Here is a 230,686-nt window from a genome sequence, read left to right on the forward strand (position 1 = left end):
ATGTTCCAGCGTCAGACCAGATTGAGGCAACTGACGCAGCCTTTCCGCCAGATCGCTCACTTTGAGCAGGATCAGATGCCGATAATCGCCGTACCCTTGTCGGGCGAAACTGTGAATGGCTTCTGGATGCTCAGGTGCGTTGCCGATGGCAGTGAATAGAATGTCGTCATTCCCTGCGATCTCGATGAAATTCACGCCATCTGCAGCCATTGATTGCAACAGTTTTGTCAGTTTGCGGTATCGCGGCACCTCGATTTCAGTGCCCGTGACACCCGCTTTGATGATTTTGATGTCATCTGACGTGACCGTCCCGAGGCCGTCCACAACCATGCGCAGGGTCAGCTCATCCGTACCCGTTGATGCAACGGCGGCGGCGATGGCCTTGGCATAGACTGCTTTGCCTCCATATTCGATACCCAGCGCGCGTTTTCGTTCGCGGTCTCGGAAGACGGTCGTAGGCTGGGCGTCAAGGGCTTCGGCGGCTTTTGTGAAATCCCACTTGTACCAGGGCGTCTGCTGCAGGAACTGCGCGTAATCAGCCGCTTGCCGGGCAGAAAGATCATCCAGTGGCGCGCGGTCACTGCCCCGAAGGAGCGCGCTGGCCCGACCGATGGTTTCCTCATAGGCTGCCTTGAGAAGCAATTCGAGCGAGAAGCTGACGCCAATGACATAGACAAGCTGCTTGGTCTCGCCGTCAACGCCGCCGTGGCGGTTCGCGGTTTCGGTCAAAGCGCAGAGCGATTGCCAATAACCCACGATGCTACGCAGATAGCCAAAGTTGTGAGGATCACCGGTCGCGATCACCTGCGCATAGTCATCATAGGCATGCACGATGTGCCATTCGGGGTAGGTCATCAACGTGCGGGCTTCCGATCTGTGGTGTTCGGCAGGCAAAAGGGCCGTGTAGCCTTCGGCCTCCTCATCCCCGTGACACATGGTTTCCACGTAAAGGATTGGCGACAAGAGCAGCAGGACAAGCAGAAAACCTGCGATGATCAGTCTTTTAAGCCAGCGCCAAAAGAACCTCATGCGGAACGCTCAACCTTCAGCCCCGCCCATAATCCAAATCCGCCCAATGCCAGATGCGGCAGATTGGCCAGAATCCGGCCCAGCGAGAAATCGAGGCCCAGGGAGGCGTTGGTGAAAATTCCCAGATCGAGAAATCCGTAACCGGTGAAGAAACCGAAAACCCCGTCGCCCAGATAGGCCGCCCCAAAGAGGATCAGGAAGGTGCGCGAAGCTCTTTGCGATATCAGGCCAGAGACAAGTGCCCAGAGGGCGGACGCCACATGCAGCGCGTCATCGTAAAGGTCCAGAGCGAAAATGCCAAAGGCGAGGCCATCCTCATCGGTCAGACCGGGAATGTAGTTGATTGACGCCGCAATCATCAGGGCCACGAAATAACCAATGGCAATTTTTTGCAGAAGGGTCATAGGCTTTCCAGATAGGTGTCCCAAAAGTTGTTGCGCAGGAGCAGATCGGGATCGATCTCGCGCTTTGCGGCGGCAAAGGCAGGTGCCGCCGGGTAGGTTTTGACCAGCTGATCACGTGTCGGATGCGGTCGGTAAGGTAGGTAATAAGCCCCACCGATCTCTGCAACCCGGTCAATCAGTTCACGTGTCATACGTTGCATATCCGCTTCGCCGCGCGCCGTGAGCTCCTGGCTGAATGACATCACGGCGGCAATGCGGGGAACGGGCGCATAAGACAGCGTGCTTTGGGCATCGGTATTCACAAAACGCAGAGTGATGTTCAGGAACTCCTGATATGAGGCGGGGATCACCTCCTGACAGGCGATCAGGAATTCGTTGAAACGATCAAAACCGACGAAATATTCATGCAGAATGTCAACCCGGGCCGGGTCACCGTCGTCGAGGGTGACAACGGGTTCATTGATTAGGCTGTTGCGCGTCACCTCGCCCCCGCCAAGGGAGGGAAAGGCGACGGTCTCACTCCACCAGCGGAATTTCTTCATCCGCTCGTTGCCCAACTGCCCGCGATAAACACGGCTGGCGATCTGCGACATGGCCCCAGACCCGGAGGCGGCGGGCAGGTCGGATTGATCAGGTGTTTCGCGGTAGGTGATCAATAGGGCCTCATCGAAAAAAGCGCCGCGCTCGACATTCAGTCGGCCATAGGCCATCGTCACGGCCGGGTCTTGCACCGCTGTCTCGAAAGCAGAGGCGAAAGCGGTCGCAGGCATGACCTCAAAGCTTGGCGTCAGCCGGGTGTTTTTGGCCATTTCAACCTCAAGATCGACAAGCGCCCCGATCAATCCGTAACCGCCCATGGCGTGTGCGAAAAGCGCGCTGTTTTCGGTGGGGGAGCATGTGACAAGCTCGCCTGATGGCAACACCATTCGAATGGATCTGACCGTCGCGCCCATGGGACCAAAAGGCACCGGCCAACCGTGCGCATTCACACAAAATGTCGATGCGACACCAAAATCATTGTTTGATTGCATGACCTTGGGAGAGAAACCTAAAGGGTCCAATGTCGCGATGACCTGCGACCACCTGGCGCCCGCGTGAACCTTGAAAGTGCCATTGCCAGTGTCAGGATCGACGCTGCCGTTGTCAAAGGTGATGGCGTGCCCGTCCCGTGGAATGGCGTGCCCGCCCATAGAATGGCGCGCGGCCCCGATGTTGAAGGGGCGCCCGGCGGCACCGGCTTCTTTCATTTCTGCGCGCACCGCATCTACGAGTGCGTCGCCCGGGTCCTGGGTCAGGATAATGTGCTTGTGGACCGGTGTGGCTGACAGTTCGCTGGCATCATTGAGCACGTCGCCCGGCGGCGCTGATGCGACCCCTCGGGTGCCATCGTAAACGGGCAGATGCGCGCGAAACATGGCGGACGCCGTCCACCCGGCAACGCCACCCGCACCAAGCAAGAGAGTTCTTCGCGTGAGATTGTTCATACCTTGGTCTTTCTGTGCCCGCTCAATTCATCTTTTAACATGCTCCAGCGCATCCAACAGGGCATTCTGAAACTTGCCGGGGTTCTCCAGTTGCGGAATATGGCCGACGTCTGACAAGACGATCAGCTGCGATCCAGGCACCAGCTTTTGCAGCGCCTGAGCCTGCGAGAGTGGCGTGACCGTGTCGCGGTCGCCCCAAATGAATGCCAATGGTACGGCAAGAGCCTGCCAGTTTTCAGGACGGGTACTCGCGGCGTTCTGCGGGGGCACAAACAGTTGCGGCACCCAGGCCGCTACCGCTTCTGTATAGCCCAGACGCTTCATGGGCCGTTGCAAGGTTGCGACGACGTCCGGGGTCGCGACATCCTTCACAAACATGAAATTCTGCAGGAAACGCTTGGTCAGCATCGGGTTTGTCGCCGTTGCTGATACAAGCGCAGAGCGTATCGTTTTGGGGCGTAGAAAAACCGGGACCTCGTTGGGCGTGAGGTGTCCGTTCAGCGCCAATGCCCCGTCAACGATGATCAATCCGGAGACAAGATCGGGGCGCGCCATGACCGCCTCTGTAACCGGGCCCGCACCAACAGAATGCGCCACCATGATGGGCTTTGTATCCAGCGATTGCAAAAGCGCGATCACCCGTTCCGCTTGCCGAGGTCTGCTGTAGTCGAGGTCTGTGGCATGTTTGGAAAACCCGAAGGGGGGCATATCAAAGGCGATGGTGCGATAGCCCTGCAACCAAATGGCGCTCAGAGTTGGCATCCACAGACCTGACCAAGCTGCCGTCCCGTGGGCAAAAAGAACTGCCGGATCATCCGGCTTGCCCTTCTCAATAGTGAAAATCCTGCCCTCTCGCGTCTCGATCAGTTCTCCGAAGGGCGGCAGACTATCGGCCAGCCCTTCGGTTTCTCGCTGTGCCGCAGCAAGGCGAAAGCTGACCAAGAGCACGCCAACCAGCAAGGCTGTCGAAACCGCCAAGTATGAAGCAATTCTTGCGATGCGCTTTCCCATGAGACTTTCATATCGGCGCAGCAGGTTTTTGCAATTGTTGCAGCACTGTCTGTATCATTTTGTGAGCCGGTACCGTTTGGCTCAGCACCCGCAGTCCTAAACTCAACGCATGACAAAAGGGTCCGCCATCGGGGCCTCTGAAGTATTGATCCAGGTGGTCTTGACGCGGGTGTAATCAAGGATGGCTTCCTTGCCCGCCTCGCGCCCGTAACCGGATTGGTTGAAGCCACCAAACGGTGCGATGGGAGAGATCGCGCGATAGGTGTTCACCCAGGTGATGCCGGATCGGATGCGCCGGGAAACACGGTGCGCGCGGGCAAGGTTTGTTGTGAAAATCCCCGAGCCAAGGCCAAAATCACTGTCATTGGCCAGTGCAATGGCTTCTTCTTCGGTGTCAAAGGGCAGCAGGGACATCACCGGGCCAAACATCTCTGTTTTCAGTGTTTCAACCTGCGGCGAATTACACGCGACAAGCGTTGGCTGAAAGTAATGCGGGCTTGCTTGATCGGCTCTTGCGCCCCCAAAGATGATTTTTGCACCCTGATCGGTCGCCTTGCGCAACGTGTCTTCGATCCTTTCGACCTGAGCAACTGTACAAAGCGGGCCAAGATGCGTTGCCGGATCATGTGGGTCGCCCACAATAAGCTGGCTGCTTTTCTCCGTGATCGCCGCGATCAGGCGGTCCATAACAGGCCGGTGAACCAACCCGCGCGTTCCGGCCACGCAGGACTGTCCCGACGCGCCAAAATTACCCGCAATCAAACCGTTGGCGGCCGCATCAATCTCGGCGTCATCAAAGACAAGGATCGGCGATTTGCCCCCCAGTTCCAGCGTGGTCACGGCGAAGTTTTCAGCCGAATTACGGATCACATGTTTGGCGGTTTCCGGCCCGCCCGTAAAGGCGATCCGGTCCACATCCTTGTGCCGGGTCAGCGGCACGGCGCAGTTTTCGGCATCCCCCGTGATGACAGATACAACGCCGGGTGGAAAACCTGCCTGATCAATCAATCTGGCAAATTCGATCATCGGGGCTGGTGCGATCTCAGAGGCTTTGAGCACAACCGTGCATCCTGCGGCCAGGGCGGGGGCCAGTTTCGTCGCTGCCAGAAACATCTGCGCATTCCAGGGCACGATCCCGGCCACCACGCCGATGGGCATCCGCTGGGTGTAGACATGCATGTCGGGTTTATCGATGGGCAGGACCGCGCCTTCGATCTTGTCAGCAAGGCCCGCGTAATAGCGATAGTAATCAGCGACATAGCCCGTTTGTGCCATGGTCTCGGAGGCCAGTTTGCCACTGTCCGTCGTCTCGATACGGCCCAGGTGTTCAGCGTTCTGCGCGATCAGATCGGCAAGCCGGTAGAGCAATTTGCCGCGCGCGGTCTGGGTCATGTCGCGCCACTCCGGACCCTCTAAGGCAGATTTGGCAGCAGCAACAGCGCGGTCCACATCCTCTGGGGCAGCACAGTCGAAACTTGCCCAGGGTTGGCCATCGGCGGGGTTCACCGAGTGCATTACCTGACCGGTGGCACCGGCCCGCCACTGGCCGGCGATGTAGAGTTGGTAGTGGGGCAGATTGTTCATGTTGGTCGTCCTGTTATCAGGCAAAGGCGGGCATGACATCGTCGATAAAGCGGCTGAGCGAGGCGCGTTTTCGCTCCGCACTCATACCGCTGTCGATCCAGAATGAAAATTCATCATAGCCCAGATCTTCGTATCGCTTGAGCCGGTCAATGACTTCCTGCGCGGTTCCGATGGTCAGATCACGCCGCAGGGTATCCGCTGCCATCATGGCATTCCCGGCAATCTCCGCCTCGGTCAGCGTTTCGATGAGACCTTGTTTGACGGGCCGCTTGTTTTGAAACCAGGCCCCGAAGTAGTTGTAAAAACGGCTGAGTTCCTCTGCACCAACCTGCGCATCTTCTGCGTCCGAAGCCACATAGGTATGGTGCAGCAACATGATTTTGGGGCGCGCGCCGTCATAGGACGCACAGGCCGCGTCAAACCTCTCCATCAGCGATGTGATCTCCGCATCACCCTGCCAGAGCGGTGTGACCTGCACGTTGAACCCGTTGTGCACGGCAAATTCATGGCTGTTGGGATCACGGGCTGCGACCCAGACCGGTGGGCCGTCTTTCTGGACAGGTTTTGGTGCGGCGGTGGTTTCGGGGAAGGTGTAAAACGTGCCTTCATGGGCGCAATCGCCCGCCCAGAGTTTGGGTAGCAAAGGCAGTGTCTCGCGCATGCGTTGACCGGCATCCCAGGCGTCCATGCCCGGCATCAGGCGCTCGTACTCATAGGAATAAGCGCCGCGTGCAGCACCAATTTCCAACCGACCGCCGGTGATCAGATCGGTCATGGCCGCTTCACCCGCCAGCTTGATGGGATGCCAGAACGGCACGATGACTGTCCCGGTACCGAGCCGCACATTCTTGGTCTGATGCGCCAGATCAACGATCATGGTGAACGGGTTGGGGGATATGGTGAATTCCATGCCGTGGTGCTCGCCCGTCCATATGGCCCGCATGCCGCCCTCATCCGCCATTTTGCACAGCCCGATGAATTCATCGTAGATCTTGTCGTGTGGCTGGTCGGCACTCAGCCGTTCCATATGCGCAAAAAGGGAAAATTCCATTTCACTACCTTTCGTTGAGCGGCAAGACATCGCCGGTGCGTTCGTTGCCGATGTAAAAGCCGAAGTTCTGGGTTTTGTGTTCACTTGCAAAGCGTTGCAGCAAAGACTTGATCGCAGGGTCGGGGGTGGCAGAGGCGTCGGGGGCGTCTATCGGCACGAGTTTCAATGCAGATGGTCTCTGGCTGCAATGTCCGCGAAAGACGATGCGCCGTCCTGCCTTTCCTTCGTCGTAAGTGGCGTAAACAACGCTCAATTCGGCGTCGATGCCTGCCGTTGCGAGTGCTGATGCGAGTGTCCTCAGCGGGCTTTTGTCGGTGGGTACGGAGATGGTAAAAAGCCCGTCATCTTGCGTCAGGAAGAGATTTTCCCCGTCATCCAAAAGCACGCTGGCGCGTGTGTGTGGCGCGGGCGGTGCCTCGGCCTTGCGTTCCTTGTTCAGGGTGAAATACCCGTCGGGCCCGTAGCCAAGGCCGTCCTGATTGCTGCAATCGGCATGCAGGACACGTCCGATCAGCACAAGATGATCCCCGGCAGGGATTTGTTGAAACATGTCACAGACAAACCCGGCCGCGCGTCCGGTGATCAAGGGAATATCCGCCACCGGCTGGTCCCAGTCACATAGCGCAAACCGATCCGCTTTGCTGGATGCGAAGGTGTTTGAAATCTCCTGCTGTCCTTCCGACAAGATGCTGACGCCGAAACGGGTTGCCCGACGGAAGGCGTCAAAACTGGACAGGTGATTGCCCGGGCACACCAGCAGGAGGGGAGGGTCCAGTGAAACGGACGTAAAGGAATTCGCGGTAAAGCCTACGTTTTCGCCGGTCTCGGTGCGGGTCGTCACAACCGTGACGCCTGTCATGAAGCGGCCAAAGGCTTGCCGCAGGTCCTTGGGGTCCAGCATCACGGTGCCTCTCCGATCAGGTGCCGTATCATAGCTGCACTCACTTCCTGAGGGTGTGTCATCGGCATCATATGGGCGGCATCGTGACAAAGCAGACTGTGACCCTTTGCGGAATTTGCCGCCATCCGGCGGGACATTTCCGGCGTTGAATTGGGATCGTCCGCGCCGGTCATGAAAAGGGCTGGCATAGTGAGAGACTGCAGCAGCGTGTCAGAGGGACCATCTGATTGCGCAAAGACGTTATAGGCGCGGGCGTAGCCTTGCAAATCGGTTTCTGTCAGCCATCCTCGGCACGCCTCTGCTGCATGCAGCAACGCGCCTTCGGGGTCCGTTCCAAACCATCTTTGCAAGGTTGCCGAAGGATCGGCGCGGCCCGATGTCTTCAGTGCGGCGGCGCGCGCCCGCACGGCTTTTGCGGCGGCCTCCTCGCGCCGGTAGATGGCGTTTAACGCCGCGACACCCCTGATTTGTCCGGCACAGCCACCGGCAACTTGCAGCGCGATCATGGCCCCCATGGAATGCCCTGCGATGTGGCATGGTGCATCAAGGGCAGCTAAAAATGCGCGCACACGCGCAACATAGTCGGGAAGGGCACGCGCGTCGTTCAAGGGGGATGAGCCATGCCCGGGCATGTCCACCGCGTAGGTTTTGAAGTGTCGCGCCAGATAGGGGATCATCCCTTGCCAGGCCTCCGCGCGCAAACCGACACCATGGATGAGCACCAAAGGCGGCCCGTCGCCAGCACCGATGTAGTGCAGCGCGCCCGCACCTTCAGATCGCGGCTGGATTGTCCAGGTCATGGCCCAGATCCTTCAGGTCTTGATACCGGTCGCCAATGCGATGATGCGGGCGTCCGCCTGTTGCCGCACCCAATGCGATGACAACTTCGTCAGCGCGCGGCGCATCAACGATGGAGAATTGAATGGTCAGGTAGTGCGACCGGCGTCCGGCATCGTTCTTATCCATCAAGGGTATCTGGATAGAGGTGTTTGCAGCGCCGCGGATATTGGTGAAGGCCAGATAGGATTTCGCGCCAACGGCCTCTCTGAAATGATTGCCAAACCGCAGGGTGTGGATCAGGCCCGAGGCGTGTTCGATCTCACCATCAAGACCGACAATGCCTGCTTTTCCAAAGGCTTCTATCTTGTCGCCACCGCCTGTCAGGTCGGTGATCTTTTGCGTCAGTAACGCGCCCAGTTCAGGACCAAACGCCTGGATCACCGGTTTGAGGTCTTCGACGTAGCGGCCGGCCCAGGGGTTTGTGATGACGGCGGCAACGGCGAACAGACGCCAGGGTTCTGAGGCTGGCTTGAATCCCTCAATGAGGACGTCTTCAGTGTAGCTCACAATTTTTCGGATTTCTGGTGTCATCTCTTGCTCCGGTTTTCAGAAACCATATCGAGCAGAATTTCTCGTGACAAATGATAGAAAACAATGTGAGTTCATTAAGAAATCTAATGCGAAAGAAGAAAGATGTCCTTGCCACCTCTGACCTGGTTCCGAGCTTTCGATGCTGCCGCGCGTCATTTGAGTTTTACACTGGCGGCTGAAGAGCTTGGTTTCACCCAATCGGCCATCAGCCAGCATGTACGCGCGCTGGAGGAGCGATTGGGCACGCAGCTGTTCGTACGCGGTCACCGGTCCCTGATGTTGACGGATGCGGGGCGCTTGCTGGTGCCCGATGTCGCCGCCGCGATGGGGCGTCTGACGCAGGCAACGGAACGGTTTCAACCCCGCATTTCAAAACCCAAACTAACCGTTGCCACCAGTGCCAGTGTGGCCCAGTGGATACTTTCGCCGATGCTGCCCCGGTTTCGAGAGGCTCATCCGGATGTGGCTTTGCAGATCGTGACAACTGTCTGGCCGGATGATTTTTCGACCACCAATGCTGACATTGAAATCCGGTTCGGCTCGAAAGATGTCGTCGGGCAGGGCGCAGAATTGCTGGGCCCGTCAGAGCTGCACGTGGTGGCCGCCCCTGCCCTGGCCTCGGCCCACGAGGGGGCGCTGAATTGGACCAAATTGCAAGCGTGCACGCTGATCCAACCGATCGGGATATCTACCGGCTGGGCTGATATTGCACGCCGCGCCAAGTCACCTGATGCCATCGAGGCGTCGGTGTTTGTGGACACCCACGGTCTGGCCGTCGATCTTGCCGTATCGGGGGTCGGAGTGGCTTTGACCCACAGGTTGATCAGCCAGATGGCACTGAAGGACGGGCGGCTGCAATGTCTCAGGGTTGCGCCAATTGACGCGGAAGAGGGATATTATCTTGCGCGCAAGACCACTGGTTTCACACAAGAACAGGAGGCCTTCATTGCCTGGTTTTACGAGAGCCTTGACGCCCTTCAGGCTGCGTAGGAGAGGTTCCATTCCTGTGGCACAGCGCTGCCCTTGTAATCCGGACCGTTGCCAAAATCCAAATCCCCCCGGCGCAGGATTTGCCTGACGATTTCGGGGACCATGACGCCCGCGATATGCCGCCCCAGACAGGTATGCATGCCGTGACCAAAGGTATATGTATCGCTGAAATCACGGGTTGGATCGAATTTTTCGGGCTCAGGAAACGCGGAAGGGTCAAACATGGCGCTGTGGGTCACGGCCAGAGCCGTCGTGCCTTTGCGCACTGTTGCGGCCTGGGGTGTTCCGCCTGAAAGTTCGGTGTCGCGGTGGCATACACGGAAGAAATAGGGGAATGCAGGGTTAAAGCGCAGAGCCTCAAAAACAAATCCGTCGAAGTCTTCGGGTCTGCCACCCAAAGCCGCATCACGGGCATCTTTCAACAATGCAGGGTCTGATGTGAGATGTCGAAGCGCATTGCAGACACCATGTGAAGTGGTCTCAACCGCGCCAATGAGCAGGCCGCCGACGTTGAAGATCACATCGCGCAAATTGAAATCCACTCCGTCGCTGAATGACAGGCGCAACAGCCGGGAGACCGGATCGTCCCTGCGACTGCCCAGTTTTACAGCCGCACTTCGCCGTAAGACGAGCCGTCCGATGTAGATGCCCATCATCACGCCGGCACGCTTGCGGTTCTCGATGATCCCTGCCTGATCCAATCCCTCAACAACACTGTCAAAAGGTTGATTCCAGAAAGCATCCTGCTGATTCCAATAAGACCAGTCGATCAGTTTTTCCGGGTCAGAACGGGTAAAGCCGAACCAGTCCTGCACCAGCCTGACCGGCACACCGCGCGTGACATTGCGCACCAGTTCAATGGAGCCGTTTGCACCGTCCAGCGCTTCGTCAGCAGTATCACGCACGAAATCGCGGATTTTAGGCAGGTCTTCCACGTCGAGAATGGATTTCATGATCGACTTTTCGCGCCAATGTTGGGCGGTGTCATCCTGCGCCATGAAATAGCTGCCCTGCTTGGGCTTATAAAGATCGACGCCGAACGTCAGGGGACGTCTCAGGATCAGGTTGCAATCCGAAAACCGCGTCACAAGAGTGACCTCATCCATGGCGAAGACCGGACGGTTTTCACGCAATTCGGAGAAGAAGGGCAAGGGCTCTTCAAATAGAAAACCGCGGGCCATCTTCCAACGATCCGCCGGGGCGGCCGCATCCAGTTTTTGCAAATAGCTGGTCATGTCATCGCCTCACAAGGATTTCATGAATTCAACGAGGGCGCGGCGGTCTTCTTCGGAAAACCCTTCGGCACCATAGTCATGACCTGCATTGGAATCCGCCTCGACCACCCGGTTGCCCTGACGGGTTACCAGCTCAAAATCGCCACCAGTTGTCACATAGCCTACGTTGACGGGATCGTATTCGTGATTTCCGACCGTGAAACTTCTGGAGCGTTCTTCGGCGGGCAGGAGCAGCTCATACAAGTTCGGCACCGATCCATTGTGCAGGTAGGGGGCGGTGGCCCAGATGCCATCAAGAGGCCGCGCCTTGTAACCCAGAACCAGCACATCCTTTTCGGTCATACAGGTGGACCGCTCCCCGGCGCGTGGATCAAACGGGCCGGGCGCCAGGTCAACTTCCGGACGCAGGCGAATGCCAAAGAAGGTCGGGATCGCCTCCTTGACGAGGTCCCCCTTGGACCCCAGCAGCGCGCCCTTGACGGTGGCACCCAGCATATTGGCCACGGTTGCGGTCTCTCCCATGACGTTTCCTGCATTGTCTTTCGTGCCATTCATCGGACCGGTGGGCCCCTGATAGACATATGCGTTGCAAGCCATCCAGATGTCGGTGAGGTTCTTCTTCGAGGTCTTCTCGAAGGGGATCATCCGTTCGGTTGGTTTGCCTTCTTCCTGCATGTCCGGCAGCAGATGGCAACTGGCACATTTCTGGCGATAAAGGGTTTCGCCTTTGGCAGCGAGATCAGTGTCAATGGCAGGAAAGGCATCCGGCCATTTGGGCGCATCGAGTACCTGGATGATCTGTTCCAGACGCATCAGGTTGTTGACCTTCACCGAGGACGTATATCCGGTGATCGTGTCGATCGTGCCCTGGTTGGGGGTGATAAGCACCTCGCCAAAAACCCCCATGACCTCACCGGTGTTGCGGCCCAATGCGCCATATTCCAGCGTGTCGCCGGGCAGGTTCAGACGACTGTTGGCGGCAACACCGTTCCACTGGACCCGCTCCTGACGCCAGATGTCCCACAGAAACGGGTAACTGACCGGCGCATTGGCCGGGTTCCCGTTGTTGGCATTGGCGCCCGTGAACATCAGGATCTTGTTGAGAATATGGCCCACCGCGTCCAGCCGACCATAGCCGTAGCGCACGGGTGTTTCATTCATTTCATCGGTCAGACGTTGCCAGGCCAGCAGCTGATCGAAGGCTTTCGCCAGCATCTCGCGGTTTTCGGGCGTGTCCTTGCCGTCAAGAACCGTGGCATTGAAACGCTCCCACTTGTCCGCGTCGCTGCGGGTTTCCTCCAGAGCCGCATCCAGACCTTCGATGAAGGATTGGAAATCGAGAAGGCTGGGGCCGCCGTCAACGATCATCTCTGTGCCCTGATAGGTGATCTTGGCCGTATGACAGGCAGAACAGTTCAAGCCGATCCAGGTCTCGGCCGTCTTTTCGCCGCCTTTCTGGCCCTCGTACCAACGCAGGCCAGTGTTTATGAATTCCTCATCCGCCTGCGTGTCTTTGGCAAAGCCGATGGGGCGGGTCACGCCGGTGCTTTCGGGTGGCGCAATAAATCCGTAGCTGGTCAAATGATCCATATCGCTGAAAGGATTACTATTTCCCGCCTGTTCGAGAGCAGCAAACCATGTCTCGGGGATCAGCCGCGAGCCTTGCGTCGCCCAGTACCAGTCAGAGCGATTTTCCTTTGTCCATCCTTGCGACACGTTGGCGTTGCCGGGATCGTCATGTCGGCATCCCGAAGCAATCAGGGGAACACAAAGCGCCATGGCCAATAGAGCGGGTCTGCTAACTTGAGGTTTCATATACTGTCCTGATAATTTGTGTTTTTCTTCGAAAATCTTGTCCTGACGGGTTATTTGATCGCTTCCCTGAGTGTTTCGACGGTTTTGGCGATGTCACCTGTTGCGTCGAGCTTCACTCCGTATTTCTTTTCGGCAATCTGCACCGCGCGCAGGGTCTTGGCCCCAATGATCCCGTCAATTGAACCAACCGGTAATCCGGCTTCGGTGAGTGCGCGTTGCAGTGCGCGTACATCCGCATCCCCGATGATCCTTTTGGGGCCTCCGTCTTCCGCGGGCGTAGAGAAGCGCATGACGGTGCGGTTTTCTGCTGAAACCGCAATGGCGAAATCTCCCGCGGTAGAAACATCGATATCTACGGGGCGTGCGGGCAGCCGGATCGTGCCAACGCGTTCCAGCGATGACAGGAATTCGTTGCGTGCAAACTGGGCGACTTCGTTGCTTGTGCGGCTACCCAGAAAGATAACGGACTGGTCGCAGGATGAAGAGAGCAACCCCGCTGGCAGGCGCAAATCCGTGCCTGGCAAGGCAGGGCTCAGAGCGCGGGTCGGGGCAAGGTTGAACTCGACGATAGAGAGCGTATCGAGGCTTTGAAATGGCTCGTTGTAATCCACCAGTGTCAGCACATCGCGGTTCAGGTCAGCAATCAGAAAGCTGGTGGCACCATCGTTGCGGCAACCGCGGTTTCCCATCAGGGCTGACACCACGTAAGGATCGCCAAGACTACCACTGTCAGTCTGGACCCCGAACTCGCTCATAACGTAGGATTTGCCGGTCGACAGCGCCAACAGCCGCGAGTCCCAAGCGGCATTCAGAAACAGGGCACCCGAACGCGCATCGAACCAACTGCCCGCAACACCCCCCCATGCTTCACCGGCATAGATATCGCCGCGAATCTGAGGGTCTGACGGTTCGCGGATATCCAGAGCGCCCAGAAATCCGTCGGAGAAATCGGTGCGCAGGCCTGAAACGATCAGCAAGCCATCGGCCGTGGTGGAAAGCTTGGGATACCCCAGCCGGTTTTTCATGCTTTTCGTCGCAATGGGGGCAAGCTTGGCGTCCAGCACATTGAGCTGGCTAAGCTGCCCGTCGTGCCCGATCACGTATAGTGCATTGCCGCGCGGGTCGGCTGCAATATCGTCAACCTGCAACTCCTGGGGCGCGATAGAGAGGACATCCAAAGTCTTCGTATCGCGGATTTCGATGACATCCACGCCAGCTGCATTGGACCCCAGAATATACATCACATCGCCTTGCAGCGTGACTTTCTCGGGCTCATAGCTCAGCGCTTCACGGGTCTCGAGCACCAGCGTTTGCACCGGAGCGAATTCTTCGCCCGCCACGAGGGACTGTGGTGCCAGCATCGCAATGGTGACGGCGGCGGCAATCATGCGTGTGTAGTTTGCAAGGGTCATGTTCTTAATTCCATGCATAGGTTGGCACGACGGAAAGCCTTCGTGTCTCAAGCGTTTCGCCCCCCACAGTTGGAAGGATTGTTACTTCGATATTCCGGTAGGGCTCGTCGGGCGGAACGTCGGCAAAGACATCTTTTAGCGCGTCGAGCTTGCTTTGGACATCGGGGATCAGGAATTCGCCGATCCTTTCGCTTTCGTCAAGATTCCGACGTTCAAACAGGTTTTTCCCGTTGTCCGTCAGTTTCAGCGGTCGGGTGGCTTGGGTCTTGATTTCCCCGTCTTCCTTGAAGCGAATGTAGGGTTTGACCTGAATGGTGATGTCGCCGATTTGCGCCCCACCACCGATCAGTTTCTCGTAGCGAATCCGCAACGTACCGTCAGCCGCGGTAAAGGCTGTCCAGGTGAAGCGGCTGCTGAGCTGATGAATATTTTCCTCAATACCTTTCAGCCGCAGATGCAAAGGCGGATCTTCCGGTGTCAGCCCGTCGACCACCCCCATCAGCCATTCGACCTGTTCGTTCAGCCTGTCAATTTCAAGATGGCCGATCAGCGGCATTGCATAGTCGATTGGGACAATAAGTGTCAGCTCATCATCCTCCTTGGCGGTCGCTTTGACCACGCCCAAGACGCGACCGTCGCCATCATAAACCGGGCTGCCGCTCTGACCGCTGTTGGTTTTGACATTCACCGTCCAGGCGTAGGGAAAATCGTCGCTTTCCGATGCGTTGAATTCCACCTCTTTGCGCCGGTAGGTCTCGCCATGAAAGCCGGAGGTGAAAAGGGGTGTCGGATTTTCGCGGTTATATTGGCTGGGTCGGCCGATCTGCAGGGGTTTCGGGGCGGGTTTGTCAAAGGGCATGTTTGCCTTGAGCAGCAAAAGATCGACGCGTTTGAGCTCTGAGGCGATCAGGACAGGAATGTCGTCCGAACTGGCCCCGCCGATAGAGGCAGTGATGGTGACTTGCCGCGCTTCGGCGTCCTCCAGCGGATCAAGAAAGTGCCGCGTGGTCAGAATGAAGCCGTCTTTGCCGACAAAAAAACCGGTGCCCTGACTGATCACCCCGCCTTTGACGCCGCGCTTGGGATGGCCTTCCTTGCCAGCCGTCCCCGACGCCTTGAGATAAATCAGCCCGGGTTTCACGTCGTCGTGAGGGGTCGCCTGTGCCAACTGCGGTCCCGCCGCAAAACCAATAAGCAAAATAAATGAGAAAATAAACCTGAACACATTATCCCTTTCGGTAAATGACTTGTACCGCGGCAATGTCGAGCGGGCTCAACTTACCGTCGTTTCCGTAGATGGCATTGCAATAGTTCATCACTGAATGCGGGTCGTAGACCGTGAGCGAGGTATTGTCGCCGATGGTTCCCTGGGCCTTGTCGCAGGCTTCCGGCGTATCGGGTCTGTTTTGTTCATGGGCAAATCCGATGGCGTGGCCAAATTCGTGCACGGCAATGATCCGCGTGCAGTATTCCAGCATGTCCTGACACCCGGGGGACCAGAAATCATAGGTGAAATTCAGAACCATGCCTTCGGGCATCCCGTCGATGAATTTACCCAGCTGTTTGACGTGCGGCGCGGTGTCCTTGATGGCGATATGGATGCCGCCTGCGTCTTCAACACATTCCGACCAGCCGAAAAACTCAAGGTCCGATGCCGCTTGCCAGGTATCGGTGACGGCCTTTTGCACAAGGGCGCGCTGATCTTCGAACGCAGGGTCCATATCCTCCCAGCAGACAAAGATCTCGGGGAAATCCCAGATCGCGGCCTCCAGTGGAAACGCGCGGTCATTGATATAGGCCTCCTGTTCGTCCGTGAGCCGGTCGATGAAGGAGCCCTGTTGCGGTGTCTCGGTCTCTTCGACCTCGGTAAGGCCACCTTCGGGGGGACGAATCTCAATGAAGCTGCCGACGGGGGAGACGTCGGCGGTCGCATCGCCCTCTTCTGTACCAGCATCCTGCGCCCGTACCACATTGGACGCAGACAACGTGATCCAGAAAACCCCGATCACAATATGAGTAAATAGTTTCACCATCACACCCCCGCAGAGGCAGGCAAATCGCCTCAGGCCTTCGGTTTAAAAAAATAAATCTATGAGCAATCAATATCACCATCACCTTCAACCACAAAGAGAATTTTCCACAAATAGGCAAGATCTTGAGCTTGGAGCCTGTGAAATCGCCGTAGGTGCTATCCCGGCCAATGTCAGGGTTTCATGTCTGCACTTCTTGTTGCTCTGCTGGCAGCCGTTTTTGCCGGGGCTGATCAGCGTGCGCGAGGCGTGTCGACACTCGGTTAGGCGAGGAGTTTTCTATGGTCGGGTTCAGATAAACAGCTTGTTAGTTACAAAAGTAACCAATACATCCATTCCTGCCGCAATCGATGGAGGGCTCAATGAACGATCAGACGCAACCACGTGACATGGTGCAAGCGCCGTCGTTGCCCGGCCCACACGCTGGATACATGCCCGGGTTTGGCAATGACTTTGAAACTGAAGCCTTGCCCGGCGCATTGCCGCAGGGGATGAACAGTCCGCAAAAAGTGGACTACGGTCTTTATGGCGAACAGCTCTCCGGAACCGCTTTCACCGCACCCAGCCATCAGAATGAACGCACCTGGTGTTACCGCATCAGACCGTCGGTCAAACACTCGCACCGCTATGAAAAGATAGATGTGCCTTACTGGAAGTCCGCGCCCCATGTCGATCCTGATGTGGTCAGCCTTGGCCAGTATCGCTGGGATCCCGTCGCCCATGACGAACAGCCGCTTACCTGGTTGACGGGCATGCGTACAATGACGACCGCGGGGGATGTGAACACGCAGGTTGGCATGGCGAGCCACATCTATCTGGTGACCCAATCTATGCAGGATCAGTATTTCTATTCGGCCGACAGTGAATTGCTTGTCGTGCCGCAAGAGGGGCGTCTGCGGTTCTGCACCGAACTGGGGATCATCGATCTGGAGCCAAAGGAGATTGCGGTTCTGCCGCGAGGTCTGCTTTACCGCGTAGAGGTGCTGGAAGGCCCGGCGCGGGGCTTTGTCTGCGAAAACTACGGCCAGAAGTTCGATCTGCCGGGGCGAGGGCCGATCGGGGCCAACTGCATGGCCAACAGGCGCGATTTCAAGACGCCGGTAGCGGCTTTTGAGGATCGCGAAGAGCCCTCATCCGTTGTGATCAAATGGGCGGGCCAGTTCCATGAGACCAAAATCGGCCATTCGCCCCTGGACGTGGTGGCATGGCATGGCAACTATGCGCCGGTGAAATACGATCTGCGGACCTATTGCCCGGTGGGCGCGATCCTCTTTGATCACCCTGATCCGTCGATCTTCACGGTGCTGACCGCGCCAAGCGGGGTCGAAGGCACGGCCAACATTGATTTTGTCTTGTTCCGCGAGCGCTGGATGGTGGCCGAGGACACGTTCCGCCCGCCGTGGTATCACAAGAACATCATGTCTGAACTGATGGGCAATATTTACGGTCAGTATGATGCCAAACCGCAGGGTTTCGTGCCTGGCGGTATGAGCCTTCATAATATGATGCTGCCGCATGGGCCGGATAAAAACGCCTTCGAAGGGGCCAGCAACGCGGATTTGCAGGCGGAAAAGCTCGACAATACGATGTCGTTCATGTTCGAGACCCGCTTTCCGCAGCATCTGACGCGATTTGCCGCTCGGGAGGCCCCTTTGCAGGATGATTATATCGACTGCTGGGACAGCCTTGAGAAGAAATTCGACGGCACGCCGGGGAAGAAATGAAGCTCTATTCCTACTGGCGGTCCACAACATCCTACCGCGTGCGCGCGGCGCTGAACCTCAAGGGAGTGACCTATGAGACGGTGCCGGTTGATCTGGTGGCGGGCGCGCAACGGGACGCCGCCTACCGTGCGCTCAATCCCGGTGCCGGCGTGCCCACGCTGGTGTTGGAAGATGGCACAGCCCTGACGCAGTCCATGGCTATTCTGGATTTCATAGAGGCGACCTGGCCTGAGCCGCGACTGATCCCCCAGGATGCGCTGGAAAGAGCGCGGGTTCTGGCGGTGGCTCATACGGTGGCCCTCGACATTCACCCGGTCAACAACCTGCGTGTCATCGGGCAACTGAAGTCCCGCTTTGGGGCAAGTGCCGACCAATCGCAGGCATGGATGTGCCACTGGATGGCAGAAGGGTTCGCCGCGCTGGAGGCTCAACTGACCGATGATCATCCTTTTGCCTTTGGTACGACGCCCGATCTGGCGGATCTTTGCATCACAGCACAGGTTTACAATGCACGGCGGTGGGGGCTTGATCTGGCACCTTACCCGAAAACCGAACGCATAGAGACCCATGCGCTGAGTATTCCCGCAATCGCTGCTGCCCACCCGGACCGGCAGCCGGATGCGGATACCCCGGTGTAACGACAAATGTGCAGCTGCAAAAATCCACACTCTGCGGTGCCATCCGTGCCGCCCCTGAAACACCGGCTCAGAAACGGGCCAAAGGAGACAACCAGATGAGCAAAGCATTCGCATCCGCAGGCGATCTGACGGAGAAGGCCATTTCTTTCACCGAGGTTGGCGATGGCTTGTGGGCCTTTACCGCCGAAGGCGACCCGAACTCCGGCGTGATCATCGGCGATGACAGCGTGATGATCGTGGAGGCGCAGGCAACACCGCGGCTGGCGAACAAGGTCATTGAGAAGGTGCGAGAAGTCACCGACAAACCGATCAGCCATCTGGTGTTGACCCACTATCATGCGGTGCGCGTGCTGGGCGCATCTGCCTATGGCGCGGATCAGATCATCATGTCCGACAAGGCGCGCGCCATGGTGGTCGAGCGCGGTCAGGAAGACTGGGATAGCGAATTCCAGCGTTTCCCGCGTCTGTTCGAGGGGCATGAAGGTATCCCCGGTCTCACCTATCCGACCACAAGTTTTTCAGACAGCATGACCGTCTATCTGGGCAAGCGTCGGGTCGACATCAAACATCTCGGGCGGGCGCATACGGCGGGGGACGCGGTCATTCACGTGCCCGACCAGAACGTGATGTTTACCGGTGACATCGTGGAATACCACTCTGCCTGTTATTGCGGTGACGGACATTTCGGCGACTGGGGTGACACGCTTGATGCGATCAAGGCCTATGATGTGGACGCCATCGCGCCCGGTCGTGGCGATGCGCTGGTGGGCAAGGACATGGTGAGCGCGGCGATCGAGAACACACGTGATTTCGTGACCAGCACCTACCGCCCGGCGGCCCGGATAGCCGCGTCAGGTGGCACGCTGAAAGAGGCCTGGGACGCGGTGCGCGAAGCCTGTGATCCGAAATTCAAGGATTACGCAATTTACGAGCACTGCCTGCCTTTCAATGTGGCCCGTGCCTATGACGAAGCGCGCGGCATCGACACGCCGCGCATCTGGACGGACAAGCGTGATCTGGAGATGTGGGCAGCCCTTCAGGGGTGATTTGCCTTGCTTAAAGGCCACATAGGGTTCTGGGGAGGACACCGATGGTAGACGTCAGATATGATCTTGCGTTCAAGCTTTACCCGTACGCGCGGGTGGCGGCGCAGGACATGCCGATGCAGCGCCTGCCAGTGGTCGTAGTGGGCGGTGGTCCGATCGGTATGGCCACAGCGCTTGATCTGGGGCGCAAGGGCACGCCGGTTCTGGTGCTGGACGATCATGAAGGGGTCGGGCAGGGCAGCCGCGCGATTTGTTTTTCCAAGCGGACGCTGGAGATTGCCGACCGTCTGGGCGCAGGTCAGGCCATGCTCGACAAAGGCGTGGTCTGGAACGTTGGCAAAGTTTTTCATGGGCCAGACCGGGTTTTTGAATTCAACCTGCAACCGGAGGCGGGTCACAAGATGCCAGCCTTCATCAACCTGCAACAACCCCATTTCGAAAAATTCCTGGTGGATGAAATCCGGGTCGCGCAAGCGCAGGGCGCGCCCATCGAAATCCGGGGGCAGAACGCTGTTACAGGCGTTGCACCGCAGGATGACTGCGTTGTTCTGGATGTGAGTACCCCCGAGGGTCCCTATCAGATCGCGGCGGATTGGGTGGTGGCCTGTGATGGCGCGCGCTCGCCGCTGCGCAACATGCTGGGTCTCAGTTTTGACGGGCGGGTGTTCGAAGACAATTTCCTGATTGCAGACGTAAAGATGACGGCGGCGTTTCCTACCGAGCGTTGGTTCTGGTTTGAACCTCCTTTCAAGGGCAGCGGTCAGTCGGCACTGCTGCACAAGCAACCTGACGACATCTGGCGCATTGATTTTCAACTGGGCTGGAACATCGACCGACAAGTTGAACTCGATCCTACCAGGATCGGGGAGCGTGTGGATGCGATGCTTGGGGAAGGTGCCGAATATGAGCTGGCATGGACCTCCATTTACACCTTCCAATGCCGCCGGATGAAGGAGTTCCGCCACGGGCGCGTGATCTTTGCCGGCGATAGCGCGCATCAGGTCTCTCCCTTCGGCGCGCGGGGGGCGAATTCGGGCATTCAGGATGCGGATAATCTGGCGTGGAAGCTGGATTTCATTGTCAAAGGTCTTGCACCGGAAAGCCTGCTGGACAGTTATTCGGCAGAGCGCGCGCATGGGGCGGATGAGAATATCCTGAACTCCACCCGCGCGACGGATTTCCTGACGCCCAAATCCGATATGAGCAAAATATTCCGCAATGCCGTGCTCGATCTGGCGCGACAGCATGAATTTGCCCGGCCCATGGTGAATTCCGGTCGCCTGTCCGTGCCGTGCGTCTATGATGGTATGCCTCTCAATGGTCCGGATGAGTTGGACGGGCCGGATATCACCCGCGTTGGGGCGCCCTGCATCGACGCGCCGCTGGATCGGGGCTATCTCCTGGACAGGCTGCCGGGGCAATTTACGGTGCTGGCCTTCAATTGTGCGGTCCCGGAAATTGACGCGGTGGAGGGCGTGCCGTTGACTCATGTGGCGCTCAGAATGACCGAACATGATCCAACCGGGGCACTGGCGCAGCGCTATCTTGGCACCCAACCACGCGCCCTTTACCTGATCCGGCCTGACCAGCATGTGGCGGCGCGCTGGCCGGACACGGATATTGATGCGCTGGCCGCTGCCGTGAAAACAGCGATCGGCAAGGGAGCCTGATCATGACCCTCAACCTGACCCCCAATATCCCTGACCCTGACGGGTTTTATGACGCGCTTCTGGCCGCACATGAAGGGCTTGAAAAGGAACAGAGCGATGCTTTTAACGCGCGGCTGATCCTGGTCTTGTGTAACCACATCGGCGACCGCGATGTGCTGCGTCAGGCGCTGGAGGCGGCCAAGGCCCCATAAGTCCCGTCTCGCCGGTTATTTCTGAGGCACACCCGCAACATAGGTCTGCGCGATGGACCGGTCATCGCCCATGATCTGAAGCACAAACAATTCCTCCTCCAGTGTCTCTGCGCGCTCCATCCGCAACGACATGGCAGGCGTGGCAAAAGCGTCAAGCACAACGATATCCGCTTCACTTCCCGCTTTCAGCGTGCCGATTTTATCCGCAAGTCCCAAAACATCTGCATTGCCCCTTGTGATCCAGTCAAAGGCGCGCAGGGCGTGCAGTTTCTGATCCTGAAGCTGCAGGATCTTGTAGCCCTCATTGAGGGTTTGCAGCATGGAATAGCTGGTGCCTGCGCCAATGTCTGTGGCAATCGCGTTGCGCACACCGGCCGCGCGCAGGCGGGCGTCATCGAATAGCCCCGAGCCCAGAAAGAGATTGGACGTGGGGCAAAATACCGGATGCGCTTCGGTCTCAGCCAGTGTTGCCACTTCGCGTTCTGACAGATGTATGGCATGACCCAGAAGCATCTTGTCGCTCAGCAAGCCATAGGTTTCGTAGATGTGCAGATAGTCCTTGGCATCGGGATAAAGGGATGTCGCAAAAGCGATTTCATCCAGGTTTTCGGAGACATGTGTCTGCACGTGGCATCCGGGGTTTTCGGCGACCAAAGCGCCCGCCATCTCCATCTGAGCGGGTGTCGAGGTGATCGCGAAGCGGGGCGAGATGGCATATCCCGCACGCCCTTTTCCGTGCCATTTGTCGATCAGCGCCTTGCTGTCGTGATAGCTGGTTTCCGCCGTGTCACAAAGCGCATCCGGCGCGTTGCGATCCATCATCACCTTGCCCCCGATCATGCGCATGTTGCGCTGGGCGGCCTCGGTGAAATAGGCGTCCACGGATTGGGTGTGAACAGAGCAATAGGCCACAGCCGTCGTGGTGCCGTGTTGCGTCAGAACGTCAAAGAACCGCGTCGCGATGGCACCGGCATGCGCCGCGTCCTGAAAGCGGATTTCTTCGGGAAAAACATAGCCGTTCAGCCAGTCCAGAAGCTGGCTGCCCCAGGAGGCGACAACCTGCGCCTGCGGGAAGTGCAGATGCGTGTCAATGAACCCGGCCATCAGCAGATTGGGGCGGTGATCGGCAAGATCGGCGCTCCGGGCCTGTGGCGCGATCTCGTCGAATGAGCCTGAGGCCACGATCAGCCCGTCGCGCACCACCAAGGCACCATCCTCGATGTAAGTATAGGCGTCTGTGTCACTAGCGTCTTCCGGCGCGTGGTGAAAGGTCAGGAGGCGTCCGCGTAGCAGGGTATCGTTCATGTTTTCTGGGCCTTGAAGATAATGTGTGCGGGGCGGCAGAAAACCGCCCCGCCTGTGCTCAGGCGCGCTCGCCCGGCAGGTCAGTGTTCAGAAAATCCGGCTCATCCGGCACGATCACGCGGTGTTCGAGATCTTCCTTGGGGGCAATTGCGGGATAGATCAGCAGGAAGGCCCCGACGATCAGATAGCCGATGGTGATGCCGTCGAGCTGTGGCATTTGCAGGCTGGCGGCATGGATGATCCCGATGGATGACATGACCGCGGCTGCAATGGCGAAACCCCCGGCGTTCTTGAACTTGCCGTCGATGATTGATGCCACGATCGCGCCCCAGATCAGGCCGGTGATGATCGCGCCTTGCGACAAGGCCAGATGCCCTTCGTAATGTGCGCCTTCCATCAGCAGGGCTGCGGTCAGATCGGCATCCCCGAGGTTGGGCAAGCCTTCAACACCATTACTGCGCAGCGCATTCATCAAGGACCCCCATTTGGTCACGAGAAAGCTGGAGATATGCGGCAGGATCGCGAAGGAGACAGCCGCCATATGCTCGGTCTTGACCGAAAAAGCCGTGTTGGTGATCAGGCTGACCGAGACAAAGACCAGAACCGGTGCGGCGGCAGCAATCGGGATCAGCCCGTTGAGAAAAGCGAGGAACCCGAAGAAAGCGGAAAAGGCGATCACCGCGCCAACGCCGATGACGTAGCCTGCATGGGCGTCCATCCGTTTATAGGCGGGGTGTCCGATATAGACGGTTGTGGGGAAGGGTGAGCCGAAGATGGCACCGATCATTGTGCCCATACCATCGGTCACCTGACAGGCGGCAACGGGGTAGTGATCGCCTGCGGCCTCGGCGCTTTCCACGTTATTCATTGTCTCAATAAAGTTGTAGATTTGTACCGGCACCAGCACGAGGAAAAGCTCCGGATTGGCAAAGAGGTATTGCACGCCCGCGATCAGATCGCCGAAATAGGGCAGCGGCGGATAGAACCCCACACCCTCAAAGCTGAAGCGTGACTGGCCGAGCAGAATGGCGATGAGCGTGCCGACCCCGATGGCGATCAGACCTGCGGGAATGCCCATGGGCAGGCGAAACCGGCCAATCAGCCCCCAGAGGATGAAAACAAGCGAGGCAAAGCCGATGATCGGGTTTTCAAAGACTTGGGTCAGCGGCACCGAACCGATGAAGACAATGGCAATGCCGCAAAGCGTGCCGAGCATGCCCGCGCGCGGTGTGATGCGTTTGAGAAATGGCCCGACAATCGCCCCGAAGGCCGCCACAATGCCGCCCATGAAACCGGCACCTATGCCCACCTGCCAGGCCAGAACCGCGTCCTGCGTGCTCCAGTAGATCGGTCCAATCACACCAAAGAGATAGACAAACATCACCGGTGTGGAGATGCCATAGGGCAGGGCGGTGACATCCTTGCCGGTCTTGTTGGCCACGCGTTTGGCCATCAGCACATAGACCAGAACGCCTGCGAGAATGGCTACGGCGGCGCCCGGAACAATGCGGCCGTAAACGATGTCGGCGGGCATCTGGAAGACGAATTGACAGACCGCTGACAGCACCATGAGGTTTACAAGGTTGTCGGTAAAAAGCGCCCAGAAAGCGCTGTAATCGCTGCGCGCGAAAAGTTTGTAACTGTAGCTGGCCTGTGCCATTTGAGTGTCCTCCCTAAGACAAGTCTTTTGAGCGCACTGCCGGTACGGCGTGCGGGCGTTTGTGACTTTCGGTAACCGCGCTCAGGCGGAGATTTTGGTATTCAGTTGCGGCTCGGTGAGCCTGGCCATGACCTCGGCCACCACAAAAGAAGCGATCACATGGGGTCGCTTGTCGGTACTATGGCCCGCCCCGATGGGGCAGATCAGCGCGTTGGTTGATACCTCCGGTGTGCTGGTTCGGCAGTAGGTTTCGAATTTTGCGCGTTTGGTCGCGGACCCGATCAGACCGACATAGGCGGCATCCGGTCTTGCCAGAGCCTCGGATGTCAGCAGGAAATCAAGGGCGTGATCATGGGTCAGCACGATGAAGGCGCTGCCAGCGGCGGCCTGTCTGATCTCAGCCTCCGGCAGGGCGGTGCATCGTTTGTCCACGGCGGCATCGGACAGCGCCAACTCCTCGGCGCGGGTGTCGACAAGGCAGCAACGAACGGGCAAATGCTGGAAAAGCTGCGCCAAAGCCCGCCCCACATGACCGGCCCCCAGAATGTAGACGTGGCGATAGGCGCTGTGATCGGCTGTTTCTCTGGCACAGGCCGCGACGGTTTCCGCTGCGCTCAACTGCGAAAGGTGCAGCACCACGCGGCCCCCGCAGCATTGCCCGATTTCCGGCCCCAGCGGCACATTCATCTGCGTGCTGGCACGTCCTTGCCGCAGCATGGCGCGCGCCTGGTCGATGGCCATATATTCCAACTGCCCGCCGCCAATGGTGCCATAGGTTGCGGTCAGTGCCACGAACATCTCCGCCCCGGCTTCGCGAGGTGCCGAGCCGCGCACGTCGGTCTGGCGCACATGGATGACCTTACCATGTCTGTCAAAGAACGCTTCAAGAGACATCCGCGCGCGCCTTTCTGAGCCGTTCAACCGCCATCAGAACGCACTCCGGTGTGGCAGGCGCATCCAGACGCGGGCAGGTCTTGTAATCATCCACGCTGGCCACCGCCATGGACAGGGCCTCGAATACGGAAATGCCCAGCATGAAGGGTGGCTCACCCACGGCCTTGGAACGTTTGATCGTATTCTCGCGGTTTTCCGACCAATCCGGCAGCGTGACGTTGAAAATGCGCGGACGGTCCGACGCCAGCGGGATTTTATAGGTCGACGGCGCGTGCGTGCGCAACTGACCCTCATTGTCCCACCACAGCTCTTCGGTGGTCAGCCAGCCCATGCCCTGAATGAACGCCCCTTCGATTTGACCAATGTCCAGTTGCGCGTTCAGCGACCGGCCCACATCATGCAGAATATCCGTGCGCTCGACGATGTATTCACCGGTCAGCGTGTCGATCGTGACCTCGGAACAGGCTGCACCGTAAGCATAGTAATAAAACGGACGCCCCTTGCCGGAGGCGCGGTCCCAGTGGATCTTGGGCGTCTTGTAGAACCCCGCCGCAGATAGCTGAATGCGCGCCATATAGGCCTGTTTGATGAAATCGGAAAACGGCACCGATTCCGCGCCGATATGCACGTGATTGTTGGCAAAGCGGATGGTGTCGGGCTTGGCCTGCCATTTTTCGGCGGCAAACTCGACCAGCCGGGCCTTGATCTGTTCACAGCCGTCAAGGGCGGCCATGCCGTTCAGGTCAGAGCCTGAAGAGGCCGCAGTGGCGGATGTGTTGGGGACTTTCTCGGTTGTCGTTTTGGTGATTTTCACGCGAGCGAAATCAACGCCGAAAGCTTCCGCCGCGATCTGGGCGACCTTGGTGTTCAACCCCTGGCCCATTTCGGTCCCGCCGTGGTTCAGCGCAATCGACCCGTCATTGTAGATGTGCACCAGTGATCCGGCCTGATTATACCATGTCGCGGTAAAGGAAATCCCGAATTTGACCGGTGTCAGCGCGATGCCCTTGCGGGTGATGCCGCCCTTCGCGTTATGCGCAAGAATGGCCTTGCGCCGAGTTTGATACGCCGCACTGGCTTCCAGTTCATCCACGATGCGTGGCATGATGTTGTCTTCGACGGTCTGATGATAGGGCGTGACATTGCGGTCCTCGGTGCCGTAGAAATTGGCGCGCCGCACCTCCAGCGTGTCCTTGCCCAGAGCGTAGGCGATTTCTTCCATGATCCGTTCCGCCGCGATCACCCCCTGCGGGCCGCCAAACCCGCGAAAGGCGGTGTTGGAGACAGTGTTGGTCTTCATCGGATGCGAGCGCAGTCGAACATTGGGGTAGAAATAGGCGTTATCAGCGTGAAAGAGCGCGCGGTCCGTCACCGGCCCGGACAGATCGGAAGAAAACCCGCAGCGCGCCGCGAAATCACCAGCAACCGCGTGGACTTTCCCGTCAGCGTCAAAGCCCACATCATAATCAATCACGAAATCATGGCGCTTGCCGGTTGCGGACATGTCATCATCCCGGTCGGGGCGGATTTTCACGGCACGGTGCCATTTCTTGGCGGCCATGGCGGCGACAGCGCAAAAGAGGTTCATCTGCGTTTCCTTGCCGCCAAAGCCACCGCCCATACGCCGCACGTTGACGGTGACGGCGTTGGAATTCACGCCCAGAACCTTGGCCACCATATGTTGCGCTTCTGACGGGTGCTGGGTGGAAGAATGCACGATCACGTCCTCATCTTCGCCGGGTATGGCAAAGGCGATGTGACCTTCCAGATACATGTGATCCTGCCCGCCGACCCGCATCTGGCCCGACAGGCGATGCGGTGCCGCCTCCAATGCAGGCGCCACATCGCCGCGCTCCAGCTTCAGGGGCGGGGTGACATAGGGGTATTGCGCCGCGCGTGCCTCTGCGGCGTCGAGCACATGGGGCAGGTCTTCATAGGTGATGTCGGCCAGCTTGGCGGCCCGGCGTGCGGCATCGCGCGTCTCGGCCACAACGGCGAACATGGGTTGGCCCCAGAATTGCACGAGGGGCCCGGCAAAGATCGGCTCGTCCTTGAGGCCGGTCGGGCTGACGTCATTCTCGCCGGGGATATCCTCTTCGGTCAGAACGCCGACCACACCGGGGGCAGCGCGGACGGCCGCGAGGTCCATCGCCACCACCCGCGCATGCGCGCGCGTGGACAGCCCCAGACAGGCATGCAAAGTGCCAATTGGTTCGGGAATATCATCGGCATATTCCGCCTGGCCCGTCACATGTTTGATCGCTGAATCGTGCCGTGGGTCCAGTGTCATCGAATTGTCTTTCATCGCCATGCCCCCTCAGGCCCGAACCAGCTGAACATCGGATGTCGCACCGGAATGTTCGGCATAAAACCGGCGGAAAAGGTTTTTGGAGACCTGCATCCGGTAATCTGCGGAGGCCCGCCAGTCGGTCAACGGGCTGAAATCCTGCGCCAGTGCCTCGGCAGCGGTGGTCAGGCTTGCCTCCGCCCATGTTTGACCGACGAGCGCCTGTTCTGCGCTGGCGGCCCGTTTCGGTGTCGCCGCCATGCCGCCAAAGGCAATGCGCGCCGATTGGATCGTGCCGTTCTGCACGGTCACGTTGAAAGCGGCACAGACCGACGAGATATCTTCATCACGCCGCTTGGAAATCTTATACGCGCTGTGCCGTGCATCCGGGCCGGGTCGGGGCACGCGGATCGTTTCGAGAAATTCACCTGGCACCAGATCCTGTTTGCCATAGTCGATGAAGAACGCTTCGATGGGCAGGGTGCGGCGTGCATCGCCCCGCCGCAGCGTGATCTCCGCGCCAAGGGCAATCAGCACCGGGGGGGTGTCACCGATGGGCGAGCCATTGGCGATATTGCCGCCGATGGTGCCCATGTTCCTGATCTGCCAGCCAGCAATCCGGTCCCAGAACGCGCTCAGATGTGGGTAGTCATCACATAAAATGGCCTCGGCATCGGAATAGCTGACACCCGCACCGATGTGAATATGATCATCGCGCCGCTCGATTTTCCTGAGTTCTTCCAGATGGTTGAGGAAAACAACCGGGGAGATGTCCTTGAGAAACTTGGTCACCCAAAGCCCGACATCGGTGGCACCGGCCACCATGGTGGCATCGGGCGTTTCCAAAAGAACCTGCGCCAGATCATCCGTGTTGGCAGGCAGGATCGCGCGGCTGTTGTCTTTGCGCAGATCAACCCGCTTGCCATCCTGCAAAGCGCTCAGACGTGTGGTGATGTCGTCTCGTTCCATCGTGAGCGCATCCTCGGCGGGAGAGCCATGTTCTGTGATCGCCTTTGCGGCGCGAATGATCGGGGCGTAGCCGGTGCAGCGGCACAGATTGCCCTGCAAGGCGGTTTCAATCTCATCCTCGGAGGGATCGGGGTTTTGCATCCAGAGCGCATAGAGCGACATGACAAACCCCGGCGTGCAAAATCCGCATTGGCTGCCATGATGTTCGACCATCGCCTGCTGCACTGGGTGCAGCTTGCCATGCGGACCGGACAGATATTCGAGCGAAACGACGTGGCAACCGTCCAGTGAGGCCATCAGGCGGATGCAGGCATTCACCGCTTCGTAGCGCAACCTGCCGTCCTGCAAGCGTCCGACCAGCACGGTGCAGGCCCCGCAATCACCCTCGGCACAACCTTCCTTGGTGCCGGTCAGGCGACGTTCCAGTCGCAGATAGTCCAGCAAGGTATCGGAGGCCCCCACGTCGTCCAGGCTGATGTCACGCCCGTTCAGCAAAAAGCGGATGTTGGGTCTGGAGTGCATGGGTTGAATGTCCCCGATCTGTGGTTCCGTCATGTGGTTGTTCTCATCATGACCTATTTCGATCTTCGACAAAACGCCTGAGACTGGTAAGCTTTTTCAACGATTCATTGAAAATCGAGGCGGAAACATGCCGTATCTTGAAAGTCTGAAAGTATTCGTGCGTGTGGTGGAGCTTGGCAGCATCACCGCAGGGGGGCGCGATCTGCGTCTGACGCCCGCAGTGGCCAGCAACAGGATCAAGGAGTTGGAAAAACGGCTCGATGTGCGTCTGTTCAACCGCACAACCCGCAAACTGACGCCTACGGAAGCCGGGCAGAGTTTTTACGATCATGCGCGCACGATTGTGGAGAACGTTGAACACGCTGAAGCGGTGATCGCCGGGTTTGCAGGCAGTCCGCATGGGGTTATTCAGGTTGCAGCCCCGCTTGGGGTCGGCAAACGCATCGTTGCCCCGCTCGTGCCGCGGTTCGTAGAGAGCTATCCCGACATTTCGATCCGGTTGCGCCTGTCTGACCGCAAGGTCGATTTGCTGGATGACCGGCTGGATGTGGCTTTGATGGTTGGAACGCCGCCCGAGTCCACGCTGACGCTGCGCAAGATTGCGGATTGTCCTCGGGTGCTTTGCGCAACGCCGGAATATCTGGCAGCGAGAGGCGCGCCGCAGCGCTCTCAGGATCTTACCGAAAAGGCGCACAACTGTCTTTTGCTGCGTTATCCCCGCTCGCCCGAGTATTTCTGGACGTTACAGACGCCCGAAGGGCCAATTAAAATCGAACCCGCTGGCAGCTACGATTCCGATGATGGCGATGTGCTGACCGCTTGGGCGCTTGATCATCGGGGGATTGTGAACAAACCCGTCTTTGATGTGGCCGAACAACTGGAAAGCGGCCATCTGGTGGAAGTCTTGCCGCAAACGCCGCCTATGGACGCGATCTTTGGCTGTCTTTATCCCCACCGCCGGTTGCAGGACCCCAAAATCCGACTGTTCGTTGATTTCATGGTGGCGCAATGCCGGGTGCAGTTACGGGAGATGCAGTCCGGCTATTTCAGAGGGCGCTGAATGTTTGGGTGATTTTCAAAAATTGGCGAAAGCTCCTTAAGGGGGAAGCGGTCTTGCGGGGGAGGTTTGGCTGGGTGAGGGTCAGCCCATCCCAACGCAGGAACAACACAATGTCGAAAGCTCCTTATTACGCCCCGACCGGTGGGCACCCGGATCAGACCACCCTGTTGACGGATCGGGCGGTTTTCACAGATGCCTATGCGGTCATTCCCAAAGGAACGATGCGTGACATCGTGACAAGCTTCCTGCCGTTCTGGGACAAGACACGTCTGTGGGTTCTCTCGCGCCCGCTCAGCGGTTTTGCCGAGACGTTTTCACAATACATCATGGAAGTGGCACCGGGGGGCGGCAGCGACAGGCCGGAAACGGATGCCCGTGCGCAGGCGGTTTTGTTCGTCGTAGAAGGCGGGTTTGATCTGGTGATCAATGGCACGCAGCACGCGCTGGTCGAAGGCAGCTATGCCTATATTCCAGCGGGCAGCGACTGGGCTTTGCGCAACAACACGCAGGCCGTAACGCGGTTCCACTGGATCCGCAAAGCCTATGAGGCGGTCGAGGGGCTTGCGCATCCCGATCCGATTGTCACGCGGGATCAGGATGTGGCACCGACGGTCATGCCGGAGACGGATGGCAAATGGGCGACCACCCGTTTTGTTGACCCCTCGGATCTGCGCCACGACATGCATGTCACGATTGTCACCTTTCAGCCCGGTGCGGTGATCCCGTTTTGCGAAACCCATGTGATGGAACACGGGCTTTATGTTCTGGAAGGCAAGGCGGTCTATCGGCTCAACCAGGATTGGGTGGAGGTCGAGGCAGGCGATTACATGTGGCTTCGCGCCTTTTGCCCGCAGGCCTGTTACGCAGGTGGGCCGGGTGCTTTCCGCTATCTGCTCTACAAGGACGTCAACCGGCACATGAAACTGGGGCTGGGGTAGCGGGTTGTCAGCCGGGGGCATCCCCGGTGATCTGCCAGGGATCGTCAAACCAGTGTTCCTGCAAATTTGCACCATCACCGATGCGGTCGACCACGGCAAAGAGCCCGGGAGGTGCCAGTGGGCACAGCACCCCATGCCAGATGTTTCGGTGATAATTCACGCCCTGTCCCGGTTGGGCAATGAACGCAACAGGTTGGGAGGGTGCGCCGCCTGCATCTTCCGCCACCGCCACCAGATAGGGGTTCTGGTGCATGGGGATAAAGGCCTGTGAGCCGTCGGGGTGCCGTTCCATCATCTCCAGCACGAAAGGCAGGCTGCGCGGCTGCGCGTCAAAGAGGCTGATCCCCGCGCGGCCTGCGGAAAAATCCATCTGCGCACGGTCATGGTGACGTCCGCAAAGCCCCTGATTGATCAGCTTATCGGGATCGCCCTGAACCTCCAGTACGTCGCCAAACGCCGCGAAGTGCTGCGCCGTTAGCGGCCGAGCGATCACTGACCGGGTCATGGCAGAAGATCACGCAGGCGGAATTCCGCGATCCTCTCCACCTGACGGCAGGCCTCGGTGAATTCGGTGGGGCGGTCATTGTCGATACGTTCCCTGAAGCGCGCCAGAATGCCCGCCTTGTCGTGATCCCGCACGGCGATGATGAAGGGAAAGCCGTGTTTGGCGACATAGGCGTCGTTCAGGCTGGTGAATTCTGCGCGTTCCGCATCGGTCAGGGCGTCAAGTCCGGCTGTGGCTTGTTCCGATGTGCTCTCGGCGGTGAGCCGTTTTGCCTGCGCCAGTTTGCCCGCCAGATCCGGGTGCGCCGTCAGAACCCCCAGCTTTTGCTCCTCATCCGCGCTGCGAAACACGCGGGCCAGTGCATTATGCAGGCCGGCAGCCGTGTCATGGGCGGGGCCCAGTTCTGCCGCATGGGCCCCTTCGGCGATCCAGGGTGAATGTTCAAAAATGCCGCCAAAGCGGGCGACGAAAGCCTCGCGCCCGAGCGCGCTTGGCTTCTCGCGGCGCTGATGCGGATAGGTCTGGGCCCAATGATCAGCGATCTGTTCACGCGTTGCAAACCAGACGCCCTCATGCGCGCGAGCGTGATCCAAAAAACGTTTGAGCGATTGGACCCTGCCGGGACGACCGATCAGACGGCAATGCAGACCGACGGACATCATCTTTGGCGCACCCTCATCCCCTTCGGCATAAAGCGCATCGAAGGTGTCGCGCAGATAAGCAAAGAACTGGTCCCCAGAATTGAACCCCTGCGGCGTGGCAAAACGCATGTCATTGCAGTCCAGCGTGTAGGGCACGATCAACTGGTCCCTGTCGTCAAATTCCATCCAATAGGGCAGATCATCGGCATAGCTGTCCGCGACATAGGCAAACTGGCCGGTTTCAGCCGCCAGCCGCACCGTGTTGTCACTGCACCGCCCTGTGTACCAGCCGCGTGGCGCGCTGCCGGTCACTTCGGTGTGCAGGCGAATGGCTTCGGCCATATCGGCGGCCTCTGCCACGGGATCGGCATCCTTGTATTCGATCCATTTCAACCCGTGGCTGGCGATTTCCCAATTGGCCTGCTGCATCGCCGCGACTTGTTCGGGGGAGCGCGCCAATGCGCTGGCCACCCCGTAAACCGTGATGGGCACATCCTTGAGCAATCGGTGCAACCGCCAGAACCCGGCGCGCGCGCCAAATTCATAGATCGATTCCATGTTCCAATGGCGCTGCCCGGGCCAGGCGGCAGCCCCGACGATTTCCGACAGGAAGGCCTCTGATGCCGCATCGCCGTGCAGGATGTTGTTCTCGCCGCCTTCTTCGTAGTTCAAAACGATTTGGACGGCGATTTTTGCGCCACCTGGCCATTGCGCATCTGGCGGCGTGGCACCGTAGCCTATCATGTCACGGGGGTAGCGGGTCATAGATGTGCTCCTTTGCTCACCATCCGTATATTACAGGTAATGATTGGGGTTTATCAAAAAAAACCATAAACACTATTGCGAAATGACCGGTTTCACCCGGCGATAGACCGGACCAGAATGGGCCAGCAAAGGAGATCGAAATGGCGGGTTATCTGACCACACATGTACTGGACACAGCGCGCGGCTGTCCTGCGTCCGGTCTGGAGATTGAACTTTTCCGGATCGAAGGCGCGCAACGTACCAGCCTGCGGCGGCTTGTCACCAATGAGGACGGGCGCACGGATGTGCAGATTTTGCCGGAAGCCGAATTTGAAACGGGCACCTACGAGCTGGTGTTTTACTGCGGCGATTATCTGGACCGCAGCGGTGTGGCACCGGAAAGCCCGCGTTTTCTCGATGAAATCCCGCTGCGCTTTGGCATGTCGGAGGCCGCCCATTACCATGTGCCGCTGTTGCTGTCGCCGTTCGGATATGCGACCTATCGCGGCAGCTAGGCCGATTTTTCAGCCACCGCTGCGGCCATGCGTTCGATGACGAATTCCATGAACAATCGCGCCTTGGGGTCCTGATGACGCCGGTGGGTATATAGGCAGGCCATCAGAACGGGCAGGGGCGGCGTTTCCTCCACCACCCGCACCAGAGCGCCGCTTTCCAGATGATGCGCGACCTCAAACAGCGGTTTGAGCGCGATACCGGCCCCCGCGAGGGCCCAATCAGTCAGCACATCCCCGTCATCGCTTTCAAACCGGCCCCGCACGTCGAATTTGCGCGGGCCGTCTGCGGTGTTCAGTTCCCACTGAAATTCGCGCGCCCCGGGAAAGCGCAGGTTCAGGCAATTGTGCCGCCCGCGTTCAATCTCCGCGCCTGACCTGGGGCACCCGTGCTGCGCGACATAGGACGGGCTAGCACAAAGCACGCGCGTGCAATCGGCAATCTTGCGAATGCGCAGGCTGGAATCTTCGGGCCGGCCAAGAAAAAACGCCACATCAAGCCCTTCTGCCGTGAGGTCCAGTTTGCGGTCACTCAGCCGCAATCGCACATCAACCAGCGGATAGTTTTCTGCAAATTCAGGTAGATGCGGGGCAATCAAGCGTCTCCCGACACCCAGAGGGGCCGAAATATGCAAGGTGCCGCGCGGGTTTTCGGTAACATCGCCAATGCCCGCCTCGGCCTCTTCGACCGCTGCCAGCACACCGCAGGCCCCCTCGTAGAAAATCCGGCCCTGCTCCGTGGGCGTCAGACTGCGTGTGGTGCGTTGAAACAGGCGCACCCCCAAATGCGCCTCAAGCTGCGACATGCGCGCTGAGGCAACTGCCGGGGAAATGCGTTGGTCCCGCGCGGCGGCGGACATGGTGCCAAGCTCGTAGATGCGAACAAATGTGCGGATATTATCGAAGTAGGACATTATACGTTTTTTTTTGAGAGAGATTTAAGAATGCCAAATATAGCCAACAAATTCCGGCTTGGATAGACTGCGCAAAACGACGGAGATTTTGCCATGTATGATCTGGCCATCATTTGGGATTGGATTGCTTTTGCGGTGCGCTGGCTGCATGTCATCACGGCCATCGCCTGGATCGGATCCTCCTTTTACTTTGTGGCGCTGGATCTGGGTCTGAAAAAGGTGCCGCATCTGCCCGTGGGCGCGCATGGCGAAGAATGGCAGGTCCATGGCGGCGGGTTTTACCACATCCAGAAATACCTCGTGGCCCCTGAAAACATGCCCGACCATCTGGTGTGGTTCAAATGGGAGAGTTACGCGACCTGGCTGTCCGGGGCGGCCCTTTTGATGGTGGTTTACTGGGTCGGGGCGGAGCTTTATCTGATCGATCCGGCCAAGGCTGATCTGTCCGTCTGGCAAGCCGTACTAGTCTCTGCCGGATCGCTGACAATCGGCTGGATTTGTTACGATTTCCTGTGCAAGTCGAAGCTGGGCGATCACCCTACGTTCCTGATGCTGCTGCTGTTTGCGATCCTCGTGGCCATGTCCTGGGGCTATAACCAGATCTTCACCGGGCGCGCCGCATTGCTGCATCTGGGCGCATTCACAGCCACCATCATGACGGCCAATGTGTTTTTCATCATCATGCCCAACCAGCGCATTGTGGTGAAGGATTTGCAGGAAGGCCGGACGCCGGACCCCAAATATGGCAAGATTGCCAAGCTGCGCAGCACGCATAACAATTATCTGACGCTGCCGGTGGTATTTCTGATGCTGTCGAACCATTATCCACTGGCCTTCGGGACGGAATACAGCTGGATCATCGCCTCGCTGATTTTCCTGACAGGGGTGACGATCCGGCATTATTTCAACACCATGCATGCAACGGGCAGCGGTCCGCACTGGACCTGGGCGGTAACGGTGCTGATCTTCATCCTGATTGCCTGGCTGTCGACGGCGTCATCATGGGATGGCGATTATGACGCGCTCGAAGAACAGGCGCTGACCCCATACGAGCAGCGTTATGCACAGGCCGAGGGCTTTGACGACGTGCAGGACATCGTTTTGGGACGCTGTTCAATGTGCCATGCGCGCGAACCCGTCTGGGAAGGCATGCTTTGGGCACCCAAGGGCGTGCACCTTGAGACCACCGCCGATATCGCGCGTGCGGCACGGGAAATCTACATACAGGCCGGGGTCAGCCACGCCATGCCGCCGGCAAACATCACTGGACTGCCGTCCGAAGACCGCACAAAAATCGTCCAATGGTTCCGCAATGTGGGACGTGATCAGGCGGCATTGGATCAAAACTGAGCGTTGAAAGTAGCCAGTACTTTCAACGCCATGCCGCCCGTTCAACTGGCCTCAACGCACAGCGAGCCCGGCGGTGTCGAAAAAGCGGGTCAGTCCGGGCCCAAATGACAGGCCCGCTGCGTCCCCCGGGGAAAGATCGCTGTCGCCGGTTACCCGCACAGTGACTTGACCGGCTTCGCCACAATCCATGACAACAAATGTATCGGCGCCAAGATACTCCAGAACATCGACCTTGCCGCCCACGTGACCGTCGCCTTCAGCGACGAGCGTAATGTGCTCGGGGCGAATGCCCACGTGCGTAGCGGTTGCTGGTGCCTTGCTTACCGAAGTGGACCCAAGGGGCATCACGTTCATGCGGGGGGAGCCGATGAATTGCGCCACAAAGAGGTTTGACGGGTTTTCATAAAGTTCCCGTGGGGACCCCACCTGAACCACCCGACCGGCCTCCAGCACGACGATACGGTCGGCAAGCGTCATCGCTTCGACCTGATCGTGGGTGACATAGATCATCGTGGTGGCCAGTGTCTGGTGCAGCTTGGCGATTTCATAGCGCATCTCGACCCGCAGGGCGGCGTCGAGGTTCGACAAAGGCTCATCGAACAGAAAGGCCGTCGGATCGCGCACAATGGAGCGACCAATGGCCACGCGTTGCCGCTGACCACCTGATAAGTCCTTCGGGCGGCGGTCGAGATATTCACCCAGCTTGAGCGCCCGGGCGGCCTCATCGACTTTTTCGGCAATCTCGGTGGCCGGAAGACCCGCCGATTTCAACGGGAAGCCCACATTGTCGCGTACCGACATGTGCGGATAAAGCGCGTAAGACTGGAACACCATCGCCAGCCCCCGCTTTGATGGGGGCTCGGCTGTTGCATCCCGGTCCCCGATCATGATTTGTCCGCGGCTGGTCTCTTCAAGCCCTGCGATCATGCGGAGCAGGGTGGACTTGCCGCAACCGGAAGGGCCCACGAATATAACGAACTCGCCTTCTTCGATTTCCAGATCCACGCCTTTGATGACCTGGACCTCGCCATACCATTTCTCGACAGCTTTGAGAGAGATTGAGGGCATTATGCAGCTCCTTTCGCAGCGTTTTCCTGCGGTTCATGACGGGCCCAGGTCAGCCAGATGGCGGCTGTCCATGTGAAATCCTTGCCCCCACACGGGGTTGTATCAACAGGGTCGAAATATTCGTAAAAGCCGTGCTTTCGGATCAGGGCTGCAGTTTCCGAACGGAGCCTTTCGGCAAGATCAATATGACCATCTGCATTCAGACCTATTGCAATGAGGGCATTGACCACAGGCCAGGTTGGCCCGCGCCAGTATTTGCGCGGGTTGAAAAGATCAACTTCGGGATCGGCCGACGGCACACCATAATTCACCGCGTTCCAGGCGCGCAGAAGCTGAGCTTCCAATTGCGGATTTCCAGCCCCGGCGAGATAGGCAAGAAAGGCCCCGGAGCCGAGAATATTGGCGAAAGCCCCATCGCGCAGGTTGCGCGCATCAAAGGCATTCAGCGCATCGTTCCAGATCAACGGCAGGGCGGAGCGCAGGGTGGTTGCCCAGCTTTCGATTTCAGATACGTCTTCTCCCAGCGCGCGCCCGAGCACCGCGAGGTCATCATGCGCCCGTAGCAACATGAAAGTGATCCCGGGATCGGCCATCAAAAACGGTCCATCCTGAACAATTTTCGTGTCGTCCCAACCAACACTGCGACCAAATTCGACGATGGCAATATAGCGGTCGTAGTCTTCCTTGGTAGGGCGCATGTCGGCGTGAACATGGCCCAGATCGCGCCGTTCGTAGGGTCCGACAGCTGAGCCGTCGACACCGGCCATCCCGATGTCCCAGTCGGGGCAATTGTCACGCCCGCTTTCCCAGGGATGGATGATGGCCACGGGGCCGTGTGTACAGCGCATTTCCTGCCACCAGCGATGCCATTTGACCAACTTGGGGTAAAGCGCTTCAAGTCGCGCACGCCCGGTGCGCTCATCAATCTCGAAGATCAGGCGCGCCATGATGGCCGTTATCGGGGGTTGCGAAATTCCCGAGGTTTCGGGGGTCTGGCCTGTTTGCCAGACGTCCGGCCCCGGAAAATAACCCGGATCGGGCTGGTGGAAGATAATATGGGGGACCATGCCATTGTCCCATTGGCTGGCCATCAGCGTGTCCAGTTCGTCCCAGGCGCGTGCCACGTCGAATGTCGCAAATCCCCAGGCGGCAAAGGCGCTGTCCCAGTTCCACTGGTAGGGGTAAAGACCATGGGTGGGCAGCGTGTAACCGCCCTTGTCATTTTGCCGCAAAATCGCGCGGGCCTGTTCGTCGAGATGTGTCATTTTCCTATCCTTTGACGCTGCCGGCCGTAAGGCCTTTGGTCATGAACCGTTCCAGCCCGAGGAAAAGCGCCATGATCGGCACGGTGGCGATCACGGAGCCTGCCATCAGGTGTTGGCGGGGGATTTCTGATGAGTTGAGAGAGGCGATGCCCCGCGTCAGCGTGAACTTCGAGGGATCATCCAATAACATGAAGGCGAGCAGGAACTCGTTCCAGGCGATCATGAAAACATAAAGCGACACCGACGCCATCGCGGGCAGCGACAGGGGCAGGGTAATTTTCCAGATCACCATCAGTCGCGACAGGCCATCCATCAGCCCGGCCTCTTCGACCTCTGCCGGCAAGCCGCGGAAATATCCCTGCAACATGTAAAGCGCGACCGGGATCGTGGTGACCGGGTAGATCATGATGATCCCCCCCAGCGAGTTGCGCAGACCGGTCATCGAAAAGGCGATGTAGATGGGCAGTGCCAAAACGATCATCGGGACCATATAGATCAGCAGGATCGAGCGGGAGAAAGCGGCGCGCCCCCTGAACCGCAGCCGCGCCACCGCATAGGCCCCCGGCACTGCAAAGAGCAGCGTAATGGCAACAGTGAGGACCGAAATCAGGAAGGAGTTCAGCAGGTAAACGCCGAAATCGAACTGCGTGAAAAGCTCGTCGTAAGAGCGCAGAAGTTCGGTCCCCTTTGAGAAATCAATGGAAAAATCCAGCGGATTCTGAATGAGTTCCGCCTGATTCTTCAGACTGGTCAGCACCATGACATAGAAGGGGATCAACACGATTGCCGTGAAAAAGATATAGCCGAAACCGGTGCAGAACCTGATGACCGCGCCCTCGAAGATGTGCCGGTTGATCGGGCCTAGCTCGACCTCGTCCAGCATGATCCGCAATCCAAGGGCTGCAAATCCGGACGTCGCCACAGCTCCCAAAAGAGCGGAGAAAACCGAGACACCTGATCCAATCACGATGGGGCCGAAGCCTGCTAGGGTAACCCCTGCAATCAGGATCGCGGCAGACGCGGGTTTCCAAAAGGGGCCGGGCAGACAGGCAAAGCCCAGTAGAACCCCCCAAACCAGCGCCCCTACCCCAGAAGGGCGGAACGCAGCGCCGGTTGCGAAGCTCATTGCGACGGCGACCGTTGTGGCAACGACGAATACCCACAGGACGCCCAGTAACGGGGCCGTAATATATCCACGGCGCAATAGGTCCATCATCACAAACCCTCCTCTTGGCTGATGAAGCGGAAGAAAAAGAAGCTGAAGGCGAGCAGACATCCAAAGATGACTACTGCCACGGCTGCACCCGCACCAATGTTGGAAATTGCAAAGGCCTGCTCATAGACGTTCACGGTCAGCGTTCTTGTACCCGCGTTCCCACCCGTCAGCAGGAAAATGTCGTCGAATTTGTTGAACGTCCAGATGAAGCGCAGCAAGAACAGAACGGACAGGATGCCCAGAAGCTGCGGCACGCTGAGATACCAGAATTTCTGGAACGGGGAGGCACCATCCATATCTGCCGCTTCGTACATATCCGTGTCGATGGATTGCATCCGTGCGAGAATGAACAGGAAGGAAAGCGGGAAGTAGCGCCATATCTCGAAGATAGTGACCATGATCAGGGCCAGAGGGCGTTCGCCAAAGAAGTTGATGGCCTGTTCAGTGACGCCCATCTGGATCAGGAGCGCATTGGCACTACCTGAGAAAGGATCAAAAAGAAGGATCCAGGCGAAGGCTACGGCGATGATCGGCGAGACATAGGGAAAGAGATAGAGCCCTCTGAGAATGCCTTGCCCTTTGAAGGACTTGTTCAGCAGCAAGGCGGCAAAGAGACCAAAGAGTAATGCGCCAATAGTGCCGAAAACGGTATAAAACAGTGTGACCCAGAGAACTGACCAGAACTCGTCGCCGTCGAAGACACGGGCGAAGTTGTCCAACGTGAATGTTGCATTGGTCAGCACGTTGGAAGCTTTGCCTTGGGGTATGGCCGGGCTGTCTTTTGGCCCTTCGCCGTTGTCGAGATAGGCCTGCTCAATCGTGACGGGGATCATCAGGTTTTCGCGGTAGCCTGGCTCCCAATCACCCAGGTCGCAGGAAAGATCACGGCCTTCGAGGGTGCAGCGCGGGTCGAGTTCCGTAACGGTCAGTCCCGCGGGCACCCTGTCTGTGAAGGAGACGTCTAGAATGGGTTGTTCCTGTGAGGAGTTGCGCAAGCGATACCTGATGTTCGCCTGATCGCCGACGGCTTCGTCGTCGCCGCGGATGTCTTCGCGTAAAACAACCTCGGGTGGGCGCAGATCAGCAAGCGACACCGGCTTGAAACTGATCCAGAAGATTGCCAGCAGGGGCAGGACGACCACGAGGGCCACGGCGATGATCGTGGGCGCAAGCAGACCCCATGCCAGACGTGCTTCAATACGTGCCAGCGGGCCCGTGCCCTTTGGCGGGACGGCTTCGGTCATGGCTCTCATGCTCCGATGATGCGAATGAGGGGACGGGGCGACAGGGATCGCCCCGCAGGATCGTTATGGTTTAATTGACGCCAGCGATGGCCTTGTTGAGTTCCGCTACGGTCGCTGCAGCATCGCGTTCGCCGTCGATGAATTCACGCACAAAGCGATTGATCACCTGGCTGTTGATGATCTTGGAAGCCACCGCCAGTTGACCGTCGGAAACGCCCCAACGTTGCGCTACATCCAGACCTCCGACGATTTCATCAATCATCGCCTGCTCGTAGAGATCACCCAAGGGGGCTTTGCGATCGACGCCAACATCAAGTCCCGCCCACAAGGTGCTGAATTTCGAGGGATCTTCCTCGGTGCCGCGCCGTACGGGAAATTTACCTTCCGGTGCAATGGAAAGCGTCTGACCGTATCCTTCGTTCATCGAAAACTGGACAAACTCCATGGCCGCATCGGTTTCCGCATCCGAGGTAATGCCAAAGTAACGGACGTCGCCCCAGGCTGCGCCATCGGGATTGGACGGTCCGGCAAAGTTGGTCACGATCCCGGTGGCAGCGGCCAGATCACGCGACTGCGGATCGTCGTTGATCGTGGGGGGTGCGCTGTCACGCAGCCCAGCCAGTTCGTCCAGAATGAAAGGCGACCAGATGATCATTGCCGCGTTGCCCGAGAAATACAGCGTGCGGGATTGATCCCAATAGAGGTCTCCGGGCGGCGAGGCTTCGGAGATTGCTTTGTAGAACTCCAGAACCTCGACTGTTTTGGCCTCATCAAGAGGCTGCACGCCATCGGGCCCGACGGGAGAAACGCCGTTTGCCAAAAACACGTGCTCAAGCACCTGGCTCATGAAGTTCTCGTCAATCTTGGTGGCGGCGACAAATCCATACATTTCTGGCGGATTATGAAGCTTTTCGACTGCCGCCAGCACATTGGCATAGGTCGTGGGCGGTGCGAGGCCGTTTTCTTCAAACTTATCCGCGCGGTAAACAAGCATCTGGGTCCAGCCATCTACCGGTACGGAAGCAAATCCGTCACTGGTGGCCGCCATTGCAAGTGCGCCCGGAGCGAAGGTTTTTTCACCGAGATCTTCGATCACATCGGTTGCCGCATCGGTGTCGAGAATCCCGGCGTCCGCCCAGGGCAAAGCGTATTGCAATGGATGATAAATCACATCGGGCAAGTCACCCGCGGCAAAGGCCGCTGTGGCACGCGTTCCCAGGTCGCTTTCGGTGACCGGAATAACTTCCACCGTATGGCCGGATGCGGCTGCGAAATCGGCGGCCATCTGTTCTTGCCGCTCCAACCTTTCGGGCTGCTCCTCCGTGGTCCAGAACCGCAGGTTTTCGGCATTCGCGGCGAACGTGGACAAGATCAGGGCCATTGCAGCCCCCGATAAGATCTCCGCTTTTCTGTTCAGTTTCATGGTGTCCTCCCTTGGGTATTTCAGATCTTTGGATGTCAGCTTGCGCTGGAAACCCTTTGCGCAAGTTCGATGGAATTGAGACATGGCGGGCCGGATGAACCCCGATCCAGAAACGTTGCCTTGACCGTTTCACGCAGGACTTCGGGATCTTCTCCCTTGATGCGGCGTATCAGCAATGCGCTCAATCGCTGCCCGGATTCTGTGAAGTCGACGGCGTAGGTTGAAAGCGGCGGTGCCGCATGTGCGCCTTCCGGAATGCCGTCATAAGATATCACCGACAGATCTTTTCCGACCTCAAGCCCGCACTCTGAGGCCGCTGTGTAGACGCCCAGAGCGGCCTTATCGACCGCACAGACAATTGCGGTCGGTGGATTTGAGGTGCGCAGGATTTCCCTTGCGTGGGCTGCTCCGGTGGATTGCGTCACGGCACCTTCGCGCATGTGGGCGACCGCTGGTTTCAGACCCGCAGCCTGCATTCCGTTGAGGTAGCCGTCGCGGCGCAACGCACCGTAGGTGTACTGCATTCCGCCATTTATAAATCCGATGCGTCGATGTCCGAGTTTCGCCAGATGGGTGACAGCGTCGAACATGGCGTCTTCCCCAAGAACATCGAACCAGGCGCAATCGGCGGGGTTTGGACTGCGCCCAAAAAGCACAAAAGGAACACCCGCATTGCGCAGCAACGTCACGCGCGGATCGACAACCATCGTCCGCGGCAGGATGAAACCGTCCGCCTTGCGGTTGCGGATCATGTCGTTGAAGACCGCCTCGGTCGGGTTGGTTTCATTGGAAGCCGCGATGGTCAGTGTCCAGCCTTCGGCACTCGCTCCCTGGCTCAGACCGGCAAGAAATTCCGCAAGGAAAGGACGGTGCGCATCATGATCCGTCATCTGGATGATCAGGCCCAGAGATTTGGTCAAACCGGTGCGAATGGCCTGAGCATGGCTCAGCGGATGATAGCCCATTTTCTCCGCCATTCGTCGCACGCGCAAGCGCGTGCCTTCGGAAATGTCAGGGTAGTCATTCATCGCGCGTGAGACCGTAGACTTGGTCAAGCCGAGCGCCTCAGAGACGTCCGAAATCGTGACGCGCAGAGGTTGAGTATGACCTGCAGTGGATTTGATTTGAACCGTCACGCGATTCCTCCCTTGAGAATCAGCGTGATCTCCGAAACCGGTTTCGGCAAGGGATTTTCTGTAATCCGGATGCACCCGTGCCGGTTTCACCCGCAGTTTGGCGCATCGAATGTGGTTTTGCGCCATCACCCGGCATCCGAATTCGCATCTGATTGTCAGAGGTTTTCAGATTGCTATCAGCACTCGAAACGATCACGCAACTGCCCGAGCGCAACGGGGTTACGCTCGGATCTGAGGGCAGGCGGTTTTGTAGTCTCAGGGCATCAGGGAAATCTGATCAATGCTCAAGGTTTCCATACCATCTTCCTGCCATTTTGCCGTGATCGTGGCTTGTCCTGAAGGCGAGGAGGGGGGCGTGTAAATGACTTGCACGATCCCGTCCGGGCCGGAAATCGCTTCGCTCAGGTTTAGAGTCCCCGGCCCGTCAAGCTCAAAATGGACACGTGCGCCTGTTTTGTAGTGCCGGCCTCTGGCCAATTGATACTGCATGATCACATCCTCCCCATTGGCAGCGGAGGGGGAAAGCTCGAAGGTCGGCGTATCGGTTGCCGTGTTCCAGCCGCCCAGCGACAGCAACGTCAGCCCGCCTTTCACGATAACTTCGGTCGTGTCTGTGACCAATCCGCCACCCGCGAGGCTCGCGGAAACCGTCAGTACAAGATTGTTCAGATCGCCGGTTTGCCAGGCTGTTGCCTTGCCAACAAATGATCCGAATTCGATCTCGGCGGCAAAGGGCGTATTTTCGGTTGTCTGGCCCTTCAGCACCGTCGCGTTTGCCATCTCGAAGGACCTTATTTCAACGTCGAATGAATGGCCCCTTTCAAGCGTGCCATCGGCGCGCACCAACGCGGCACCGACTGAAACAGTGATTTTGTTCTGCGGGAAGATGCCATCCTGGGGGACAGGGATGGGGTCGATCTTCAGCGCGATGTTGAGATCCGAAATGTCAAACTCCGGGTCAAGGCCCAACTGGACCGCTTCGGCATAGTCTTTTGAGATGATTTCCATATCGGTAATGATCGTGGAGCTGTCTTTGAGCTTCTCGTTCAGCTCAGACAGGTTGCCATCGTAGGCTTTGGTCAGGCGCTGGCGCGCGAGGCTGTAACGCGATGACAGCTCATCATTGCCCTCAAGTCCAAGCTGGGACACGGTCCCGTACCATGTGACAAACTCGCGCGCCGCATCATTGGTCTTCGGTCCGGGGTCTTCGATGGCTTGCCCGATGCGCAACCCGACTGCCTGGTCAAACCATTTGCGCAGCTCAGCGATGACTTTTTCGCGATCGTAGCTGGCTCCGTTCTCGTCGAGCTCGTTGCCGATGGTTTCCAGAACCTTGCGCCCGAGGGGGCTGATGTCACCTGGCTCGAAATCCGGCGGGGTGTCTTCGTCGTCTTCGGAAGGATCAGACGGGTCGCCTTCGGGCGGGTTTGACCCGGAAGGCGGTGGGAATGGCTGAACCGGAGGAGGCGTACCCGAGCCCCCGCCCGTACCACCACCGGGCGGTGGTCCATCGGGGTTGTCATCGGATTCCGTCAGCGTCGGGCCACCGCTGTCCCCTGTGTCGCCCGAGATGGGAATACCCTCGCCGTCGCCTGTTGCATCAGCTGTCTTGGCGCCAACTTCCGGGTCTTCGTTCTTGGCGCCTTCTTTGATGGCGTCGACCACAGCCTTGGTCGAGGCGGCCTTCTCGGTCGGGTTCTTGGGGGGATCTGCCACTTGACGCATGGACTGGCTGTGCAATTGCTGCGCCAATTTTGCCGCCGCTTCCCCAATTTGCACCGAAGCCTTCAGCGCCTGTTCAGCCGCGTCGCCGGTGAGCTTCGCTGATGCTTTCCCCATTTCACCCGCAAGATCATTCAGACTGGACATGGTGGAGACCAGCTGATCCGATTTGGACATATCGCGGAACATGTTGCCATCGCGTACCGCACCAAGGATGTTCTGAAGCCCGGTTGCCGCCTGAAATGCTGGTGCGGTTGACTGTTGCAAATGGGGGGCCTGAACATTCGGATCAAGGCTGCCGGGGGTTTGGTAGGGGGCCTGCAGGGACAACGGGCTGATTTCCGGCGCATGATGTGGAATGGGGCTGTCCTGCCAGTTCCAATAGCGATCCGGCACGACATATTCGGCCCCATTCGCTCGACCCAGGATAGACTCGGCAAAGACACCGGACGAGGGCAGGTAGACCAATCCCGCCTTCCCGGATGCACCGCGATCATCGGCGAACTTCTTGGCCACTATGGCGTGATATTTTATCAGGGTGCCGAGGCTCACGAGCTTGTCCGCGCCGTATTTTGCGACAAGATCCTTGAAGCGGGCCAAAAGATCGCTTTCGCGACTGATGTCCTGTTTCAGCCAGAGCACAATAGCACCGTCGGTGAAACCCAGGGGCCGCGTGTCTGCAATCTCGTGCAGCGGTATTTTCGCGCCATCGCCAGCGTCCGACAGGATTTCAATGGCATCCAGCAAACGGGTGATGGCGGGACCGGCGGCCAGCGAGAATACCTGACGCGTAAAGGCATAACGATGCCGGTTCAGATGATCTATGATCTGGGCGCGCCATTCCTCGCGCAAGGCCACGGAATCTTCATAGGCTTGCCGGGCTGTGGCATTGTCAGTCTCGATCTGCGTGATTTCTGCCTGGGCTTCAGCAAAACTGTTCCACTGGTCGCGAAGATCGGAAACCGGATCGAATTCAAACTGCCCCGAAAAGAGGTTGTCCTTTCGTGCAAGAGCTTGTGTCGGCAAGGAAATATTGGCGTGAGTTTCGAGAAAGCTGGGCCCGCTGATCATCAGATTGTCGATCTTGACCTTGCCGTTCACCGTGACACCGGTTTCCAGCCCGGTCAGTTTTTCGAACATGTTGCCCGCCGCATCGGTCATTGAATCGCGATGCGTCAGCTGAACAAATATCCCCCGCAGGTCTCCGCTGATGTTTCCGTCCGGTATACCGAACGTCATATCGATACGGCGCCCGCTGAACACGAGGTTGGCAACCAGCTGAGCCAGATCGCTGATGTCTTTGAGCCCTTTGCGCTGACCGTCCTGTGTTTCCAGATAGACCTCGACCAGTGAGAACAGAGAGGCAAGCTGCGTGGGATCATTGATAAGAAGCTCCCCGAGCGTGAGGGGGAAATCCAGTGTCACCGTGATTTTTGCATTGCTGACTTTGAGGTCCGACAGTTTGGGTGCCGGGGCATTCGGCAGGTCGGGAACGGATGCGGGAACCGGTTCCTTAAGCGGGGGCGCGAGATAAAGCGCATCGCCCCAATCCAGCATATCGCCGTCGAAACTGACCCGCAGGGACGTCCAGTAGAGGTCTGTGGCGACATCGTCAAAAAGGATCGGCGCGAAAGGCAGCATCAGGAAGGGACGTGTCTCGAAAGGGCTGGTGTGGACCAGATAGCGCTGCAATACCTCAAAATAGGTCACGTTGAGCGCGTGCATGTGATTGTAGTTGGTCACATTGGAGGATGTCAGGTTCTGGCTTTCGGATTGCTCGTCGGTGACCACGACCGCAGAGCGCAATGACCGGACGAAACTGGCCTGCTGGGCCGTGCTTTGCTGGATGCGTTGGCTGGTCTCGCCCATCACGTCCCGCTCTCCAGCGCTTTCGGATTCGATCACGCCAAGGGCCGTGGCCCCGGAAAAAATCAAGCTACCTGCCGCAACACCGGCACCGGCACCAACTGCCGCGCCGATGGCAGTGCCACCGCCGGGCTCAACGGCGGTTCCGATCAGACCGCCGGCAATTCCGCCGACAGCCGCACCAGCCATCACAAACGAACCAGCGGTAACCATCGACCCCGCCATTGCCGAGGTTCTGCCGAATTGCTGTTCCTCAGCGACGGCTTGGGCGACTTCATCGAGCGCGCGGTGGTGCTGTTCGCGGTTGCGCAGTTTCTCGCCCGCTTGTGTCGCCTCATTGCGCGCGGCCTGACTGCGGCGGGTCCAATCGACCACCGCGACATTGCGGCTTTCTCCGGGCGCCATGCTTAAGGTGTGCAGAACCTCTCCCAGTGCGGTGCCAAGCGCGTGCCAGGATTGATCGTACCCCACCATGTACCCAAGCCGCAAAACAGGGCAGGGCAGCCTGTCAGAGGTGATCAGCGTATTGGCCAGGGGGCCGGGGCTCATTTTCCCGCGCGCGGAAGGCACAACAAGATCCGATGGCAGGCAATCAATATCGACCTTTAACCGCAGGTCTCGCAGGTCGCGGTCAACGACCCAACTGGTAAAGCGTTTGTTGACGTGACCCCCTCCGGCCATTTCCGGCAAAAGCTCCGCCGGTGCGGATGGAGGTTCGGAAAACCCGTTTGCCGGGAACGCGCTGTCGAGCAGATCGCTTAGGGCGTCTGGCAGTCCCGCAAGGTCAGCCAGAGTCAGAATGCCTGCATCTTTGAGCGTTTCGGCGTCGCGATCTGATATGCCGTGCAGAACCTCAATAGGAAAATCGGATGGGTGCCGGGCTGCTGCGGTAGCTGCCCGTTTGGCGTCAATGAAAGGTGATAGCGCTTCGGACGAACTGGCCCCCTCTCGGGACAGCCTTACGACAGACCGGGCGGCGACAATCGGTTGATAGTTCAGCAAACCCCGCGCCGAGCGCAGGCCGAGACGTTCAAGAAGGGATGCATAGGGCATCGAAATCGACATGATAAAATCCAATTCTAGAATTGCTTCAACCAATGGTTACGAGGACGTTAACATAAAAGTGAACATCGCGCATATATGTGGTGGCGCGGCCGGATAGCGTAGCGAATGTGCCCATTATTTCGCCCCTTTAACCGCAATTTCAGGGTAAATTGGTCGGGTTTTTTTGAGAGGAGTTGTGGCAGGGTCGGTCGAAATTTGCGGAACCACCAAAAAAAATATCTACTCTGCCCAAGGAATGGCTGACCCCGCGCGTCTAAAGGGAGACATGCGATTGGAAGTATCAGATGGGGACTTGGCGCGCCAAGCTGCCGCCGGTGATCGGGCGGCCTTTGCGGCGCTGCTCAATCGCCACTACGATCTGATATTTCGGGTTGCGTTTCGATTTTCCGGACATCGTCAGGATGCCGAAGATCTGACGCAGGAAATCTGCCTCCAATTGGCGCAAAAGATCAGCGGCTGGGAGGGGCAGGCCAAGTTGACGACGTGGCTTTACCGCGTGATCGTCAACGCCTGTCATGACCGACGGCGCCGTGATGCGACCTACTCCCGGGCGGCGGCCGGTTGGGGCGAAGTCGAACTCTCTGCGCGACAGGCCGCATCCGAGCAGGCGGAAGCGCAGGATTGGCTGGGCGCTGCGCTGGCCGAAATGCCTCCGACGTTGAGAGATACAGCGGCGCTGACCGTGGGCGAAGACCTGACACATGCGCAGGCAGGCGAGATACTGGGTGTCTCTGAAGGCACCATTTCCTGGCGTATGGCGGAAGTTAAAAAGCATCTGCGCGAGATGGCACAGAAAGAGATGACCGATGGATGACGACCTTAAACGCTTCCGGCAAGCCATGGATGAGACCACACCTGAACCTTCAGCGAAAAGGCGGGCAGAAAACCTCGATGCGGCGCTAAAAAAATTTGATCTTAGCCAAGGATTGGAAGATCCGGCGCGTCTTACTCAGGACCGTGCACCTCAGGCACGGGGATTTCTGAGAGGACTGAAGAAAATGATAACCGGTTTTAAAAACCCAATCTCACTGGCGGCCACATCATCACTGGCTGTGGCATCGGTCGCTGCTTTTGCGGTGTTGCCGAATGTAAACTGGAACCCTGCGCCTCCATTACCCGCTCCGGTTTCGGATTTTCAGGGTCGGGCCTTGGAGAGTGATGTCGCTGACCTGGCTGTGACGCAGGAGCTGGAGGCCGCTCCAGTGGCAACTCCGCTTCCAAGTCGGGAGGAGGCCGCCACGGCACGTATCAAAAGGGCACCTGTCGTACAGCAGAGCCAACCCCAGCACACCGAAAGCATAGGCGCGGGGGCTGCCTATCCTGAAGCAGATACCGAAGCCTATTCAAACGACGTTGCCAACCGCGTTGTCGCAACTTCTGAAAACAGCGTTTCGACCTTTTCGATTGATGTGGACACCGCATCCTACAGCCTCATTCGATCATCTTTGACAAATGGGCGTGTTCCCCCTGCTGATGCAGTCCGCGTTGAGGAGATGATCAACTATTTCCCCTATGATTATGCACCACCGGTTGGGGAAAATGTGCCCTTTTCGACATCGGTTGCGGTCTTTGCAACCCCCTGGAACAGCGGCACGCAACTCATGCGGATCGGATTGCAGGGGAAAATGCCGCTGACCGAGGATCGCCCGCCGCTGAACCTCGTATTCTTGATAGATACATCCGGCTCAATGGAGGCTGCCAATAAACTGCCCTTGCTGATCCAGGCCTTCGGGTTGATGTTGCGCTCACTGGACCCGCTTGATGAGGTTGCCATCGTGACCTATGCGGGATCAGCAGGTGAAGTTCTGGCACCAACGCCCGCGGGTGAGCGGGACAAGATCATGGCGGCGCTGCAGAATCTGTCCGCAGGCGGCAGTACTGCCGGTCAGGCCGGATTGCAGCAGGCCTATGCGGTCGCCGAGAAAATGACACAGGATGGAGAGGTAAATCGCGTGATCCTGGCTACGGATGGCGATTTCAACGTGGGCATCTCTGATCCTGAAGCGCTCAAGGAATTTATTGCTGAAAAAAGCAGGACGGAGACTTATTTGTCGGTGCTGGGGTTTGGGCGCGGCAATCTTGATGACCGGGTCATGCAGACGCTGGCGCAGAACGGCAACGGCCATGCCGCCTACATTGATACTCTTGCGGAAGCGCAGAAAGTTTTGAACGATCAACTGTCGGGCGCGCTGTTTCCCATCGCGAATGATGTCAAGGTTCAGGTCGAATTCAATCCAGCCATGATCTCTGAATACCGATTGATTGGGTATGAAACCCGGATTCTGGCCCGCGCTGACTTCAACAATGACGCTGTGGATGCAGGTGAGGTCGGGGCAGGTCATCAGGTGACCGCAGTTTACGAAATCACACCGGTAGGCTCGCCTGCCACGCTCAATGATCCGCTGCGTTACGGCGCTGAAACGCCAGTTGAAAACCCCAATCGGGATGAGATTGCCTTCGTCAAGTTGCGCTACAAGGTGCCGGGTGAGGCCGAAAGCCGTCTTCTGGAGATGCCTGTAGCGCCGAGCCTTGCCACGCCGGATCAGGACGGGCGTTTCGCCGCCGCGATTGCCGGATTTGGCCAATTGTTGAGAGGGTCTTCGCATATGGGTGACTGGGGCTATCAGGAGGCGATTGATCTCGCCAATGGTGCCAAAGGTAATGACCCCTTTGGGTACCGCGCCGAGGCGATCACGTTGATGCGGTTGGCGAAGACTCTGACTGAGAATTGAAAATCCAGATGGCGCTTGCCGGGCATTAACTGAAAGCGCCATCACTTTCCAACATCGGGTGCGGGGCCGGATCAGCCTGAAACTTGAAAAGGCCAGGTTCTTGGTTGAGCCCGGCCCACGCGCGTTTCTCAGTGAGGCCAGCCGCACCGGATGAGCGCTGCCTTAGACCCAATGAAATTGATTTTTGCTGGCTAAGCTGATCAGAACCATGAACCCAAATTCGCAATTGGGGTATCACTGCCTTGAGCCGCTCGCGCCACAATCCATCAGAATTCCTCGGTCTGATGAAGCAGTTTTCCGATTGGGTTGGGCTTTAGCAGGCCGGCTACCGCCGAATGGCCTGCGGCAAGGTTACGTTGAACATTGCGCCCGGTTGCGTCTTCGCAATCAGCTCAATTGTGCCGCCGTGCGCAGAAACCACACGGTGGCAAAAGGCCAGTCCGACGCCGGTTCCTTTGCCTACATCTTTCGTGGTGAAAAGCGGATCAAAGATGCGGGTGACGTTTTGTTCCTTTACACCCGGTCCGTTGTCGTCGGTGATCAGGGTTATGTTGCCGGTTGCGGTATCCGCACGCGCGGTCACGACAATCTTGTCCCCGATACCGCTGTCGCGAATGGCATGGAGCGCGTTTGCCAGCAAATTGATCATCACCTGCGAAATCTGCAATTCGTCCACCATGAGATCGGGCAGATCATCCGGCAGATCGACGCGGATATCGACGGGGCTTTCGAGCGTCAAGGTTCCGACGGCATCCAGCGCAGTCTGGATGATCACCTCAACCGCGGTTGGTTTGGGATGTAGCGGCTCTTGTCGCGCCATGGCCAGAAACGAACGCACAATCTTTACACAGCGATCTGCGGCGCCCCCCATCTTGTCGATACGCTTGGTATGCGGCGTTCCGTCAAGGTCCTCTTTCAACATCTCGGTATTGCCCACGATGATCGACAGGGGGTTGTTCAATTCATGCGCCACCCCCGCAAGCAACTCACCCAAAGCTGACATTTTCTCAGCCTGGAAGACTTGCGTGCGCTTTTGTGCCAGCTCCGCCTGAACCGCCAGTATACTTGTAAGGTCCTCCATGTTGGACACGATCACATCTTCGCCGCGATATTCGATCAGACGCGCGGAAATACTGGCGGGAAATTCCGACCCATCGCTGCGAATGCCGGTCACCCGCATGTCGTCCACACGCGCATCAGGCAGCAGTTCCGTGATGAAATCGGCACGTTCCGCGCGCTTTGCAAAATGTGAGAAACTGCTCTTGGCCGCCCCCAAAAGCGCTGTTGCCGCTGGGGATCGATAGATGATCTGACCATCACCGATCCGCGACATTGTCAGACAGGCAGGGCAGGCCTCCAACACTTTGCTGAGCAGGATCTCGACCTCGCTCTCGGTATCATCATGCCCCTTGTCTTCAACCCTCTCAGTCTGAACAAGAATGAACCCGTCGTTTGAACTCGCCTGCAACCGGATGACGAACGACAGGCCGGGCCCGGCAGGCGCGACAACCTGGTGACCATCATCGAGAGTTCCCAGCAGGTCGGCTTCGATAATGGCCAGGCGTTTGCAGACGTCTTTGGGAAAACAGCCCCTGTTCTCGGCCTCTCGCAAAAGTATGTCCCATGGCGTGCCGTCCTGCAGCAGATCACCCAGCTTTGGGTTCATCGCCCGGAAAGCCGCATTGGCGGTCAGCAAATATGCCTCTGCATCGAAAAGAGCGACACCATCATGCAGCCCTGCAAGGGTCTCGGCAAAAAGAGGTGTCAATTGCGTCGTCATCTGACGGTGATCAGCCCGTGGCCGGGGCGGCAGCGCTTTGCTCGCTTACGCAGACGGTCGCCACCCCGTTGATGTCTGGGCAGTTCGTTGTCTCGAACGTCTCGTCAAGAAGCGAGGAGATTGAGGCTTCACCAAGGATGGAGGCAGGTTGGGCGGCTTGCCGCAACGCCAGAGCACGTGACACGGCCGGGCCGAACACGTCATAGATATAGCGTTGCACCCCGACTACCGAGCCGATCACATTGCCAGTGGCAATGCCGATCCGTGGTTGCCATTTGATTGGATGGCTTTCATTGCGTTGCTTAAGATAGCGCAGAAAACGCACCGCCGCATTGGCCACCGCTGTGACATGTTCCGGTTCTGGGTCCGGTACACCCGAAACCGATATATAGCTGTCGCCATGGGTGCGGATGCGCTGGCAGCCGAATTGCTCGCCAATCCGGTCAAGGGCGCTGTAGATGTCATTCAATTCGCTGACAATGACACCCGGTTCGTGTTTGGCAATCAAGGGATCGAAACCGACGAAATCAAGAGCCAGAACCGAAACCGGTTCGAACACGCGCGGTGCCACGATGCCAAAGGATTTGTATTCTTCGTAGGCAGAGCGCGGCATCATATCGAGCAGCAGCTTCTCAACCTGATCTTTCTCCCGTTTGATCTCGCGGGTATTGCGTTCGACCATGACCGAATAACTGTCGATCATGGATTCAAGCTCTTTGATGCGCGTGATATTCTGGCAGACCAGCACGGCAATCGGCCCGCCAGTATCAACCGTGCGATTGAATTCCATTGCGACCGTCATGGTCCGTCTGCGCAGCTTGAAGGACGCTTCAGTGGTGTGCTGACCGGTCGATTTCAGACCTTCGTGCAGTGCTGTGATGTCGAGCGCTGGAAACAGGTCAACCAGTTGAGACGCGTTATCTTGTGGCCCAAACCACTCTGCAAACGTGTCATTACGAAACCCAAGTGTCATTTTTTCCAGATCGACGAGGGCGACGCCAACGCCAATGGCGCGCAGGAGCTGTTCGTTGATGGCTTCAATCGACATTTTCAACCCTTACCAGCAAGGGGCGGCGCTGCTCGAAAGCCTGCAAGACGCGGCCAATATCATCGGGCTCGATATTAAAATCGGCGAGTGTTTCGCTGACCAAGGCTTTCAACTGGTCAAAATGCGCGTCACTGATGACCATATGTCGATGGGCGCGCTGTATGTGATCGTCGGAAAATGATGCAGGGCCCCCAAGCAGGGATGAAATGAACTTGGTTTGGTGATCCATCAGTCTGGGCATGTCGACATCGTCGAAAAACGGGCCCACGGTGTCGTCGTCCAGCAACCGGTCATAGAGCGACATGACAATGCGGCTGATGGCTGAAAAACCACCGTATTTGTCGAAAAGGGATTGTTCCACAATGGTCACCTTGGTGTTTCTGCGCGGCCAATATCAGGCCGCGCGCTTATATTTCTGACATTCACAACTGGTTTTGGCAAGAAATGCACTAACCAGAGGGTTCACTGTTTCAGGGTGCGTGATTGGCACCATATGGCCCGCACCGGCTACAATCTCGTGCTGCGTCTGCGCGATGAGATCAGACAAAGCCGTGGTTACTTCATGAATTTCCGGTGGCGATTGATCCCCCGAGATGCACAAGATCGGGCAGGTCACACGGGCCGCTTCGGCGGCCAAAAACCGGTCAGATACCAGAGCCACGAAGTCGTTGTGAATCTTGGGCGCGCATTTGGTCATTGTCGCGCGACGATCCGGATCGGTCCTTTCCCAGAACCCCGGCCCGTTCCAGAAGTCCATGAAAACCTGCATGGCCCGCGCAGGATCACCCCCCTGGAGCGCATTGCGTGACACGCGGACCGCTTGATTGAAACCTTCGGTCTTCGGCGTTGAAATGCCCGACATGTTCCAGACCAGATTGAACGCAGCGGGTTCAATCAGGGTGAGGCTGAGCACCATTTCGGGAACGAGGCTTGCGATCTTCAACGCAACGGCACCTCCGAAAGAATGCCCAACCAGATGAACGGGCGTGTGGCACCGACCCAGACCGTCGATGACATCGTGCGCGATCTGTTCCAACGTCCGGGGTGAGTGGACTGGCAGGGTGTCGGCACCGTAACCGGGCAGAACGGGCGTCATGACCTCGAAATCTGCCTCCAGCTCTGCGACGAGGTGACGCCACTGTGATGGCGCACTTGCAGAGCCATGCAGCGCAATAACTGTCGCTCTTGCACCGGTGACAGGTGTCGGAACGGAAGCGGTTGGGGCAAACATGAGCGTCATCTCTTCATCCTTCTCGTCTCTTCGAATGATCCGGTTCTAATTGCCTCGTTTTTCAGCCGGATGTCTGTTGCGCGCTCTTCATGTTTCAAGTGTTTCAACTTCGTTTTGAAAAAACCTGGCTGCTGTATCTAATTGTTCGGAAATGAGAAATCCCGCCGAAAAGGGCGGGATCGAAAATTGCGGTGCTATGGGCAATCGAACCAGATTTATTCGACAGAATTCGAAACCGAAAATTACGCATCACCTCGTAGTCGTCGGATCATCCGGGTGGATTTTAAACGGCTTTGGTACAAGCGCGAAGCCGATCGGCAGGGTTACTCCTGCAAACCTCTGGTGGTGCCTGAGGCAAGGCACTTGATTCCTAACGCTCCCGCAACTTTCGTTGTGATCAAGGCAGAATGCCCTGATCTGAAACTCACTTACACGGTGGCACCGGCATCAAGCCGGGAACTCGCAGTAGACAACGCCAGGGTTTTTTCATCCTCTGTCATTTCCGTCGGCACGTCCTCAAAGAGCGCTGTGGAAAGATAGCGTTCGCCGGTATCGGGCAGCATTGCCAGAATCTTTGCGTCATGAGGGGCCGTTTTGGCTATTTCGATCGCCGCGGCAAGCGTCGCACCGCCGCTGATACCGCAAAATATTCCTTCTTCACGTGCCAGAGCCTTGGCCATGGCAATGGCCTCGTTGCCTTCGACGGGTTGAATGTGGTCGATATCCCCCGCCTCAAGGGCATCATTGGCAAGCTTGGAAATGAAATCAGGGGTCCAACCCTGCATCATGTGCGGATGAAACCCCGGGTGACTGGCAGCAGGTGTTCCGTCGGCGTTGAAAGGTTGAACCTCACCGCTCGCCAGCAGAGCCGCATTGTCAGGCTCAGCCACCACGATCTTTGTCTCCGGGCTGAGCCGTTTCAAGCCTCGTGCAACACCGTTGATGGTCCCGCCGGTGCCAAAGCCCGAGACCCAGTAGTCCAGCCCGATGTCACGAAAGTCGCGGGCAATTTCTTCGGCGGTTGTGGCCTCATGGTAGTCGGCATTGGCCGGGTTCTCGAATTGTCGGGACTGGAACCAACCGTGAGCCTCTGCCAGCTCTCGCGCCTTTTTCACCATGCCTGTTCCTTTTTCCGATGCTGGTGTCAGCACGACCCGAGCACCCAGAAACCGCATCAACTTGCGCCGTTCGACGCTGAAGCTTTCCGCCATGGTTACCACAAGCGGATAGCCCTTTTGAGCGCATACCATGGCCAGTCCGATGCCTGTGTTGCCGCTGGTGGCTTCCACAACGGTTTGACCCGGTTGCAACGTGCCGTCGCGTTCTGCGGCCTCGATCACGCCAATCGCCAGCCTGTCCTTGACCGAGCCCATCGGGTTGAAGGCTTCAAGTTTTACGAAGAGTTCCACGTTTGCAGGGCCAAGTTTGTTGATGCGCACCACCGGTGTGTTGCCGATGGTATCCAGTATCGAGGAATGTATGCGTGTCATGATCGTTCTTTCTTGGGTTGATTTGTGATTGCGACTGCCAAGCCTGGCAAAACCATACACGGATGCCGCCAAAGAGTGGCCTTGTTCAGACAAAGGGTCGTTGGGTGATGGCCCTGAGTGCGTCAGGTCCTGCGATGGTCACAACGTCATCTGGATTGAGCCCGATGTCTCTGAGCATCTGTGTGTCCAGACGCGTCACATCGTCGGGATCTGCTTGATCCATCATGAATTCGCAGACTTTCTTGAATGGCCTCATTGCAGAAATAAAGATCGCGTGGCGCCTGCCAAAAGAAGCGCGCTTTGGGAAAAGGGTTGTAACAAACATAGTATTTACTCCGGTAGACGATAATGCGTCGGTGTCGTGTCTTAATGTCGATGGGAGCGTTTTGCCGCCGCGATGTTGCAATCAGATTTCTATGCTTGGCTCTTTGTGTTTCATTTGCTCCAAGATGTCGGGATTTAAGATTTTGCAAAAAATGATGTCTTACAACGGATTAAGAGAACTTATTCACCTTGTGAGGCTCGAGGCGCAGAAACAATTGAAACATTTGAAGGCTGACAGGAAAACCAACTGAAACAAACCGACGTTAGGTTCACAGCATGACGACGGCCACCAATTCAATAGATACCGAAGCCTCCCAACCGCTTCGCGCCGCCCTTGAGGCCTTGACTGAAGGCGTCGCCGTCTTCGACCGCAACATGATCCTGGTCGCCTGCAATCAGCGTTATGTGGACATGTTTCCGAAAGTTGCCGATATGGTTGTTCCGGGCGTGCATTGGGATGATCTTCTGGCGGCCTGCCTCGAACGAAGCGAGTACCTCGATCAGTTTGATGACAAGCAGGCGTTTTTGAACCGCGCGTCGCACCATCGGATCAACTTTGATCGCGACATCATAGCAGAGCATTCAGACGGGCGGGCCTATCACGTCCGGTTTCAGCCAACGGATGATGGTGGCTGCGTGGTCATGCGGCGGGATGTGACCGAGCAGCATGCAGCCGAAATGATGGTACATGACCGCGAAACCCTGCTGGCAACTGTGCTCGACACAAGCCCGGTCGCGGTGGTGATGTCCCATCTTGAGGACGGCAAGATCACCTATCGGTCACAAGAAGCGCGCGCGCTCTTTGGAGAGACCAAATTTGCCTATGAGCATCACCCGACGCTGCAGGATTACAGAGATTACATCAATGCCGTGGTCGGCAACGACGATGGGCGCGCAAGCCATGTAACCTGCCAACGCGACGATGGCACGACATTCGAGGCCTCCTCGGTTGGGCGTATCGTGAGCTTTACCGGACAGGATTTTGTGGTGTCAGCCTTCACGGACCTGACCGATCAATTGGAACGTGATGCGCTCATTCGGCAGGTTCTGACGGCATGCCCGGCACCGATCCGCATGGTCAATGTGGAGACCGGGGAGACGATGTTCTGTAGCCCGGAAACAACCGCATTGTTTGGAGAGGCGAAATCGCTTGAGGACTATTATGTCGATGTGGCGGATCGCCAACGCTACCTGCAACAGATATACGCCCACGGCACGGTCAAGGAATTCAAGGCCCAGTTCTACAATCGCCAGGGAGAGCCATTCTGGTGCGCAGTTTCCGCGCGCCTGATCCGCTACAACGGTCAGGACGCGATTGTTTCACATGCGCGCGACCTGACGGATGAGTTGAAGATCGAATCCGAATTGAATTCGCAGCGCGAAACGATCTACCAAAATGAAAAAATGTCTGCTTTGGGCGAATTGCTGGCAGGCGTTGCCCATGAGTTAAACAACCCGCTTTCAGTGGTTGTAGGGCATTCGCTTATGTTGCGCGAAGACACAACCGATCCCGACGTTTTGCGGCAGGTCGACAAGATCGGCGGGGCGGCAGAACGGTGTGCCAAGATCGTAAAGACGTTTCTGTCGATGGCGCGGCAACAACCCTCCAGAACCGAAGAGGTCGATGTAAACGAGATTATCGGGATCGCCGTCGATGTGGCTCGCTATGGTGATCTGGGGAACGTGCTGGATATCGCCTGTGATCTTTCTCCTGAATTACCGGCATGTCTTGCTGATGCCGATCAGATTACGCAGGTGATTTTGAACCTCATTCTCAATGCCGCTCAGGCGATCCAGACCAGCGGTACCGGTGATCGCGTAGCGGTCAGTACACGGCGCAGCGACGATGAGGGTGCCATTGTGATTGCGGTCGAGGATAATGGACCGGGCATTCCTGACACGCAGCAATCAAGGGTGTTCGAGCCTTTCTTTACGACCAAGGATGTGGGCGAGGGAACCGGAATCGGATTGACGTTGTGCCACCGCATTGTCCTGTCCCACAATGGTCGCATCTGGATAGACAGAACGTTTGAGGGAGGAACACGATTTGTGATCGAACTGCCTGCCCATCAGCAAACGAAATCGGATGACGCGGCTGTCCCCCAATCCGGTGCGCATTCGCAAAAATCTGCGCGGGTGTTGATTGTGGATGATGAAATCGATGTGGCGGAACTCAACGCCGAGATATTGATCCGCGCCGGATATGAAGTTGATGTTGCAAGCAAAGCGCAGCACGGCATCGAGCTGCTGCAAGAGACATCCTACGATCTGGTGCTTAGTGATCTTAACATGCCCGAAATCGACGGGCGCGGATTTTTTGATGTCCTCAAAGCAGATTTCCCGCATCTTGTCGGTCGCATCGGCTTTGTTACCGGAGATACCATGGGATCGGCATCACAAACGTTTCTGAAAGAGGCGCAAAGCCCCTACCTTGAAAAACCGGCGTCCCCCAGTGAGCTGAGATCTTTCGTCGCCGGTATTCTGCAATCTGCCGGAGCACTCAAATGACAGATCAACGACCCACAATTCTGGTCTGCGACGATGAACAGGATGTGCGCGAGATGCTCGAAGAGTATCTAAAACGGCGCGGTTTCGACGTTATCCTCGCAGAGGACAGCATTGTGCTGCGCGCAAAGATTGCGGATCACGCGGTCGATTTGATCCTCCTCGACATCAATATGCCGGGTGAAGACGGGCTGTCGATCCTACGTAGCCTGCGCCCGGAAAGCGACGTTGCGGTTGTTATGCTGACAGCTGCGGGCGAGGTGATTGACCGTATTGTCGGTCTCGAGATGGGCGCGGATGACTATCTGGCAAAACCGGTGGATCTGCGCGAACTGGAGGCACGTATCAAGGCTGTGCTGCGTCGCAAGCAAGTGCCTGATGTGCAAAAGGCCGATGGGCAAAGCGGCGTGCGAACGGCCAAATTCGGAACCTTCACGCTTGATATCGAGGCGGCGAAACTCTTTTCGGAAAATGGCGAGGATGTGCCTTTAACGGCAATGGAGTTTAGCCTGCTCAAGGTGTTTGCTGACAACAAATCGCGTGTTCTGAATCGCGATCAATTGCTTGAGCAGGCCCATGACCGGTCCTGGGACCCATTTGATCGCAGCATTGATATTCGCATATCGCGCCTGCGCCGGAAGATTGAAGCCAACCCGCAGAAACCTGCCATTATTAGGACTGTGCGCGGCATTGGCTACATCTATGATGGCTGATCAGAACTCGCCTTGCCTGCTTCATGATTGGGTGACACGCCGTCTCTAACGGGTCTGCGGTATCCGCCTGTCCCTAAAGATCAAGTGGGAGCATCCTCGCGCATCAACCCTTTCGCTTTGAGATCCGACCATAAATCAGAGGGGATTTCCGCTGTTGCGGCCTTCAGGTTCCCCGCCATTTCGGTCACGCCTTGCCCCCCGGGAATGACAGCGACATGCGCGGGGTGCAGCAAGGGGAACTGGAACGCTGCATCTACCATACGTACGCCATGATCTTTGCAAACCGCTTCAATGGCGTTGACCCGGTCCATGACATCCTGCGTTGCGGGCTCGTAATTGTAGTAAGCGCCGGGTTTTGCCCCCGTAGCCAGAATGCCCGAGTTATAGGGCCCACCGGTCACGATGCCGATGCCGCGCGCTTCGCAGAGCGGCAGGAAGCTGTCGAGCGCTTTTTGCTCCAGAAGCGTGTATCGACCTGCCAATAGGAAGAGATCAAAGTCGCCACGTTCCGCGAGGGTCTGGCAAACCTCCCATTCGTTGATCCCGCCGCCGATGGCCTGGATCACCCCCTGATCCCGCAGAGAGATCATCGCATCATATCCGCGCCCGCCAAAGAATTCCTCGATGCGCATGTCCGAGATTTCCTTGGACCCATGGCTGAAAATGCACAGATCGTGAACATAGAGGATGTCGATCCGGTCGACGCCCAGCCGGGAGAAGGAGTGTTCGAAAGAGCGCATCACGCCATCGTAGGTGTAATCGTATTGCTCGCGCCGCTGCGGTACCTCGAACCATTTCCCCACGCCCGAGCGATGTTCCGGCGCGCAGGGCTGCATCAGACGCCCGACCTTGCTCGATAGCACGTATGCGTCGCGGGGTTTTCCGCGAAGGAAGGGGTTCAGTCGCGTCTCTGACAGTCCCAAACCGTAAAGGGGTGCCGTATCATAATATCGCACGCCCCCCTGCCAGGCCGCATCCAGGGTTGCCCATGCGTCCTCGTCGGAGATGGCCTTGTAGAGATTGCCCAAGGGGGCGGTGCCGAAACCAAGCTCCGTGAAGGTCACGCCACCGTTGTCAATTCGGTCCCAATGCCGCGTTTTCAATGCCATTTTCATTCTCCGTAAGTGCTTGTCGGTCACAGTGCCCGGTTTCTCTTTGCCTGAACACCGAAGAAAACCTAACGTCGAGAAGAAGTGAAGAGAGGAATATGCGGTGACATCAAGTGAAGCGGTTCCCGACCTGTGCGAAGATGATGGTTCAACACGCATGCCCGCACGTACCGTCTTGTGTTTCGGGGACAGCAACACGCATGGGACAAGAGCGATGCGGTTCATGGGGGACCGCCGGCGATTGCCTAAAAATGAACGCTGGCCCTGGGTTATGGCTGCCGCACTGGGCGCGGATTGGGAGGTGATCGCCGAAGGACATCCGGGTCGCACGGCGGTTTTTGATGACCCGATTGAAGGGGTCCACAAGAACGGTTTGCGTAGCCTGCACGCCCTTCTGGAAAGCCACCGGCCCATCGATCTGGTCGTTGTGATGCTGGGGACCAACGATCTGAAGGCGCGCTTTGGTGCCTCCGCCAACGACATTGCATCCGGTTTGGGACGTCTGGCCCGGGAGATATGCCGTTGCGACAGTGGTCCGGCAGATGGCGCACCGCAGGTGATCCTGGCGGCACCTGTCCCCGTGCGGGAAGTGGGTATTTTTGAACAGGATTTCGCCGGGGCGTCCGGGAAATCGCGCGATTTGGCGACGCATCTTGAACAACGGGCGCGTGATCTGAATGTAGGCTTCGTTGACTTGAGCAAGGTGGCGCAGGTTGATCTGCTGGATGGCATTCATCTGGACGCGGCCGGGCATGCCGCGATCGGCAAAGCCCTGAGCGAGGTCATCAAAGCCATGCAGATCAGACCGCCAGCAGTCAGTTAGCGCTATCTTGAGGTTTTATCTGACATCTGGCATAGCGCAGTTGCTTGCGCATCGGCCATGTGAAGGATCCGCCCAATGAACCGCTCAGACGTCAATGAAATCCTCAAGGCGGGTGATGCTTTCATTCGCAGTTTTGGCCATATTCTGCCGCCCTTTGCCTATTGGGACCCGCAGCGCATGCGTGGTTCTGACGCTGCGGGTTTACGCGCACGCGGACTGGGATGGGACATCACGGATTATGGCGAGGGCCGCTTTGAAGAGATGGGGCTCTTTCTGTTCACAACGCGCAACGGGACGGTCGAAGATCTGGGCGCCGGACGTGGCATGCTCTATGCCGAAAAAATCATGATCAGCCGCGACAAGCAGCTGTCGCCCATGCACCGGCACAACATAAAGGCCGAGGATATCATTAATCGCGGTGGCGGTGATCTGATCATCGAACTTTTCGCGCCGGATGCCGAGGGCAATATCGACCGTGCGGCGGATGTGACGGTGCCTTGTGATGGGATCGAGAAAACCTTTCAGGCAGGCGCTCACCTGCGTCTGCTGCCGGGCGAAAGCGTGACCCTGATGCCGGGCGTGTGGCATGCCTTCTGGGCGGAAAAGGGCGATTGCCTGATTGGCGAGGTCTCGACCGTGAACGATGATCGCACCGATAACGTCTTTGAAATGCCTATCGGCCGGTTTTCCAGCATTTCCGAGGATGAAGCGCCCGTGCATCTGCTGGTGTCGGATTACTGAATTCATCGCGGCGATGGGGCATCACCAATCGCATCTCTGGGCACGGAGACGGCCTTGATGACGGCATAGACCGTCTGGCCCGGTTCGAGGGCCAGAGCATCGGCTGACCGGCGGGTGATGCGCGCGAGCAGCAGGGATGCGCCAAAGCTCAGCTGCACCATGACGCCGGGTCCACTTCCCAGACGCAATTCTTTTATCTCAACCTCAAGGACATTGAGGGCGGAAATTCCATTTGGCCGGGACGTGGCCACCATGACATCCTGCGCACCGATCCACACGCGTAGCTTGGTGCCAATGGGGTGATCAACCCGGGGCACGAGCAATTGGGTACCTTCCGTCGCCAAGGCGCTCAATCCGTCCGAATGGTGCGATTTCACCACGGCCTCGATCATGGAGCCGGTGGCGCGGACCCCAAGCGGTGCCACGGATAAGTCGCTCAGAACATCGGCGGCTGGACCTTGCCGTGTGACACGACCCTTTTCGAGCGCCACCACTGAGGTGGCAATACGTGCAACTTCGGTTGCCGCATGGCTGACATAAAGGATGGGGATTTTGGTTTCGTCGCGCAACCGCTCGAAATAGGGCAGGATGTCTGATTTGCGTGCGTCATCAAGCGATGACAACGGCTCATCCGCGAGGATGAGCTTGGGGTTGGCCAGAAGCGCTCGACCAATGGCAACCCTTTGTTTTTCCCCGCCCGAAAGTGCTGCGGGTCGTCGTTTCAGCAAATCTTCAATACCCAACATCTCGATAATCTGGTCGAAGCTACCGCGCGGTTCGGTGCCGGGGGCAAACCACCGTCCATAAAGAAGGTTCTGGCGCACGGAGAGATGTGGAAACAGGCGCGCATCCTGAAACACATACCCCAGTCGCCGTTTATGCGGGGGGAGCCACAGGTCGTTTTCGATATCGAAAAGCACCAGATCATCGGCAGCAACACGACCGCCATCTGGCTTCAGGAGACCAGCGACGGCATTGACAATGGTGGTCTTGCCCGCGCCCGACCGTCCGAAAAGCACGGTGATGCCGGGTGGGGCTTCAAAGGTTACGTCAAGGTCGAACCCGCTGAGCTTATGTTGCACAGAGACGGCGAGCGTCATGCACCCAATCTCCTCTTTGCGCGTCGCGCCAGCCATTCGGAGAGTAACAAGGCGGACATGGCAATAATCACGCTGACGATCACGAGACGCCAGACAGAGGTTTCGCCGCCCGGTACCTGCAAAAAGGCGTAGATTGCGGAGGGGACGGTTTGGGTCTGGCCGGGGATGTTGGACACGAATGTGATGGTCGCGCCGAATTCACCCATGGCCTTGGCAAACGCAAGAATTGCGCCTGCAAGAATGCCGGGCAGGATCAAGGGCAGTGTCACGGTCAAAAACACCCAAACGCCTGAGGCGCCAAGCGTCGATGCGGCCTGTTCCAGCTTGGGGTCAACGGCTTCGATTGAGAGGCGTATGGCGCGGACCATCAAGGGAAAGGCCATGATGGCAGCGGCCAGAGCGGCCCCCGTCCAGCGAAAAGCAAAGACCACGCCCAGGGATTGAAGCATACCGCCAACGGGTGCTTGCGTTCCGAAGGTCGTCAACAGCAGGTATCCGGTGACCACCGGGGGCAGGATCAGCGGCAGGTGGACAATGCCGTTGAGCAACTGCTTTCCCATAAATTCTCGGCGCGCCAGAACATAGGCCACCCAAAGCCCCAGTGGCAGACTGCACAAGGTGGCCCAGAAGGACACTTTGAGCGACAAGGCGACGGCACGCCATTCGTCGGGGCCAAGCCAGTCTGTCATGATGCTTCGTCAATCAGGGAAAATCCCTGATGTTCAAAGACCCTATGCGCCACATCGCTGGTCAGATAATCCGCAAACGTCTGGGCCGCCCTGGTTATACGTCCTCTCAGCAAGGCCATTGGATAGACGATCTTTGGGTGACTTGCGGCGGGGAAGGTCGCAACAACCTGCACGCGCGGCTCCGCGATGGCATCGGAGCGATAGACGATGCCGAAGGGGGCCTCCCCCAAAGCCACAAGGGCCAGGGCGGCGCGCGCATTGTCGGTTTGAATGAGTTGCGGTTTGAGGGCCTCCCAAACCCCTAAATGGGTCAGGGCCGCCTTGGCATAGATACCGGCCGGAACCGCATCCGCCAGCGCAATCGCGATGCGCGCTTCTGCCAAACCCGCGCGCAGTGAAACCTTGTCCAGTTCGATTGCGGCATTTCCGTTGTGTCCGATCAACACAAGCGCGTTGCCCAGAAGGTCTTTGCGATTGCCCGGTTCAAGCGCACCTCGGTCTTCGACCCAATCCATCCAGTCACTGCTGGCAGACAAAAAGATATCGGCCGGTGCGCCTTGCGAAATCTGGCGCGCCAACACCGGGGTTCCCGCGAAGGCAAGGGTGACGTCATGGCCTGTTTCTGTTTCGAAATCTGCCGCGATTTCATCCAGCGCCGTTTTCAGACTGGCGGCAGCAAAGACGGTAATCTGATCCGCCCGAACCGTGCCAGTGACCGGGAACCACAGAACCAGTGCCAGCATAAATGCGGGGCGGACGTGCCGTGAAATGCCTTGCCACATGCAATCGAAATCCGTTTTTGGTCAGATTGTGCTTTAAACGTATCGCCTTGCCGGCGCGGTCATGCAAGCGCCTTTGGTTTCTCGCCGGTCCAGACCCGGGGTGCACTCCGCGGCGGCAATGCCATTATGCGTCCGATGGTTTGGATTTAGGGGGCGCAATTTTTGCACAAGTGGTTGTGAGCTATTGACCGTTTCGCATAGAAACCGGGCCGGATAGACTGTGATTTCGCAAGAAGGGAGGAAAACATGCGGAGCCTGGATGATATTTTGGCAATCAGCGTCAAGCGCAAAGGATCGGTAGAGGCCATTTTCGAGGGGTTCGAGCCGTCGAAATCAGGCGCGGCGCTTGCTGAAATTCCCGATGACCGGTGGCTTGCGGCGATGACCCGCGCCATTTTCAACGCCGGGTTCAACTGGAAAGTTGTCGAGAGCATGTGGCCCGGATTTGAAACGGCGTTCAAAGGCTTCGACCCCGGAGCCTGTTCGATGATGGACGACCTTTGGTTTGACGCGTTGATCGCGAACAAAGCCATTGTGCGACACGGTCCGAAAATACAGGCGGTTCAGGAAAACGCGGTTTTCGTGCGTGCTCAATCCGATGCTGCGGGCGGATTTGGAGCTTTCATTGCCGGGTGGGATGCGGACGCCTACGCTGATTTGCTGGCGCATCTGAAATCACATGGCACGCGCCTCGGCGGCGCAACGGGGCAGTATTTCCTACGCGCCATGGGTGTGGATGGCTATATACTGTCGCGCGATGTGGTCGCACGCCTGATTGCCGAAGGGGTAATTGACAAGGCACCGACGTCCAAAGGCGCCATGAAAGCGGTGCAGGCTGCGTTTTCAGACTGGCACGCGTCTTCCGGTCGGTCACTCAAGGAAATCAGCCGCATACTGGCGACAAGCACGGGTTAGGTGGTTTGCATCTGTGCGCCGCGCAGTCGGGCAACCCCAAATGCGCTTAACATCAAAAGTGCGGCTGCGGTGCCCAGACAAAGCGGCAGGCCGCCCAGCTGGTAACTCAGGCCCGATAGCACGGTCCCGAGCAAACGACCGGCGGCATTGGCCATGTAGTAGAACCCCACATCCATGGTGACACGTTTGCCTGTGCTGAAGGCCAAAATCAGGTACGAATGCAGCGCTGAATTGATCGCGAAGATGCCACCAAAAACCAGCAGGCCCACGACCAGACATATGGTGAGCCAGGGGGCAGGGCCATTGGTTGCAAAAACGATGGCCGCCAAAAGCGCGGGCACGAATACCAGCATGGTTGCCCAGCGTTGCGCGCTTGCGATCATGTCTTTCTCATCGCGCGATTTTGCATTCAGCAATCGGGGTGCGGAGGCTTGCACGCCGCCATAAAGGATGACCCACAAGGCCATGAAGCTGCCGATTATGAAAAATGCAGCGCGGTTACCCGCCTCTGATCCGTCCGATAAGACGGAATAGAAATAGATCGGAATGCCCACGACAAACCAGACATCGCGGGCGGCAAAAAGGAACACGCGGGCAAAGCTCAGCCAGTTGATGTCGCGGTTCTTGGAAAAAACGTCCTTGAATTTCGCGTCCTTGCGCCCGGTGGGCAGGCCGCGCGGCATCAGAGACATGACAAGAACAAGGATGACGGTCAGCACAGCCGCCATGCTCAGAACGGCGGCAGACAGCCCGATCCACCCCAGAAGCACAGCGCCCAGAAGAAAACCCAAACCCTTCACCGCATTCTTGGAGCCGGTCAGTACGGCGACCCAGCGAAACAGCCCGCCTTGCTCCGCCGGTGCGAGTAGTTTGACGGCGGATTTTGCGCTCATCTTGGCCAGATCCTTGGCGACGCCCGAAGCGCCCTGAACGGCCATGACAAAGATGACAGAGGCACCCACCGCCCAGCCTGGATCAAGCTGCGCCAGTGCCAGAAGGGCGGCGATTTGCAATGCCAGACCGGCATAGAGCGTTGAGGTCAGTCCAAAGCGGGCAGCGATCCATCCTGCCGTGAGGTTCGTCACAACGCCTGCTATCTCGTAGAGGACAAAGAGATAGGCCAGTTCAACGGGTGAAAATCCCAAGGTATGAAAATGCAACAAGACCAGCATGCGCAAAGCGCCATCGGTGAGCATAAACGCCCAATAGGCGGCCGTAACGGCAACATATGCCGATCCTGCCCGGTCCGGTGTCACAGGCTGTTGCCAACCATGAAGGCCACGTCAACCAGGCGGTTGGCATACCCCCATTCGTTGTCGTACCAGACGTAAACTTTGAGTTGTGTGCCGTTGACGACCATTGTTGAAGGCCCATCAACGATGCCGGAGCGCGGATCATTGGTGTAATCCGTGCTCACCAGCGGTCTGGTCTCATATCCAAGAATGCCTTTGAGCGGACCTTCGGCGGCGGCTTGGAAAAGAGAATTGACCTGTTCAACGGTCGTTGCGCATTCCAGTTCAAACACACAATCCGTCAGCGAGGCATTCAACAGCGGCACACGTACGGCGTGGCCATTCAATCGCCCCTTGAGGTCGGGGTAAATCAGAGTGATCGCCGTGGCACTGCCCGTGGTCGTGGGGATCAGGGAGTTCAAGGCCGACCGTGCCCGGCGCAAATCTTTTGCAGGCCGGTCAACGATGGTTTGCGTGTTGGTCACATCGTGGATCGTGGTGATCGAGCCGTGTTTGATGCCAAGGTTTTCATGCACGACCTTCACCACGGGGGCGATGCAATTGGTGGTGCAACTCGCGGCAGTGACAATGTCGTGCTGGTCTGGATCATAGGCGTGGTTGTTCACGCCATAGACGATATTGGCGGTGGGGCCATCCTTGACCGGTGCGGACACCACAACCTTTTTGACCCCGGCAGCGAAGTAAGGGGCCAGTGCCGCTTCGGTCTTGAAGACGCCGGTGCAGTCGATGACCACATCCACGCCATCAAGCGGGAGCCGGTTCAACTCGGTCTCGGCATGCGCAGGCAGCCGGGTGCCGTCGATGGTGAGGCTGTCTGCATCCGATGAAAACGCCGCTGGCCAGCGCCCGTGCACGGTGTCGAACTCCAGCAGATGGGCATGCATCGCCGGATCGCCCACCGCGTCATTGATCCAGGCAATTTTTGCACCACGTTCAAGCAGCGGACGCAGGGCAAGTTTGCCAATACGGCCCAGTCCATTGAGGGCGTAGACGGTCATCAAGCGGTTCCTTCCAGGTGATCTGCGCCGATGTCGTCAACGGCGGCTTGCAACGATATGCGATTGTGGGTTTGGAGCGGCAGGGCGGCAAAGGCTTTGATGCGGTTGTTCATGGCGCCATAGGTCTGTTGAAAAGCCAGCCTGCGTTCGGCAAGGCTGCCGGTCGCTTTTACGGGGTCGGGCAGACCCCAGTGCCCGCTGATGGGCTGGCCTTCCCAGGCAGGGCAGTCCTCATTGGCCGCGCGATTGCAGACCGTGAAGACGAAATCCATTTTCGGCGCTTCCGGGCTTTGAAATTCAGAAATGTGTTTGGCGCGTAAGTTGGAGGTGTCGTGCCCCTTGGAGATCAGCATCTCAATCGCGAGAGGGTTGAGTTCCGAGCCGGGTTTTGTGCCGGCGGAATAGGCCTTAAACCGCGATCCTTCCAGATCGCGCAGAATCGCTTCCGCGAAGATGGACCGTGCTGAGTTGCCCGTGCAGATGAACAGAACGTTATAGGTGGTGTCCGCCATGGTTTTCGCTCCTTTGAGGCCAGAGAAGAGGGAGGGGGGGCAAAGCTCCGGACGGCCGCGACAGCAATCCGTGAACAGGAAGCCAATCAATTCACCGGCAGCCTCAATGCGCGCGCGATAACGCAACGATGTGCCCACACGGTGCTGAACAATCAGCCCGGCATCGTTGAGCGCGGAGAGATAAACAGAGGTGGTGGAGGCTTTCAGCATCAGGGCATCGGCGATTTCCCCGGCTGGCACCTCATCCGGATAGCGACGCATCAGCAACCGAAAGACCGCCAGTCTCTGTGGGTGGCTCAACATCGACAGGCGATTCAGTGATTCTTTTTCCATATTTCATGAATATATGAAATAGAGATTTGCGCCAGTGATTTTTGACCCCTAAAACGAAAATCGGCGCGTCCTTTTCAGAGCGCGCCGAAGGGAGTTCAAAATGGTCGCGGGTTACCGAACCACGTGAACGCTGCACGAGGAGTGCCGCACCACGCGGGCGGCGTTTGGACCCAGCAAGTAGTCTTTGAAATCAGGCTTATGCGCGCCGATCACAATCAACCCGCACCCGGTTTCACCCGCGACCTTGAGGATTTCCTCATAGGCATTTCCGGTGGCCACGACATGGCGCACCATCGCGTCCGCGTCGGACCCAAGGCTTGCGGTGATTTCATCGCTTAGCAGCTGCCGCGCTTCGGCGACCACCTTCTCATGGTGATCGCTTTCAAAGTAGGTGCTGACGATGCTCTGGCCAAAATCCGGAACAACGGTGACCACGTCAAGCGAGGCACCATCCAGATCGGCCAGGCGCTTGGCGATTTTCAACACATCGGCATCGCGGCCTTTGTGGCTGACGTCAATGGCGCACAAAACGGGACGGCTCATGCGGTCACTCCTTCTTCTTCCTTACCTGCACGACCACGCTGTAACAGAACGACAAGGCCCAACAGCAACAGCGCCGGGATGAAGATCAACTCCTTGGGCATCTGATCGGCAGGAGCCTTGACCGCCTTGATGGTCACGAAGGTGTCTGCGTAGAAATCATAGCTCTGGAAGGTTTCCGCGAAAGGTGTCCCAAAGAGGGGTTCCTCCAGCGCAACTTCATCTCCCTCCGCGACGGTCAGGAGCCCGTAGGCATCCATGCGTGTGCCCTCGGCTTCCTCGCCAATCGGCACCAGCAATGTGGTTTCCTTGGTCTCGCCGGTGTCGAAATCAGGCCCGCTGACGACGACCCTGAACTCGCGTCCGACAGGTGCCGCCTCGACCCGTTCAGCAAAGGCCGCCGGTTCGATATCCTGGAATGGAGGCGACAGGCGATCCATGAAGAAATCCGGACGGAAGAGCATGAAGGCAATGAAGATCAACGCGATGCTTTCATAGATGCGGTTGCGCGTCAGGAAATAGCCCATGGTGCCTGCGGTGAAGACCAGAATGGCGATGGTGGCCGTGATGAACACCAAGATGCCCTGCGCCCATCCCACGTCGATCAACAACAGGTCGGTGTTGAAGATGAAGACGAAGGGCAGGGCCACGGTGCGCAAGCTGTAGAAGAAGGCCACGAAGCCTGTGCGGATGGCATCCCCGCCGGAAACCGCTGCGGCGGCGAAACTGGCCAGACCCACCGGCGGTGTCACATCCGCCATGATCCCGAAGTAGAACACAAAGAGGTGCACGGCGATCAGCGGCACAATCAGCCCTGATTGCGCGCCCAGTTCGACAACCACCCCTGCCATCAGCGAGGAGACCACGATGTAATTCGCCGTGGTCGGCAGACCCATGCCGAGGATGAGGCTGAGAAGCCCCACCATGATCAGCATCAGGATCAGATTGCCGCCCGACAGGAATTCCACCAGATCGGCCATGACCTGACCCACACCTGTCAGCGTCACCGTACCGACAATCACACCAGCGGTTGCCGTGGCAAGGCCAATGCCGATCATGTTGCGCGCGCCGTCGATGAGACCTTGCAGCAGGTCGGCAACGCCGTCCTTGAAGGCATTCGCCATTTCGCTTTCACCCCGGAACATCGCTTTGAGAGGTTTCTGTGTGAGCAGGATCACGAACAGAAGCGACGTGGCCCAGAAGGCCGAAAGACCTGGCGACTTCTGCTCGATCATCAGGAAGTAGACCAGCACGATGATCGGCAGCAGGTAGTAGAGACCCGCCTTGTAAATCTCGCCCACAACGGGCAATTCGATCTCCTCGGCATTGGGATCATCCGGTTGCAGATCGGGCACTTTTGCCGCGAAAAAGAGCAGGAACACATAGGCCAGAAAGACCAGCCCCGAGAGCAGCAGACCGGAATTCGGCAGCAGCGATGTGACCCATTTCACCGGGTATTGCACGCCGTAGCAAAGTGCCGCGAAACCCACGAAGAAGGCTGCCATACCGCCGATGGTCTTGCCCATCGACACTACGCGGTTGCCCAGCGTCGGCATATTATTCTTCACCGCTTCGAGGTGCACGATGTAGACCAAAGCGATGTAGGAAATCGTCGCGGGCAGGAAGGCGTGGGTAATGACTTCCACATAGGAGATGCCCACATATTCCACCATCAGGAAGGCCGCGGCCCCCATGACGGGTGGCATGATCTGCCCGTTCACCGAAGACGCCACCTCGACCGCGCCGCCTTTTTCAGCGGAAAAGCCTACGCGTTTCATCAACGGGATTGTGAAGGTGCCGGTGGTGACCACGTTGGCGATGGAAGAGCCGGAGATCAGGCCAGTTGCGGCGGAGCCCACGACGGCTGCCTTGGCCGGGCCGCCCTTGAGGTGGCCCAGTGCGCCAAAGGCCATCTTGATAAAATAGTTGCCCGCGCCCGCCTTATCGAGCAGGGCGCCAAAGAGCACGAAGAGGAAGACGAATTTCGTCGAAACACCCAATGCGATCCCGAAGACGCCTTCGGAGGTGATCCACATATGGCTCATGGCTTTTTGCAGGCTGGCACCTTTCCAGCGGATCACATCCGGAACCGCCTGTGACGAGCCAAAGAAGACGTAGAGCAGGAAGATCGTGGCAATGATCGCCATGGCCGGTCCCAATGCGCGGCGCGCGCCCTCAAAGAGGATGACCAGCCCGATCAGCGCGAACCATTTGTCCACATCATCGGCAAGCCCGCCGGAATTCACGATCTTGTCGTAGAAAATATAGCCGTACATCGCGATGAATGCGCCCGCGATGGCCAGTATCCAATCGTGTATGGGGATATAATGGCGGGGGCTGGATTTCAGCATCGGGTAGGCCATGAAGGCCAGGAATATCGAAAACGCCAGATGGATTTGCCGCGAATTGTTGATCACGGAGCCCGGCAGAAGCTGGTTGGACAGCGGCGAGGCCAGCATGACCTGAAACAGCGACCAGATGATGGCCGTTATGGCCAGGAATGTCCCCACGGCACCGGCCGGGGCTCGCGCTCCGGCATCAGAGGAGGATACAAGATCCTGTAGTTCTTCTTCGGATAGCGCGCGGCCACCGCTGGAGTTATCTGACATTCGACTGTCTCCCTGAGATGCCGCTGTTTACGGCTTTTGTTCTGAGAATTTGCCCTTTTTTGCGGGCGACAGAGGGCAGCGTGCTGCCCTCTGCGGTGTCAGGAGAGTGGATTACTCAATCCAGCCTTTTTCCTTGTAGTACTTTGCAGCACCGGGGTGCAGCGGTGCGGAAAGGCCCGCTGTGGCCATTTCCTCTGCCGTCAGGTTTGCAAAGGCAGGGTGCAGTTTTTTGAAATCGTCAAAGTTGTCAAAGACCGCAGCGACAACCGCATAGACCGCTTCTTCCGATACGCTGGCGGAGGTTACGAAGGTTGCACCCACACCAAATGTGGTGATGTCCTCATCCGACCCGCGATACATGCCACCGGGGATTTTCGCAGTCCGGTAGTAGGAGTTTTCGCCGATCAGCTTGTCGATTTCAGCCCCGGACACCTCGACCAGAACGGAATCGCAGGCTGTGGTGGCTTCCTGAATGGACCCTGAGGGGTGGCCTACCGTGTAGATCATCACGTCGATCTGGTTGTCACAAAGCGCTGCTGATTGCTCTGCGGCTTTCAACTCGGCTGCCAGAGCCAGATCGCCCGTTGTCCAGCCCATTGCGGCCAGAACAACCTCTGTGGTGCCACGGGCACCGGAACCGGGGTTGCCGATGTTCACACGTTTGCCCTTGATGTCGGCGAGGGTTTTCACACCGGCGTCAGCACGTGCCACAACGGTGAAGGGTTCAGGGTGGATGGAGAACACCGCGCGCAGGTCTTCAAACGCGCCCTGATCTTCGAATTTTGAAGTGCCATTATACGCATGGTACTGCCAGTCCGACTGGGCCACGCCGAATTCCAGCTCGCCTTCGCGGATTGTGTTGATGTTGTAGACCGAACCACCGGTTGATTCGACGGAGCAGCGGATGCCGTGCTCCTTGCGGCCCTTGTTGACCAGACGGCAGATGGCCCCGCCGGTTGGATAGTAAACCCCTGTGACGCCCCCGGTCCCGATGGTAATAAAATCCTCCGCCATTGCGGCGGGTGCCGCCAGCATTGCCAGTGCCGCACCTGCGGCCGTCATTTTTAATCCGTTGAACATTGTTGTCTCCCTTTTTTGGATTATTGGTCGTAGATTAGCCGTCTAGTATCTCTTGTAAACGGCGGTTGCTTGTTTCCACCTCCGCAATGCGATTTCTGGACGCTTCGCCTCCGATTTGGGCGAGCATCCCGATCAGGGTTTCCACAAAAAACAGCGTAGCGGTGTAGGATGAAAAGAAATGCGGAGATTTGGCGGGAATGATAAAGCGCGCCGAGGCGTGTTTAAGCGCCGGGCAGGCGTGGGTATCGGTGATGACGACGACATGCGCGCCGTTGGCACGTGCCAGCTCCGCAGCCCTGACCGGCCGGGGGGAGTATGGCGTCTGGGTGATCAGCACCAAAACGTCATTGGCGTCCAACCCTGCCAGACCCGCCCCCAGAGACGATCCCATCCGGCCAGCGAGGCTCCAATTGTCGAACAAGAGGCTGGCCATGTAATTGAGGTGTTCCGCAACACCGGTGGAACTTAACGCGCCGAATACCAGAACGTTTCGCGCTTTGTGCAATTTGCCGACGGTGTTCTTGAACTCGGTGCCCTCCAATCCATCCGCCAGGGTCTGAATGTTGCCGGTACAGGCGTTGGCAAAGCCCGCGACGAAATCCTCATTGCCCTCTCTTTGCAGATGGGTCAGTTGCCGGGTGCGCTGTGACGCGCCGTTCACGCGGCGGTCAATGGACGTGCGGATATCACCTCTGAGCGACCCAAAATCCGCATACCCAAGGGCGCGGGCGAGGCGGGAAAACGAGGCGGGCGCAATTTTGCTTTGCTCGGCGACGGAGCGCAGAGAGCGGGTAGCGACATCAATCTGGTTCTCGATAAGATAGTCGGCGGCCTGTTTCAGCCTGCCGCTTAAGTCTTCGTAGTTCGCAGATATTCTGATATCGAGTGGCTCAGCCACGCACGTTCCCCAACCGTTGCGATTCCTCCTTGGAGGATTCATTTGTTTCATAGTGTTGTCAACAATGACTCCGTATGTTTCATAAATGGCAGATGAAAGAGGGAGATTTCGAATGTCACATGTATTCGCCCGGCACTCTACGGCCAAAGTTCGACGAGCGTCTATAGGTAAAGGCGCGTACATCTATGATGCTGATGGTAAAGAATATTTTGATGGATCAGGGGGGGCGGCGGTGTCGTGCCTGGGGCATGGCGATCCTGACGTGATCGCTGCAATTCAGGAACAGGTCGCCCAGCTCGCATATGCTCACACCAGTTTCTTCACCTCTGATCCTGCGGAAGAGCTTGCCGACAGGTTGATCGCGAAAGCGCCGGGTGATCTGGAAAAGGTCTATTTTGTTTCAGGTGGGTCCGAAGCGGTTGAGGCTGCGCTGAAACTGGCGCGTCAGTATTTTGTTGAGATCGGCCAACCGGGTCGCCGCCATTTCATCGCGCGGCGTCAGAGCTATCATGGCAATACTCTGGGCGCTCTAGCCACGGGCGGCAATGTCTGGCGCAAGCAGGCATTTGCGCCGATCATGGTCGAGACGTCGCTGATCTCCCCTTGCTATGCCTACCGTGGTCAGCAGGACGGTGAGAGCGCCTTTGATTATGGCCAGCGGGTTGCCAATGAACTGGAAGCGGAACTGCTGCGCCTCGGCCCTGATACCGTGATCGGCTTTGTCGCGGAACCGGTCGTCGGGGCCACTCTGGGCGCGGTGCCGCCGGTTGAAGGATATTTCAAGCGCGTTCGCGAGATTTGCGACCAATACGGTATTCTGCTGATCCTTGATGAGGTCATGTGCGGCATGGGCAGAACGGGCAGTTTTTTTGCGCACGAGCAGGAGGGGATCACCGCAGATATTGTCACCATCGCAAAAGGTCTGGGGGCGGGATATCAACCTATTGGCGCGATGATATGCACTTCAAAAATCCATCAGGCTATCGCGGATGGGACCGGATTTTTTCAGCACGGGCATACCTATATCGGCCATCCGACGGCCTGTGCGGCAGGGAATGCAGTCGTCAAAAAACTGACCGGTGGTTTGGTGGATCAATGCGCCGCCATGGGCGTGAAATTGCAGGATGCTCTGCAGGCGGAATTCGGGCAGCACCCGAACATTGGTGACATTCGGGGCAGGGGCTTGTTTCTGGGGCTGGAAATCGTGGCCGACCGTGGCTCGAAGGCGCCCTTTGCGCCCAGCGACGGGGTGAACAAGAAGATCAAGCAAACGGCGATGTCGAACGGTTTGGCCTGCTACCCGATGGGTGGCACCGTGGATGGTCAGAACGGTGATCATGTGCTGCTCGCGCCGCCGTTCATTATGGAAGATAACCACGTTGACGAGATCGTTGGGAAGTTGAAAAAGACTTTTGATGAAGTGCTTTAGGAGGCTTCTTTAATCCAGATTGAAGCCGATTTTCTGCATGAACGCGGCAAAATCCTGCCGTTGCGGTTCCGCATACATTCTGGCCTTGGCACCTGACCAGCCCGGACCTTCGGAACCGGCCAGCCTACGCGCATCATAGGTCAGCACCTGTTCTTTCGATGTGTCGGCAAAGCTGTTGTGATGCACCGTCGCCTCCAACGGCAGGCGGGCGCTGATGCGGGGCTCATATCTGGGATAACCCACAGCCAGGCCCGCAACGGGAAAGACATGATCGGGCAAGTGCAGTAGCTCTTTTACGTCTGGGAGGTGGTTGCGGATCGTGCTGATCGGGCAGCAGCCCAAACCTGCGTTTTCCGCGGCGGCCATGAAAAAAGCCAGCGCGATACCGGCGTCGAGGCTCGCATTGAAAAAAGCGTCCAGATGGTCGTTGGGAAAGGGTTGATCATGCCACGTCTGAATTTGCCTTTGGCGTCTGTTATTGGCCAGAAACACCACCATTGCAGGCGCATCCGCGATCCACTCCTGCGCTTTCAGAAGCATTTTGAGTTCCGTCATCATGGTCTGATCGGAAACGATCAGCAGGTCGCGTTGCTGCAAATCGCTTTTTGAAGGCGCGCAAAGAGCTGCGGCGCAAAGGGTTTCCAGTATGTCCCGCGAAGGCACTTTCCCGTCGAACCAGCGACACGATCCTCGCGCAGCTATGCCTTTGAGTACACGGGCCTCTGCCATTTCTGAAGGCACATCCGGAGCCGAGCCAAACCGGTCCTGAAAAAGCGATTTGAGTGTGGGATCAGACATGAAAGGGCGCCATATTTATGTAAGTTGATCTTACAAGAACCATAAGAACATATTCCTTCTCGTTAGCAATTCTGGCGGATATATCATACGGGCACCACCGTAATGAACAAGTCAGGAACGCCGGGTGACCGCTCAGAACGACACGCTTGAAGTTTCCGTCTGGCGCGGGTCAGGCGTGGCCGGGCAGTTTGAAACTTTCGAAGTTCCGGCGCAGGACAATCAGACAATCCTCGATGTGGTTTCCTGGATACAGCACTATGCGGATGCGACGCTGACCTACCGGTTTGCCTGTCGCGTGGGCATGTGTGGCTCCTGTGCCATGATGGTCAACGGGCGGCCACGTTGGACCTGCCGGACCCATGTGAAAAAAGTGCTGAACGGTGGCAAGGTCGAGATCGGCCCGTTGCGAAACCTGCCGATTATCAAGGATTTAGCGGTTGATATGGACCCGTTTTTCGACAAATGGGTTGCTGCCGGGGGGGTTCACACGCCGAGTGCCAGCCGTGCGGATCCGATACCGGCCATTGATCCCGGTGACCACAGCAGACAAGTGGCGAGCGCGGGGATTGAATGCATCAATTGCTCGGTCTGCTATGCCGCCTGTGACACGGTGGCGGGCAATCCTGAATACCTCGGCCCTGCTGCGCTGCAACGGGCCTGGACCCTTTACAATGATGCCAAACATGAGGACCGGACGGATATCCTGGCGGCGGTGTCTGGCGCCGGCGGGTGCCATAATTGCCACTCCATGGGCAGTTGCACGGTTTATTGCCCCAATGATCTGGACCCAATGTCGGCAATTGCCGGGCTGAAACGCGAAACGGCCCGGGGTTTTCTGCGGAGGCGCAAGTAAACCGATGCTTGATCTGCGCCTTTATATGCTGCAACGGATCACCGCGTTGATCATGGCCCCGCTGACGCTGGGCCATATCGCTGTGATAATCTACGCCGTGCAGGGCGGCTTGTCGGCGGCGGAGATTTTGGGACGGACGCAGGGTTCGGTCTTTTGGTTTTTGTTTTACGGCAGTTTTGTTCTGGCGGTCGCCGTCCACGCTGCCATCGGATTGCGCGTCATCCTGCACGAATGGACCGGGATGACGGGCACCCGGCTTGCCGCGTTGACCTGGGGTGTCGGTTTGGGGCTTTTTGTCATGGGGTCAAAGGCCGTGATCGCCGTGACCTGGCCGGTGGGCCTGCCATGAGAGTGGCGCGCGTGCATCCTTTGTGGCTGGCCTATGTGCTGCACCGTGTGTCCGGGCTGGCGCTGGCGCTTTTCCTGCCGCTGCATTTCTGGGTCTTGTCGCTGGCCCTGACCCAGCCCGAACGTCTGGACGCCTTTCTGAATTTTGCCGATCAGCCATTGGTGAAACTGGCGGAGTTCGGGCTGATTTTCCTGCTGGCTGTGCACATATTTGGCGGCTTGCGGTTGATGGCGATGGAATGGCTGCCCTGGTCAGCGCCTCAGAAAACCCTTGCGGCCGGGGCCCTGGGGGTCGCATTTGTGATTTCGGGTACGTTTTTCCTACAGGTGGTATGAGCGATGACAGGAACCATCGAACGGCATGACACGGATATTCTGATCCTCGGCACCGGCGGCGCAGGGCTTTTTGCCGCCCTTCATGCACAGCAAGCCGCGCCCGAAGGCACTAAGATCACCATTGCCGTAAAAGGGTTGATTGGCAAATGCGGCTGTACCCGGATGGTGCAGGGCGGCTACAACGTCGCACTTGGTGGCGGCGATACAGTGGCGCGTCATTTCATGGACACGATTGAGGGCGGTAAATGGCTGCCCAATCAGGACATGGCCTGGCGGCTTTGTGAACAGGCTGTGGTGCGCATTCGCGAGTTGGAAAACGAGATCGGCTGCTTTTTTGACCGCAACCCCGATGGCAGTTTGCATCAAAAGGCCTTTGCCGGGCAGACGGCGGACCGCACCGTGCACAAGGGCGATCTGACGGGCATCGAGATCATCAACCGGTTGATGGAACAGGTGCTGAGCCGACCGGTGGAGAAACTGCAGGAACATCGCGCCATCGGTCTGATCCCGACAAAAGATGGTAGTGCGCTGGCCGGTGTTCTGATGATCGACATGCGCACCGGCGGGTTTCGGTTTGTGCGGGCCAAGACGGTGCTGATGGCCACGGGCGGTGGGCCGACCATGTACAAGTATCACACCCCCAGCGGCGACAAGACGATGGACGGGCTGGCCATGGCGCTGCGCGCGGGCCTGCCGCTGCGGGATATGGAGATGGTGCAGTTTCACCCGACGGGGCTGCTGGCGGGCGCGCACAGCCGTATGACCGGCACGGTGCTTGAAGAGGGGCTGCGCGGCGCGGGTGGGCAATTGCTGAATGCCGCCGGACAGCGCTTTATGTTCGATTATGACGTCAAAGGCGAGCGGGCCACGCGCGATGTGGTCAGCCGCGGCATCTACGCGGAGATGCGCAAAAGCAATGACCCGGGTCAGGTGGGGATGTTCATCTCCATGGCGCATCTGGGCCCGGACAATGTGCGCCGGAAATTCAAGGGCATGGTCAGGCGTTGTGAGGACAGCGGCTTTGATCTGGCCGGTGGGCTGGTCAAGGTGGTGCCGACGGCGCATTATTTCATGGGGGGCGTGGTTGTGGATGTGGATACGCGCACCGCACTTGAGGGCCTCTATGTGGCCGGCGAAGATGCGGGCGGTGCGCATGGGTCGAACCGGTTGGGCGGCAACGGCGTGGCCAATTCCACCGTCTATGGCGGGATCGCGGGCGACACGATGGGGCGGGATATTCGCACGATGGGCAACCTGCGAGATCCGGATGAGGCGGTTCTTGCGGCAGAATATGCCCGCGCTGTGCATCCGCTGAGCCGTAAACCCGATCTGGTGCAGCCTTTGCGGAACCGGTTGCAGGAGGCCATGTGGGAGGATGTCGGTGTCATGCGCACGGCCAGTGGCATGCAGCGCGGGCTGGAGCGGATTGCCACCATCGAGGATGATCTGATGCAGGTCGGCGTCGCTCCGGGCAATTTAGCCTTCAACCTGACCTGGCACGACTGGCTGAACATGGCGAGCCTGTGCGATATCTCCAAAGTGATCGCCAAGGCGGGGCTTGCCCGCGAAAACTCGCGCGGGGCACATTTCCGCGAGGATTTCCCCGAAACGGGCGACTTGGCTGCGTCCTATTTCACCATCGCCCGGCAAGACGGCGCGGATGTGGACGTGACCCGCGAACCTGTCGATTTTTCCATTGTTCGACCGGGCGAGACCATCCTGCCCGAAGGCGAACCCGAAACACTGGTGGCTGCGCAATGATCCCCATTCATCTGATACAACAAACCGCCGAAACCCTGATGGATAAGGCAGCCATCGAAATCCCGCAGGATTATCTGGACGGGCTGAAGGCGGCCGCAAAAACCGAAGATGGCGATCTGTCGTCCTTTGTTTTGCAAGCGATGCTGGAGAATTACGAGGCCGCCAAGGAGGATCGGCGCGCCATGTGCGGGGATACGGGCGTGCCGCGCTGGTATGTGAAAATGGGCAATGAGGCGCGGATCGAGGGCGGACCGGTGGCGCTGGAGGCCGCATTGCGCCGTGCCACGGCCAATGCAACCACGGGCGTGCCGCTCAGACCCAACCGGGTGCATCCGCTCTGGCGGACGGATCATAACAATAACGTCGGGATTGGTGCGCCTGAGATTGAATATGGGTTTGAACCCCAGGGGGAATGGATTGATCTGATCACCGTGCATAAGGGCGGGCTTTTCGGCACGGATTACCGGATGCTCTTCCCGTCGGACGGTATTCAGGGGATCAAACGGTTCTACCTCGACAGTCTGGTGGCTTTCGGCAAACGCGGGTTGGCGTGCCAGCCTGCGATCATCGGGATCGGGCTTGGCGGGTCGAAAGACACCTGCATGGTGCTGGGCAAACGCGCGTCAGTGCTGCGCACCGTGGGTAGCCGGAATTCCGACCCGAAGATTGCCGCGATGGAGGATGACTTCAAGGAGCTGGGGAACTCCATCGGCATGGGGGCCATGGGATTTGTCGGCAAAAACATGGTGATAGACTGCAATATTGAAGTAGGCTACTGCCATACGGGCGGCATGCAGATGTCCGTGCATGCGTTTTGTCTCTCGTCGCGTCGCGCGGTGGCGCGCATTTTTCCGGACGGTCGGGTGGAGCACCGCACGGATCCCGATTGGTTCACCGCTTATCAGCGCCGCGAGGGTATCGAATGGGAAATGGGTCTGGAGGCGGCGGAATGAAGATACGCGAAGTGACCCTGTCGACCACCCCCACAGCCGAGGCCATCGCCGATCTGCGTCTGGGCGATATCGTCTATCTGGACGGGCTGATCTACACGGCGCGCGAAGGGGTCTACATGCGGGCGCTGGAGGATCAGGCCAACATCCCCATGGAACTGCCCTCCCAAAGTGCCGCCAATTTCCATTGTTCGCCCGCAGCGGTGATCCGGGAGGATGGTTCGTTCGATCTGGGGGCGGTGACGGCCACGGCGAGTTTCCGCTTTGCCAAATGGTTGCCGGAATGGATGGCCAGAACCGGTGCGCGCCTGATCATCGGCAAAGGCGGCATGTCCTCAAAGGACTACAAAGAGTATTTTGTGCCGAACGGGGCCGTATACCTCTCTACCGTCGGCTATGGCACCGGCGCGCTACTGGGCCGGGGGGTTGAGACGGTTGAGGCCGTTCACTGGCACGAAGAGCTTGGCATCGCGCAGGCCATGTGGGTGATCCGCGCACGCCGGATGGGGCCGTTTATCGTCGCCTCCAATATGCAGGGCGAGTGTCTGTTTGAGCGCGAAAACGCCAAGATCGTCAAAAACCTCGACCGCGTTTACGAAGGCACAAAACCGGCTGTGCTCAAACGCTACGGTGAGACGGATGATCGTTCGGATGAGGTCATCGGCTAACGGCTTACAGCAGTTCGCGCGCCAGCAACACAGCGCCGGAGACAAAACAGATCGCGATCAGTAACCGCCTGAAAGCGCTGTCGCTCAGTTGCCGGAAGACGAAAATACCCAGTTGGGCGGAGATCATCGCGGTCGGGATCGCGATGCAGAGAAACCACAAGGTGCGGGGTTGATACGCGCCATTGAGCGCCAGCAGCACGGCCGTTAGCGACAAGACCGTGACGTTGAAAGGTTGCAGTACCGCGCGGGTTTCCACCTTTGGCCAGGCGCGCATCGCGCACCACATGGTGGGCAGCGCGCCGGACAGCGATGCGGCGCCACCAAGGATGCCCGCGAAGAACCCGACCACGCAATCAATGAGGGGCGTGGGATGGTCAATTTTCGGCAGGTTTCGTCTGAGCGTGAAAAATCCGCCGTAAAGGATCAGGAAAAACGCGATCAGAAGTTTCAGAACCGATGCGTCGATCTGTTTGAGCGAGGCGATGCCCAATGGAATGCCCAAAATGGCTGGCATGAGAAACCTGGCCAGCCGTCTGGGGTTGGCAGCAATGGATTTTCGCACGATCCACAATCCTTGTAGCCCGCTGGTGACGGAAATGACCACAATGATCGCGACCGCTTCCAGCGCGGGCATGACCGTCAGGAAAAAACCAAGCGCAAACAAGGAAGTGCCGAACGCAGCTAATCCATTGATAAAACCACCGGCAATGGAGCCAATCACCAGATAGAGGATCTGTTCAGACGTCATTGACTATTTTCGCATCACCAAAAGCGCCCTTGGCGACGGCGCGCAGGCAGACGCTGTGCAGCTCGGACAAAACGCGCCCGTGTGCGGTGTCGCGCGGGTAAAGCAGACCCAACCTGCGAATAGGCGCGTCATCCCCCAGCGACAGGCGTTTGAGCGGCAGCGGGTTATTGGGCAACACCGACCGTTTGGGGGCGATGGCCACGCCGAGATTGGCATAGACCATGCTGGAGATGGCCTCCAAACCGTCCAGTTCCATCGCTTCATTGACGCGGATGTTTTTGTTTTGCAGCCAGCTTTCGATCATGTGGCCGACCACCGCTTCGCGATTGAACCGGATGAATGGATGTGTGGCGATCAGTTCAAAGGGATCGTCACTTTTGGTGTCCATGGAGGCCAGCAATTGCAACGGTTCTTCGGCGACTTCAAGAAATTCGACGCCTGCGGGCAAAAGCTGCGGGCGCGAGACCAGCACCGCATCCAATGCGCCGCGCTCCAGTTGTGAGATCAATTGCAGAGTCAACCCCGGGAAAAGCCGTACATGCACCTGGGGGAAGGCCGCGACAAGCATGGAAATTGCCGAGGGAATGAGGGTCGTGAGTGTGGTCGGCAGTGCGCCGAGAGCGACCTCCCCGCTGACACCGGTTTCACCCAGAACGGAGGGCAGCATCTGGTCGTAAGCGCGCACCACTTCCCTGGCCTTGGCCACCAGCGCGCGTCCGAGCGGTGTGAGTTCCGGCGTGCGTCTGCTGCGATCAAAAAGCTGAATGCCCCAGTTTTCCTCCAGGGTGCGCATTTGTTGGCTGACCGCGGCGTGGGTGACAAAAACCGCATCCGCAGCGGCACTGAAGGTTTTATGGTCATGCACCGCAATAAGCGTGCGCAGGATGCGGATGGACATGGTTTTCGGCCTTTAATGTTAGCATTGCTAACGGAATTTGTAATATATTATTACTTCTTTAAAGCATGTCTTAACGATACCAATTGTGCAAGAGCGTCCACGGCAGGTTTCGTGCGGCGTCAACAGGTAAATCCAACGGGGAGAATATGATGTCAATGAAAACGATGAGCGCGGTTTGTGCGTTAAGCCTGGGGCTGGCGGGGGCAGCGTTCGCCGAATATCCGGAGCGGCCGATCAACATGGTCATTCCTTACGGTGCGGGCGGGGCGACGGATATCTCCGCACGCACGATTGCGGAACCGCTGGGAGCGGCTGTGGGCAAACCGCTGGTCATGGCGAATGTCACCGGTGCCGGCGGGGCGACCGGCTCCGTGGCTGTCCAGAACGCCAAGGAAGACGGCTACACCATGCTTTTCGCCCGCGTTGGCTCGCATTCCGTCAACCCGGCGATGAAAGCGACCTTGCCCTACGGTCTGGATGATTTCCGCTTCGTCACTGTCTATGAGATCAACCCGGTGGCCTGCGCTGTCAGCCCGTCCTCGGGCATTACCTCCATGGACGATCTGGTAGCAAAGGTGAATGAGGGCGGCGTGACCTATTCGTCCTCGGGTGTCGGCTCGCTGCTGCATCTGGCCGCTGTGATGGTGCTGAAGGAATTCGGCGTCGAAGAACCTTTGACGCAGACCACCCATATTCCGCAAAAGGGCGGCGGGGCGGCTGCCACGGCGGTTTTGAACGGCACCGCCACGTTCCTGTGCACAAATTCCTCGGCCATTTCCGGTTTTGTCGCGAACAAGCAGCTTGTGCCTTTGATGGTGACCACCGCGGAACCTGTCGCGGGGTTCGATGTGCCCACGGCGGCGGATCTGGGTAAACCCGCCTTGCATCAATTGGTTGGCTGGACCGGCATCGCGGGGCCAGACGGGTTGCCGGATGATGTTGCCGACAAATGGGGCGCCTGGATGGCCACGGCCACCAAGGACGAAGGGTTCCTTTCGAAAATGACCGAACGGGGGTCGGTGATCGAGTTGATGTCCCCCGAAGATGCCAATGCCTTTATCGAAAGACAGTACAACACGTTCCGGAAACTGGTTGACGAATTAGGCATGAGAATTGAAGGCTAGGGTCAACGCCCTGCTTTGAAATCACGAAAAACGCCGGGCCACTGGAGGTCCGGCGTTTTTTGCAAGACCCGGAAAAAGGGCGAGGGGGGAGTGCATGACTGAGCGACAGGTGCAGCTGCGATTGGGGACCGGCGCATTGATCGCGGCCCTGTTTCTGACCCTTTATGCCATTCCTGCATGGGTCTCATCGCCCAGCAATGTGGGCAATGTGATCCTGTCACCGCTTTTTTGGCCTTATGCGCTGGCGGGCTTCACCGGGCTGACGGGTCTGGGGCTGGTGTTTTCCGGAATGCGCATGGCACCCGATGGTGCGCCCCTGGACGGCCCCGATGAGGATGCAAAGGCTGCCTGGATGCGGCTGGCGGGCATGGCGGTCATCATGGGGGTCACCATGTTCCTGCTGCCGCGCCTGGGCATGGTGCTGACCTCCATGCTGGTCTTTGCCGCGTCGGCCTTTCTGGTGCGCACAAGACATCCGGTCACCGCCTTGATCTGCGCGGTGATCATTCCGCTGGTGCTCTATGCGTTTTTTGCCCATGTGGCCGGGGTGGCAATCCCGCAGGGCAATTATCTGAGGCTGCCATGAGCTTTCTCGACAGTCTCGCTGCAGGTCTCAGCCTTGTCGGCAACATCGAATCCTTTCTGGCGCTGTTTATCGGAGTGGCGGTTGGGGTTATTGGCGGTGCCATTCCGGGGATGTCGGCGACCATGGCCGTGGCGCTCACGCTGCCCTTCACCTTTGCGATGCAGCCCATTACCGGCATCCTGCTGCTCCTGGGTGTTTACAAGGGCGGGATATTCGGCGGCTCCATTCCCGCCATCCTGATCAAGACACCGGGCACGCCCGCGTCATCGGCAACCATTCTGGACGGCTACCCGATGGCCGAAAAAGGTGAGGCGGGCCGCGCATTGGGCATGGCGCTTTGGGCGTCCTGCACGGCGGATGTCATCTCCAACCTGTCGCTGATCCTCTTTGCTGGCTGGCTGGCCTCTTTTGCGCTGAGTTTCGGCCCACCGGAATTTTTCACGCTGATCCTGTTTTCACTCACGATCATCGCGGGTGTGTCGGGTGACAGCCTGTTGCGCGGCGCGCTCTCCGCGCTTCTGGGGCTCTTGCTGGCGACCATCGGGTTGGATCTGGTCTATGGCACCAACCGGTTTACCTTTGGCGATCCCAACATGATGGGCGGTCTCAATTTTATCGCTGTGCTGATCGGGCTTTTTGCGATCCCGGAAATTCTGGCGATGGTCTGGCATCCCACGGCACATGTCGGCAAGGCGCGCTCGCTGGGCAAGAACTGGGTCAGTTTCGCCGACTACCGGCGCAGTTTCAAATCCATCGTGCGGGGCAGTTTCATCGGCGTTTTTCTGGGCTCAATCCCCGGCATCGGTGCTGCCCCATCGGCCTTTCTGAGCTATTCCGAAGCGCGCCGTACGTCAAAAAACAAGGAGAATTTCGGCAAGGGAGAGATCGAGGGCGTCGCCGCTTCCGAGGCGGGCAACAATGGTGTGGCGGGCGCTACCCTGATCCCTTTGCTGGCGCTTGGTGTGCCGGGGGATGTGATCACAGCGATCATCATCGGGGCCTTCATGATCCACGGCCTGCAACCCGGGCCGATGATGTTCATCCTCAACGTGGACATCATTTACGGTCTGTTCATCGGTCTGATCGTCAGTTCCGCCTTTTTGTTCCTGATCGGCTCGGTTGCCATCCGGGGGTTCAAATATGTGGCGGATATTCCCAAACGCATCCTGATCCCGGCGGTCCTTGTGCTGTGCATCTACGGCGTCTTTGCGGTGAACAACAATATCTTTGACGTGGGCGTGATGTTTGTCATGGGCTGGGTCGGCTATCTGATGGTGCGCTACCATATTCCTGCGGCCCCCTTCCTGATCGCCTTTATTCTGGGGCCCTTGCTGGAGGACAACTTCCGCCAGTCGATGCTGATGTCGGGCAGCGATCCGCTGATCCTGGTGCGCGGGCCCATCACCTGGTTTTTCTGGTCGCTTACGGTGCTGACTGTGGTTGCCATCATTCGTGCCGGCGTCCGCGCGGTCAAAGGGGGTGCCTTGACGTCGGGAAACCTGGAAAACTGATGGTTGCCCCGGTGTTGCGGGGACCGGACAGGCCATCATCCAAGAAAACCAACGTGTTAATGGGCTCATCACCACTGACGTCAGAAAACAACAAATGCGGGAAATTCACCGTTTTCGCATGATCTGGGCAAATTGTGATTTGGCTTGCTAAGTTGATTTGTCGCACCTTGCGGTGACATAACTCGAAGAACGTCCAAAACGTCCCAGCAGTGCGGCGAATGCCAAAGCAAGGAAGAAGATCCCTATGACCCCAACACCCGTTGCGACCTTGAGCACTTTGCCTGACCGTGATCCACAATATGCAATTATAGGCGAAGTCGATCTGGTGGTCGTGCGGTTTGACGAGGAGGTGTCGGTTTTCTACGGACGATGTCTGCACCGAGGGGCGCTGATGGCGGACGGCCACGTGCGCGGCAAGGATCTGATCTGCGGGGTGCATGATTGGGACTACCGGCTCGACAGCGGTGTGTCGTCTTATGCCAACGACGAGGCATTGCCAAAGTTCAAATCCTGGATCGAAGATGGCGAGGTTATGGTTGATGCGGATGAGATCAACCAATGGGGGTATGACAATCCGCAACCCTATAACCGGGACGCCTATCTTGGTCTTTATGCCGACCCCAGCCATGGCGATACTGGTGAGCCCTATACCGGGTTGATCCAGCAATATGCGCGGGACGGTCTCAGCAAGACCGGCCATCACGGTGTGGTGGACGCCATGGGTGTGTTGCGCGCGGAACTGCCTGATTGGGATGACATCCAGCTTCTGACAGCGCAATTGGCCAAGGCACCGCTGCTGGATGATGAACCGGTGGGCACCGATGTGGTGATCGGGCCCAACGCACAAAAACCGCTACGCCTGAAAATCCCTCTCTTTGTCTCGGACATGTCTTTCGGGGCCTTGTCGGAACCGGCCAAGGTGGCGCTGGCGATGGGTGCTGAAATGGCCGGGACGGGCATCTGTTCCGGTGAGGGCGGCATGTTGCCCGAAGAGCAGGAAGCCAATTCGCGCTACTTCTACGAACTGGCCTCCGCGCGCTTCGGGTTCAGCTGGGACAAGCTGGACAAGGTGCAGGCGTTTCACTTCAAGGGCGGGCAGGGGGCCAAAACCGGCACCGGCGGCCATCTGCCGGGGGCCAAGGTCAAAGGCAAGATCGCCAAGGTGCGCAGCCTCGACGAAGGGCAGGACGCCATTTCGCCGCCGCGCTTTCCCGATTGGACCGACCCCGCACAGATCAAGGATTTTGCCGATGAGGTGCGCGACCGGACGGGGGGTATTCCCATAGGCTACAAGCTCAGCGCGCAACATATCGAAAAGGACATAGACGCCGCCCTTCAGGTGGGTGTCGATTACATCATCCTTGACGGGCGCGGGGGCGGCACCGGGGCGGCACCGGTGATTTTCCGCGACAATATCTCCGTCCCGACGATCCCGGCGCTGGCCCGCGCGCGGGCGCATCTCGACAGGCTGGAGCGCAACGACGTCTCGCTGGTCATCACCGGGGGCTTGCGCAAACCGGCGGATTTCATCAAGGCGATGGCATTGGGGGCGGATGCGATTGCACTCTCCAATTCTGCGATGCAGGCTATTGGCTGTCTGGCCATGCGCGCGTGCCATACCAATAACTGCCCGGTGGGGATCGCGACGCAGAAACCGCATCTGGTCAGCCGGATCATCGTGGATAAATCAGCGCGGCAACTGGCCAATTTCTTTGACGCTTCGGTGGAACTGATGCAAGTGATGGCGCGCGCCTGCGGGCACACCCATCTGTCGCAATTCACCCACAGCGATCTGACCACCTGGAAGAAGGACATGGCCGAAATCTCCGGGGTTGCCTTTGGAGGTGCCGCATGAACCAGGCGGAAATCATCCTGATGGGTCTGCGCATTTGGGGGACCATCGGGGCGCTGGTCGCGGCGGTCTTTCTGACCTTCGGCATGGACCGCATCGACGAGGATGCACAGGACGCCTATATTTTCCGGCCGCTGTTGATCCCCGGCATTCTGGCCATCTGGCCGCTGGTGCTCTGGCGCTGGTATCTCTACGAGACCGGCCGCGAGGTCTGGGCGCGCCGCTATGACCCGCCGCGCAAGGCGCATTTTGCCGTCGGGTGGATATTGCCCATCGGCATCTGCGCGATCATCGTCACCGGGCTCAGCATCCGCCAGCAATGGCCTGCAGAGATCGCCCCCGAACGCCTGTCGGCCCCGACGGAGGTCAGCCAATGAGCGTCAAATACACCCCCGTTCAATGGAACAACAACAAATACATCTACGACGCGGTGATGCTGCTGGGCGTGGCGCTGTTTCTCTATGTTTTCCTCTATGCCTCGCCGGGCATTCTAAGCCATGAGCGCCCGATCAACCCGCAGGTTCACAACGCGCGCGCCTTTGGGGCCTGTGCTTTCACCATGCTCACAGTGATCCTGTGCATCGGCCCGCTTGCGCGGCTGGACAAACGGTTTTTGCCGCTGCTCTACAACCGTCGCCATTTCGGGGTGATGACGGTCTTTGTGGCGATCACCCATGCGGGGTATATTCTGGACTGGTATTTCGCCTTTTCGATGTCGGATAAATACGAAGCCCTGCTTTTTGCCAACACCAGCTATGGCCAGCTTTCGGGTTTCCCCTTTGAAGTTTTTGGCATTTTTGCGCTGATCGTGCTGATCGTGCTGGCGGCCACAAGTCATGATTTCTGGATGAAATTCCTCAGCCCGCCGGTGTGGAAGCGCATTCATTACCTCATCTATCCGGCCTATCTGTCGGTTGTCGCCCATGTGTCGCTGGGGATATTGCAGGACCAGCAGAACCACGTCTTTACGGTGATTTTCATTGGTGGGGCGGCGGCGGTCGGCATTCTGCACTTGCTGGCAGCGCTGCATGAACGCCGGGCAGACCAGATGCTGGCGGCTGATGCCGGGGCCTGGGTGCCGGTTTGCGAAGTCACCGAGATGACCGAAGGCTTCGCCAAGATCAAGCTTTTGGCAAATGGCGAGCGTGTGGCGGTCTATCTCAACGACGGGACCCTCAGCGCCATCTCCAACGCCTGTGCGCATCAAAACGGCCCGCTCGGCGAAGGCAAAATTATTGATTGTCTGGTGACCTGCCCATGGCACGGGTTTCAATACGAGGTGTCCTCTGGCCGGTCGCCTGCGCCTTTCACCGAGATGGTGCCGACCTACAACCTCAAACTCGAAGGAACCAAGGTCTTGGTTGATCCTAAGGCAAATCCGCCCGGCACCTATGTCGAACCGCTGGTGGCCCCCAAGCAGGAGGCGGTGGCATGAGTGACAAACACGCACCGTTTTTTGTGGGATACCTGCCTGTGCCGGGTCCGTTGCGCGGTATCTTGCTGGCTGTCTGCGTGTTGTTCATCTCCGGGCTGGCGGGTTTCGGTCTGGCGCTTGGGGTGGCGCAGGACGATCCGGGCGATGGCGCGTTCCGGTTCGACTACGGTCGTCAGACGGTAACCGGCGTTGTGGAATTGACGCCCTATCCGCTGCTGCGCGTGACCGAAGGCAACGACCGGATCAAAGCAGGCCATACGCTGATGCTGGCTGGGCAGGGCAAGAATAGCGTCGAAAACCGCGCGATTCCGCTGGAGGGGAAACTGGCCAAGGTGTCCGGTGTCATTCTGCAACGCGGTGATCTCGACATGTTGCAGTTGCGCGGCGGGCGCAACGGGCTGGGCCCGGTGGAGGGTGCGGCCCCTGAACTGGTGACCGAACCTCTGGGCCGCTGGAAGCTGGCAGGAGAGATTTGCGATGGCAAATGCCTTGCGGGCGCCATGCGTCCCGGGCGTGGGCTGGCGCATAAAGCCTGCGCCAACCTCTGCCTGATTGGCGGCGTGCCGCCGGTTTTTGTCTCGACGCAGCCGGTGGAAGGGTCGGAGTTTCTGCTGATCACTGGCCCTGACGGCGGCCCGCTGCCCCAAGGCGCCTATGACTATGTGGCGCAGTTTGTCTCTCTGGAGGGGGACGTGGAGCGGCGCGGCGATTTGCTGGTGCTGCGCCTGGACCCCGAGACGCTGGAGGTACTGGAATAATGCGCCGTGCTTTCATGATTGTCATCGTCGCACTCCTCGCCCTGATCATGTTTTACCTGTCGCGTTTCTGGATTCTGTCGCTTTGGTCGCGGGACGGGTTGTTCGGGCAACAGGCACTGCGGCCACAGGGGGATCTGCTCAGCGTCTGGCTGCGCGGCACCGACGCGGCTCCGTTTGAGCTGCTGATCTGGGCGCTGGGGTGTTTCGCCGTGCTGACCCTTGCCCAGAAACTCTATGACTATTTCACGACGCCAACCGATGCAGGAGAACCCAATGACGGATGAAACCCTTGACTGGATCAGTGTTGGCCATATCGACGATCTCCCCGAAGGGCGGGTAAAAACCGTCACAGCGCGCACAACATCGGTCTGTCTGGTGCATTTCGACGGCCAATGGGCAGCGATGAACAACCATTGCCCGCACCAGCGCGGCCCTCTGGGCGAAGGCTCCATCGAAAAAGGCATTGACGACAAATGCTGGATTCGCTGCCCCTGGCATGGGTGGGATTTTGACCCTTTGACCGGCAAACCGCCGGGAGGACATGAAGACACCGGTCAGCAGATGTATCCGGTGGACATCCGCGATGGCGAGATTTTTGTGGGCATCGTGCCAGAGCCGCCGCACGAACGCACAGTCACGGATGTGATGGTGGAAACCCTGTCGAACTGGGGTGTGCAATCGGTTTTCGGCATGGTGGGGCATTCCAATCTGGGTCTGTCCGATGCGATCCGGCTGGCGGTGGGTGACGGGCGGATGAAATATTTCGGCATCCGTCACGAAGGGGCGGCGGCCTTTGCCGCATCCGCCTATGGCAAGCTGACCGGAACGCCTGCGGCCTGTCTGACCATTGCAGGACCGGGGGCCACCAACCTGCTCACCGGTCTGTGGGATGCCAAGGTGGACCGCGCGCCGGTGCTGGCGCTGACCGGTCAGGTGCAGACCCAGGTAATGGGGCCGGGGGCGTTTCAGGACATTGATCTTTTGTCCGCGTTTCAGGCTGTGACCAGTTTCTCGCAGCCGGTTCTGGGCAGCTCCAACCACGCGGAACTGGCCGCCCTTGCCTGCAAGACCGCAATTGTTGAACAGAATGTGGCCCATCTGATTTTCCCTGACGATGTGCAAACCAACCCCTCTGACCAACCGGCGAGCGCTCCGGAGGGCCGTGTGACAGCCGCGCCGGTGATCCCGGCCCAAAGTGAGATCGACAAGGCCGCCGCGAAAATCAAAAGTGCGAAACGTCCGATCATTGTTGTGGGTCACGGGGCCTATCCGGTGCGCGATGAGATCGCGGCGCTGGCCGAAAACCTTGGCACACCCGTGCTGACGACCTTCAAGGCAAAGGGGCTTCTGCCCGATGATCACAAATGTGCGGGCGGGGTGCTGGGGCGGTCCGGGACGCCGATTGCAAGCTGGTTCATGAACGAAGCGGACCTGATCATCGCTCTGGGCACCAGCTTCTCCAACCACACGGGTATCGAGCGCAGCAAGGAGATCATTCAGGTCGATCACGAACGCATGCAGCTGGGCAAGTTCCACCCCGTCGCCCTGCCGATCTGGGGCGATGTGGGCGCGTTTTGTGACGCCATCGGGCGCACCGATTGTCATAATTCTCAGGCGGATGATCAGATCACCGAACTGGCCGACCGCTGGGACATCTGGCGGCGCGAAAAACAGCAGCGCCTGCAAGAGGATCTGGGCCGTGGTATCCATTCCTTTGCCATCTTCGAAACCCTCGGGCGGCTGGTGCCTGACAACACGATCTTTGCGGTGGATGTGGGCAACAACACCTATTCCTTTGGCCGCTATCTGGAGACCAAGGGGAGCCAGCGGGTGCTGATGTCGGGCTATCTCGGCTCCATCGGGTTCGGGCTACCTGCTGCGATGGGGGCTTGGGCCGCCACACAGGACAAAGAGGGTCTCAAAGGCTGCAAGGTTGTGTCGATCTCCGGCGATGGTGGTTTTGGCCAATACCCGATGGAATTCACCACGGCGGTCAAATACGGCATGGATATCACCCATATCCTTCTCCATAACGGCGAGCTCGGCAAAATCTCCAAGGAACAGCGCTCCGGTGAATGGCCGGTCTGGGAGACCGATCTGCAAAATCCCGGCTTTGCCGCTTTTGCCCGGCTTTGCGGCGGCCACGGCGTCAAAGTGACCGAGGCGGGCGATATCGAGGCCGCCATCCGCGATGCGCTGGATCACAAGGGCCCGGCACTTGTGGAAATCATGACAGATGCGGAATTGGTCTGACCCGATTGCGCAAGGCACAGGCATGTCCTAGGACGGTGCAACTGAGATTTGAACGCGTGGCACATGCACCGGCCTGACATATGAATGATATCTACGAAGGGCTGGTTTCCGCGTTCTGGCTGGTTGTCACGTTTGATGCAGACCTGATGGAGATCAGTCTGCGCTCGCTGCAGGTCAGCCTGACGGCGCTGGTCATTGCCTCGGCCATTGCCTTGCCGCTGGGGACGTTTCTGGCGATCCGGCGGTTCCGCTACAGACGGCTGGTGATTTCGCTCTTGAATGCGCTGATGGGCCTGCCCCCGGTGGTCGTGGGGCTGATCGTCTATATTCTGCTGTCACGCTCGGGACCTTTTGGCGTGTTCGGTCTGCTTTTTACGCCGACGGCCATGATCATTGCGCAGGTGGTGATCATCACGCCGCTGATTGCCTCGATCACCCATCAGGCGATGCGGGAGCTTTGGGCGGAATATCACGACCTGCTGATTTCGCTCAACACCAGTGCCTGGCAACGGATAAAGACCCTCATCTGGGACGGGCGTCGCAACCTGCTGACTGCCTCGCTGGCAGGCTTTGGTCGGGCCATTGGTGAGGTCGGTGCGATCATGATCGTGGGCGGCAATATCGACAACGCCACCCGCGTGCTGACCACCGCGATTGCGCTGGAGACCGGCAAGGGTGATTTTGCGCTGGCACTGGCGCTGGGGTTCGTATTGATCGCCTTGGCCATTGGCATCAACATTTGCATCCACTGGCTCTCGCGCACGGAACGGGAGGGCCGCTGGTGAGCACCATCCTGCCCCTGACCCTGACCGATGTGGCCGTGCGGAGGCGTGGCAAGCGCCTGCTGGGGCCGGTCAATCTGACGCTGGGTGAGGCCGGTCTGACCATGATCATCGGCCCGAACGGCAGCGGCAAGACGACGCTTTTGCGGGTGATGCACGGGGTGGAGCGTCTCAGCAAGGGTCATGTTGAATGGTCCGTCACCGAAGACGCGGCGCGCCATCGGCAGGCCTATGTTTTCCAAACACCGATCATGCTGCGCCGGTCGGTTGCGGATAATCTGCGGTATCCGTTGCACTTGCTGGGCCTGCCTAAAGCTGAAGTGGAAACCCGTGTGGGCCGCTGGATCGCGCGGATCGGGTTGGAAGAACGCACCGGCCTTCAGGCCACGCGCCTCTCCGGTGGCGAAAAACAGAAACTGGCGATCGCGCGCGCTCTGATCCGCAAACCGGACGTGCTGTTTCTGGATGAACCCTGCGCCAATCTCGATGGGGCCTCCACCCGTGAAATCGAAACCCTGCTGCAAAACGCGCTCGCCGAAAAAACACGCATTATCATGACCACACATGATCTGGGTCAAGCCAGACGCCTTGCAGATAGTGCACTCTTCATGTTGCATGGCGTGGTGCATGAGAAAGGTTCGGCGGAGGATTTTTTCAACGCACCAAAGACAGACGAGCTTCAGGCTTTTTTCAGAGGAGATATCATCGCATGATCGCACGGGTTTTTGCCCTCGTGAGCACCGTTTTTCTGGGCACCGCAACATTGGCGGATGAAATCCGGCTGGCGGTAACAACCTCCTTTGAAAATTCCGGTCTCGCGGATGTCCTGTTGCCTGCGATCAAGGAAGATATTGATCTGGATGTGCAGCTGCTGGTTGTCGGCACCGGGCAAGCGCTGCGTTTGGGCCGGGCGGGTGATGTTGACGCAATCCTGGTGCATTCGCGCGCCGCAGAAGAGGCATTTGTGGCAGAGAAGCATGGCACCTACCGGCGCGAGATCATGTACAATGATTTCGTGCTCATCGGTCCCAAGGATGACCCTGCGGGGGTTGGTAAGGCCCGGTCGGTAGCCGAGGCGCTAAAGCGCGTCGGCGTGACAAAACCCGCCTTTGTCAGCCGTGGCGATGACAGCGGAACACACAAGAAGGAAATCGCCCTTTGGCGGGCCGCAGATTTCGACCCCGCGACATTTGCCGCGTGGTACCGCGAAGTGGGCGCAGGCATGGGCGCGAGCCTGAACACAGCCGCTGGCCTTGACGCCTATATTCTGGCGGACCGTGCAAGCTGGCTGAATTTTGGTAACAAGGCTAATCTGACGCTGCTTTATGCCGGTGATGCAGCGCTTTTCAACCAATACGCGTTTTTGGCGGTGAACCCGGAAAAGCACCCGCATGTGCAAAACGATCTGGCCGTCAAATTAGAGGCGTGGCTGACCAGCCCCCGCGCCGCAGAGCTTATCAACGGCTACACCATCAACGGCGAGACGCTCTTTACCTTCAACGCCAAACCGGAATGATCCTAATGCTGGTGTGGCTCGTCATCCAGTGACCCGTGGATCGCGAATTGTTCGATCCCGGCGTCTTGTGGCTCGATCATGCGGTAGCTCTCTTTCACACCTGCCTCTGTGAGTTCGCGCGTTACCGTCAGCAGCGTGTTGAACTCCTGATCTTCGCAAAGCGCGGCCATCTGGGTGATCTCTTCCATGGCCACGCCCATGGCGGCCTCGACGGAGGGTGCGCCATAGATGTCCACGAAATGCTGGGCGAGGGCGGTGGCCAGCGCGTCGCGTTCGATCTCTTCGATCTGCGTGACCGCCACAAAGCTCGCGCGGCCAAAGGTCTCGACCCCCATCCAGCCATTCGTGAAGGCCTGTTTGGCCTTGCCGGTCAGATCTCCTTCCGACCAGTTCGAGAACTCAAACCCACCGGATATGCACCATTCACCGGTGCGCGCCGGGCTGTGAAACACGCGGGTGTCGCTGTCGTCGAAATGAATGGCGCGCGCCAGTTTCATGGAGCCTCCGTCAAGGTATCGGTGATCGGTATGATCATTGTCTGATCGTTCTGCTGCAACAACAATCCGAAATTTTCGTCAATGCCGAGGAATTTGCCGGTTCTGCCGCCCTGCGAAACGGTTTCGCCCATGCCGTGGGCCAGACCCGTCCATTCACTGTGCACCGGTTTGACGCCTTCTTCGTCCCAGCGGTTGATCCAGACCAATGTGTGACGTACCCAAGCCTCCAGCAAATCGGTTGGGTCAACCTCGCTGCATCCCTCATCGGCAAGCGTGGTCCTGTCGGGCGTCTCTCCCGTCTCCGCTCCGTCGGACCAAAGCGGCAGCGTCAGGCCAACCACCAGCCAGTCCGGCTCCGCGTCGGCATCGACGGGTGATGCGGCGATGGTCAGGGCGCCGCAACTGGCGCCGTTGACGCGGATGTCCCCCTGCCATTCCAGATGTACTGAAACTTCGGGAGGGGCCAGCGCACCCAGTGCATTCTGAAACCCAATACCGCAGTTCGGCAGCATGATCATGGCCTTGCGCAGAGGGACCTCGGGGGCAAAGACAATGGCCGCGCGCAGACTGTCCAGCCCGATGTCATAGGTCACAAGGCCCGCATCGCAGCCCCGGCGTGCCTCGGTACATGCGATGGCGACCGGATCGGCACCCGCCGTTGCAAGCCCCTGAAAGAGCGGCGGAAACCCCGGTCCGCTCATGCTTTTCCGTCAGCAATCAGGGCGCGGGCCACGTGGCGGAACGCCTCCGCCTGCGGACTGTCGGGTTTGGAGACGACAATGGGTGCGCCGCCGTCTGCGGCCAGTCGAATGTCCAGATGTAACGGGATTTCTGCCAGCAGCGGCACGCCCAGCTTTTCGGCTTCAGTGGCCACGCCACCATGTCCGAAGACATGTTCTTCGTGACCGCAGTTCGAACAGATATGCGTCGACATGTTTTCGATCATGCCCAGAATGGGCGTGCCAAGCTGGTTGAACATGTCAATGCCCTTGCGCGCATCCATCAGGGCGACGTCCTGTGGCGTGGAGACCACGATGGCCCCGTCGACCTGCGCCTTTTGCGCGAGCGTCATCTGCACATCACCTGTGCCGGGTGGCAGGTCAACGATCAGCACGTCCAGTGCACCCCATTGCACCTGTGTCATCATCTGCTGCAGCGCCCCCATCAGCATCGGGCCGCGCCAGACAACCGCCTGATCGTCGTTGGTCATCAGTCCGATTGACATCATGGTCACGCCAAAGTTGCGCATGGGCAAAATCGTTTTGCCGTCGGGGGAGGCCGGACGCCCGGAAACCCCCAGCATGCGCGGCTGCGACGGCCCGTAGACATCCGCATCCAGGAGCCCGACACGCCGCCCTTCGGCCACCAACGCGCAGGCTATGTTGGAGGCTACGGTGGATTTGCCAACGCCACCCTTGCCCGACGCAATGGCGATGATCCTGTCGATGCCCGGGATCTGTTGCGGACCGGTCGGCGCGGATTTCTGAGGTTTGAGATCGGGCGGGGCGGACGGCGTGCTGTGGGCCGTCATCACCACAGAAACCTTGCCGACACCCGGTATTGCAGTCACAGCATTTTCCGCTACCGCCTGCACCTCGCTATAAAGCTTGGCCTGCGACGGCGGGATTTCGATCACGAAACGCACGTCGCCGGTGTCGCTCACCGTCAGCGCCTTGACCAGCCCTGCGGCCATGATGTCGGTCTCGGTCACAGGGTCAGTGACCGTTTTCAGGACGCTTAAAACGTCATCGCGTGTCAGGCTCATGCGTGATTATCCGTCCGCACGGCCGGTGATCTGGCCCGTCACCACATGTTCCAGATCAAGACCGTCCACTGTGAGGACCACCTTGGCGGTGTAGGTCTGGCCGGTGGTATCACCGGCGTCGCGCATGGCCTCTTCGATGGCTTGCTGCGAGGTCACACCGACCTGTTTGAGAAATTTGCGCATGGACATGTTGAAATCGTCGCTCATGCTGGGCTCCTTCTGGCTGCTTTGGCTGGGGAATGTTATGAAAACTTGACGGTTCGGGAGGACTGGTTCTAGGCTGAAATCCTCACCGGCGATATTTGGGAGGGTGCGTGCGGGTCTTCTTGGCGATGTTGCTGGTGATTTGTGCCCTGCGGCCCGTGTCTGCGCAAGAGGACTTGCGACTGGCGGTGCCTGAGGCGCTTGAAACATCCGGATTTGCCCAGTTTCTCGTACCGCGCTTCGTTCTGAAAACCGGTGTGCGCATCACGCGGGTCGGCGCAGGCGATCCGGCCCAGATGCGGTTTAGCGCGCAAGGCCGTGCCCTTTTTGAAGGCCTGGGCGAACGGTGGGCATTCGAACATGACGGCAGCAACGGGGCGGAGCGTTTTGCAACCTGGCTGCGGTCGGACATCGGACTCCGCACAATCGAGAGTTTTGTGGCCCCCGATGGCAGCAGCTTTTCGACGGCAGTCAAAGCCGCCGCCGTAACGCCGGTGCTGAGCTATGATGGCGATCCTGTGGAAGGTGAGGCGTTGTCCCTGCGCATGTGCGGGCGCTGTCATGTGATTAACGAGAAAAACCGCATGAACGGTATGGGCGCGACCCCGTCTTTTTCGGTGTTGCGGTCGATGCGCGATTGGGATGACCGCTTTGCCACCTTCCATTTGCGCAACCCGCATCCCAGTTTCACGCAGATCGAGGATGTCACCGATCCTTTTGACCCCACCTTGCCGCCGCCGATTGTGCCGATGGAGATGACCTTTGAAGACCTCGAAGCGATCCTCGCCTATGTTGCGGGCATTCCACCTGCCGATCTGGGCGCGCCGCTGCAACTTCAATGATCCTTGCGTTTGCTCAGGTAGTCATCGGTGGTCCGCACAGCCGGGCGATCGCCCCCGGAAAACGGGTTGTTTTCCGAATGATATTGCGCCTGAATGCGACAGTTCTCGCACATCTGGATCATCCGCGCACTTGCCGGATTTGAGAACATCGCGTGATTGCCCGCGAGTTTTTCCATGATGCGCTCAACGGTGGATTTCGACCCAAATAGCGCGCCGCATTCGACGCAGGCAAAGGGGTCTTCTTCATTGAGCACTTTTTGCGTGAAGGCCTCATCGGTCAGGTTCAGTTGCGGGATCAGGGTGATCGCATCCTCGGGGCAGATATTGCTGCACAGACCGCATTGCAGGCAGGCATCTTCCTGAAATCTCAACTGGGGTTTGTCGGGATTATCCCCCAGCGCGCCGGAGGGGCACAGCGACACACAGGACAGGCACAGCGTGCAGGCGTCCTGATCGACGAGAATGGCACCGTAGGGCGCTGCTGTGGGTAAAGGGATTGTCTCAGTATCCGGTTGCAAGGTTTTGGCGGCAAGCCGTGTGACCTGTCGGCGCGATCCCAATGGCAGCACGGGGGCCTTAACCCCCATGGCTTTGCTGTCCGTGTAAAGCGCGTCGCTCAAAGCGTCCGGATCGGCAATGTCCAGCAATGTGATGGTGTCCGGACCCGCAATCGCCGAGGCAAGTTCGGCTTCGCTTTCGAGAGCCGCGCGTTCGGTCCTGGGGGCCAACAGGATGGAAACCGAACTGAAGCCACTTGCCAGTGCGGCCAGCATCTCTGCATGGCCAAAACCGGCAAGCGCTGACACTGACAAGGGAATGACATCCGCCGGCAGCCCACGATCGAAGCGCGCGCTGAGAGAGATCATCTCCGCGCCGAAATCGTCGTGCACTAGTAGGCGTGGGGCATCGCCACCGGCCTTGCGATACGTACTGGCAAGCGTGTGAATGCGCGAGAAAATTGTTGCAACCGGTGGCGCGTCATAGGTGATCGCATTTGACGGGCAGAGCGCGGAACAGGCACCGCACCCGGCGCAGATCATCGGGTCTATCGCCACATGCTCGCCCGCAGACGTAATGGCACCTGTCGGGCAGATGTCGAGGCATTTGGAACAGGCCGCTTGTTCAGCGCGAGAATGCGCACACAGAGTTTCCTCAAAGCGCAGATAAAGCGGTTTTTCAAAGGTGCCGATCAGTTGCGATGCTTCCAGTACCGCCTTGGCCACCGCCGATTGGCTGCCCGGATCGGCACGCAGATAGCCGTCGCGTTTTTCCGGGGCAGGGAACAGAGGGGGCTGGGCACGCAGATCGAGAATGATATCGCATTCCGTCAGCGCCCCGTTTTTCGCGTCAGTCCAGGTGGTGGAACCACGTCCGCCCGCGATCGTCTGTTGAAAGTGATCAATACGCAGGTTGAAGGCGCCAAATGTGCCGCTGGCACGTGTCAACTGGCCACTTACGACGTCAAATTGCGCGCCGGGGAGGGCATCTATGGGATGATCTACCAGAACGGTCACTGCCAGAATATCCGACAGATCGGCCGCTGCCTTCAATGCCACGTCACCTTCGCCCAGGATCAGACAGGCACCGGTCGATACCACATCCACGGATTTTTCAGAGGGTTGAGGCAGCAGAGCTTCGGCCACGAGTGCGGCCATCTTGGGACCGGCCGCATCCGCCTCATCTGACCACCCGCCGCGATCTCTGATATCAATAAAGCCTGGGGTATCTACCTGAATTTCGTCCGCTAACTCTCTGAAAAGCGGGGCTTCCTGCTGGCATGCGATCAAGGTACCCGCTTCGGTCAGCAAGGCAGCAGTCTCTTTGATCTGCTTGCCGCATGCCTCTGTCAAAACCTTGCTGCAGGTGACATCAGCCGCGTTTTCGAGCGTTTGCGTGTTGATCGGTTGGCTGCCGAGGCAATCACACAGAATGAGTTTCTTGGTCATTTCTCTCCCAGCAGACCGATGTCTTGAAGCATTGTCGCCGACGGCCATCGGCGCATAGCTAGGCAGGAATGTGAGCCCTCGTAAACCAGATTCGAGCAATTCAACTGGAGAGGGTTGGGTATTGATACATCAAATGGCCGTTCAACCCGAGGGTCAGATGAAATGCAAAACCCCCAAAGGTAAGTGTTTTCAGGTGCTTGATAAAATGCAAAATAATTTATGCGCAGAAGGGCACACAATTGTGTGCGATTGCAGGCAAATTTTCCTAGGATAACGGGGATGATTTGGTAAAGTGATCTTACCAACCGTGCGCTTGAGAGGTTCCCTTGGGAGTCGTCTATCCAAATTCAAAGTCACTAAAGCTGGGTGTTGTCCTGCGCAGAACGCGTGGCGCGACCGTTTGGAGCAAGTGGGCCTGGAAGGCAACATCCGTTCTGCCCGGGGCACCGGATGCCTCCTGGAAATTGATGCGTGAAGAGGGCGATGTGGCCGAGTTTCACGCGACCACGCTTGATGCGTGGCTTTATGTCTCCGACGCAGAGGCCTATGCGCATGAGCTTCAGGCGCAGCAGCCGTCGGTTTATGTCATCATGCGAGAACCCGAAGCGGATGACGACACCGATGTGCCGTTGAACGTCTTGCAGGTGACCTTCTCGCCTTATGAGGCGCAGGATTATTCCGACAGCGGCGAAGAAATTGTCGAGCGCGTGCCGATGCCGCCAGCGCTGCACGCATGGGTCGCCGAATTCGTCGCGGAGCACTACGTCGAAGAGGCATTCGTGAAACGCCGTCGCGACAAGTTGCGCATGGACCGCAAGCAGGACGGCATCGGGGACGCGCGTATTTCACAGGCCACGGATGTTTACCGTGCGCCGCGTTCACTAAGAGAAGCGGCAGAATGAGCACACAGGGCACTTTCTGGGCGCGCCGACGCGCCGCCGTTCAGGCCGAAGCAGAAGCGGAGGCCCGCGCCGAAATAGCAGCGGAGCAGGAAGCGGCGTTCGCTGAAAAGGACGATGCAGAGGTGCTCGAAGAGCTTGGCCTACCAGCGCCGGAGACGCTTGCGGCGGGAGATGATTTTGCCGCCTTCATGGCGCGTGATGTGCCCAAACACCTGCAAAACAGGGCGTTGCGCTCGTTGTGGCGCAGCAATCCTGTATTGGCCTGTGTGGATGGGCTGAACGAATATGATGATGACTACCGCGCCGCCATGCTGGCCATGGAGCCGATAAAGACCGCGTATCAGGTGGGCAAGGGCATGATGTCCCATCTTGAAGAGGTGGCGCGTCAGGAAGAAGCCGCCAAGCAAGTCGCAGAAGTGGAAGCAGAAGGGCCGTGTGAGCCGGAGGAAGAGATCGAGACGCCTGAAGCGGTTTCCGCTGCCGAAGAGGTCACGTCGGAGCCCGCCCCCTTGCCATCGGTTGAAACAGAGGTATCCGACCCCGCGCCGCGCCGCATGCGCTTCAGATTCGAGGAGGCTGCCGTATGAGTGCCGCCGCCGATATGATGGATGTCGCCCCGGAAGACCGTCTGCGGGCGGATTTGTATAATTTCCTGGGGCTGGCGCTGGCGCGTCCCGCGGATCAGATTTTGCTTGATCAGATGTCGGAACTTTCAGGGGATGACAGTGATTTGGGGCAGGCGGTTGCGGGTCTTGCGCGCGTCGCCAGGGCCAGCAAGCTCAAGGCGGTCGAGCGCGAATTCAATGCGCTTTTCATTGGTCTCGGGCGCGGGGAGCTATTGCCCTACGCCAGTTATTACCTGACCGGTTTCCTGAACGAAAAACCGCTGGCGCGGCTGCGCAGCGACATGGCGGCGCATCAGATTACCCGCGCGGAAAATGTCTTCGAGCCCGAGGACAGCATGGCATCGCTGATGGAAATCATGGGCGGCCTGATCGTGGGCCGTTTTGGCCAGCCTGCGTCGCTGGAAGCGCAGCGGATGTTTTTCAACAATCACATCGCACCCTGGGCCACGCATTTCTATTCGGATCTGGAGGCCGCGAAAACATCCGTCCTGTACGGATCCGTCGGGGCCGTTGGGCGTGAATTCATGGTGATCGAGAAAGAAGCATTCAGAATGACGGCAGTTTGATCTGCCACAAGGGGCGGGACGCCGCTCAGAGTAAGACGAAAGGGAGGAAGACACATGGCAACGAAATCGGAAGGCGGCACAAACCGCCGGGATTTCCTGAAACTCGCGGGCACGGCTGCCCCGGCAGCGGCGGTCGCCGTGGCCGCAGGGTCGGGATCGGCTGAGGCCTCGCCGGTCGATCCGACCTCGGACAAGATGCAGGACACCGCACATACGCGCGCGTATCTGGACAGCACACGGTTCTGAGACTTCCGGGCCCGTCGGATGACGCGCCCTGACCGTCTTTGAACCCCCAAAACACCTAGCCACCTGATCGGGGCAGCAAGGGAGGAAAACATGTTAAGAAAAAAGACCAATAGGGTCACACAACGCGCCGGACGGACGAACATCCTGACGGAAGTGGCGGAAAAACCAGTGGATCGCCGTGCGTTTCTACGCGGATCGGGCCTTGCGATTGGCGGGTTGGCGGCGATTTCCGCAACCGGCGGATCGGTCACGCAAGCCTCGGCGCAGTCGGCGGTCGATGGCGCGGTTCAGACGATCAAATCGGTTTGCACACACTGTTCGGTCGGTTGCACGGTCATTGCAGAGGTCGCCAATGGCGTCTGGACGGGGCAGGAGCCCGGCTGGGACAGCCCGTTCAATCTGGGCGCGCATTGTGCCAAGGGGGCGGCTGTGCGCGAACACGCCCATGGCGAACGGCGTCTCAAGTACCCGATGAAGAAAGAGAACGGCGAGTGGGTGCGCATCTCTTGGGAGCAGGCGATCAACGAGATCGGCGACGGCATGAACAAAATCCGCGAAGAAAGCGGACCGGATTCCGTCTACTGGCTCGGCTCGGCCAAACACAATAACGAACAGGCCTATCTCTTCCGCAAGTTCGCCGCCTATTGGGGCACGAACAACGTTGATCACCAGGCGCGGATTTGCCACTCGACCACGGTGGCCGGTGTGGCCAACACATGGGGCTACGGCGCCATGACCAACAGCTACAACGACATCCACAATTCCAAGGCGATTTTCCTGATTGGCGGCAACCCTGCCGAAGCGCACCCGGTTTCCCTGCTGCATATCCTGCGCGCCAAGGAACAGAACAACGCGCCGATGATCGTTTGCGACCCGCGCTTTACGCGCACAGCGGCGCATGCGGATGAATATGTGCGCTTCCGTCCCGGTACGGACGTTGCATTGGTCTGGGGTATCCTGTGGCATATCTTCGACAACGAGTGGGAGGACAAGGAGTTCATCCGCACCCGTGTCTGGGGCATGGACCAGATCAAGGAAGAAGTGGCCCGCTGGACGCCTGAAGAGGTTGAGCGCGTCACCGGCACACCCGGCAGTCAGCTCAAACGCGTGGCCCGGACGCTGGCCAACAACCGCCCCGGCACGGTGATCTGGTGCATGGGCGGCACGCAGCACACCAACGGCAATAACAATACGCGCGCGTATTGCGTGTTGCAGTTGGCCCTAGGCAACATGGGCACGTCGGGTGGCGGCACCAATATTTTCCGCGGTCACGACAATGTTCAGGGGGCCACCGACCTCGGCGTTCTGGCCAATACATTGCCGGGGTACTACGGCCTCAAGCCCGGATCATGGGCGCATTGGGCGCGTGTTTGGGAAGAAGACCTGGACTGGCTCAAGGGCCGTTTCGCGGTCATGGAAGGGGCCGGAAAAGACGGCGCCGACCGGATGATGATGAACGAGACCGGCATCCCGGTGTCGCGCTGGATCGATGGTGTTCTGGAGGATGCAGAAAACATCGACCAGCCCGACAATACCCGCGCCATGGTTCTCTGGGGCCATGCGCCAAACTCGCAGACCCGTCAGAAAGAAATGAAGACGGCGATGGAGAAACTGGACCTGATGGTCGTGGTTGACCCCTATCCGACGGTTTCCGCCGTGTTGCAGGACCGTCAGGATGGTGTGTATCTGCTGCCCGCCTGTACGCAGTTTGAGACACGCGGCTCGGTCACGGCCTCCAACCGGTCGTTGCAATGGCGGGACAAGGTTGTCGATCCGATCTTTGAATCTTTGCCGGATCACACGATCATCTCGATGTTTGCCAAGAAGTTCGGCTTCCACGACAAGCTTTTCCGCAACATCGCGATGGATGGGGAGGAGCCCAACGTCGAGGATATCACCCGCGAGTTCAATCGCGGCATGTGGACAATCGGCTATACCGGCCAGTCGCCCGAGCGCCTGAAAAAGCACATGGCGAACCAGCATACGTTCGACCGCACGACACTGCGGGCTGTGGGTGGACCGGCGGATGGCGATTACTACGGTCTGCCATGGCCAAGCTGGGGCACGGCAGAAATGAACCACCCCGGCACACCGAACCTCTATGACATGAGCAAACCGGTGGCCGAAGGGGGGCTGACGTTCCGCGCCCGCTTTGGCGTCGAGCGTGATGGCGATAACCTGCTGGCCGAAGGGGTTGCATCGGTGGGTTCGGAAATTCAGGATGGTTATCCTGAGTTCACGATGCAGATGCTGATGGACCTTGGATGGGACGGCGATCTGACAGCGGATGAACGCGCTGCCATTGACGCGGTCGCCGGGCCCAAGACCAACTGGAAAACCGACCTGTCGGGCGGTATCCAGCGGGTTGCGATTGCCCATGGCTGTGCGCCTTTCGGCAATGCCAAGGCCCGCGCCGTGGTCTGGACCTTCCCGGATCCGGTGCCGGTGCACCGCGAACCGCTCTACACCAACCGTCGCGATCTGGTCGCCGATTATCCGACCTACGAGGACAAGAAGTTCTGGCGTCTGCCGACCATGTACAAGTCGATCCAGGATCAGGATTTCTCTCAAGAGTATCCGATGATCCTGACCTCGGGTCGTCTGGTCGAATATGAGGGCGGCGGGGACGAATCCCGCTCGAACCCATGGTTGGCGGAGCTTCAACAGGACATGTTTGTCGAAGTGAACACTCGCGATGCCAATAACCTTGGCATTCGCGATGGCGAACAGGTCTGGGTCGAAGGTCCCGAGGGCGGCAAGGTCAAAGTGATGGCCATGGTCACCGAGCGTGTTGCCGCCGGTGTGGCCTTCATGCCTTTCCACTTCGGCGGGCATCTCGAAGGGGTCGATCTGAGGGATAAATATCCCGAAGGGGCCGATCCTTACGTTCTGGGGGAGGCGTCGAACACGGCGCAGACCTATGGCTATGACAGCGTGACACAGATGCAAGAGACGAAATCGACGCTCTGCAAAATCTGGGCAGCATAAGGGGAGTATGAAAAATGGCCGCTAGAGCAAAATTTCTCGTCGACGCTGAACGCTGCATCGAATGCAACGCCTGCGTTACAGCCTGCAAAAACGAACATGAAGTGCCATGGGGCATCAACCGCCGGAAGGTCGTCACCATCAATGACGGCTCGCCGGGGGAACGGTCGATCTCCGTCGCCTGCATGCATTGTTCGGACGCGCCCTGTATGGCCGTCTGTCCGGTGGATTGCTTCTATCAGAACGAAGAAGGCGTCGTTCTGCATTCCAAGGACCTCTGCATCGGATGCGGGTACTGTTTCTACGCATGCCCCTTCGGCGCGCCGCAGTTCCCGCAGGCGGGCAACTTCGGATCGCGTGGCAAGATGGACAAATGTACCTTCTGTGCCGGGGGTCCGGAAGAAAACAACTCCACCGCCGAGTTCGCCAAATACGGCCGCAACCGCATCGCCGAAGGCAAGCTGCCGATCTGTGCGGAGATGTGCGCGACCAAGGCACTGCTGGCCGGTGACGGCGACGTCGTTTCCAGCATCTACCGCGAACGTGTGGTGGCGCGCGGGTTTGGGTCCGGTGCCTGGGGGTGGGGAACCGCCTATGACCAGAAAGGGGGCTAACCGCCTCTGGTCACTTTGAAAAATACCTCAGGGGCGGCTCAAACGGGCCGCCCTGAGTGTCTTAGCCAAACAGGATATGCCCATGCTTCGTCTTCTTTGTCTTTTGGTGGTCTCAGTGGTCCTGTCGATCCCCGTGCACGCACAGGAGGCAGAACAACCCGTCGATCGGAGCGCCACAGGCGGCGCGCAGACGCTTGAAGACATCATGAAGCGTCAGGAGGGGTTGAAGGTTGACGACAGTTTCCGAAGTGATGTGACAGGCAGCCCGGAAAGCGCGGCTCCGATCAGCGGGCAATTGGGCACCTTGGGTGGCGCGTCCGATCCTGATCTGTGGCGTGCCTACCGCTACAATTCGGCGGCCATTACCACACAGGCGCGGGGACCTGCGGCCGATGTGCTGATCCAGGATGGCGGTATGTGGTGGCTGGAATTCCGTCAGGGGCCGCTGCTCAAATACGGTGGCTGGCTGCTCGGTGGTATGGTGATCCTGCTCGCTGTATTTTTTCTGATCCGCGGGCGCATCCGCATTGACGGTGAAAAGACCGGTCAGACCATTTTGCGATTCAATTCGGTGGAACGGTTTGCGCATTGGTTATTGGCCGGATCGTTCATCCTGCTGGGCATCACCGGGCTGATCACGCTGGCAGGACGCAAACTGCTGATCCCGGCCTTTGGGCATGAGGCTTTCGCGACGCTGGCGGTTGGATCAAAATGGATACATAACAATGTCTCCTGGGCCTTCATGCTGGCGCTGATCCTCGTCTTTGTCTTCTGGGTGATCCATAATCTGCCCGACCGGACGGACATCAACTGGATTCTCAAAGGCGGCGGCATATTGGGCGGGGGGCATCCGCCGGCCAAGAAGTTCAATGCGGGTCAGAAGCTGATCTTCTGGTCGGTCATCCTGTTGGGCGGCTCCATTTCAGTCTCCGGTCTGTCACTTCTGTTTCCCTTTGAGTTGCCGATGTTTGCCATCACCTTTGAAAAGCTGAACGCGCTCGGCTTGCCGCAACTGCTTGGCTTGGGGGAATTGGCCACATCACTCGCCCCGCACGAAGAGATGCAATATGCCCAATTGTGGCACGCCATTGTGAGCTTTGTCCTGATGGCCATCATCATCGCGCATATCTACATCGGCTCCGTGGGCATGGAAGGTGCCTATGGCGCGATGGGCAAAGGCGAGGTCGAACTGCAATGGGCGCGTGAACACCACAGCATCTGGACGGCGGAAGTCGAGAAAAAGAAATCGCAGGCGGGATCCACATGAGAGAGATACTTCTTGCAGCCATCGCGATGGTCGTGATCGCCTTTGGGGCCAACTATGTTCTGAACGACGCCGGATTCTCAGCAGCCGATCAGACATCCGGTCAGGCGGTGCGTCTGGGCGAGTGAGCTATTGCGCGGCGGTGCGCAGCTCTGTCATGAGGTGGCGGAATTTCTCGCCCTGAATGCCGACATGTTTGCGCAGCACTTTGGCCGCGCGCTCATCGGCTCCCGCTTTGAGGGCTGAGACGATCTCTTCGTGCTCGGCCATGGATTGCGCCATCCGCCCGCGCAGGCGCAGTTGCAGGCGGCGAAACGGTTTTAGCCGTCGGTGCAACCGCACCGCTTGTCCGGCCAGATAGCTGTTGCCGGATTCCGTATAGATGGTGTGATGAAACCGCTCGTTTTCGCGGTAATAGCCATCTGTGTCACCCGAGGCGACCGCTTCACGACACAATGCGTTTGCATGTTCCAGATCGGCTAATGCCGCGTCGGTGATCCTGCGTGCGGCCAGCCTTCCGCAGACCGCTTCGATTTCGGCCATGGTTTCGAACATTTCCATCAACTCAACCGGCCCGGGTTGGCGCACAAAAACCCCCCGGCGCGGCAGCTGCTCGGCGATGCCCGACGCCACAAGACGTTGCAGTGCCTCGCGAATGGGTGTGCGCGAGACGCCAAACTGTTTTGCCAGGCGTATTTCATCCAGCCGGTCGCCGTCATTGAATTGACCGGTGAAAACCAGCTCTTCTAAAGCATCTGCAATTCTGTCGGCGTGACGCATATCCATGGTATCACTTTAGTAGGAAACGAAGTGCTCAACAATCACAATATTGTATACAAGAATATTGACTTTGAATGCGAAGAGCGAAATGCTGAAAACATTCCCGGGCGCAAAAAGCCCGGCATTCTGGGAGGAAACAATGAAATCGAAAATGCTGTCCGCGGCGCTTGGCGCTGCTCTTGCTACTTTTGCCATGTCCGCACAAGCAACCGAACTGCGTCTGTCGCATCAATGGTCGAACAAGGATATTCGTCATCAGGTTGCCCAGATCATCGCCGATGAGGTGGCTGCCGCAGATGTCGATCTGGACATCAAGATTTTCGGCTCGAAATCGCTTTTCAAACCGCGTGAGCAATATAAACCCCTCAGCCGTGGTCAGCTCGACATGACCGTTCTGCCTCTCAGCTATGCGGGTGGACAGCAACCGGCCTATAATCTGACGCTGATGCCGGGGCTGGTGAAGAACCACGATCATGCCGCACGACTGAGTGACAGCCCTTTCATGGAAGCGCTGGAGGCCAAGATGGCCGACGATGATGTCATGGTGCTTGTGCACGGCTATCTGGCGGGCGGTTTTGTGGGCAAGGACAAATGCATCACCAAGCCCGATGACGTGGTAGGTCAGCAGACACGTGCGGCGGGCAAGGCGTTTGAACAGATGTTGGCGGGTGCAGGCGCGTCCATCGCCTCCATGGCGTCTTCGGAGATCTACAACGCCATGCAGACAGGCGTTTTGACGGCGGCAAACACATCGTCGTCATCTTTTGTTTCCTACCGGATTTATGAGCAGGTTACATGTTACACACCGGCGTCAGACGTGGCACTCTGGTTCATGTACCAACCGGTTCTGATGAATAAATCCACCTTCGATGGCCTGTCGGAAGCCCAGCAAACAGCGCTTCTGGACGCTTCCGAGAAAGCGGAGGCTTTCTATCTGGAGGAAGCCAAGAAGCAGGATGCCGCATCGGTCAAGGTGTTTGAGGACGCAGGGGTCGAGATCGCACAGATGACGGCAGAGGATTTCGCCGCCTGGCAGGCGATCGCCAAGGAAACATCCTACAAGGCTTTCGTGGCGGATGTTCCGGACGGGCAGGCGTTGCTCGACATGGCACTGGCGGTCGACTAACCCGCCCGGGCGGCACCTACCTGCCGCCCCTCCATTTCTTCCAGCAGTCAGGACAATTTCATGGCCGGTCAAAACACCGCTGTCAGCGCGCAAGTTGGCAATCATCCGTTCTTGCGGCTCGTCGCGGCGTTGTCCACTGTCGCGGGGTGGTGCTCTGCTGCGATGATCGTGCTGGCTGTGGGCATTACCTGTCAGATGATTTTTGTGCGGTTTGTCCTGAACGGCTCCACGGTCTGGCAGACAGAGATGGTGATCTACTTGGTGGTTGCGGCAACTCTGGTTGGATTGCCCTATGTTCAGCGCCTGCGGGGTCATGTGAATGTCGACCTGATCCCGCTGGCCTTGCCGCCGCGGGGCAGGCGGGTTCTGGCTGTGATCACGCTGTCGCTGTCCATCGCGATCATTGGCGTGATGCTCTGGTATGGCTATGAATACTGGCACTTCGCCTGGGATCGCGGCTGGCGGTCCGACACCGTCTGGGGTGTTCGGTTGTGGATACCCTACCTCGCCCTGCCCATCGGATTTGGACTGCTGCTGTTGCAACTGGTGGCGGACTTGGTGGGTGTACTGACCGGAACGGAAGCCCCGTTCGGTCTGGAGGAAAGCTGATGGATCCGCTTTTGCTGGGCGCGCTTGTGGCGCTTTGCACCATCATCGTGTTGTTTTCCGGTGTCTCTGTCGCGGTGGGGTTGCTGATCGTCTCGGCAGGTTTTCTGATGATCTTCGACGGCATGCGCTCGCTGGAACTCATGCCTGAAATCCTCTTTGGGAAACTCGACAATTTCGCGCTGCTGTCGATTCCGATGTTCATCATCATGGGGGCCTCCATCGCATCGACACGTGCGGGCGCGGACCTCTATGAAGCCCTCGAACGCTGGCTGACACGGGTGCCAGGCGGCCTTGTCATCTCCAACCTTGGGGCCTGCGCGCTTTTCGCGGCCATGTCGGGATCAAGCCCCGCGACCTGTGCCGCCATCGGCAAAATGGGCATTCCGGAGATGCGCAAACGCGGCTACCCCGATGGGGTCGCAGCTGGCTCCATCGCCGCCGGGGGCACCCTGGGCATTCTGATCCCGCCATCGGTGACCATGATTGTTTACGGCATCGCGACGGAGACGTCGATTGGCAGGCTTTTTCTGGCCGGTGTCATTCCGGGGCTGCTTCTGGTGGCGCTTTTTATGGCATGGTCTCTCTATTCCACATGGAAATCGGGCAATGCACAGCTGCTGACCGCGGGCAGCTACACGTGGCGCGAAAGGTTCGAAATCCTGCCGCGTGTCCTGCCGTTTCTTGGCATCATTCTCGGGGTGCTCTATGCGATGTACGGCGGCATCGCGACCCCGTCGGAAACCGCGGCCGTGGGTGCGCTCCTTTGTCTGCTCATCGCTATGGTGATCTACAAACTCTGGGCACCCGCTGCCTTATGGACGGTTTTGCGTGACAGCACCAAGGAGAGCGTGATGATCCTGTTCATCATCGCCGCTGCCGGTGTCTTCTCCTACATGCTGTCGAGCCTTTTCATCACCCAGTCCATCGCGGAATGGATCGGCACGCTGGATGTCAATCGTTGGGTGTTGATGGGCACGGTGAATGTGTTTTTGCTGATCGCGGGGTTTTTCCTGCCCCCGGTTGCCGTGATTCTGATGGCGGCACCCATCCTTCTGCCTATCATCACGACGGCGGGGTTTGATCCCATCTGGTTTGCGGTTGTACTGACCATCAATATGGAAATCGGTCTGATCAGCCCGCCGGTCGGCCTGAACCTTTATGTCATCAACGGCATCGCGCCCGATATTTCGCTCAAGACCATTCTGACCGGGTCATTGCCCTTCGTCGCCTGTATGGTCATTGCCATCGTCTTGCTGTGCGTTTTCCCCGGTCTCGCCACATGGCTGCCGGATGCTGTCATGGGACCTGCGTTTTGAGCCTTTTTGCCGATCTTCTCTCTTCTGTTTTCGAGCGCCGCTACCGCAGTGCGCTGGAACCGGAGCTGAGCGGACGCAGCATTCAGGAGCTATGTTTTGACCTGCTGGGAAGCGCTGGCGAAGTATCAGGCTCAGTGACGGCACGGTACATTCTAGACCGCTATAACCAAATGAGCGTCGTAGAGAAAACGGCGTTTTTCTGGTTTCTGACCAATGACCTGGGATTAATGCCAGACGCGGTTCACACAGCGTTGGCGGAATACGAATCCACCCCGAACAAATCCACATACCGGGCCTTCATGCAGGCGGTCGAGCCCCGGCGACAGGAGTTGGCGCGCAGATTGAACCGGGTGCCCGGTGCCACGGCGCAATTGGTGAAGCTGCGCGCGGATTTACGCGAACTTTTACCGGAAAACCCCGCTTTCGATTTGGTGGATCAGGATTTCAAACATCTCTTTTCGTCCTGGTTCAATAGGGGATTTCTGGTTCTGCGCCCGATCAACTGGGAAAGCGCCGCCGAAATCCTTGAAAAGATAATTGCCTATGAGGCGGTGCACGCCATTGGCAGTTGGGAAGATCTGCGCAGACGGGTCCAGCCCAGCGACCGGCGCTGCTATGCATTTTTCCATCCGGCGATGCCAAACGAACCGTTGATATTTGTCGAGGTGGCGTTGACCAAAGGGGTTCCCGGGGCCATTCAGACAGTATTGTCAGAGGAACGCGATACCCTGGACGCAATCGAAGCAGATACGGCTGTCTTTTATTCCATTTCCAATTGTCAGGCCGGCCTTGCGGGTATTTCGTTCGGCAACTCCCTGATCAAACAAGTGGCTGCAGATTTGTCACGCGATCTGCCGGGTATTGAGACGTTTGTCACACTGTCGCCGATTCCGGGGCTGAACGATTGGATGCCTCAGCGTGATGAGCAGGATGTCGCGAAAGGAGAAGCGTTGCGTCAGGCGGCGGCCTATTATCTTTTGCAAGTCAAACGGCCCGATGGCCGTCCGCGCGACTCTGTTGCACGTTTTCATCTGGGTAACGGGGCTTTGGTTCACGATGTGCATGCTGCCGCTGACCTTTCGGCGAATGGCATGACGCAATCGTCGGGAGCAATGGTCAACTACCTTTATGACCTGCCAAGGGTCGCGGAGTATCATGAAGGATACGCAACCGAACACAGTATTGCGGCCTCTGTCGAGGTTCAGGCCCTTGCTGCTGCATATCAGAAATCCCTGCAATGAGGGCAAGGTGATGGCAAATCCGCTTTATGATACGCTCTTTGGCCGCCACGCGGAGAGAGAGACGCCCTTCCTCTTTCTGCCCGATGGAGAGGCCCTGACACATGCCGCGTTTCTGGACATGACGGCGCGTTTTGCCCATTCATTTGCTGCCCTCGGTGTGTCCGCCGGTGACAGGCTGGCGGTGCAGATCGAAAAGTCCCTGCAGGCGTTGGCGGTCTATGCGGCCTGCGTTCAGTCCGGCATCGTTTTCCTGCCACTCAACACTGGCTACACCGCCAGCGAATTCAGTTATTTTGTCGAGAACAGCGGAGCGGCCCTGGTGCTGTGTGACCCGGCCCGGAAAGAGAGCCTGACCGCAATTGCTGAAACCAACGGTGCCTTGCTTGAAACGCTGGGTGCGGATGGGCGGGGCAGCCTGTCGGAGCTTGCGGCCCGCTTGCCCGACCGCTTTGAAACCGTGGCGCGCGGCCCGGATGATCTGGCCGCTCTTCTTTATACTTCCGGCACCACGGGACGCTCGAAAGGCGCGATGCTGACACAGGGCAATCTGCTGTCCAATGCGGAAACCCTCACGCGGGTGTGGCGTTTCGACAAAGAAGACGTGCTGCTGCATGCGCTGCCGATCTTTCACACCCATGGGCTTTTTGTTGCGACCAACATCACCCTGTTGGCAGGTGGTGCGATGATTTTCCTGCCGAAATTTGACCTTGACGCCATCATCGACCGCCTGCCTCAGGCCACGTCAATGATGGGTGTGCCGACCTTTTACACGCGTCTTCTGGAAGATCCGCGTTTCACGCGGGATCTGGCGGCACATATGCGGCTTTTCATTTCCGGAAGCGCGCCGCTGCTGTCGGAAACCCATACGCGCTTTGAAGAGCGCACGGGCCACCGCATTCTGGAACGCTATGGCATGACCGAAACCAATATGAATACCTCCAACCCCTATGACGGCGACCGCAGGCCCGGAACGGTCGGATTTGCCTTGCCGGATGTGGAGCTGAAGGTGACCGATCCGGCAACGGGTGCGACATTGCCGGACGGCAAAATTGGCCAGATCGAAGTGCGCGGCCCGAATGTGTTCAAAGGCTATTGGCAGATGCCTGAAAAAACCCGTGAAGAACTGCGAGAGGATGGGTTTTTCATCACCGGTGATCTCGGCGTGATCGACGATCAGGGGTATCTTCAGATTGTGGGCCGCAACAAGGATTTGATCATTTCAGGCGGTTACAACGTCTACCCCAAGGAGATAGAGGCCGTGCTGGATGCGCAACCCGGCGTTCTGGAAAGCGCTGTGGTGGGCGTGCCGCATCCTGATTTTGGGGAAACCGTGATCGGCATTGTGGTTCCGGAGAAAGGGGTTACGCCGGATACGGCGCGCATCAACGCGTCGGTGCAGGATCAATTGGCGCGTTTCAAACATCCGCAAAAGCTGATCGTGCGGGATGCGTTGCCGCGAAACACCATGGGCAAGGTGCAAAAGAACCTGTTGCGCGAGGAATATGCGACGCTGTTTGCCGACTAGAGCTTGTCCCTGGGGGTTTGACCCGCAAAGAACGCATCCAGATTGTCCAGCGCGCGAAATCCCATGGCATCGCGTGTGCGTGTGGTCGCGGAGCCGATGTGCGGCAGCATGAAGATATTCTCATGTGCGGCAAATGCCGGGTTGCCGCCGGGCTCCACCTGAAAACAGTCAAGGCCCGCTGCCGCAATTTGACCGCTGGCAAGCGCCTCCAGCAAGGCGGCCTCATCGACCAGAGCGCCCCGGGCCGAATTCACCATGACAGCGCCCTTGGGCAACAGGGCGAAGCGTTCCGCATTCATCAGATTGGTTGTCTGCGGTGTGGCGGGGCAGTGCAGGGATAGAAAATCTGCCACGCTCAGCAGGCTCTCGACGGTATCATGGTAGGTGGCGCCAGCGGCGATACCCTCGGGTAGCGGGCTCCGGTTATAATAGTGGATTTTCATATCGAACCCGCGCGCCTTGGCGGCAAATGCGCGCCCGACGCGCCCCATGCCGATGATCCCCAGCCGTGATCCCGTCACCTGTTTGCCGACCATGAAAGAGGGTGACCAGAAGTCCCACGCGCCAGTGCGCACGATCCGGTCACCTGCCACCGCGTGACGCGCGGCACCGAGCATCAACAGCATCGCCAGTTCCGCTGTGGCATCCGACAGCACGTCTGGCGTGTTGGTCACCGTAATGCCCCGCGCGGCCAGTGCGGGCAGATCGCAATGGTCAACGCCCACCGAGTGATTGGCGATGATTTTCAGCCTGGTATCCAACTGTGCCGCGACGTCGGCGCTGAAGTGTTCCGAATGGCAGGGAATGATCGCGTCAAATTCCGCGCTGGCGGCAATAAGCGCGTCGGCGCTGCCCGGCGTGTCTTCGTGATTGATAACCGTGTCATAGTCGCGCGCGGCGCGTTCAAGCGTGGCATCAGAGAGGCGGCGGGTGATCCACAAACGGGGCTTTGTCATGGGTTATTTCTTCCGGATGCATTCATCCCAATAATCATAGATCGCCATGCCGCAAACGATGATCGCGATCACCATGAAAGGAAAACCGCCCCAAAAACCGGCGAAGCCCGACGAGATGCTGTGAGACAGCCCGCTGATGAAGGTCACCAGCAAGGCGGTGCCAATCAGACCCATGATCAGTTTGGTGATATATGACATTGATCAGACCTCTTTTTCAGGCGGCCTCTGCCGCGATGTGTTGTTGCAGCCAGCGTGCGGTGCGCATCAGCCGGTCGTCCTTTTTGGCCGGTCCGATCAGTTGTACACCAATGGGCAGGCCGGCCTCTCCCACAAGCAAGGGCAAAGTAACACAAGGCAGGCCCGCAAGCGTCCATAAAGTGCAGAAGATCGGATCGCCGGTGCCGGACCCGAACCGCGGGGCCTCTCCCGCAGCAGCAGGGGCCAGGATCGCGTCATATTCGGTGAAAAAGTCCTCAAAGAAGGCTTCGGCGGATGCTTTGACGGCCAATGCATCGTCATATTCTGTCTGGCTGATCTGGCGTGCACGCGTGATGATCGGTTTCAACGTGTCGCTGATCTGATCCCAGTGAGCATCAAAGACCTGCGCCTGATGGTGTGCAATTTCAAACTCGTGGATGCGTGCCTGCACGGCTACAAGTTCAGACAGTTGATCGGCTGGATCCATGCGTCTGACACGCTCTCCCAATATCTCCATCACCCCGTCGAGACCTTCGCGGGTGTCCTCCGCCAGACGGTCGTTGAAGGGCAGATTGAACCAGACGATATCCGGCTCCATCGCGGGGTCTTCGACAGCTGCCTTTGCCATACGCGGGCGGGCGTGGCCAAAGCTCTCGCGGTCCCGTTGGTCGTAGGCGCTGATGGCGTCGGCCAGAAAAGCCGCGTCTTCCAGCGTCCGGGCGAATGTCCCGATCTGATCAAGCGACACAGAGGTTTGCAGGACACCAGTGCGCGGGATCGTTCCACGTGTGGGTTTAAACCCGAATGTCCCGCAGAAGGAGGCGGGCCGGATAACGGACCCGTTGGTCTGTGTGCCGATGGCCAGTGGGACATGACCGGCAGCGACGGCAGCCGCCGATCCGCTCGAAGACCCGCCGGGCGAATGCTCAGTGTTGTGCGGGTTGCGGGTTTCATTGGCATGCACAAAGGCCAGTTCGGTCGTCACGGTTTTCCCCATGATCACCGCCCCGGCTTCGCGCAGCAATTCGACGATCCGCGCATCATCTTCGTTTTGACGGCCCGCAAAGATGGGGGTGCCACGCTGAGTGGGCATGTCGCGCGTGTCGATGATGTCTTTCAACGCCACCGGCAATCCGTGAAGCGGCCCTGTTGCCAGGCCCTTTTGCCGCAAGGTGTCACAGGCTTCGGCCTGTGCCAGTGCGGCACCGGGATCAAGAAAGGCCCAGGCGCGGATCGCGTCATCGGTTTGCGCGATATGATCGAGACAGGACTGCACCAGCTGAACGGATTTAAGCTGGCCGGAGGCGATAAATCGCGCCGCCTCCGTTGCCGAGAGCGTATGCGGTTTGATCTTCACGGAATATATTCACCGAAGAGATAATCGGGGAACCACAGCGCAATGCCCGGGAACTGATACATCAGCACCATCGTCAGGATCACGATGCCGAGATAGGGCATGATGCCACGGAAGATTTCCATCAGTTCGATCTGCTTTTTGAGCACCCCCTTTAAGTAATAGGCCGACATGGCCATGGGCGGGGTCAAGAACGAGGTCTGAAGGTTCAGCGCCACCAGCATCGCAAAGAAATAGGGGTTCACGCCGAAGACTTCGAGCAATGGCAGGAAGATTGGCACGAAGATGATCAGGATTTCCGACCATTCCAGCGGCCAGCCCAGCAGGAAGATGATGATCTGCGCAAGCACCAGGAACTGCCAGGGCTCCAGGTCCATGCCGCCGACCCAATCGGCGATGATGTCATGCCCCCCGAGGTAGGAGAAGACGGAAGCAAAGGTCCAGGAGCCGACAAAGAGCCAGCAGACCATGGCGGTCGCCTTGGCGGTGAGGAACACGCTTTCCTTGAGCTTGGTCCAGGTCATCGACCGGTAGAGCACGGCGAGAACCATTCCGCCCAAAGCCCCCATGGCCGCCGCTTCCGCCGGTGTCGCCAGACCGCCAAGGATCGAGCCCAGAACCAGCGCAATGAGCACCGTCAGGGGCACAAAACTGACCAACAGATTCCAGTAAATTTCGCGCGGCGGCGGGATGTCATCCATCTGCGGCTTGGGGGCCAAAGCAGGGTTAAACCAGACCCGGACGATCACATAGACGATATATAGGCCCGCCAGGAGCAACCCGGGGAAGACGGCCGCCGCGTAGAGGCGCAGCGGGGATAGATCCGCGATCGCCGAATAAACGATCAGCATGATGGACGGTGGGATCAAGATGCCCAGTGTCCCGCCCGCGCAGATAACGCCAGAGGCGAAACTTTTGTTATAGTTGGCGTTGGCCATGGCGGGAAAAGCCAGGAGCCCCATCAGGGTCACAACAGCGCCGACGATGCCTGAGGCGGTGGAGAAGACCGCGCAGGTCAGCAGGGCGGCGATGGCCAACGAGCCGGGCAGGTTGCGCGCCGCCTGATAGAGCGAGAAGAAGAGCTTGTCGACGATATTGGCGCGTTCGACCACGTAGCCCATGAACAAAAACAGCGGGATCGCCACCAGCGTGGGGTTTTCCATCACCGAATAGGTGTTCTGGTTGAGCAGGTAGAAAATATTGTTGTTGAAGATATCGCTGAAGGTCTCGATCGGATGACCTTGGTGATAGGCGTAATAGCCAAAGGCCACGCCCATCGCCAAAAGCGTGAAGGCAATCGGAAACCCAAGCAAAACCAGCAAAATAAACAGGCCCAGCATCAACAGGGCGACTTCGGGATTTGTCATTTTTGTATCTTTCTTCCTGCTGGCGCGTCGTTATTGCTTGCCGGGATGGATGGCTTGGATTTCAGCGATATCTGCGTCCGAGAGCAGATCTTCGGTCTCTTTCACATCGGCCAGCCGCTCGGGCCATTCCCCGCTTCGGATGGCGATGACACAACGCACCAGCTCGGCGACGCCCTGGATCATCAAAAGCGCACCGGCAACCGGGATCAGCGATTTGAAAAAGTAGATCTGAATGCTGGCGGGGCTGTTGAAGCTCACTTCCTTATAGCGCCAGCTGTCTGAGGCGATCTCGTAGCCGAACCAGACAAGGGCGGTGACGCCCGGAAAGAAAAACAGGAAGTAGAGGAGGAAATCGAGGCTCGCCTGCACCTTGACCGGGAAGAGACGGTAGATGACGTCGGCGCGTACGTGGGTGTCTTGCGCCAGTGCATAGGCGCCACACATCAGGAACAATGCACCATACATCTGGATCATCATGTCAAAGGCCCAGACGGTGGGCGCATTGAGCACATAGCGCACGAAGACCTCATATGACACGGACAGCGTGAGGATCAGGATGCACCAGCCGAATGCGCGACCGACCCAAAGGCTCAATCCTTCGATGGCATGTACGAATTTCATGGTAGTTGATTTCCCTGTCGCGGCTGCGCGAACGCTTTTCTGGTGGCCCGGTCAGCATCATGTAAACCCGGACATCTTGCGAGATGCCCGGGGTCACTTTTTTGTGCTTTGTCAGATCAACCGAAGTAGTGGTTGTAGGCCAGCTTATAGTCAGGCTGGTTCAGGTTCAGATAGTTCATCACATTTTTGGCGTAGGCCTTTTGCGAGTCCATCACCTTGGCAAAGAAGGGATCATCACTTGCAATGCGCTCCGTGACCTTGTCCCAGGCTGCCAGCTGGGCTTCCATGACTGAATCCGGTGTGCGGTACACGTTCACGCCATCGGCTTCCTGCAGTTTCAGCAGGTCATCGGAATAGCGCTTGGTGTTGCCCCAATAGAAACCGGAGTTTTCCGCCATCGACGCGTTCTTGATGATCGCCTTATGGTCATCGGAAAGCGCGTTGAACTTGTCCTTGTTGATCGTAACCTCAAAGAACTCCTGGCTCTGGTGGAAGGACGCGAGGTGGTAGTGCTTGGACACGTCCTGCATCCCGAAGTCACGGTCGGACGTCGGGTTGTTGAACTCCGCCGCGTCGATCAGGCCGGATTTCATCGCCGGCTGAATCTCACCACCGGGCAGCTGAACAACCGACATGCCCATCTCCAGCAGAACGTCTGCGGCCAGACCAACGGTCCGGTACTTGAGACCTTCCATCTGCGAGGCGTCGGTGATCTGCTCCTTGAACCAACCCATCGGCTGTGCGGGCATCGGCGAATTGAAGAAGGACACCACGTTCAGGCGCAGTTCAGACATCAGCTCGTCAAAGAGTTCCTGACCGCCGCCAGCATAAACCCAGCCCAGCACCTCCTGGCTCGACCAGCCAAAGCAGGGGCCGGTGCCAAAGAGCGAGGCCGCCTTGGATTTGCCGTACCAATAAGCGGGCACGTAGTGAGCCGCGTCCAGAACGCCGCGGTGAACCGCATCCTGCATCTGGCTGGTTTTAACAACAGCGTCGACCGACAATACTTCGATGGTCAGTGAGCCGCCGCTCATTTCATTGACGCGAGCCGCAAAGGACTGCGCGTTTTCGAGAAAGATACCGCCGCCCCAGGCTGCCTGCATTTTTAGTGTAACGCCGTGGCCGTCAGCAATGGCCGGCGTGGCAAGGGCTGCTGCACCTGCGACCGCGGAGCCACGCAGGAATTTTCTGCGATTAAGGTTTTCTGTCATATTTCCTCCCTAGGAATGGACTGTTTCAGCCCAAGTCAGCTGCGAGCGAGAACGCTCAAGTGTCTTATGAAATTTCAAGAATTGACGACCGTGCGGGCCCTGTTCGTCACGCCGCATCCAAAATGGAACAACGCTCAAACAATTCCTCCCCGAATTTCCATGATGTAAACTTAGCGGCCCAATACGATCCGGCAAGAAAAAGAAACCGCAAAACAACACTTTAGTACAACCTTCGGGTGTAAATTGGCGATTTCTCACAGTTTTTTGTGTTTTTCTCCTTTCGCATGAGAAACTGGGCCGTCCGGTTCAGGTGGTGTTGGTCGAATGATCTGGCTCTTTGACAGGCACGCGACCACCGATCAGATGGGTGATTTGCTGCGCTGCGTCCAGGACAGTGGCACCAAGTTCCGGCACCCGCAGGTCGTCAAACCGGGTGCTGGGTCCGGAAATGGAAACCCCCGCGAAAGGTTCCTTGTGCTCGTCATAGATAACGCTGCCGATGCAGGACATGCCAATATGGCGCTCCTCACGATCAAAGGACCAGCCGCGTGCACGGGTTATATCAAGGTCCGTGAATAGCGCGTCCGGTGTGACAAGCGTATTATCTGTGAAGCTCGAAAGACCGGACGTCATCAGTAGTTTTCTGGCGCGATCTTGGGGCAGGGCAGAAAGGATTGCCTTGCCTGTGCCGGAGGCGTGCATCGATGTTCGGGTGCCGCGCGCAAAGAATGCGCGGATCGGATTGACGGTCTCGACCTGCCCCACAAAGACAACTTCTGATCCGTCCGCAATGGCGAGATTTGCCGTCTCGCCGGTCTTTTCCATCAATTGCCGCATGATGGGGCGGCTGACGGCGCTCAGATTTGTGCGGTTCATGAAGGATACGCCGGTGCGGTAGGCTTCGATGCCGATCACCCAATCCTGCCGCTCCTCGTCGAATGCGACAAACCCATGCTTTTGCAGCGTGGTCAAAATCCGGTGCGTGGTCGCTGTGGGGACGCCCAGCGATAGCGACAGGTCGGTCAATGATGCCCGTTCGGCGCGAGAGACCGCTTTGAGAATGCCCAAGGCACGATCCAGCGATTGCAAGGTGCCTGCGGAGCTTTCCTTGAACTGTGACTTTGGCCTGCCACGTTGCCGTTTCTGGGTATTCACGGGCGTCTCCAAATACTAGATTACCCTAGTATCTATAAGTGAAAAATGTTTTCAATAACAAAATACGAAAGCATATGAAAAAATAAAAATATATTAATATCAGAAAGTTGAGTATTATATTTTGATAATGAAAAATATTTTCGAGAAAATTGATTGCGCCACCCTATTTGGTATGATGTCGCCGTGAATTAGGAGGACGACGCCATGTCAGATCAAAATCCAGTGTTTATCCCGGGGCCAACAAACATTCCGGATCGGCTGCGTGCTGCGATGCACGTCCAGACCCGTGATCATCGCGCGCCCGACTTCGTGGAGACATTCGCGCCCGTTCTGGAAGATACCAAAAAGGTTTTTGGCACCACTGAAGGCTCCGTGATTACCTTCCCCGCCAGTGGCACGGGTGGATGGGAGGCGGCGATATGCAACACGCTGAGCCCCGGCGATAAGGTTCTGGTGGCACGCTATGGCATGTTCAGCCATCGCTGGATCGATCTTTGTCAGAGACATCAGTTGGATGTTCAGATCATTGAATGCCCATGGGGTTCAGGCGCACCGGCGGATAAATTTGAAGCCGTACTCAGTGCGGATAAGGACCACACCATCAAAGCCGTTCTTGTGACGCATAATGAAACTGCAACGGGCGTGAAATCCGATATTGCAGCCGTCCGCGCCGCCATGAATGCCGCCAGCCATCCGGCGATGATGTTTGTCGATTGCGTCAGTTCGCTGGCGTCGATGGATTTCCGTATGGATGAGTGGGGGGTCGATATCGCCGTGTCCGGATCGCAAAAAGGGTTCATGCTGGCGACCGGTATGGCCATCCTCGGGGTGAGCCCCAAGGCTTTGGCTGCCATGGAAACGGCGAAACTATCGCGCACCTTCTTCGATTTCCGCGACATGATGGGCGCGAACGCCTCCGGTGGTTTTCCCTATACGCCGCCATTGCAACTAATCTATGGCATGCGTGAAAGCCTCAAAATGCTCTTTGAAGAAGGGCTGGAAAACGTCTACGCGCGGCATTTTCGTCTGGCGGAAGGCGTGCGCAAAGCCGTGGGTGCCTGGGGGCTGAACCTGGTTGCCGAAAGCCCGGAACTTTATTCCGACACTGTCAGTGCGATCTACGTTCCCAAAGGTTTTGACAGCAACGCCCTGACAGATCAGGCGTTCAATGCCTACGGTGTCTCCTTTGGGATCGGGCTTGGTGAGATGAACGGCAAGGCGTTTCGGATTGGCCATTTGGGCAGCCTGACGGATGTGATGGTGCTATCCGGGCTTGCGACGATTGAAATGGCGATGGCTGATCTGGACTATCCGATTGAGTTGGGCAGTGGTGTCGCAGCGGCGCAGGATTACTTTCGCACGCATCGGTCAGCCATGATCAAATCTGCAGCATAATGGGGAAACGACAAATGTTGGACACAATGACGGGACCTGATCTGACACTTGATCACGTGCGTGACGCCCATGCGCGGATCAAGCCCTATATCCATCGCACGCCTGTGCTGACGTCGTCCTATTTCAACGATCTGACGGGCGCGGAGCTGTTCTTCAAATGTGAGAATTTTCAGAAAGCCGGTGCTTTCAAGGTGCGTGGTGCGTCCAACGCCGTCTTTGGCCTCAACGATGCGATGGCTGAGAAGGGCGTTGCGACCCATTCGTCGGGCAATCATGCGCTGTCGCTCAGCTACGCGGCCGGCAGGCGCGGCATCCCCTGTCACGTGGTGATGCCGCGCACAGCACCCGAGGCCAAAAAGGCAGCCGTGCGCGGCTACGGTGGGATCATCACGGAATGCGAGCCGTCGACCACCAGCCGCGAGGCCGTTTTTGCCGAAGTACAACAGGCCACGGGCGCGGAATTTGTGCACCCTTACAATGATCCGCGCGTTATTGCCGGGCAGGCGACCTGTTCTTTTGAATTGCTTGAGCAGACGGAAAACCTTGATGCGGTGATCGCGCCGATTGGTGGCGGTGGAATGATTTCAGGCACCTGCCTGACTTTGTCGAACCTTGCACCCAAAATGGAGATTTATGCGGCAGAGCCCGATCAGGCGGATGATGCGGCGCGTTCCTTCCGGGCGGGGCATATCATTGCCGATGATGCGCCTGTAACAATTGCCGATGGTCTGAAAGTACCATTGAAGGAAAACACTTGGCACTTTGTGTCGAATTTCGTGACCGACGTGCTGACAGCATCGGAACAGGAAATCATTGATGCGATGAAACTGACATGGCAACGCATGAAGATTGTGATGGAGCCAAGCTGTGCTGTGCCAATGGCGGCCATCCTGCGCAACCCGGACGTGTTCCGCGGCAAGCGCGTGGGTGTGATCATCACCGGCGGCAATGTGGATATGGATAAACTGCCCTGGACATTGGGCTAAGGAGATACGGACATGAACAAACAAGTAAATATCGAAGAATACGAAGTTGGCTACGACATCCCGGCAGCAATCGGCATGGATGAGGCCAAGATCGCAACGCCCTGTCTGGTGCTCGATCTGGATGCGCTTGAACGCAACATCAAGAAGATGGGCGATTGGGCACGCGATCACGGCATGCGGCACCGTGTGCACGGAAAGATGCACAAATCTGTCGACGTTGCCCTGCTTCAGGAAAAACTGGGCGGAAGCTGTGGTGTCTGTTGCCAGAAAGTGTCCGAAGCGGAAGTTTTTGCCCGTGGTGGTATCAAGGATGTGCTGGTCTCCAACCAGGTGCGTCAACCAGAGAAAATTGATCGCTTGGCCCGTCTGCCCAAACTTGGCGCGCGCACCATCTGCTGCGTGGACGATGTGGAAAACGTCGCGGACCTGTCGGAGGCGGCCACCCGTCATGGCACCGAAATCGAATGTCTGGTAGAGATTGACTGTGGCGCGGGGCGTTGTGGCGTCACAACAACGCCAGCCGTTGTGGAAATCGCCAAAGCCATCGATGCGGCACCGGGACTGAAATTTTCCGGCATCCAGGCCTATCAGGGCGCGATGCAGCACATGGACAGCTATGACGACCGCAAGGCGAAAATCGACATCGCCGTGGCGCAGGTGAAAGACGCTGTGGACACGCTCAAGGCGGATGGTCTGGAGTGCGATATCGTCGGCGGCGGCGGCACGGGGTCCTATTATTTTGAAGGCAACTCGGGCGTATATAACGAATTGCAGTGTGGCTCCTACGCTTTCATGGACGCAGATTATGGCCGCATTCTGGACAAGGACGGCAACCGGATTGATCAGGGCGAGTGGGAAAACGCGCTCTTTATCCTGACCTCCGTGATGAGCCACGCCAAAGCCGACAAGGCAATCGTCGATGCGGGTCTGAAGGCGCAATCGGTGGATTCAGGGCTGCCCACCATCTTTGGCCGCACGGATGTGGAATATGTCAAATGTTCGGACGAACATGGCGTAGTTGCTGATCCCGACGGCGTGCTCAAGGTCAATGACAAGCTTAAACTGGTGCCGGGCCACTGCGATCCGACCTGCAACGTGCATGACTGGTACGTCGGTGTGCGGGGCGGCAAGGTGGAGACAATCTGGCCCGTCTCCGCGCGCGGTAAAGCCTACTGATCCCCTTACAAAAACACAGCAGCGCGTCCGGTCCGTCCGGTCGCGCGGAAATTCAAAGTAAAAGACAGGAAATCCCAAATGTCCGAAGGATTGTTGATCGTGGGCGAAGACGTCTGCGCCGAAGTTGTGAACAGCAAGGATGCCTTTGATGCGGTTGAGGCCGTATTTGGTGCCATGGCAAAGGGTGATGCCTACAACTTTCCGGTGATCCGCGAAGCGATCGGATATGCGGATGCGCTTTATGGTTTCAAATCGGGATTTGACAAGGCCGGTAAAACACTGGGCGTGAAGTCGGGCGGATATTGGCCCGGCAATATGGACAAAGGCCTGACCAACCACCAGTCGACCATATTCCTCTTTGATCCCGACACCGGCATGTTGCAGGCGCTGGTGGGCGGCAATTACCTGACTGCGGTGCGCACGGCGGCTTCGTCGTCGGTGTCGATTGCGCATCTGGCGCGCAAGGACGCCAAGGTTCTGGGTATGGTTGGGGCAGGGCATCAATCGACCTTCCAGTTGCGCGCCGCCGTGAAGCAGCGCGATTTCGAGAAGGTTGTGGCGTGGAACCCGCATCCCGATATGCTGCCACGCCTCGGGGCGGTGGCTGAGGAGTTGGGGCTGGCATTTGAAGCGGTCACCCAGGAAGAACTGGGCGCGCAGGCGGATGTCATCATCACGATCACCAGCGCCTTTGAACCGCTGATGATGAAAGACTGGATCAAGCCGGGCACACATATCGCCTGCATGGGCACCGATACCAAAGGCAAGCAGGAGGTCGATCCGGCCATTCTGGCAAATGCCACGGTATTTGCCGATGAGATTGCCCAATCAACCACCATTGGCGAGGCCCAGCATGCCATCGCATCGGGTCTGATATCACAAAGCGATATCACCCCGATTGGTGCCGTCATCAACGGCGATCATCCCGGTCGCAGCAATGACGGGGAAATTACCCTTTTTGATGGTACCGGTGTCGGCCTGCAAGATCTGGCCGTAGCCTCGGTCGCCGCTGCGGAGGCTGAAAAACAGGGAAAGGCTACGCGCGTAGCACTCTGATTTTCCTTTTTTCCAAATGATTTGACGCATATCCGCGGTCTGTCGGGCCGCGGATATTGTCTTTTGATCTAGCTGGTTTGTCGGTTGAGAACGACCGCATTCTCCTAAACTTGTCTTTTCATGGCACGTCTCTTCCCTTCTCAAGCCATGTTTTGGACACAGCCTTTCGACCATTTTTGCCACAGGCCCGCGTGCGTTTTCAAAGCGCGACAGGCGGGTAGTGATCACCAATGGACGATAGAAAACGCGATGAATACGCAAGAAGGGACAATAGCGGACGACGACGCCAACAGCGAAGCGTTGGCACCCGGCAGCCAGTTGCTGAGCGGACAGTATGAGATCATTCGGTATCTCAGCAGCGGTGGTTTCGGGATCACTTATCTTGCCAAAGACAGTCTGAACCGCACCGTGGTAATCAAGGAGTGTTTCCCGGAAGCGTTTTGCAGCCGCGTCAACAAAACGGTGCGCGCCAGAACCCGCAACTACGTGGACGATTTCCGGTCTATCGTTGCGCTCTTTATCAGGGAAGCCCATGCGCTTTCGCGTTTGGACCATTCCAGCGTCGTCGGAGTGCATCAGGTCTTTGAGTACAATGAGACGGCCTATATGGCGCTCGATCTGATTGATGGTAAAGATCTGCTGGAGATCATTGAAAGCGGCGAGCCGAAACTGAGCCCCGCGCAGGTCCGGTCGCTGACGCTGCAATTGCTTGAAGCCATCGGTCATGTGCACAGTCAGGATTTGTTGCACAGGGATATCTCTCCGGACAACATTCTCGTCGACAAGACAGGGCGCCCGGTGCTGATTGATTTCGGTGCTGCACGCGAAGAAGCCAGCCGCAAAAGCCGCGTGCTGTCTGCGGTTCTGGTGGTGAAAGATGGCTATTCTCCCCAGGAATTTTACGTGGCTGGCAGCCAGCAATATCCTTGCAGCGATCTCTATGCCCTGGCGGCATCGCTCAGTCACCTAATCACCGGGCAAGCTCCGCCGAATAGCCAGGCGCGGCTTGCAGCGCTCGCGTCAAATCAGCCAGACCTTTATGAGCCGCTTCAGGGCCGTTTTCCCGAATACGACGATGCCTTCCTGGGTGCCATCGACATGGCGATGAACATCGTGCCTGCCGAAAGGATTCAGTCCGCGGAGGACTGGATATTGATGATCGACCATTCAAAGCGGGTCGAAATTGCGCGCGCCAAAGCTCAGGATGATGCGAACATCGACCTGACGGTCAGCAATCTGATCAAGACGGTTTCGGCGGATTTTGAGGGCACTGGCGAGAAACCCGCTGCCGCTCAGAAGAAAGAGATCGTGCAGGAGGCCGCCACGCCACCGGTCAAATCGAAAACAGTTGATCCCAAATACGACGAGGCGTTTCTCAGAGATCTTTACGATCTCGATGAAAACGAAACCCCGGCAGAGGCCACCGAAAGCGACGATCAGTCAATTCTGGCCGGTCAGCAAGGCGAAGTCGCAGCGGCGTCGCAGGCGGATGACCAGATAATTGACAGGCTTAACGCCGCAATCGACCAGACAAGCACCGATCTGAGTGCGTCTTCGGATACCGCGCCATCGTCATCAAAGCCTGAAAAAATCTCCATAACCCCGGCATCCGTTGTTAAAACCAAGAGCCGTCTCATCAAAGAAGAGGAACGTCTTTACGACGGACCCGATCACAGCCCACGCCCGGCTTCAAGACCTCGCGGAAAGGCCCGTTTGCCCAAAGTCATTTCCCAGAGTGATTTTGACGCGTTGATTGCGGCGGAAAAGACAATTGAAAGAAGCACCAACTGGCGGCGTCTGACAACGATACCGGTGATCCTCTTTGCCTATTTCTTTCTGGGGCACACGGCGCTGCAATTCGATGACATTCACGCAGTCACGGTCGGGCAGATCATCTCGATGGGTGAAAACTACGGCTATTGGACGATCAACCGGTCTGTTGTGGTGGGCGGTTAGAGCCCTTCCGAAAGAAATCAGATCAAAACAAATTACACCGTTCCGGATGATCCGGGGCAGCAGGTTAACAGGCGAAACTGGAAAGGCATAAAATGACACTCTTCCGCAAGGTTTTTCAAAACCAATCGAGGCCTGCTACAGGCGATGAAGCATTGGACGAGGAGGCAATTCGTGACGCGTTCATGATCGACTCCGAGGATCGGGTTTTGCCCCTGGATCCGTTTGCGGTGGCGGAAGAGCGCGCAGAAGAGCTATCCGAAGAGACGGCCGAAGAGCACAGTGAGCTGACGGACGTTTCGGTCATGCCCGAGGATGTCGACGCCGAGCTTGAGATTGCAGACGATGTCCTTGCCGAAGAGGGCGTCGAAGAGATCGAAGCCGCCGATCAGGACGAAGAAGAAACGCAGACCGCAGATATTGCCGCCGTGCTCGCGCAAACGCGCATGATGGAGGAACCCGCTGCCCCAACCGCAAATGAGGCCCCGGAGGTTACACCATCCGTGGCTTCTGATGACGCGCCTGCGGCGGCGGCAGAAGAAGTGGAACCACATGAGGCGCATGAGGCCCAAGACGAGGCGTCGTCAGATGAACCCGCGCAAGAAAAAGCGCCGGATCTGGTTGCCTACGCAAAGCAACAGATGAGCGCCTTGGGGGAAGATCAGGCGGGGCCCGCCGAGGTGGAATCTCCTCCGGTCGATCTGTCGAATACCGATCCGATGTCGGGTGTGCCCGCTCCGGTTGCCGGACGGGCGGGACGCCGCGCCGGTCGGGTAAAGACACGATTGCTTGGTTTCAATCGCGCTGAAGCTGACGCCAATGATCCGTTCGGCGATTCTGAGAATGCAACCGCCAAGCCCCAGCACGAGAAGTTTCCCGTTGGTTGGCTGGTGGTCGTGGAGGGCCCCGGGATCGGGCATTCCTTCAGCATATTCACCGGCGCATCCATGATCGGACGCGGCGATGATCAGGTCATCAAGCTGGATTTTGGCGACAATAGCATTTCACGCCATAACCATGCGGCGATCGCTTATGACGAAGAAGAAAACAAGTTCTATATTGGTCATGGTGGCAAATCCAACATCATCCGTCGCAATGCCCGCCCTGTTCTGAGCACGGAGGAATTGCTTCACGCCGACCTTCTGCGCATTGGCGAAACCACATTGCGTTTCGTGGCGTTGTGCGGATCGGATTTCAAGTGGGATATGGCAAATGGCAGCGATGACACCGTCCTTTGATTTTGATGCCTCCTCTGCGCTGAGCATGGGGCAACGCAGCTATCAGGAAGATGCCCTCATCTGCGATTTTTCGCGCGGAGCGGAGATCGGGTTGACGGTGTTGGCGGATGGCATGGGCGGGCACGCCGCGGGCGATGTGGCCAGCAAGATCGTCGTGACCGAGGTTTTCAGTGAGCTGACATTCCAACGCGGCAACGAGGCGTTCGAAGAGACGGTCAGAACAAATCTCTTTGACGCGGCAATGGCGGCAAATGCCTGTCTGCGCGATCACATGGAAACGCACCCCGAGACACGGGGCATGGGGGCCACACTGGTTGCGACGGTCATCATCAACAAGCGCCTGTACTGGATATCAATCGGGGATTCCCCCCTGTTTCTCTACCGGAATGGAAGCTTGAAACAGCTTAACGAAGACCACTCCATGGCACCTCAGATTGATTTCATGGTCAAATCCGGCTTGATAGATCATGAAGAGGGGCGCTGCCACCCGGACCGAAACACCCTGACATCGGTGCTTTTCGGCGAGAAGGTGCCGCTTGTGGACTGCCCGCAGGAGCCAACCGATTTACAGGTGGGCGACATGCTGATCGTTGCCAGTGACGGGCTGCAATTCCTGACGGATGCGGAGATCGAAGAGGTGCTGCGCTTGCATGAAGATGATCATAGCGCCAAGATCGCAGATCGACTGTTGGACCGGCTTGCGAAACTGAACGATCCGGATCTGGACAACGTGTCCTTTTCAGTTGTGAAACTCAAGGAAGCACAGAACCAAAACGTGACCGATGCCAAGCCAGCGGTACGGGAAGGCATTCGCCGTGTCGGATGAGGTCGAGCGCGTTCAGGTGATGTCAAGGTTGGAGGCTGTGTTGGCGTCCGAGACCTTGAGCGATGCCGCGAAAGCACAGGCGAAAAACCTGCTGGACCGTTTGGGGTCAGGCGTGAATGTCGTCGTTCTTGGCCCTAAGGGCGCTGGGAAATCAAGGCTTTGCGATGTGATGCTGGAGCATGCATTGCCAGAACCCGGGCAAAAAGCCTCGGTCTACAGTTTTGACGATGTTCAGACCGATCCGGATGAGAGCGTCGCGTCGCTTTGCCTGCAATGTGATTTTCTCAAGCTGACCACGGTGACGGATGTCACGGCACCACAGGACATGGATGATTTTGCGGCAACGGCCGCTTGGGCGATGTCACGAGCGGATATCGTTTTGTGGTGTACCTCGGAATTTGGCCCCACCGAGGCGAAAATCTGGGCGGATGCCTCGGATCACCTGAAAGACCACAGCTTCCTGGTGCTCACCAAAGCCGACAGATTGGCCGGTCAAGGACAACTAAACCACGTGATTTCAGCGCTGCAATATATTGCAGCGGAAGAATTTCACAGCTTCTTTCCGACCTCTACATTGCAGGCACATGCGACATTGACGCAAACGGGCGGCATCCCTGATGACCAGATGGCCGCAAGTGGGATCAAAGCTCTTAAAGATACGTTGTTGCGACTGGCCATGTCTGGTCGGCGTGCGGATCTGGACAGCGCACTTTTGTTTTTGGAACGTTACGGGGCCGATACGTCTGCTCCTGAGACCGCGAAGGATGAGGCCTCTTCACCGCAAAGACAGACCTATCAGAAGGCACTGGACCTGTTACGGTCCCGCACAGCCGACATCAGTCAGGATGCGGCACCTGATACGGTCCTGAACTGCTGTGGTGCACTGGCCGAAGACCTCGCCGAACTTGCTTCAGCCGAAACACAAAGCGCGCCTGATTTTGACGCTTGGCGCAATGATCTTTACGAGGCCAGCGACAAGGTCATGCTGATGACGTTGGAAAACGATCTGCGGTCCGCCGCGGATGCCGCCACCATTATTTTGCAATTGAGCCGGGATCTGCAATCTCGCGTAAGTCATTAAAAGCTTAAAGATACTCAGTATTTGAGCCCGCCGACGGCCACAATCACTGCACATTTGCCCCGCACATTCGGATGAGAATACATCCGGGGCTCAAAACCTATGCCATTTTTTCTGATACCCATAGAGACCGCCCAATCAGGCAGGCAGACGGCTTGCACAGGAGGGCAGCGATGAACGTCCTCAATTCGGCGAGCACCCAGGCGTTCCAGGAAGCGACAAGGGCCGATCTGCTAAAGGTAGGTCTTGAGCCCCTCGAAGCGTTTGGGAAGACCGCAGCCGCGGTGCGTAAGGCGCTGAAATCCTTGCAATCTCTGGGAGACGACAATACCGCAAAGCGTGCTGATCGTTTGCTGCGCCAACTTGATAGCTTCGAGCCAAGCGTCACAATGATCGGCCAGATCAAATCCGGCAAAACCTCTCTGGTCAACGCCGTGGTCGGTCGGACAGATTTATTGCCAGCGGATGTAAATCCCTGGACGTCGGTCGTGACCTCTTTGCACCTTCATCCGCAAGCTGCGGGCTTCAAGGACAGCGCGTCGTTTCAGTTTTTCGACGAAGATGAATGGGATCGCCTGATTTCCGGCGGGGGGCGCATTGGTGAGCTGGCCAGTCGCGCAGGGGCCGATGATGAACTGGAAAAGATCAAGGCGCAGGCCGCCGAAATGCGCGAGAAATCACGTGTTCGTCTGGGCCGGAAATTTGAGATGTTGCTTGGCCAGCAGCGTGACTATGGCTATTTCGATAAGGACCTGATTGAACGATATGTCTGCCTCGGCGAAGAGCCTGACGCGGAAGATCCTGACATCTCCGAAGAACAGGGGCGTTTCGCGGATATCACCAAGTCGGCAGATTTGAACATGCAGCGCGCGTCACTGCCGATCCGTTTGTGTCTTCGCGACACGCCGGGTGTGAACGATACCTTCATGATGCGCGAGCAAATCACCATTCGTTCGATCCGTGACAGCCGCATCTGTGTCGTCGTTCTGTCTGCGCACCAGGCGCTCTCTTCAACAGACCTCGCCCTTATTCGTCTGATATCAAACGTCAAATCCCGCGATGTCGTGATCTTCGTCAATCGGGTGGACGAGTTGTCTGATCCCAAGAACCAGATCCCGCAGATATCCCAGAGTATCGCTGAGACGCTTGCGCGCCACAAAGGACCGGAGGATGCCGAGATTCTCTTCGGCAGTGCGATGTGGGCGGCTTGTGCTCTGGAAGGAAAACTGGACGCGCTGCCTGCGTCAAGCGCCCAGGCGTTGCTTGAGTGGTCTGAGGCCGCGGACGTCAGCGATGTCATTGACGAGGTGGAGAGCCGCGATCCGACCAAGATGGCATGGGCCTTATCCGGCGTCCCATCGCTGCAGAGAGCTCTCGCCACACGCATCGCGGAGGGCATTGGGCAAGTCACATTGCAGCGCGTCGCATCCAGCGGGTTAAATCTGGCCAATGCTATATCCGCAGCAGAGCGGATCACGCAAACAAGCGCGAGAACCGCAGATGGCCAGCGCCTTGAACGCGGTGACGCGATCAATCGGATGGCCGAAATTACAACCTCGCAACTCGATAAGCTTGATGACACCTATGCGGCCATCGTGGCGGAATTTTCGGAGCGGATGGATCGCGTACAAGCCAGCTTCCTGGAACGGGCGACCGCCTCACTGATCGTGCATCTTGAGAAATTCGGCGATCATGAACCATGGACCTATGATCCGGCCGGGTTGCGGATGCTTCTTGGGTCGTCTCACAAGGTTCTGGCGCGCAAAAGCAAGGCAGCCTTCGAGGCGACGACACAAGAAACCGCGTTGGAATTGAGTCAGCTTTACCAACAGGCTTTTGGTTTGCCGCCTGAACTTACGCGGATTTCACTGCCACAGGCGCCACAGGTTCCGCCACCCGTTTCGCTGGGCCGAACCATCGCGCTCGATCTCAATGGCAGCTGGTGGAAACGCTGGTGGCTGCATCGGCGCGGCTACAAAGCCTATGCATCTAACTTCTATGAGTTGATCAAGACCGAGACCAATCCCTTTGTCGACGAACTCCGCGATGATCTTGCACAGGAAGTCCGCAAGACGGCCGCAGAAGCGTTGGACACGTTTCTGGCCGAACAAAAATCGGTGTTTGATGTGTTTGACAAGCTGGCGCAATCGAGCCCGCAGGAACTTCAGGCTTACGTGGCCAAGAATGCGCCACCTGATCGTCAGGGAATGCTGACAAAAGCTATAGAAACACTGAGTGAGTATGCATCATGACGCTCGACACCCCCCCTCAAGATGAGCCTGCTTTTCTGAAAGGCGTGAAGGGGCCGCGCCGCCCGCGGATCGCCCTGATGGGAGAATTCAGCGCCGGAAAGAGTACCCTTGCCAACCTGATGATTGGGTCAGACCCCTTGCCGGTGCAGGTCATTGCCACCCAACTGCCGCCGGTGTGGATCAGCTATGGTTCGGGTCCGGCGGCCATCGTGGATCTGGAGGGAAACGAGACCCCGTGCGAGCTTGAAGCGTTGCAGGAAATATCAACCGAAGAAACGGCGTTCATCCGGGTGCAGTGTAAGGAAGAGATACTGCGGATGTGCGATATTATCGACATGCCGGGTATTTCTGATCCGAATATGGCGTCCGCCGTTTGGGAACGCATTTTGCCTTTGGCTGATGGGGTTATCTGGTGCAGCCCGGCCACCCAGGCCTGGCGTCAGAGCGAGGCGTCAGTTTGGGAAAACGTGCCAAAACATATCCAGGAGCACTCCCTTTTATTGCTGACGCGCGGAGACATGTTGGTGTCGGAAAAAGATCGCCGCAAAGTGCTCAAACGCGTGCGCTCAGAAACCGACGCGTTGTTTGCTGCATCAATGATGATCTCGTTGACCCAGGCACGCGATGCCGAAGATGATCCCGCGATTTGGGAAGAAAGTGGCGCAGAGCCATTCGTCACCGAGTTTCTGAACACAATCAACAGGATAGCAGATCAGATTGAAGATGGCAGCCCGCTGGAACCTTTCAAGACCTTGAACTGTGAACCGCAAGCTCTGGTGGAAAATGAAGCTTCCTCTGCTTCGGTGGCCCATGAGGAAACGGGCGACAGGATTGTGCCGCGCCGCCCCATTGCCAAATCGCGCAGGGAGCGGCCGACGCCGCGACCTCAGCCTGAGGAAGATCTGGACCTGAGCCCCAAATTCTCCTGATTTCGTTAACCGGAATCACATTTTCTGCGGTTATGCCAAACACACTCTGAAAAGGCAGAATGCGTGTGTGTGACCGGCAAAGATGAATAGTTTGTCAGTGAAAGATCGGCTGGACAGTTTCCGCAACCGGTTTGCGGGGTGCAGTGTTGTGGTCTTTGCCGATGTCTCCACCGGTATGGTGCTGTCCGCCAGTAGCCGCGAACGAACCACACAGGAAAAGCTGGATGATCTGTGTCGCCGCGCGGCCTCCCGTCTTGCCGCAGGGGCTCATGCGGGCGTGTCCAACAGGTTTTTCGGTGCTAACGGTCTTACCCCCAGCTTAATCGAATTTGACGCGGCGCAAAGGTTTTGCATCGTCAGGTCCAATCATGCGGACGAAGAGGCCTTGTGCTTTCTTCACGACGGTCCAGAACCGGTTTCCGAGATGTTGGCGGTCGCATCTGAGCTGCTTTCAGACATCGGGGCGGAGGGCTGAACCATGCCCGATGGTCGAACGGAGGACGCGGAACGTCTTTGCAAAGTGTTGTCCAGTCTGCGCAATATCGAACATGGTTTTTCTGCGCGCGGCAGACCTCTTGCCAAGGAGGATGCTGCGCAAAGGTTAAGAGCAATCTTGCAGGAAATTGATGAAACGGTGTTGCGCCGCCACTTACGCTTCACAAATGATCGCGTCGGAGACCTGGTTCTTGATGTAGCGGAAAGACGGCTCTTTGGGGTGTCGGTTGGGAAAGATGTCCGTTTGGAGAAGGGTGACGGGATAGCAGAAACACAAATCTCCATTGACGATCCCGCGAGTGTCGCCGGGGTTCTACAAGGCTTCTGCGCTGAGGCTGATAGCGTTTACGTTCAAACAGAAATCGCGCAGAGCGCCTTGCCGGAAGGGGTGATGGGGCTGTCGGCAGCCGATTTGTCCGCCCAGCTTTTTGAAGGATCAGGCAAGGCGATGCCATCGGTGACCCTTGAGACCGCCATCGCGGACTGTCGGATTTTTGCCCTGGCGATTTTCGACAGTGACGCTGCCGAGGGCGCGGCAATAATTGGGCAGACCGCCCTTGGGATGGAACTACAGGCACTGGATACTGAGCATGGGTCTGGCAAGGTCATCGATGAACAATCGAGCCCGGACCATTGTGTCATTTGGGCGCGCGCGGACGCGCAAATGCCGGCCATCCTGAAAGTTCACCACAACGGGCGCCATCTATGGGTTGCTTTTGAGGCTGACCAACTGGATGCCTGCATTGAATGTTGGTCGGCAATCTTCGCTTAGACTGCGACCGGATCGCGCCGCATAAAAATTCAGCTTATCCGACCGGCCCATTCCTTTTTTGGCCGCGCGCTTTCGTCTGTTCTGACAAAATCGTGGAAATGAGTCACTTTTTGGGTGAACATGGCGTTCAATCTGTCCCGAACGCCGCAGAAAAATCCCTGCCTCTTCGTTCTCGCCGGATTGAGAAAAGTTCAGAAACCGGAGGCTGCCATGACCGTAACCCATTCCCCTTTTCTTGCCTGCGCGCTCTCACTTTGCGCGACTGCCGGGCTCGCTGATGGGCATCTGACCCCTGTTGTGTTTGGGACCAACTGGCTGGCGCAAGCCGAACACGGCGGTTTTTACCAGTCGGTTGCGGATGGAACCTACGCCGAATGCGGTCTTGATGTAGAAATCATTACTGGCGGGCCACAGGTCAACAATCGCGCGTTGATGCTCGCAGGAAAGGTTGATTTTCACATGGGCGGTGACATGTTGCAGGCATTCAATGCCGTCAAGGAAGGTATCCCCGTCGTCTCTGTGGCCGCCATCTTCCAGAAACACCCACAGGTCATTCTGGCCCATCCGGGTGAGGCTGAAAGCTGGGAGGAACTCAAAGACCTGACACTGCTTATCGGGGACAATGGCTTTGCGTCATTTTATCAGTGGATGATTGCCGAACATGGATTTACGGTCGCGCAGCGTCAGCCCTATACCTATAACCCGGCCCCGTTCATTGCCGATAAGAAAAAAGGTATGCAGGGTTTCCTGAGCTCTGAACCCTATGCGGTTCGTAAGGAAGCCGGTATTGAACCCAACGTGTTTCTGATCGCTGACGCAGGCTATTCGTCTTATGCCACGACCATCGAAACCATGGCCGCCACCATTGAAAACACACCCGAGCAAGTTCAATGCTTTGTCGATGGATCTCTGACCGGATGGTACAACTACCTCTATGGCGATAGTACTGCGGCTGACCAGATGATCATTGCAGCCAACCCCGATATGTCTCAGGACAAGATCGATTTCGCCAAGAAAATGATGCTGGAACAGGGTATCGTGGACAGTGGCGCGGCCTTGGAGATGGGGATAGGCGCCATGACCGACGAAGTTGTCAGCGACTTTTATCAGAAAATGGTTGCCGCTGGTGTGCTGGAAGATGGTTTGGATTGGGAAGCGTCCTACACGCTTGAATTTACGAACAAATCTGTTGGAAAAAGCATCAAGCCCTGAGCGGTTGGAGCTCTTTGGTGAAGCGCAGCAGAACAGGTCATCTGGCTTCGGGGGGGAAATGGGAGAACGCGATGAAGTGTCCTCGCAGCAGATAGAATTGCTGCGCATGGAGCAGGTGGACAAGGTTTTCAATGGGAACATCACCGCGCTGAAAGGCATGTCCTTGCAGGTCAGACAGGGCGACTTCCTCTCCTTATTGGGGCCGTCCGGCTGCGGCAAGTCCACCGCCTTGCGGTTGATCAGTGATTTGGTGCATCCAACAGCGGGACGGATCGTTTGGAGCGGCGAGCACAGCGCCGATGATCTTGGCGTTGTGTTTCAGGAGGCGACCTTGATGCCTTGGGCAACAGTCGCGCAAAACGTGTGGCTGCCATTTCGACTGCGTGGCAAAGTCTATGGTGAAGTCGCAAAGGAGATTGACGACGCATTAAATCTCGTCGGGTTGGACGGGTTTCAAGACAGTTATCCGAGGGAGTTGTCAGGTGGCATGAAAATGCGTGTTTCGATCGCGCGCGCCATGGTCACCCGACCCCGTTTGATCCTGATGGATGAACCTTTTGCCGCGCTGGATGAAATCACAAGGTTCAAGTTGAACAATGACTTGTTGAAGCTGAAAGACGCGTTCGAGTGCACGGTGGTATTCGTGACGCATTCGGTTTTCGAATCCGTATTCTTATCCAACAGGATCGTCATCATGGCGGCCAGACCGGGGCGCGTTGTCACTGAACTGTCCGTGGATGCACCATACCCACGCAATGAGGATTTTCGGACGTCCACGGAATACGCCGGTTACACGCGGCAGGCTGCTGACGCCTTGCGCCTTGCCATGGGCGAGGCGGCATGAGCGTGGTCGATCACGGTCAGATGGCGACGGACAAGGAGGAGTTGGCGCGCCTTCGACGTCAGCGACTTGAAGCAGGTGGAAAGTGGATTCTACCCGTCCTTGTGCTCCTGATCGTGTTGGGCCTTTGGGACCGTGTTGTCGTTTGGAACGAAATTCCTCATTATATCCTGCCGAGACCCAAGCTGGTTCTGGAGACCTTGATAGAGGATTGGGCAATCCTCTTTGAAGCACTTCTTGTAACGGTTCAGATCACTTTGATGGCCCTTGCCGTTGCGGTCATCGGCGGGGTGGGGCTGGCGGTGATCTTTACGCAATCACGCCTGGTTGAGATGAGTTTTTACCCCTACGCGGTTATTCTTCAGGTCACACCGATCGTTGCGATTGCACCGCTGATTTTCATCTACGTTGACAGCCGGATCGCTGGATTGCTCATGTGCGCATGGCTGGTGGCGTTTTTTCCGGTGCTCAGCAATACGACGTTGGGCCTTAATTCGGCGGACCACAACCTGCGGGACCTTTTTCGCATCTATGGGGCCACGCGCTGGCAAACCTTGCGCTACCTGCAACTGCCCTCGGCGCTACCCTATTTTCTGGGGGGTCTGCGGATCGCCGGGGGGCTGTCGCTGATCGGTGCAGTGGTGGCGGAATATGTCGCGGGCACTGGTGGGCTGAAATCCGGTTTGGCATTCCGCATTCTGGAGGCCGGGTATCGTCTGAACATACCGCGCATGTTTGCAGCACTCTTTCTTATCGCATTGACCGGCGTGATCATCTTTGCTGGTCTCAGTTTTCTCAGCCATATGCTGCTGCGCAAATGGCATGAGAGCGCCCTGAAGCGAGATATCTGATGGACTTTATGACGCTGCCCGACGGTCCGTTGACGCTTCAAAATCTCACAGTACCTGCCTGTCTGATCGGGATGCCGGGGGACCTTGTACCCATCGACCTCCACCTCCGGGAAGGCAAGATCAATGACCAACCGGGGCGGCCTGTTGATCTGAAAGGCGCGATGGTTTTCCCGGCCTTCACTGACATGCATACTCATCTGGACAAGGGTCACATCTGGCCCCGGGCCGCCAACCCCGACGGCAGTTTTGAGGGCGCATTGCGAACTGCGGCCAGTGATCGTCAAACCCATTGGGACGCCGATGACGTCGCTGCCCGGATGGATTTTGCATTGCGATGTGCCTACGCGCATGGCACGCGGGCCATGCGCACACATATTGACAGCATTCCGCCGCAGGACCAGATTTCCTGGCCGGTGCTTCAGGAGGTCCGTGCGTCCTGGAAAGGGCGCATTGATCTGCAAGCCGCCTGCCTGGTGGGATGTGAGGCGGTCGAACGGGATGGTTCCTTTGTGCAGACAGCCGATCTTGTGGCGCGGGCCGGGGGTATTCTGGGGATGGTCGCCTATCCCGTTTCCGACCTGTCAGATCGGATCAGGACCCTTCTTGATCTCGCCGGGGATCGTGGCCTGGATGTAGATTTTCATGTGGATGAAACGCTCGATCCGACCTCGGAGGCGCTGCGCATGGTGGCACAGGCCGTACTCGAGACCGGATTTGAGAACCGCGTCGTTGTGGGCCATTTGTGCTCGTTGTCGATGCAAACTGAAGACCGCGCGGCCGAGACGATGGACCTTGTCGCAAGCGCGGGCGTGCATGTTGTGTCATTACCCATGTGCAACCTTTATCTTCAGGATCGTCAGCACGGCACGCCGCGCATGCGGGGTATTGCGCCGGTTCATGAACTGAAGGCGCGGGGCGTGAATGTTTCATTTGCATCAGACAATACGCGTGATCCTTTCTATGCCTACGGTGACCTCGACATGATCGAAGTTATGCGCGAGGCCACGCGCATCGGCCATTTGGATCACTCTGCCGAGGATTGGGTGGAAGCTTTCACCACCAATCCCGCGCGGGCTTGCGGGTTTGAGCTTCCGAGCCTGAAACCTGGCGCGCCTGCTGACCTTGTCATTTGCCGGGCGCGGTCCTGGACCGAGCTTTTTGCCCGCCCGCAATCTGACCGTATCGTGCTGCGTGACGCCGTTCAGATCGAACGCACCTTGCCGGATTATGCGGAGCTTGACCATTTGATGAGGACACCATGACAGCGAACATTGCTGCAGCCATGGCCGCGCTGGAACATCTCGAAATTGAGACCAACGCGGCCGCGCGAAAGGCGAAAAGCCGGGATTTCTTCTGGTATTCCCCTGTCTTGAAGGCCGCTCTTGATGGTGTGATGGCTGATTTCGTCGTCAGCCCCCGATCCGAGGCCGAGGTCATCGAAATTCTCAAAGCCTGCTATGAGCATGACGTCCCGGTTACGGTCAGAGGTGCGGGAACGGGCAACTATGGTCAGGCGATGCCGCTGGCTGGTGGGTGCGTCATGCATCTGCGGCACATGACGCAGGTCAAGAGCATTCAGCCCGGTCGTGTGGTGGTTGAGCCTGGGTGTTTGCTCAAAGATCTCGACGCCGCCTGCAAGGCCCATTCTGCTCAGGAAATCCGCATGTTTTCGTCCACCTGGGCCACCGCAACCATTGGCGGGTTCATCGCGGGCGGGTCCGGCGGCGTCGGTTCGTGCACGTGGGGTGGCCTGCGTGATCTGGGAAACATTATCCGGTTGCGTGTCATAACGATGGAGCAGCAACCGCGTGTTTTGGAGTTTCAGGGGGAGGATTTAGCCCGCGTCAGCCATGCCTATGGCACCAACGGTATCATCACCGAAATCCAAATGCCTTTGGCGCCTGCCTATGAATGGGTCGAGATGTTCGTGGCCACCGACGGTTTTGCAGAGGCAGTGCAATTTGCCAACGACCTTGCCCACGAAGACGGTATCCTGCTGAAGTTGGCGACAATATTTGAAGCGCCCATTGCCAAGAACTACTTCCAGCGCGTCGCCCCGCATGTCACTGAAGCAACCCATCTGATCGCTTTGATGGTCGCGCCGCAGTCGATGGATGGGTTTGAGACTTTCCTGGAGCGCCACATCGCCACGCGCCTGATTTACCGCAGCGATGCCTCCGATTGGGAGCGCGCGCCCGGCATGATTTTTGAATACGGTTGGAACCACACGACATTGCGCGCGATGAAGGTTGACCCGTCTATCACCTATCTGCAGGTTCGTTATGGCTTTCCTGAACACATGGAACAGATTGCGCAGTTGAGAGAGGCCCTGAGCCCGGAAGTCCTGCAACATCTTGAGGTGATGAGAGAAAACGGCAAGGTGATGTTTGCGGGTCTCAGTCTTGTGAAATTCACCACGGTGGAACGGCTTGAGGAGATCATAAAACTGCATGAGGATGCGGGTGCCATGGTATTCAACCCGCATCGGTATACTTTGGAGGAAGGCGGGCGGCAGACGGTGGACGAGCGGCAGTTGGCGTTCAAGCGAGAGGCCGATCCCAAAGGGCTGCTGAACCCGGGCAAGATGATCGCCTGGGAGGATGCGCAGTGGGATTTTCGTCAAATGTACAGCTACCCTGGTCTGAAGCGAGACAATGTCACATGACCCGGGCGCTCGTGATTTACTGCCACCCCAGGGAAGGCAGCTACACATCTGCTGTGCGTGATGTCGTGCTGGAGCGGCTCGCGTTCTCCGGCGCTGAGGTGCGGTTGCGGGATCTCTATGGTGCAGATTTTGCGCCTGTGTTGACCGCAGGTGAATTTGAGACCTATGCCGATGCCGCCACAAATCGTGCGCCCGTCGAAAGAGACGTGGACGATGTCTTGTGGTGCGATACGTTGATCTTTGTCTACCCGACCTGGTGGTATGGCATGCCGGCGATGCTGAAAGGCTGGCTGGACCGCGTATTGTTGCCGGACGTCGCGTTCAAACTGCCGAATTCGCAAAGCCAGAAAATTCGACCCGGGTTGACCCATATCACCCGGCTAGGGGTCTTTACGACATGTGGCGCAAGCTGGTGGGTGACCCATCTCATCGGGTCACCGGGCCGGCGGACGCTGTTACGCGGTGTCCGGGCCATTTGCGCGCGCCGCTGCAAGACGACATTTGCCGCGCATTACCGGATGGACGCTTCGACCAATGCAACGCGCAGCACTCATTTGAGAGAGGTGGCCCGGAAGATGGATAGATTTATGGGCACAGGCCAGTCTGAGCCCAGAGAGGCAGAGATATGACGGCAACTTGGGATTGGGGCGATTTTCGGGCCCCGGCATTCGAAAGCATCGACCCAATGAAGACCATTGCCGTCCTGCCCACGGCGGCAATTGAACAGCATGGTCCGCACCTTCCGGTTGGAACCGATGCGATAATCGCGCGCGGCATGCTGGAAGAGGTGCGCTGTCAGTTGCCGGACCATATGGATGTGCGCATCCTGCCTCTTCAATCCGTTGGTAAATCGAACGAACACCAGTGGGCGGCGGGCACGTTGACCCTGACTGCGGCGACAGCCTTGAACGCCTGGACAGACATCGGCCTTTCCGTGGCCCGCGCCGGGGTTCGCAAGCTTGCAGTGATCAATTCGCACGGCGGCAATCTTGATCTGATCTCCATTCTCTCACGTGAGTTGCGGGTTCAGGCGAATATGCTTGCCGTGAAATGTCAATGGGGGTCCTTTGGGGTGCCCGATGGCGTTTTTTCGGATCGAGAGAACCGCTTTGGTATTCATGGTGGGGATCTGGAGACGTCATTGATGCTGCATTTCCGGCCAGATACCGTGGATATGGATGCCGCCCGGGATTTCGGTTCCTCCGCAGAGCACGGCGTGTTGCAACCCATTGGTCCGATTTCGTACGGGTGGATTGCGCGCGATCTGAACCCCGCGGGCGTGGTGGGAGAGGCCCATCTAGCCACCGCCGAAAAAGGATCTGCAACGGCGCGGCATCAGGCGGCGGGGTTTGTTGATCTGCTGAAATCAATCGAGCAGGCCGCGCTGCCAGAAACATGAACCTGTCACGGAACCGGCGCGGTGGTTCACTGACGATCAGGATGTGACGAAAACGCTGGTGTTCCAGTCCCGGCATCGGATCGCCAGATCGCCGGGCAGGGGGCGGTCGGTGAAAACAGACGACAGGGCCCGCATGGACGCAATGCGCGCCGGAGCTGAGCGTCCGAATTTGGAATGATCGGCGACCAGGAAGCACTTGCGCGATTGTGCAATGATCGTTTGGCTGACGCCCACTTCCTGAACGTCGAAATCCAGTAAATCCCCGTCTTCGTCCATCGCGGAGCAGCCGATGACAGCAATGTCGAATTTGAATTGTCGAATTGTATCAATGGTAATGTTGCCGACGAGGCCCCCGTCGGCCCGTCGCAACGCGCCACCCGTGACGATGATCTGGCAATCCGGATTGTCGACCAGGATGTTGGCGATGTTCATGTTGTTCGTGACGACCATGAGGTCGCGATGATGCAGCAATTCGCGCGCAACGGCTTCGGTACTGGTGCCGATGTTGAGAAAAACAGAGCACCCCTCGGGGATGTGCTGCGCACAGGTCCGCGCCATCTCAAGTTTGGCCGCTTCATTCAGGTTGCGCCGTTCTTCGTATTCAATGTTTATGGTGCCGGAGGGGAGTATTGCCCCGCCGTGCACACGTTCAAGTTTGTTCGCTTCGGCAAGTTCGGTCAGATCGCGGCGTATGGTTTGCAGGGTCACACCGAAATGCTCGGCCAGGCCTTCGACCGTCACCTTGCCTTCTTTTTGGGCGATTTTTAGAATGTCAGGATGGCGAAAAGTCTGCGACATGGCTGTCCTCCTGATCCTGACTATGGGAAAACATCTTGAAATTGCAACGTATTTTGCGAACGTCGGTGCTGGTCCACAGAGCAGCTACAATCTCAGGTCTCTTATAGTTCTTCGCGAAATGCGGGAAATGATGTTTAACTTCAACCTGTTGGTGAGTTACAGTCTTTGGGTTGGAGAGGTTCGTTTTATTGATTTCGATCAAAAACGAACATAAACGAAAAATATCGCTTGATCGCCGGTAACGGCTGCGTTACCTCTTTGATCGGAATTCGCACGCGATGATTGGGAGGGTCTTGTGTCGAAGCAAAAGTCGCATCAGCAGACCTATGATCTCCTTGTTATTGGTGGTGGCATCAACGGATGCGGTATCGCACGGGATGCGGCGGGGCGTGGCATGAGCGTGGCGCTTGCCGAGATGAATGATCTCGCTTCTGCGACCTCATCGGCCTCGACAAAGCTGTTTCATGGTGGCCTGCGTTATCTGGAGTATTTCGAGATCAACCTCGTGCGTCATGCCCTGGCTGAACGGGAGATCCTGCTGAAAGCCATGCCGCATATCAGTTGGCCGATGCGATTTATCCTGCCCTACCATCGGGATATGCGGTTCGAGGGCACAACACCTACTTCGCGGATTCTCAACATTGTCATGCCGTGGATGAAAGGGCGCCGTCCGGCGTGGCTGATCCGGTTCGGTTTGATGCTTTACGACAATCTGGGGGGGCGGAAAATTCTGCCCGCAACCAAGACACTGGACCTGAGAAGCAGTGTTGAAGGGAAGCCGTTAGAGGACCGTTTCGAGAAGGCATTCGAATACTCGGATTGCTGGATCGAGGATTCGCGCCTGGTGGTGCTCAATGCCCGCGACGCAGAGGCGCGCGGGGCCGATATCTTGGTGCGCACCAAAGTGATCAGCGCGGCCCGCGTTGACGATCATTGGGAGGTGACCGTCGAAGAGGGTGCCACCGCCAAGCAAAAAGTGCTGAAAGCGCGGATGCTGGTGAATGCCGGAGGGCCCTGGGTTGGGGATATCATCCAGCAAAAAGTACGAATCAATTCCACGGAAGGGGTGCGTCTGGTCCGCGGCAGCCACATCATTACGCGCAGGCTTTACGATCACGAGAAATGCTACTTCTTTCAGGGCACCGATGGCCGGATCATATTTGCGATTCCTTACGAGACAGATTTTACCTTGATCGGCACGACCGACGCGGAACACGAAAATCCTGATCAGAAGCCTGAATGTACCCCTGACGAACGCGATTATCTTTTGACTTTCGTCAACCAGTATCTGAAAGCCGATATCACGGCCGAGGATGTTGTCTGGAGCTACTCAGGAGTCCGGCCGCTTTATGATGATGGGGCCAGCAGTGCCACAGCGGCAACGCGGGACTACACGCTTAACGTTGATAGCTCCGGTGGCGCGCCCATTTTGAATGTCTTTGGTGGCAAGATCACAACCTACCGGAAACTTGCCGAAGACGCGATGGACAAGATCAAACCATTTTTCCCGGGCACATCTGATCACTGGACAGCGGGTGTTGCCCTGCCGGGCGGGGATTTCGCGGTTGATGGCTTCGATGCTTTGGTCGCGCGCCTGTCTGGGGACTACCCGTTTCTGTCGGAATTCTGGGTAAGGCGTTTGGTGCGAGCTTACGGAACGGAGAGCTGGGACGTTCTAGGCAGCGCAGACAAAGAAGCGGATTTAGGTCAGAACTTCGGAGCGAGCCTGACCGAGCGGGAAATCAACTGGCTGATGACGCGAGAATATGCACGATCAGCCGAAGACGTGGTCTGGCGTCGCAACAAGCTGGGATTGCGGCTCGAGAATGAAGAAATTGCTGTCTTGGACAAATTCATGCGGGCAAAGCTGGCCGCGGGACAGTCCAATGCGGCGGAATAAACTGGGGGGCGGACATGACCTTGATCCTTGAAGGGGTGTCTAAGACCGTTGGCGGGGCGACCCACATTCATCCAACGGATATCGAACTGCAAAAAGGCACGATGAATGTGCTTTTGGGACCAACCTTGTCGGGCAAGACGTCGCTGATGCGCTTGATGGCGGGACTGGATGTGCCAGCGACCGGTCGCGTGATCTGGAACGGTGAGGATGTGACAGGCATGCGGGTGCAGGATCGCAAGGTTGCGATGGTGTATCAGCAGTTCATCAATTACCCGTCGATGACCGTCTATGATAACATTGCCTCACCGATGCGGTTGCTGGGTCAGTCGCGCGCGGAGATCGACAAGCAGGTGCGTGAGACCGCCGAATTGATGAAGCTGGAAGGGATGCTGGACCGCAAGCCGCTGGAGCTTTCGGGCGGGCAGCAGCAACGCTGTGCGCTGGCGCGGGCGCTGGTGAAAAACGCCGGTCTGGTGCTGCTGGACGAACCGCTTGCCAACCTCGACTACAAGCTCCGCGAAGAACTTCGGGCTGAAATTCCGAAGATATTCGAAAAATCAGGCTCGATTTTTGTCTATGCCACGACTGAGCCGGAAGAGGCGCTTTTGCTTGGCGGCAACACCGCAGCACTTTGGGAAGGTAAAGTCACGCAATTCGGCCTGACGCCGTCAGTTTATCGCAAGCCGGTCAACGCGACCACGGCGCGTGTATTTTCCGACCCGCCAATGAATTTCCTCAAGATTTCCAAGAAGGGCAACATGCTGTCCTTTGGAGATCAGCAGAGCATTCCTGCAGTGGCCGCAGCCGCGCAACTGGCCGACGGCACATACACAGCGGGTTTCCGACCGAACCATCTGGAGCTTTCGCCACATGTGGCGGGGACGATGGCATTCAACACGACGCTTTCGGTCACTGAAATCACCGGGTCGGAGACGTTCGTACATTTGGAACACCACGGGGAACGGTGGGTCGGACTTGTCCATGGCGTGCAAAGCCTCACGCCGGGGCAGGCATTGCAGGTCTATCTCGATCCCGCGCATGTCTACATTTTTGCGCAGGACGGCGAACTTGTCGTCCCGGCACCCTATGCGGAGGCGGCGTAATGGCCAAGATCACTCTGGACAATCTTGCGCATTCCTATTTGCCCAAACCGGGTGGCGAAGATGACTATGCGCTCAAAGAGTTGAACCACGACTGGGTTGATGGCGAGGCCTACGCGCTTTTGGGGGCGTCTGGTTGCGGTAAATCCACCTTGCTGAACATCATATCCGGGCTGCTGCACCCCAGCCAGGGTCGCATTCTGTTTAACGATCAAGATGTGACGCAAGCGCCTACGGCAGAGCGCAACATCGCGCAGGTGTTCCAGTTTCCTGTGGTCTACGACACCATGACGGTACGGGACAATCTCGCGTTTCCGCTGCGCAACCGTGGGGCGGAACCTGCTTATGTGGCTGAACGCGTCAATCAGATCGCCAAGATGATCGGCATGGAAGCAGAGCTCAACCGCAAGGCACGCGGGTTGACGGCGGACGCCAAGCAGAAGATTTCCCTGGGGCGGGGCATGGTGCGCGAGGACGTGAATGCGCTGCTCTTTGACGAACCGTTGACGGTTATCGACCCGCATATGAAATGGGAACTCAGAACACAGCTGAAATCCCTGCATCACGAGTTTGGCCACACGATGATTTACGTCACGCACGACCAGACCGAGGCGCTGACTTTCGCGGATAAGGTTGTGGTCATGTACGATGGGCGGGTGGTACAGATCGGCACCCCGCAGGAATTGTTCGAGCGGCCCGCGCATACGTTTGTCGGCTATTTTATCGGCTCACCCGGTATGAACCTCTTTGATGCGGAAATTGACGGCGCCGTTGCCCGGATCGCTGGGGTCAAGGTGCCGCTGGGGGCGGGCTACGCACCCCAGGACGGCAAGCTCCAGCTTGGCGTGCGACCGGAATTTGTCAATCTTTCAAAGGGCGAGGCCGGTGTGCCCGCGCGCATCACGCGGGTTGAAGATGTGGGACGACACAAGATCGTCAGGCTCGACGTTGCCGGCCGCGAGATCAGCGCCATTGCCGGGGAAAACGACATTATCTCGACCGATGCTCAGAAAATCACCTTCGATCCGCAAGGCATCAATGTTTACGCTGATGACTGGCGCATTTCACCGACAGGGGAGGCCGCCTGATGAACAAGACAGTCAACCAAAAAGCATGGTTTCTGGTGCTGCCGGTTTTGGTTCTGGTCGCGTTTTCCGCGGTCGTGCCGCTGATGACCGTCGTCAACTATTCGGTGCAGGATACCTTCGGGAACAACCAGTTCTTCTGGGCCGGTTTGGAGTGGTTCAAGGAGATGCTCGAAGAGGAGCGCATGTGGGATGCGCTTTGGCGGCAGATGACATTTTCCGCGATCATTCTGGCCATTGAAGTCCCCTTGGGCATCTATGTGGCGCTGAACATGCCCAAACGCGGATTCTGGGCGTCGTTCTGCCTTGTGCTCATGTCCCTGCCGCTGCTGATCCCTTGGAACGTCGTCGGCACGATCTGGCAAATCTTTGGCCGCGTGGACATTGGCCTGCTTGGCTACACGCTTGATAAGATGGGAATTTCCTACAATTACACCCAGGACATTCTGGCCGCCTGGATCACCGTGATCGTCATGGATGTCTGGCACTGGACGTCGCTGGTGGCGCTTCTGGCCTACGCGGGTCTGCAATCCATTCCGGACGCCTATTATCAGGCCGCCAAGATCGATCAGGCGAGTCGCTGGGCTGTTTTCCGCTATATCGAATTGCCGAAGATGGCGGGCGTGCTGATGATCGCGATCCTGCTTCGGTTCATGGACAGTTTCATGATCTACACCGAGCCTTTCGTGGTCACTGGCGGCGGGCCGGGCAATGCCACGACCTTCCTCTCCATCGACCTTGTGAAAATGGCGCTGGGGCAGTTTGACCTTGGACCGGCGGCGGCATTCTCGATCATGTATTTCCTCGTCATCCTTTTGATCTCATGGGTCTTTTACACAGTGATGACGAACCTCGACAAAAGGGACGGTGTGTGATGTCTGATACCACCATTCAAGCACCCGGTGCCGGAACGCTTTCCGGCAAAGCGGCCCAAAGCGAGGTCAAACTTGGCCGTCGCAAGAGCCCCCGTGTAAACCGATCGGCCATTGTCATGGGGCTCTATCTTCTGTTCCTGCTCCTGCCGATTTACTGGCTGATCAACATGAGCCTCAAGACGAACACGGAGATTTTGGGCGAATTCACACTGTTCCCCCGAAACCTGACGCTGGCGAACTACGTGAAAATCCTGACCGATGAGAGCTGGTATATCGGCTATATTAACTCGCTGATCTACGTGGTCATGAACACGGCGATCAGCCTTGTTGTAGCACTGCCTGCGGCCTATGCGTTCAGCCGCTATTCCTTCATGGGCGACAAACACCTGTTCTTCTGGCTGCTGACCAACCGAATGGCGCCACCTGCGGTCTTTGCCCTGCCGTTCTTTCAGCTTTATTCGTCGGTGGGTCTCTTCGACACGCATATCGCGGTGGCATTGGCGCATTGCCTCTTCAACGTGCCGTTGGCGGTCTGGATCCTCGAAGGCTTCATGCGCGGCGTGCCCAAGGAAATTGATGAAACCGCCTATCTCGACGGCTACTCCTTCCCGCGTTTTTTCATCCGCATCTTTACGCCGCTTATTGCGAGCGGGATTGGTGTGGCGGCGTTCTTCTGCTTCATGTTCTCATGGGTGGAACTGCTGCTGAGCCGGACCCTGACCACCGTGGATGCCAAACCCATCGCCGCGATCATGACCCGGACCCAAGGCGCGGCAGGCATCGACTGGGGCGTGCTGGCGGCAGCGGGCGTGCTGACCATCGTGCCGGGGGCTTTGGTGATCTATTTTGTACGCAACTACATCGCCAAGGGCTTCGCCCTGGGGAGGGTGTGATGAGCGCTGAAGCGACAGCCACGATTCAGCCATATATCCCGTTGATCTCTGCGATCAGTGGCGGCGTTGTTGGTGGAGTGGTGACCGTATTTGGTCAGATTTTCGTACACAAATACAAAGAGCGTGAACGAAAGAAGTTGGAAAGCGTGCAAAAGAAAATGCTCGACAAAATGCTTCGTGATCCGACTTACGAATGGCGAAGTTTAAGCACGCTCAGAGGCACGGTAGGCGCAGATTTGGAAACGGCGAAGCGCTTGCTCATAGACATTGGTGCCAGAGGTCGAATGGGAAATCCAAAGCAATGGGCACTTATGGAATTAAAACCTCTGCCGAAAGATGGAGACAATGAATAATGGCCTGGATGGCATGGACCGTACCGACGGCAATTTTCTTCGGGGTGATCGCGTGCCTGCTGATCACCTTCACGATACTTGCAATCAAATACCCGGAGACACCCCGCGTGGGCATTCTTCGGATCGAAACCACGCGCGGTGATCGTTTGTTCATCACGCTGTTGGGCTCAGCCTTCATCAATCTGATCTGGCTGGGTCTTGAGGTCGCACCACAGCCATATGCGCTGTTGGCGTGTCTGGTCTATGCCGTGGCGGTGTTCCGCTGGGTTTAGACCAGAAAGAACGGCACGTCCGGAAACGTCCGGGCGGTCTGATAAAAACAGTTCAATAACGTCTTGGGAGGACAATCATGAACTTATCTTTGAAATCAACCACAGCTGTGGGCGCGATGGTCGCGTGCATGGCCCTGCCGGCCTGGGCCGACATGGAAGCAGCAAAGGCGTTTCTCGACAACGAGATTGCCGGGCTCTCCGTGCTCGACCGCGCCGCTCAGGAAGCGGAGATGCAATTCTTCGTGGATGCGGCCAAGCCGTTCGAGGGCATGGAAATCAAGGTCGTCTCCGAGACGATCACAACGCATGAGTACGAATCTCAGGTGCTGGCCCCGGCTTTCACCGCGATCACCGGCATCAAGGTCACCCATGACCTGATTGGCGAAGGTGATGTGGTCGAAAAGCTGCAAACACAGATGCAGTCGGGTGAGAACATCTATGACGCCTATGTCAACGACAGCGACCTGATCGGTACGCACTGGCGCTACCAGCAGGTGCGTAACCTGACCGACTGGATGGCGGGCGAGGGCGCAGACGTGACCCTGTCCACACTAGACGTCGATGACTTCATCGGCACATCCTTTACCACCGGCCCGGATGGCAAGCTCTACCAGCTGCCCACACAGCAGTTCGCGAACCTCTATTGGTTCCGCTATGACTGGTTCAACGACGACAAGAACAAGGCTGATTTCAAAGAGAAATATGGCTATGATCTGGGCGTTCCGGTGAATTGGTCGGCCTATGAGGACATTGCCGAATTCTTCACCGGCCGTGACCTGAGCCACATGGGTGTCGATGGCGAAGTCTTTGGCAACATGGACTACGGTAAGAAAGATCCCTCATTGGGCTGGCGCTACACCGACGCGTGGATGTCCATGGCGGGCATGGGCGACGTTGGCGAGCCAAACGGTCTGCCAGTCGATGAATGGGGTATCCGTGTGAACGAGAACTCCCAGCCCACAGGGTCCTGTGTGGCACGTGGTGGTGCGACGAACTCGCCTGCGGCTGTCTACGCGGTGACCAAGGCGATCGAATGGCTGCAGAAGTATTCACCGCCTGCGGCTGCTGGCATGACCTTCGGCGAAGCCGGACCAATCCCGGCGCAGGGCAACGTGGCCCAGCAGATGTTCTGGTATACGGCCTTTACCGCCGCAACCGTTCTGCCGGATTTGCCTGTGATGAACGAAGATGGCACGCCCAAGTGGCGCATGGCCCCTTCGCCCCATGGCGCATACTGGAAAGAGGGTCAGAAGATCGGCTATCAGGACGCAGGCAGCTGGACGCTGATGGAATCAACGCCTGTGGACCGCGCCAAGGCCGCGTGGCTCTATGCGCAGTTCGTGGTGTCCAAGACGGTGGACCTGAAGAAATCTGACGTTGGTCTGACCTTCATTCGCGAATCCACAATTGACGCGGATCACTTCACGCAACGTGCCGACAAGTTGGGCGGTCTGGTGGAATTCTACCGCTCGCCTGCGCGGGTGGCATGGTCCCCAACCGGCACCAACGTTCCGGATTATCCGAAGCTGGCGCAGCTGTGGTGGCAGAACATCGGCGACGCAATGTCCGGTGCGAAAACACCTCAGGAAGCGCTGGATGCACTTTGCGCCGATCAGGAAAAAGTACTTGAGCGTCTGGAACGCGCAGGTGTTCAGGGTGATCTGGGTCCCGTGATGAACGAGGAAATGAGTGCGGATCACTGGTTCGGCCAGCCCGGTGCGCCTTATGCCAAGCTCGAGAACGAAGACGAAGAGCCACAGACCGTCAGCTACGACGAGCTGATCAAGTCCTGGCAGTAACTCTTTGACTTTTGGCCGGGGCGCTCGCTTGCGCCCCGGCTTTTTCATGGGCAAAATCGCCCAGCAGAATTCAGTGATATCCGGGGGGAACCATGACCCATATTCTTGCGATTGATCAGGGAACCACATCTTCGCGCGCGATCGTTTTCGACGCCAATATGAAGATCAAATCCAGCGCGCAGGAAGAATTTCCGCAGCACTTTCCAGACAGCGGTTGGGTCGAGCATGATCCAGATGATTTGTGGTCAACCACGGCTGGAACATGTCGGGCTGCCGTCGAAAAGGCAGGGCTTGGACCGGATGATATCGCGGCAATCGGCATCACCAACCAGCGTGAAACCGTGGTCGTTTGGGAAAAGGAAACGGGCAAACCGATCCACAACGCGATTGTCTGGCAGGATCGCCGCACGGCGGATTATTGTCGTGAATTGCGCGAGGCCGGGCATGACAAGATGATCACGGCAAAAACGGGGCTTCTGGCGGACCCGTATTTCTCCGGCACAAAGCTGAAATGGATTTTAGACCATGTGGACGGCGCGCGCGACCGGGCGCGGGCGGGGGAGCTGCTCTTTGGCACCGTTGACAGTTTCCTGATCTGGAAGCTCACGGGGGGTGCTGCGCATGTGACCGATGCCACCAATGCCGCGCGCACGCTACTTTATGACATTCACAAGGGGCGCTGGAGCACGTCGATCTGTGATCTTTTTGATATCCCTATGCAGATGCTGCCCGAGGTCAAGGATTGTGCCGCGGATTTCGGCACGACGCGGCCTGATCTCTTTGGCCGTCCGATCCCCATTCTGGGCGTTGCCGGAGATCAGCAGGCCGCCACCATCGGGCAGGCGTGTTTCGAGCCCGGCATGTTGAAATCCACCTATGGCACCGGCTGTTTTGCCTTGTTGAACACGGGCGAAACGGCCGTGGCGTCCAAGAACCGTTTGCTGACAACCATTGCGTATCAATTCGATGGCAAACCGACCTATGCGCTCGAAGGGTCGATTTTTGTTGCCGGGGCAGTTGTGCAATGGCTGCGCGACGGTTTGAAAATCATCCGTGACGCCGCCGAAACCCAACCTCTGGCTGAAAAGGCGGACCCCAATCAGAATGTTGTGCTGGTGCCTGCTTTCGTGGGCCTCGGTGCGCCCTATTGGAACGCAGAATGTCGAGGTGCTGTCTTTGGCCTGACACGCAATTCGGGGCCGGAAGAATACGCAAAAGCCGCGTTGGAAAGCGTCGGCTACCAAACCCGCGACTTGCTGGAGGCGATGCAAGCCGACTGGCAAGGCGAAGGGGCAGGGGCCACGTTACGGGTCGATGGGGGGATGTCAGCCTCTGATTGGGCGATGCAATTTCTGTCCGACATCATTGGCGCGCCGGTGGATCGCCCGGAAGTGCTGGAAACAACGGCGCTTGGCGCTGCATGGCTGGCCGGTCAACGTGCGGGCCTCTATCCGGATATGGAAGGATTCGCGAAGAACTGGGCATTGGAACGTCAGTTTGCGCCTCAAATGGGCGAAGCGGTGCGTGCCGAAAAATACGGTGCCTGGAAACGCGCGGTCGACGCGACCATGCGTTTTTGAAACTCCCGGCCTTCAGCTTTCTGACCGCGGGTCGCGTCATTTTTGGCCGGAGCACCTGTGATCAGGTCACCAGCGAACTGCGTGCATGTGGCAGGCGGATCATGCTGGTGCGGGGGCGATCTGTCGCTTGGGCCGATCAGTTGGAGGCCGATCTGAACGGATCGGGTGCGCTCTGCGCGACGGCGATCAGCGCAGGTGAGCCGACAATTGACGACGTGCAACAGGCTTTGGTGATGGGCCGCGCGGCAAAGGTTGACGCAGTGGTTGCCGTCGGAGGCGGCGCGGTTATCGATCTTGGCAAGGCGATTGCTGCGCTTTTGCCAGCTAGCGGAACAATTTTGGACCATCTCGAAGGGGTCGGAGGGGCCAAACCGCTTGAGCATGATCCGCTGCCCTTCGTGGCGATGCCAACCACATCCGGCACGGGCGCGGAAGTCACCAAGAACGCCGTTATCACCGTGCCGGATGCCGGTCGCAAGGTGAGCCTGCGCGATGATCGCATGCTTCCGGATGTCGCCATCATTGACCCGGCGCTGACGGATAATCTGCCTCGTGCGCAGACATTAGCATCGGGGCTGGACGCGCTGACACAGGTGATAGAACCCTATCTTTCCACACGTGCAAACCCGCTGACAGATGCGCTTTGCCGGGACGCCATTCCACGCGGTGCCTACGCCCTTGCGCGGTTGGCGGCCGGGGACGACGCCCAGGCCCGCGACGAGATGGCATTCGTGAGCCTCGCCGGTGGTCTGGCGCTTGCAAACGCTGGTCTTGGCGCTGTGCACGGTCTGGCCGGGGTGTTGGGCGGGCGTCTCGGCGCGCCTCATGGTCTGGTTTGCGGTCGCCTCCTGGGGCCGGTGCTGTCAGCCAATGCTGAGCATCTGGTGCAGGAGGGCAAGGAAACCACACGGTTTGACGAGGTCGCAGATTGGCTTGGTTCCGCATTTGGGATTGATCGTTCGGATGTGTTCCATGGATTGCCGGATTTGCTGGACCAATGGCGGGTCCCCCGGCTTGACCAATGGATCGCCGGAGACGTTGATTTGGATGCCATAGCCGAGGAGGCCGCCAAAGCCTCTTCGATGAAATCCAACCCCTGCGCGCTGTCCTCAAGCCATCTGGTGGGTGCCATGCGGCAGACCCTCTGAAGCCTACACAGAAGACAGACCTGCATTGGTATTCAGAAAATATTGCGAAAAGATCGGGCCGCTTGCCGCACCGATCGCCCGCGCGTTAAACCCGATATCGCCAGCTTCGATACGCGGCGTCAGCAGGCCCCGCGTGTCTTGCGTGACCAGATAACGCCGGACCCTTTCGACAAGCTCCGCCCGCACCGAATCCGGAAAGGCCCCATCTATCAGGATGGCCTCGAAATCAATGACCGAACATATCGACAAGGCGGCTTTGGCCAGTTCCTGTGCCGTCTCGCCGATCCAGGGGTCCACATACCGCGTCAGATCGTTCCAGTCCTGCGGCATCTGCCATAGCCGCTTGGGGTCCAACCCAACCTCGACCAGACGCCCTTCGAGCAAATGCAGGGAGGCCACATCGATCAGCTGGCGGCTTTCGCCGAGCGGCCCAGTGCTGCGCAAAGACCCCAGAGCGCCCGCATTGCCCTGATTGCCTTCGAAAACCGTGTGATTCAAAACCACGCCACCACCGATGAAAGAGCCGATGTAGAAATACGCATAGTCGCGATACTCCTTGCCGAGCCCGTAAAGGTGTTCGGCGCGGCAGGCGGCGGTTGCGTCGTTGCAGACAAAAATCGGCAGGGTACTGAATTTGGCCACCTCCTCAGCGAACCGAGTGTCCTTCCAGGAACTGAAGTCTTCTACAGCCGGACCAGAGAGATCATGCCATTTCCAGAGCTCAAAAGGGGAAGCAACGCCAATGCCGCAAATGCGGGACTGTTGCGCGGCACTCATTTCCTCCATCAATTGATCGATCCCGTCTTCGAGAAATCCAAAAACGGTTTCCGGTAGCGGATAAGGGTAGGAGAGATGCACCTGTTTGATCACGTCTCCCTTGAAATTCAGGAGGAGCAATTCAGCACTGCGCCGTCCGATTTTCAGCCCAAAGGCAAACACACCCTCCGGTGACAAATCCATTGGAATGGAGGGTTTCCCCACCTTGCCACGCTGAGGTGCGCCGCGTGCCAGCAGGCCGTCTTTTTCCAGTTTTCGCAGAATTACAGAAACCGTTTGAGGAGACAGCCCGGCCATTCGCGCAAGGTCACTTCCGGGCATCGGACCATGCCGCATGAACATGGAAAGAAGCAGGCGCTCGTTGTAGTTGCGCACCCCGCGCTGATTCACGCCGCTGCTTAATCCTTTGACCTTGTTGCCGTCCATAAGGTCGTCCACGCCTTTATTTCCTTAGGTAATATCAACTTTTCGAATTAATAAATCAAGTTTATTTATTTATTGACACTTGATCTGAAATGATGTGTCTTAACCAGAACCTGTTGGGGAGGATTCCGCAGGGGAGGCGCGCTGCCTGCGTCTTGAACAAAGCAATTGAAATTTTCCTTGGGAGGGAAACATGAAAAAACTACTCGCCAGCACGATCCTTGGTCTGAGCGCATTGGGCGCGACAAGTGGCGTGGCGCTCGCGGATGGTCACAGTATCACTGCCTGCCTGATTACCAAGACAGATACCAACCCGTTCTTTGTTAAGATGAAGGAAGGTGCGGAGGCCAAGGCGGCCGAGCTTGGCATGACGCTGAAGGCATTCGCCGGTAAGGTCGATGGTGACCATGAAACCCAGGTTCAGGCGATCGAAACCTGCATTCTGGATGGCGCCAAAGGTATTCTGATCACGGCGTCAGACACTTCCTCGATCGTTTCCGCTGTCACGCAAGCGCGCGATGCGGGCCTGCTGGTGATTGCTCTTGATACACCGCTGGAACCGATTGATGCGGCAGATGCGACTTTTGCGACCGACAACTACAAAGCAGGTGTGCTGATCGGCGAATGGGCCCGTTCGCAATTGGGCGATGCTGCGGATAGCGCAAAGATCGCCACGCTGGATCTGAACGTGAGCCAGCCCACAGTTGATGTGCTGCGCAACCAGGGCTTTCTGGACGGATTTGGTATTGATCTCGCGGATCCCAACGTGATCGGTGACGAGGATGACGCCCGTATCGTCGGGAGCGATGTGACCGATGGTAACGAAGAAGGTGGGCGTCGCGCGATGGAGAATCTGCTCGCCAAGGATCCGACAATCAACGTCGTTCACACGATCAACGAACCGGCCGCAGCGGGTGCCTATGAGGCGCTGAAGGCGATTGGCCGCGAAAAGGAAGTGCTGATCGTTTCTGTCGACGGCGGCTGCCCCGGTGTCCAGAATGTGGCTGATGGGGTGATCGGTGCGACATCGCAACAATATCCGCTGCTGATGGCGTCGCTGGGGGTCGAGGCGATCAAGAAATGGGCGGACGAGGGCGTGAAGCCTGAGCCAACACCGGGCAAAGCGTTCTTTGACACGGGCGTTGCCCTTGTAACGGATGCACCGGCGGAGGGCGTCGAGTCGATTTCCGTCTCCGAAGGCAAAGATCTCTGCTGGGGTTAATCCTTGTAGACCGCAGCGCGCAGCACTGCGCGCTGCAACTGACCGAGACATTTTTGTCTCGGTCTGCCAAACTGCAAAAAACGAGTTGATGGATATCACCCGTTGAACGGGAGGGGGATTTCGTGTCTGACGCATCCGGAAAAGCACAAGAATTTGAGACCGAACTGAAAAAGCAGCCAGAGGCCGTAGCAGAGTTCGAGGATACACATCGTGGTGTCGTCGGAACCATCCAGCATTTGCTGCATGTCAACCCGTCGCTGGTGCCCCTGATCGTGCTTGTGGCCTCGATCGTTATTTTCGGGCTGCTGCTGGGCACTAAATTCTTTTCGCCCTTCGCGCTCACGCTGATTTTGCAGCAAGTACAGATTGTCGGGATCGTTGCCGCCGCGCAAAGCCTCGTAATTCTCACTGCAGGTATCGACCTCAGCGTCGGGGCGATCATGGTGATGTCTTCCGTGGTTATGGGTCAGTTCACCTTTCGCTACGGTATTCCGGTGGAAATTTCGGTGGCCTGCGGGCTGCTTTGCGGTACTCTCATCGGCTTTATCAACGGTTGGCTGGTGGCCCGGGTCAAGCTGCCGCCTTTCATCGTGACGCTGGGTATGTGGCAGATCGTTCTGGCGACGAATTTCCTCTATTCCGCCAATGAAACCATCCGCTCGCAGGATATCGAGGCGCAGGCTCCGCTGCTGCAATTCTTCGGCAATACCATCCAATTGGGCGGGGCGCGGCTGACCTTTGGCGTGGTCTTCATGCTGCTGTTGGTTTTTGTGCTGGCCTATGCCCTCAAACACACCGCTTGGGGGCGGCATGTCTATGCCGTGGGTGACGATCCCGAGGCGGCGGAACTGTCGGGCGTGGATGTCAAGAAAACGCTGATCTCCGTCTATATGCTGGCAGGTCTCATCTGTGCTTTCGCGGGCTGGGCGCTGGTGGGCCGCATTGGCTCGGTTTCTCCGACCTCCGGCCAGCTTGCCAATATCGAGAGCATCACAGCGGTGGTGATCGGTGGTATTTCCCTGTTTGGCGGGCGCGGTTCAATCATGGGCACGCTCTTTGGGGCGTTGATTGTCGGGGTGTTCACCTTGGGTCTGCGCCTGATGGGCGCGGATGCGCAATGGACGTATCTGCTGATCGGCGCGCTGATTATCGGTGCTGTCGGTGTGGATCAATGGATCAGAAAGGTATCGGTCTGATGGAACCTATTCTCAAAGGACGCAACCTCGTAAAACGTTACGGCAAGGTTACTGCGCTGGATCATTGCGATTTCGACCTGATGCCCGGCGAAATTCTTGCGGTGATCGGGGACAATGGTGCCGGAAAATCTTCCCTGATCAAGGCCGTCTCGGGTGCCGTGATCCCGGATGAGGGAGAGGTCTGGTTGGAGGGCAGGCAGGTTAACTTTACCTCCCCCATTGATGCGCGTAACGAGGGGATAGAAACCGTTTATCAGACACTGGCCATGTCGCCCGCCTTGTCGATTGCCGACAACATGTTCATGGGCCGCGAAATCCGCAAATCGGGGTTTCGGGGCAAGTGGTTGCGTCAACTGGATCGGGCCGAGATGGAGCGCATCGCCCGCGACAAGCTCACCGAGCTTGGTCTGATGACCATTCAGAACATCAATCAGGCGGTGGAGACCCTCTCGGGCGGGCAGCGTCAGGGTGTGGCCGTCGCAAGGGCTGCCGCCTTCGGTTCCAAAGTGATCATCCTGGACGAGCCGACAGCGGCCTTGGGTGTCAAGGAATCCCGCCGTGTGCTGGAACTCATACTGGATGTGAAATCACGTGGCATTCCGATCATTCTGATCAGCCACAACATGCCGCATGTTTTCGAGGTGGCCGACCGCATTCATGTGCACCGGTTGGGCAAGCGCCTTTGCGTGATCGATCCCAAAGATTATACCATGTCTGACGCTGTTGCCTTCATGACGGGGGCCAAGGAGCCACCAATGGAAAACGTAGCTGCATGACGCGCACTTTGACTTCGATTGCGGCGTTGTCGGAGGAGATTGTCGCGGCACCGCGTAAATCGACGCGGCGATTGGTGGCGTTGGCGGGAGCACCGGGCAGCGGTAAATCCACGCTGGCCGAGCGCCTCGCGCAAGACCTGACCGCACGAGGGTCCGCAGCCCAGGTGGTGCCAATGGACGGTTTTCACCTCGACAACCGCCTTCTGACACCGATGGGACTGCTAGACCGCAAAGGTGCGCCGGAGACTTTTGATGCGGGTGGGCTGGCGCGTCTGGTTGCAGCACTTGGGGGTCAATCATCGGTCTACTACCCGCTGTTTGACCGCGCGCGCGATATTGCGATTGCAGGCGCGGGAACGCTGCAAGAAGACTGCGACACGGTGATCGTCGAAGGCAACTACCTTTTGTTTGATGCCCCTGGCTGGCGGAGTTTGTCCGATTACTGGGATGTCCGGGTTCAACTGTCTGTGCCAATGCATGTCTTGCGCGCACGCCTCATTGATCGATGGCTGGTAGAGGGTTTGCCAAAGCCCGAAGCGACCAAGCGTGCCGAAGGAAATGATCTGAAGAACGCCGGGCGCCTTGAGGATAATTCGCTGCCCAGCGACTTGGTCTTTCTGAATGACGGCGATTTGACCTGACCTCGAAAGGGCTTGGCGCGACCGGTGAAAGCGTGCTTGTCTGGTGACACAATCCGCCAGGACCACAAGTTGAGTTAAATCGAAAAATGATGAAGCCGATGCGCGGATTGTAGGCTGCGGCGAAATCTACCATTGCAGTTTCCGTTCAAATGTGGTCGTTAGCGCTAACAAGTCCCGGATTGCGGGAAACTGCGCAGAATGAATGTTTTCAGGAGGACGAATATGTCTCACTCAGTGGCGATAAATGGATTTGGACGTATCGGCAGAGGTGTGCTGCGCGCGCTGGTCGAAAACCGGGTTTCGGATATGGAAGTTGTTGCGATCAATGATCTCTCCACCCCCGAAACTCTTGCGCATCTGCTGAAGTATGACAGTGTTCATGGGCGCTTGCAGGCCGATGTGGAAGTCAAGGGCGACGCCCTCGTGGTGAACGGCCATTCGATCAAGGTTACCGCGATCCGCAGCCCGGCTGAACTGCCGTGGGACGGCGTTGACGTGGCGATGGAATGCACAGGGCTTTTTACAGCCCGTGAGAAGGCCGCTCAGCATATTGAAAACGGATCGAAACGCGTGCTGATTTCGGCACCCGGGGCAGGGGCCGACCGGACGGTGGTTTACGGCGTGAACCACAAGGACATGACCAAGGATGACATCGTCATTTCCAATGCCTCCTGCACGACAAACTGCCTGGCGCCGGTGGCCTACGTGCTGGACAAGGAATTCGGCATCAAGACCGGTTACATGACGACCATTCACGCTTATACGGGCGATCAACCTTCTCACGATGCGCCGCATAAAGATCTTTACCGGGGACGGGCGGCCGCTCTTTCGATGGTGCCGACATCGACAGGTGCCGCCAAGGCGATTTCGCTGGTGCTGCCGCATCTTGAGGGGCGTCTTGAAGGCTCTGCGGTGCGGGTGCCGACGCCGAATGTCTCGCTCGTTGATCTGGCTTTTGTGCCCGAAAAGCCTGCGACCAAGGAGGCGATCAATGCGGCCATGAAAGCTGCCGCAGAGGGCGAGCTAAAGGGCGTTTTGTCTTACGAGACTGACCCGACCGTGTCGATTGACTATAACCATGACCCGCATTCCTCCAGCTTTGCCGCGCCTCAGACAAGTGTGACCCAGGACGGTCTGGTTCGGGTCGTCAGCTGGTATGACAACGAATGGGGGTTTGCAAACCGCATGGTCGATACCGGTCGCCGTCTGGCCGAGCTTTCGAAAACCTGACGTTCCCATCTGGCACCAGCAACTGAGCTTTCAGGCTCGGAAGGAACCAAGATGACTTTGAATGACACCATTGCCCGCGTCACTGATCGCATTATCAAGCGCAGCGAAGGGCCGAGGAACGACTACCTCGGTCGCATGGCGGCGGCGCGGTCAAAAGGGCCGGCGCGGGCTCATTTGAGCTGTAGCGGGCAGGCGCATGCTTACGCTGGCGCCGGACCGGATCAATCCGCCATGGTCAACGAGAGCGCTGGCAATCTGGGCATCGTGACGACATACAACGACATGCTGTCGGCGCATCAGCCATTTGAACGCTACCCGGAACTGATCCGCACCGCGGCGCGGGAGGCCGGTGCCACAGCCCAGGTGGCGGGCGGTGTTCCGGCAATGTGTGACGGCGTCACACAAGGCGAGCCGGGCATGGAGCTTAGCCTTTTTTCCCGTGACCTGATCGCCATGGCCACGGGTATTGCCATGAGCCACAATACCTTTGATGCAGCGGTCTATCTGGGTGTTTGCGACAAGATCGTGCCCGGGTTGGTGATTGCGGCACAGACCTTCGGGCATATCCCAACTGTTTTCCTGCCTGCGGGGCCGATGACATCGGGCCTTTCCAACGATGAAAAGTCGCTTGTGCGCCAGAAATTCGCCGCCGGAGAGGTTGGGCGCGACGCCTTGATGCAGGCCGAAATGGCCGCCTACCATGGGCCCGGCACCTGCACGTTTTACGGCACGGCGAATACCAATCAGATGCTGATGGAATTCATGGGGCTGCATCTGCCAGGCACCAGTTTCGTGACCCCCAACACCGAATTGCGCGATGCGCTGACCAAAGCCGGTGCCTTGCGCGCCTTGTCTTACTCCGACCTTGGCGAGACCTATTTGCCGGTTTGCGATGTGTTGGATGAGAAGGCTTTTGTGAACGGAATCGTGGGCCTGAACGCCACGGGCGGTTCCACCAATCTGCTGATCCATCTGGTGGCGATGGCGCGTGCCGGTGGCATCATTCTGGACTGGCAGGATTTCTCGGACATCTCCGAGGTGACGCCACTGCTTGCGCGCATTTATCCAAACGGTCTGGCTGATGTGAACCATTTCCACGCAGCGGGCGGCCTGGGTTATCTGATCGGGCAGCTGCTTGGGGCGGGTCTTTTGCATCCCGATACCAAAACCGTCGGCGGCGGCGGTCTGGAGGTCTATACACGCGAACCCAAGCTGAAAGATGGCGCGGTGGTTTGGGAGCCGGGTACACAAGAAAGCCTGAACCTCAAGATCGTACGCCCGGCAACGGATCCGTTTCAGGCAACCGGTGGGCTCAAGCGGCTCAGCGGGTCGTTGGGCAATGCGGTGATGAAGGTGTCGGCGGTGAAACCCGAACACCAGATTGTCGAGGCGCCGGTGCGTGTTTTCCATGATCAGGAAGAGGTCAAAGCCGCCTGCAAGGCGCGCGAAATCAACGAAGACACGGTTGTAGTGGTCCGCTTTCAGGGCCCGAAAGCCAACGGCATGCCGGAACTGCACAGCCTCACGCCGCTGCTGAAAAACCTGCAGGCGCGCGGCATCAATGTCGCGCTGGTCACCGACGGCAGAATGTCCGGGGCTTCCGGTTCTGTTCCCGCAGCGATCCATGTCAGCCCCGAAGCTCTCGACGGTGGCGCGATTTCGAAATTGCAGGATGGCGATATTCTGCGTGTCGATGCGGTGACCGGAGATCTGGAAATTGTCACACCGGGCGTGCTTAATCGCGAACCGGTGCGCGCCAACCTTGGCGCAAATGAATTCGGGCTGGGGCGGGAGCTTTTTGCGCAATTCAGACGGACTGTCAGCACAGCAGACACAGGTGCTACCGTATTTTTCCAGGAAGGAATATTCCAATGACACCGCAGGATGCCAGCAGACGTGCCAGAGAGATATGCGGGCTTGCCCCGATCGTTCCGGTGCTGGTCGTCAATGATGTCACCCATGCCCGACCTCTGGCCGAAGCGCTGGTGGCAGGCGGGTTGCCCGCGCTTGAGGTAACGTTGCGCACGCCAGTCGCGCTGGACGTCATCGCGGAAATGGCCAAGGTGACAGGTGGCGTCGTTGGTGCAGGCACGCTCGTGACGGTACAGGATGTGAAAAACGCCAAGGCGGCTGGCGCGACGTTTGGCGTCTCACCCGGTGCCACGGATGCTTTGATCGACGCATGCGAGGCAGAGGAGTTGCCTTTGCTGGCGGGCGCTGCCACGGCATCTGAAGCGATGCGACTTTATGAGCGCGGCTACGACATGTTGAAATTTTTCCCCGCAGAGGCATCGGGCGGCGCTCCAGCGCTCAAGGCGATTGGCGGACCCTTGCCACAGATTTCGTTCTGCCCGACAGGGGGAGTGAGCCCGCAAAACGCGGCGAGCTACCTGTCCTTGCCAAACGTGATTTGTGCGGGCGGCAGCTGGGTGGCACCTTCGGCCATGGTCGCTTCGGGCGATTGGTCCGGCATCGAAAAACTGGCGCGGGCGGCGAGCGTTCTGGAGAGGTAGGGCGGCCTTCGGGCAAATTGTCTTTGGTGTTGAAATCCAGAACGTATCTGGCGAAGGTCCGCAAAACGGCGGAGGCTGGCTACGTGCAGGACGACATCGGCAAGATCACACTGGAAAGACCTGACCTGCTGGTCCTGGATTGTGACGGCGTCGTCATTGACAGCGAAGTCATCAGCGCGCGTACGCTGATTGGTCTGCTGTCGCAATGGGATATCCGGATTGATATGGAATTTGTGCGCCAGCACTTTTTGGGACGGTCTTTCCCGACAGTTGCAGGCTGTGTTTATGATCTTTTTCAGGTTCGTTTGCCAAATGATTTTGAAGCGGATTATCGCCAGCGCCTGTTCGAAGCTTTTGAAACCGAACTACAGCTTGTGGATGGTATTGAAGACCTGCTCGACGCGCTCGCAATTCCCTATTGCGTTGCAACCTCGAGCAGTCCGCTCAGGGTCACCCGGTCATTGGACCTGACGGGTGTGTTGCATCGATTTGAAGGGCGCATTTTCACGGCGTCTCAAGTGGCGAATGGCAAGCCTGCGCCGGATATCTTCCTTCACGTGGCCAAAACCCTGAATGTTCAACCGGGCAAATGCCTGGTGATCGAAGATAGCGGTGTTGGTTTGCAGGCTGCTTTGTCGGCAGGCATGCAAGCCGTGTGGTTTACAGGCGGCTCTCATATGCGCAAAATGGACGTTACTGAGATCGAGGTGGCAGGATTTCCGCAAGGGCCGCACCTCACGATAGATCACTTCGAAGCTTTGTTCGAGCATGTGCCGAGCATGAGGCGCGGGCCGGACGGAGAAAACCATGGCTGCTAAATCAGGTTCAGATGAACTGGCGATTGATCTCGCGGCGCGTGCCGGCTGGATGTATTATCTGGGGGGCATGACGCAGGATCATATTGCGCGCGAGTTGGGCATTTCGCGTCAGCGCGCCCAGCGTCTGGTGGCGCGGGCCGTGGCCGACGGGCTGATTGGCGTGCGCCTCAACCATCCGATTTCCGCCTGTCTGGAACTGGAACGCGCGCTCAAATCGCGTTTCGGGCTGACACTCGCGCGGGTCGCCCCTTCTTTGCCGGAAGGAATGGACCCGGTGAAATCCGTGGCACCGATTGCCGCCAAGGAGATAGAACGGGTTCTAAGTAACAGCGATGAACTCGTCGTTTCGCTCGGGACCGGGCGCACCTTGCGCCAGGTGGTTGACGAAATGCCCGTGCTTGACTTCCCAAAGCACAAGCTCGTTTCGTTGATTGGAAATGCCGCGCAGGATGGCTCCGCCACCGTCTACCAGGTCATCATGCGCTTGGCTGATCGGGTGGGTGCACGCCATTTCCCGCTTGCCTTGCCACTGCACGCGCGAGACGAGGCGGACCGCGATTTCCATCTGGGATTGCGCCACGTACAGACGGCACTGAAATTGGCACGGGAATGCGACATAGCCTTTGTGGGCATCGGCGATGTGTCGGAAACAGCGCCGATGATCATTGATGGTTTTGTCGACAAACCTGGCATAGACGCGCTGCTGGCACGCGGTGCTGTTGGTGAAATCGTTGGATGGGCCTTTGACGGCGACGGCAAGTATTTGCAGGGCGGCTCAAATGCGCTGATCAACGGCGTGAGGGCGGGGACGGCCGGAACACCGGTGGTGTGCATCGCCGCCGGAGAGAGCAAATTCAAAGCGCTTGGTGCTGCGCTGAAGGGGCAGCTTATTTCCGGTCTGATTACCGACGAAACCTGCGCGCGCTATCTACTGGCATAATTCAACCGAAAATAGGTGTCGCGTGAAGAATTTGGTTGACTTCTGCGCACATAAATATGAATAATTGTCACTACATTGAGCAAAAGCTCATTTGACGTTTTGGGAGGAACTAATGATCTACACAGTAAGTCGCCTTATGGGCGCTTGCGCTGTCGCAGCGCTGTCCACTGCGGCCGCCGCAGAGACGCTCACAATCGCCACAGTTAACAACGGCGACATGATCCGGATGCAAGGGTACACGGATGATTTCACCGAAAAGACCGGCCACACGGTCGAATGGGTGACACTCGAAGAAAACGTTCTGCGTCAACGGGTAACAACCGATATTTCAACCAAAGGCGGCGCCTTCGACATCATGACGATCGGGATGTATGAGACACCGATCTGGGGCGCGAACGGCTGGCTGGTGCCACTGGATGGCCTTTCCGCAGAATACAACGTTGATGACATTCTGCCCGCCATGCGCGGTGGCCTGTCTCACGATGGTACGCTTTACGCGGCACCGTTCTACGGCGAATCATCCATGGTCATGTATCGCACCGACCTGATGGAAGCGGCCGGTATGGAAATGCCAAAAGCACCAACATGGGACTTCATCCGCGAAGCTGCGGCTGCGATGACGGACCGTGACAACGAGATCAACGGCATCTGCCTGCGTGGTAAGGCCGGTTGGGGCGAAGGCGGTGCCTTCATCACCGTGACAGCAAACTCCTTTGGTGCACGTTGGTTCGACGAAGACTGGAACGCGCAGTTCGATCAGCCGGAATGGGCCAATGCGCTGAAGTTCTTCGTGGGCATGATGGAAGAATCCGGCCCTCCCGGATATGCGACCAACGGTTTCAATGAAAACCTGTCGCTCTTCCAGCAAGGCAAATGCGGCATGTGGATCGACGCAACCGTGGCTGCGTCCTTCGTGACAAACCCCGACGATTCGACCGTGGCCGACAAAGTGGGCTTTGCTCTCGCACCCGATACCGGACTGGGCAAGCGTTCGAACTGGCTGTGGGCATGGGCTCTTGCCATTCCTGCCGGCACGCAGAAAGCTGATGCCGCGAAGGAATTCATCGAATGGGCAACGTCCACTGGCTACATTGAGCTGGTCGCTGCAAACGAAGGTTGGGCCAATGTGCCTCCGGGTGCCCGGCAATCCCTGTATGACAACCCGGAATACCAGAAAGTGCCCTTCGCGCAGATGACTTTGGATTCCATCAATGCAGCGAACCCGAATGAACCTACTGTCAAACCAGTGCCATACGTCGGTGTCCAGTTTGTCGCAATTCCCGAGTTCGCCGGCATTGCAACTGAAGTCAGCCAGGAGTTTTCCGCAGTCTATGCAGGCCAGCAGTCTGTAGAGGAAGCGCTGGAAAAAGCGCAGGCTCTGACTAACGACGCTATGGAAGCTGCTGGCTACCGGTAAGGCCCGCTTCTAACGAATTCGGAGGGCGGTGCGCCGCCCTCCGGACGCTTACCACCCGTTCCCTTCGACTGATTGTTTCCAGGCGACCATCGCGGCCGTCAACAGAGGAGATGTGTTATGGCGACCCAACAATCCCGATCAGCAGCCAGATTGATGATGGCACCGGCGGTGATCCTTCTCTTGGGCTGGATGCTTGTGCCACTGACGATGACGCTTTGGTTCTCGTTCCGTAAATATTTGCCCCTGCGCGGTGGCGATTTGGGCTGGGCCGGTTTCGATAACTACACACGGTTCATTGGGTCCAGTTCTTTCTGGCCAAGTGTGCAGGCTACTCTGGTGATCGTGGGCGGCGTGCTCATCATCACGGTTGTCCTCGGGATCATACTGGCGTTGCTGCTTGACCAGCCCATGTGGGGCCAGGGCATCGTCAGAATTCTTGTGATTGCCCCCTTCTTTGTTATGCCAACCGTGTCGGCGCTGGTCTGGAAAAACATGTTCATGGATCCGGTGAACGGGCTCTTTGCCTATGTCTGGAAATTCTTCGGAGCGGCTCCGGTTGAATGGCTGAGCCAGGCGTCGATGCAGTCGATCATCATGATTGTCAGCTGGCAGTGGTTGCCTTTCGCCACCCTGATCCTGCTGACCGCCGTTCAATCCCTCGACAGTGAGCAGCTGGAAGCCGCCGAAATGGACGGCGCATCGTTCCTGAGCCGGTTCTGGTATCTCATCCTGCCGCATCTGGCGCGCGCGATCACCATTGTCGTGTTGATCCAGACGATCTTCCTTCTGTCGATCTTCGCGGAAATCTTTGTCACCACCGGCGGTGCATTCGGCACCAAGACACTCTCCTATCTGATCTTCCAGCGCGTGTTGGAAAGCCAGAATGTCGGGTTAGGGTCTGCGGGCGGTGTCTACGCCATCATTCTTGCCAATATCGTTGCCATCTTCCTGATGCGCATCGTCGGCAAAAACCTGGACGCGTGAGGAGCAAATCATGGCACGTGCTGTTACAAACAATCGCAAAGCTCTGAACACTGCAATCGCCTGGTCCATCGGTCTGCTGATCTTCTTTCCGATCCTGTGGACAATCCTGACCAGCTTCAAAACCGAAGCCCAGGCCATCAGCAACCCGCCGGTCTTCCTGTTCTTTGACTGGACGCTTGAGAATTACGCCGTGGTGCAGGAACGCTCAAACTACATGCGCTTCTTGTGGAATTCGGTCTTCATCGCGGGGGGCTCAACGGTGCTCGGTCTGATCATCGCTGTTCCGGCGGCCTGGTCGATGGCCTTTGTACCCTCCAAACGGACCAAGGACATCCTGCTCTGGATGCTCTCCACCAAGATGTTGCCGGCGGTCGGTGTGCTTTATCCGATCTACCTGCTCTTCATCAAACTTGGTCTTCTGGACACACGCATTGGTCTGACCATTGTATTGATGCTGATCAACCTGCCGATCATCGTCTGGATGCTTTACACCTATTTCAAGGAAATCCCTGGTGAAATCCTCGAAGCGGCCCGGATGGATGGCGCGTCTTTGTCCAAAGAGATCATTTATGTTCTGACGCCGATGGCGATCCCGGGCATTGCATCAACCTTGCTGCTGAACTTCATCCTTGCCTGGAACGAAGCCTTCTGGACGCTCAACCTGACGGCTGCAAAAGCAGCTCCGCTGACGGCCTTCATTGCGAGCTATTCGAGCCCGGAGGGCCTGTTTTACGCGAAACTCTCGGCGGCCTCGACAATGGCCATCGCACCTATCCTCATCATGGGCTGGTTCAGCCAGAAACAACTCGTCCGCGGCCTGACGTTCGGCGCGGTGAAGTAAAGGAACAAGATCATGGGAAGCATTAAACTTAGCAAAGTCTCCAAAAGCTTCGGTGATGTGGAAGTCATTCCGCCGCTGGATCTTGAAATCAACGATGGTGAGTTCGTGGTTTTTGTCGGCCCCTCGGGCTGCGGGAAATCCACATTGCTGCGGCTGATCGCAGGGCTGGAAGACCTCACCTCCGGCGCCATCGAAATCGACGGCACAGATGCCACCAACGCCACGCCTGCCAAACGCGGGTTGGCGATGGTGTTCCAGTCCTATGCGCTTTACCCGCATATGTCGGTACGCAAGAACATCAACTTCCCGCTGAAGATGGCCGGGATGGATCAGGCAGAAGCCGACAAGCGCATCAATGCCGCGGCCAAGGTCCTCAACCTGACGGATTATCTCGACCGGCGTCCGGGTCAGTTGTCGGGCGGGCAGAGGCAGCGGGTGGCCATTGGCCGTGCGATTGTGCGTGAACCTTCGGCATTCCTCTTTGACGAACCGCTGTCGAACCTTGATGCGGCTTTGCGGGTCAACATGCGGCTGGAAATCTGTGACCTTCACAAGACCCTGACGACGACCATGATCTACGTGACCCACGACCAGGTTGAAGCCATGACAATGGCCGACAAGATCGTGGTGCTGCATGATGGCTACATCGAACAGGTGGGCAGCCCGCTGGAGCTTTATGAGCGACCCGTCAACAAGTTCGTCGCGGGTTTCATTGGCAGCCCGAAGATGAATTTCGTCAGCGGTGCATCGGCGCAAAAACGCAATGCGGACAGCATCGGCATCCGGCCCGAACATCTTGATGTTTCGGCCGAGAGTGGCGAATGGAGCGGGACCGTCGGCGTGTCCGAACATCTTGGCTCTGACACGTTTCTGCATGTCAAGCTGGACGACGGCAGCATGATCAACGTGCGCGCCAGCGGCGACCTGAAAGTGGAATACGGCGAGAAAATCTTCCTCAATCCGCAGGAAGACCGTGTGCACAAGTTTGACGCGCAGGGCCTGTCAATTTGAAACGCCTTGCCGACAAGGTTGCATTGATCACAGGCGCTGGTCGGGGGATAGGGGCGGCTTTTGCCCGTGCCTATACCCTCGAAGGCGCGAATGTGGCAGTGGCGGATATCGACCTTCTGTCGGCTCAAACGATTGCGGATGGCTTGGGCAATGACGCCTTTGCCTGCCATGTCGATGTAACGGATCAGACGTCAATCGATGCCTGCGTCCAGGCGGTGATAGATCACTTTGGCCGTATCGACATTCTGATAAACAATGCGGCGGTGTTCGATCTGGCACCTATCGTCGACATCAGCCGTGACAGCTACGATCGTGTGTTTGGTATCAACGTCTCTGGTTGTCTTTTCATGATGCAGGCGGTTGCTCATCGGATGATCGACCAAGGCAAGGGCGGCAAGATCATCAACATGGCCAGTCAGGCGGGCCGACGTGGAGAACCTCTCGTGGCTGTTTATTGCGCCAGCAAAGCGGCGGTCATCAGCCTGACGCAGTCGGCCGGATTGAACCTGATCAAACACGGCATCAACGTGAATGCGATTTCCCCGGGCGTGGTTGATGGTGCCCATTGGGATGAAGTCGATGCGAAGTTTGCGGCTTATGAAAATCTTCAACCGGGGCAAAAGAAACGCCTGGTGGCGGGGGATGTCCCTTTCGGACGCATGGGAAAGGCCGACGATCTGACGGGTATGGCGGTTTTTCTGGCCTCAGATGAGGCCGAATACATCGTTGCACAAACCTACAACGTAGATGGCGGGAACTGGATGAGCTGACATGATCAAGCTGAACGAAAACGCGCTGACCTCTCTTGGCCCGACTGTTGCGGTGCCCCGATACGACCGATCGCTTCTGAAGCCCGGCATCCTCCATATCGGTGTTGGCAACTTCCACCGCGCGCATCAGGCGTTCTATCTGGATGCCCTGCACAACACCGGCGCCGACCCCAGCTGGGGCATATGCGGCGCAGGCGTACGTGCTCCGGATGCCCGCATGCGCGCCGATCTTGCAGAGCAGGACTGGCTTTACACTGTCGTCGAAGTTGAGAGCGAAGATCTTCAGGCGCAAATTGTGGGCAGCATGATCGATTTTGTGGAGGTCGAACCCACAGCCAATTTGCCACTTTTGAGCCAGATGGCAGATCCCGTAACCCGCATTGTCTCTCTGACCGTCACCGAAGGGGGATATTTCGTTGACAGCGCAACCGGGGAATTCGACCTTACCCACCCGCTTGTCGCGGCAGACATTGCCACGCCGGGATCGGCGAATACCGTCTTCGGCGCTCTTGTTACCGCTCTGGCAGCCCGGAAATCTGCCAGTGACGCGCCGTTTACCGTGATGTCATGTGACAATCTGCCCGGGAATGGCGATGCCGCCCGCGCTGCTGTCATGGGAATGGCAGGGGCGATGGATGGTGACTTGGCGGCATGGATCTCCGATCATGTGAGTTTCCCCAACGCGATGGTTGACCGGATTACACCTGCCACGGGTGACAGGGAGCGGGCATCCTTGGCTGAGAACTTCGGGATCACCGATAACTTCCCCGTTTTTTGTGAGCCCTTTCGGCAATGGGTTCTGGAAGATGATTTTGTAAATGGCCGCCCGGAGCTGGAAGCTGTTGGCGTGACCTTCACCAAAGACATCCACGATTTCGAGAAGATGAAGATACGCATTCTGAACGGGGGGCATGCAATTCTGGCCTATCCGGCGGCTCTGATGGGTGTGGAATTTGCCCATGATGCGTTGAGAAATACCATCATACGGGCCTTTCTACGCAAAGTGCTGACGGAGGATGTCTTGCATCTCGTGGCGGATGTGCCTGGATTTACTGCACATGAATACCTTGACCTCATTTGCAAGCGCGTGGAAAACACTGGTGTCGCAGATCAGATCTCACGCTTGTGTCTGGATGGATCAAACCGGCAACCCAAGTTCACCATTCCTTCCATCCGCGATGATCTGGCGCAGGGGCACATGCCCATCGGGTTGGCGTTAAGTGCTGCCCTTTGGTGCCGTTACTGCGCCGGTCGCACGGACGCCGGTCAGGAAATTCCACCAAATGACCCGAGCTGGGACAATCTGCATAGTGTGGCGGTTGCCGCACAGACCGACCCTCATCTTTGGTTGCAACAAAGCGAAATCTATGGGGATGTGGGGGCAAACGCCGATTTCGCCGAATTGTTTGCCTCTTGCCTGAAATCTCTCCAGACGAACGGAACCGAAGACACGTTGCGTATGTATCTGAACGGAGACACATTCTCCGCCGTTGCAACATTGCCGTCGCGCCTGAGCAGTTAGGTCCCGATCGTCGCAGATCGACATAGCCATTGACTCAATGGCTATGTTAGCGGTAACGGGCGAGCCGAGAGCTTACGATAGGCGCAGCAAGAAAGACAGGAGACAGTAAATGATACTGTGTTGTGGCGAGGCCTTGATTGATATGATCCCGAGCCTTTCCGGGGAAGGTCATAACAGTTTTGTGCCGCATTCGGGGGGCGCTGTGTTCAATACGGCAATCGCGCTGGGACGTCTGGGCGCGAAGACCGGATTTGTGACCGGGCTGTCGCGTGATCTATTTGGTGTACAACTGTCGCAATCCCTCGTTGACAGCAAAGTTGACTGCAGTCTGGTGGTAAAGTCGGATTTGCCGACGACGCTTGCATTTGTTCAGTTGCAGGACGGTCACGCCACCTACACCTTTTATGATGAAAATACCGCCGGTCGCAGTTTGACGCCTGATCAATTGCCGGAGCTGCCTGACACGGTTTCGGCCCTTTACTTCGGGGGCATCAGCCTGATCAGCGAGCCTTGCGCGGATTTTTATGCGGCTCTTGCGCTGCGTGAAGCGGGGCTCCGTCTGATCATGATTGATCCAAACATCAGAGCCGCATTTATCAAGGACGAAGCGCGGTATCGGGCAAGATTGGATCAGATGATTGCTGTCGCCGATATCGTCAAGGTATCCGATGAGGACCTCGACTGGATTGTCCCGGGAAGCCAGAGCATGACGGAAAAAGCCACCGGGATTTGCAGCAAGGGTGTGCACGCCGTCATTATCACCAAAGGCGGGGATGGTGCCACCGCGCTGTTCGCGGATGGTCGGCAGATTGATGTCGCGGCACAACCTGTCGAAATTGTCGATACCGTGGGGGCAGGGGATACCTTTAATGCCGGTGTGCTGGCAAATCTGGCCGATAACGGGCTACTGAAAAAGTCCGAATTATCCCGGATTGGCGCACCTGAAATGCATAGTGCCTTGAGTTTTGGCGCAAAAGTCGCGGCGGTAACGGTCGCGCGTGCAGGGGCCAACCCTCCATGGTCGCATGAACTTTGAGGATGCGGTGTATCTTTGGCTCAAAAACGGTTAGTGCCGCTGTAAAGCATCCTTCAAAATGGGCTTTGCCGGTCCGCAACAAGTAAAGAGAACGATTGTCCGCTATGAGTAACCTTTCTGTTTCCTCGCAAGAATTTCGCGCTGAAATTCTACGCCACCTCAAACATTCTTTGGGCAAGGACGAAAGCCACGCGTCCTTGTATGACTGGCGCATGTCCTTGTCGCTGGCGCTGCGCGACCTTGTGGTTGATCCGTGGTTTGAAAGCACGCGCAAAACCTATGAGGCCCGCGGTAAACGGGTTTATTACCTGTCGATGGAATTCCTGATTGGGCGTCTGATCGAGGATGTCGCGGTCAATCTGGGCATGGAAAAGGTTGCCGAAGAGGCGTTGACGGCCTTGGGCCAGGACTACAGCGCCGTTGTCGCCAATGAGCCGGATGCGGCTTTAGGCAATGGGGGGCTTGGGCGTCTGGCGGCCTGTTTCATGGATTCACTGTCAACGTTGGGCATCCCCGCCTATGGCTACGGTATCCGCTATGAACACGGGCTTTTCGAGCAGCATTTTGAGGATGGCGCTCAGATGGAAACCGCGGAAACCTGGCTGGCCCAACGCCACGCCTGGGAATTCGAGCGTCCGGAAGTCAGCTATCCGATTGATTTCGGGGGACATGTGGCCGACGAGGACGGCAAATCCGTCTGGCACCCGGCAGAGACTGTCATGGCCTCTGCCTATGATACGCCCGTCGTTGGCTGGCAGGCACAATGGGCCAATACCCTGCGACTTTGGGCGGCAAAGCCCACCACCGCCTTCGATCTGGAGAGCTTCAATCGCGGTGATTATATGGCCGCTAGCGCGCCAGAGGCTTTGGCACGCACGATCAGCCGGGTGCTTTATCCGGATGACACGACCGATATTGGCAAGGAACTGCGCCTCAAACAGGAGTATTTCTTTACCTCGGCCTCCATTCAGGACCTGCTGCGCCGGTTCCTGAGCGAAGACGGTGACCTGCGCCAGCTTCCCGAACATGTGGCCATCCAGTTGAACGACACACATCCGGCCATTGCGGGACCGGAACTGGTGCGTTTGCTCATGGATGAGCACGGGTTTGAAGTGGGGCAGGCGATCACCACGGCGCGGGGCTGTCTGGCCTATACCAATCACACGCTTTTGCCCGAAGCGCTGGAACGCTGGCCTGAAGATCTCTTTATTCGGGTTTTGCCCCGTCACCACCGCATCATCCAACTGATTGAAGCGGCCCACCTTGCGGCCACCGGCAGCGACGTGCGGATCATCGAGCATGGTGAGGTCAAAATGGGCGAGCTGGCCTTCATCATGGCTCATCACGTCAATGGGGTCTCGGCGCTGCATTCCGAATTGGTCAAGCAGACGGTTTTCGCCGATCTTCATGGCGACTACCCCGGCCGGATCATCAATCAGACTAATGGGATCACACCGCGGCGCTGGCTTTATACCTGCAACCCGCCACTGCGCAATCTGATCAACGAGACCATTGGCACCGGTTGGCCGGACGACCTGCAACAACTTGAAGGCTTGAGCGCACATGCCAATGACGCGGGCTTTCTGGATCGGTTCCAGAGCGCCAAGGATGCCAATAAAGCCCGCCTTTCCAACTGGTTGAAGGTGCGCGACGGGGTGAATCTGGACCCTGCGGCGATGTTTGACGTGCAGATCAAGCGCATTCACGAATACAAACGCCAGTTGATGAACCTGCTCGAAACCGTGGCGCTGTGGAACGACATTCGCGACAATCCGAATGCCGACTGGACGCCGCGCGTCAAGATTTTTGGCGGCAAGGCGGCGCCGGGCTATGTGGTTGCCAAAGAAATCATTCACCTGATCAACGATGCGGCAAAAGTCATCAACGCGGACCCTGCCACCAAAGATTATCTGCAGATTGTCTATCCGGAAAATTACAACGTCTCGATGGCGGAAATCCTGATCCCGGCGACGGACCTGTCGGAACAAATTTCAACCGCTGGCAAGGAAGCCTCCGGCACCGGCAACATGAAATTCGCACTGAACGGCGCGCCCACCATCGGCACTCTGGACGGCGCGAATGTTGAGATTCGTGAGTGTGTGGGAGCGGAAAATTTCTTTCTCTTTGGCCTGACAGCGGCAGAGGTCGCGGCGCGACGAGCAGTGCCTGAATACGCCCGCCGCGCCGTTGAGGCGAGCCCGCGACTGGCGCGTGTTCTGACCCAGATCGAAACCGGTGTGTTTTCACCCTCCGACAAAGGGCGATACGCAGGATTGGTGCAAGGGCTTGTAAATCATGACTATTTCCTCGTGACCTGCGATTTTGACAGCTATTTCGAAGCGCAGCGTACCGTGGACATGGCATTTGCCGACAAAACGGCATGGACGCGGATGGCCGCTCTGAACACTGCGCGTGTGGGCTGGTTTTCCTCGGACCGGACCATCAGCGGCTATGCCCGCGACATCTGGAAAGCCCCCAGCCTGATCGCGCCGCGCGGGTCGCGCCAGGACGTGGCCTAGAAAGGAAACTGACGTGTCACTCGCCCCACAAGATGCCAAGGATATCGTTGAAGGCTGCCACGGTGATCCGTTCTCCGTTCTCGGGCTGCATGAGGTTGCGGGCAAGCTGACGGTACGGGCTTTTGTTCCCGGTGCGCAGAGCATTGATGCGGTTGATCCCAAAACCGGCCGCAAAATTGCGGCGCTGAAACCGGTTGCCGGCGCGGATGGTCTGTTTGAAGGGGTGGCTGCGCGGCGCAAGAAACGCTTTGACTATCACCTGCGTGTCTCGCGGGACGGGCATGAGTGGGTGGCGGATGATCCCTATCGTTTCGGCCCGGTCATGGGCGCCTGGGACGAGTATCTGATCGGCGAAGGCACCCATCAGCAGCTTTGGCATGTTCTGGGCGCACATGTCATGAAGCACGAAGGCGTGCAAGGGACACATTTCGCGGTCTGGGCGCCCAATGCGGCGCGTGTCTCAATCGTGGGTGATTTCAACACCTGGGACGGTCGGCGGCATCTTTTGCGCAGACGCGGTCAGACCGGCGTCTGGGAAACTTTCGTGCCTGCGATTGGTGAAGGGGATGTTTACAAATTCGAGGTGCTGGACGGCAATCGCCACCTTTTGCCGCAAAAAGCCGACCCGGTTGGTTTTGGCGCGGAACACCCGCCGCGTACAGGGTCGGTTGTGCGCGACATCTCAGACCCTAAATGGCAGGACAAAGGGTGGATGTCGAAACGCGTTGCCGCGCAGCGTTTTGACCAACCGATATCCATCTATGAGGTGCATCTGGGGTCGTGGCGTCGGGTGCCTGAAGAGGGCAACCGCCCGCTGAGCTATGCCGAACACGCGGAACAGCTTGTGTCTTACGCCAAGGACATGGGTTTCACGCACATCGAACTGATGCCGATTTCCGAGTTTCCTTTTGACGGCTCCTGGGGGTATCAGCCGGTCGGGCTTTTTGCACCCACGATCCGGCATGGCACCCCCGAAGAATTCCGCGCTTTCGTTGAAGCGGCCCATAAGGCGGATATCGGTATCCTGCTGGACTGGGTGCCGGGGCACTTCCCGGAAGACGCACATGGTCTGGCCAAATTCGACGGCACAGCGCTGTACGAACATGCCGACCCGAAGGAGGGGTTTCACCCGGACTGGAACACGATGGTGTTCAACTACGGGCGGGCAGAGGTCTCCAACTATCTGATCGCAAACGCTCTTTACTGGTTACAGGAACATCACATTGACGGGCTGCGTGTCGATGCCGTGGCCTCGATGCTTTATCGCGATTACAGCCGCAAGGACGGCGAATGGATCCCCAACAAGGACGGCGGTCGCGAAAATCTGGAAGCGATTGCCTTCCTCCAGAACATGAACACAACGGCCTATGGCGCGGTTGAGGGCATCATGACGGTGGCGGAGGAATCCACCGCATTCCCGGGTGTCAGCGCGCCCACCGATGCGGGCGGGCTGGGGTTCGGTTTCAAGTGGAACATGGGCTGGATGAACGACACTCTCAGCTACATGGCCGAGGATCCGGTACACCGCAAATACCATCACTCCAAGATGACCTTTGGACTGCACTACGCGTTTTCGGAAAACTTTATCCTGCCGCTTAGCCACGACGAAGTGGTGCATGGCAAAGGCTCGATGCTGGACAAGATGCCCGGGCAGGGCGCGGATAAATTCGCCAATCTGCGCGCCTACTACGGTTTCATGTGGGGGCATCCGGGCAAGAAGTTGCTCTTTATGGGCTGTGAATTTGCGCAAGGTCTGGAATGGAACCACGACAGCAGCCTCGACTGGCACCTGCTCGACATTGACCTGCACAGTGGCATGCAGGCGCTGGTACGCGATCTCAACAAGCTTTATCGAGACCAGCCGGCGCTCTATCAACTGGACACAAAACCGGAGGGTTTTGAATGGGTTGAAGAGAACAATGGCGATGAAAGTATCCTCGTTTGGGTGCGCCGCGGGGTCGAGGGAACCAACCCGGTTCTGGTGGTGTCGAACTTCACCCCCGTCGAGCGGTCAAAGCGTCGCATCGGTGTCCCGGAACAAGGACGCTGGGTTGAGCGTTTAAACACAAATTCTGAATTCTACGGTGGGGATGGCCGGGGAAACATGGGGGGCGTTCACAGCGAACACATCGCTGCGTCTGGGAGGGCGCATTCGATTGAGATCACGCTGCCCCCTTTGACAACACTGTTTTTCGAGTTGGAGCGTGACTGACGGACCGATTTGAGAACAAGAAGATTTAGGGAGGAAGACCGATGGACAGAGAAACGCAGAGGCTGGCACAGCAAACCATGGCGTTCGTATTGGCCGGGGGCCGCGGCAGCAGGCTTTATGACCTGACCGATAGACGCGCGAAACCGGCGATGTATTTTGGTGGCAAAAGCAGGATCATCGACTTTCCCCTCTCCAACGCGGTCAATTCGGGTATCCGGCGCATTGGGGTTGCGACGCAATACAAAGCACACTCCCTGATCCGGCATTTGCAACGCGGGTGGAGCTTTTTTCGCGCGGAACGTAACGAGTCGCTCGATATTCTTCCGGCCTCACAGCAATTGGACAATGAGAACTGGTACAAGGGAACGGCAGACGCGGTTGCCCAAAACAGGGATATCATTGAAGGATACGGGCCCAAATATATCGTGATCCTGGCCGGTGATCACATCTACAAACAGGATTATTCGTTGATGATCCGCCACCATGTGGAAAGCGGCGCGGACGTAACGGTGGGCTGTATCGAGGTGCCGCGCATGGAGGCCACCGGCTTTGGCGTGATGAAAGTCGATACCGAAGATCGCATTCTGGATTTCGTTGAAAAGCCCGCCGACCCGCCCGCCATGCCGGGCCATCCGGATCAAGCGCTGGCCAGCATGGGTATCTATGTGTTTGCCACGGATTACCTGTTCAAGCTGCTGGATGAATGCGCGCAAAACGAAGGATACAATCACGATTTTGGAGGGGATGTCATCCCGCAGATCGTTCGGGACGGCAAGGCCATCGCGCATCCGTTCAGCCGCTCCTGTGTGCGCTCCGGGATTGAAGAGAAAGCCTATTGGCGTGATGTGGGGACGGTCGATGCTTTCTGGCAGGCCAACATCGACCTGACCGACTTCAAACCCGAGCTTGATCTTTACGACAACGAGTGGCCGATCTGGACATACTCGGAACTCACGGCGCCTGCGAAGTTCATCCATAACGAAGAGGGGCGCCGGGGTCACGCGGTCTCCTCTATGGTATCGGGGGGGTGCATCATTTCTGGCTCCAGCCTTGAGCGTTGCCTGCTTTTCACAGGTGTGCGCACACATTCCTTCTCGCAACTGACGGGTGTTGTCGCCCTGCCGTATGTGGAAATCAATAGGAACGCGCGGTTGACCAATGTCGTGATTGATCGCGGCGTTACGATCCCGCAAGGGTTGGTCGTGGGCGAGGATCCAGAGGAAGATGCCCGCCGTTTCCGGCGCTCCGAAAATGGCGTCTGCCTCATCACCAAACCCATGATCGACAAACTGGACCTCTGACGTGAAAATACTCTTTGTGGCTTCTGAATGCGCCCCCTTCGTCAAGACGGGTGGGTTGGCGGATGTGATCGGTGCCGTGCCGAAATCACTGTCAGAACTGGGTGCGGATGCTCGGGTCATGCTGCCTGCCTATCCAGCGCTGAGCGCATTGGCGCGCAACGGCAAAGAGGTTTGGAACAGCGGTGATCTGCACGGGGGGCCCGCGCGTCTGGTGGCCGTCTCGTCAGAAGGTATCGACCTGTTTCTGCTGGATGCGCCGCACTTATTCGAGCGGTCGGGCAATATTTATCTGGGCGCAGATGGTCGGGACTGGCCGGACAATGCGCAGCGTTTCGGCGCACTTTCTTACGTGGCCGCAGAGGTTGCGACCCTGGGCGTGGATGGCTGGCGTCCGGACATCGTGCATGCGCATGACTGGCAGGCCGGGCTGGTGCCAGCCTATCTGCGGCAACGGCCCGAAAAGACACCGCCCTGCGTGCTGACCATTCACAACATCGCCTTTCAGGGGCTCTTTGATCCGTCTTTGATGACGACACTGGGGCTTTCCTCTGACCTCTACACCTCTGAAGGCATGGAATATTTCGGCCGGTTGGGATTTCTAAAAGCCGGGATCGCCTTTTGCGACAAGATCACCACCGTCAGTCCTACCTATGCACGTGAACTGATGTTGCCGGAATTCGGCATGGGGCTTGAAGGATTGTTGCGCGCACGCAGCGCCGACCTGTCCGGCATCCTCAACGGCATCGATCTGGACGTGTGGAACCCGGAAGACGACCCGCATCTTGTGTCGGCCTATTCTGTGCGTCGTCTGAAAGGCAAATCCGCCAACCGGGCGGAAGTTGTCCGACGGTTTGGCCTTGACGAAGACGCAGGTGGCCCGCTTTTCTGTGTGATCAGCCGTCTGACCACGCAAAAGGGGCTAGACCTGCTTCTCGAAGCGCTGCCAACGCTTGTGGCGCGCGGGGGAAAACTTGCCGTTCTGGGTAGTGGCGACAAAGATTTGGAAGCCGGTTTCGTCGCCGCCGCCCATACCCATGGCGGGTCTGTCGGCGTCATCATCGGGTATGATGAACCGCTGTCCCATCTCATGCAGGCGGGCAGTGACGCCATTCTGATCCCATCGAGGTTCGAGCCTTGTGGACTCACGCAGCTTTACGGGTTGCGCTACGGCACTCTGCCCGTCGTTGCCCGTACGGGCGGGCTGGCGGATACGGTGATCGATGCGAACGAAGCCGCTCTGACGGCCAATTGCGCCACAGGTGTACAGTTCGCGCCCGTGACCAAAGCAGCGCTGGACCAGGCAATCCTGCGCACCTGCGATCTCTATGATGACCCAAAAACCTGGGCCGGGATGATGCGCCGTGCCATGCGCCATCCGGTGGGCTGGGATGTCTCCGCACAAACCTACCACGACGTCTACAGCGACCTTCTGGACACGCACGCATTGCAGGGATGACAGGGATGGTGCCGCAGATCACTTCCGGCAGCCCGGTCAGGTTGGGTGCGCAGCTCACTGAAGGTGGCGCCAATTTCGCCGTTTTTTCTGCCAATGCGACCAGGATTGAGCTCTGTCTCTTTTCGCCAGATGGCGCGACAGAGACGGCGCGCCTGACCCTGCCCGAACGCACAGGTGACATCTGGCATGGGCATGTGCAGGGGCTTTCGGCTGGCACGCTTTATGGCTACCGCGCACATGGCACCTATGCGCCGGAGCAGGGGCACCGTTTCAATCCGCACAAGCTGCTTTTGGACCCCTACACGCGCGAGATGCGAGGCAACTGGATCAGCCATGCGGCAACACTCGGCTATGATGTGACATCCAGCGCTGCCGACCTGTCCTTCGACAGACGGGACTCGGCCAGATATGTCCCGAAATCCGTCGTTTCTGACCCGCAGGATTTCCAAAAGATCACCGAACAACTTGCGCTCAAGTGGGAAGATACGCTGATCTATGAGGCCCACGTCAAAGGGCTGACGCAACAGCATCCGGACGTGACGGCAGCGCTGCGCGGTACCTACGATGGGTTGGCCTCCGATGCGGTGATCGATCATTTGCACAGGCTGGGTATAACCGCCATCGAATTGCTGCCCGTACACGCCTTTATCAATGATGGGTTTTTACTTAAAAAAGGCCTCGTAAACTACTGGGGTTACAATACAACCGGGTTTTTCGCGCCTGAGCCGCGATACTTCGGCCCTGAGGGCCTGCTGGGCTTTCGCAAGATGGTTCAACGCTTCCACGACGCCGGGATCGAGGTCATTCTGGATGTGGTGTATAACCATACCGCCGAAGGCGACCATCGCGGGCCAACGCTGAGTTTTCGCGGCCTGGATAATGCCTCTTATTACCGGCTGCTGAGTGGGCAGGCTCGTTACTACGTCAACGATACCGGCACCGGCAATACTGTGAACCTCTCCAACCCTCACGTGCTGCGTCTGGTCATGGACTCGCTGCGTTTCTGGGTGGACTGCATGGGTATCGACGGGTTTCGCTTCGATCTGGCCACGACCTTGGGACGTGAAGATCACGGATTTGACCCGCATGGCGGCTTTTTCGACGCGTTGCGACAGGATCCTGTTCTGGCAGGTGTGAAACTGATTGCAGAGCCGTGGGATATCGGTCCTGGCGGTTACCGGCTGGGGCAGTTCACACCGGAATTTGGCGAATGGAATGACGCCTATCGCGACACGGTGCGGCGCTTCTGGAAGGGGGATGCCCATAGCGCGCAGGAATTGGGCGCGCGATTGCTGGGGTCTGCTGGCGAATTTGACCGCGGCGGGCGAAGGGCTTGGTCGTCGGTCAATTTTCTGGCGGCCCATGACGGGTTTACGCTGGCCGACATCACGCAATACACGCGGCGCCACAATGAGGCCAATCAGGAAAACAACCAGGACGGCCACAATGCCAATCACTCTGATAATTTCGGCGTAGAGGGCCCATCGTCTGATCCGGAAATCGAAGCTTCGCGCAAAAGACGGCGTCGCAATATGCTGGCAACGCTTTTCCTGTCGCAGGGCACGCCAATGCTGTTGGCTGGCGATGAAATGGGCAACTCGCAGAACGGCAACAATAACGCCTATTGTCAGGACAACGAAATTGCCTGGCTTGACTGGGCTGCCGCCGACCCGGAGATGACGGCATTCGTGACGAAACTTTCTGCATTTCGCAAAAAACATCCCGCCTTACGACAGTCGCGGTTCTTGCATAGCGGATTGCGCCCATCGGATGGGTTGCCGGATGTGGAATGGACGGGGTTCGACGGCCATCCGCTCAACTGGCGGGATCCGGGTTTGTCGAACCTGTGCATGATGTTGCGCTGCTCAGCCGAGGCAGCACTTCATGCTGACGCCGACGATCCGGTTTTTGTCATTTTCAATCGTGATGGAAAGCCTGCGGATGTCTGCATTCCATACCCGCCGACTGGACGGCATTGGGTCTTTGGTCTGGACACAAGCGGTAAAGCTGCCCCGGAACAGCCTGTCCGGTCTGGGACGGTTACGGTTGACGGTCCGGCCGTCGTCGCGCTGGTCCTGATGGGGCCGGGGTGATGGGAGCGGATCACGTCCTGTCCGAACTGGCGACCCTTGCGGGGATCTTTCCGCAGTTCAAATCCCTCGAAGGGGCGATTTGCCCGATCTCGCCCGATACGCAACGCGCGCTTTTGCGGGCGAATGGCCTGCTGGCTGAGACGCCTGCGCAGGCGGCAGACACATTGGCGGCGTTAAAGGCCGAAGCAGAGAAAGCCTTCATAACCGACGACGTGGTGGTTCCTTGTGGTAAACCGGTGAAAGTGCGCATCGCGCATGACGCCTCCTGGCAGCTCATCCGTGAAGATACCGGCGATGTGGAAGCGCATGGCGGTGCCACAAAGGTAATTGAACTGCCTGGTCTGCCCATCGGTGTGCACGATTTGCATCTTCGAAGCAGTGGGCGCGCGCAGCAGGTTGCCGTCATCGCAACGCCCGACCGCGCACCATCCGTGATCGACAGGGCGGGGGCGGAAAAGACTTGGGGCGTGGTGGCAGCCCTTTATGGCCTGTCGTCTGACCGCGACAACGGGCTTGGAGATTTTGAAGACCTGGCCTGTCTCGCGGAAGGGCTTGGAAAGAAAGGCGCGGATTTTCTGGGCATCAATCCGGTACATGCGCTGGGGTGGAGCGCCGACGAGACCATCAGCCCGTATTCCCCTTGCCACAGGGGATTTCTGAACACCGCCCACATTGCTCTGGATCACATCCCGAACCTGCGACCGGCCGGTGATAAAATAGGTTTCACGGGGGAGTTGATTGACTATGCCGCACACCGAGAGGCCCATCAAAAGGCGTTGCGCGCAGCATTCTCGGATTTTCAGATGCCCATGTCAGCGCCATCACAGCAGGCCTTCGACGCATTTTCCCAATCAGGCGGTGACGGCCTGGCGGAGTTTGCGGTATTCGAAGCGTTCAGCGAAAAATTCGGGTCGGATTGGCGGAAATGGCCCGCACATCTGCACAGCCGAAAGACTGCCGAAGCCGAAGCTGACCCACAGGCGGTCCGGTTTCACATGTGGCTGCAATGGCTGGCGGCATCACAATTGGACGCAGCACAGGTGCGGGCCAAAAACAGCGGTATGGCACTTGGTCTCTATCTCGATCTGGCGGTGGGCGCACGCAGAGACGGTGCGGAGGCATGGGCTGCTCCCAATACTCTGGCAGAGGGCGTTTCATTGGGAGCGCCGCCGGATCAACTGAGCCCGGCGGGGCAGAACTGGCAGTTGGCGGCTTACGCGCCCCGGAAGCTGCGACAAAACAGATATGCCCTCCTTCGCAACGTTTTAGCGCAGGCAATGCGCCATTGCGGGGTCTTGCGGATCGACCATGCGCTTGGATTGAACCGCAGCTACTGGATACCCGACGATGGCAGTCCGGGCGGATACATCCGTCAGCCTTTCAAAGCCCTCTCGGCGATCATTGCGATTGAAGCAGAGCGCGCGGGAACCGTGGTCATTGGCGAAGATCTTGGTCTTGTGCCGGATGGGTTTCGCGATGCGATGGCCGCGAAGGGCCTCTATGGCTACACGGTACTGCAATATGAAAAATCGGCCAAAGGCCGGTTTCGCAAACCCAAGGATTTGCGTGCACAGTCACTTGCCTGCTTTGGGACCCACGACACGCCGACGCTCAGTGGTTTCTGGCAAGGGCAGGACATCGCGTGGTGGCACAAGCTTGGGTGGATTGATGACGCGGAAAAATCGAAGTCCACTGACCGGCGTCAGCAGGAAAAATCCGATCTTCTGGGCCTGCCGCCGGCCAAGGCGTCCGTCTGTAATGTATCTGATTTCAGAACATGCGTTCACGAAAACCTTGCGCAGAGCCCGGCAGCGCTTGTGGCCGTTCAACTCGATGATCTTCTGGACGTCCCGGACGCGCAAAACCTGCCCGGCACCATTGATGAACATCCCAACTGGCGGCGCAGAACAACGGTATCCGTAGAGGACATCGCAAATCATCCAAATTTGACACAGACAGCAGAATTGATGACCAAGGCCGGGCGGGGCACACTGTGCGGCGAGAGTCGAAAGGAGTTCGAATGAGCATTCAGACCATTTCCAAGGGGCCTTTTGAGGGTCAGAAACCTGGCACCTCCGGCCTGCGCAAGAAAACCCGGGTATTCATGGAAGCCGGCTATCTGGAATGTTTCGTTCAGGCGACTTTCAACGCCATCGGCGGGGCCAAGGGCAAAACCTTTGTGATGGGGGGGGACGGTCGGTATTTCAATCGCGAAGCAATTCAGACAATGCTTCGAATGGCCGCTGCAAATGGCGCAAAAAAAGTGATCGTGGGCCAGAACGGTCTGGTGTCGACACCCGCCGTTTCCAATCTGATCCGTCAACGGGATACAGATGGGGGCTTCGTGCTTTCCGCGAGCCATAACCCAGGGGGGATCGATGCCGATTTTGGCATCAAATACAATGTCTGCAATGGCGGGCCTGCGCCGGAGCACATCACGCAATCGATGTTCGAGCAGACCCGGTCGATCAGTGAATACCACACTTTGGACACGCCCGATGTTGATCTTGCGACGCTTGCTATGTTGACCTTGGGAGACATGCAGATCGAGGTCGTTGACCCGGTTCAGGACTACCGCGACCTGATGGCCGGGTTGTTCGACTTCGCCAAGATCAAAGCGCTTTTCGAAGGTGGGTTCCGGATGCGCTTTGACGCCATGCACGCGGTGACCGGTCCCTATGCCAAGGCCATTCTTGAGGGAGATTTGGGTGCCGCGGCGGGGACCGTGATCAATGCCCACCCCAGTGAGGATTTTGGCGGTGGTCATCCCGATCCAAATCCGGTCTGGGCGAAGGTTCTGATGGATGAAATGATGTCAGATAAGGCGCCTGATTTCGGGGCCGCGTCTGATGGCGATGGTGATCGGAATATGATCGTCGGGCGCGGTGCTTATGTGACACCCTCTGACAGCCTCGCGGTTCTGGCGGCCAACGCCCATTTGGCGCCCGGCTACAAGGACGGCCTGGCGGGGGTTGCCCGGTCGATGCCGACCAGCGGTGCCAGCGACAAGGTGGCAGAGCGCTTGGGCATCGCTAGCTATGAAACCCCCACCGGGTGGAAGTTCTTCGGCAACCTTCTCGATGCGGGCAAGGTCACGCTTTGCGGTGAGGAAAGTGCCGGGACAGGCTCCGATCATGTGCGCGAAAAAGACGGGCTTTGGGCGGTTCTGCTGTGGTTGAATATCCTGGCCGAGCGCAAGCAATCCGTGGCCGAGATCATGAGCGATCACTGGGCAACCTATGGGCGGAACTACTATTCGCGGCACGATTACGAGGCGGTTCCGACAGAGGCTGCCAATGCCTTGATGAACTGCGTGAGGGATAAATTGAGCGATTTTGCCGGGCGCGAAGTCGCGGGCACCAAGATCGTGATGGCGGATGAATTTTCCTACCACGATCCAGTCGATGGCTCGGTCAGCCATAATCAGGGGCTGCGCATCGTTTTCGACGGAGGAGGCCGTGCGGTTCTGCGCTTGTCGGGCACCGGAACGGAAGGCGCTACCCTTCGCATCTACCTGGAGCAATATGCGTCCAGCACGGAGCCCCATGATTTGACCCCGGAGGCTGCGCTCGACAAAATTCGCAAAGCCGTGATTGAAATTACCGACATGCAAACACTGATTGGGCGCACCGAACCGGATGTCAAAACCTGACCGTTGAAAGGGCTTTGATCGCGTGCTGAAAGAGGGTTTGGAGGGTATGAACGTGATGCGGAGGCTTGGGGTATTCGGGGCGATAACCTTTGCGTCTGTTGCCCTCGCTGATGGGATCGAACCCGTGTCTGATGCGGATTATGCGCCTTTGGACATGGCGCAACTGCGGTTGGGGCAGATGCTGTTTTACGATCCGATCCTGTCGGGGAACCGCAATATTTCCTGTGCCACCTGTCATCATCCCAAGTTTGCCACTGCCGATGGTGTCGCGCTGTCCTTGGGGGAAGGGGCGATTGGTCTTGGGCCAGACCGGCATGTGACCGGCGAAAATACACCTGAACAACGCATTCCGCGCAATGCACCCGCGCTTTTCAACTTAGGAGCACATGAGTTCACCCGTCTGTTTCACGATGGCCGGATCGAAGTAGATCCTGCCAAAACAGGTGGGTTGCGCACGCCGATGGGGGCAGAAATGACCCAGGGGTTCGCCAATCTGCTGTCGGCTCAAACCATGTTCCCGGTGCTCAGTGCCGATGAAATGGCCGGGCATTATAGCGAGAACGAGGTAAGCCAGGCCGTGCGGCAGGGACGTATCACCGGACCTGATGGCGCCTGGGCGAAGCTCAGTGCCCGCGTTGCCGAAACTGCCGGGTACGCGCCCCTGATCGCAGAGGCCTTTCCGCAAGGCAACACGCTGAGCTTCACAGACATCTCGGATGCGATTGCGACCTTCGTCGCCTTTGAATGGCGATCAGATTCCAGCCCCTATGATGCGTATTTGCGTGGCACCGCCACCTTACCGGAGACCGCTCTTGAAGGCATGGGCCTTTTCAACGGCTCCGCGGGATGCAGCGAATGCCATGCAGGTAAGTTTCAAACAGATCACGGTTATCATGCGATGGGTGTGCCGCAATTTGGTCCCGGAAAAGCGGCACGTTTCGAAGATCATGCGCGGGACGTGGGTCGTATGCGGGTGACGGGTCGTACTGAGGATGCCTATGCGTTCCGGACACCATCCTTGCGCAACGTGGCCGAGACTGGTCCTTACGGGCACACCGGCAGCCATGCCGATCTGGCGGCCTTCATCGCAGATCATGCACGCCCGCGTGAGGCGTTTGACGCCTTTGATCGTCGTTCGGTGTTTCTTCCGCCGCTTGAGGGTACGGACGATTGGCGCCATCTGGATGACCCGGCTGAGCAGGCATCTCTCAGGGCATCGATATCTGGTCCCGATGTGACTTTGGATGCAACCGAGATCGCCGCTATTATGGCGTTTCTCGAAACGCTCAGCGATCCCGTTGCCTTGAAAGGGCGGCTTGGGGTGCCGGATAGCGTTCCCAGCGGATTGCCGGTGGATCGCTAAGGTTTCAGCTGGATGCGCCTGTTGGCTGGCTGCCCAGGGTGACGTGTCACTTGACCGTTCGGCCATGTAATCCGTATATCGGCGACCGTCGCAGAGCCGAGGCCAAAGTGCATGGGCCCCGCTTGTCCGCCTGCATGCCCGCCGCCCACGGTGATTTCCTGGGTCTGGGTTGTGCCGTTTGCGGTGACTTCGACAAGGGCACCCACCGCACGTGTGTTGACGCCCGGCATCCTGAGCTCAACCGACAGGTAGTTGCCGACGTTTTCCGTGACATTTCGGTAAAGTTCAACGGGTGCGCGGCGGTTCATCACCACAAGATCGAGCCGCCCGTCCAGATCCAGATCTGCAAGGGCGGCCCCCCGGGAGCGGTCCACGGTCGCCACGCCGCCGGCAATCGAGCCTTCTGTAAAAGTACCGTCGGCTTGCTGGATCAGTAGGGAATTCGGGTCCTCCATGGCAAGTCCCGGCATCTGATCGACGTTGCCTTTTGCGATAAAGAGGTCGGGTCGTCCATCGTTGTTGACGTCTGCAAATTCGGCGTGCCATCCGGTCGAGGGGCGGCCATCGTCACCCAGATGCGGCCGTTGGGCATAGGTTCCCAATCCGAAAGGTGCCCGCGTATAATGGCCGTCTTCGCCTGCGATCTGCATGAGTTGATCCCCCATGGAGGTCAGCATGACCTCCGCCCGTCCATCTCCGGTGATGTCCCGGCTGGCAATTCCCATGCCCCAGAGCCTGATGGTTTCCCAACCGTCGTCCGGGCCCAGAAAACGATTGCGCCCGATGTCATACATCTGTTCGGAACCCGCTCGAACGTAATAGTGGCGGTCATTGGAAATGCGCAGACGTTTCTGGCCGCTTGCGTCCCGGGCAAAGAGCATCGATAGCGCACAATATCCCGGTGTCAGGGTCGTTTTGACGAATTCCGTTCCGCGCCACCTGTGCAGGCTGTTGTCGTCACAGGCCTCAAATGGACCGTCGGGGTCGGCACGATCGACGTAATTCCCGATGGCCAATACCGGTCCTGTGTCTTCCCATGTGGCCGAAAACGCCGTTGACCATGCGTCACCGCCGTCGAACCCCCAAAGAATGTTGGCATTGTCGAAACCACATGACCCATTGCCCAAAAGCAATTGGTTTTCACCAACGCGCAGCACCATCAAATCAAGGTGGCCGTCGTCATTGATATCCAGAGGGTATGCACCTGTTGCGCCGGTGATCTTTGGAAAAGGGGCGGCGCTGAAGGCCATATCCCCACGGTTGACCATCAAGCTCGCGGGTGATGTGCCACCTGCCGCCAGCAGATCGGGCAGAGTGTCGCCATTGCAATCGAAAACGGCGACGCCGCCGCCCACGAAATGCTCCCAGCCCCCGGTGTAACTATGCGGTGGCAGATTGCCGGAGAGGTCTTCGAAAACCACCTCTGCGCTGGCGGTTTGAGCCATCAGACAAAAAAGGAATGCCCTCATCCTCTGCGCTCCGCCATGGCGTCTGCGATCTCTGACAGGGCAAGGGCGGCCGCACCATGTGCCCACATCAAATCCCCCCAGGCATGGGTTTCCACCTTCTGGGGGGCGGCATCGCGGTTCAGCGAGAGGGCATGCATTTCGCGCAGCACATCGTCCGCATAGAGATAGTCGTATTGCATGCGCTCGCCCGAAAGGATGATAAGCGGAGGATCAAAGAGGTTGACCACATTGGCCAGCCCAAGGGCCAAAAATCGGCCCGCGCGTCGAAAGATGACACGGGCCGCCTCGTTTCCCGCTTTGGCCTGTTCATAAAGCTGTTGCAGCATCACCTCTGGCGTGGCGGTATCAAAGTGACTTGAATCCAGCGCTGTCGAGGCCTCTCTGACCAGGGCATAGTCGGCGATATAGGCCTCAAGGCACCCGCGCTGCCCGCATTGGCACAACGCGCCATCCATCTGTACTTTGGTATGGCCCAACTCCATCCCCAGTGATCCGGCGCCACGGTAAAGCCGGTGGTTGATGACCAGCCCCATGCCGACACCCTGTTCGATGGTAACTACCGCGAAATCGGCCATGGCGCGCCCCTTGCCAAACCAAAGTTCCGCCAGCGTGACAAGGTTGGCATCATTGTCGACGGCCACAGGCACACCAAAGGCATCCTCGGCAAAACGCCTGAGCGGCAGGTCAACCTCTGTCAGGATCGGAGACCACACCATATGACCGGCGGCATGATCGATCATGCCGGGCATGCCAAGCCCGATACAGGCAATGTCCGATCGCTCAAGGTTTGCCTGCTTCAACAAGGCGTCGAGAACCTGACCGGTTTCCAGAAGCATCTGCGACACGGACCGTCTGCGCGGGGTGCAGGTCAGGCTGGCTTGGGCAAGCGGCTGACCGGCTGCATCAACCAGAAGTGCCGTATGGTTCGCGCGTGACAGTTTGATCCCGACGACATATCCTGCATCGGGCTGGACGGAAAGGGCGACGGGCGGGCGTCCGCGCGAGGTCGTGCGGGTTGTATCGCTTTGCTCCTGAAGCATGCCAAGGTCCAGAAGCTCTCCGACCAGCGCGGTGATCGACGCAGGGCTGACGCTCAACCGTTTTGCCAGATCAATCCGTGATATCCGCCCTGCAGAACGCACCGTTTCGAAGACGCGTGACCTCAGGCTACTGCCGGTGTTTTCCGTCTCGGGGCGAATCGGTCCACAGCCTGTTGGGTTCTCAGGCAGGGGGGATTGGGATATTTCCACATTCATTTATTCAGGTCTCAAAATATTAATAGGGTGTTTTTTGATGATATTGACAGAAATTCATCAAAAAACACCCATCAGGTCGATATTTTTGCGTCTCATCCATAAATTTATTTTGACAGCTGAATTAAAACAGTCAATCCTTTTAAACATGCCAATCTGGAATCGGCATCAACAGTCAACAGAACTGTCCCATTGGGAGGATACAATGAAGAAGATCACTTTTTTGGGCGTCGCTATGTCGGCGGCCCTTTCGACAGCTGCATATGCCGACGGTCATGCCCTGAAGGTGGGGGTCAGCTGGTCCAACTTTCAGGAAGAACGCTGGAAAACAGATGAAGCGGCGATCAAAGCTGCCCTGAGTGCTGCGGGCGCGACCTATATGTCCGCAGATGCGCAGGCTTCAGCAGCCAAGCAGCTTACAGATGTGGAAGCGTTGATCGCACAGGGTGCTGACGCGCTGATTATTCTGTCAGTGGACAAGGATGCCGTCGGTCCCGCGGTCGATAAAGCGGATGCCGAAGGTATTCCGGTTGTCGGCTATGACCGTCTGATCGAAGACCCACGCGCGTTCTACCTGACATTCGACAACAAGGGTGTTGGCCGGATCATCGCCGAGACCGTCGTTGCAAAACAGCCCAGCGGAAACTTTGCGATCATCAAGGGTGACAAAGGCGATCCCAATGCTGGCTTCCTGCTCGAAGGGATGATGGAAGTGATCGGCGACAAGGTCGAATCCGGTGAAATCAAGATCGTCGGCGAGGCCTTCACAGACGGCTGGAAGCCTGACAATGCTCAGAAGAACATGGAACAGATTCTGACCGCGAACGACAACCAGGTTGATGCGGTTCTGTCCCAGAACGACGGCATGGCAGGTGGCGCGATTGCAGCTCTCACAGCCCAGGGTCTCAGCATTCCGGTTGGCGGCCAGGACGGTGACCACGCCGCGCTGAACCGCGTAGCCCGTGGCGAGCAAACTGTATCGGTCTGGAAGAACTCCCGTGCCTTGGGGGCGGCGGCTGCGAACATCGCGCTTGAGCTTGCCGATGGAACGGCGCTGGCGGACGTGAAGGATGCTGTCAAATGGTCTGGCGGTGAAAAAGGCGTAGAGATGAATGCCATCTTCCTGTCGCCGACACCGATCACCAAAGACAACCTGAGCAAGGCCATTGATGCAGGCCACATTGATCAGGAAAAAGCCTGTGCGGGCGCCATCGACGGCGTTGCCGGCTGCTGATCTGCATTGAACTGACCGGGCGCGTTTGACTGCGCGCCCGGCACCAGAATTTCTGTAACAGCATGACATCCGATCACTGCGCCGACGCCGGCGCGGCAGGGATACGTGCATTCCGCGAGGGGGCTCAGCCACATGACTGATCAAACAACCCAACCACCTGCTTCATCGCCCGCAAGGGAAAGCGCCGTTGCCCGGTTCTTTCGTGAGACGGAACTGGACACGCGCCTTCTGGGCATGTTGGGAGCGCTGGCCCTGATCTGGATCGGCTTCCACCTTTACGGTCAGATGTTTCGCGGCGGCGGTTTCTTTCTGACACCCCGCAACCTGTGGAACCTCTCGGTGCAGACAGCCTCCATCGGGATCATGGCAACGGGCATGGTGCTGGTGATCATCACGCGCCACATTGATCTCTCGGTTGGCTCCGTCCTTGGCTTTTGCGCAATCATCATGGGCGTTGTGCAGGTCAATATCCTGCCGCAATATCTGGGCCTCGGGCATCCGCTGATCTGGGTCATCGCCATTTTGGTCGGTATTACTTGCGGTACTTTTATCGGTGCGTTTCACGGTGCGCTGATCGCTTATGGAAAAATTCCAGCCTTCATCGTGACCCTTGGCGGCTTGCTGGTCTGGCGTGGGGCGGCATTCCTGGTGGCGCGTGGTGAGACCATCTCGCCTGTCGATCCGACATTTGCCTTGCTGGGCGGTGGGCCCTACGGCGCAATCGGCGCAACCGGAAGCTGGGTGGTTGGATTGCTGGGCTGCGCGGCCGTCCTGGCGCTGGTCATTCTGGGCCGTCGCAAACGCCGCGTCTTTCACATCGCGCAACGTCCGGTCTGGGCCGAGAGCTTCATTGCCATTGTGGGCTGTGGCGCGGTGATTGCGGCGGTGCTGCTGGTCAATGCCTACCCCTGGCCGCGCGGTATCGTGCGCCGTTACGCTGAGGCCGAAGGGATCGAAATTCCTGACGGCGGCCTTTTCATCTCGCACGGCTTTGCCATACCGGTTCTGATCCTCGTGGCGGTAGCGATCTTCATGACGATCCTGATGTCACGCTCCCGCTTTGGCCGCTACGTCTATGCCATCGGCGGCAACCCCGAAGCAGCGGAACTGGCCGGTATCAACACACGCTGGATGACCGTCAAGATCTTTGCCCTGATGGGCGGTCTGGCGGGGCTCTCCGCAGTTGTGGCCTCTGCGCGTCTGGGCTCGGCCACCAACGCGCTTGGCACATTGGACGAACTCTATGTCATCGCGGCAGCCGTGATCGGCGGCACATCTCTCGCAGGAGGGGTCGGCACGATTTATGGTGCCATCCTGGGCGCGCTGGTGATGCAATCGCTACAAACCGGCATGGTGCTGATCGGCTTTGACGCCGCAATGCAGCAGATCGTCGTGGGATCGGTCCTTGTTCTGGCCGTCTACCTCGACATTCTTTATCGCCGTAAATCAAAGTAAGGGGACAGATCATGACACAACAACGTACAGACACCCCGCTTGTCCAGCTCAAGGATATCTCTATTTCATTCGGGGGTATCCGCGCCGTGGACCACGTGAGCCTCGATCTCTATCCCGGCGAAGTTGTGGGCCTTCTGGGGCACAATGGGGCGGGCAAATCGACGCTGATCAAGATTCTCGCCGGGGCTTATCAAAAGGACGGTGGCGAGATCTGGATCAACGGCGAAAAGGCCGAGATCAACAGCCCGCGCGACGCCCGTGACTATAACATCGAGACGATCTACCAGACACTGGCGCTGGCGGATAATCTTGATGCCGCATCCAACCTCTTTCTGGGACGCGAACTGACCACGGGCGCGGGTTTCGTCGATGACGCCAAGATGGAGAGCGAGACCGCCAAGATCATGGCGCGGCTCAATCCCAACTTCAAAAAGCTCAAGGAGCCGGTCAGCGCCTTGTCGGGCGGTCAGCGTCAGTCTGTCGCGATTGCCCGCGCGGTCTATTTCAACGCCAAGATCCTGATTATGGACGAACCCACCGCCGCGTTGGGCGTGCATGAAACCCAGATGGTTGCGGAGCTGATTCAGGAGTTGAAAAAGCAGGGGTTGGGGATTTTCCTGATCTCTCACGATACCCGCGAAATGCTCGAACTCTGTGACCGTGTTTCGGTGATGAAAAACGGTCAGATGATCGGGACCGAGCGTGTGGAGGATGTGACCGAAGATGACATCCTGAGCATGATCATCATGGGCAAGAAGCCGGATCAGGCGGCGTAACCCATGTATCTTGGGCTGGATCTGGGCACATCAAGTCTGAAGGGCGTTCTGATTGATGACGATCAGCGCTTTTTGGCGGAGGCCAGCGCGCCGCTGACGGTGGCGCGTTTGCACAGCGGCTGGTCAGAGCAGAACCCGGCGGACTGGCTGGCGGCCACGGAAACGGTCATGACGGCCCTTGCCGCGCAGCAGAATTTGGGCGCTGTGCGGGGCATTGGGCTGAGTGGTCACATGCATGGCGCAACCCCGCTGGACTCGTCCGATGATGTGTTGCGTCCTTGCATGCTGTGGAATGACACGCGAAGCCATGTGGAGGCCGCAGGTTTCGATGGTGATCCGCAGTGGCGGGCGATCACCGGGAACATCGTTTTCCCCGGCTTCACCGCTCCTAAAGTCGAATGGGTACGCACCCATGAACCTGAGGTGTTCGAAAAGATACGCAAGGTGTTGCTGCCAAAGGATTACCTGCGGCTCTGGCTGACCGGGGAGGCCGTGTCAGAGATGTCCGACGCGGCAGGCACCAGTTGGCTGGATACCGGCAATCGGGACTGGTCGGATGCGCTGCTGTCGGCCTCCGGGCTCAAACGCGATCACATGCCTAGGCTTGTCGAAGGCTCCGCCGTATCGGGCCAGTTGCGCGACACGCTTGCAGACCGGTGGGGCGTGCCGCGCGGCGTAGTGGTTGCGGGTGGCGCCGGTGACAATGCCGCCGCCGCCGTTGGCATGGGCGTCGTCAATCCCGGGCAGGCGTTTTTGTCGCTGGGGACATCGGGCGTGCTTTTTGCCGCCAGTGCCGCCTATCAGCCGGATGCGCCTACGGCGGTGCATACCTTTTGCCACGCCTTGCCCGACACATGGCATCAGATGGGCGTGATCCTGGCCTGTACGGATGCGCTGAACTGGTACGCGGGGCTCGTCGGGGCGGATGCCAGCAGCCTGACCGGCGATCTGGGTGCCTTGCAGCCACCGTCTGAGACCCTGTTTCTGCCCTATCTTGGCGGCGAACGCACGCCCCACAATGATGCGTCTGCGCGCGGTGCCTTTCTGGGGCTGGGGCATGCGACAGACCGCGCGGCGGGTGCGCGCGCTGTGCTGGAGGGGGTCAGCTTTGCCTTCCGGGACAGTTTTGATGCGCTCCGCAGGTCCGGCACGCAGATTGATCACATCGTGGCGGTGGGCGGTGGCAGCCGTTCTGAGTATTGGCTCAATATTCTTGCCACGGTTCTGGATATGCCAATCGACGTGCCGCAATCGGGTGATTTCGGCGGAGCCTTCGGGGCGGCACGCCTGGGCCAGATGGCCGCCCTTGGCGCGGGTGTCGAGCTTGCCAACCCCCCCGCGACAGACCGGACAATCACGCCACAAACCGCATTCAAAGACGCATTTGCCGCGCGCCACGCGCAGTACCGTGCCGCATATTCCGCCCTTAAGGAGGCTCTATGACCGACTTCTTCGCAGGCATCGCGCCTGTCACATTCAACCCCGACGCCCCGGCGGACGAACTGGCCTACCGCCACTACAACGCCGATGAAATAATCGCCGGAAAACGCATGGAGGATCATTTGCGCTTTGCGGTGGCCTGGTGGCACAGTTTCGCCTGGCCGGGGGGGGATCCTTTTGGCGGGCAGACCTTTGAGCGCCCGTGGTTCGGCGAGACGATGGAGCTTGCCCGTCTGAAAGCGGATGTGGCATTCGAGATGTTCGCCATTCTGGGGCAGCCGTATTATTGCTGGCATGACGCGGATATCCGGCCAGAAGGTGCAACTTTCGCAGAAAGCAAACGCAATTTCGAAGAGATCATCGACTATCTGGGCACCAAAATGGAAGCGCAGGGCACGAAATTGCTGTGGGGCACCGCGAACCTCTTTTCGCATCGACGCTTCATGTCGGGGGCGGCGACGAACCCGGACCCGGATGTATTCGCCTGGTCTGCCGCAACGGTCAGGAACTGCCTCGACGCCACGCATAAGCTGGGGGGCGAAAATTACGTGCTGTGGGGGGGGCGCGAAGGCTACGAGACGCTGCTGAACACGGACCTTGCGCAAGAGCGTGCACAGGCCGGGCGGTTCCTTCAGATGGTGGTCGAGTATAAACACAAGATCGGCTTCAAAGGGGCCATTCTGATCGAACCCAAACCGCAGGAACCAACCAAACACCAATACGACTACGACGTGGCCACAGTGTACAGTTTTCTCAAGGAGTTCGGCCTTGAGACGGAAGTTCAGATGAATATCGAGCAGGGTCACGCGATACTGGCCGGTCACAGTTTTGAGCACGAACTGGCGATGGCCTCGGCCCTGGGGATTTTTGGCTCCATCGACATGAACCGCAACGACTATCAATCCGGCTGGGACACGGATCAGTTTCCGAATAACGTGCCTGAGGCGGCGCTGGCCTATTATGAAGTGCTCAAGGCGGGCGGGTTCACCACCGGAGGCACCAATTTCGATGCCAAACTGCGGCGACAAAGCCTTGATCCCAAGGACCTGATTGCCGCTCATGTGGGCGCGATGGATATCTGCGCGCGCGGTCTCAAGGCGGCGGCTGCGATGCTGGAGGATGGCGGACTGGAAGCCGCCCGCAAGGCACGCTACGTTGGCTGGCAGCGGCCGGAGGCGCAGGGCTGGTTGCGGTCCGCGACGCTGGAAGAGGTAGCCGCCCCCGTGGAAGCAGGCCGGATCGATCCACAACCACGGTCGGGCGGGCAGGAAATACTGGAAAATTACGTCAACCGATTTGTCTAGGGGCGGAAACTGATGGCACTCATTCTGGCAGATGTCGGCGGCACCAACGTCAGGTTCGCCTGCGCACGGGACGGCGTGATCGACACCTCGCTGACGCGACGATACCAGAATGACGACTACGATTGCTTTGACGCGGCCTTGCGCGCGTATCTCAGTCATGCCGGGGTGCGCAGGCTGGAGGCTCTGACTGTTGCCGTCGCGGGGCCGGTTACCGGCAATATCGCCCGGCTGACCAATCGCGGCTGGGATTTCGATACCGAAAAGATGCGTGTCGCCTTTGGGGCAGGGCGTGTTGATCTATTGAATGATCTCAGCGCGCTGGGATACGCCTTGGACAGTCTGGACGATCAGGGGACCGAAACCGTTCTGGAAGGCGAGGTATCGCAGAATGATCAGCGTCTGGTGATTGGGGCCGGGACAGGGTTTAACGTCAGCCCGGTTTTGCGCATCGGTGATCGAACGGTCTGCCTGCGGGCGGAGGCCGGGTTGGGCAGTTTGCCCTCGCGCGTGGCCACGCTGCTGGAAGCCTATATCGGCCAGTCGCCTGCCTGGGTGCGATGTGCCGAAGATGCGGTGCGTGGTCCGGGCCTGTCGGAATTGCATGCAGCCGCAACCGGGGCGGATAAGCTCGACGCGCGGGATGTCATTGCTGCCGCCAATGCGGGGGAGGCGGCGGCGGTCGCTTCCGTGGAAACCTATGCTCGCATGCTGGGCGCGTTCATCCACGATCTGCGGCTGCTCTACATGCCGTCGGGCGGAATTTTTCTGGCCGGATCGGTGGTGCGCGGTCTTCTGAGCAGCCCGGCGCGGGACGTCTTTGTCGGAACATTGCGCGAGCCGCCCACGGTCAAACAATCCATGCCGCCGCTGCCGGTTTCGGTCATCACCCAGGATGAAGCTGCATTGCTGGGCTGTCTGGCCTATTCAAAGGCCGTCGCCTAAATTGCCCACCACTCCACACCCGCAGGTGGCAGCATCCGGTCCTGGAATGTGACCGCTTCGGCGCTGTAGTTGAAGGCAAAGCGATGGGTGGCCGTGTCGCGCAGGCGCAGCCCTTCGGGAAGATCATGAACTGGCAAGCCCGCCATGTCGGCGAGATGCCGGATGATGCGACCCCACAGGGTTTCATCCGGCCAGGCCCCAAGGTAATTCATCGTGCCGTTGCTTGTGACAATCTTCTGACCGCAGGTCGTCTCAAAAATCGTCTCGGATGTGCCTTCCAGCGTCTCGACCCAATGGTGGATGGCACCTCCGCCCACAGCGTCGCGATGCGCGGCAGGGGGCAGGCTTTCAACACGCGTCGCGGTCACATCGATACCCGGCAGGTCTGGTCCCATGGGGGTCGGTATGGACAACTCTTGCGTCACCGCATTGCTGCGCGGGCCGACCAGCGCCACCGTCTCCTGAAGCACTGCAATCAGGGCCGGGGGCATCTGCGCCAACCCTGGGGCCAGCACCAGTTTGTAGCCTGAAAGATCCGTTGTTGTTGACGGCACGATGTCGATTGAGAGGCCGCATTTGCGCAAGGCCCGGTAGGTATCGAGCATCAGGCGAAAATAGCTAAAACCCGCGCCCTGCGGCAACGTGGCCCAGGCCCATTCGGAAGGGTAGTCAAAAATCAGGGCAACGGGTGCTTGAGTTTGCGCCACCTCCGGCAGTTCCGCAATCTCGCGCCCAACCTGCGCGGCCTCGTCCAGTCCGGGGGCTGCGGCGTCATCGGGGCGCAAGAGGCCTGCGTGCATCTGCTCTTGCGCAAAGGGGGCTTGTCGCCAGCGGAAATAGCTGACCACTTCGGCCCCATGGGCAAAGGCCTCCCAACTCCAGAGCCGGACCATACCGGGCAGGGGCGCGGGATTATGCGGCGCCCAGTTCACCGGACCAGGCTGTTGTTCCATCACCCACCAGCGGCCCTCTTTGCCCACGGCTCGGTAAAGGTCATGGTGAAAGGCCTGCATGTCAGGATCACCCTGTTGCAGATAGCGCTGTTTGTGATCGTCACTGGCCTCCAACCGGTCCGACAGAAAGCCGATGGGATAGCTGTCCCAACTGGCGATATCCAGCGAGGCTCCGACCTCAAAGTGATCGAAATCCAGCACCCGGCCCATGTAGTTGTGAACAAGCGGTGCGTCGCTGCGCGCCCGCAGGGCTGCTACCTGCACCGCGTTGTAGCGGGCGACCTGATCGGAACTGAACCGCCGAAATGCCAGCTCATGTGCCGGTGCGGCTTGAGTCACGGTCAGGTGAGGCAGATCGATCTCGTCGAAACTGCGGTATTCCATCGACCAGAAAACAGTGCCCCAGGCCGTATTCAGCGCGTCGATGTCGCGGTATTGCGTGGCCAGCCAGCCCCGAAACGCGTCGCGCGCGGCATCCGAATAAGACAGGACCGTGTCATGGCAGCCATATTCATTGTCGATCTGCCAGGCATGGATGCGCGGGTCGCGCCCGTAGCGATCCCCCAGGATTTCGGCAATTTTACCGCTGGCCGCGCGGTAGCCGGCGTGGCTGAAACAGTAATGTCGTCGCGATCCGAATTTGCGCGGATGTCCGAGCGCATCGACGGCCAGCATGTCGGGATAACGGTGCAGCATCCAGCGGGGCGGGGTGCAGGTGGGTGTGCCCAGAATGATCTTTAGCCCGGCAGCGCTCAGGGTGTCGATGGCGCGGTCCAGCCATTCGAAGGTGAAATTGCCGGGCGTGGGTTCCATCCGGCTCCAGGCAAATTCACCGATCCGCACCCAGGTGATGCCTGCCGCGACCATGCGCGCCGCATCGCGCGGCCACGTCTCTTCGGGCCAATGTTCCGGATAGTAGCAGACGCCGAGCGCGCGTTTCACAGGATCACCCTTGGTTCCGGGACACCCTGCGCGATTTTTTCAACGATAAATGTCCGGCCGTCTTTTGCCTGCTCGGTCAACTGTGCATCCGGGATGCCCTGCCGGGCGCTCGTAATCAAAAGATCACCCAAATCCTTACCGCCGAAAGCCGGGCAGGTTGTATGCGCGGCGGGTACATCAATGGCCTGAGTGAACTGGCCGCTGGGCGCATAGGCGGCGACGCGACCCGCACCCCATTGCGCGATCCAAAGCGTGCCGCTTTTGTCCACAACCGCGCCGTCGGGGTTCAGCCCGCCTGCGGTCAGATCAAGGAATACCTCCGGCGCGGCGTCGGGCCAGCCGGAGCGATCAAGGGCGACGCGCATCACCTTGCCCGTGGCGGTGTCAGAAAAATAAGCGGTGCTGCGGTTTGGCGCAAAGCAGATGGTATTCGAGATTGTAATTTCGCCAAAAAGTTTGCGCAGCTGGCCCTGATACAACCGGTAAATAGCGCCCGCGCCCTTTTCGGCATTGTAGCCCATAGTGCCGATCCAGAAGCCGCCCCAAGGGTCCGCGCGCCCGTCATTTGACCGCGTCACCGCATTGTCACGCTCCAGCGGGCTGATGATGCTGCGGCTGCCGTCGCGCAGATCAAAGCGCCAAAGCCCGGTCGCAGAGGCGATCAGCAGCGTGGCCTCATCAATCCATCCCGCGGCCGAGACCTCTTCGTCAAAATCCCAGTCTTTTGAATCGCTTGCATCTCTGGTCAGCAGCTTGCGACCGAGAATGTCGAACCAGAAAAGCTGTTGCCGCTCCGGGTGCCAAAGCGGCCCTTCGCCCAGTTGGCACTTGCGGGCATCGTAAACCTGCGTCGTCACGCCGCCGCCGATTTGTAGGCCGCAACGATCTCGTTTGCGCGGGCTGCGACATCGCTGGCGGACATGCCGGGTTTGTAGATGGCCGACCCGATGCCGAATCCGTCCGCACTGGCCGCGATCCACGCGCCGAAATTTCCCGGCCCGGCACCGCCAACGGCAAAGACCTGCGTTCCCTTGGGCAGAATAGGGCGCATGGCCGCAAGCCCTGCGACACCGGCCATGGCTCCGGGGAAGAGCTTTAGCCCGTCCGCCCCGGCCTGCAGGGCCGCGAAGGCTTCCGAGGGGGTGAAAATCCCCGGCCAGCTTTGCATTCCTGCAGCTTTCGTTGCGGCAATCACATCCCTATCGCAGTTGGGAGAGACGATCAGTTTGCCGCCCGCTTTTGACACGGCAACGACTTCGGAGACCGTCAGGACAGTCCCGGCACCGATGAGTACCTGATCGCCAAAGTCACGCGCAAGGGCCGCGATGCTGTCGAGCGGGTCCGGCGAATTCAACGGTACCTCGATCTGGGTGATCCCGGCAGCGATGAGCGTTTCTGTGATGGCGGGGGCCTCGGTCGGGGTGATGCCACGCAGAATGGCAATGATGGGAAGTGTCATGAGGGAGCCTTTGAGTGTCGGTGGGCGGCAGTCAGACCTGCCAGAGTCGCGCGTTCGGTATCGACAAGCATCGCCGAAATACCTTGTGGACGCAGGGCCGCGCAGTATGCATTGGCCTGCGTGCCGGTGCCAAGGATCGCCACGTTCTGACCCAGCCAATAAGGCTTGGAGGCCGCAAGCTCCGAGCCGATGAGCAGACCTGAAAGGGCGGCGCGGGTAATTGGTGCCTGCGTGCCATGCAACAGGTGGCCCGCGCGCAGGCTGAAGAGACGGGCGGCAAGCCGTTCCGGTTTTGACATGGCATCACCAACCGCAGCCTCAAAAGCGCTATCGTCCCATCCTTCCGCCTCAAGAGAATGCCGCAGCACCGAGTTGCCGCTCAGCAATGCAAAGAGCTCACCCGACATAAAGGTTTGAAAACTAACAACTTCACCTGCGCTTAGATGTACCCATTTCGTGTGGGTGCCGGGCATGCACAACACGCCGTCCCAACGGGGGTTCAGTTGCAAAAAGCCTGCCACCTGGGTTTCCTCACCACGCATGACATCTGCCGGTGCGGCTTGGGATAGCCCGGACACGACCCGCACATCCAGCCCCTTTGATGTGGGCGCAGGTGTCAACTCCTCGGCCAAAGGAGTGCAAGGCACCGACCGGTAGGGCGCTTCGACCCAGCCTTGTCGCGAGCCCACCATACCGCAGGCGATCACGGGCAGCTGTCGCCGCGCAACCCAGTCGCCAATCAGCGCCAGAAGGGCCGGTTCAAACTGATCTGCGGCCAGCTTTCCCATGCCATCCTCGGACTGCGCCCGCGCCAGAACGGTTGCCCCCTGCATGGCAAAGGCGCGCAGATTGGTTGTTCCCCAATCCACGGCAATCCAGTCTGGTGCGATCTGAGTGTTCATGCTGCCCTTATCCTGTTGTCACCACGCCGCCATCGACCACCATACATTGTCCTGTCATCATCTTGCTGGTCCCGGAGGCCAGAAAAAGCACCGCATCTACAATGTCTTGCGGCTCCAGATGGGTTTTCAAGCACTGCCGATCCAGATGCGCGGCCAGCCCCTCCGGCGTCGCCCATTTGTCGCGCTGTTTCTGGGTCAGAACCCAGCCGGGCGCAAGGGCGTTTACGCGAATGCCGTCGGGTCCCAACTCGCGCGCAAGGCTGCGGGTCATGGCCGTGATGCCGCCGTTGGCAGACGTATAGGCGGGGTAACCTGCATTGCCCATCATGTAGCTGATGGAGCTGAAATTGATGATCGATCCAGCGCCGCGTCTGATCATTCCGGGAGCCACCGCCTGCGCCGCGAAGAAATAGGCTTTCAAGTTGACAGATAACAGAAAATCCCAATCCTCCGGCGTCAGTTCCAGCCAGTTGTGGCGCCGGTCGTTGGCGGCATTGGAGACCAGCGTGTCGATGGGGCCATGGGTTTCTTCGGCGGCGGCAATGGTCTTGCGCAGCCCGTCCGTGTTGGTGATGTCGCCCTGAAAGAACAGGGGCGCGCGACCGTGTTTTTCGGCCATTTCGGCGACGAAATCACGGGCGTCCGAACGCCCGATGAAGGCGACATTTGCGCCCTGCGCCAGAAAGCCATCCGTGAGGTCGGCACCGATGCCCGACCCACCGCCAGTGATGTAGACCGAGGCCCCCTTGAGATCGTGAAAAGTTGCGTTCTGGGTCATGTGAGAGGCTCCGAAAGGGGGTGTGATTGACGTGCACAACCTGTGCACAGCCTGTGCACCGGTCGGGCATACGGAAGGCAAACCGCTGTCACAGGCGCCTGCCTTCCAGAACCCACATGGATTCCGGGAAGCTCCACGGCAGGGTCAGGCCGTTGTTCATCAGCGCGGCGCCGGTCAGCACCACCTGCCCATCCTTCAGCGCCAGCCTGCCGCGCGACAGTGCCGAGGCGGAGGCCCGGTTGCGCAGGCTGACCTCATAGCGCGCCGCCGGGTCCAGACGTGTGAGGCGCAGCGGGCGGGGGGCGATCTGCGGCGAGGTGGCGGATTTGCCGGCAAAGACAACGAAGCGGCTGCCGTCACGCGCCTGCTGCTGCTCTGCAATCACCGACGGGTCGGAGGCATCAAGCCGCAGGATATCGGCGGCATACATCCAGTCACGGTTGGCTTTCCACCAGGCGGTCACATCCCTTAGGACCTCTGCCTCGCGGTCGGTCAATTCGCGCGGGTCCATCTCGAACCCCATGTGCCGTTGCGCGGCGACCCAGGCGCGAAACTCGATGTCGAGCGTGCGCCCCGAGGTATGGCATCGGCGCGGCCCCACATGGCTGCCGGTCACAGCCGAGGGGATGAAAAGTGCCGCGTTGTGCTGCATCGCCAGCCGTTCCAGCGCGTCATTGCTGTCAGACAGCCATACCCGTTGGGTGCGGCTGAGAATGCCGAAATCAATCCGCCCGCCGCCCGAGGCACAGCTTTCAATTTCCACATCCGGGAAATCGGTACGCAGCCGGTCGATGAGCGCATAGGACCCGCGGGTCTGGGCGGCATCGGGCATGGGCAGCACCCGGTTATGATCCCATTTGATATAGTCGATGGGGTGCGTGGAGAGCAGGGCGGCGATGCGGTCATAGAGAAAATCGCGCACTTCCGGCAGCGCCATGTTCAGCGCCTTTTGCTGCCGTCCGAGGATCTGGTCTTCGGCCCCCAGCGCCCAGTCGGGATGCGCGCGGTGGATATTGCTGTCGGGGTTGATCATCTCCGGCTCGAACCAGATGCCGAAACTCATGCCCTGCCCCTGCACATAGTTGATGAGCGGGCCCAGCCCGTCGGGGTATTTGCGCGGGTCTACTTCCCAGTCGCTTAAAGAGGAGGTGTCATCGTCACGCTGCCCGAACCAGCCGTCATCGAGCACGAAACGTTCCGCGCCAAGCGCTGCGGCCCGGGTCGCGATGTCTTTGAGCACCGGCAGGTCATGGGCGAAATAGACTGCCTCCCAGCAGTTGTAATGCACCGGGCGGGGACGCCCCGGCTTGGTCCATGTGACGATGCGGTCGCGCATGTGGCGCTGGAACGACACGGCGCAACCGTTCAGCCCGTCAGAGGAATAGACCGCATAAAGTGGCGCGGTGCGGAACTCGGTTGAGGGCGTCGTTTCCATACGCGCGGCATGGCCGAACTGAATCTGCCGCCGCCCATCGGGCAGTTCCTCGGCAATCATCCGGTGCCCGCCGGACCAGCCGTAATGAAAGGCATATGCCTCGCCGCTGGCGTTGGTCGCACCGCGCGCCGGGATCAGCAGCCCCGGAAAATGTTCGTGGCCGGTGCGCCCGGTGCGGTTTTCGCGGTAGCGGATGCCGGGCGACCAGGCGGTGCGGTTGAGCTGAAACTCGCCGCACCAGCGGCCCGCCAGGTCAATCATCTCGTCCGAATGCTGCGGGCCGGGCAGGACAGGGGCCGCCAGCCAGTGCAGATGCAATGGGCGGTCTGCTTTCAGCGATGCGGCCATCACGATCACATGGGTTTCGGGATCAAGCTCGAAGGTGGCCACATAGCTCAGGCGATTGTCTGCATCGCGGCAAGTCACGGTGAGGCCATGGTCGCTTTGTGCCACATCGACCAACTTGAATTTGGGCAAAAGCGGCGTGCCATTTGAATCGCGCACAACCATGCCGGGCTGGCCGGGAAAGCTGCGCGCGGCTTCGGGGCAGAGCGAAAGGTCAGGGTTTTCGTCCAGCATGCCCCCCGTCACATCCAGCGCGGAGGTGCGCGCCAGTTGCACCAGATCTTCGTCTATCGGCAGGGGCGCACCCCAGTAGATGACCTGCGGACAGCGGCCACCCGAGGAGGCGAGCGCCAGTGTCTGACGCTCGTCATCCAACCGCCAGGCTGTTGTCACTTTACGGCCCCCAGGGTCAGACCTGCGATGAAGTGCTTTTGCATCAGGAAGAACATCAGCACCGGCGGCAGGGCCGCCACAATCGAGCCTGCGCTCATCAGGTGATAGGCGGCGCGGAATTGAGCGTTGAAGCTGGTGATCCCGGCGGTCACGGGCTGGCTTTCCGGGCCCTGGGTCAGGACCACGGCCCAGAAATAATCGTTCCAGATGAAGGTGAAGATCAGCACTGAAAGGGCGGCGATCGCGGGTTTCATCAGCGGGATGACCACGTACCAGAAAATCTTCCACTCCGCGATGCCCTCGACGCGGGCCGCTTCGACCAGCTCATAGGGCAGGGCGCGGATGAAATTGCGCATGAAAAGCGTGCAGAAGCCGGTCTGGAAGGCCACGTGAAAGAGCACCAGCCCGGTTTTGGTGTTGTAGAGCCCCATGTCGAGTGTGAGGTCACGTACCGGCACCATCAAGATCTGGAAGGGCACAAAATTGCCCGCCACAAACATGAAGAAGACCCAGATGTTGGCCTTGAACTTGTAGATGCCCAGAGCAAAGCCCGCCAGGCACGATAGCGTCACCGCACCAATGACCGTGGGTACGGTGATCAGCACTGAATTGAGCATGTAGCGGGGCATGTCGGAGTTGAAGAACACCTGTCCGTAGTTGGCGAACATCTCGAAAGATGACGGGAGGCCCCAGTAGTTACCTTGGGTGAAATCCACCGCCGGTTTGATCGAGAAGACAGCGACGGCAATGAGCGGCAGCAGCCACATGATCAGAGCGAGCGGCAGCAGCGACTGATAGGTCAGCTGCCAGGAACGGGGGGTTTTTTCGATCGGTGTCGGGAACATGTCAGGCCTCCTCGCGGGCGGGCAGCGCTGCTTGCGCTTTCTTTGTCAGACCGGCGCGCACGATGTCATAGGACGTGCAAATCCGGTGAGATAACTCGGGCGTCTCGGTGCTTTCGGGCAGGTTGATCCAGCTGCGGTGAAAGTAGGGGGCTTTGATCCCCACACCGGCGTCGATCAGCATTGATGCGGTTTCCACATCCGCCGTCTTGACGGACACGCCGGGCAGGGTGGCCCCGATGCAAGCGAACATCTTGCCGCCGACTTTCCAGGCGTCGTGCCCACCGCCCCAGGGGTCGGACTTCTCCGCCCCCGGCAGCGGTTTGCAGATCGCATGCACGCGTGCCCGAAAGCTCATCGCGCTTTCTCCTCTTTCCACATGGACCAGAGGAAATACGTGATGAAGACCAGCATGATCAGGAAGAGCACCACGGCGATGGCGGCGCCATACCCCATGCGGAACCCGTATTCAGAAAGCGCTTTTTCGAACATGTAGAACGACAGCACGCGGGTCTGACCGAAGGGGCCGCCGTTGGTCATGATCGAGATGAGGTCAAAGCTGCGCAGCGCGCCGATGATGGTCACCACGAAGGCGATGAAGGTCGCGGGTTTGAGCTGCGGGATGATGATGTACCACAGCATCTTCCAGCCCTTGGCGTTGTCGAGACGCCCCGCTTCGATCTGTTCGGGGTCCACGGCGTTGAGACCCGTGAGATAAAGGATCATGCAATAGGCCGTCTGGGGCCAGAGACCGGCGGCGATGATGCCGTAGGTCGCAAGGGTTGGATCCCCCAGAACATTGACGGGCCCGAGGCCCACCAGGCCCAGCACCCCGTTCAACAGACCTTCGTTCGGCAGATAGAACCAGGAGAACACCAGGCCCACAACCACCTGGGAGAGAACGAAGGGGAAGAAGAACAGGGATTTATAGATACGGATGCCGGTGACGGTCTGATTGAGAAAGAGCGCGATGAAAAGCCCACCCGGAATGGCCAGAAGGTAGAAGAGCAGCCATTTGAGGTTGTTCCACAGCGACACCTCAAAGGCGCCGTCGTCCATGAGTTCGACGTAATTGTCCATGCCGATGAAGCGGGCTTCGCCCAGGCCGTCCCAGTCGTAAAAGGAGATCATGATGGACTGGTAGATCGGCCAGATCACGTAAAACGCAAAGAACAGGATGGCCGGTGCCAGAAACAGCCAGGGTGTGACAGCGATTTCGTTGCGCTTGTACCAGCCGCGCGGGGCGGCGCTTTGCTCTGCCGGGGTGTCGGTCATGGTGGGTCTCCTCCCAGTGAGATGCGGGGCAGGCGGCAGGGCGGGGTGGGCCCGCGCTGGCGGCTGCGCCGGTCAGCGGTGGGCCCGGGCGCGGCAGGGCGCCCGGACCGCGGGGTGTTATTTGTAGACGCGCTCCTGCACCTTATCGAGGCGCTTGAGGATATCATCCAGATTGTCCGGGAAGACCATGAATTCCTGCAATCCCTGCATGGCCTCGGCAGCCATTTCCGCCGGGAAATCGCGGTCGAAGAACTGCGCGACACCGCCCGGAGAATTTTCCGACAGCATGGTGAAGCCTTCGTTCAGGAACTTGTCATTATCCACTGCCGAGCCTGCGTTTACAGGCAATTGCCCGAGGTTCGCACCGTTGTTGATTTCGGTCTGAACATTGGCGGAGACCACGAAGCGCAGGAATTCGCGCGCGGCTTCCTTGTTGGAGGCATTGGCCGGGATGTGGAAGGTATCTGTTGGCGCGTCTTCGGCCAGAGCGATCCCGGGTGTGATTTCGGGGAATTGGTAGAAGTCGAGCTTGCTGTCATCGAGACCCGCTTCGCGCAGCGGTGCTACGGCGAAGTTGCCCTTGAGAATCGCAGCGGCTTCGCCGTTCACGATGAAGGGCAGCGATTCCTGCCAGGAGTAGTTCTGGTGGTTATCAACAAAAGCGCCCATGTCGATCAACTCACGCCAGTTGGCGAAAGTCTGTTTCACACGGTCATCGGTCCATTTGACGCCGCCATTGGCCAGTTCCATGTGGAAATCGAAGCCGTGCGTACGCATGTTGAGGTAGTCGAACCAACCACCAGCCGTCCAGAGGAACTTGGTGCCGATGGTGTAGCACTTGCGGCCTGAATCGAGGATCGCCTGACAGTTGCTTTTCATCTCGTCGAAGTTCGCAGGCTCGTTCAGGCCCAGTTCTTCGTAGATGTCCTTGCGATAGTAGATGCCCCATTGGTAGTAGGTATAGGGCACGCCCCATTGCTTGCCGTCGATGGTCATCGCACCCTTTGTGGAGGCGAGATTGTCCGCAATCGCAGGCTCGGCCCAGAGGTCGGAGACATCTTCGAACAGACCCGCGTTCACATATGGGCCCATCCGGTTGGCCGCGTACCAGGTGGCGACATCGGGGCTATCGGCTGTGAGGAAGTTGCGGATTTGTGTCTTATAGGCTTCGCGGTCGATCACCGTGGTTTCGATGTTCAGGCCCGGGTGCTCGGCACCGAAATCCGCAATCATCTTTTCCATCGTCGCGCGGGGCGCCGGGTTGGACGTGTCGAGGAAGATTTTCAGGTCGCCCGAAAGCTCGGCTGTCGCAGAGCTTGCAAGCATTGTGGAACCTGCCAATGCCATAAGCATTGATTTGGTGGTGAAACGCATGGTGTCCTCCCTAAGGTACGTGCGATTATTTTAATCTCGTAAGGTTCCATTATTTGAAACCAAGTTTTATATATTGAAAACTACACTGCAATCTGCCTAGACTGTCAACCATGTTCTTCGCGAATGAGTAGAACAAGCATTCTTTTCGGGAGGGAACGGGCGCATCGCGCGACCGTTTGAAAAGGGCGCTGAGACGTATGGGAGGCGCTTTGAAATGTCCGGCGACGGCACTGTAGGAAAAGCACTGGATGTGTTGGATCAGGTGGCAGGCCACCGGCACCCGGTGCGATTCGGCACGTTGCTGAGCGAAAGTGATTTTCCAAAAGCGACGCTCTACCGGTTTCTGCAAACGCTGACCTCGCAGGGCATGCTGCAATATGATCCCGACCGGCAGACCTATTCTTTGGGGGTGCGGCTGGTGCGTCTGGCCCATGCCGCCTGGACGCAAAGTTCGCTGGCACCGATTGCCCGCCCGTTTCTGGATCAGTTGAGCTCAGACGTCGGGCATACGGTACATCTGGCGCAGCTCGACAATGCGCAGGTGCTTTACGTTGATAAGAGGAATGCCGCGCAACCCATTGAAATGTATAGTGATGCGGGCAAGGTGGGGCCGGCCTACTGCACCGGCGTTGGCAAGGCGATGATGGCCTTTCTGCCAGAGGACGATCTGTCACGTACCATCAAGCAACAATCGTTTCACCGCTTTACCGACCATACGTATACCAACCCCGAAGCGCTCTGCGCGGAGCTGCAGGCCATTCGCACCCGAGGCTATGCCTTTGACCGCGAAGAGCATGAACCGGGGATTATCTGCATTGCTCAAGCCATCCTGTCCGATCACGGGCGGGTTCTGGGCGGGCTGTCGATCACCGGATCGACCCAATCTATCACTCTCTCCCAGCTTGAGGCACTCACGCCCCGGCTGGCGCATACTGCACAATCGATTGCCACCGTGGCGCAGGCCTGGCGGTTTCCCGATTCAAACCTTCAAAAAACAGGGACATAGAGAAAATGACAGGTGTCACGCTCCAAAAGGCGGTCAAACGCTACGGTGATGTACAGGTGATTCACGGTATTGATCTGGAAGTCAAAGACGGCGAGTTCTGCGTTTTTGTCGGCCCCTCGGGCTGCGGCAAATCTACCTTGCTGCGCATGATTGCGGGGCTGGAGGAAACCACCGAAGGTGTGATGCATATCGGTGAGCGGGATGTCACCCATATGGACCCCTCCGAGCGCGGCGTGGCCATGGTGTTCCAGACCTATGCGCTTTATCCGCATATGACCGTCAAGGAAAACATGGGGTTCGGCCTGAAGATGAATGGCGTGCCCAAGACGGAGATTGATGCCAAGGTCAAGGCGGCATCGGACGTGCTCAAGCTCGACGTCTATCTCGATCGCAAGCCTGCCGCATTGTCGGGTGGGCAGCGCCAGAGGGTGGCTATCGGGCGCGCGATTGTGCGCGGACCGGAAGTGTTCCTGTTCGATGAACCACTGTCGAACCTTGACGCGGAGTTGCGGGTCGAGATGCGGGTGGAAATCGCCCGTCTGCACAAGGAAATTGGCGCGACGATGATCTACGTGACCCATGATCAGGTCGAAGCGATGACGCTGGCCGACAAGATCGTGGTGCTGCGCGCAGGGTATATCGAGCAAGTGGGCGCGCCGTTGGAGCTATACCGCAACCCGGACAATAAGTTCGTGGCGGGCTTCATCGGATCGCCCGCGATGAATTTTCTTGATGGCGTTGTGGTTGAGGGCGGTGTCGAGGTGCCCGGCCTGGGGCGCACGGTCCCGGTCGAGGTAAATCTGCCCGCCGCGGGTACGGGTGTGACGCTGGGCGTGCGGCCTGAACATCTGGAAGTGCAGATGGGGCAGGGCGCGCTGAAGGCCGAGCTTTCCGAAGCTTTGGGCGGGGTCAGCTATCTTCACCTCGATACGCCCACCGGCGAGCGCATCATCGTTGAGGAACGTGGCGACGAGCGGGCCAGCGAAGGCGACACGGTAGACGTTCAGTTCGAGCCACGCCGCGCCATGGTTTTCGAGAAGGACAGCGAGCTGCGCATCCGCTAGCCCAGCGTCAGGGAAAATATGTTTTAGGTTTAAAATATTTTTCCTTGAAGCAAATTGCGACTCACCCTACCATTTGAGGTAGGCGCAGGGTTTCTGCGCCTTTATCCGGGGGGTGTTCGCAATCAATGAACGCGATGGGCAGGCAGCAAATCGGACAAAGGGGGTTCTTGCCGGGCGTGACCGGGCGCGGCCTTGGGCCGCGAACTTCGCATTTTTTGCGCCTCACGGTGTCTGAGTGATGTTTCCCTCCGCCCATACCGATAGTTTCGCCCGGGACAACCTGCCGCCCCAGACAAGCTGGCCCGATCTGCTGATCGAAGGATTTGACTACCCAGAACGCCTCAACGCGGCGGTGGAACTGACCGATCAGATGGTGGCGCAGGGGTTCGGCGACAATACGGCGCTGATCGGCAATGGCCGCAGGCGCACCTACAAGGAACTCAGCGACTGGACCAACCGGCTGGCCCATGCGCTGGTGGATAATCTGGGTGTCAAACCGGGCAATCGCGTATTGATCCGATCGGCCAATAACCCCGCGATGGTCGCCTGCTGGCTGGCCGCCACCAAGGCGGGCGCTGTGGTGGTAAACACCATGCCGATGCTGCGCGCCGGAGAGCTTTCTGCGATTGTCGACAAGGCCGAGATCAGCCACGCGCTCTGCGACACGCGGTTGATGGATGAGATGACGGCCTGCGCCAAATCGAGCACGTTCCTGAAGTCGGTGGCGGGTTTTGACGGCACCTCGAACCATGATGCGGAGCTGGACCGTCTGGCGCTGGAAAAGCCGGTTCAGTTCGACGCGGTGGCGACCGCGCAGGATGATGTGGCGCTTCTGGGGTTCACCTCCGGCACCACGGGCAGCCCCAAGGCAACCATGCATTTTCATCGTGACCTGCTGATCATTGCCGATGGCTATGCTCGCGAGGTTCTGGGCGTGACCCCTGAGGATGTGTTTGTCGGATCGCCGCCGCTGGCCTTTACCTTTGGTCTGGGTGGGTTGGCGATCTTTCCCTTGCGGTTTGGCGCCGCGGCCACGTTGCTGGAAACCGCGTCCCCGCCCAATATGATTGAAATCATTGAGAAATACCGCGCCACGGTCTGTTTCACCGCGCCCACGGCCTATCGGGCGATGCTTGCGGCGATGGAGGAGGGCGCGGACCTCAGCAGCCTGCGCGCCGCCGTTTCTGCGGGGGAGACGCTGCCCGCACCGGTCTATCACGACTGGCAGGAGAAAACCGGCAAGCCGATGCTGGATGGCATCGGGGCGACGGAATTGCTGCATATTTTCATTTCCAACCGATTTGACGATCACAGGGCCGCCTGTACCGGCAAACCGGTGCGCGGATATCAGGCGAAAATCGTGGATGATCAGGGGCGTGACGTGCCGCATGGTACCGTGGGGCGGCTGGCCGTGCGCGGCCCGACCGGGTGCCGCTATCTCGCCGATGACCGGCAGATGGCCTATGTGAAGGACGGCTGGAACATCACCGGCGACAGTTTCATGATGGACGCAGAGGGGTATCTGCATTTTGCGGCGCGCAACGACGATATGATCGTCTCGTCAGGCTACAATATCGCGGGGCCGGAGGTTGAGGCGGCGCTGCTGTCGCACCGGGCGGTCGCAGAATGTGGCGTGGTGGCGGCCCCTGACGCCGCGCGCGGCAATATTGTACAGGCGCATGTTGTTCTGGTGGAGGGGTTCGCGGGCGATGAGGCCTTGGTGAAAGACCTGCAAGATCATGTCAAAGAGCGGATCGCCCCCTACAAATACCCCCGGGACATCCGGTTCATTCCCGCCTTGCCAAAAACGGCGACCGGTAAAATACAGCGTTTCGCGTTGAGAGAAGATAAATGACCGACACCCCGTCGCATGGCGCGAAAATGGATTTTGCCAAGGACATGTCCTATGGCGATTATCTGCACCTCGATCCGATCCTGAACGCGCAACACCCCAGGTCTGAGGCCCATGACGAGATGCTGTTCATCGTACAGCACCAGACGTCGGAGCTGTGGATGCGTCTGGCCATTCACGAGCTTGCAGCGGCGCGCGGGTCCATCGCCGGGGGGCAATTGCAACCGGCGTTCAAGATGCTGTCCCGCGTGGCGCGGATTTTTGAACAACTCAACAGTGCCTGGGATGTGCTGCGAACCATGACGCCCAGCGAATACACCGCCTTTCGGCCGTCTTTGGGCAATTCTTCGGGGTTCCAGTCCCATCAATACCGGCTGATCGAATTCATTCTGGGCAATCGAAATGCGGGGTTGCTGAAGCTTCACGCCCACAAGGAAGACGCCACGGCGGCGCTGGCGGCGGAATTGGCGCGTCCGAGCCTTTATCAGGTGGCATTGCACCTGCTGTCCGAACGGCTGGGCCATGCGGATGTGGCAGGGCCTGCGGCGCAGACTGCCTGGCAGTCGCAAGACCAGATACAGGCGCTTTGGCAAGAGGTTTACGAAGACCCCGCAGAGCATTGGGAAATCTATGAACTGGCGGAAAAGCTGGTCGATCTCGAAGACTACTTCCGGCGCTGGCGTTTTAACCATGTCACCACCGTAGAGCGCATCATCGGGTTCAAACGGGGCACAGGGGGCACATCAGGTGTTGGCTATTTGCGAAAAATGCTGGAAGTTGAGCTGTTTCCAGAGCTCTGGCACGTGAGAGGGGCCTTGTAGGTGGCTGAAATACTTAGGAAAGAGGTCTTCTGCTTGCCAGAGGGTCTGATCTATCTGGACGGCAATTCGCTGGGGCCGATGCCGCAGGATATTCCCGATACATTGAACGGGATGTTGACCCGCGAATGGGGGCAATTGCTGATCAAGGGCTGGAATGCCGCCGGGTGGATGGATCAGCCCGCGCGTGTGGGGGACATGGTCGGGCGGCTCATCGGGGCACCGCACGGCAGCGTCGTGATGGGTGATACGCTCTCGATCAAGGTCTATCAGGCGGTTGCCGCGGGGCTGAAGATGAACCCGGATCGCCGCGTGATCCTGTCGGATACCGGTAATTTCCCCACAGATCTCTATATGGTCGAAGGGCTGATCAAGACGCTGGATCAGGGGTTTGAGCTGCGTACGGTGGCCCCTGAAGATGTATCGGATGCGATCACCGAAGAGGTTGCCGTCGTGCTGTTGACGCAGGTGGATTACCGTACGGGTCGGGTGCATGACATGGATGCGATCACGCGCGCGGCGCAGGCGCGCGGCGCGGTGATGATCTGGGATTTGGCGCATTCCGCCGGCGCGATTCCGGTCGATCTGGCCGCTTCAAAGGCGGAAATGGCGGTGGGCTGCACCTATAAGTATCTCAATGGCGGGCCGGGGGCCCCTGCCTTCATCTATGTGCGGCCCGATCTGGCGGAGACGATCCAGCCTGCGCTGAGTGGCTGGCTTGGCCATGCGGCGCCCTTTGATTTCACGCTGAACTATCACCCCGGGGCAGGGATTGAACGCATGCGCGTCGGCACGCCGCCGGTGATGCAGATGACAGCGCTGGAGGCCGCAATGCGCGTCTGGGACGATGTGGACATGCAGGAGTTGCGCGCCGCGTCCATCGCCCTTCAGGAGCAATTCATCGCCGATGTCGAGGCGCGGGTGCCAAGCCTGACGCTGGCCAGCCCGCGTGACGCTGAGCGGCGCGGCAGTCAGGTGTCGTTCCGTTTTGAGCAGGGCTATGCCGCGATGCAGGCGCTGATCCATATGGATGTGATTGGCGATTTCCGCGCGCCGGATATCATGCGTTTTGGTTTCACGCCGCTTTATGTCGATGCGGGTGATGTCACCACGGCGGTGGACCGGATCGCCAAAGTGATGGACGAAAAGCTCTGGGATGATCCAAAGTACAGGGCACGCAACAGGGTGACATGAGCGCCACCCGGCACCAAAGTCTGAAATAATAGAACGGACGCAAAGACGCCTCAACAACATGGGAGATACGAGATGAAATTACGATCCTTGATGCTGGCCGCAGGTCTTGCGGCGCTTGCCTCCGTCGGCCTGGCCGATGGACACGCGGGTAAGGTCAAAGTGGGCATGATCACCACGCTGTCAGGCGGCGGTGCCGGACTGGGCATTGATGTGCGCGACGGGTTTCTGCTGGCCACGAAAATGGCCGGAAACGAGAACCTCGAAGTGGTGGTCGAGGACGATCAGCGCAAACCCGAGATCGCCGTGCAACTGGCCGACAAGATGATTCAGTCCGAAAAAGTCGACATCATGACCGGGATTATCTGGTCCAACCTTGCGATGGCCGTGGTGCCTGCCGCAACTGCGCAGGGCAAATTCTACATCTCGCCCAACGCGGGGCCTTCGGCCCTGGCGGGCAAGGGGTGTCATCCGCTTTACTTCAACGTGGCCTGGCAGAATGACAACCTGCATGAGGCCGCCGGGGCCTATGCCAATGACGCAGGGTATGAGAACAGCTTTATCCTTGCGCCGAATTATCCGGCCGGGCAGGACGCGCTCACAGGCTACAAACGCATGTATGGCGGCGCGCTTGCAGGTGAAATCTACACCAAACTGGGCCAGACCGATTATGCCGCAGAAATTGCGCAGATCCGGGCGTCGGGGGCGGATTCGGTTTTCTTCTTCCTGCCCGGCGGCATGGGGATTTCGTTCTTGAAGCAGTATGCGGGTTCCGGTGTTGACCTGCCGGTTGTAGGTCCCGCCTTCAGCTTTGATCAGGGCATTCTGCAGGCCGTAGGTGACGCCGCATTGGGCGTGAAAAACACCAGCCAGTGGAACAAGGACATCGACAATGCCGCCAACAAGGCCTTTGTCGAAGGGTTTCAGGCGGAATACGGGCGTTTGCCGTCGCTTTATGCAAGTCAGGGCTATGACGCGGCCAATCTGATCCTGAGTGCGATGGCTGAGGCGGATGTCAGTGATGCCGATGCCTTCCGCGCGGCACTGGCGGCAGCGAAATTCGATTCCGTCCGCGGCGATTTCAAATTCGGCAGCAACCAGCACCCGGTACAGGATTTCTACGTGCGCGAGGTGATCAAGGAAGGTGATGTCTTCACCAACAAGATCATCTCCGCCAGCCTGACCGACCACGCGGATGCCTATGCCGCCGAGTGCAGCTACTAAGAGCGCCGCACTTTCGGGCCGCACCGCCAAGGGATCATGCCGATGGAAATTCTGCCCCTTCTACCGCCAATCCTCTTGGCGGCACTGATTGCCTCGGCTTCGCCGGGCCCTGCCACGCTGGCCATCGCGGCCACCTCCATGTCGCGGGGTGCCGGCGCAGGGCTGCGGCTTGCGGCGGGCGTGTTGACCGGATCGTTGATCTGGTCGAGCGCTGCTGCGGCGGGGCTGGCGGCGCTGATGCTGCGGCACGGCTGGGCGGTGGAGGTCATTCGCTATGCGGGCGCCGCCTATCTCTTCTGGCTGGCCTTCAAATCCCTGCGCGCGGCCTGGCGGGGCGGTTTGAGTGAGGGGGTCGCGCCCGCGCGTCACGCCTTTCGGCGCGGGTTGTTGCTACATCTCACGAACCCCAAGGCGATCTTCTTTTTCGGCGCGCTCTACGCGGTGATCCTCTCTCCCGGGCAGAGCCCGGCGGCGCTCGGCCTCATCGTCGGCGCTGTCGGCCTGCAAAGCGCTGTGGTCTTTCTGGGTTACGCGCTGCTCTTTTCGCGCCCCGGCCCGATGCGCCTGTACCGGCGCGGCGCGCGCGGCATAAATGCGCTTGCAGGCATGGCCTTCGCCGGGCTTGGCCTGCGCTTGCTGACCAGCCGCCTAGCATGAGCCTGCTGCTGCTGATCGAACAGGTCCTGAACGGCCTGCAATTCGGCGTGATGCTATTCTTGATGGCTGCCGGTCTGACGCTGATCTTTGGCGTCATGGGGCTGATCAATCTGGCGCATGGCTCGCTCTATATGGTCGGCGCTTTTGCGGCGGCGGCTGTGGCGGGGGCGACGGGGTCATTCCTGCTGGCGCTGATGGCCAGTCTGACGGCGGCGGCCGTTGCCGGAGCGCTCATTGAGCTTCTGGTGATCCGCCGCCTCTATGACCGTGATCACCTCGATCAGGTGCTCGCCACCTTCGCGCTGATCCTGATCTTTTCCGAAGGTACGCGCTGGGTCTTCGGCTCCTTCCCGCTGTTTCTGGACATTCCTGCGGCACTTTCGGGTCCGGTCACCTTGCCCGGCGGCATCCAGTATCCGGCATACCGGTTGCTGATCATCGCCGTGGGGCTGGTGATCGCCTTCGGCCTTTTTCAGCTGATCGCGCGCACCCGTATCGGCATCCGGATCAGGGCAGGTGAAAGCGACCGGGAGATGATTGCGGCCCTTGGGGTCGATATCTCCAGGCTCTACACCATCGTCTTTGCGCTGGGTGCTGCCCTGGCTGGTCTGGCGGGGGCGCTGGTCGGGGCCATTCAATCGGTGCAGGTGGGCATGGGAGAGCCGGTGCTGATCCTCGCCTTCGTGGTGATCGTCATCGGTGGCATCGGATCGATCAAGGGAGCCTTTGTGGGTGCTTTGCTGGTGGGGCTGACCGACACGCTGGGCGGGGTACTGCTGCCGGGGGTCTTCGGCACCTTCATGGAGGCCTCGGCAGCCACCGCGATAGGCTCGTCACTGGCGTCGATGTCGATCTATATCCTGATGGCCGGGGTCTTGCTCTTCCGGCCCACCGGGCTTTACGGGACCGCCTGAGATGATCCGCGAGCCCCATATCAACACAGCGCTTTTCCTGCTGCTGCCGGTCACGGCAGGGGTGGCATGGCTGCTGGACGAACCTTTCATCATCACGCTTACAACCAAAGTGGCCATTCTGGCACTGGCGGGCGTCGGGCTGAACATCGCGCTGGGGCTTGGCGGGCTGGTCAGTCTCGGTCATGCGGCGTTTTTCGGCATCGGGGGCTATGCCATGGGCATTCTGGCATCCCACGCACAATCCTACGTACCGCTGATGGAGGTGCCGTTCCTCATCGAAGGCACCAAATCCATGCCTGTGATCTGGCTGGTTGCGGTGATCGCCGGGGGGCTGGCGGCGCTGGCCATCGGCGCGCTTTCCTTGCGAACCTCGGGTGTCTATTTCATCATGATCACGCTCGCTTTTGGGCAGATGCTCTATTATTTCGCGATCAGCTGGCCCGCCTATGGTGGCGAAGACGGTCTGTCTATCTACGTGCGCAACGGCTTTCCGGGGCTCAATACGCTGGACCCGGTGCAGTTTTTCGGCCTCGCCTTTGCGGCGCTGGCCTTCGTGCTGTTCCTTGCCGGTCGGCTGGCCGCCGCGCCTTTCGGGCTGGCGCTTTGTGCTGCGCGCCAGAACGCCGAAAGGGTCGAGACCGTGGGTCTGTCGCCCTACCGGCTGCGGCTGCTGGCCTTTGTCATCTCCGGGGCGATCACGGCACTCGCGGGCGCGCTTTTTGCCGATCTCAATCGCTTTGTCAGCCCCACCATGCTGAGCTGGCAGATGTCGGGCGAGATCATGATCTTTGTGATCCTTGGCGGGGTGGGGCGTCTTTATGGCCCGGTTGCAGGGGCTGCGCTCTTCATCCTGCTGGAACATATCCTTGGGGGTCTGTCGGATTTCTGGCACATCTATCTGGGCCTGCTGTTGCTGTTGGTCGTGCTCTTTGCGCGCGGCGGCATGATCGGGTCCCTCGTCCGCCGGGAGCTTGCCCATGACTGAGGCGCTTTTGCAGATCAAAGGATTGCGCAAGGCCTTCGGGGCCTTGGTGGCGACGGATGACGTATCACTGACCCTCAGGCGTGGCGAAATCCACGCGCTGATCGGCCCCAACGGGGCGGGCAAATCGACCCTGATCAAGCAGATTGCAGGCGGATTAAAACCTGATGCCGGTGAAATTTGGTGGGGCGGTCAGGAGATCACAGCACTCAGCACCGTGGCGCGCGCCCGCGCCGGGCTGGGGCGCACGTTCCAGATATCGGCGCTGGCCATGGACTATACGGTTTTGCAAAATGCCGTGCTGGGTGCACTGGGGCGACAGGGCGGGGTCTGGCGGTTTTTCGCCCCGGTCATGAAGGACCCCGATTTGCGGGAGGCTGCGATGGCCGCGTTGACCCGCGTCGGGCTGGCGGATCAGGCGCATAGGCGCACCGCCGAGCTCAGCCATGGTCAGCGTCGCCTGCTGGAAGTGGCGGTTGCCCTGACCCTCGCGCCGCGCGCCTTCCTGATGGATGAACCCATGGCGGGTCTGGGGGCCAGCGGGTCCAAACGCCTCACCGGGTTTCTCGACGATCTGCGCCATGAAGCGCCGATCCTGCTGGTGGAGCACGATATGGACGCGGTCTTTGCCCTGGCCGACCGCATTTCTGTTCTGGTCTACGGCAAGATCATTGCCACGGGCACCGCAGATGAGATCAAGGCCCACCCGGAGGTGCGCGAAGCCTATCTGGGCGAAGAGGTGCCGGGATGAGCTTTCTGACACTTGAAGGGATCGAAGCCTATTACGGACCCAGCCAGGCGCTTTTCGGCGTCGATCTTGCCCTTGGCGAAGGCGAGGTCTGTGCGCTGATGGGGCGCAACGGGATGGGCAAATCTTCCACCATCAAGGTCATTTGCCGCCTGCTGGATCATGCGCGCGGCAGCCTGCGGTTTGACGGGCAGGACCTTGCGTCTTTGCCACCCCACAAAGCGGCCCGCGCGGGGCTGGGGCTGGTGCCGGAGGGCCGACGCTGTTTTCCCAACCTGAGCGTTTATGAAAACCTGATTGCCGCCGCCCGCCCGGGCCCTTGGGATTTCGCGCGGGTGTCGGACCTGTTTCCGCGGCTGGCAGAGCGGCGCGATCAGTCTGCCGCGTCGCTGTCGGGGGGCGAGCAACAGATGCTCAGCCTCGGGCGGGCGCTGATGACGAACCCGCGGCTTTTGCTGCTGGATGAGGCCACCGAAGGTCTGGCCCCGGTGGTGCGGCAGGAAATCTGGGCGGCGGTTCGCAGGCTCAAATCAGAGACAGGCATGGCGCTGCTGGTGGTTGACAAATCACTGGCCGAGCTGCGTCAGGTGGCGGATCAATGCGTTATTCTCGAACGGGGAACGACCGTCTGGTCAGGTCCCATGGCGGAGGTCACATCAACCGTCGCAGATCAATATCTGGGCGTCTGAAACGCGCCGGAGGAAAGGACACCCATGTCTCATCAGATCATTCATCCCGAAGGCTGGAAACCCGCGAAGGGCTATGCCAATGGCGTGCTGTGTGACAACGGTACGCTCTATGTGGGGGGGCAGATCGGCTGGACGGCGGATCAGGTTTTTGAAGCGCATGACTTCATCGGGCAAATGCGCCAGGCGCTGATCAACATCCGCGCCGTGGTCGAGGCCGCTGGCGGGCAGGCGGGGGATATCACGCGCCTGACCTGGTATGTGACAGACAAGGCCGAGTATCTCGCGCATCAGGCCGAGGTGGGCGCGGCCTACCGCGAGGTGCTGGGCCGGAATTTTCCGGCGATGACCATGGTGGTTGTCGCGGGGCTGGTGGAAGATGCCGCCCGGGTGGAAATCGAGGCGACGGCTGTCATTTCCGCTCAGGCGCGCCCGGCCTGAACCACCCGCGTCAGGGCAAAGATCACCGCCGCAATGCAGACGATTGTGGGGCCGGTGGGTGTATCGAGCGCAAAGGACACCAGCAATCCGCCCAGAGCGGATGCCGCCCCGATGATCATCGCCGCAGCGGCCATGGTTTCAGGCGCGCGCGACAGCGGGCGTGCGGCTGCCGCCGGAATGATCAACAGCGCGGCAATCAGCAGCGCGCCCACAACCTTGATGGCCACGGCGACAGTGATCGCCAGCGCAAGCGTCAGGATGAACTGTTCTTTTTGCGGATCGACCCCGGCAGCGCGGGCCATGTCCGGGCTCAGCGTGGCGGACAACAGCGCCGACCAGCGTGCCGCGACCAGCCCCAGAACCGCCAGCGCCCCGGCCCATATAACGGCCAGATCGGGTTTCGAGACGGCCAGAATGTCGCCCACGAGGTACCCCATCAGGTCAACCCGCACACCGGGCAGGAAAGAGACGGCGACCAGCCCGAAGGCAAGGGCCGCATGGGCCAGAACGCCCAGAATGGAATCACCGCTCACCCCCTTGCCGGTGAGAAGTGTAAGCAGCAGCGCCATAGCCAGGGCGATCACCAGAACACCACCAAATATCGGCAGATCAAAGGCCAGCGCCAGCGCCACCCCAAGCAGGGCCGCATGAGAGGTTGCATCGCCGAAATAGGCCATGCGGCGCCAGACCACGAAACAGCCCAGCGGGGCCACCGCAACCGCAACCCCGAGCCCGGCAAGGGCCGCACGCACCAGAAAATCGTCCAGCATTACTCGGCAGCCTCATGGGTGTGGTCACATTCGGGCCCGTGGCTGTGCGTGTGCTGGTGGCGGTAGAGCGCCAGCGCACCCTGCGTGCCGGTGCCAAAGAGCGCGCGGTAGGCCGGGGCGCTGGCGACGATCTCGGGCGTGCCTTCGCAGCAGACGTGACCGTTAAGGCACAGCACCCGGTCTGAGGCCGCCATGACCACGTGCAGGTCATGGCTGACCATCAGCACGGCACAGCCCTTTTGCCGCTTGACGGTTTCGATCTGCTGGTAGAATTGCGCGGTTCCCGGCTGATCCAGCCCCTGCGTGGCTTCGTCCAGTATCAGGATGTCGGGATCACCAAGCAGCGCGCGTGCCAGCAAAACCCGCTGGAACTGTCCGCCGGACAAGGCGGTCATCTGGTGGCGCGCGAGATCGGGCACACCGGCCTGACGCAGCGTCTCGGCCACCTGCGCGGAACCGATGCGCCGCGGCAGGTTCAAAAACCGTGCGACGGTCATGGGCAAGGAGGGATCAATGGCCAGCGATTGCGGCACATAGCCGATCCTGAGACCCGGTTTGCGGGTCACATGCCCTTTCGCCGGGGAGAGCGCGCCGATCAGGGCTCGGATCAGGCTGGATTTCCCCGACCCGTTCGGCCCGACGATGGTGACGATTTCACCGGGCGCCAGCGTCAGATTCACATCGCTCAGCACCGTGCGGCCGTGATAGGCCAGCGTCAGATCGGAGGTTTCAAGCAGCGCGGTCATGTGGCGGTTTCCTGACAGGAGGGGCAGAGGCCCTGTGCTTCGATGACCGTGTGTTCGATTTCGAAGCCCGCTGCCGCTGCGGCCACGTCCAGACGCCCGGGTGACAGGGCGGTATCAGCCTCCGCCACGACGTTGCATCCACGACAGATCAGAAAGGCAGGCGTGTGATCGGTGCCGGAATGGGTGCAGGCGACATAGGCGTTCAGTGCTTCGATCTTATGGGCCAGGCCCGCCTTGACCAGAAAATCCAGCGCGCGGTAGGCGACGGGCGGTTGCGAGCCCAGGTTTTCCCGGGACAATTGCGCCAGCAGATCATAGGCTCCCAGCGCGCGGTGCTCCTGCAGGAGGATTTCCAGGGAGCGCGCGCGCACAGGAGTGAATTTCAGCCCCTCACGGGCACAGTGCTCGCGGGCATGACGCATGCGGTCGGCCACGCAGGCTGCATGATCATGGGCGCAAAAGCTGAGAGCTGTCATTTTCAATATTCCGCAGATGATCATATTGATATGTTATAACATACTTGATACCAGAGGTCCGATACCAAGACAAGTCTGATTCAGGATCGAAACATGCGTTTACTCATTCCCTTGCTTCTCACCTTCTCCATCCTGCGACCGGCGCAGGCCGACGTGCCCCGGGTCGTGACCGATATCGCACCCGTGCATGGGCTGGTTGAGCGTGTCATGGCGGGCCTCGGAGCACCGGAAGTGATCCTGCCGCCCGGGGCGTCGCCGCATAGCTATGCCATGCGCCCATCGGAAGCGCGCGCCTTGTCGGGTGCCGATCTGGTGTTCTGGGTGGGGCCTGCGCTAACCCCTTGGCTGGCAGGCCCGATAGAAACCCTGGCACCAGATGCGCAGCACATTGCCTTCATGGAGCTTGAATCGGTGGCATTGCTGCCGTTCCGGGAAGGTGCGATGTTCGAGGCCCATGACGATCATGACCATGGCGAGCACGCGCATGATGCGCATGACGCGCATGACGGGCCGGTGGACCCGCATGTTTGGCTGGACCCTCACAATGCCAGGGTTTTTATGGCCGAGGTTGCGCGTCAACTGGGGGCTGCGGATCCGGAGAATGCAGAGCACTACGCGGAAAATGCCCGTGCCGGAGCGGCGGAGATTGAGGCGCTGGAGACACGCATCACTGCGGAGTTGAGCACAGTCAGCGGACGCCCGTTTCTGGTTCTGCATGACGCATATCACTATTTCGAAGCGCATTTCGGGTTTGAGGCCATGGGGGCGATTTCGCTGGCGGACGGCGGCGGGGCGAGTGCGGCGCGCCTGAGCGAGCTGCATGACAAGGTCAGCGAGATGGGGGTCAGCTGCGTGCTCACCGAACCCAATGCACAAAGAGGGTTGATAGATGCGGTGGCCGCTCAAGGCGATATCACCGTGCAGGAGGTTGATCCCCTTGGGGTGGCGCTCCCCCTCGGACCGGATTTTTACTCGGCGCTACTGAGCGAGATTGCGACCGGCCTTGGCATCTGCCTGAGGGATAAGAGCTCCTGAAAAATAAGACCCTGCGGGGGGGGTGCAGGGTCTTATTCGTTGCTAAAATGTCTTTAACAATGGATCGACCGGTGCAAGCGAGGAACAGGCAGGCCAATCGATCGCGCCACAAAGTGATGCGTCTCTTCTGTGCCCTTTGCCTATGACACCCATATGACAGGTTGGCGAAGTTTCAGATCCAAAAACAAACGAGTCGCGGTTTTCGCCGTCAGATGATCTGTGACAGCACATTCGGGATCGATTTTCGGAAACTGAAGAAACCTTTTGTCGCTAGCGGCCAGGTGAGCGCGTCATAAGGTCTGCGCACAGCGCAGAGCCGGGGCGCTTGGGGGTGGTTGGCGAAGTCCTGCAAAAGCGTGGCGATGGGGCCGACCGGGGCCTCAGCCATAATAATTTGCTGAAGGTTTTCCCGCGCAGACCAGTCCAGCAGGTCTTCAACGCTGCCTGCTATCGCTGTGGTTTCAAACCGATGCGCAAACCGGGTTGCAGTTTCGTTTGTCGCTGCATGCCGGAATTCTGTGACAAGAGGTGAGGGCGTTAGAGGGCTGAACCCATTGTCGTGCCGCAACTGGCACAGGCTAACGGGTCGGAGTGTCTCAAGGAGAAAGCCGGGGCTCAGATCGTCATGATGCAAAAGCAAACCGGTCTTGAGATCGCGCTGCACGGTGAGGGGCGGTCGCAATGGCGTGGGCGGCGGGTGCGGCGGTCCGGTCAGGGGCGGTGCGGCATCCGCCAATTGCCGCTCCGCGCGAAAACGACCGTCGCTATATTTTGCAATGTTCGAGGCGCGCGCCAGATAGGTTTTTCCGGGCGTTTGCAGACCAGCGACCCATCGCCAGCTCAACGTATTGCTTGCCGGATCGCCATCCAGCAAGTGACGCAGGAAGAAATCCGCGCCCAACTCCCACGGCAGACGCAGGGTAAATATCCAGATCGACGCGAACCACATGCGCGCATGATTATGGAGATACCCGGTAGAAACAAGCTCATGCGCCCAGGAGTTAAAGCACTCCAGGTCTGTATCTCCCCGGCAGGCCGCACCCCAGCGATCCCGCAGACCGTCTTGTGTCTGGACGTTGTTCCAGGCTGTGGCGAGGCCGGTCTGGTAGTGGCGCCAGGTGGATGGTCGCAATTCCAACCAGCCCTTCCAATAGGTGCGCCAGAAGACTTCCTGGATAAACTTTTCCGCCGCTTTTTCGGAGTGGCGGTTGAGAACCGCGCGCAGTACCTCCCGCTCGGTGATCAACCGACAACGCAGGTAGGGTGACAGTTTGGAGACCTCATGATGCCGACCCGCACCGAAATCATAATTGCGACGCGCGGCATAATTGCGTCCCGCCTTTGGCAGGAAATCGGACAGGTTTTTCAGAGCCTCGGTTCGGCTGGGAATGAATTCTGTCTGTCCCGTCATGGGGGCAAAGCTAGACCCGCACCAGGTCGGGTCAACGGTTGGGGCGAAGTTTCGTTCGGCCCCCCTTGCAGCCCCCCGACGGCGATACTAAGCTTTGAGTAACGGTTCAGCAGGTATGGTCCTGTTGAACACCAACGAACAGGCTTCCCACATGAATGATCCGATCGACACCTACATGAATACCCTTGTCCCCATGGTGGTGGAACAAACCAGCCGGGGCGAAAGGGCCTACGATATTTTTTCGCGCCTTTTGAAGGAGCGGATCATCTTTTTGTCGGGGCCGGTGCACGACGGCATGTCATCGCTGATCGTCGCGCAATTGCTGCATCTTGAGGCGGAAAACCCGTCCAAGGAAATTTCGATGTATATCAACAGCCCCGGTGGCGTGGTGACCTCTGGCCTGTCGATCTACGACACCATGCAATACATCAAGCCGAAGGTCTCCACGCTGGTGATCGGGCAGGCGGCAAGCATGGGCTCACTGCTGCTGACGGCGGGTGAGGCGGGCATGCGCTTTTCGCTGCCCAACAGCCGTGTGATGGTGCACCAGCCCTCGGGCGGGTATCAGGGGCAGGCGACGGACATCATGATCCACGCCCAGGAAACCCAGAAACTCAAAACCCGCTTGAACGAAATTTACGTCAAGCACACCGGGCAAACTCTTAAGAAGGTTGAAGAAGCTCTGGAGCGTGACAACTTCATGTCGCCAGATGAGGCGAAGAAATGGGGCTTGATTGACGAGATTGTCGAGAGCCGCGGCAAGGCAGACGACGAGGGCTAAAGGACACGAATGGCGCACAGTCAATTTACCATTTTGCGATTGTGGACCTTACAGTGGTGGCCTAAGTTGGCATAAGTTTACATCGCGCCCCGATTTGCGGGGCGTAGCAGACGACATCCAAGACCTGAAAGGGTTGACATGGCAACGAATTCAACAGGCGACAGCAAGAATACCCTTTATTGCAGCTTTTGCGGCAAGAGCCAGCACGAGGTGCGCAAGCTGATCGCCGGGCCGACGGTCTTCATCTGTGATGAATGCGTCGAGCTTTGCATGGATATCATCCGGGAAGAGACCAAGGCCTCCGGTCTGAAAGCGACGGACGGGGTGCCGACGCCCAAGGATATCTGCGACGTGCTGGACGATTACGTGATTGGTCAGGCAACCGCTAAGCGGGTGCTGTCGGTCGCTGTGCACAATCACTACAAGCGGCTCAACCACGCGCAAAAGGGTGGCGATATCGAGCTGGCGAAATCCAACATTCTGCTGATTGGTCCGACTGGGTGCGGTAAGACACTGCTGGCGCAGACGCTGGCGCGTATTCTGGATGTGCCCTTTACCATGGCCGATGCGACCACGCTGACCGAAGCGGGTTATGTGGGCGAAGACGTCGAGAATATCATTCTGAAACTGCTGCAATCGTCGGAATACAATGTCGAGCGGGCGCAGCGCGGCATCGTTTATATTGACGAGGTCGATAAGATCACCCGCAAGTCGGAAAACCCCTCGATCACCCGTGATGTGTCGGGCGAGGGCGTTCAACAGGCTTTGCTGAAGCTGATGGAAGGCACCGTGGCAAGCGTGCCGCCGCAGGGCGGGCGCAAACATCCGCAGCAGGAGTTCCTGCAGGTGGACACCACGAATATCCTGTTCATCTGTGGCGGCGCTTTTGCCGGGCTGGACAAGATCATCGCGTCACGCGGCAAGGGGTCGGCCATGGGCTTTGGCGCGGATGTGCGTGACAATGACGAGCGCGGCGTCGGCGAGATTTTCACCGATCTGGAACCTGAAGACCTGCTCAAATTCGGTTTGATCCCGGAATTTGTGGGCCGTTTGCCGGTTCTGGCGACGCTGGAAGATCTGGATGAAGACGCGCTGGTCACCATTCTGACGCAGCCTAAAAACGCGCTGGTCAAACAATACCAACGCCTCTTCGAGTTGGAAGACACCTCGCTGACCTTCACCGATGACGCGCTGTCGGCCATTGCCAAACGGGCGATTGAGCGGAAAACCGGCGCGCGTGGTCTGCGCTCCATTCTGGAAGACATCCTGCTCGACACGATGTTCGACCTGCCGGGGCTGGAGAGCGTGACAGAAGTGGTGGTGAACGAAGAGGCGGTTGTCTCCGAAGCGGCGCCGCTGATGATTCACGCCGACACAGAAAAAGAGCCTGCCAGCGCTGGCTGAGCTAGGATCATTGCAAAAGAAATCAGGGCAGGTCGCGCGACCTGCCTTTTTTCGTGTCAAGCAACGTGAAAAAGGAGGGATCAGATGGGCATCAGACGCATCAAATCCGGTGGCGAATTTGAGGAGAAGGTGGGCTATTGCCGCGCGGTCGTCGCGGGCGGCTGGGTGCATGTGGCAGGCACGGTCGGACAGGGCGACACGGTGGAGGCGCAATGCCAATCGGCGCTGGCGGTGATTGGCAGGGCACTGCAGGACGCAGGCTGCGGCTTTGAGGATGTGGTGCGCGTTAACTATTTCCTGCCGGATCGCCATGAATTCGAACCCTGCTGGCCGCATCTGAGGCAAGCTTTTGGGCCCAACCCGCCCGCCGCGACGATGGTCGAATGCGCCCTCATTGACCCCAAATACCGCATCGAGATCGAAGTGACCGCGCTGCTGCCGGAATAACGCTCGGAAAAACGCAGGAGGCCGCGCATCCATCTGGACGTTTGCCCCCTGATCGGCCATATGTACATAGCAATGCGACCGGAGGCATTTCATGGGACTTCTGACTTCTATCCTGCGCGCGGTGACCTGGTGGAACGGCCAGACGCTGAACACGCAGCTTTGGACCTGGCGCAAGGGCGTCAAGGTGGGCGAGGACAGTCAGGGCAATGTTTTCTATGAAAACAAGGACAAGACCCGCCGCTGGGTGATTTACAATGGCGAGGCTGAGGCGAGCCGGGTCGATCCCGACTGGCACGGCTGGCTGCACCACACCTGGGACGCGGCCCCGACGGACGCACCGCTGCCGCATAAACCGTGGGAAAAACCGCATCAGGAAAATCTGACCGGGACCGCGCTGGCCTATGCGCCCAAAGGGTCCCTGCGCCGTGCCGATCCCGCACCACGTAGCGACTACGAGGCCTGGTCGCCGGAGTAATTTGCCAAATGTCTGAAAACACTACCGAAGTCATCGTCGGTGCCGGCGTTTTAGCCGCCGCTGTGGCCTTTGTTGTCTATGCCGGGCAGGTATCTGATTTTTCGGGGGCTGCGTCGAGCTACCCACTGGAGGCGAGTTTTCGCAGCCTTGAAGGCGTAAGCGTGGGCACCGATGTGCGTCTGGCCGGGGTCAAGGTGGGCTCGGTTGCGGCGGTCACGCTGAATCCGGAAACCTACCGGGCGGACACAACGGTGTCTGTCGCGCAGGAAATCGAAATCCCCGATGACAGCGCCATCGTGATTTCGTCCGAAGGGCTGTTGGGGGGTAATTTCGTCGAAATCATCCCCGGAGGATCGCCGTTTTTCTTTGAGGCGGGCGACACGATCACCGATACGCAGGGCGCGGTGAGCCTTGTATCTCTGCTGCTCAAATTTGTGAGCGGTTCCTCGGAATGATACGCCGGTTGGCCATGGCGCTGGCGTGTCTGGCCACAGGTGCTACCGCTCAGCAAGTCAGCGAGGCGCAGGGTGTTGTCTTGCGCGGGCTCGATAAGATCAGCGGACAAGTCTATGATATTGAGATGAAATCCGGACAGACGGCAACGTTTGAACGTCTGCGGATCACGCTCAATTCCTGCCGCTATCCAGTGGGCAACCCGTCAGGCGATGCCTATGCGGCGCTCAAGGTTTCGGATGCCACGGACGGGACAGAGCTTTTCTCGGGCTGGATGATCGCCTCCGCCCCGGCACTTTCAGCGATGGATCACGCGCGCTATGACCTCTGGGTCATGCGCTGCACGACCTCCTGAGGGCTTCGCAGCGGTGGAGCAGTGAAATCACCTGGTAGGCTACGTGCTTTTTCCAAGGCGGTCCGGTAGGCTGCGCGGCTTATCTCGATCCCGCCCAATGAGGCCAGATGTTCGGTCAGAAACTGCGTGTCAAAGAGCCGGAAACCGCCGTCCAGCAACCGATCCACCAGACAGGCCAGCGCGATTTTCGAAGCATTGGTGCGGCGCGAAAACATGCTTTCGCCAAAAAACGCGGCCCCCAGCGTGACCCCATAGACACCGCCGACGAGGGTGGCACCCTCCCAGATTTCCAGGGAATGCGCCTGCCCGCGGTCGCGCAGCGCAAGGTAGAGCCCGCGAATTTCCGTGCTGATCCAGGTGTCCGCGCGATCGGCGCAGCCGTCAACCACACCCGCGAAATCCTGATTTATGCTAACCTCGAACAAGGTGTTGCGCATGGCGCGCCGCAGCGAGCGCGAGATGTGAAAGCCGTTCAGGGGCATCACTCCGCGCCGTTTAGGATCGACCCAGAAAACTTCCGGGTCGTCGCGATGTTCTGCCATCGGGAAAATGCCGGTGGCATAGCCCTGCATCAGCAAATCCGGGGTCAGATACATGACGCTCCCGCGTCAACTGCCGCCGAGATTGGTTTCCAGCCAATGCTCCAGCCAGTGGATATTGTAGCCGCCCGACAACACATCCTCTTCTTCCAGAAGCGCGTGAAAAAGCGGCACCGTGGTGTCGACACCATCCACGATCAATTCGCCCAGAGCCCGTTTCAGCCGGGCCAGCGCTTCGGGCCTGTCGCGCCCGTGCACGATCAGTTTGCCGATAAGGCTGTCGTAGTAGGGCGGGATGGAATAGCCGTCATAAAGCGCCGAATCCATGCGTACACCAAGCCCCCCGGGCGCGTGATACTGGGTGATCCGGCCCGGACAGGGCGAAAAGTTGGGCAGTTTTTCGGCGTTGATGCGCACTTCGATGGAATGGCCGTTGATGGTCAGGTCTTCCTGCTGGAACGACATCTCCATGCCGGAGGCGACGCGGATCTGTTCACGGACCAGATCGACGCCGAAAATGGCTTCGGTCACGGGGTGTTCGACCTGCAAACGGGTGTTCATTTCGATGAAGTAGAACTCGCCGTTCTCATAGAGGAACTCGATGGTGCCCGCACCGGTGTAATTAATGCGCGCGACCGCATCGGCGCAGACCTTGCCGATGGTGGCACGTTCTTCGGCGGAAATTGCGGGGCCGGGGGCCTCTTCGAATACCTTCTGGTGACGGCGTTGCAGCGAACAATCGCGCTCGCCCAGATGCACCGCACGGCCCTTGCCATCGCCGAACACCTGAATTTCGATGTGGCGCGGCGTGGTGAGATATTTCTCGATATAGACTTCATCATTGCCGAAATTGGATTTGCCCTCAGCACGTGCAGTGTGGAAGGCTTTTTCCATTTCCTGGGCGTTCTGCGCGACTTTCATGCCGCGCCCGCCGCCACCCGCCGTGGCCTTGATGATCACCGGATAGCCGAATTCCTCGCCGATGCGCTTGGCCTCTTCGAGCGTGTCAACACCGCCATCGGAACCGGGCACGCACGGCACACCCAGCTTTTTCATCGTGTCCTTGGCGGTGATCTTGTCGCCCATGATGCGGATGTGTTCTGCGGTGGGGCCAATGAAGGTCAGGTCGTGATCTTCGACCACCTGCACGAACCCGGCGTTTTCGCTCAGAAACCCGTATCCCGGATGGATCGCCTCGGCCCCGGTGATTTCGCAGGCGGAAATGATTGCAGGCACAGACAGATAGCTTTGCGTGCCCGAGGGCGGGCCGATACAGACGCTTTCATCGGCCATGCGCACATGCATCGCGTCGCTGTCGGCGGTGGAATGCACGGCCACGGTGGCAATGCCCATTTCGCGCGCGGCGCGCACCACGCGCAGGGCGATCTCGCCACGGTTGGCGATCAGGATTTTGTTGAACATCGCGCAGCCCTCCTATTCGAGGATCACAAGCGGTGTGCCAAATTCGACCGCGGCCCCATCCTCGACGACGATGCGCTTGATGGTGCCGGAGCGCGGGGCGGGGATGTGGTTCATGGTCTTCATCGCTTCGACGATCAGCAGCGTGTCGCCTTCGGAAACCGAAGCGCCGACGGAAATGAATGGGTCCGCACCGGGTTCGGCCTGCATGTAGACGGTGCCCACCATGGGCGAAGTCACGGCGCCGGGATGATCGGCGGGATCATCGGGGCTGCTGGCAGCCGGGGCTGCGGCGGCGGGGCCTGCAACTGGCGCGGCAGCGGGTGCGGCAGTCGGGGCGGCAACCTGCACGGCGGCTTGCTGCTGGATGTGACGGCTGACGCGCACGTTCAGACTGTCATCGGCACCATAATCCCGTTTGACCTGCAATTCCGTCAGATCATTTTCCCGCAGCAATTCGGCCAGGGCCTGAATGAAGGCCACATCAGCGTCATGGTTCTTTTTTGTCATGTAAGTCCTCGTCGACCGTTCCGGGGAGCCTTGTTCACGTCGGCCCTTGTTCCTGCTCTTTCGTTATAGGCCAAGGGTCAGCCCATGGAAACCCGCGACTTGCGGGCGCGTGCCAGAGCGATATTGTCGGGCAGGTAACGAGGGGGATCACATGAATCTTGCGCATTGGCTGGAACGCACAGGGATGGCCGCACCTGAGCGTCCGGCGCTGTTTCTCGGCGAGGCCTGCGTGGCCGATTACGGCACGTTTCTGGCGCGCGCGCGGTCTGTTGCTGGGTGGTTGAGAGCGCAGGGCGTGGTTCCGGGCGACCTAGTGGCGATTTTCATGAAAAACCAGCCCGATTATCTGGTGGTCTTTTACGGCATCTGGATTGCGGGTGGTGTGGTTGTGCCGATCAACGCCAAGCTGCACGGGCGCGAAGCGGCGTTTATTTTAGAAAATGCGAGCGTGTCTTTCGTTTTTGCCTCGCCTGACCTGGCCGAGGCCTTGCGGGATGCGGCCACCGAAGTCGCGCCCGTGATCGTGCCAAGTGCGCGTTATGACGGCATTCTGGCGCATGTTCCGGCCCCGGAAATTGTGCCACGTGCGCCGGAGGATGTGGCCTGGCTCTTTTACACATCCGGGACCACGGGCAAGCCCAAGGGCGTGATGATGACCTTCCGCATGCTCACCACCATGAGTCTGTGTTACGGTCATGATGCGGATGCGGTCCGGCCTGAGGATGCAACGCTTTACGCCGCCCCCATGAGCCACGGGGCCGGTATCTACAATATGTTGCATATGCATGCGGGCGCACGCCACGTCTGTCCGGCCTCCGCCGGGTTTGATCCGGATGAGATTTTCGATCTGGCCGGGCATTTTGGGTCGGTCCAGATGTTCGCGGCCCCCACGATGGTCAAACGCCTGACGGAACGCGCTATTGCAACCGGGCAGAGCGGTGCCGGGTTGCGCACCATCGTCTATGCGGGTGGGCCGATGTATAATGCCGATATCATCGCGGCAGTGGATCACTTCGGGCCGATCTTTGTGCAGATTTACGGGCAGGGAGAATGTCCGATGGGGATCACGGCGCTGAGCCGGGCGGATGTGGCCGACCGCAGCCATCCGCGCTGGCGGCAACGTCTGCAATCTGTGGGCAAGGCGCAATCCGCGGTCGAAGTTGCCATCGGGGATGCGCAGGGCCGGCCTTTGCCCACCGGCACCCATGGGGAGATCATGGTGCGCGGTGACACGGTGATGCTCGGCTATTGGCAGAATGCCGAGGCGACCGCCAAAACGCTGGTCAATGGCTGGCTGATGACCGGTGACATGGGGTTCATGGATGCGGATGGTTATGTCACGTTGCAGGATCGCTCCAAGGACATGATCATAACCGGTGGCTCCAACGTCTATCCGCGCGAAGTCGAGGAGGTTCTGCTGATGGACCCCGAGGTGTCGGAGGTGTCGGTTGT

At 58.5% G+C, this 230,686-nt stretch carries 212 protein-coding genes (2 of these 212 only partly in view); 129 read left to right on the plus strand and 83 right to left on the minus strand.

Annotated elements, in window-relative coordinates; all coding sequences use genetic code 11:
• From Q0802_RS09360 to Q0802_RS09400, 9 genes are all read right to left on the minus strand, one after another.
• On the minus strand, positions 1-1,029 hold the 5' portion of the coding sequence (locus tag Q0802_RS09360; protein WP_298916973.1) for a hypothetical protein. 15 nt of this gene lie to the left of the window's left edge; 1,029 of the gene's 1,044 nt are visible here — the first part of the coding sequence; the start codon lies at positions 1,027-1,029; its stop codon lies beyond the left edge, outside the window.
• Positions 1,026-1,433, minus strand: a complete 408-nt coding sequence (locus Q0802_RS09365; RefSeq protein WP_298916976.1) for a DUF4383 domain-containing protein — start codon at positions 1,431-1,433, stop codon at positions 1,026-1,028. The genes Q0802_RS09360 and Q0802_RS09365 overlap by 4 nt, the downstream gene beginning before the upstream one ends.
• On the minus strand, positions 1,430-2,917 hold the full coding sequence (locus Q0802_RS09370) for an FAD-binding protein (protein ID WP_298916979.1): 1,488 nt from the start codon (positions 2,915-2,917) through the stop codon (positions 1,430-1,432). The genes Q0802_RS09365 and Q0802_RS09370 overlap by 4 nt, the downstream gene beginning before the upstream one ends.
• 27 nt (positions 2,918-2,944) lie before the next feature.
• The gene (locus Q0802_RS09375; RefSeq protein ID WP_298916981.1) at positions 2,945-3,928 is read right to left on the minus strand and encodes an alpha/beta hydrolase; all 984 of its coding nucleotides are present in this window, start codon (positions 3,926-3,928) and stop codon (positions 2,945-2,947) included.
• Between the two features lie 102 nt (positions 3,929-4,030).
• Positions 4,031-5,512, minus strand: coding sequence for an aldehyde dehydrogenase (locus Q0802_RS09380; protein WP_298916983.1), 1,482 nt, complete (start codon positions 5,510-5,512; stop codon positions 4,031-4,033).
• A gap of 16 nt (positions 5,513-5,528) precedes the next feature.
• The gene (locus tag Q0802_RS09385) at positions 5,529-6,563 is read right to left on the minus strand and encodes an LLM class flavin-dependent oxidoreductase (protein ID WP_298916986.1); all 1,035 of its coding nucleotides are present in this window, start codon (positions 6,561-6,563) and stop codon (positions 5,529-5,531) included.
• 4 nt (positions 6,564-6,567) lie between these two features.
• Positions 6,568-7,464, minus strand: coding sequence for a flavin reductase family protein (locus Q0802_RS09390; RefSeq protein ID WP_298916989.1), 897 nt, complete (start codon positions 7,462-7,464; stop codon positions 6,568-6,570).
• Positions 7,464-8,264: an alpha/beta hydrolase gene (locus Q0802_RS09395; RefSeq protein ID WP_298916991.1), complete on the minus strand. Its 801-nt coding sequence runs from the start codon at positions 8,262-8,264 to the stop codon at positions 7,464-7,466. Before Q0802_RS09395 ends, Q0802_RS09390 begins: the two co-directional genes overlap by 1 nt.
• Positions 8,236-8,835: an amino acid synthesis family protein gene (locus Q0802_RS09400; protein ID WP_298916994.1), complete on the minus strand. Its 600-nt coding sequence runs from the start codon at positions 8,833-8,835 to the stop codon at positions 8,236-8,238. The genes Q0802_RS09395 and Q0802_RS09400 overlap by 29 nt, the downstream gene beginning before the upstream one ends.
• Positions 8,836-8,937: 102 nt before the next feature.
• On the opposite strand from Q0802_RS09400, the gene Q0802_RS09405 reads away from it, so the two are divergent.
• Positions 8,938-9,825 (plus strand): LysR family transcriptional regulator, encoded by an 888-nt coding sequence (locus tag Q0802_RS09405; protein ID WP_298917001.1) that lies wholly within the window; start codon positions 8,938-8,940, stop codon positions 9,823-9,825.
• Here the strand turns inward: Q0802_RS09405 and Q0802_RS09410 are convergent.
• Genes Q0802_RS09410 through Q0802_RS09430 form a run of 5 tightly spaced genes read right to left on the minus strand, consistent with a single transcriptional unit; the run spans position 9,813 to position 16,317 of the window.
• Positions 9,813-11,060 (minus strand): cytochrome P450, encoded by a 1,248-nt coding sequence (locus Q0802_RS09410; protein WP_298917004.1) that lies wholly within the window; start codon positions 11,058-11,060, stop codon positions 9,813-9,815. The two genes, Q0802_RS09405 and Q0802_RS09410, sit on opposite strands and share 13 nt — an antisense overlap.
• Positions 11,061-11,069: 9 nt before the next feature.
• Complete coding sequence (locus Q0802_RS09415; RefSeq protein WP_298917007.1) at positions 11,070-12,875, minus strand: di-heme-cytochrome C peroxidase; 1,806 nt, start codon at positions 12,873-12,875, stop codon at positions 11,070-11,072.
• 50 nt (positions 12,876-12,925) lie between these two features.
• Positions 12,926-14,287: a peptidoglycan-binding domain-containing protein gene (locus Q0802_RS09420; RefSeq protein WP_298917010.1), complete on the minus strand. Its 1,362-nt coding sequence runs from the start codon at positions 14,285-14,287 to the stop codon at positions 12,926-12,928.
• A gap of 4 nt (positions 14,288-14,291) precedes the next feature.
• Positions 14,292-15,455 carry a serine protease gene (locus Q0802_RS09425; RefSeq protein WP_298917013.1) on the minus strand — a complete coding sequence of 388 codons (1,164 nt, stop codon included), beginning with the start codon at positions 15,453-15,455 and terminating at the stop codon, positions 14,292-14,294.
• A gap of 58 nt (positions 15,456-15,513) precedes the next feature.
• Positions 15,514-16,317 (minus strand): M12 family metallopeptidase, encoded by an 804-nt coding sequence (locus Q0802_RS09430; RefSeq protein WP_298917016.1) that lies wholly within the window; start codon positions 16,315-16,317, stop codon positions 15,514-15,516.
• Between the two features lie 389 nt (positions 16,318-16,706).
• Between Q0802_RS09430 and hmgA the strand changes: the two genes are divergently transcribed.
• The 5 genes from hmgA (at position 16,707) to Q0802_RS09455 (ending at position 21,586) form a co-directional block, all read left to right on the plus strand.
• On the plus strand, positions 16,707-18,041 hold the full coding sequence (gene hmgA, locus Q0802_RS09435) for a homogentisate 1,2-dioxygenase (RefSeq protein WP_298917823.1): 1,335 nt from the start codon (positions 16,707-16,709) through the stop codon (positions 18,039-18,041).
• Positions 18,038-18,679: a maleylacetoacetate isomerase gene (gene maiA, locus Q0802_RS09440; RefSeq protein ID WP_298917022.1), complete on the plus strand. Its 642-nt coding sequence runs from the start codon at positions 18,038-18,040 to the stop codon at positions 18,677-18,679. Before hmgA ends, maiA begins: the two co-directional genes overlap by 4 nt.
• Before the next feature lie 95 nt (positions 18,680-18,774).
• Positions 18,775-19,725: an MBL fold metallo-hydrolase gene (locus tag Q0802_RS09445; RefSeq protein ID WP_298917024.1), complete on the plus strand. Its 951-nt coding sequence runs from the start codon at positions 18,775-18,777 to the stop codon at positions 19,723-19,725.
• A 44-nt stretch (positions 19,726-19,769) separates the two neighbouring features.
• Positions 19,770-21,395, plus strand: a complete 1,626-nt coding sequence (locus Q0802_RS09450) for an FAD-dependent oxidoreductase (RefSeq protein ID WP_298917027.1) — start codon at positions 19,770-19,772, stop codon at positions 21,393-21,395.
• A gap of 2 nt (positions 21,396-21,397) precedes the next feature.
• Positions 21,398-21,586, plus strand: a complete 189-nt coding sequence (locus Q0802_RS09455) for a DUF2783 domain-containing protein (RefSeq protein WP_298917030.1) — start codon at positions 21,398-21,400, stop codon at positions 21,584-21,586.
• A 15-nt stretch (positions 21,587-21,601) separates the two neighbouring features.
• Here Q0802_RS09455 and guaD read toward each other — a convergent pair whose 3' ends face one another.
• The 5 genes from guaD to xdhA form a co-directional block, all read right to left on the minus strand.
• On the minus strand, positions 21,602-22,891 hold the full coding sequence (gene guaD / locus Q0802_RS09460) for a guanine deaminase (RefSeq protein ID WP_298917032.1): 1,290 nt from the start codon (positions 22,889-22,891) through the stop codon (positions 21,602-21,604).
• Positions 22,892-22,949: 58 nt separating this feature from the next.
• A complete protein-coding gene (locus tag Q0802_RS09465; RefSeq protein ID WP_298917034.1) occupies positions 22,950-24,551 on the minus strand; it encodes a xanthine/uracil/vitamin C permease in 1,602 nt (533 codons plus the stop codon).
• A gap of 81 nt (positions 24,552-24,632) precedes the next feature.
• Positions 24,633-25,445: a xanthine dehydrogenase accessory protein XdhC gene (xdhC, locus tag Q0802_RS09470; protein ID WP_298917036.1), complete on the minus strand. Its 813-nt coding sequence runs from the start codon at positions 25,443-25,445 to the stop codon at positions 24,633-24,635.
• Positions 25,435-27,750, minus strand: a complete 2,316-nt coding sequence (gene xdhB, locus Q0802_RS09475) for a xanthine dehydrogenase molybdopterin binding subunit (RefSeq protein ID WP_298917038.1) — start codon at positions 27,748-27,750, stop codon at positions 25,435-25,437. Before xdhB ends, xdhC begins: the two co-directional genes overlap by 11 nt.
• A 12-nt stretch (positions 27,751-27,762) precedes the next feature.
• On the minus strand, positions 27,763-29,256 hold the full coding sequence (xdhA, locus tag Q0802_RS09480) for a xanthine dehydrogenase small subunit (protein ID WP_298917041.1): 1,494 nt from the start codon (positions 29,254-29,256) through the stop codon (positions 27,763-27,765).
• Between the two features lie 94 nt (positions 29,257-29,350).
• Here xdhA and Q0802_RS09485 point away from each other — a divergent pair, with 94 nt between their 5' ends.
• Both Q0802_RS09485 and Q0802_RS09490 read left to right on the plus strand, forming a co-directional pair.
• Positions 29,351-30,283, plus strand: coding sequence for a LysR family transcriptional regulator (locus Q0802_RS09485; RefSeq protein ID WP_298917043.1), 933 nt, complete (start codon positions 29,351-29,353; stop codon positions 30,281-30,283).
• Positions 30,284-30,393: 110 nt separating this feature from the next.
• On the plus strand, positions 30,394-31,221 hold the full coding sequence (locus Q0802_RS09490; RefSeq protein ID WP_298917045.1) for a bifunctional allantoicase/(S)-ureidoglycine aminohydrolase: 828 nt from the start codon (positions 30,394-30,396) through the stop codon (positions 31,219-31,221).
• 7 nt (positions 31,222-31,228) lie between these two features.
• Here Q0802_RS09490 and Q0802_RS09495 read toward each other — a convergent pair whose 3' ends face one another.
• Positions 31,229-31,726 carry an ureidoglycolate lyase gene (locus Q0802_RS09495; protein WP_298917047.1) on the minus strand — a complete coding sequence of 166 codons (498 nt, stop codon included), beginning with the start codon at positions 31,724-31,726 and terminating at the stop codon, positions 31,229-31,231.
• A complete protein-coding gene (puuE, locus tag Q0802_RS09500; RefSeq protein WP_298917049.1) occupies positions 31,723-33,132 on the minus strand; it encodes an allantoinase PuuE in 1,410 nt (469 codons plus the stop codon). The genes Q0802_RS09495 and puuE overlap by 4 nt, the downstream gene beginning before the upstream one ends.
• 140 nt (positions 33,133-33,272) lie before the next feature.
• On the opposite strand from puuE, the gene uraH reads away from it, so the two are divergent.
• Complete coding sequence (gene uraH / locus Q0802_RS09505; RefSeq protein ID WP_298917051.1) at positions 33,273-33,626, plus strand: hydroxyisourate hydrolase; 354 nt, start codon at positions 33,273-33,275, stop codon at positions 33,624-33,626.
• On the opposite strand, the gene Q0802_RS09510 is transcribed toward uraH, so the two are convergent.
• On the minus strand, positions 33,623-34,537 hold the full coding sequence (locus tag Q0802_RS09510; protein WP_298917053.1) for a LysR family transcriptional regulator: 915 nt from the start codon (positions 34,535-34,537) through the stop codon (positions 33,623-33,625). The genes uraH and Q0802_RS09510 overlap by 4 nt on opposite strands.
• Before the next feature lie 93 nt (positions 34,538-34,630).
• Here Q0802_RS09510 and Q0802_RS09515 point away from each other — a divergent pair, with 93 nt between their 5' ends.
• Entirely contained in the window at positions 34,631-35,887 is a 1,257-nt protein-coding gene (locus tag Q0802_RS09515) for a urate hydroxylase PuuD (RefSeq protein ID WP_298917055.1), read from the plus strand.
• Between the two features lie 51 nt (positions 35,888-35,938).
• On the opposite strand, the gene Q0802_RS09520 is transcribed toward Q0802_RS09515, so the two are convergent.
• From Q0802_RS09520 to Q0802_RS09550, 7 genes are all read right to left on the minus strand, one after another.
• Complete coding sequence (locus Q0802_RS09520; protein ID WP_298917057.1) at positions 35,939-36,955, minus strand: ABC transporter ATP-binding protein; 1,017 nt, start codon at positions 36,953-36,955, stop codon at positions 35,939-35,941.
• Positions 36,955-38,220 (minus strand): hypothetical protein, encoded by a 1,266-nt coding sequence (locus tag Q0802_RS09525; protein WP_298917059.1) that lies wholly within the window; start codon positions 38,218-38,220, stop codon positions 36,955-36,957. Before Q0802_RS09525 ends, Q0802_RS09520 begins: the two co-directional genes overlap by 1 nt.
• A gap of 4 nt (positions 38,221-38,224) precedes the next feature.
• The gene (locus Q0802_RS09530) at positions 38,225-39,433 is read right to left on the minus strand and encodes a carbohydrate ABC transporter permease (protein WP_298917826.1); all 1,209 of its coding nucleotides are present in this window, start codon (positions 39,431-39,433) and stop codon (positions 38,225-38,227) included.
• A gap of 2 nt (positions 39,434-39,435) precedes the next feature.
• On the minus strand, positions 39,436-40,680 hold the full coding sequence (locus Q0802_RS09535) for a sugar ABC transporter permease (protein WP_298917061.1): 1,245 nt from the start codon (positions 40,678-40,680) through the stop codon (positions 39,436-39,438).
• Between the two features lie 70 nt (positions 40,681-40,750).
• On the minus strand, positions 40,751-42,103 hold the full coding sequence (locus tag Q0802_RS09540; RefSeq protein WP_298917063.1) for an ABC transporter substrate-binding protein: 1,353 nt from the start codon (positions 42,101-42,103) through the stop codon (positions 40,751-40,753).
• A 35-nt stretch (positions 42,104-42,138) separates the two neighbouring features.
• Entirely contained in the window at positions 42,139-43,239 is a 1,101-nt protein-coding gene (locus Q0802_RS09545; protein ID WP_298917065.1) for a substrate-binding domain-containing protein, read from the minus strand.
• Between the two features lie 255 nt (positions 43,240-43,494).
• On the minus strand, positions 43,495-47,892 hold the full coding sequence (locus Q0802_RS09550) for a hypothetical protein (protein WP_298917067.1): 4,398 nt from the start codon (positions 47,890-47,892) through the stop codon (positions 43,495-43,497).
• A 271-nt stretch (positions 47,893-48,163) separates the two neighbouring features.
• On the opposite strand from Q0802_RS09550, the gene Q0802_RS09555 reads away from it, so the two are divergent.
• Together Q0802_RS09555 and Q0802_RS09560 are read left to right on the plus strand one after the other, a co-directional pair.
• Positions 48,164-48,706: an RNA polymerase sigma factor gene (locus tag Q0802_RS09555; protein ID WP_298917069.1), complete on the plus strand. Its 543-nt coding sequence runs from the start codon at positions 48,164-48,166 to the stop codon at positions 48,704-48,706.
• Positions 48,699-50,624 (plus strand): VWA domain-containing protein, encoded by a 1,926-nt coding sequence (locus Q0802_RS09560; protein WP_298917071.1) that lies wholly within the window; start codon positions 48,699-48,701, stop codon positions 50,622-50,624. The genes Q0802_RS09555 and Q0802_RS09560 overlap by 8 nt, the downstream gene beginning before the upstream one ends.
• 325 nt (positions 50,625-50,949) lie before the next feature.
• Here Q0802_RS09560 and Q0802_RS09565 read toward each other — a convergent pair whose 3' ends face one another.
• The 6 genes from Q0802_RS09565 to Q0802_RS09590 form a co-directional block, all read right to left on the minus strand.
• Complete coding sequence (locus Q0802_RS09565) at positions 50,950-52,404, minus strand: ATP-binding protein (RefSeq protein ID WP_298917073.1); 1,455 nt, start codon at positions 52,402-52,404, stop codon at positions 50,950-50,952.
• A 10-nt stretch (positions 52,405-52,414) separates the two neighbouring features.
• Positions 52,415-53,452 carry an adenylate/guanylate cyclase domain-containing protein gene (locus Q0802_RS09570; RefSeq protein ID WP_298917075.1) on the minus strand — a complete coding sequence of 346 codons (1,038 nt, stop codon included), beginning with the start codon at positions 53,450-53,452 and terminating at the stop codon, positions 52,415-52,417.
• Positions 53,442-53,813 (minus strand): group 1 truncated hemoglobin, encoded by a 372-nt coding sequence (locus tag Q0802_RS09575; protein WP_298917077.1) that lies wholly within the window; start codon positions 53,811-53,813, stop codon positions 53,442-53,444. The genes Q0802_RS09570 and Q0802_RS09575 overlap by 11 nt, the downstream gene beginning before the upstream one ends.
• Positions 53,814-53,846: 33 nt before the next feature.
• Positions 53,847-54,692, minus strand: a complete 846-nt coding sequence (locus Q0802_RS09580) for an alpha/beta hydrolase (protein WP_298917079.1) — start codon at positions 54,690-54,692, stop codon at positions 53,847-53,849.
• Positions 54,693-55,111: 419 nt separating this feature from the next.
• Positions 55,112-56,173 carry a cysteine synthase A gene (cysK, locus tag Q0802_RS09585; RefSeq protein ID WP_298917081.1) on the minus strand — a complete coding sequence of 354 codons (1,062 nt, stop codon included), beginning with the start codon at positions 56,171-56,173 and terminating at the stop codon, positions 55,112-55,114.
• 85 nt (positions 56,174-56,258) lie between these two features.
• Positions 56,259-56,399: a hypothetical protein gene (locus Q0802_RS09590; RefSeq protein WP_298917083.1), complete on the minus strand. Its 141-nt coding sequence runs from the start codon at positions 56,397-56,399 to the stop codon at positions 56,259-56,261.
• Between the two features lie 374 nt (positions 56,400-56,773).
• On the opposite strand from Q0802_RS09590, the gene Q0802_RS09595 reads away from it, so the two are divergent.
• On the plus strand, positions 56,774-59,005 hold the full coding sequence (locus Q0802_RS09595; RefSeq protein ID WP_298917084.1) for an ATP-binding protein: 2,232 nt from the start codon (positions 56,774-56,776) through the stop codon (positions 59,003-59,005).
• Positions 59,002-59,715 carry a response regulator gene (locus Q0802_RS09600; protein ID WP_298917086.1) on the plus strand — a complete coding sequence of 238 codons (714 nt, stop codon included), beginning with the start codon at positions 59,002-59,004 and terminating at the stop codon, positions 59,713-59,715. The genes Q0802_RS09595 and Q0802_RS09600 overlap by 4 nt, the downstream gene beginning before the upstream one ends.
• 80 nt (positions 59,716-59,795) lie before the next feature.
• Here the strand turns inward: Q0802_RS09600 and Q0802_RS09605 are convergent, their stop codons facing one another.
• On the minus strand, positions 59,796-60,824 hold the full coding sequence (locus tag Q0802_RS09605) for an aldo/keto reductase (protein WP_298917089.1): 1,029 nt from the start codon (positions 60,822-60,824) through the stop codon (positions 59,796-59,798).
• A 103-nt stretch (positions 60,825-60,927) separates the two neighbouring features.
• Here Q0802_RS09605 and Q0802_RS09610 point away from each other — a divergent pair, with 103 nt between their 5' ends.
• Together Q0802_RS09610 and Q0802_RS09615 are read left to right on the plus strand one after the other, a co-directional pair.
• Complete coding sequence (locus tag Q0802_RS09610) at positions 60,928-61,647, plus strand: SGNH/GDSL hydrolase family protein (RefSeq protein WP_298917092.1); 720 nt, start codon at positions 60,928-60,930, stop codon at positions 61,645-61,647.
• Between the two features lie 75 nt (positions 61,648-61,722).
• Positions 61,723-62,388, plus strand: coding sequence for a D-lyxose/D-mannose family sugar isomerase (locus Q0802_RS09615; protein WP_298917095.1), 666 nt, complete (start codon positions 61,723-61,725; stop codon positions 62,386-62,388).
• Positions 62,389-62,390: 2 nt separating this feature from the next.
• Here the strand turns inward: Q0802_RS09615 and modC are convergent, their stop codons facing one another.
• From modC to modA, 3 genes are read right to left on the minus strand one after another with little or no spacing between them, the layout of a single operon-like run.
• On the minus strand, positions 62,391-63,488 hold the full coding sequence (gene modC / locus Q0802_RS09620) for a molybdenum ABC transporter ATP-binding protein (RefSeq protein WP_298917098.1): 1,098 nt from the start codon (positions 63,486-63,488) through the stop codon (positions 62,391-62,393).
• On the minus strand, positions 63,485-64,177 hold the full coding sequence (gene modB, locus Q0802_RS09625) for a molybdate ABC transporter permease subunit (protein ID WP_298917101.1): 693 nt from the start codon (positions 64,175-64,177) through the stop codon (positions 63,485-63,487). Before modB ends, modC begins: the two co-directional genes overlap by 4 nt.
• Positions 64,174-64,959: a molybdate ABC transporter substrate-binding protein gene (gene modA, locus Q0802_RS09630; RefSeq protein ID WP_298917107.1), complete on the minus strand. Its 786-nt coding sequence runs from the start codon at positions 64,957-64,959 to the stop codon at positions 64,174-64,176. The genes modB and modA overlap by 4 nt, the downstream gene beginning before the upstream one ends.
• Positions 64,960-65,205: 246 nt before the next feature.
• Between modA and Q0802_RS09635 the strand changes: the two genes are divergently transcribed.
• A complete protein-coding gene (locus Q0802_RS09635) occupies positions 65,206-65,874 on the plus strand; it encodes a DNA-3-methyladenine glycosylase I (protein ID WP_298917110.1) in 669 nt (222 codons plus the stop codon).
• On the opposite strand, the gene arsJ is transcribed toward Q0802_RS09635, so the two are convergent.
• The 7 genes from arsJ to Q0802_RS09670 form a co-directional block, all read right to left on the minus strand.
• Positions 65,871-67,130, minus strand: a complete 1,260-nt coding sequence (gene arsJ, locus Q0802_RS09640; protein WP_298917113.1) for an organoarsenical effux MFS transporter ArsJ — start codon at positions 67,128-67,130, stop codon at positions 65,871-65,873. The genes Q0802_RS09635 and arsJ overlap by 4 nt on opposite strands.
• Positions 67,127-68,125 carry an ArsJ-associated glyceraldehyde-3-phosphate dehydrogenase gene (locus tag Q0802_RS09645; protein ID WP_298917118.1) on the minus strand — a complete coding sequence of 333 codons (999 nt, stop codon included), beginning with the start codon at positions 68,123-68,125 and terminating at the stop codon, positions 67,127-67,129. The genes arsJ and Q0802_RS09645 overlap by 4 nt, the downstream gene beginning before the upstream one ends.
• Positions 68,125-68,970: a helix-turn-helix domain-containing protein gene (locus Q0802_RS09650; protein ID WP_298917121.1), complete on the minus strand. Its 846-nt coding sequence runs from the start codon at positions 68,968-68,970 to the stop codon at positions 68,125-68,127. The genes Q0802_RS09645 and Q0802_RS09650 overlap by 1 nt, the downstream gene beginning before the upstream one ends.
• Positions 68,971-69,081: 111 nt before the next feature.
• Positions 69,082-69,513: a universal stress protein gene (locus Q0802_RS09655; protein WP_298917123.1), complete on the minus strand. Its 432-nt coding sequence runs from the start codon at positions 69,511-69,513 to the stop codon at positions 69,082-69,084.
• Positions 69,510-72,119, minus strand: coding sequence for a TRAP transporter permease (locus Q0802_RS09660; RefSeq protein WP_298917126.1), 2,610 nt, complete (start codon positions 72,117-72,119; stop codon positions 69,510-69,512). Before Q0802_RS09660 ends, Q0802_RS09655 begins: the two co-directional genes overlap by 4 nt.
• A gap of 111 nt (positions 72,120-72,230) precedes the next feature.
• Entirely contained in the window at positions 72,231-73,199 is a 969-nt protein-coding gene (locus Q0802_RS09665) for a TAXI family TRAP transporter solute-binding subunit (RefSeq protein ID WP_298917129.1), read from the minus strand.
• Positions 73,200-73,233: 34 nt separating this feature from the next.
• Complete coding sequence (locus Q0802_RS09670; protein ID WP_298917132.1) at positions 73,234-74,097, minus strand: MurR/RpiR family transcriptional regulator; 864 nt, start codon at positions 74,095-74,097, stop codon at positions 73,234-73,236.
• Between the two features lie 112 nt (positions 74,098-74,209).
• Here Q0802_RS09670 and Q0802_RS09675 point away from each other — a divergent pair, with 112 nt between their 5' ends.
• Entirely contained in the window at positions 74,210-75,526 is a 1,317-nt protein-coding gene (locus Q0802_RS09675) for an aspartate aminotransferase family protein (protein WP_298917135.1), read from the plus strand.
• A 9-nt stretch (positions 75,527-75,535) separates the two neighbouring features.
• Here the strand turns inward: Q0802_RS09675 and Q0802_RS09680 are convergent, their stop codons facing one another.
• Positions 75,536-76,324: a nitroreductase family protein gene (locus Q0802_RS09680; protein ID WP_298917138.1), complete on the minus strand. Its 789-nt coding sequence runs from the start codon at positions 76,322-76,324 to the stop codon at positions 75,536-75,538.
• A gap of 124 nt (positions 76,325-76,448) precedes the next feature.
• Here Q0802_RS09680 and Q0802_RS09685 point away from each other — a divergent pair, with 124 nt between their 5' ends.
• Genes Q0802_RS09685 through Q0802_RS09710 form a run of 6 tightly spaced genes read left to right on the plus strand, consistent with a single transcriptional unit; the run spans position 76,449 to position 81,240 of the window.
• Positions 76,449-77,177 carry a 2Fe-2S iron-sulfur cluster-binding protein gene (locus Q0802_RS09685; RefSeq protein ID WP_298917141.1) on the plus strand — a complete coding sequence of 243 codons (729 nt, stop codon included), beginning with the start codon at positions 76,449-76,451 and terminating at the stop codon, positions 77,175-77,177.
• A 4-nt stretch (positions 77,178-77,181) separates the two neighbouring features.
• A complete protein-coding gene (locus tag Q0802_RS09690) occupies positions 77,182-77,526 on the plus strand; it encodes a succinate dehydrogenase (RefSeq protein WP_298917144.1) in 345 nt (114 codons plus the stop codon).
• Positions 77,523-77,861, plus strand: coding sequence for a succinate dehydrogenase, cytochrome b556 subunit (gene sdhC, locus Q0802_RS09695; protein WP_298917147.1), 339 nt, complete (start codon positions 77,523-77,525; stop codon positions 77,859-77,861). The genes Q0802_RS09690 and sdhC overlap by 4 nt, the downstream gene beginning before the upstream one ends.
• A gap of 3 nt (positions 77,862-77,864) precedes the next feature.
• Entirely contained in the window at positions 77,865-79,622 is a 1,758-nt protein-coding gene (locus Q0802_RS09700) for an FAD-binding protein (protein WP_298917150.1), read from the plus strand.
• Complete coding sequence (locus tag Q0802_RS09705) at positions 79,619-80,575, plus strand: fumarate hydratase (protein ID WP_298917152.1); 957 nt, start codon at positions 79,619-79,621, stop codon at positions 80,573-80,575. Before Q0802_RS09700 ends, Q0802_RS09705 begins: the two co-directional genes overlap by 4 nt.
• Positions 80,572-81,240, plus strand: a complete 669-nt coding sequence (locus tag Q0802_RS09710; protein ID WP_298917155.1) for a fumarate hydratase C-terminal domain-containing protein — start codon at positions 80,572-80,574, stop codon at positions 81,238-81,240. The genes Q0802_RS09705 and Q0802_RS09710 overlap by 4 nt, the downstream gene beginning before the upstream one ends.
• A gap of 4 nt (positions 81,241-81,244) precedes the next feature.
• On the opposite strand, the gene Q0802_RS09715 is transcribed toward Q0802_RS09710, so the two are convergent.
• Both Q0802_RS09715 and Q0802_RS09720 read right to left on the minus strand, forming a co-directional pair.
• Positions 81,245-81,988 carry a sulfite exporter TauE/SafE family protein gene (locus Q0802_RS09715; RefSeq protein WP_298917158.1) on the minus strand — a complete coding sequence of 248 codons (744 nt, stop codon included), beginning with the start codon at positions 81,986-81,988 and terminating at the stop codon, positions 81,245-81,247.
• Complete coding sequence (locus Q0802_RS09720; protein WP_298917161.1) at positions 81,978-82,886, minus strand: LysR family transcriptional regulator; 909 nt, start codon at positions 82,884-82,886, stop codon at positions 81,978-81,980. Before Q0802_RS09720 ends, Q0802_RS09715 begins: the two co-directional genes overlap by 11 nt.
• Before the next feature lie 149 nt (positions 82,887-83,035).
• Here Q0802_RS09720 and Q0802_RS09725 point away from each other — a divergent pair, with 149 nt between their 5' ends.
• The 12 genes from Q0802_RS09725 (at position 83,036) to Q0802_RS09780 (ending at position 94,703) form a co-directional block, all read left to right on the plus strand.
• The gene (locus Q0802_RS09725; RefSeq protein WP_298917163.1) at positions 83,036-84,010 is read left to right on the plus strand and encodes a tripartite tricarboxylate transporter substrate binding protein; all 975 of its coding nucleotides are present in this window, start codon (positions 83,036-83,038) and stop codon (positions 84,008-84,010) included.
• Positions 84,011-84,104: 94 nt separating this feature from the next.
• Complete coding sequence (locus Q0802_RS09730; RefSeq protein ID WP_298917166.1) at positions 84,105-84,596, plus strand: tripartite tricarboxylate transporter TctB family protein; 492 nt, start codon at positions 84,105-84,107, stop codon at positions 84,594-84,596.
• Complete coding sequence (locus Q0802_RS09735; RefSeq protein WP_298917169.1) at positions 84,593-86,107, plus strand: tripartite tricarboxylate transporter permease; 1,515 nt, start codon at positions 84,593-84,595, stop codon at positions 86,105-86,107. The genes Q0802_RS09730 and Q0802_RS09735 overlap by 4 nt, the downstream gene beginning before the upstream one ends.
• 244 nt (positions 86,108-86,351) lie before the next feature.
• Positions 86,352-87,962, plus strand: coding sequence for a glutamate synthase-related protein (locus tag Q0802_RS09740; RefSeq protein WP_298917171.1), 1,611 nt, complete (start codon positions 86,352-86,354; stop codon positions 87,960-87,962).
• Positions 87,959-88,336, plus strand: coding sequence for a hypothetical protein (locus Q0802_RS09745; RefSeq protein WP_298917172.1), 378 nt, complete (start codon positions 87,959-87,961; stop codon positions 88,334-88,336). Before Q0802_RS09740 ends, Q0802_RS09745 begins: the two co-directional genes overlap by 4 nt.
• Positions 88,333-89,394, plus strand: a complete 1,062-nt coding sequence (locus Q0802_RS09750; protein ID WP_298917174.1) for a Rieske 2Fe-2S domain-containing protein — start codon at positions 88,333-88,335, stop codon at positions 89,392-89,394. Before Q0802_RS09745 ends, Q0802_RS09750 begins: the two co-directional genes overlap by 4 nt.
• Positions 89,391-90,152, plus strand: coding sequence for a hypothetical protein (locus Q0802_RS09755; protein WP_298917175.1), 762 nt, complete (start codon positions 89,391-89,393; stop codon positions 90,150-90,152). The genes Q0802_RS09750 and Q0802_RS09755 overlap by 4 nt, the downstream gene beginning before the upstream one ends.
• Positions 90,152-90,436, plus strand: a complete 285-nt coding sequence (locus tag Q0802_RS09760) for a hypothetical protein (RefSeq protein WP_298917177.1) — start codon at positions 90,152-90,154, stop codon at positions 90,434-90,436. Before Q0802_RS09755 ends, Q0802_RS09760 begins: the two co-directional genes overlap by 1 nt.
• Entirely contained in the window at positions 90,426-92,405 is a 1,980-nt protein-coding gene (locus Q0802_RS09765; protein WP_298917179.1) for a thiamine pyrophosphate-binding protein, read from the plus strand. The genes Q0802_RS09760 and Q0802_RS09765 overlap by 11 nt, the downstream gene beginning before the upstream one ends.
• A gap of 80 nt (positions 92,406-92,485) precedes the next feature.
• On the plus strand, positions 92,486-93,190 hold the full coding sequence (locus tag Q0802_RS09770) for an ABC transporter permease (RefSeq protein ID WP_298917180.1): 705 nt from the start codon (positions 92,486-92,488) through the stop codon (positions 93,188-93,190).
• Positions 93,184-93,900 (plus strand): ATP-binding cassette domain-containing protein, encoded by a 717-nt coding sequence (locus Q0802_RS09775; RefSeq protein WP_298917829.1) that lies wholly within the window; start codon positions 93,184-93,186, stop codon positions 93,898-93,900. The genes Q0802_RS09770 and Q0802_RS09775 overlap by 7 nt, the downstream gene beginning before the upstream one ends.
• Positions 93,897-94,703, plus strand: a complete 807-nt coding sequence (locus Q0802_RS09780) for a substrate-binding domain-containing protein (RefSeq protein ID WP_298917184.1) — start codon at positions 93,897-93,899, stop codon at positions 94,701-94,703. Before Q0802_RS09775 ends, Q0802_RS09780 begins: the two co-directional genes overlap by 4 nt.
• Positions 94,704-94,705: 2 nt before the next feature.
• Here Q0802_RS09780 and Q0802_RS09785 read toward each other — a convergent pair whose 3' ends face one another.
• From Q0802_RS09785 to Q0802_RS09800, 4 genes are read right to left on the minus strand one after another with little or no spacing between them, the layout of a single operon-like run.
• Positions 94,706-95,200, minus strand: coding sequence for a DUF6505 family protein (locus Q0802_RS09785; protein WP_298917187.1), 495 nt, complete (start codon positions 95,198-95,200; stop codon positions 94,706-94,708).
• The gene (locus Q0802_RS09790) at positions 95,197-95,901 is read right to left on the minus strand and encodes a biotin/lipoate--protein ligase family protein (RefSeq protein ID WP_298917190.1); all 705 of its coding nucleotides are present in this window, start codon (positions 95,899-95,901) and stop codon (positions 95,197-95,199) included. Before Q0802_RS09790 ends, Q0802_RS09785 begins: the two co-directional genes overlap by 4 nt.
• Positions 95,898-96,965 carry an Mrp/NBP35 family ATP-binding protein gene (locus tag Q0802_RS09795; protein ID WP_298917193.1) on the minus strand — a complete coding sequence of 356 codons (1,068 nt, stop codon included), beginning with the start codon at positions 96,963-96,965 and terminating at the stop codon, positions 95,898-95,900. Before Q0802_RS09795 ends, Q0802_RS09790 begins: the two co-directional genes overlap by 4 nt.
• Positions 96,966-96,971: 6 nt before the next feature.
• Positions 96,972-97,172, minus strand: a complete 201-nt coding sequence (locus tag Q0802_RS09800; protein ID WP_298917195.1) for a DUF6494 family protein — start codon at positions 97,170-97,172, stop codon at positions 96,972-96,974.
• Between the two features lie 107 nt (positions 97,173-97,279).
• Here Q0802_RS09800 and Q0802_RS09805 point away from each other — a divergent pair, with 107 nt between their 5' ends.
• A complete protein-coding gene (locus tag Q0802_RS09805) occupies positions 97,280-98,011 on the plus strand; it encodes a hypothetical protein (RefSeq protein WP_298917198.1) in 732 nt (243 codons plus the stop codon).
• Here the strand turns inward: Q0802_RS09805 and Q0802_RS09810 are convergent.
• Positions 98,005-99,957 carry a 4Fe-4S binding protein gene (locus tag Q0802_RS09810; RefSeq protein ID WP_298917200.1) on the minus strand — a complete coding sequence of 651 codons (1,953 nt, stop codon included), beginning with the start codon at positions 99,955-99,957 and terminating at the stop codon, positions 98,005-98,007. The two genes, Q0802_RS09805 and Q0802_RS09810, sit on opposite strands and share 7 nt — an antisense overlap.
• 326 nt (positions 99,958-100,283) lie before the next feature.
• Here Q0802_RS09810 and Q0802_RS09815 point away from each other — a divergent pair, with 326 nt between their 5' ends.
• The 8 genes from Q0802_RS09815 (at position 100,284) to Q0802_RS09850 (ending at position 107,288) form a co-directional block, all read left to right on the plus strand.
• Complete coding sequence (locus Q0802_RS09815) at positions 100,284-100,859, plus strand: DUF3305 domain-containing protein (RefSeq protein WP_298917201.1); 576 nt, start codon at positions 100,284-100,286, stop codon at positions 100,857-100,859.
• Positions 100,856-101,446: a DUF3306 domain-containing protein gene (locus Q0802_RS09820; protein ID WP_298917203.1), complete on the plus strand. Its 591-nt coding sequence runs from the start codon at positions 100,856-100,858 to the stop codon at positions 101,444-101,446. The genes Q0802_RS09815 and Q0802_RS09820 overlap by 4 nt, the downstream gene beginning before the upstream one ends.
• The gene (locus Q0802_RS09825) at positions 101,443-102,051 is read left to right on the plus strand and encodes a molecular chaperone TorD family protein (protein WP_298917205.1); all 609 of its coding nucleotides are present in this window, start codon (positions 101,443-101,445) and stop codon (positions 102,049-102,051) included. Before Q0802_RS09820 ends, Q0802_RS09825 begins: the two co-directional genes overlap by 4 nt.
• 54 nt (positions 102,052-102,105) lie before the next feature.
• Positions 102,106-102,297 carry a twin-arginine translocation signal domain-containing protein gene (locus tag Q0802_RS09830; RefSeq protein ID WP_298917208.1) on the plus strand — a complete coding sequence of 64 codons (192 nt, stop codon included), beginning with the start codon at positions 102,106-102,108 and terminating at the stop codon, positions 102,295-102,297.
• Between the two features lie 90 nt (positions 102,298-102,387).
• Positions 102,388-105,285: a formate dehydrogenase subunit alpha gene (locus Q0802_RS09835; protein WP_298917210.1), complete on the plus strand. Its 2,898-nt coding sequence runs from the start codon at positions 102,388-102,390 to the stop codon at positions 105,283-105,285.
• A gap of 14 nt (positions 105,286-105,299) precedes the next feature.
• Positions 105,300-105,896: a formate dehydrogenase FDH3 subunit beta gene (fdh3B, locus tag Q0802_RS09840; protein WP_219506207.1), complete on the plus strand. Its 597-nt coding sequence runs from the start codon at positions 105,300-105,302 to the stop codon at positions 105,894-105,896.
• A gap of 82 nt (positions 105,897-105,978) precedes the next feature.
• A complete protein-coding gene (locus Q0802_RS09845) occupies positions 105,979-107,163 on the plus strand; it encodes a formate dehydrogenase subunit gamma (protein ID WP_298917223.1) in 1,185 nt (394 codons plus the stop codon).
• Positions 107,160-107,288 carry a hypothetical protein gene (locus Q0802_RS09850; RefSeq protein WP_298917228.1) on the plus strand — a complete coding sequence of 43 codons (129 nt, stop codon included), beginning with the start codon at positions 107,160-107,162 and terminating at the stop codon, positions 107,286-107,288. Before Q0802_RS09845 ends, Q0802_RS09850 begins: the two co-directional genes overlap by 4 nt.
• 1 nt (position 107,289) lies before the next feature.
• On the opposite strand, the gene Q0802_RS09855 is transcribed toward Q0802_RS09850, so the two are convergent.
• Positions 107,290-107,946: a GntR family transcriptional regulator gene (locus Q0802_RS09855; protein WP_298917231.1), complete on the minus strand. Its 657-nt coding sequence runs from the start codon at positions 107,944-107,946 to the stop codon at positions 107,290-107,292.
• Positions 107,947-108,079: 133 nt separating this feature from the next.
• Between Q0802_RS09855 and dctP the strand changes: the two genes are divergently transcribed.
• The 5 genes from dctP to Q0802_RS09880 are packed head-to-tail and all read left to right on the plus strand — an operon-like array spanning position 108,080 to position 113,757.
• On the plus strand, positions 108,080-109,066 hold the full coding sequence (gene dctP, locus Q0802_RS09860; protein WP_298917234.1) for a TRAP transporter substrate-binding protein DctP: 987 nt from the start codon (positions 108,080-108,082) through the stop codon (positions 109,064-109,066).
• A 60-nt stretch (positions 109,067-109,126) separates the two neighbouring features.
• The gene (locus Q0802_RS09865) at positions 109,127-109,675 is read left to right on the plus strand and encodes a TRAP transporter small permease (RefSeq protein WP_298917236.1); all 549 of its coding nucleotides are present in this window, start codon (positions 109,127-109,129) and stop codon (positions 109,673-109,675) included.
• Entirely contained in the window at positions 109,675-110,991 is a 1,317-nt protein-coding gene (locus Q0802_RS09870; RefSeq protein WP_298917239.1) for a TRAP transporter large permease, read from the plus strand. The genes Q0802_RS09865 and Q0802_RS09870 overlap by 1 nt, the downstream gene beginning before the upstream one ends.
• On the plus strand, positions 110,988-112,232 hold the full coding sequence (locus Q0802_RS09875) for a malonyl-CoA decarboxylase (protein ID WP_298917242.1): 1,245 nt from the start codon (positions 110,988-110,990) through the stop codon (positions 112,230-112,232). Before Q0802_RS09870 ends, Q0802_RS09875 begins: the two co-directional genes overlap by 4 nt.
• A 10-nt stretch (positions 112,233-112,242) precedes the next feature.
• Entirely contained in the window at positions 112,243-113,757 is a 1,515-nt protein-coding gene (locus Q0802_RS09880; protein WP_298917245.1) for a malonyl-CoA synthase, read from the plus strand.
• On the opposite strand, the gene Q0802_RS09885 is transcribed toward Q0802_RS09880, so the two are convergent.
• The 7 genes from Q0802_RS09885 to Q0802_RS09915 all read right to left on the minus strand — a co-directional run bounded on the left by Q0802_RS09885 (position 113,754) and on the right by Q0802_RS09915 (position 120,619).
• Positions 113,754-114,713: a D-glycerate dehydrogenase gene (locus tag Q0802_RS09885; RefSeq protein ID WP_298917247.1), complete on the minus strand. Its 960-nt coding sequence runs from the start codon at positions 114,711-114,713 to the stop codon at positions 113,754-113,756. The two genes, Q0802_RS09880 and Q0802_RS09885, sit on opposite strands and share 4 nt — an antisense overlap.
• 3 nt (positions 114,714-114,716) lie before the next feature.
• On the minus strand, positions 114,717-114,911 hold the full coding sequence (locus Q0802_RS09890; protein WP_298917250.1) for a hypothetical protein: 195 nt from the start codon (positions 114,909-114,911) through the stop codon (positions 114,717-114,719).
• A gap of 16 nt (positions 114,912-114,927) precedes the next feature.
• Positions 114,928-116,268, minus strand: a complete 1,341-nt coding sequence (locus Q0802_RS09895; protein WP_298917252.1) for an amidase — start codon at positions 116,266-116,268, stop codon at positions 114,928-114,930.
• Positions 116,265-117,632 (minus strand): TRAP transporter large permease subunit, encoded by a 1,368-nt coding sequence (locus Q0802_RS09900; protein WP_298917254.1) that lies wholly within the window; start codon positions 117,630-117,632, stop codon positions 116,265-116,267. The genes Q0802_RS09895 and Q0802_RS09900 overlap by 4 nt, the downstream gene beginning before the upstream one ends.
• Before the next feature lie 30 nt (positions 117,633-117,662).
• On the minus strand, positions 117,663-118,253 hold the full coding sequence (locus Q0802_RS09905) for a TRAP transporter small permease subunit (RefSeq protein WP_298917257.1): 591 nt from the start codon (positions 118,251-118,253) through the stop codon (positions 117,663-117,665).
• A gap of 116 nt (positions 118,254-118,369) precedes the next feature.
• On the minus strand, positions 118,370-119,464 hold the full coding sequence (locus Q0802_RS09910; protein WP_298917260.1) for a TRAP transporter substrate-binding protein: 1,095 nt from the start codon (positions 119,462-119,464) through the stop codon (positions 118,370-118,372).
• Between the two features lie 306 nt (positions 119,465-119,770).
• Positions 119,771-120,619, minus strand: a complete 849-nt coding sequence (locus tag Q0802_RS09915; RefSeq protein ID WP_298917263.1) for an IclR family transcriptional regulator — start codon at positions 120,617-120,619, stop codon at positions 119,771-119,773.
• 204 nt (positions 120,620-120,823) lie between these two features.
• Between Q0802_RS09915 and bhcA the strand changes: the two genes are divergently transcribed.
• The 19 genes from bhcA to Q0802_RS10010 all read left to right on the plus strand — a co-directional run bounded on the left by bhcA (position 120,824) and on the right by Q0802_RS10010 (position 141,743).
• Positions 120,824-122,014, plus strand: coding sequence for an L-aspartate--glyoxylate aminotransferase BhcA (gene bhcA / locus Q0802_RS09920; protein WP_298917266.1), 1,191 nt, complete (start codon positions 120,824-120,826; stop codon positions 122,012-122,014).
• Positions 122,015-122,028: 14 nt separating this feature from the next.
• Complete coding sequence (gene bhcB, locus Q0802_RS09925) at positions 122,029-123,000, plus strand: beta-hydroxyaspartate dehydratase BhcB (RefSeq protein WP_298917269.1); 972 nt, start codon at positions 122,029-122,031, stop codon at positions 122,998-123,000.
• A 12-nt stretch (positions 123,001-123,012) separates the two neighbouring features.
• Entirely contained in the window at positions 123,013-124,176 is a 1,164-nt protein-coding gene (gene bhcC, locus Q0802_RS09930) for a 3-hydroxy-D-aspartate aldolase BhcC (RefSeq protein ID WP_298917271.1), read from the plus strand.
• Positions 124,177-124,254: 78 nt separating this feature from the next.
• A complete protein-coding gene (gene bhcD / locus Q0802_RS09935; RefSeq protein ID WP_298917273.1) occupies positions 124,255-125,232 on the plus strand; it encodes an iminosuccinate reductase BhcD in 978 nt (325 codons plus the stop codon).
• Between the two features lie 249 nt (positions 125,233-125,481).
• Positions 125,482-127,188, plus strand: coding sequence for a serine/threonine-protein kinase (locus tag Q0802_RS09940; RefSeq protein ID WP_298917275.1), 1,707 nt, complete (start codon positions 125,482-125,484; stop codon positions 127,186-127,188).
• A gap of 92 nt (positions 127,189-127,280) precedes the next feature.
• On the plus strand, positions 127,281-128,423 hold the full coding sequence (locus tag Q0802_RS09945) for an FHA domain-containing protein (protein ID WP_298917277.1): 1,143 nt from the start codon (positions 127,281-127,283) through the stop codon (positions 128,421-128,423).
• On the plus strand, positions 128,398-129,249 hold the full coding sequence (locus Q0802_RS09950) for a protein phosphatase 2C domain-containing protein (RefSeq protein WP_298917279.1): 852 nt from the start codon (positions 128,398-128,400) through the stop codon (positions 129,247-129,249). The genes Q0802_RS09945 and Q0802_RS09950 overlap by 26 nt, the downstream gene beginning before the upstream one ends.
• Positions 129,239-130,330: a GTPase domain-containing protein gene (locus Q0802_RS09955; protein WP_298917281.1), complete on the plus strand. Its 1,092-nt coding sequence runs from the start codon at positions 129,239-129,241 to the stop codon at positions 130,328-130,330. The genes Q0802_RS09950 and Q0802_RS09955 overlap by 11 nt, the downstream gene beginning before the upstream one ends.
• Positions 130,331-130,500: 170 nt before the next feature.
• On the plus strand, positions 130,501-132,579 hold the full coding sequence (locus Q0802_RS09960; RefSeq protein WP_298917282.1) for a dynamin family protein: 2,079 nt from the start codon (positions 130,501-130,503) through the stop codon (positions 132,577-132,579).
• Complete coding sequence (locus Q0802_RS09965; RefSeq protein WP_298917284.1) at positions 132,576-133,508, plus strand: dynamin family protein; 933 nt, start codon at positions 132,576-132,578, stop codon at positions 133,506-133,508. Before Q0802_RS09960 ends, Q0802_RS09965 begins: the two co-directional genes overlap by 4 nt.
• Before the next feature lie 82 nt (positions 133,509-133,590).
• Positions 133,591-133,983 (plus strand): hypothetical protein, encoded by a 393-nt coding sequence (locus tag Q0802_RS09970; RefSeq protein WP_298917287.1) that lies wholly within the window; start codon positions 133,591-133,593, stop codon positions 133,981-133,983.
• A 3-nt stretch (positions 133,984-133,986) separates the two neighbouring features.
• Positions 133,987-134,775, plus strand: coding sequence for a hypothetical protein (locus Q0802_RS09975; protein ID WP_298917289.1), 789 nt, complete (start codon positions 133,987-133,989; stop codon positions 134,773-134,775).
• A gap of 210 nt (positions 134,776-134,985) precedes the next feature.
• Positions 134,986-135,987 carry an ABC transporter substrate-binding protein gene (locus tag Q0802_RS09980; RefSeq protein ID WP_298917292.1) on the plus strand — a complete coding sequence of 334 codons (1,002 nt, stop codon included), beginning with the start codon at positions 134,986-134,988 and terminating at the stop codon, positions 135,985-135,987.
• Between the two features lie 58 nt (positions 135,988-136,045).
• Positions 136,046-136,831, plus strand: coding sequence for an ABC transporter ATP-binding protein (locus tag Q0802_RS09985; RefSeq protein WP_298917295.1), 786 nt, complete (start codon positions 136,046-136,048; stop codon positions 136,829-136,831).
• A complete protein-coding gene (locus Q0802_RS09990; RefSeq protein WP_298917298.1) occupies positions 136,828-137,679 on the plus strand; it encodes an ABC transporter permease in 852 nt (283 codons plus the stop codon). Before Q0802_RS09985 ends, Q0802_RS09990 begins: the two co-directional genes overlap by 4 nt.
• On the plus strand, positions 137,679-138,941 hold the full coding sequence (locus Q0802_RS09995) for a cytosine deaminase (protein WP_298917300.1): 1,263 nt from the start codon (positions 137,679-137,681) through the stop codon (positions 138,939-138,941). The genes Q0802_RS09990 and Q0802_RS09995 overlap by 1 nt, the downstream gene beginning before the upstream one ends.
• Positions 138,938-140,344 carry an FAD-binding oxidoreductase gene (locus Q0802_RS10000; protein ID WP_298917303.1) on the plus strand — a complete coding sequence of 469 codons (1,407 nt, stop codon included), beginning with the start codon at positions 138,938-138,940 and terminating at the stop codon, positions 140,342-140,344. The genes Q0802_RS09995 and Q0802_RS10000 overlap by 4 nt, the downstream gene beginning before the upstream one ends.
• Complete coding sequence (locus tag Q0802_RS10005) at positions 140,341-140,973, plus strand: NAD(P)H-dependent oxidoreductase (RefSeq protein WP_298917306.1); 633 nt, start codon at positions 140,341-140,343, stop codon at positions 140,971-140,973. The genes Q0802_RS10000 and Q0802_RS10005 overlap by 4 nt, the downstream gene beginning before the upstream one ends.
• Positions 140,970-141,743 (plus strand): creatininase family protein, encoded by a 774-nt coding sequence (locus tag Q0802_RS10010; RefSeq protein ID WP_298917309.1) that lies wholly within the window; start codon positions 140,970-140,972, stop codon positions 141,741-141,743. The genes Q0802_RS10005 and Q0802_RS10010 overlap by 4 nt, the downstream gene beginning before the upstream one ends.
• Positions 141,744-141,779: 36 nt before the next feature.
• Here the strand turns inward: Q0802_RS10010 and Q0802_RS10015 are convergent, their stop codons facing one another.
• Entirely contained in the window at positions 141,780-142,541 is a 762-nt protein-coding gene (locus Q0802_RS10015; protein ID WP_298917311.1) for a DeoR/GlpR family DNA-binding transcription regulator, read from the minus strand.
• A gap of 295 nt (positions 142,542-142,836) precedes the next feature.
• On the opposite strand from Q0802_RS10015, the gene glpD reads away from it, so the two are divergent.
• The 10 genes from glpD (at position 142,837) to Q0802_RS10065 (ending at position 153,546) form a co-directional block, all read left to right on the plus strand.
• Entirely contained in the window at positions 142,837-144,441 is a 1,605-nt protein-coding gene (gene glpD, locus Q0802_RS10020; RefSeq protein WP_298917314.1) for a glycerol-3-phosphate dehydrogenase, read from the plus strand.
• Between the two features lie 14 nt (positions 144,442-144,455).
• Positions 144,456-145,544: an ABC transporter ATP-binding protein gene (locus Q0802_RS10025; RefSeq protein ID WP_298917318.1), complete on the plus strand. Its 1,089-nt coding sequence runs from the start codon at positions 144,456-144,458 to the stop codon at positions 145,542-145,544.
• Positions 145,544-146,629 carry an ABC transporter ATP-binding protein gene (locus Q0802_RS10030; RefSeq protein ID WP_298917321.1) on the plus strand — a complete coding sequence of 362 codons (1,086 nt, stop codon included), beginning with the start codon at positions 145,544-145,546 and terminating at the stop codon, positions 146,627-146,629. Before Q0802_RS10025 ends, Q0802_RS10030 begins: the two co-directional genes overlap by 1 nt.
• Positions 146,629-147,501 (plus strand): sugar ABC transporter permease, encoded by an 873-nt coding sequence (locus tag Q0802_RS10035; RefSeq protein ID WP_298917323.1) that lies wholly within the window; start codon positions 146,629-146,631, stop codon positions 147,499-147,501. The genes Q0802_RS10030 and Q0802_RS10035 overlap by 1 nt, the downstream gene beginning before the upstream one ends.
• Positions 147,501-148,394, plus strand: coding sequence for a carbohydrate ABC transporter permease (locus tag Q0802_RS10040; RefSeq protein ID WP_298917326.1), 894 nt, complete (start codon positions 147,501-147,503; stop codon positions 148,392-148,394). The genes Q0802_RS10035 and Q0802_RS10040 overlap by 1 nt, the downstream gene beginning before the upstream one ends.
• A complete protein-coding gene (locus tag Q0802_RS10045) occupies positions 148,394-148,747 on the plus strand; it encodes a hypothetical protein (RefSeq protein ID WP_298917329.1) in 354 nt (117 codons plus the stop codon). Before Q0802_RS10040 ends, Q0802_RS10045 begins: the two co-directional genes overlap by 1 nt.
• Positions 148,747-149,019, plus strand: coding sequence for a DUF2160 domain-containing protein (locus Q0802_RS10050; RefSeq protein ID WP_298917332.1), 273 nt, complete (start codon positions 148,747-148,749; stop codon positions 149,017-149,019). The genes Q0802_RS10045 and Q0802_RS10050 overlap by 1 nt, the downstream gene beginning before the upstream one ends.
• Before the next feature lie 77 nt (positions 149,020-149,096).
• On the plus strand, positions 149,097-150,818 hold the full coding sequence (locus tag Q0802_RS10055) for an ABC transporter substrate-binding protein (protein WP_298917335.1): 1,722 nt from the start codon (positions 149,097-149,099) through the stop codon (positions 150,816-150,818).
• Positions 150,819-150,910: 92 nt separating this feature from the next.
• On the plus strand, positions 150,911-152,398 hold the full coding sequence (gene glpK, locus Q0802_RS10060; protein WP_298917338.1) for a glycerol kinase GlpK: 1,488 nt from the start codon (positions 150,911-150,913) through the stop codon (positions 152,396-152,398).
• Positions 152,395-153,546, plus strand: a complete 1,152-nt coding sequence (locus Q0802_RS10065; protein WP_298917341.1) for an iron-containing alcohol dehydrogenase — start codon at positions 152,395-152,397, stop codon at positions 153,544-153,546. Before glpK ends, Q0802_RS10065 begins: the two co-directional genes overlap by 4 nt.
• A gap of 3 nt (positions 153,547-153,549) precedes the next feature.
• On the opposite strand, the gene Q0802_RS10070 is transcribed toward Q0802_RS10065, so the two are convergent.
• The gene (locus Q0802_RS10070) at positions 153,550-154,749 is read right to left on the minus strand and encodes an ROK family transcriptional regulator (RefSeq protein ID WP_298917832.1); all 1,200 of its coding nucleotides are present in this window, start codon (positions 154,747-154,749) and stop codon (positions 153,550-153,552) included.
• Positions 154,750-154,939: 190 nt separating this feature from the next.
• On the opposite strand from Q0802_RS10070, the gene Q0802_RS10075 reads away from it, so the two are divergent.
• The 24 genes from Q0802_RS10075 (at position 154,940) to Q0802_RS10190 (ending at position 186,259) form a co-directional block, all read left to right on the plus strand.
• Entirely contained in the window at positions 154,940-155,968 is a 1,029-nt protein-coding gene (locus Q0802_RS10075; protein ID WP_298917344.1) for a sugar ABC transporter substrate-binding protein, read from the plus strand.
• A gap of 122 nt (positions 155,969-156,090) precedes the next feature.
• Entirely contained in the window at positions 156,091-157,164 is a 1,074-nt protein-coding gene (locus tag Q0802_RS10080) for an ABC transporter permease (RefSeq protein ID WP_298917347.1), read from the plus strand.
• Positions 157,164-157,940, plus strand: coding sequence for an ATP-binding cassette domain-containing protein (locus Q0802_RS10085; RefSeq protein ID WP_298917835.1), 777 nt, complete (start codon positions 157,164-157,166; stop codon positions 157,938-157,940). The genes Q0802_RS10080 and Q0802_RS10085 overlap by 1 nt, the downstream gene beginning before the upstream one ends.
• Entirely contained in the window at positions 157,937-158,581 is a 645-nt protein-coding gene (locus Q0802_RS10090; RefSeq protein ID WP_298917350.1) for an AAA family ATPase, read from the plus strand. The genes Q0802_RS10085 and Q0802_RS10090 overlap by 4 nt, the downstream gene beginning before the upstream one ends.
• Positions 158,582-158,803: 222 nt before the next feature.
• The gene (gene gap / locus Q0802_RS10095; RefSeq protein ID WP_298917352.1) at positions 158,804-159,811 is read left to right on the plus strand and encodes a type I glyceraldehyde-3-phosphate dehydrogenase; all 1,008 of its coding nucleotides are present in this window, start codon (positions 158,804-158,806) and stop codon (positions 159,809-159,811) included.
• 51 nt (positions 159,812-159,862) lie between these two features.
• On the plus strand, positions 159,863-161,686 hold the full coding sequence (gene edd / locus Q0802_RS10100) for a phosphogluconate dehydratase (protein WP_298917355.1): 1,824 nt from the start codon (positions 159,863-159,865) through the stop codon (positions 161,684-161,686).
• Positions 161,677-162,324, plus strand: a complete 648-nt coding sequence (gene eda, locus Q0802_RS10105; RefSeq protein ID WP_298917838.1) for a bifunctional 4-hydroxy-2-oxoglutarate aldolase/2-dehydro-3-deoxy-phosphogluconate aldolase — start codon at positions 161,677-161,679, stop codon at positions 162,322-162,324. Before edd ends, eda begins: the two co-directional genes overlap by 10 nt.
• A gap of 26 nt (positions 162,325-162,350) precedes the next feature.
• The gene (locus Q0802_RS10110) at positions 162,351-163,142 is read left to right on the plus strand and encodes an HAD family hydrolase (protein WP_298917358.1); all 792 of its coding nucleotides are present in this window, start codon (positions 162,351-162,353) and stop codon (positions 163,140-163,142) included.
• Positions 163,132-164,082: a sugar-binding transcriptional regulator gene (locus tag Q0802_RS10115; protein ID WP_298917361.1), complete on the plus strand. Its 951-nt coding sequence runs from the start codon at positions 163,132-163,134 to the stop codon at positions 164,080-164,082. Before Q0802_RS10110 ends, Q0802_RS10115 begins: the two co-directional genes overlap by 11 nt.
• Positions 164,083-164,218: 136 nt before the next feature.
• Positions 164,219-165,499: a sugar ABC transporter substrate-binding protein gene (locus tag Q0802_RS10120; RefSeq protein WP_298917841.1), complete on the plus strand. Its 1,281-nt coding sequence runs from the start codon at positions 164,219-164,221 to the stop codon at positions 165,497-165,499.
• 117 nt (positions 165,500-165,616) lie between these two features.
• On the plus strand, positions 165,617-166,483 hold the full coding sequence (locus Q0802_RS10125; protein WP_298917367.1) for a sugar ABC transporter permease: 867 nt from the start codon (positions 165,617-165,619) through the stop codon (positions 166,481-166,483).
• A gap of 10 nt (positions 166,484-166,493) precedes the next feature.
• Positions 166,494-167,324, plus strand: coding sequence for a carbohydrate ABC transporter permease (locus Q0802_RS10130; RefSeq protein WP_298917370.1), 831 nt, complete (start codon positions 166,494-166,496; stop codon positions 167,322-167,324).
• Between the two features lie 12 nt (positions 167,325-167,336).
• Positions 167,337-168,335, plus strand: a complete 999-nt coding sequence (locus Q0802_RS10135; RefSeq protein WP_298917373.1) for an ABC transporter ATP-binding protein — start codon at positions 167,337-167,339, stop codon at positions 168,333-168,335.
• On the plus strand, positions 168,332-169,105 hold the full coding sequence (locus Q0802_RS10140; RefSeq protein WP_298917375.1) for an L-iditol 2-dehydrogenase: 774 nt from the start codon (positions 168,332-168,334) through the stop codon (positions 169,103-169,105). The genes Q0802_RS10135 and Q0802_RS10140 overlap by 4 nt, the downstream gene beginning before the upstream one ends.
• A 1-nt stretch (position 169,106) precedes the next feature.
• Positions 169,107-170,627, plus strand: a complete 1,521-nt coding sequence (locus Q0802_RS10145; protein ID WP_298917378.1) for a mannitol dehydrogenase family protein — start codon at positions 169,107-169,109, stop codon at positions 170,625-170,627.
• A gap of 109 nt (positions 170,628-170,736) precedes the next feature.
• Positions 170,737-171,663: a carbohydrate kinase gene (locus Q0802_RS10150; protein WP_298917380.1), complete on the plus strand. Its 927-nt coding sequence runs from the start codon at positions 170,737-170,739 to the stop codon at positions 171,661-171,663.
• A 104-nt stretch (positions 171,664-171,767) separates the two neighbouring features.
• Positions 171,768-174,182 (plus strand): glycogen/starch/alpha-glucan phosphorylase, encoded by a 2,415-nt coding sequence (locus Q0802_RS10155; protein WP_298917382.1) that lies wholly within the window; start codon positions 171,768-171,770, stop codon positions 174,180-174,182.
• A 13-nt stretch (positions 174,183-174,195) separates the two neighbouring features.
• A complete protein-coding gene (glgB, locus tag Q0802_RS10160) occupies positions 174,196-176,394 on the plus strand; it encodes a 1,4-alpha-glucan branching protein GlgB (protein WP_298917386.1) in 2,199 nt (732 codons plus the stop codon).
• Between the two features lie 41 nt (positions 176,395-176,435).
• Complete coding sequence (gene glgC / locus Q0802_RS10165) at positions 176,436-177,695, plus strand: glucose-1-phosphate adenylyltransferase (RefSeq protein WP_298917389.1); 1,260 nt, start codon at positions 176,436-176,438, stop codon at positions 177,693-177,695.
• A 1-nt stretch (position 177,696) separates the two neighbouring features.
• On the plus strand, positions 177,697-179,151 hold the full coding sequence (gene glgA, locus Q0802_RS10170) for a glycogen synthase GlgA (protein ID WP_298917392.1): 1,455 nt from the start codon (positions 177,697-177,699) through the stop codon (positions 179,149-179,151).
• 5 nt (positions 179,152-179,156) lie between these two features.
• Positions 179,157-181,244 (plus strand): glycogen debranching protein GlgX, encoded by a 2,088-nt coding sequence (glgX, locus tag Q0802_RS10175; RefSeq protein ID WP_298917395.1) that lies wholly within the window; start codon positions 179,157-179,159, stop codon positions 181,242-181,244.
• On the plus strand, positions 181,244-183,268 hold the full coding sequence (gene malQ, locus Q0802_RS10180) for a 4-alpha-glucanotransferase (RefSeq protein WP_298917398.1): 2,025 nt from the start codon (positions 181,244-181,246) through the stop codon (positions 183,266-183,268). Before glgX ends, malQ begins: the two co-directional genes overlap by 1 nt.
• Complete coding sequence (locus tag Q0802_RS10185; RefSeq protein ID WP_298917401.1) at positions 183,265-184,896, plus strand: alpha-D-glucose phosphate-specific phosphoglucomutase; 1,632 nt, start codon at positions 183,265-183,267, stop codon at positions 184,894-184,896. Before malQ ends, Q0802_RS10185 begins: the two co-directional genes overlap by 4 nt.
• A 124-nt stretch (positions 184,897-185,020) precedes the next feature.
• The gene (locus Q0802_RS10190; RefSeq protein ID WP_366523315.1) at positions 185,021-186,259 is read left to right on the plus strand and encodes a cytochrome c peroxidase; all 1,239 of its coding nucleotides are present in this window, start codon (positions 185,021-185,023) and stop codon (positions 186,257-186,259) included.
• Here the strand turns inward: Q0802_RS10190 and Q0802_RS10195 are convergent.
• Positions 186,256-187,728: a CRTAC1 family protein gene (locus Q0802_RS10195; RefSeq protein WP_298917408.1), complete on the minus strand. Its 1,473-nt coding sequence runs from the start codon at positions 187,726-187,728 to the stop codon at positions 186,256-186,258. The two genes, Q0802_RS10190 and Q0802_RS10195, sit on opposite strands and share 4 nt — an antisense overlap.
• Positions 187,725-188,984: an ROK family transcriptional regulator gene (locus Q0802_RS10200; RefSeq protein ID WP_298917411.1), complete on the minus strand. Its 1,260-nt coding sequence runs from the start codon at positions 188,982-188,984 to the stop codon at positions 187,725-187,727. The genes Q0802_RS10195 and Q0802_RS10200 overlap by 4 nt, the downstream gene beginning before the upstream one ends.
• Positions 188,985-189,216: 232 nt before the next feature.
• Between Q0802_RS10200 and Q0802_RS10205 the strand changes: the two genes are divergently transcribed.
• The 6 genes from Q0802_RS10205 (at position 189,217) to Q0802_RS10230 (ending at position 196,132) form a co-directional block, all read left to right on the plus strand.
• Positions 189,217-190,215, plus strand: coding sequence for a substrate-binding domain-containing protein (locus tag Q0802_RS10205; protein WP_298917844.1), 999 nt, complete (start codon positions 189,217-189,219; stop codon positions 190,213-190,215).
• Positions 190,216-190,347: 132 nt separating this feature from the next.
• Positions 190,348-191,670 (plus strand): sugar ABC transporter permease, encoded by a 1,323-nt coding sequence (locus Q0802_RS10210; RefSeq protein ID WP_298917414.1) that lies wholly within the window; start codon positions 190,348-190,350, stop codon positions 191,668-191,670.
• 11 nt (positions 191,671-191,681) lie between these two features.
• Positions 191,682-192,446: an ATP-binding cassette domain-containing protein gene (locus Q0802_RS10215; RefSeq protein ID WP_298917417.1), complete on the plus strand. Its 765-nt coding sequence runs from the start codon at positions 191,682-191,684 to the stop codon at positions 192,444-192,446.
• A gap of 3 nt (positions 192,447-192,449) precedes the next feature.
• The gene (xylB, locus tag Q0802_RS10220) at positions 192,450-193,889 is read left to right on the plus strand and encodes a xylulokinase (RefSeq protein WP_298917420.1); all 1,440 of its coding nucleotides are present in this window, start codon (positions 192,450-192,452) and stop codon (positions 193,887-193,889) included.
• Positions 193,886-195,190: a xylose isomerase gene (gene xylA / locus Q0802_RS10225; protein ID WP_298917423.1), complete on the plus strand. Its 1,305-nt coding sequence runs from the start codon at positions 193,886-193,888 to the stop codon at positions 195,188-195,190. The genes xylB and xylA overlap by 4 nt, the downstream gene beginning before the upstream one ends.
• A gap of 12 nt (positions 195,191-195,202) precedes the next feature.
• Complete coding sequence (locus Q0802_RS10230; RefSeq protein ID WP_298917425.1) at positions 195,203-196,132, plus strand: glucokinase; 930 nt, start codon at positions 195,203-195,205, stop codon at positions 196,130-196,132.
• Here Q0802_RS10230 and Q0802_RS10235 read toward each other — a convergent pair.
• The 10 genes from Q0802_RS10235 to Q0802_RS10280 form a co-directional block, all read right to left on the minus strand.
• Positions 196,129-198,027 carry a beta-galactosidase gene (locus Q0802_RS10235; protein WP_298917428.1) on the minus strand — a complete coding sequence of 633 codons (1,899 nt, stop codon included), beginning with the start codon at positions 198,025-198,027 and terminating at the stop codon, positions 196,129-196,131. The two genes, Q0802_RS10230 and Q0802_RS10235, sit on opposite strands and share 4 nt — an antisense overlap.
• Positions 198,024-198,884, minus strand: coding sequence for an SMP-30/gluconolactonase/LRE family protein (locus Q0802_RS10240; protein WP_298917431.1), 861 nt, complete (start codon positions 198,882-198,884; stop codon positions 198,024-198,026). The genes Q0802_RS10235 and Q0802_RS10240 overlap by 4 nt, the downstream gene beginning before the upstream one ends.
• Complete coding sequence (locus Q0802_RS10245) at positions 198,881-199,486, minus strand: 2-dehydro-3-deoxy-6-phosphogalactonate aldolase (protein ID WP_298917434.1); 606 nt, start codon at positions 199,484-199,486, stop codon at positions 198,881-198,883. Before Q0802_RS10245 ends, Q0802_RS10240 begins: the two co-directional genes overlap by 4 nt.
• Positions 199,483-200,388: a 2-dehydro-3-deoxygalactonokinase gene (locus Q0802_RS10250; protein WP_298917437.1), complete on the minus strand. Its 906-nt coding sequence runs from the start codon at positions 200,386-200,388 to the stop codon at positions 199,483-199,485. The genes Q0802_RS10245 and Q0802_RS10250 overlap by 4 nt, the downstream gene beginning before the upstream one ends.
• 7 nt (positions 200,389-200,395) lie before the next feature.
• Positions 200,396-201,166, minus strand: a complete 771-nt coding sequence (locus tag Q0802_RS10255) for an SDR family oxidoreductase (protein ID WP_298917440.1) — start codon at positions 201,164-201,166, stop codon at positions 200,396-200,398.
• 88 nt (positions 201,167-201,254) lie between these two features.
• Positions 201,255-203,339: an alpha-galactosidase gene (locus Q0802_RS10260; protein ID WP_298917443.1), complete on the minus strand. Its 2,085-nt coding sequence runs from the start codon at positions 203,337-203,339 to the stop codon at positions 201,255-201,257.
• Positions 203,336-204,184, minus strand: a complete 849-nt coding sequence (locus Q0802_RS10265; protein WP_298917446.1) for a carbohydrate ABC transporter permease — start codon at positions 204,182-204,184, stop codon at positions 203,336-203,338. The genes Q0802_RS10260 and Q0802_RS10265 overlap by 4 nt, the downstream gene beginning before the upstream one ends.
• A 1-nt stretch (position 204,185) precedes the next feature.
• Positions 204,186-204,539, minus strand: a complete 354-nt coding sequence (locus tag Q0802_RS10270) for an MmcQ/YjbR family DNA-binding protein (protein WP_298917449.1) — start codon at positions 204,537-204,539, stop codon at positions 204,186-204,188.
• A complete protein-coding gene (locus Q0802_RS10275; RefSeq protein ID WP_298917452.1) occupies positions 204,536-205,456 on the minus strand; it encodes a sugar ABC transporter permease in 921 nt (306 codons plus the stop codon). Before Q0802_RS10275 ends, Q0802_RS10270 begins: the two co-directional genes overlap by 4 nt.
• Positions 205,457-205,573: 117 nt before the next feature.
• Complete coding sequence (locus Q0802_RS10280; RefSeq protein ID WP_298917455.1) at positions 205,574-206,830, minus strand: ABC transporter substrate-binding protein; 1,257 nt, start codon at positions 206,828-206,830, stop codon at positions 205,574-205,576.
• Between the two features lie 214 nt (positions 206,831-207,044).
• Between Q0802_RS10280 and Q0802_RS10285 the strand changes: the two genes are divergently transcribed.
• The 12 genes from Q0802_RS10285 to Q0802_RS10340 all read left to right on the plus strand — a co-directional run bounded on the left by Q0802_RS10285 (position 207,045) and on the right by Q0802_RS10340 (position 218,413).
• The gene (locus Q0802_RS10285) at positions 207,045-207,836 is read left to right on the plus strand and encodes an IclR family transcriptional regulator (protein WP_298917458.1); all 792 of its coding nucleotides are present in this window, start codon (positions 207,045-207,047) and stop codon (positions 207,834-207,836) included.
• Between the two features lie 5 nt (positions 207,837-207,841).
• Positions 207,842-208,900: a sn-glycerol-3-phosphate ABC transporter ATP-binding protein UgpC gene (gene ugpC / locus Q0802_RS10290; protein WP_298917461.1), complete on the plus strand. Its 1,059-nt coding sequence runs from the start codon at positions 207,842-207,844 to the stop codon at positions 208,898-208,900.
• 235 nt (positions 208,901-209,135) lie between these two features.
• A complete protein-coding gene (locus tag Q0802_RS10295; protein WP_298917462.1) occupies positions 209,136-210,755 on the plus strand; it encodes an AMP-binding protein in 1,620 nt (539 codons plus the stop codon).
• On the plus strand, positions 210,752-211,573 hold the full coding sequence (locus Q0802_RS10300) for a tryptophan 2,3-dioxygenase family protein (RefSeq protein WP_298917465.1): 822 nt from the start codon (positions 210,752-210,754) through the stop codon (positions 211,571-211,573). Before Q0802_RS10295 ends, Q0802_RS10300 begins: the two co-directional genes overlap by 4 nt.
• Positions 211,574-212,764: a kynureninase gene (gene kynU / locus Q0802_RS10305; protein WP_298917468.1), complete on the plus strand. Its 1,191-nt coding sequence runs from the start codon at positions 211,574-211,576 to the stop codon at positions 212,762-212,764.
• 72 nt (positions 212,765-212,836) lie between these two features.
• Positions 212,837-213,985: an ABC transporter substrate-binding protein gene (locus tag Q0802_RS10310; protein WP_298917471.1), complete on the plus strand. Its 1,149-nt coding sequence runs from the start codon at positions 212,837-212,839 to the stop codon at positions 213,983-213,985.
• A gap of 42 nt (positions 213,986-214,027) precedes the next feature.
• A complete protein-coding gene (locus Q0802_RS10315) occupies positions 214,028-214,642 on the plus strand; it encodes a LysE family transporter (protein WP_298917474.1) in 615 nt (204 codons plus the stop codon).
• Positions 214,639-215,556, plus strand: coding sequence for a branched-chain amino acid ABC transporter permease (locus Q0802_RS10320; protein WP_298917477.1), 918 nt, complete (start codon positions 214,639-214,641; stop codon positions 215,554-215,556). Before Q0802_RS10315 ends, Q0802_RS10320 begins: the two co-directional genes overlap by 4 nt.
• A 1-nt stretch (position 215,557) precedes the next feature.
• Positions 215,558-216,541 carry a branched-chain amino acid ABC transporter permease gene (locus Q0802_RS10325; protein ID WP_298917479.1) on the plus strand — a complete coding sequence of 328 codons (984 nt, stop codon included), beginning with the start codon at positions 215,558-215,560 and terminating at the stop codon, positions 216,539-216,541.
• Positions 216,534-217,289, plus strand: coding sequence for an ABC transporter ATP-binding protein (locus Q0802_RS10330; protein WP_298917481.1), 756 nt, complete (start codon positions 216,534-216,536; stop codon positions 217,287-217,289). The genes Q0802_RS10325 and Q0802_RS10330 overlap by 8 nt, the downstream gene beginning before the upstream one ends.
• Positions 217,286-217,975, plus strand: a complete 690-nt coding sequence (locus tag Q0802_RS10335) for an ABC transporter ATP-binding protein (protein ID WP_298917484.1) — start codon at positions 217,286-217,288, stop codon at positions 217,973-217,975. The genes Q0802_RS10330 and Q0802_RS10335 overlap by 4 nt, the downstream gene beginning before the upstream one ends.
• 24 nt (positions 217,976-217,999) lie before the next feature.
• Positions 218,000-218,413 (plus strand): RidA family protein, encoded by a 414-nt coding sequence (locus tag Q0802_RS10340; RefSeq protein ID WP_298917487.1) that lies wholly within the window; start codon positions 218,000-218,002, stop codon positions 218,411-218,413.
• Here Q0802_RS10340 and Q0802_RS10345 read toward each other — a convergent pair.
• Genes Q0802_RS10345 through Q0802_RS10355 form a run of 3 tightly spaced genes read right to left on the minus strand, consistent with a single transcriptional unit; the run spans position 218,395 to position 220,405 of the window.
• Positions 218,395-219,183: a metal ABC transporter permease gene (locus Q0802_RS10345; RefSeq protein WP_298917490.1), complete on the minus strand. Its 789-nt coding sequence runs from the start codon at positions 219,181-219,183 to the stop codon at positions 218,395-218,397. The two genes, Q0802_RS10340 and Q0802_RS10345, sit on opposite strands and share 19 nt — an antisense overlap.
• Positions 219,183-219,929: a metal ABC transporter ATP-binding protein gene (locus Q0802_RS10350; RefSeq protein WP_298917493.1), complete on the minus strand. Its 747-nt coding sequence runs from the start codon at positions 219,927-219,929 to the stop codon at positions 219,183-219,185. The genes Q0802_RS10345 and Q0802_RS10350 overlap by 1 nt, the downstream gene beginning before the upstream one ends.
• Positions 219,926-220,405, minus strand: coding sequence for a transcriptional repressor (locus Q0802_RS10355; protein ID WP_298917496.1), 480 nt, complete (start codon positions 220,403-220,405; stop codon positions 219,926-219,928). The genes Q0802_RS10350 and Q0802_RS10355 overlap by 4 nt, the downstream gene beginning before the upstream one ends.
• Before the next feature lie 93 nt (positions 220,406-220,498).
• On the opposite strand from Q0802_RS10355, the gene Q0802_RS10360 reads away from it, so the two are divergent.
• Positions 220,499-221,440 (plus strand): zinc ABC transporter substrate-binding protein, encoded by a 942-nt coding sequence (locus Q0802_RS10360; protein ID WP_298917499.1) that lies wholly within the window; start codon positions 220,499-220,501, stop codon positions 221,438-221,440.
• A gap of 208 nt (positions 221,441-221,648) precedes the next feature.
• On the opposite strand, the gene Q0802_RS10365 is transcribed toward Q0802_RS10360, so the two are convergent.
• Positions 221,649-222,851, minus strand: a complete 1,203-nt coding sequence (locus tag Q0802_RS10365) for an FAD-binding domain-containing protein (protein ID WP_298917502.1) — start codon at positions 222,849-222,851, stop codon at positions 221,649-221,651.
• Between the two features lie 151 nt (positions 222,852-223,002).
• Between Q0802_RS10365 and Q0802_RS10370 the strand changes: the two genes are divergently transcribed.
• From Q0802_RS10370 to Q0802_RS10395, 6 genes are all read left to right on the plus strand, one after another.
• Positions 223,003-223,632 (plus strand): ATP-dependent Clp protease proteolytic subunit, encoded by a 630-nt coding sequence (locus tag Q0802_RS10370; RefSeq protein ID WP_298917505.1) that lies wholly within the window; start codon positions 223,003-223,005, stop codon positions 223,630-223,632.
• A gap of 138 nt (positions 223,633-223,770) precedes the next feature.
• The gene (gene clpX / locus Q0802_RS10375) at positions 223,771-225,036 is read left to right on the plus strand and encodes an ATP-dependent Clp protease ATP-binding subunit ClpX (RefSeq protein WP_298917507.1); all 1,266 of its coding nucleotides are present in this window, start codon (positions 223,771-223,773) and stop codon (positions 225,034-225,036) included.
• A gap of 84 nt (positions 225,037-225,120) precedes the next feature.
• Positions 225,121-225,483, plus strand: a complete 363-nt coding sequence (locus Q0802_RS10380) for a RidA family protein (RefSeq protein WP_298917508.1) — start codon at positions 225,121-225,123, stop codon at positions 225,481-225,483.
• Positions 225,484-225,574: 91 nt separating this feature from the next.
• Positions 225,575-225,958 carry an NADH:ubiquinone oxidoreductase subunit NDUFA12 gene (locus Q0802_RS10385; RefSeq protein WP_298917510.1) on the plus strand — a complete coding sequence of 128 codons (384 nt, stop codon included), beginning with the start codon at positions 225,575-225,577 and terminating at the stop codon, positions 225,956-225,958.
• 8 nt (positions 225,959-225,966) lie between these two features.
• Complete coding sequence (gene mlaD, locus Q0802_RS10390) at positions 225,967-226,413, plus strand: outer membrane lipid asymmetry maintenance protein MlaD (protein ID WP_298917512.1); 447 nt, start codon at positions 225,967-225,969, stop codon at positions 226,411-226,413.
• A complete protein-coding gene (locus Q0802_RS10395) occupies positions 226,410-226,766 on the plus strand; it encodes a DUF2155 domain-containing protein (RefSeq protein WP_298917515.1) in 357 nt (118 codons plus the stop codon). The genes mlaD and Q0802_RS10395 overlap by 4 nt, the downstream gene beginning before the upstream one ends.
• Here the strand turns inward: Q0802_RS10395 and aat are convergent.
• Genes aat through accB form a run of 3 tightly spaced genes read right to left on the minus strand, consistent with a single transcriptional unit; the run spans position 226,730 to position 229,234 of the window.
• On the minus strand, positions 226,730-227,362 hold the full coding sequence (gene aat, locus Q0802_RS10400) for a leucyl/phenylalanyl-tRNA--protein transferase (RefSeq protein ID WP_298917518.1): 633 nt from the start codon (positions 227,360-227,362) through the stop codon (positions 226,730-226,732). The genes Q0802_RS10395 and aat overlap by 37 nt on opposite strands.
• 12 nt (positions 227,363-227,374) lie before the next feature.
• Positions 227,375-228,727 carry an acetyl-CoA carboxylase biotin carboxylase subunit gene (accC, locus tag Q0802_RS10405; RefSeq protein WP_298917520.1) on the minus strand — a complete coding sequence of 451 codons (1,353 nt, stop codon included), beginning with the start codon at positions 228,725-228,727 and terminating at the stop codon, positions 227,375-227,377.
• 12 nt (positions 228,728-228,739) lie between these two features.
• Positions 228,740-229,234: an acetyl-CoA carboxylase biotin carboxyl carrier protein gene (gene accB / locus Q0802_RS10410; RefSeq protein ID WP_298917522.1), complete on the minus strand. Its 495-nt coding sequence runs from the start codon at positions 229,232-229,234 to the stop codon at positions 228,740-228,742.
• A 151-nt stretch (positions 229,235-229,385) separates the two neighbouring features.
• On the opposite strand from accB, the gene Q0802_RS10415 reads away from it, so the two are divergent.
• Positions 229,386-230,686 carry the 5' portion of an AMP-binding protein gene (locus tag Q0802_RS10415; RefSeq protein WP_298917525.1) on the plus strand. 205 nt of this gene lie beyond the right edge of the window, so 1,301 of the gene's 1,506 nt are visible here — the first part of the coding sequence; it begins with the start codon at positions 229,386-229,388; its stop codon lies beyond the right edge, outside the window.

The organism is uncultured Roseobacter sp., assembly GCF_947495275.1.
Classification (GTDB): domain Bacteria; phylum Pseudomonadota; class Alphaproteobacteria; order Rhodobacterales; family Rhodobacteraceae; genus Roseobacter.

What these genes read in the sequence shown, in the direction of transcription:
- Q0802_RS09605 (WP_298917089.1), bottom strand. Translation starts at nt 60,824, where the DNA reads ATGGCATTGAAAACGCGGCATTGGGACCGAATTGACAACGGTGGCGTG.
- Q0802_RS09530 (WP_298917826.1), bottom strand. Translation starts at nt 39,433, where the DNA reads ATGGACCTATTGCGCCGTGGATATATTACGGCCCCGTTACTGGGCGTC.
- Q0802_RS09970 (WP_298917287.1), top strand. Translation starts at nt 133,591, where the DNA reads ATGAATAGTTTGTCAGTGAAAGATCGGCTGGACAGTTTCCGCAACCGG.
- dctP (WP_298917234.1), top strand. Translation starts at nt 108,080, where the DNA reads ATGAAATCGAAAATGCTGTCCGCGGCGCTTGGCGCTGCTCTTGCTACT.
- Q0802_RS09445 (WP_298917024.1), top strand. Translation starts at nt 18,775, where the DNA reads ATGAGCAAAGCATTCGCATCCGCAGGCGATCTGACGGAGAAGGCCATT.
- puuE (WP_298917049.1), bottom strand. Translation starts at nt 33,132, where the DNA reads ATGACCCGCTACCCCCGTGACATGATAGGCTACGGTGCCACGCCGCCA.
- Q0802_RS10215 (WP_298917417.1), top strand. Translation starts at nt 191,682, where the DNA reads ATGACACAACAACGTACAGACACCCCGCTTGTCCAGCTCAAGGATATC.
- Q0802_RS09855 (WP_298917231.1), bottom strand. Translation starts at nt 107,946, where the DNA reads ATGGATATGCGTCACGCCGACAGAATTGCAGATGCTTTAGAAGAGCTG.
- Q0802_RS09780 (WP_298917184.1), top strand. Translation starts at nt 93,897, where the DNA reads ATGATCGCACGGGTTTTTGCCCTCGTGAGCACCGTTTTTCTGGGCACC.
- Q0802_RS10125 (WP_298917367.1), top strand. Translation starts at nt 165,617, where the DNA reads ATGGCGACCCAACAATCCCGATCAGCAGCCAGATTGATGATGGCACCG.
- Q0802_RS10005 (WP_298917306.1), top strand. Translation starts at nt 140,341, where the DNA reads ATGACCCGGGCGCTCGTGATTTACTGCCACCCCAGGGAAGGCAGCTAC.
- Q0802_RS10120 (WP_298917841.1), top strand. Translation starts at nt 164,219, where the DNA reads ATGGGCGCTTGCGCTGTCGCAGCGCTGTCCACTGCGGCCGCCGCAGAG.
- Q0802_RS09790 (WP_298917190.1), bottom strand. Translation starts at nt 95,901, where the DNA reads ATGAGCGGACCGGGGTTTCCGCCGCTCTTTCAGGGGCTTGCAACGGCG.
- Q0802_RS09700 (WP_298917150.1), top strand. Translation starts at nt 77,865, where the DNA reads ATGACAGGAACCATCGAACGGCATGACACGGATATTCTGATCCTCGGC.
- Q0802_RS09880 (WP_298917245.1), top strand. Translation starts at nt 112,243, where the DNA reads ATGGCAAATCCGCTTTATGATACGCTCTTTGGCCGCCACGCGGAGAGA.
- Q0802_RS09370 (WP_298916979.1), bottom strand. Translation starts at nt 2,917, where the DNA reads ATGAACAATCTCACGCGAAGAACTCTCTTGCTTGGTGCGGGTGGCGTT.
- Q0802_RS09675 (WP_298917135.1), top strand. Translation starts at nt 74,210, where the DNA reads ATGTCACATGTATTCGCCCGGCACTCTACGGCCAAAGTTCGACGAGCG.
- Q0802_RS10085 (WP_298917835.1), top strand. Translation starts at nt 157,164, where the DNA reads ATGGAACCTATTCTCAAAGGACGCAACCTCGTAAAACGTTACGGCAAG.
- Q0802_RS10035 (WP_298917323.1), top strand. Translation starts at nt 146,629, where the DNA reads ATGAACAAGACAGTCAACCAAAAAGCATGGTTTCTGGTGCTGCCGGTT.
- Q0802_RS10205 (WP_298917844.1), top strand. Translation starts at nt 189,217, where the DNA reads ATGTCGGCGGCCCTTTCGACAGCTGCATATGCCGACGGTCATGCCCTG.
- Q0802_RS09660 (WP_298917126.1), bottom strand. Translation starts at nt 72,119, where the DNA reads ATGTCAGATAACTCCAGCGGTGGCCGCGCGCTATCCGAAGAAGAACTA.
- bhcD (WP_298917273.1), top strand. Translation starts at nt 124,255, where the DNA reads ATGTCCGAAGGATTGTTGATCGTGGGCGAAGACGTCTGCGCCGAAGTT.
- Q0802_RS10090 (WP_298917350.1), top strand. Translation starts at nt 157,937, where the DNA reads ATGACGCGCACTTTGACTTCGATTGCGGCGTTGTCGGAGGAGATTGTC.
- accB (WP_298917522.1), bottom strand. Translation starts at nt 229,234, where the DNA reads ATGACAAAAAAGAACCATGACGCTGATGTGGCCTTCATTCAGGCCCTG.
- Q0802_RS09910 (WP_298917260.1), bottom strand. Translation starts at nt 119,464, where the DNA reads ATGACAGAAAACCTTAATCGCAGAAAATTCCTGCGTGGCTCCGCGGTC.
- mlaD (WP_298917512.1), top strand. Translation starts at nt 225,967, where the DNA reads ATGTCTGAAAACACTACCGAAGTCATCGTCGGTGCCGGCGTTTTAGCC.
- Q0802_RS09405 (WP_298917001.1), top strand. Translation starts at nt 8,938, where the DNA reads ATGTCCTTGCCACCTCTGACCTGGTTCCGAGCTTTCGATGCTGCCGCG.
- Q0802_RS09705 (WP_298917152.1), top strand. Translation starts at nt 79,619, where the DNA reads ATGATCCCCATTCATCTGATACAACAAACCGCCGAAACCCTGATGGAT.
- bhcC (WP_298917271.1), top strand. Translation starts at nt 123,013, where the DNA reads ATGAACAAACAAGTAAATATCGAAGAATACGAAGTTGGCTACGACATC.
- Q0802_RS09730 (WP_298917166.1), top strand. Translation starts at nt 84,105, where the DNA reads ATGACTGAGCGACAGGTGCAGCTGCGATTGGGGACCGGCGCATTGATC.
- Q0802_RS09710 (WP_298917155.1), top strand. Translation starts at nt 80,572, where the DNA reads ATGAAGATACGCGAAGTGACCCTGTCGACCACCCCCACAGCCGAGGCC.
- Q0802_RS10145 (WP_298917378.1), top strand. Translation starts at nt 169,107, where the DNA reads ATGATCAAGCTGAACGAAAACGCGCTGACCTCTCTTGGCCCGACTGTT.
- Q0802_RS09800 (WP_298917195.1), bottom strand. Translation starts at nt 97,172, where the DNA reads ATGAGCGACGATTTCAACATGTCCATGCGCAAATTTCTCAAACAGGTC.
- Q0802_RS10195 (WP_298917408.1), bottom strand. Translation starts at nt 187,728, where the DNA reads ATGAGGGCATTCCTTTTTTGTCTGATGGCTCAAACCGCCAGCGCAGAG.
- clpX (WP_298917507.1), top strand. Translation starts at nt 223,771, where the DNA reads ATGGCAACGAATTCAACAGGCGACAGCAAGAATACCCTTTATTGCAGC.
- Q0802_RS09720 (WP_298917161.1), bottom strand. Translation starts at nt 82,886, where the DNA reads ATGTCCATCCGCATCCTGCGCACGCTTATTGCGGTGCATGACCATAAA.
- Q0802_RS09550 (WP_298917067.1), bottom strand. Translation starts at nt 47,892, where the DNA reads ATGTCGATTTCGATGCCCTATGCATCCCTTCTTGAACGTCTCGGCCTG.
- Q0802_RS09615 (WP_298917095.1), top strand. Translation starts at nt 61,723, where the DNA reads ATGAACCGCTCAGACGTCAATGAAATCCTCAAGGCGGGTGATGCTTTC.
- Q0802_RS09810 (WP_298917200.1), bottom strand. Translation starts at nt 99,957, where the DNA reads ATGACCAAGAAACTCATTCTGTGTGATTGCCTCGGCAGCCAACCGATC.
- Q0802_RS09945 (WP_298917277.1), top strand. Translation starts at nt 127,281, where the DNA reads ATGACACTCTTCCGCAAGGTTTTTCAAAACCAATCGAGGCCTGCTACA.
- Q0802_RS10340 (WP_298917487.1), top strand. Translation starts at nt 218,000, where the DNA reads ATGTCTCATCAGATCATTCATCCCGAAGGCTGGAAACCCGCGAAGGGC.
- Q0802_RS09580 (WP_298917079.1), bottom strand. Translation starts at nt 54,692, where the DNA reads ATGACGCTCATGTTTGCCCCAACCGCTTCCGTTCCGACACCTGTCACC.
- accC (WP_298917520.1), bottom strand. Translation starts at nt 228,727, where the DNA reads ATGTTCAACAAAATCCTGATCGCCAACCGTGGCGAGATCGCCCTGCGC.
- Q0802_RS09540 (WP_298917063.1), bottom strand. Translation starts at nt 42,103, where the DNA reads ATGAAACTGAACAGAAAAGCGGAGATCTTATCGGGGGCTGCAATGGCC.
- Q0802_RS10130 (WP_298917370.1), top strand. Translation starts at nt 166,494, where the DNA reads ATGGCACGTGCTGTTACAAACAATCGCAAAGCTCTGAACACTGCAATC.
- Q0802_RS09760 (WP_298917177.1), top strand. Translation starts at nt 90,152, where the DNA reads ATGCGCCGTGCTTTCATGATTGTCATCGTCGCACTCCTCGCCCTGATC.
- Q0802_RS09960 (WP_298917282.1), top strand. Translation starts at nt 130,501, where the DNA reads ATGAACGTCCTCAATTCGGCGAGCACCCAGGCGTTCCAGGAAGCGACA.
- cysK (WP_298917081.1), bottom strand. Translation starts at nt 56,173, where the DNA reads ATGACACGCATACATTCCTCGATACTGGATACCATCGGCAACACACCG.
- guaD (WP_298917032.1), bottom strand. Translation starts at nt 22,891, where the DNA reads ATGAACGATACCCTGCTACGCGGACGCCTCCTGACCTTTCACCACGCG.
- Q0802_RS10330 (WP_298917481.1), top strand. Translation starts at nt 216,534, where the DNA reads ATGACTGAGGCGCTTTTGCAGATCAAAGGATTGCGCAAGGCCTTCGGG.
- Q0802_RS09565 (WP_298917073.1), bottom strand. Translation starts at nt 52,404, where the DNA reads ATGACGACGCAATTGACACCTCTTTTTGCCGAGACCCTTGCAGGGCTG.
- Q0802_RS09570 (WP_298917075.1), bottom strand. Translation starts at nt 53,452, where the DNA reads ATGTCGATTGAAGCCATCAACGAACAGCTCCTGCGCGCCATTGGCGTT.
- Q0802_RS10230 (WP_298917425.1), top strand. Translation starts at nt 195,203, where the DNA reads ATGGCACTCATTCTGGCAGATGTCGGCGGCACCAACGTCAGGTTCGCC.
- Q0802_RS09900 (WP_298917254.1), bottom strand. Translation starts at nt 117,632, where the DNA reads ATGACAAATCCCGAAGTCGCCCTGTTGATGCTGGGCCTGTTTATTTTG.
- Q0802_RS10010 (WP_298917309.1), top strand. Translation starts at nt 140,970, where the DNA reads ATGACGGCAACTTGGGATTGGGGCGATTTTCGGGCCCCGGCATTCGAA.
- Q0802_RS09455 (WP_298917030.1), top strand. Translation starts at nt 21,398, where the DNA reads ATGACCCTCAACCTGACCCCCAATATCCCTGACCCTGACGGGTTTTAT.
- Q0802_RS10350 (WP_298917493.1), bottom strand. Translation starts at nt 219,929, where the DNA reads ATGACCGCGCTGCTTGAAACCTCCGATCTGACGCTGGCCTATCACGGC.
- Q0802_RS09515 (WP_298917055.1), top strand. Translation starts at nt 34,631, where the DNA reads ATGTATGATCTGGCCATCATTTGGGATTGGATTGCTTTTGCGGTGCGC.
- Q0802_RS10045 (WP_298917329.1), top strand. Translation starts at nt 148,394, where the DNA reads ATGAGCGCTGAAGCGACAGCCACGATTCAGCCATATATCCCGTTGATC.
- Q0802_RS09820 (WP_298917203.1), top strand. Translation starts at nt 100,856, where the DNA reads ATGAGCACACAGGGCACTTTCTGGGCGCGCCGACGCGCCGCCGTTCAG.
- Q0802_RS10245 (WP_298917434.1), bottom strand. Translation starts at nt 199,486, where the DNA reads ATGACACTTCCCATCATTGCCATTCTGCGTGGCATCACCCCGACCGAG.
- fdh3B (WP_219506207.1), top strand. Translation starts at nt 105,300, where the DNA reads ATGGCCGCTAGAGCAAAATTTCTCGTCGACGCTGAACGCTGCATCGAA.
- Q0802_RS10030 (WP_298917321.1), top strand. Translation starts at nt 145,544, where the DNA reads ATGGCCAAGATCACTCTGGACAATCTTGCGCATTCCTATTTGCCCAAA.
- Q0802_RS10200 (WP_298917411.1), bottom strand. Translation starts at nt 188,984, where the DNA reads ATGAATGTGGAAATATCCCAATCCCCCCTGCCTGAGAACCCAACAGGC.
- Q0802_RS10135 (WP_298917373.1), top strand. Translation starts at nt 167,337, where the DNA reads ATGGGAAGCATTAAACTTAGCAAAGTCTCCAAAAGCTTCGGTGATGTG.
- modA (WP_298917107.1), bottom strand. Translation starts at nt 64,959, where the DNA reads ATGTGGCAAGGCATTTCACGGCACGTCCGCCCCGCATTTATGCTGGCA.
- Q0802_RS10075 (WP_298917344.1), top strand. Translation starts at nt 154,940, where the DNA reads ATGAAAAAACTACTCGCCAGCACGATCCTTGGTCTGAGCGCATTGGGC.
- aat (WP_298917518.1), bottom strand. Translation starts at nt 227,362, where the DNA reads ATGTATCTGACCCCGGATTTGCTGATGCAGGGCTATGCCACCGGCATT.
- ugpC (WP_298917461.1), top strand. Translation starts at nt 207,842, where the DNA reads ATGACAGGTGTCACGCTCCAAAAGGCGGTCAAACGCTACGGTGATGTA.
- malQ (WP_298917398.1), top strand. Translation starts at nt 181,244, where the DNA reads ATGGGAGCGGATCACGTCCTGTCCGAACTGGCGACCCTTGCGGGGATC.
- Q0802_RS10335 (WP_298917484.1), top strand. Translation starts at nt 217,286, where the DNA reads ATGAGCTTTCTGACACTTGAAGGGATCGAAGCCTATTACGGACCCAGC.
- Q0802_RS09410 (WP_298917004.1), bottom strand. Translation starts at nt 11,060, where the DNA reads ATGACCAGCTATTTGCAAAAACTGGATGCGGCCGCCCCGGCGGATCGT.
- Q0802_RS10325 (WP_298917479.1), top strand. Translation starts at nt 215,558, where the DNA reads ATGATCCGCGAGCCCCATATCAACACAGCGCTTTTCCTGCTGCTGCCG.
- Q0802_RS09380 (WP_298916983.1), bottom strand. Translation starts at nt 5,512, where the DNA reads ATGAACAATCTGCCCCACTACCAACTCTACATCGCCGGCCAGTGGCGG.
- Q0802_RS09830 (WP_298917208.1), top strand. Translation starts at nt 102,106, where the DNA reads ATGGCAACGAAATCGGAAGGCGGCACAAACCGCCGGGATTTCCTGAAA.
- Q0802_RS10315 (WP_298917474.1), top strand. Translation starts at nt 214,028, where the DNA reads ATGGAAATTCTGCCCCTTCTACCGCCAATCCTCTTGGCGGCACTGATT.
- xylB (WP_298917420.1), top strand. Translation starts at nt 192,450, where the DNA reads ATGTATCTTGGGCTGGATCTGGGCACATCAAGTCTGAAGGGCGTTCTG.
- Q0802_RS09490 (WP_298917045.1), top strand. Translation starts at nt 30,394, where the DNA reads ATGTCGAAAGCTCCTTATTACGCCCCGACCGGTGGGCACCCGGATCAG.
- Q0802_RS09590 (WP_298917083.1), bottom strand. Translation starts at nt 56,399, where the DNA reads ATGATGGATCAAGCAGATCCCGACGATGTGACGCGTCTGGACACACAG.
- Q0802_RS09595 (WP_298917084.1), top strand. Translation starts at nt 56,774, where the DNA reads ATGACGACGGCCACCAATTCAATAGATACCGAAGCCTCCCAACCGCTT.
- Q0802_RS09735 (WP_298917169.1), top strand. Translation starts at nt 84,593, where the DNA reads ATGAGCTTTCTCGACAGTCTCGCTGCAGGTCTCAGCCTTGTCGGCAAC.
- Q0802_RS09755 (WP_298917175.1), top strand. Translation starts at nt 89,391, where the DNA reads ATGAGTGACAAACACGCACCGTTTTTTGTGGGATACCTGCCTGTGCCG.
- Q0802_RS10275 (WP_298917452.1), bottom strand. Translation starts at nt 205,456, where the DNA reads ATGACCGACACCCCGGCAGAGCAAAGCGCCGCCCCGCGCGGCTGGTAC.
- Q0802_RS10345 (WP_298917490.1), bottom strand. Translation starts at nt 219,183, where the DNA reads ATGCTGGACGATTTTCTGGTGCGTGCGGCCCTTGCCGGGCTCGGGGTT.
- Q0802_RS09650 (WP_298917121.1), bottom strand. Translation starts at nt 68,970, where the DNA reads ATGGAAAAAGAATCACTGAATCGCCTGTCGATGTTGAGCCACCCACAG.
- Q0802_RS09975 (WP_298917289.1), top strand. Translation starts at nt 133,987, where the DNA reads ATGCCCGATGGTCGAACGGAGGACGCGGAACGTCTTTGCAAAGTGTTG.
- Q0802_RS09770 (WP_298917180.1), top strand. Translation starts at nt 92,486, where the DNA reads ATGAATGATATCTACGAAGGGCTGGTTTCCGCGTTCTGGCTGGTTGTC.
- Q0802_RS10365 (WP_298917502.1), bottom strand. Translation starts at nt 222,851, where the DNA reads ATGACGGGACAGACAGAATTCATTCCCAGCCGAACCGAGGCTCTGAAA.
- Q0802_RS09885 (WP_298917247.1), bottom strand. Translation starts at nt 114,713, where the DNA reads ATGACAAAGCCCCGTTTGTGGATCACCCGCCGCCTCTCTGATGCCACG.
- Q0802_RS09655 (WP_298917123.1), bottom strand. Translation starts at nt 69,513, where the DNA reads ATGAGCCGTCCCGTTTTGTGCGCCATTGACGTCAGCCACAAAGGCCGC.
- edd (WP_298917355.1), top strand. Translation starts at nt 159,863, where the DNA reads ATGACTTTGAATGACACCATTGCCCGCGTCACTGATCGCATTATCAAG.
- Q0802_RS09890 (WP_298917250.1), bottom strand. Translation starts at nt 114,911, where the DNA reads ATGTCATATATCACCAAACTGATCATGGGTCTGATTGGCACCGCCTTG.
- Q0802_RS09485 (WP_298917043.1), top strand. Translation starts at nt 29,351, where the DNA reads ATGCCGTATCTTGAAAGTCTGAAAGTATTCGTGCGTGTGGTGGAGCTT.
- Q0802_RS09745 (WP_298917172.1), top strand. Translation starts at nt 87,959, where the DNA reads ATGAACCAGGCGGAAATCATCCTGATGGGTCTGCGCATTTGGGGGACC.
- Q0802_RS09535 (WP_298917061.1), bottom strand. Translation starts at nt 40,680, where the DNA reads ATGACCGAAGCCGTCCCGCCAAAGGGCACGGGCCCGCTGGCACGTATT.
- sdhC (WP_298917147.1), top strand. Translation starts at nt 77,523, where the DNA reads ATGAGAGTGGCGCGCGTGCATCCTTTGTGGCTGGCCTATGTGCTGCAC.
- Q0802_RS09600 (WP_298917086.1), top strand. Translation starts at nt 59,002, where the DNA reads ATGACAGATCAACGACCCACAATTCTGGTCTGCGACGATGAACAGGAT.
- glgX (WP_298917395.1), top strand. Translation starts at nt 179,157, where the DNA reads ATGGTGCCGCAGATCACTTCCGGCAGCCCGGTCAGGTTGGGTGCGCAG.
- Q0802_RS10150 (WP_298917380.1), top strand. Translation starts at nt 170,737, where the DNA reads ATGATACTGTGTTGTGGCGAGGCCTTGATTGATATGATCCCGAGCCTT.
- xdhB (WP_298917038.1), bottom strand. Translation starts at nt 27,750, where the DNA reads ATGAAAGACAATTCGATGACACTGGACCCACGGCACGATTCAGCGATC.
- Q0802_RS09750 (WP_298917174.1), top strand. Translation starts at nt 88,333, where the DNA reads ATGAGCGTCAAATACACCCCCGTTCAATGGAACAACAACAAATACATC.
- Q0802_RS10395 (WP_298917515.1), top strand. Translation starts at nt 226,410, where the DNA reads ATGATACGCCGGTTGGCCATGGCGCTGGCGTGTCTGGCCACAGGTGCT.
- gap (WP_298917352.1), top strand. Translation starts at nt 158,804, where the DNA reads ATGTCTCACTCAGTGGCGATAAATGGATTTGGACGTATCGGCAGAGGT.
- hmgA (WP_298917823.1), top strand. Translation starts at nt 16,707, where the DNA reads ATGGTGCAAGCGCCGTCGTTGCCCGGCCCACACGCTGGATACATGCCC.
- Q0802_RS10070 (WP_298917832.1), bottom strand. Translation starts at nt 154,749, where the DNA reads ATGGACGGCAACAAGGTCAAAGGATTAAGCAGCGGCGTGAATCAGCGC.
- Q0802_RS09980 (WP_298917292.1), top strand. Translation starts at nt 134,986, where the DNA reads ATGACCGTAACCCATTCCCCTTTTCTTGCCTGCGCGCTCTCACTTTGC.
- xylA (WP_298917423.1), top strand. Translation starts at nt 193,886, where the DNA reads ATGACCGACTTCTTCGCAGGCATCGCGCCTGTCACATTCAACCCCGAC.
- Q0802_RS09645 (WP_298917118.1), bottom strand. Translation starts at nt 68,125, where the DNA reads ATGACCGTCTACGCCCTCAATGGACTGGGCCGTATTGGCAAACTTGCC.
- Q0802_RS09525 (WP_298917059.1), bottom strand. Translation starts at nt 38,220, where the DNA reads ATGACACATCTCGACGAACAGGCCCGCGCGATTTTGCGGCAAAATGAC.
- Q0802_RS10025 (WP_298917318.1), top strand. Translation starts at nt 144,456, where the DNA reads ATGACCTTGATCCTTGAAGGGGTGTCTAAGACCGTTGGCGGGGCGACC.
- Q0802_RS09465 (WP_298917034.1), bottom strand. Translation starts at nt 24,551, where the DNA reads ATGGCACAGGCCAGCTACAGTTACAAACTTTTCGCGCGCAGCGATTAC.
- Q0802_RS10050 (WP_298917332.1), top strand. Translation starts at nt 148,747, where the DNA reads ATGGCCTGGATGGCATGGACCGTACCGACGGCAATTTTCTTCGGGGTG.
- Q0802_RS09420 (WP_298917010.1), bottom strand. Translation starts at nt 14,287, where the DNA reads ATGACCCTTGCAAACTACACACGCATGATTGCCGCCGCCGTCACCATT.
- Q0802_RS09835 (WP_298917210.1), top strand. Translation starts at nt 102,388, where the DNA reads ATGTTAAGAAAAAAGACCAATAGGGTCACACAACGCGCCGGACGGACG.
- Q0802_RS10300 (WP_298917465.1), top strand. Translation starts at nt 210,752, where the DNA reads ATGACCGACACCCCGTCGCATGGCGCGAAAATGGATTTTGCCAAGGAC.
- Q0802_RS09400 (WP_298916994.1), bottom strand. Translation starts at nt 8,835, where the DNA reads ATGACACCAGAAATCCGAAAAATTGTGAGCTACACTGAAGACGTCCTC.
- Q0802_RS09905 (WP_298917257.1), bottom strand. Translation starts at nt 118,253, where the DNA reads ATGAAATTCGTACATGCCATCGAAGGATTGAGCCTTTGGGTCGGTCGC.
- Q0802_RS10265 (WP_298917446.1), bottom strand. Translation starts at nt 204,184, where the DNA reads ATGTTCCCGACACCGATCGAAAAAACCCCCCGTTCCTGGCAGCTGACC.
- Q0802_RS10250 (WP_298917437.1), bottom strand. Translation starts at nt 200,388, where the DNA reads ATGAACACTCAGATCGCACCAGACTGGATTGCCGTGGATTGGGGAACA.
- bhcB (WP_298917269.1), top strand. Translation starts at nt 122,029, where the DNA reads ATGTTGGACACAATGACGGGACCTGATCTGACACTTGATCACGTGCGT.
- Q0802_RS09965 (WP_298917284.1), top strand. Translation starts at nt 132,576, where the DNA reads ATGACGCTCGACACCCCCCCTCAAGATGAGCCTGCTTTTCTGAAAGGC.
- Q0802_RS09940 (WP_298917275.1), top strand. Translation starts at nt 125,482, where the DNA reads ATGAATACGCAAGAAGGGACAATAGCGGACGACGACGCCAACAGCGAA.
- Q0802_RS09825 (WP_298917205.1), top strand. Translation starts at nt 101,443, where the DNA reads ATGAGTGCCGCCGCCGATATGATGGATGTCGCCCCGGAAGACCGTCTG.
- Q0802_RS10370 (WP_298917505.1), top strand. Translation starts at nt 223,003, where the DNA reads ATGAATGATCCGATCGACACCTACATGAATACCCTTGTCCCCATGGTG.
- Q0802_RS09375 (WP_298916981.1), bottom strand. Translation starts at nt 3,928, where the DNA reads ATGGGAAAGCGCATCGCAAGAATTGCTTCATACTTGGCGGTTTCGACA.
- Q0802_RS09665 (WP_298917129.1), bottom strand. Translation starts at nt 73,199, where the DNA reads ATGTTCAACGGATTAAAAATGACGGCCGCAGGTGCGGCACTGGCAATG.
- Q0802_RS09385 (WP_298916986.1), bottom strand. Translation starts at nt 6,563, where the DNA reads ATGGAATTTTCCCTTTTTGCGCATATGGAACGGCTGAGTGCCGACCAG.
- glgC (WP_298917389.1), top strand. Translation starts at nt 176,436, where the DNA reads ATGGACAGAGAAACGCAGAGGCTGGCACAGCAAACCATGGCGTTCGTA.
- Q0802_RS10255 (WP_298917440.1), bottom strand. Translation starts at nt 201,166, where the DNA reads ATGACCCAGAACGCAACTTTTCACGATCTCAAGGGGGCCTCGGTCTAC.
- Q0802_RS10000 (WP_298917303.1), top strand. Translation starts at nt 138,938, where the DNA reads ATGACAGCGAACATTGCTGCAGCCATGGCCGCGCTGGAACATCTCGAA.
- modC (WP_298917098.1), bottom strand. Translation starts at nt 63,488, where the DNA reads ATGACGCTCGCCGTCTCTGTGCAACATAAGCTCAGCGGGTTCGACCTT.
- Q0802_RS09740 (WP_298917171.1), top strand. Translation starts at nt 86,352, where the DNA reads ATGACCCCAACACCCGTTGCGACCTTGAGCACTTTGCCTGACCGTGAT.
- Q0802_RS09415 (WP_298917007.1), bottom strand. Translation starts at nt 12,875, where the DNA reads ATGAAACCTCAAGTTAGCAGACCCGCTCTATTGGCCATGGCGCTTTGT.
- Q0802_RS09850 (WP_298917228.1), top strand. Translation starts at nt 107,160, where the DNA reads ATGAGAGAGATACTTCTTGCAGCCATCGCGATGGTCGTGATCGCCTTT.
- xdhC (WP_298917036.1), bottom strand. Translation starts at nt 25,445, where the DNA reads ATGTCTCTTGAAGCGTTCTTTGACAGACATGGTAAGGTCATCCATGTG.
- Q0802_RS09785 (WP_298917187.1), bottom strand. Translation starts at nt 95,200, where the DNA reads ATGAAACTGGCGCGCGCCATTCATTTCGACGACAGCGACACCCGCGTG.
- Q0802_RS10320 (WP_298917477.1), top strand. Translation starts at nt 214,639, where the DNA reads ATGAGCCTGCTGCTGCTGATCGAACAGGTCCTGAACGGCCTGCAATTC.
- Q0802_RS10040 (WP_298917326.1), top strand. Translation starts at nt 147,501, where the DNA reads ATGTCTGATACCACCATTCAAGCACCCGGTGCCGGAACGCTTTCCGGC.
- Q0802_RS09725 (WP_298917163.1), top strand. Translation starts at nt 83,036, where the DNA reads ATGTCAATGAAAACGATGAGCGCGGTTTGTGCGTTAAGCCTGGGGCTG.
- Q0802_RS09560 (WP_298917071.1), top strand. Translation starts at nt 48,699, where the DNA reads ATGGATGACGACCTTAAACGCTTCCGGCAAGCCATGGATGAGACCACA.
- Q0802_RS09690 (WP_298917144.1), top strand. Translation starts at nt 77,182, where the DNA reads ATGCTTGATCTGCGCCTTTATATGCTGCAACGGATCACCGCGTTGATC.
- bhcA (WP_298917266.1), top strand. Translation starts at nt 120,824, where the DNA reads ATGTCAGATCAAAATCCAGTGTTTATCCCGGGGCCAACAAACATTCCG.
- Q0802_RS10380 (WP_298917508.1), top strand. Translation starts at nt 225,121, where the DNA reads ATGGGCATCAGACGCATCAAATCCGGTGGCGAATTTGAGGAGAAGGTG.
- Q0802_RS09635 (WP_298917110.1), top strand. Translation starts at nt 65,206, where the DNA reads ATGCGGAGCCTGGATGATATTTTGGCAATCAGCGTCAAGCGCAAAGGA.
- Q0802_RS10155 (WP_298917382.1), top strand. Translation starts at nt 171,768, where the DNA reads ATGAGTAACCTTTCTGTTTCCTCGCAAGAATTTCGCGCTGAAATTCTA.
- Q0802_RS09950 (WP_298917279.1), top strand. Translation starts at nt 128,398, where the DNA reads ATGGCAGCGATGACACCGTCCTTTGATTTTGATGCCTCCTCTGCGCTG.
- Q0802_RS09395 (WP_298916991.1), bottom strand. Translation starts at nt 8,264, where the DNA reads ATGACCTGGACAATCCAGCCGCGATCTGAAGGTGCGGGCGCGCTGCAC.
- Q0802_RS09680 (WP_298917138.1), bottom strand. Translation starts at nt 76,324, where the DNA reads ATGTCTGATCCCACACTCAAATCGCTTTTTCAGGACCGGTTTGGCTCG.
- Q0802_RS10270 (WP_298917449.1), bottom strand. Translation starts at nt 204,539, where the DNA reads ATGAGCTTTCGGGCACGCGTGCATGCGATCTGCAAACCGCTGCCGGGG.
- Q0802_RS09765 (WP_298917179.1), top strand. Translation starts at nt 90,426, where the DNA reads ATGACGGATGAAACCCTTGACTGGATCAGTGTTGGCCATATCGACGAT.
- Q0802_RS10360 (WP_298917499.1), top strand. Translation starts at nt 220,499, where the DNA reads ATGCGTTTACTCATTCCCTTGCTTCTCACCTTCTCCATCCTGCGACCG.
- Q0802_RS09995 (WP_298917300.1), top strand. Translation starts at nt 137,679, where the DNA reads ATGGACTTTATGACGCTGCCCGACGGTCCGTTGACGCTTCAAAATCTC.
- xdhA (WP_298917041.1), bottom strand. Translation starts at nt 29,256, where the DNA reads ATGACGGAACCACAGATCGGGGACATTCAACCCATGCACTCCAGACCC.
- Q0802_RS09845 (WP_298917223.1), top strand. Translation starts at nt 105,979, where the DNA reads ATGCTTCGTCTTCTTTGTCTTTTGGTGGTCTCAGTGGTCCTGTCGATC.
- Q0802_RS10385 (WP_298917510.1), top strand. Translation starts at nt 225,575, where the DNA reads ATGGGACTTCTGACTTCTATCCTGCGCGCGGTGACCTGGTGGAACGGC.
- Q0802_RS10285 (WP_298917458.1), top strand. Translation starts at nt 207,045, where the DNA reads ATGTCCGGCGACGGCACTGTAGGAAAAGCACTGGATGTGTTGGATCAG.
- modB (WP_298917101.1), bottom strand. Translation starts at nt 64,177, where the DNA reads ATGACAGACTGGCTTGGCCCCGACGAATGGCGTGCCGTCGCCTTGTCG.
- Q0802_RS09520 (WP_298917057.1), bottom strand. Translation starts at nt 36,955, where the DNA reads ATGCCCTCAATCTCTCTCAAAGCTGTCGAGAAATGGTATGGCGAGGTC.
- Q0802_RS09985 (WP_298917295.1), top strand. Translation starts at nt 136,046, where the DNA reads ATGGGAGAACGCGATGAAGTGTCCTCGCAGCAGATAGAATTGCTGCGC.
- Q0802_RS09510 (WP_298917053.1), bottom strand. Translation starts at nt 34,537, where the DNA reads ATGTCCTACTTCGATAATATCCGCACATTTGTTCGCATCTACGAGCTT.
- Q0802_RS09365 (WP_298916976.1), bottom strand. Translation starts at nt 1,433, where the DNA reads ATGACCCTTCTGCAAAAAATTGCCATTGGTTATTTCGTGGCCCTGATG.
- Q0802_RS09990 (WP_298917298.1), top strand. Translation starts at nt 136,828, where the DNA reads ATGAGCGTGGTCGATCACGGTCAGATGGCGACGGACAAGGAGGAGTTG.
- maiA (WP_298917022.1), top strand. Translation starts at nt 18,038, where the DNA reads ATGAAGCTCTATTCCTACTGGCGGTCCACAACATCCTACCGCGTGCGC.
- Q0802_RS10185 (WP_298917401.1), top strand. Translation starts at nt 183,265, where the DNA reads ATGAGCATTCAGACCATTTCCAAGGGGCCTTTTGAGGGTCAGAAACCT.
- Q0802_RS09450 (WP_298917027.1), top strand. Translation starts at nt 19,770, where the DNA reads ATGGTAGACGTCAGATATGATCTTGCGTTCAAGCTTTACCCGTACGCG.
- Q0802_RS09795 (WP_298917193.1), bottom strand. Translation starts at nt 96,965, where the DNA reads ATGAGCCTGACACGCGATGACGTTTTAAGCGTCCTGAAAACGGTCACT.
- Q0802_RS09715 (WP_298917158.1), bottom strand. Translation starts at nt 81,988, where the DNA reads ATGACGTCTGAACAGATCCTCTATCTGGTGATTGGCTCCATTGCCGGT.
- Q0802_RS09870 (WP_298917239.1), top strand. Translation starts at nt 109,675, where the DNA reads ATGGATCCGCTTTTGCTGGGCGCGCTTGTGGCGCTTTGCACCATCATC.
- Q0802_RS09390 (WP_298916989.1), bottom strand. Translation starts at nt 7,464, where the DNA reads ATGCTGGACCCCAAGGACCTGCGGCAAGCCTTTGGCCGCTTCATGACA.
- uraH (WP_298917051.1), top strand. Translation starts at nt 33,273, where the DNA reads ATGGCGGGTTATCTGACCACACATGTACTGGACACAGCGCGCGGCTGT.
- Q0802_RS10115 (WP_298917361.1), top strand. Translation starts at nt 163,132, where the DNA reads ATGGCTGCTAAATCAGGTTCAGATGAACTGGCGATTGATCTCGCGGCG.
- Q0802_RS10015 (WP_298917311.1), bottom strand. Translation starts at nt 142,541, where the DNA reads ATGTCGCAGACTTTTCGCCATCCTGACATTCTAAAAATCGCCCAAAAA.
- Q0802_RS10310 (WP_298917471.1), top strand. Translation starts at nt 212,837, where the DNA reads ATGAAATTACGATCCTTGATGCTGGCCGCAGGTCTTGCGGCGCTTGCC.
- glpK (WP_298917338.1), top strand. Translation starts at nt 150,911, where the DNA reads ATGACCCATATTCTTGCGATTGATCAGGGAACCACATCTTCGCGCGCG.
- Q0802_RS09495 (WP_298917047.1), bottom strand. Translation starts at nt 31,726, where the DNA reads ATGACCCGGTCAGTGATCGCTCGGCCGCTAACGGCGCAGCACTTCGCG.
- Q0802_RS10280 (WP_298917455.1), bottom strand. Translation starts at nt 206,830, where the DNA reads ATGCGTTTCACCACCAAATCAATGCTTATGGCATTGGCAGGTTCCACA.
- Q0802_RS10055 (WP_298917335.1), top strand. Translation starts at nt 149,097, where the DNA reads ATGAACTTATCTTTGAAATCAACCACAGCTGTGGGCGCGATGGTCGCG.
- Q0802_RS09865 (WP_298917236.1), top strand. Translation starts at nt 109,127, where the DNA reads ATGGCCGGTCAAAACACCGCTGTCAGCGCGCAAGTTGGCAATCATCCG.
- Q0802_RS10210 (WP_298917414.1), top strand. Translation starts at nt 190,348, where the DNA reads ATGACTGATCAAACAACCCAACCACCTGCTTCATCGCCCGCAAGGGAA.
- Q0802_RS10355 (WP_298917496.1), bottom strand. Translation starts at nt 220,405, where the DNA reads ATGACAGCTCTCAGCTTTTGCGCCCATGATCATGCAGCCTGCGTGGCC.